General features: G+C 26.9%; 159 protein-coding genes, 5 riboswitches and 2 other annotated features. Of the genes, 120 read left to right on the top strand and 39 right to left on the bottom strand.

The window, feature by feature from the left end:
* The 17 genes from IC214_RS13385 to IC214_RS13305 all read left to right on the top strand — a co-directional run.
* Positions 1 to 724: YgeY family selenium metabolism-linked hydrolase (locus IC214_RS13385; RefSeq protein WP_227866738.1), on the top strand; the 724-nt coding region annotated here is incomplete at its 5' end.
* Positions 725 to 863: 139 nt separating this feature from the next.
* Positions 864 to 2,234, top strand: coding sequence for a dihydropyrimidinase (gene hydA / locus IC214_RS13380; protein WP_227482576.1), 1,371 nt, complete (start codon positions 864 to 866; stop codon positions 2,232 to 2,234).
* Between the two features lie 17 nt (positions 2,235 to 2,251).
* Positions 2,252 to 3,658 carry an amidohydrolase family protein gene (locus tag IC214_RS13375; protein WP_227434961.1) on the top strand — a complete coding sequence of 469 codons (1,407 nt, stop codon included), beginning with the start codon at positions 2,252 to 2,254 and terminating at the stop codon, positions 3,656 to 3,658.
* A gap of 78 nt (positions 3,659 to 3,736) precedes the next feature.
* Positions 3,737 to 4,183, top strand: a complete 447-nt coding sequence (locus IC214_RS13370) for a (2Fe-2S)-binding protein (RefSeq protein ID WP_227434963.1) — start codon at positions 3,737 to 3,739, stop codon at positions 4,181 to 4,183.
* A gap of 40 nt (positions 4,184 to 4,223) precedes the next feature.
* The gene (locus IC214_RS13365) at positions 4,224 to 5,018 is read left to right on the top strand and encodes an FAD binding domain-containing protein (RefSeq protein ID WP_227434965.1); all 795 of its coding nucleotides are present in this window, start codon (positions 4,224 to 4,226) and stop codon (positions 5,016 to 5,018) included.
* Positions 5,008 to 7,299: a xanthine dehydrogenase family protein molybdopterin-binding subunit gene (locus IC214_RS13360; RefSeq protein WP_227823991.1), complete on the top strand. Its 2,292-nt coding sequence runs from the start codon at positions 5,008 to 5,010 to the stop codon at positions 7,297 to 7,299. The genes IC214_RS13365 and IC214_RS13360 overlap by 11 nt, the downstream gene beginning before the upstream one ends.
* On the top strand, positions 7,300 to 8,613 hold the full coding sequence (locus IC214_RS13355; RefSeq protein ID WP_227482577.1) for an amidohydrolase family protein: 1,314 nt from the start codon (positions 7,300 to 7,302) through the stop codon (positions 8,611 to 8,613). It begins immediately after the preceding gene.
* A 35-nt stretch (positions 8,614 to 8,648) separates the two neighbouring features.
* Positions 8,649 to 9,734: a dihydroorotate dehydrogenase gene (locus tag IC214_RS13350; protein ID WP_227434977.1), complete on the top strand. Its 1,086-nt coding sequence runs from the start codon at positions 8,649 to 8,651 to the stop codon at positions 9,732 to 9,734.
* A 249-nt stretch (positions 9,735 to 9,983) separates the two neighbouring features.
* Entirely contained in the window at positions 9,984 to 10,874 is an 891-nt protein-coding gene (locus IC214_RS13345; protein ID WP_227866737.1) for a hypothetical protein, read from the top strand.
* Positions 10,875 to 12,232: 1,358 nt separating this feature from the next.
* A complete protein-coding gene (locus tag IC214_RS13340) occupies positions 12,233 to 13,585 on the top strand; it encodes a uracil-xanthine permease family protein (protein WP_227823988.1) in 1,353 nt (450 codons plus the stop codon).
* A gap of 107 nt (positions 13,586 to 13,692) precedes the next feature.
* Complete coding sequence (locus IC214_RS13335; RefSeq protein ID WP_227866736.1) at positions 13,693 to 14,481, top strand: FAD binding domain-containing protein; 789 nt, start codon at positions 13,693 to 13,695, stop codon at positions 14,479 to 14,481.
* Complete coding sequence (locus IC214_RS13330; protein WP_227862756.1) at positions 14,481 to 16,781, top strand: molybdopterin cofactor-binding domain-containing protein; 2,301 nt, start codon at positions 14,481 to 14,483, stop codon at positions 16,779 to 16,781. The genes IC214_RS13335 and IC214_RS13330 overlap by 1 nt, the downstream gene beginning before the upstream one ends.
* A 140-nt stretch (positions 16,782 to 16,921) precedes the next feature.
* Positions 16,922 to 18,199: a transposase gene (locus IC214_RS13325; RefSeq protein WP_227866735.1), complete on the top strand. Its 1,278-nt coding sequence runs from the start codon at positions 16,922 to 16,924 to the stop codon at positions 18,197 to 18,199.
* 201 nt (positions 18,200 to 18,400) lie between these two features.
* The gene (gene yqeC, locus IC214_RS13320) at positions 18,401 to 19,129 is read left to right on the top strand and encodes a selenium cofactor biosynthesis protein YqeC (RefSeq protein ID WP_227434988.1); all 729 of its coding nucleotides are present in this window, start codon (positions 18,401 to 18,403) and stop codon (positions 19,127 to 19,129) included.
* Positions 19,130 to 19,235: 106 nt separating this feature from the next.
* Positions 19,236 to 19,805: a molybdenum cofactor cytidylyltransferase gene (gene mocA, locus IC214_RS13315; protein WP_227845748.1), complete on the top strand. Its 570-nt coding sequence runs from the start codon at positions 19,236 to 19,238 to the stop codon at positions 19,803 to 19,805.
* Positions 19,802 to 20,821 carry a molybdopterin-binding protein gene (locus IC214_RS13310; RefSeq protein ID WP_227434991.1) on the top strand — a complete coding sequence of 340 codons (1,020 nt, stop codon included), beginning with the start codon at positions 19,802 to 19,804 and terminating at the stop codon, positions 20,819 to 20,821. Before mocA ends, IC214_RS13310 begins: the two co-directional genes overlap by 4 nt.
* 330 nt (positions 20,822 to 21,151) lie before the next feature.
* Positions 21,152 to 22,777 (top strand): ABC-F family ATP-binding cassette domain-containing protein, encoded by a 1,626-nt coding sequence (locus IC214_RS13305; protein ID WP_227434992.1) that lies wholly within the window; start codon positions 21,152 to 21,154, stop codon positions 22,775 to 22,777.
* Between the two features lie 307 nt (positions 22,778 to 23,084).
* Here the strand turns inward: IC214_RS13305 and IC214_RS13300 are convergent, their stop codons facing one another.
* Positions 23,085 to 23,225, bottom strand: coding sequence for a hypothetical protein (locus IC214_RS13300; protein ID WP_227482586.1), 141 nt, complete (start codon positions 23,223 to 23,225; stop codon positions 23,085 to 23,087).
* 190 nt (positions 23,226 to 23,415) lie between these two features.
* Complete coding sequence (locus tag IC214_RS13295) at positions 23,416 to 24,528, bottom strand: tyrosine-type recombinase/integrase (protein ID WP_227482587.1); 1,113 nt, start codon at positions 24,526 to 24,528, stop codon at positions 23,416 to 23,418.
* Positions 24,529 to 24,875: 347 nt separating this feature from the next.
* Here IC214_RS13295 and IC214_RS13290 point away from each other — a divergent pair, with 347 nt between their 5' ends.
* The gene (locus IC214_RS13290) at positions 24,876 to 25,253 is read left to right on the top strand and encodes a BlaI/MecI/CopY family transcriptional regulator (RefSeq protein WP_227434997.1); all 378 of its coding nucleotides are present in this window, start codon (positions 24,876 to 24,878) and stop codon (positions 25,251 to 25,253) included.
* A gap of 581 nt (positions 25,254 to 25,834) precedes the next feature.
* On the opposite strand, the gene IC214_RS13285 is transcribed toward IC214_RS13290, so the two are convergent.
* Positions 25,835 to 26,098 (bottom strand): hypothetical protein, encoded by a 264-nt coding sequence (locus IC214_RS13285; RefSeq protein WP_227434999.1) that lies wholly within the window; start codon positions 26,096 to 26,098, stop codon positions 25,835 to 25,837.
* A 321-nt stretch (positions 26,099 to 26,419) separates the two neighbouring features.
* Here IC214_RS13285 and IC214_RS13280 point away from each other — a divergent pair, with 321 nt between their 5' ends.
* From IC214_RS13280 to IC214_RS13265, 4 genes are all read left to right on the top strand, one after another.
* Positions 26,420 to 26,992, top strand: coding sequence for a hypothetical protein (locus IC214_RS13280; protein WP_227435000.1), 573 nt, complete (start codon positions 26,420 to 26,422; stop codon positions 26,990 to 26,992).
* A 101-nt stretch (positions 26,993 to 27,093) separates the two neighbouring features.
* On the top strand, positions 27,094 to 28,092 hold the full coding sequence (locus IC214_RS13275) for a DUF4003 domain-containing protein (protein ID WP_227435001.1): 999 nt from the start codon (positions 27,094 to 27,096) through the stop codon (positions 28,090 to 28,092).
* A gap of 351 nt (positions 28,093 to 28,443) precedes the next feature.
* Positions 28,444 to 29,082 carry a lactate utilization protein gene (locus IC214_RS13270; RefSeq protein WP_227435003.1) on the top strand — a complete coding sequence of 213 codons (639 nt, stop codon included), beginning with the start codon at positions 28,444 to 28,446 and terminating at the stop codon, positions 29,080 to 29,082.
* Positions 29,083 to 29,108: 26 nt separating this feature from the next.
* Positions 29,109 to 30,008: a YegS/Rv2252/BmrU family lipid kinase gene (locus IC214_RS13265; protein WP_227866734.1), complete on the top strand. Its 900-nt coding sequence runs from the start codon at positions 29,109 to 29,111 to the stop codon at positions 30,006 to 30,008.
* A gap of 107 nt (positions 30,009 to 30,115) precedes the next feature.
* Here IC214_RS13265 and IC214_RS13260 read toward each other — a convergent pair whose 3' ends face one another.
* Complete coding sequence (locus IC214_RS13260; protein ID WP_227850998.1) at positions 30,116 to 31,780, bottom strand: glutamine--tRNA ligase/YqeY domain fusion protein; 1,665 nt, start codon at positions 31,778 to 31,780, stop codon at positions 30,116 to 30,118.
* Between the two features lie 294 nt (positions 31,781 to 32,074).
* Between IC214_RS13260 and IC214_RS13255 the strand changes: the two genes are divergently transcribed.
* The 7 genes from IC214_RS13255 to IC214_RS13225 all read left to right on the top strand — a co-directional run bounded on the left by IC214_RS13255 (position 32,075) and on the right by IC214_RS13225 (position 40,033).
* Positions 32,075 to 32,788 (top strand): DUF2140 domain-containing protein, encoded by a 714-nt coding sequence (locus tag IC214_RS13255; protein ID WP_227482590.1) that lies wholly within the window; start codon positions 32,075 to 32,077, stop codon positions 32,786 to 32,788.
* Between the two features lie 160 nt (positions 32,789 to 32,948).
* On the top strand, positions 32,949 to 33,512 hold the full coding sequence (locus tag IC214_RS13250; protein WP_227435019.1) for a hypothetical protein: 564 nt from the start codon (positions 32,949 to 32,951) through the stop codon (positions 33,510 to 33,512).
* 301 nt (positions 33,513 to 33,813) lie between these two features.
* Positions 33,814 to 35,514 (top strand): hypothetical protein, encoded by a 1,701-nt coding sequence (locus IC214_RS13245; RefSeq protein WP_227482592.1) that lies wholly within the window; start codon positions 33,814 to 33,816, stop codon positions 35,512 to 35,514.
* 168 nt (positions 35,515 to 35,682) lie between these two features.
* Complete coding sequence (locus IC214_RS13240; protein ID WP_227435022.1) at positions 35,683 to 36,300, top strand: hypothetical protein; 618 nt, start codon at positions 35,683 to 35,685, stop codon at positions 36,298 to 36,300.
* A 109-nt stretch (positions 36,301 to 36,409) separates the two neighbouring features.
* Positions 36,410 to 36,578: riboswitch (Lysine riboswitch) on the top strand.
* Between the two features lie 81 nt (positions 36,579 to 36,659).
* Complete coding sequence (locus IC214_RS13235; protein WP_227855307.1) at positions 36,660 to 37,853, top strand: aspartate kinase; 1,194 nt, start codon at positions 36,660 to 36,662, stop codon at positions 37,851 to 37,853.
* A 17-nt stretch (positions 37,854 to 37,870) separates the two neighbouring features.
* Complete coding sequence (lysA, locus tag IC214_RS13230) at positions 37,871 to 39,163, top strand: diaminopimelate decarboxylase (protein WP_227866733.1); 1,293 nt, start codon at positions 37,871 to 37,873, stop codon at positions 39,161 to 39,163.
* 204 nt (positions 39,164 to 39,367) lie between these two features.
* Positions 39,368 to 40,033 carry a hypothetical protein gene (locus tag IC214_RS13225; protein WP_227855308.1) on the top strand — a complete coding sequence of 222 codons (666 nt, stop codon included), beginning with the start codon at positions 39,368 to 39,370 and terminating at the stop codon, positions 40,031 to 40,033.
* Positions 40,034 to 40,181: 148 nt separating this feature from the next.
* On the opposite strand, the gene IC214_RS13220 is transcribed toward IC214_RS13225, so the two are convergent.
* Positions 40,182 to 41,267, bottom strand: a complete 1,086-nt coding sequence (locus tag IC214_RS13220) for an AI-2E family transporter (protein WP_227482595.1) — start codon at positions 41,265 to 41,267, stop codon at positions 40,182 to 40,184.
* 191 nt (positions 41,268 to 41,458) lie between these two features.
* Between IC214_RS13220 and IC214_RS13215 the strand changes: the two genes are divergently transcribed.
* From IC214_RS13215 to IC214_RS13205, 3 genes are all read left to right on the top strand, one after another.
* Positions 41,459 to 42,175: a pseudouridine synthase gene (locus IC214_RS13215; RefSeq protein ID WP_227482596.1), complete on the top strand. Its 717-nt coding sequence runs from the start codon at positions 41,459 to 41,461 to the stop codon at positions 42,173 to 42,175.
* A 42-nt stretch (positions 42,176 to 42,217) separates the two neighbouring features.
* Complete coding sequence (locus IC214_RS13210) at positions 42,218 to 42,799, top strand: tRNA (mnm(5)s(2)U34)-methyltransferase (RefSeq protein WP_227866732.1); 582 nt, start codon at positions 42,218 to 42,220, stop codon at positions 42,797 to 42,799.
* A gap of 378 nt (positions 42,800 to 43,177) precedes the next feature.
* Positions 43,178 to 44,050, top strand: a complete 873-nt coding sequence (locus tag IC214_RS13205) for a MurR/RpiR family transcriptional regulator (protein ID WP_227435034.1) — start codon at positions 43,178 to 43,180, stop codon at positions 44,048 to 44,050.
* A gap of 185 nt (positions 44,051 to 44,235) precedes the next feature.
* Here the strand turns inward: IC214_RS13205 and IC214_RS13200 are convergent, their stop codons facing one another.
* A complete protein-coding gene (locus IC214_RS13200; protein ID WP_021384215.1) occupies positions 44,236 to 44,436 on the bottom strand; it encodes a cold-shock protein in 201 nt (66 codons plus the stop codon).
* A gap of 149 nt (positions 44,437 to 44,585) precedes the next feature.
* Positions 44,586 to 44,682: riboswitch (cyclic di-GMP riboswitch) on the bottom strand.
* Between the two features lie 264 nt (positions 44,683 to 44,946).
* Here IC214_RS13200 and hcp point away from each other — a divergent pair.
* The gene (gene hcp / locus IC214_RS13195) at positions 44,947 to 46,605 is read left to right on the top strand and encodes a hydroxylamine reductase (RefSeq protein WP_227845747.1); all 1,659 of its coding nucleotides are present in this window, start codon (positions 44,947 to 44,949) and stop codon (positions 46,603 to 46,605) included.
* 48 nt (positions 46,606 to 46,653) lie between these two features.
* Here hcp and IC214_RS13190 read toward each other — a convergent pair whose 3' ends face one another.
* From IC214_RS13190 to IC214_RS13180, 3 genes are all read right to left on the bottom strand, one after another.
* Positions 46,654 to 46,863: a helix-turn-helix domain-containing protein gene (locus tag IC214_RS13190; protein WP_227435037.1), complete on the bottom strand. Its 210-nt coding sequence runs from the start codon at positions 46,861 to 46,863 to the stop codon at positions 46,654 to 46,656.
* 10 nt (positions 46,864 to 46,873) lie between these two features.
* Positions 46,874 to 47,341 carry a DUF2975 domain-containing protein gene (locus IC214_RS13185; RefSeq protein ID WP_227835979.1) on the bottom strand — a complete coding sequence of 156 codons (468 nt, stop codon included), beginning with the start codon at positions 47,339 to 47,341 and terminating at the stop codon, positions 46,874 to 46,876.
* Between the two features lie 291 nt (positions 47,342 to 47,632).
* Entirely contained in the window at positions 47,633 to 48,331 is a 699-nt protein-coding gene (locus tag IC214_RS13180; protein WP_227435042.1) for an alpha/beta hydrolase, read from the bottom strand.
* Between the two features lie 264 nt (positions 48,332 to 48,595).
* Between IC214_RS13180 and IC214_RS13175 the strand changes: the two genes are divergently transcribed.
* Positions 48,596 to 49,153, top strand: coding sequence for a TetR/AcrR family transcriptional regulator (locus IC214_RS13175; protein WP_227435043.1), 558 nt, complete (start codon positions 48,596 to 48,598; stop codon positions 49,151 to 49,153).
* A gap of 269 nt (positions 49,154 to 49,422) precedes the next feature.
* On the opposite strand, the gene IC214_RS13170 is transcribed toward IC214_RS13175, so the two are convergent.
* Positions 49,423 to 49,902, bottom strand: coding sequence for a GNAT family N-acetyltransferase (locus IC214_RS13170; RefSeq protein WP_227435044.1), 480 nt, complete (start codon positions 49,900 to 49,902; stop codon positions 49,423 to 49,425).
* Between the two features lie 304 nt (positions 49,903 to 50,206).
* Between IC214_RS13170 and IC214_RS13165 the strand changes: the two genes are divergently transcribed.
* From IC214_RS13165 to IC214_RS13125, 9 genes are all read left to right on the top strand, one after another.
* The gene (locus IC214_RS13165) at positions 50,207 to 50,965 is read left to right on the top strand and encodes an N-acetyltransferase (RefSeq protein WP_227823977.1); all 759 of its coding nucleotides are present in this window, start codon (positions 50,207 to 50,209) and stop codon (positions 50,963 to 50,965) included.
* 639 nt (positions 50,966 to 51,604) lie between these two features.
* Positions 51,605 to 52,006: a hypothetical protein gene (locus IC214_RS13160; RefSeq protein ID WP_227823976.1), complete on the top strand. Its 402-nt coding sequence runs from the start codon at positions 51,605 to 51,607 to the stop codon at positions 52,004 to 52,006.
* 420 nt (positions 52,007 to 52,426) lie between these two features.
* The gene (locus IC214_RS13155; protein WP_227866731.1) at positions 52,427 to 52,927 is read left to right on the top strand and encodes a GNAT family N-acetyltransferase; all 501 of its coding nucleotides are present in this window, start codon (positions 52,427 to 52,429) and stop codon (positions 52,925 to 52,927) included.
* Between the two features lie 80 nt (positions 52,928 to 53,007).
* Positions 53,008 to 53,221 (top strand) — a binding site (T-box leader).
* Positions 53,222 to 53,483: 262 nt separating this feature from the next.
* A complete protein-coding gene (argC, locus tag IC214_RS13150) occupies positions 53,484 to 54,518 on the top strand; it encodes an N-acetyl-gamma-glutamyl-phosphate reductase (RefSeq protein ID WP_227435054.1) in 1,035 nt (344 codons plus the stop codon).
* Positions 54,519 to 54,559: 41 nt separating this feature from the next.
* A complete protein-coding gene (gene argJ / locus IC214_RS13145; protein WP_227435055.1) occupies positions 54,560 to 55,777 on the top strand; it encodes a bifunctional glutamate N-acetyltransferase/amino-acid acetyltransferase ArgJ in 1,218 nt (405 codons plus the stop codon).
* Between the two features lie 13 nt (positions 55,778 to 55,790).
* Positions 55,791 to 56,651 carry an acetylglutamate kinase gene (gene argB / locus IC214_RS13140; protein ID WP_227435056.1) on the top strand — a complete coding sequence of 287 codons (861 nt, stop codon included), beginning with the start codon at positions 55,791 to 55,793 and terminating at the stop codon, positions 56,649 to 56,651.
* A 51-nt stretch (positions 56,652 to 56,702) separates the two neighbouring features.
* A complete protein-coding gene (locus tag IC214_RS13135; RefSeq protein WP_255613184.1) occupies positions 56,703 to 57,896 on the top strand; it encodes an aspartate aminotransferase family protein in 1,194 nt (397 codons plus the stop codon).
* 106 nt (positions 57,897 to 58,002) lie between these two features.
* Positions 58,003 to 59,025 carry an ornithine carbamoyltransferase gene (gene argF, locus IC214_RS13130; RefSeq protein WP_227435057.1) on the top strand — a complete coding sequence of 341 codons (1,023 nt, stop codon included), beginning with the start codon at positions 58,003 to 58,005 and terminating at the stop codon, positions 59,023 to 59,025.
* Between the two features lie 124 nt (positions 59,026 to 59,149).
* Complete coding sequence (locus tag IC214_RS13125; protein ID WP_227435058.1) at positions 59,150 to 59,758, top strand: DUF4878 domain-containing protein; 609 nt, start codon at positions 59,150 to 59,152, stop codon at positions 59,756 to 59,758.
* A gap of 377 nt (positions 59,759 to 60,135) precedes the next feature.
* Here IC214_RS13125 and IC214_RS13120 read toward each other — a convergent pair whose 3' ends face one another.
* From IC214_RS13120 to IC214_RS13105, 4 genes are all read right to left on the bottom strand, one after another.
* Complete coding sequence (locus tag IC214_RS13120) at positions 60,136 to 61,353, bottom strand: M20 family metallo-hydrolase (protein WP_227435060.1); 1,218 nt, start codon at positions 61,351 to 61,353, stop codon at positions 60,136 to 60,138.
* 230 nt (positions 61,354 to 61,583) lie between these two features.
* Positions 61,584 to 62,222 (bottom strand): ABC-2 transporter permease, encoded by a 639-nt coding sequence (locus tag IC214_RS13115; RefSeq protein ID WP_227435062.1) that lies wholly within the window; start codon positions 62,220 to 62,222, stop codon positions 61,584 to 61,586.
* Positions 62,222 to 63,085 (bottom strand): ABC transporter ATP-binding protein, encoded by an 864-nt coding sequence (locus tag IC214_RS13110; RefSeq protein ID WP_227435063.1) that lies wholly within the window; start codon positions 63,083 to 63,085, stop codon positions 62,222 to 62,224. The genes IC214_RS13115 and IC214_RS13110 overlap by 1 nt, the downstream gene beginning before the upstream one ends.
* The gene (locus IC214_RS13105; protein ID WP_227435065.1) at positions 63,082 to 63,456 is read right to left on the bottom strand and encodes a GntR family transcriptional regulator; all 375 of its coding nucleotides are present in this window, start codon (positions 63,454 to 63,456) and stop codon (positions 63,082 to 63,084) included. Before IC214_RS13105 ends, IC214_RS13110 begins: the two co-directional genes overlap by 4 nt.
* A gap of 423 nt (positions 63,457 to 63,879) precedes the next feature.
* On the opposite strand from IC214_RS13105, the gene IC214_RS13100 reads away from it, so the two are divergent.
* The 5 genes from IC214_RS13100 to IC214_RS13080 all read left to right on the top strand — a co-directional run bounded on the left by IC214_RS13100 (position 63,880) and on the right by IC214_RS13080 (position 69,023).
* Positions 63,880 to 64,224 carry a replication/maintenance protein RepL gene (locus tag IC214_RS13100; RefSeq protein WP_227435067.1) on the top strand — a complete coding sequence of 115 codons (345 nt, stop codon included), beginning with the start codon at positions 63,880 to 63,882 and terminating at the stop codon, positions 64,222 to 64,224.
* 16 nt (positions 64,225 to 64,240) lie between these two features.
* Entirely contained in the window at positions 64,241 to 64,837 is a 597-nt protein-coding gene (locus IC214_RS13095) for a hypothetical protein (protein WP_227435068.1), read from the top strand.
* A gap of 36 nt (positions 64,838 to 64,873) precedes the next feature.
* Positions 64,874 to 67,468, top strand: coding sequence for an ATP-dependent chaperone ClpB (gene clpB / locus IC214_RS13090; RefSeq protein WP_227435070.1), 2,595 nt, complete (start codon positions 64,874 to 64,876; stop codon positions 67,466 to 67,468).
* Positions 67,469 to 67,751: 283 nt separating this feature from the next.
* Entirely contained in the window at positions 67,752 to 68,222 is a 471-nt protein-coding gene (locus tag IC214_RS13085; RefSeq protein ID WP_227435071.1) for a methylated-DNA--[protein]-cysteine S-methyltransferase, read from the top strand.
* A gap of 660 nt (positions 68,223 to 68,882) precedes the next feature.
* Positions 68,883 to 69,023, top strand: coding sequence for a hypothetical protein (locus tag IC214_RS13080; protein WP_227435245.1), 141 nt, complete (start codon positions 68,883 to 68,885; stop codon positions 69,021 to 69,023).
* On the opposite strand, the gene IC214_RS13075 is transcribed toward IC214_RS13080, so the two are convergent.
* On the bottom strand, positions 69,020 to 69,391 hold the full coding sequence (locus IC214_RS13075) for a helix-turn-helix domain-containing protein (RefSeq protein WP_227435072.1): 372 nt from the start codon (positions 69,389 to 69,391) through the stop codon (positions 69,020 to 69,022). The genes IC214_RS13080 and IC214_RS13075 overlap by 4 nt on opposite strands.
* Positions 69,392 to 70,029: 638 nt before the next feature.
* Between IC214_RS13075 and IC214_RS13070 the strand changes: the two genes are divergently transcribed.
* Positions 70,030 to 70,287: a hypothetical protein gene (locus tag IC214_RS13070; protein ID WP_227435074.1), complete on the top strand. Its 258-nt coding sequence runs from the start codon at positions 70,030 to 70,032 to the stop codon at positions 70,285 to 70,287.
* A 260-nt stretch (positions 70,288 to 70,547) separates the two neighbouring features.
* On the opposite strand, the gene IC214_RS13065 is transcribed toward IC214_RS13070, so the two are convergent.
* On the bottom strand, positions 70,548 to 71,222 hold the full coding sequence (locus IC214_RS13065; RefSeq protein WP_227435075.1) for a VanZ family protein: 675 nt from the start codon (positions 71,220 to 71,222) through the stop codon (positions 70,548 to 70,550).
* A gap of 263 nt (positions 71,223 to 71,485) precedes the next feature.
* Between IC214_RS13065 and IC214_RS13060 the strand changes: the two genes are divergently transcribed.
* From IC214_RS13060 to IC214_RS13035, 7 genes are all read left to right on the top strand, one after another.
* Positions 71,486 to 71,785 (top strand): hypothetical protein, encoded by a 300-nt coding sequence (locus IC214_RS13060; protein WP_227435077.1) that lies wholly within the window; start codon positions 71,486 to 71,488, stop codon positions 71,783 to 71,785.
* A 145-nt stretch (positions 71,786 to 71,930) separates the two neighbouring features.
* Positions 71,931 to 72,131 carry a DUF5071 domain-containing protein gene (locus IC214_RS20895; RefSeq protein ID WP_255613183.1) on the top strand — a complete coding sequence of 67 codons (201 nt, stop codon included), beginning with the start codon at positions 71,931 to 71,933 and terminating at the stop codon, positions 72,129 to 72,131.
* Positions 72,044 to 72,313, top strand: coding sequence for a DUF5071 domain-containing protein (locus IC214_RS13055; protein ID WP_255613182.1), 270 nt, complete (start codon positions 72,044 to 72,046; stop codon positions 72,311 to 72,313). The genes IC214_RS20895 and IC214_RS13055 overlap by 88 nt, the downstream gene beginning before the upstream one ends.
* Positions 72,314 to 73,172: 859 nt before the next feature.
* Positions 73,173 to 73,730: a TVP38/TMEM64 family protein gene (locus tag IC214_RS13050; protein WP_227866730.1), complete on the top strand. Its 558-nt coding sequence runs from the start codon at positions 73,173 to 73,175 to the stop codon at positions 73,728 to 73,730.
* 156 nt (positions 73,731 to 73,886) lie between these two features.
* Positions 73,887 to 75,542: a dihydroxy-acid dehydratase gene (gene ilvD / locus IC214_RS13045; RefSeq protein ID WP_227866729.1), complete on the top strand. Its 1,656-nt coding sequence runs from the start codon at positions 73,887 to 73,889 to the stop codon at positions 75,540 to 75,542.
* Between the two features lie 358 nt (positions 75,543 to 75,900).
* Positions 75,901 to 76,839 (top strand): S8 family peptidase, encoded by a 939-nt coding sequence (locus tag IC214_RS13040; RefSeq protein ID WP_227435084.1) that lies wholly within the window; start codon positions 75,901 to 75,903, stop codon positions 76,837 to 76,839.
* Between the two features lie 224 nt (positions 76,840 to 77,063).
* Positions 77,064 to 77,492: a flavodoxin gene (locus IC214_RS13035; RefSeq protein ID WP_227435085.1), complete on the top strand. Its 429-nt coding sequence runs from the start codon at positions 77,064 to 77,066 to the stop codon at positions 77,490 to 77,492.
* 193 nt (positions 77,493 to 77,685) lie between these two features.
* Here IC214_RS13035 and IC214_RS13030 read toward each other — a convergent pair whose 3' ends face one another.
* Together IC214_RS13030 and IC214_RS13025 are read right to left on the bottom strand one after the other, a co-directional pair.
* Positions 77,686 to 77,871, bottom strand: a complete 186-nt coding sequence (locus IC214_RS13030) for a hypothetical protein (RefSeq protein WP_227866728.1) — start codon at positions 77,869 to 77,871, stop codon at positions 77,686 to 77,688.
* Positions 77,868 to 78,293 carry an aldolase/citrate lyase family protein gene (locus IC214_RS13025; RefSeq protein WP_227866727.1) on the bottom strand — a complete coding sequence of 142 codons (426 nt, stop codon included), beginning with the start codon at positions 78,291 to 78,293 and terminating at the stop codon, positions 77,868 to 77,870. Before IC214_RS13025 ends, IC214_RS13030 begins: the two co-directional genes overlap by 4 nt.
* 159 nt (positions 78,294 to 78,452) lie before the next feature.
* Between IC214_RS13025 and IC214_RS13020 the strand changes: the two genes are divergently transcribed.
* The 8 genes from IC214_RS13020 (at position 78,453) to IC214_RS12990 (ending at position 84,399) form a co-directional block, all read left to right on the top strand.
* Positions 78,453 to 78,821, top strand: a complete 369-nt coding sequence (locus IC214_RS13020; RefSeq protein ID WP_227435089.1) for a MerR family transcriptional regulator — start codon at positions 78,453 to 78,455, stop codon at positions 78,819 to 78,821.
* 464 nt (positions 78,822 to 79,285) lie between these two features.
* Positions 79,286 to 79,648, top strand: a complete 363-nt coding sequence (locus IC214_RS13015; protein ID WP_227866726.1) for a metal-dependent transcriptional regulator — start codon at positions 79,286 to 79,288, stop codon at positions 79,646 to 79,648.
* Positions 79,649 to 79,659: 11 nt separating this feature from the next.
* Positions 79,660 to 81,324, top strand: coding sequence for a helix-turn-helix domain-containing protein (locus IC214_RS13010; protein WP_227866725.1), 1,665 nt, complete (start codon positions 79,660 to 79,662; stop codon positions 81,322 to 81,324).
* A 62-nt stretch (positions 81,325 to 81,386) separates the two neighbouring features.
* A complete protein-coding gene (locus tag IC214_RS13005; protein ID WP_227435094.1) occupies positions 81,387 to 82,139 on the top strand; it encodes a sulfite exporter TauE/SafE family protein in 753 nt (250 codons plus the stop codon).
* A 368-nt stretch (positions 82,140 to 82,507) separates the two neighbouring features.
* Positions 82,508 to 82,642, top strand: coding sequence for a hypothetical protein (locus IC214_RS20890; protein ID WP_255612865.1), 135 nt, complete (start codon positions 82,508 to 82,510; stop codon positions 82,640 to 82,642).
* A gap of 265 nt (positions 82,643 to 82,907) precedes the next feature.
* Positions 82,908 to 83,201, top strand: a complete 294-nt coding sequence (locus IC214_RS13000; RefSeq protein ID WP_227435096.1) for an autorepressor SdpR family transcription factor — start codon at positions 82,908 to 82,910, stop codon at positions 83,199 to 83,201.
* Positions 83,182 to 83,823, top strand: a complete 642-nt coding sequence (locus tag IC214_RS12995; protein WP_227866724.1) for an SdpI family protein — start codon at positions 83,182 to 83,184, stop codon at positions 83,821 to 83,823. Before IC214_RS13000 ends, IC214_RS12995 begins: the two co-directional genes overlap by 20 nt.
* A gap of 243 nt (positions 83,824 to 84,066) precedes the next feature.
* Positions 84,067 to 84,399: a carboxymuconolactone decarboxylase family protein gene (locus tag IC214_RS12990; protein WP_227435101.1), complete on the top strand. Its 333-nt coding sequence runs from the start codon at positions 84,067 to 84,069 to the stop codon at positions 84,397 to 84,399.
* A 421-nt stretch (positions 84,400 to 84,820) separates the two neighbouring features.
* Here the strand turns inward: IC214_RS12990 and IC214_RS12985 are convergent, their stop codons facing one another.
* Positions 84,821 to 85,801 (bottom strand): MerR family transcriptional regulator, encoded by a 981-nt coding sequence (locus IC214_RS12985; protein WP_227830575.1) that lies wholly within the window; start codon positions 85,799 to 85,801, stop codon positions 84,821 to 84,823.
* A 647-nt stretch (positions 85,802 to 86,448) separates the two neighbouring features.
* Here IC214_RS12985 and IC214_RS12980 point away from each other — a divergent pair.
* The 4 genes from IC214_RS12980 to IC214_RS12965 all read left to right on the top strand — a co-directional run bounded on the left by IC214_RS12980 (position 86,449) and on the right by IC214_RS12965 (position 89,587).
* Positions 86,449 to 86,613, top strand: coding sequence for a hypothetical protein (locus IC214_RS12980; RefSeq protein ID WP_227435106.1), 165 nt, complete (start codon positions 86,449 to 86,451; stop codon positions 86,611 to 86,613).
* 290 nt (positions 86,614 to 86,903) lie between these two features.
* Positions 86,904 to 88,286: a PLP-dependent aminotransferase family protein gene (locus IC214_RS12975; protein WP_227482619.1), complete on the top strand. Its 1,383-nt coding sequence runs from the start codon at positions 86,904 to 86,906 to the stop codon at positions 88,284 to 88,286.
* 280 nt (positions 88,287 to 88,566) lie between these two features.
* On the top strand, positions 88,567 to 89,268 hold the full coding sequence (locus tag IC214_RS12970) for an AzlC family ABC transporter permease (RefSeq protein WP_227435109.1): 702 nt from the start codon (positions 88,567 to 88,569) through the stop codon (positions 89,266 to 89,268).
* Positions 89,261 to 89,587 carry an AzlD domain-containing protein gene (locus IC214_RS12965; protein ID WP_227435111.1) on the top strand — a complete coding sequence of 109 codons (327 nt, stop codon included), beginning with the start codon at positions 89,261 to 89,263 and terminating at the stop codon, positions 89,585 to 89,587. Before IC214_RS12970 ends, IC214_RS12965 begins: the two co-directional genes overlap by 8 nt.
* Before the next feature lie 522 nt (positions 89,588 to 90,109).
* On the opposite strand, the gene IC214_RS12960 is transcribed toward IC214_RS12965, so the two are convergent.
* From IC214_RS12960 to IC214_RS12950, 3 genes are all read right to left on the bottom strand, one after another.
* On the bottom strand, positions 90,110 to 90,964 hold the full coding sequence (locus IC214_RS12960) for a hypothetical protein (RefSeq protein ID WP_227866723.1): 855 nt from the start codon (positions 90,962 to 90,964) through the stop codon (positions 90,110 to 90,112).
* A 279-nt stretch (positions 90,965 to 91,243) separates the two neighbouring features.
* On the bottom strand, positions 91,244 to 92,011 hold the full coding sequence (locus IC214_RS12955) for an ABC transporter ATP-binding protein (protein ID WP_227435114.1): 768 nt from the start codon (positions 92,009 to 92,011) through the stop codon (positions 91,244 to 91,246).
* A gap of 10 nt (positions 92,012 to 92,021) precedes the next feature.
* Entirely contained in the window at positions 92,022 to 94,355 is a 2,334-nt protein-coding gene (locus tag IC214_RS12950; protein WP_227866722.1) for an FtsX-like permease family protein, read from the bottom strand.
* A 682-nt stretch (positions 94,356 to 95,037) separates the two neighbouring features.
* Positions 95,038 to 95,131, top strand: a riboswitch (cyclic di-GMP riboswitch).
* A gap of 85 nt (positions 95,132 to 95,216) precedes the next feature.
* Between IC214_RS12950 and IC214_RS12945 the strand changes: the two genes are divergently transcribed.
* The gene (locus IC214_RS12945) at positions 95,217 to 95,699 is read left to right on the top strand and encodes an SH3 domain-containing protein (protein WP_227834322.1); all 483 of its coding nucleotides are present in this window, start codon (positions 95,217 to 95,219) and stop codon (positions 95,697 to 95,699) included.
* A gap of 249 nt (positions 95,700 to 95,948) precedes the next feature.
* Here IC214_RS12945 and IC214_RS12940 read toward each other — a convergent pair whose 3' ends face one another.
* The gene (locus tag IC214_RS12940) at positions 95,949 to 96,476 is read right to left on the bottom strand and encodes a PadR family transcriptional regulator (protein WP_227823962.1); all 528 of its coding nucleotides are present in this window, start codon (positions 96,474 to 96,476) and stop codon (positions 95,949 to 95,951) included.
* A 376-nt stretch (positions 96,477 to 96,852) separates the two neighbouring features.
* Between IC214_RS12940 and IC214_RS12935 the strand changes: the two genes are divergently transcribed.
* From IC214_RS12935 to miaB, 4 genes are all read left to right on the top strand, one after another.
* Positions 96,853 to 97,347 carry an AAA family ATPase gene (locus IC214_RS12935; RefSeq protein WP_227482625.1) on the top strand — a complete coding sequence of 165 codons (495 nt, stop codon included), beginning with the start codon at positions 96,853 to 96,855 and terminating at the stop codon, positions 97,345 to 97,347.
* Positions 97,348 to 97,636: 289 nt separating this feature from the next.
* The gene (locus IC214_RS12930; protein WP_227435119.1) at positions 97,637 to 98,035 is read left to right on the top strand and encodes a hypothetical protein; all 399 of its coding nucleotides are present in this window, start codon (positions 97,637 to 97,639) and stop codon (positions 98,033 to 98,035) included.
* 281 nt (positions 98,036 to 98,316) lie between these two features.
* Positions 98,317 to 98,581, top strand: a binding site (T-box leader).
* 150 nt (positions 98,582 to 98,731) lie between these two features.
* On the top strand, positions 98,732 to 99,283 hold the full coding sequence (locus IC214_RS12925) for a tryptophan transporter (RefSeq protein WP_227435120.1): 552 nt from the start codon (positions 98,732 to 98,734) through the stop codon (positions 99,281 to 99,283).
* Positions 99,284 to 99,641: 358 nt separating this feature from the next.
* Positions 99,642 to 101,078 carry a tRNA (N6-isopentenyl adenosine(37)-C2)-methylthiotransferase MiaB gene (miaB, locus tag IC214_RS12920; RefSeq protein WP_227823960.1) on the top strand — a complete coding sequence of 479 codons (1,437 nt, stop codon included), beginning with the start codon at positions 99,642 to 99,644 and terminating at the stop codon, positions 101,076 to 101,078.
* Between the two features lie 292 nt (positions 101,079 to 101,370).
* Here miaB and IC214_RS12915 read toward each other — a convergent pair whose 3' ends face one another.
* The 3 genes from IC214_RS12915 to IC214_RS12905 all read right to left on the bottom strand — a co-directional run bounded on the left by IC214_RS12915 (position 101,371) and on the right by IC214_RS12905 (position 103,761).
* Positions 101,371 to 101,709, bottom strand: a complete 339-nt coding sequence (locus IC214_RS12915; RefSeq protein ID WP_227435122.1) for a DUF3784 domain-containing protein — start codon at positions 101,707 to 101,709, stop codon at positions 101,371 to 101,373.
* A 320-nt stretch (positions 101,710 to 102,029) separates the two neighbouring features.
* Positions 102,030 to 102,641 (bottom strand): NUDIX hydrolase, encoded by a 612-nt coding sequence (locus IC214_RS12910; RefSeq protein WP_227435123.1) that lies wholly within the window; start codon positions 102,639 to 102,641, stop codon positions 102,030 to 102,032.
* 421 nt (positions 102,642 to 103,062) lie between these two features.
* The gene (locus IC214_RS12905; RefSeq protein WP_227834324.1) at positions 103,063 to 103,761 is read right to left on the bottom strand and encodes an aspartate/glutamate racemase family protein; all 699 of its coding nucleotides are present in this window, start codon (positions 103,759 to 103,761) and stop codon (positions 103,063 to 103,065) included.
* Positions 103,762 to 104,341: 580 nt separating this feature from the next.
* Between IC214_RS12905 and IC214_RS12900 the strand changes: the two genes are divergently transcribed.
* From IC214_RS12900 to IC214_RS12890, 3 genes are all read left to right on the top strand, one after another.
* Positions 104,342 to 105,349, top strand: coding sequence for a M56 family metallopeptidase (locus tag IC214_RS12900; RefSeq protein ID WP_227834325.1), 1,008 nt, complete (start codon positions 104,342 to 104,344; stop codon positions 105,347 to 105,349).
* A gap of 140 nt (positions 105,350 to 105,489) precedes the next feature.
* Positions 105,490 to 106,056: a metallophosphoesterase gene (locus IC214_RS12895; protein WP_227834326.1), complete on the top strand. Its 567-nt coding sequence runs from the start codon at positions 105,490 to 105,492 to the stop codon at positions 106,054 to 106,056.
* A 60-nt stretch (positions 106,057 to 106,116) separates the two neighbouring features.
* Positions 106,117 to 106,905, top strand: a complete 789-nt coding sequence (locus tag IC214_RS12890) for a hypothetical protein (protein WP_227866721.1) — start codon at positions 106,117 to 106,119, stop codon at positions 106,903 to 106,905.
* A gap of 413 nt (positions 106,906 to 107,318) precedes the next feature.
* Here the strand turns inward: IC214_RS12890 and IC214_RS12885 are convergent, their stop codons facing one another.
* Positions 107,319 to 107,495: a hypothetical protein gene (locus IC214_RS12885; protein WP_227435127.1), complete on the bottom strand. Its 177-nt coding sequence runs from the start codon at positions 107,493 to 107,495 to the stop codon at positions 107,319 to 107,321.
* A 53-nt stretch (positions 107,496 to 107,548) separates the two neighbouring features.
* A riboswitch (cyclic di-GMP riboswitch) is annotated at positions 107,549 to 107,638 on the bottom strand.
* 470 nt (positions 107,639 to 108,108) lie between these two features.
* Positions 108,109 to 108,208, top strand: a riboswitch (TPP riboswitch).
* Between the two features lie 130 nt (positions 108,209 to 108,338).
* Between IC214_RS12885 and IC214_RS12880 the strand changes: the two genes are divergently transcribed.
* From IC214_RS12880 to IC214_RS12790, 19 genes are all read left to right on the top strand, one after another.
* The gene (locus IC214_RS12880; RefSeq protein ID WP_227435128.1) at positions 108,339 to 108,629 is read left to right on the top strand and encodes an MTH1187 family thiamine-binding protein; all 291 of its coding nucleotides are present in this window, start codon (positions 108,339 to 108,341) and stop codon (positions 108,627 to 108,629) included.
* The gene (locus IC214_RS12875; RefSeq protein ID WP_227435129.1) at positions 108,604 to 109,374 is read left to right on the top strand and encodes an ABC transporter permease; all 771 of its coding nucleotides are present in this window, start codon (positions 108,604 to 108,606) and stop codon (positions 109,372 to 109,374) included. Before IC214_RS12880 ends, IC214_RS12875 begins: the two co-directional genes overlap by 26 nt.
* Positions 109,375 to 109,395: 21 nt before the next feature.
* Positions 109,396 to 110,415 (top strand): ABC transporter substrate-binding protein, encoded by a 1,020-nt coding sequence (locus tag IC214_RS12870; RefSeq protein ID WP_227482632.1) that lies wholly within the window; start codon positions 109,396 to 109,398, stop codon positions 110,413 to 110,415.
* On the top strand, positions 110,384 to 111,118 hold the full coding sequence (locus IC214_RS12865) for an ABC transporter ATP-binding protein (protein ID WP_227823955.1): 735 nt from the start codon (positions 110,384 to 110,386) through the stop codon (positions 111,116 to 111,118). The genes IC214_RS12870 and IC214_RS12865 overlap by 32 nt, the downstream gene beginning before the upstream one ends.
* A 162-nt stretch (positions 111,119 to 111,280) precedes the next feature.
* On the top strand, positions 111,281 to 114,124 hold the full coding sequence (gene mutS / locus IC214_RS12860; protein WP_227823954.1) for a DNA mismatch repair protein MutS: 2,844 nt from the start codon (positions 111,281 to 111,283) through the stop codon (positions 114,122 to 114,124).
* Between the two features lie 10 nt (positions 114,125 to 114,134).
* Complete coding sequence (gene mutL / locus IC214_RS12855) at positions 114,135 to 116,120, top strand: DNA mismatch repair endonuclease MutL (RefSeq protein ID WP_227823953.1); 1,986 nt, start codon at positions 114,135 to 114,137, stop codon at positions 116,118 to 116,120.
* A gap of 38 nt (positions 116,121 to 116,158) precedes the next feature.
* On the top strand, positions 116,159 to 117,094 hold the full coding sequence (miaA, locus tag IC214_RS12850; protein WP_227823952.1) for a tRNA (adenosine(37)-N6)-dimethylallyltransferase MiaA: 936 nt from the start codon (positions 116,159 to 116,161) through the stop codon (positions 117,092 to 117,094).
* Positions 117,095 to 117,209: 115 nt separating this feature from the next.
* The gene (gene hfq / locus IC214_RS12845; protein ID WP_003428780.1) at positions 117,210 to 117,470 is read left to right on the top strand and encodes an RNA chaperone Hfq; all 261 of its coding nucleotides are present in this window, start codon (positions 117,210 to 117,212) and stop codon (positions 117,468 to 117,470) included.
* A gap of 123 nt (positions 117,471 to 117,593) precedes the next feature.
* Entirely contained in the window at positions 117,594 to 118,874 is a 1,281-nt protein-coding gene (locus IC214_RS12840; RefSeq protein ID WP_227435134.1) for a methionine gamma-lyase family protein, read from the top strand.
* 69 nt (positions 118,875 to 118,943) lie between these two features.
* Positions 118,944 to 120,290 (top strand): M20 family metallopeptidase, encoded by a 1,347-nt coding sequence (locus tag IC214_RS12835; protein WP_227435135.1) that lies wholly within the window; start codon positions 118,944 to 118,946, stop codon positions 120,288 to 120,290.
* A gap of 138 nt (positions 120,291 to 120,428) precedes the next feature.
* Positions 120,429 to 121,511, top strand: a complete 1,083-nt coding sequence (locus tag IC214_RS12830; protein ID WP_227435136.1) for an SIR2 family protein — start codon at positions 120,429 to 120,431, stop codon at positions 121,509 to 121,511.
* Between the two features lie 83 nt (positions 121,512 to 121,594).
* Entirely contained in the window at positions 121,595 to 122,227 is a 633-nt protein-coding gene (locus IC214_RS12825; RefSeq protein WP_227866720.1) for a cyclase family protein, read from the top strand.
* Positions 122,228 to 122,286: 59 nt separating this feature from the next.
* Positions 122,287 to 122,826 carry a prolyl-tRNA synthetase associated domain-containing protein gene (locus IC214_RS12820; RefSeq protein ID WP_227435138.1) on the top strand — a complete coding sequence of 180 codons (540 nt, stop codon included), beginning with the start codon at positions 122,287 to 122,289 and terminating at the stop codon, positions 122,824 to 122,826.
* 51 nt (positions 122,827 to 122,877) lie between these two features.
* Positions 122,878 to 123,564 carry a DUF554 domain-containing protein gene (locus IC214_RS12815; RefSeq protein ID WP_227435139.1) on the top strand — a complete coding sequence of 229 codons (687 nt, stop codon included), beginning with the start codon at positions 122,878 to 122,880 and terminating at the stop codon, positions 123,562 to 123,564.
* 182 nt (positions 123,565 to 123,746) lie between these two features.
* Complete coding sequence (locus IC214_RS12810; RefSeq protein WP_227823948.1) at positions 123,747 to 124,622, top strand: kinase; 876 nt, start codon at positions 123,747 to 123,749, stop codon at positions 124,620 to 124,622.
* Between the two features lie 357 nt (positions 124,623 to 124,979).
* The gene (locus tag IC214_RS12805) at positions 124,980 to 126,278 is read left to right on the top strand and encodes an acyl-CoA thioesterase/bile acid-CoA:amino acid N-acyltransferase family protein (RefSeq protein ID WP_227435141.1); all 1,299 of its coding nucleotides are present in this window, start codon (positions 124,980 to 124,982) and stop codon (positions 126,276 to 126,278) included.
* A 151-nt stretch (positions 126,279 to 126,429) separates the two neighbouring features.
* Positions 126,430 to 127,842, top strand: coding sequence for a hypothetical protein (locus tag IC214_RS12800; RefSeq protein WP_227860402.1), 1,413 nt, complete (start codon positions 126,430 to 126,432; stop codon positions 127,840 to 127,842).
* A 176-nt stretch (positions 127,843 to 128,018) separates the two neighbouring features.
* Entirely contained in the window at positions 128,019 to 128,606 is a 588-nt protein-coding gene (locus IC214_RS12795) for a TetR/AcrR family transcriptional regulator (RefSeq protein WP_227866719.1), read from the top strand.
* 32 nt (positions 128,607 to 128,638) lie between these two features.
* The gene (locus IC214_RS12790) at positions 128,639 to 129,430 is read left to right on the top strand and encodes a class I SAM-dependent methyltransferase (RefSeq protein WP_227866718.1); all 792 of its coding nucleotides are present in this window, start codon (positions 128,639 to 128,641) and stop codon (positions 129,428 to 129,430) included.
* A gap of 114 nt (positions 129,431 to 129,544) precedes the next feature.
* On the opposite strand, the gene IC214_RS12785 is transcribed toward IC214_RS12790, so the two are convergent.
* From IC214_RS12785 to IC214_RS12765, 5 genes are all read right to left on the bottom strand, one after another.
* Positions 129,545 to 131,962, bottom strand: a complete 2,418-nt coding sequence (locus tag IC214_RS12785; RefSeq protein ID WP_227866717.1) for an FtsX-like permease family protein — start codon at positions 131,960 to 131,962, stop codon at positions 129,545 to 129,547.
* A gap of 12 nt (positions 131,963 to 131,974) precedes the next feature.
* On the bottom strand, positions 131,975 to 132,640 hold the full coding sequence (locus tag IC214_RS12780; RefSeq protein WP_227866716.1) for an ABC transporter ATP-binding protein: 666 nt from the start codon (positions 132,638 to 132,640) through the stop codon (positions 131,975 to 131,977).
* Between the two features lie 82 nt (positions 132,641 to 132,722).
* Positions 132,723 to 133,754, bottom strand: a complete 1,032-nt coding sequence (locus tag IC214_RS12775) for a sensor histidine kinase (protein ID WP_227830559.1) — start codon at positions 133,752 to 133,754, stop codon at positions 132,723 to 132,725.
* Positions 133,744 to 134,430, bottom strand: a complete 687-nt coding sequence (locus tag IC214_RS12770) for a response regulator transcription factor (protein WP_227482647.1) — start codon at positions 134,428 to 134,430, stop codon at positions 133,744 to 133,746. Before IC214_RS12770 ends, IC214_RS12775 begins: the two co-directional genes overlap by 11 nt.
* A 156-nt stretch (positions 134,431 to 134,586) precedes the next feature.
* Positions 134,587 to 135,651 carry a 4Fe-4S dicluster domain-containing protein gene (locus IC214_RS12765; RefSeq protein WP_227866715.1) on the bottom strand — a complete coding sequence of 355 codons (1,065 nt, stop codon included), beginning with the start codon at positions 135,649 to 135,651 and terminating at the stop codon, positions 134,587 to 134,589.
* Positions 135,652 to 135,949: 298 nt separating this feature from the next.
* On the opposite strand from IC214_RS12765, the gene IC214_RS12760 reads away from it, so the two are divergent.
* The 5 genes from IC214_RS12760 to IC214_RS12740 all read left to right on the top strand — a co-directional run bounded on the left by IC214_RS12760 (position 135,950) and on the right by IC214_RS12740 (position 141,644).
* The gene (locus IC214_RS12760) at positions 135,950 to 136,594 is read left to right on the top strand and encodes a TetR/AcrR family transcriptional regulator (protein ID WP_227435150.1); all 645 of its coding nucleotides are present in this window, start codon (positions 135,950 to 135,952) and stop codon (positions 136,592 to 136,594) included.
* A gap of 145 nt (positions 136,595 to 136,739) precedes the next feature.
* Positions 136,740 to 137,411, top strand: a complete 672-nt coding sequence (locus IC214_RS12755; RefSeq protein ID WP_227435151.1) for a response regulator transcription factor — start codon at positions 136,740 to 136,742, stop codon at positions 137,409 to 137,411.
* A 2-nt stretch (positions 137,412 to 137,413) separates the two neighbouring features.
* Positions 137,414 to 138,322, top strand: a complete 909-nt coding sequence (locus tag IC214_RS12750) for a sensor histidine kinase (RefSeq protein WP_227435152.1) — start codon at positions 137,414 to 137,416, stop codon at positions 138,320 to 138,322.
* 83 nt (positions 138,323 to 138,405) lie between these two features.
* Entirely contained in the window at positions 138,406 to 139,092 is a 687-nt protein-coding gene (locus tag IC214_RS12745) for an ABC transporter ATP-binding protein (RefSeq protein WP_227435153.1), read from the top strand.
* Positions 139,089 to 141,644, top strand: a complete 2,556-nt coding sequence (locus IC214_RS12740; protein WP_227866714.1) for an ABC transporter permease — start codon at positions 139,089 to 139,091, stop codon at positions 141,642 to 141,644. Before IC214_RS12745 ends, IC214_RS12740 begins: the two co-directional genes overlap by 4 nt.
* A gap of 139 nt (positions 141,645 to 141,783) precedes the next feature.
* On the opposite strand, the gene IC214_RS12735 is transcribed toward IC214_RS12740, so the two are convergent.
* On the bottom strand, positions 141,784 to 142,983 hold the full coding sequence (locus IC214_RS12735; RefSeq protein WP_227435155.1) for a coenzyme F420-0:L-glutamate ligase: 1,200 nt from the start codon (positions 142,981 to 142,983) through the stop codon (positions 141,784 to 141,786).
* 118 nt (positions 142,984 to 143,101) lie between these two features.
* On the opposite strand from IC214_RS12735, the gene IC214_RS12730 reads away from it, so the two are divergent.
* A complete protein-coding gene (locus IC214_RS12730) occupies positions 143,102 to 143,989 on the top strand; it encodes a LysR family transcriptional regulator (protein WP_227435156.1) in 888 nt (295 codons plus the stop codon).
* Positions 143,990 to 144,243: 254 nt separating this feature from the next.
* The gene (locus IC214_RS12725) at positions 144,244 to 144,798 is read left to right on the top strand and encodes a GNAT family N-acetyltransferase (RefSeq protein WP_227435157.1); all 555 of its coding nucleotides are present in this window, start codon (positions 144,244 to 144,246) and stop codon (positions 144,796 to 144,798) included.
* A gap of 168 nt (positions 144,799 to 144,966) precedes the next feature.
* On the opposite strand, the gene IC214_RS12720 is transcribed toward IC214_RS12725, so the two are convergent.
* Entirely contained in the window at positions 144,967 to 145,827 is an 861-nt protein-coding gene (locus tag IC214_RS12720) for a YitT family protein (protein WP_227435158.1), read from the bottom strand.
* A 54-nt stretch (positions 145,828 to 145,881) separates the two neighbouring features.
* Positions 145,882 to 146,100 carry a hypothetical protein gene (locus IC214_RS12715; RefSeq protein WP_227866713.1) on the bottom strand — a complete coding sequence of 73 codons (219 nt, stop codon included), beginning with the start codon at positions 146,098 to 146,100 and terminating at the stop codon, positions 145,882 to 145,884.
* A gap of 230 nt (positions 146,101 to 146,330) precedes the next feature.
* On the opposite strand from IC214_RS12715, the gene IC214_RS12710 reads away from it, so the two are divergent.
* The 6 genes from IC214_RS12710 (at position 146,331) to IC214_RS12685 (ending at position 153,494) form a co-directional block, all read left to right on the top strand.
* A complete protein-coding gene (locus IC214_RS12710; RefSeq protein WP_227835992.1) occupies positions 146,331 to 147,737 on the top strand; it encodes a sensor histidine kinase in 1,407 nt (468 codons plus the stop codon).
* Positions 147,738 to 147,979: 242 nt separating this feature from the next.
* On the top strand, positions 147,980 to 150,460 hold the full coding sequence (locus IC214_RS12705; protein ID WP_227866712.1) for an ABC transporter permease: 2,481 nt from the start codon (positions 147,980 to 147,982) through the stop codon (positions 150,458 to 150,460).
* A 16-nt stretch (positions 150,461 to 150,476) separates the two neighbouring features.
* Positions 150,477 to 151,166, top strand: a complete 690-nt coding sequence (locus tag IC214_RS12700; protein ID WP_227835994.1) for an ABC transporter ATP-binding protein — start codon at positions 150,477 to 150,479, stop codon at positions 151,164 to 151,166.
* Between the two features lie 343 nt (positions 151,167 to 151,509).
* The gene (locus IC214_RS12695) at positions 151,510 to 151,830 is read left to right on the top strand and encodes a Fe-S cluster assembly protein HesB (RefSeq protein ID WP_227435162.1); all 321 of its coding nucleotides are present in this window, start codon (positions 151,510 to 151,512) and stop codon (positions 151,828 to 151,830) included.
* Between the two features lie 139 nt (positions 151,831 to 151,969).
* Positions 151,970 to 152,614 (top strand): tRNA (guanosine(46)-N7)-methyltransferase TrmB, encoded by a 645-nt coding sequence (gene trmB / locus IC214_RS12690; protein WP_227435163.1) that lies wholly within the window; start codon positions 151,970 to 151,972, stop codon positions 152,612 to 152,614.
* A gap of 148 nt (positions 152,615 to 152,762) precedes the next feature.
* Entirely contained in the window at positions 152,763 to 153,494 is a 732-nt protein-coding gene (locus IC214_RS12685; protein ID WP_227830552.1) for a hypothetical protein, read from the top strand.
* A gap of 146 nt (positions 153,495 to 153,640) precedes the next feature.
* Here IC214_RS12685 and IC214_RS12680 read toward each other — a convergent pair whose 3' ends face one another.
* A complete protein-coding gene (locus IC214_RS12680; protein ID WP_227435168.1) occupies positions 153,641 to 153,919 on the bottom strand; it encodes a hypothetical protein in 279 nt (92 codons plus the stop codon).
* Between the two features lie 270 nt (positions 153,920 to 154,189).
* Here IC214_RS12680 and IC214_RS12675 point away from each other — a divergent pair, with 270 nt between their 5' ends.
* The 10 genes from IC214_RS12675 (at position 154,190) to lexA (ending at position 162,611) form a co-directional block, all read left to right on the top strand.
* Complete coding sequence (locus tag IC214_RS12675) at positions 154,190 to 154,636, top strand: hypothetical protein (RefSeq protein WP_227435171.1); 447 nt, start codon at positions 154,190 to 154,192, stop codon at positions 154,634 to 154,636.
* Between the two features lie 268 nt (positions 154,637 to 154,904).
* A complete protein-coding gene (accB, locus tag IC214_RS12670; protein ID WP_227435173.1) occupies positions 154,905 to 155,357 on the top strand; it encodes an acetyl-CoA carboxylase biotin carboxyl carrier protein in 453 nt (150 codons plus the stop codon).
* Positions 155,358 to 155,372: 15 nt separating this feature from the next.
* Positions 155,373 to 156,734, top strand: a complete 1,362-nt coding sequence (gene accC, locus IC214_RS12665) for an acetyl-CoA carboxylase biotin carboxylase subunit (protein ID WP_227435176.1) — start codon at positions 155,373 to 155,375, stop codon at positions 156,732 to 156,734.
* A 14-nt stretch (positions 156,735 to 156,748) separates the two neighbouring features.
* On the top strand, positions 156,749 to 157,603 hold the full coding sequence (accD, locus tag IC214_RS12660; RefSeq protein WP_227435179.1) for an acetyl-CoA carboxylase, carboxyltransferase subunit beta: 855 nt from the start codon (positions 156,749 to 156,751) through the stop codon (positions 157,601 to 157,603).
* A 20-nt stretch (positions 157,604 to 157,623) separates the two neighbouring features.
* Complete coding sequence (locus IC214_RS12655; RefSeq protein ID WP_227435182.1) at positions 157,624 to 158,568, top strand: acetyl-CoA carboxylase carboxyltransferase subunit alpha; 945 nt, start codon at positions 157,624 to 157,626, stop codon at positions 158,566 to 158,568.
* Positions 158,569 to 158,756: 188 nt separating this feature from the next.
* Positions 158,757 to 159,017, top strand: coding sequence for a stage V sporulation protein S (locus IC214_RS12650; protein ID WP_003424039.1), 261 nt, complete (start codon positions 158,757 to 158,759; stop codon positions 159,015 to 159,017).
* Positions 159,018 to 159,170: 153 nt separating this feature from the next.
* The gene (locus IC214_RS12645) at positions 159,171 to 159,542 is read left to right on the top strand and encodes an ACT domain-containing protein (protein WP_227435185.1); all 372 of its coding nucleotides are present in this window, start codon (positions 159,171 to 159,173) and stop codon (positions 159,540 to 159,542) included.
* Positions 159,543 to 159,571: 29 nt separating this feature from the next.
* Positions 159,572 to 160,417, top strand: a complete 846-nt coding sequence (locus tag IC214_RS12640) for a hypothetical protein (RefSeq protein ID WP_227823935.1) — start codon at positions 159,572 to 159,574, stop codon at positions 160,415 to 160,417.
* Between the two features lie 328 nt (positions 160,418 to 160,745).
* Positions 160,746 to 161,873: a tyrosine-type recombinase/integrase gene (locus IC214_RS12635; RefSeq protein ID WP_227482655.1), complete on the top strand. Its 1,128-nt coding sequence runs from the start codon at positions 160,746 to 160,748 to the stop codon at positions 161,871 to 161,873.
* Between the two features lie 102 nt (positions 161,874 to 161,975).
* Positions 161,976 to 162,611 carry a transcriptional repressor LexA gene (gene lexA, locus IC214_RS12630; RefSeq protein WP_227435195.1) on the top strand — a complete coding sequence of 212 codons (636 nt, stop codon included), beginning with the start codon at positions 161,976 to 161,978 and terminating at the stop codon, positions 162,609 to 162,611.
* Between the two features lie 164 nt (positions 162,612 to 162,775).
* Here the strand turns inward: lexA and IC214_RS12625 are convergent, their stop codons facing one another.
* Positions 162,776 to 163,939, bottom strand: a complete 1,164-nt coding sequence (locus IC214_RS12625; RefSeq protein ID WP_227866711.1) for a ComEC/Rec2 family competence protein — start codon at positions 163,937 to 163,939, stop codon at positions 162,776 to 162,778.
* A 449-nt stretch (positions 163,940 to 164,388) separates the two neighbouring features.
* Here IC214_RS12625 and IC214_RS12620 point away from each other — a divergent pair, with 449 nt between their 5' ends.
* Positions 164,389 to 165,795, top strand: a complete 1,407-nt coding sequence (locus IC214_RS12620) for a sensor domain-containing diguanylate cyclase (RefSeq protein WP_227866710.1) — start codon at positions 164,389 to 164,391, stop codon at positions 165,793 to 165,795.
* A 361-nt stretch (positions 165,796 to 166,156) separates the two neighbouring features.
* On the opposite strand, the gene IC214_RS12615 is transcribed toward IC214_RS12620, so the two are convergent.
* Together IC214_RS12615 and IC214_RS12610 are read right to left on the bottom strand one after the other, a co-directional pair.
* Positions 166,157 to 166,789, bottom strand: a complete 633-nt coding sequence (locus IC214_RS12615; RefSeq protein WP_227435201.1) for an OmpA family protein — start codon at positions 166,787 to 166,789, stop codon at positions 166,157 to 166,159.
* Positions 166,782 to 168,140, bottom strand: a complete 1,359-nt coding sequence (locus IC214_RS12610; protein WP_227435203.1) for a hypothetical protein — start codon at positions 168,138 to 168,140, stop codon at positions 166,782 to 166,784. Before IC214_RS12610 ends, IC214_RS12615 begins: the two co-directional genes overlap by 8 nt.
* 169 nt (positions 168,141 to 168,309) lie before the next feature.
* Between IC214_RS12610 and IC214_RS12605 the strand changes: the two genes are divergently transcribed.
* The coding region (locus tag IC214_RS12605; protein WP_227864756.1) for an ATP-binding cassette domain-containing protein at positions 168,310 to 168,881 on the top strand (572 nt) is incomplete at its 3' end.

The raw sequence follows: 168,881 nt of genomic DNA, 5'->3' as shown, positions 1-168,881 counted from the left end.
TAAACCTGATTATGTTGTAATCGGAGAATCTTCAGAACTAAACTTAAAGATTGGTCAAAGAGGTAGAGGAGAAATAGTTGTAGAAACTTTTGGTAAACCAGCTCACTCTGCTAACCCAGAAAAAGGTGTAAATGCAGTTTATAAAATGGCTAATGTAATTCAAAGAATACAACAATTAGTACCTCCAACTCATCCAGTTTTAGGTGATGGAATATTAGTTTTAACAGATATAAAATCTTCTCCATATCCAGGTGCATCAGTGGTGCCAGATTATTGTAAAGCTACTTTTGATAGAAGATTATTAGTTGGAGAAACAAGAGAAGGAGTATTAGCTCCAATACAAGCATTATTAGATGAAATGATGAAAGAAGACTCAGAATTAAATGCAAAAGTTTCTTATGCATCTGAAAAAGCTGACTGTTATACAGGAAATACTATAGAAAGTGAAAGATTCTTCCCAGGTTGGTTATATGATGAAGATGATGAATTTGTTCAAGCAGCATACAAAGGATTAAAAGAAGCTGGAATAGATTCAGAAATAACTCAATATTCATTCTGTACAAATGGAAGTCACTATGCAGGTGAAGCTGGAATAAAAACAATAGGATTTGGTCCTTCTAAAGAAAATCTTGCTCATACAATAGATGAGTACATAGAACAAGAACAATTATTTATAGGAACAGAAGGTTACTATGGAATATTAAAATCTGTATATGGAAAATAATATTTAGTTCACAATAAATTATTTAAATATAGTCTAGAGGTGCTAAATTTAGCACCTTTGGCAAACATAAATTTATGTAAACAATATAAAATTAAAATTCTAAAAGAATCTACTAGAGCTTAAAAGTTAGGAGGTATATATGGGAACAATACTAAGAGGTGGAACTATAATTACCTCTGATAAAACTTATATAAGTGATTTAAGAATAGAAGATGAAAAGATAACTGAAATAGGAAATGATTTAGAAATAAATAATGATAAAGTAATTGATGCTACAGGGAGACTTATAATTCCTGGAGGTATAGATACACATACTCACTTTGATATGAATGCAGGCTCTATAACTACTGCTGATAATTTTAAAACAGGAACAAGAGCGGCTATAGCTGGAGGAACTACCACTATACTAGACTTTGCAGAATCAAGTGAAGGAGAAAATCTAATACAAGGTGTAGAAACATATCATAAAAAAGCAAGTGGAAATTGTTATTGTGATTATGGATTTCACATGACAATCACATGCTTAGATAAAGATACATTTACGCACATGGAAAAGCTTATTTCAGATGGAATAGTATCCTTTAAAATGTATATGGCATATGAAGGTATGAAAGTAGATGATGGAACAATATACAAAGTACTAAAGGAAGCTAAAAGCCTAGGTTGTATAGTTGAATTTCATTGTGAGAATGGAGATTTATTGGATGCATTAATAGAAGAACGTTTACAAAATGGAGATTTAGAACCTAAATATCATCCACTTACAAGACCAAACATAGTTGAGAAAGAGGCTGTTTCAAGACTTGCTGATATAACTGAATTGTCAAACTCAAAATCATATGTAGTTCACCTAAGTTGTAAAGAGTCACTAGAAAGTATAAAGATAGCTAGACAAAAAAATGTAGATATGATAGTAGAAACATGTCCGCAATATCTATTATTAGAAGATAGTTTATATAATAAGGATGAATTTGAGGCAGCTAAATATGTAATGTCTCCTCCACTTAGAAAAAAAGAAGATATAGATTTTCTTTGGAAAGGTTTGTCTGAGGGCGATATTCAGACCGTAGGTACAGACCATTGTTCATTTAATTTTAAAGGTCAAAAAGATTTAGGAATTGATAATTTTAGTAAAATACCAAATGGAGCACCAGGTGTTGAACATAGATTATCTCTTTTATATACATATGGGGTTTTGGAAAATAGAATAAGTGTAAATAAATTTGTAGAAGTTACTTCCACAAATGCTGCTAAAATATTTGGGATGTATCCTAAAAAAGGTGAAATAGCTGTAGGAAGTGATGCAGATATAGTGATTTTAAATACAGATAAAGAAGAAATAATCAGTTATAAGAATCAAAAACAAAATGTAGATTATACTCCATATGAAGGAGTTAAAGTCAGATGTAAAGTTGAAGATGTTTTTTTAAGAGGAAAGCATGTAGTACAAAGTTGTAATATCATGGAGCAACCAGCAGGTCAATATATTAAAAGAAAAATTACTAAATAATGCAGGGGGAAATAAGAATGATGGATATACTTATTAAGAATGCCATAATAGTAACTGTAAACAAAGAGAGAGAAGTTATTTTTGATGGGGCATTAGTAGTAAAAGATAACAAGATTGCAGATATTGGGAATTCTAAAGAAATAGAAAGTAAGTACACTGATGTTAAAAAGGTAATAAATGCTAAGGGCAAAGTCCTATTCCCAGGTTTTATAAATACACATAATCATTTATTCCAAACTTTATTAAAAGGATTAGGAGATGATATGGTACTTAAAGATTGGCTAGAAACTATGACATTTCCAGCAGCCAATTACTTAGAGCCAAAGGACACTTATGATGCTGCAATGCTTGGCTGTGTGGAAGGTCTTAGAAGTGGTATAACAACAATGGTTGACTATATGTACCCTCACAGTAAACAAGGTCTTTGTGATGGAATAATAGATGCTTATAAAGAATTAGGAATAAGAGGAATACTTGGAAGAGGATGTATGAACACAGGTGCTCAATTTGGAGTTCATCCTGGAATAATGCAAGACGTAGAAACGGTTGAAAAAGATGTAAGAAGATTGTTTGAAAAACACCACAATACAGAGAATGGAAGAATCAAAATAGGAGTAGCTCCAGCAGCAATATGGTCAAATTCTCAAGAAATGCTTGAGATGCTTTGGAGAGTAGTAAAAGAATATGATGATGCTTTATTTACAGTACATATATCAGAAACTCCTTTTGATAGAGAAGCAGCAAAAGAATTGCATGGGCAATATGACATAGATGTTTTAAAGAAATTGGGAATACTTGGACCAAATGTACTTATGGTACATTGTGTATATTTAACTGAAGAGGATATGGAACTTACTAAAAAATATGACATGAAGGTGTCTCATAACACAGCAAGTAATATGTATTTATCTTCAGGAGTTGCACCAGTACCAGAAATGCTTAAAAAAGGAATAACAGTTAGTTTAGGCGTAGATGGAGCTGCTAGCAATAACTCTCAAGATATGCTTGAACTTATGAAATTAACAGCACTTCAACATAAAGTTAATAAATGTGACCCATTAGCAATGTCAGCAGAAAAAGTTCTTGAACTAGCGACTATAGATGGAGCAAGAGCTATTGGAATGGAAGATGAGATAGGTTCACTAGAAATTGGTAAAAAAGCAGATTTACTAATATTTAATCCAATGCTTTCACCAAAAGCAATACCTATGCATAATCCAGTGTCTACATTAGTATATTCTTCTAGCATGAAAAATATAGAGAGTGTTATAGTGGATGGAAATATAATAATGGAAGATTCAAAAATATTAACAACTGATGAAGAAAAAGTATTAAAAGATGCTCAAGATACAGCTGAGAGACTTTGTGTAAGAGGGACTATAAAGAATAGAATGGAAGGCCATAAGTGGAATAGTCTTTATTAATAAATACAATATTATTCTTAAATAAATTAAATATAGTATAGACTTTGGCTTAAAAATATGAGTTTTGAGGTGATTTATTTGATTATCAAATGTACCATAAATAATAAAGAAAAAGAATTGAATGTAAGACCAGATGATTTTTTAGCAGATACATTAAGGGAAAATGGATATGTAAGTGTTAAAAAAGGTTGTGATACTGGCTCATGTGGTCTATGTACAGTAATGGTAAATAACAAAGCTGTGCTGTCTTGTAATTATCTTACTGCTAGAGTAGAGGGACAACACATTACAACACTTGAAGGCGTAGTAGATGAAGCTAAGAAATTTGGGGATTTTCTTGCGGATGAAGGCGCTGACCAATGTGGATTTTGTGCTCCTGGATTTATAATGATGGTTTTAGCAATGAAAAGAGAACTTCAAAATCCAACAGAAGAAGAAGTTATAGATTATGTAAATGGAAATCTTTGTAGATGTACAGGATATAAAGGTCAACTAAGAGCAATACATAAATATTTGAACACTTAAATTTTTTTAAGTGAAAATTAAATTGATATGGGGAGAGAATATGATAACTATAAAGGAATATGTAGTTCCAAAAAGTTTAGATGAAGCTTATGAACTGCTAATATCAAGAAAAAACAACATAATACTTGGAGGCTGCGGATTTTTAAAACTAGGTAGCAAAAATATTGGTTCAGCAATAGATTTAAAAGACCTAGGTTTAGATTATATAAATGAAACTGAGAATAGTATATTAATTGGAGCAGATACAAGTTTAAGAACTTTAGAATTAAATAAGGTTATTAAAAATTACTGTAGTGGAGTAATTTCAAACGCTGTTTCTAATATAGTAGGAGTTCAATTTAGAAGTGGAGCTAGAGTGGGAGCTAGCGTATTTGCTAAGTATGGATTTTCAGATTTAATACCTTCATTACTAGTAGTAGATGCAAAGGTTAAGTTATATAAAAAAGGGGTTATGAATTTAGCTGATTTTTTAGAAAGTGAGCTTGAAAAAGATATATTAATGGAAATTATATTACCTAAAAAAGATGCTATAGGTGTATTTGATTCAATAAGAAAATGTACAGGTGATTTTGCGGTATTAAATGGGGCAATGTTAAAAGAAGGAAATTCTTATAAAATTGCAATAGGAGCTAGACCAAGAAGAGCAAAGATTGCATACAAAGCAAGTGAAGTGCTAAGCTTAGAAAATGATGCAAACAAAGCTGGAGAGGTATCAAGTGAAGAACTTTCATTTGGAAGTAACATAAGAGGAAGTAAAGAGTATAGAAAAGATATGGCAAAAGCATTAGTTGTTAGAATGTATAATAGTATTGGGGGTGAGTTTAATGGTAAATAAAGAAGTAAGAAAAATAGATAGTGAAGCCATTGTTACTGGTAAACCAATATATACTGAAGATTTAATTTTTCATAGGGATGTTTTGACTATTAAACTTCTTAGAAGCCCACATGCTTTTGCAAAAATAAAAAATATTGATATAAAAAATGCATTAAAAGTAAAAGGTGTAGTAGATATATTTACTTACAAGGATGTACCAAATTATAGATATTCAATGGTTGGAGAATCATATCCAGAAGCATCACCTCATGACCAATTAATACTTGAAGATATAGTGAGATATGTAGGAGATGAAGTTGCTATAATAGCGGCTGAAGATGAAAGAGCAGCTATTAAAGCAATGAAACTTATAAAAGTTGAATATGAAGTAATGACACCAATATTAGATGCAAGAGAATCAGAAGGTAATAAAATTTTAATACATGAAGAAGATGATTTGTTTTGTCCGTTTGATTTTGGATTAGATGCTACAAAAAATATAGTATCAAGAGAAAAAATGGGTAAAGGTGATGTAGAAAAAGAGTTTAAAGAGTGTGATGTGATAGTAGAAGAATCTTATATGACTCAATCACAAGCACATTGTATGATGGAAACTCATAGAGCTTACACATATATAGATACTAATGGTAGACTAGTAGTAACTTCTGCAAATCAATCAGCTTATCATATGAGAAGACAGGTTTCAAGAGCATTGGGAATACCTCTTTCAAAGGTGAGAGTAATAAAGCCAAGGATAGGTGGAGGTTTTGGTGGAAAAAATATAGCTGTAACAGAGATATATGCGTCATTTGTAACTTGGATGACGAAAAGACCAGCAAAACTTATATATACTAGAGAAGAAACTTTTGCAATGACTAATACTAGACATCAGATGTTTTTTGACATAAAAGTTGGAGCAGATAAAGAAGGAAATATAAAAGCTATAGATATGAAAGCATTAAACAATACAGGTGCTTATGGTGACAATGGACCTTCAGTTTGTTCCGAGTCAGGGCATAATGTGCTTCCAACCTATAATAATGTACCTGCAATAAAGTTTGATGGAAGGACTGTATATACTAACTTAGTTCCAGGGGGAGCATTGAGAGGGTACGGAGCAACTCAAGGTACATTTGCACTTGATTGTGCAATAGACGAATTAGCACATAAACTTAATATGGACCCAACAGAAATAAAATTAAAAAACATTATAAAAAAGCAAACTGAAGGCGGAATAATGAATTTTCCAATAAGAAGTTGTGCACTTGATGAATGTATAATTAGAGGCAAAAAGCTAATTGGATGGGATGAAAAATATCCTGTTATAGATATTGGGAATAATAAAGTAAGAGCTGTTGGAATGTCAGTTGGAACTCATGGTTCTGGTATAGCTAACATAGATATGGCAATAGTAAATATGAGAATGGATGAGGATGGAACTTATAAGTTATTTTCTGGGTCTTCAGATTTAGGAACTGGTTCTGATACAATACTTGCACAAATTGCTGCCAAGACACTAAATACATCTATTGATAGAATTTCTGTTTATACAGGAGATACAGATATGTGTCCATATGATACTGGAGCATATGCTTCTTGTACTACTTATGTAACTGGAAATGCTACAATAAAGTCAGCTGAAAGTTTAAAACAAAAGATATTAAAAGTAGCACAGAAGAAATTAGACCTACCAATCGATGATTTAATGCTATATGAAGACAGAGTTTGTTATAGTGAGGATGTAGAAAAGTTTGTTTTATTAAGTGAATTAGGAAGAGAATCTGTTGGTGGTGGAAATCAAGATGTCTTATACTCATCTGAATCTTATGGGATAAAAGAGAGTGCAAAACCATTTTTAGCAGGTTTTGCAGAGATTGAACTAGATAAAACAACAGGTGAGTTTAAGGTGATAAACTATGCTTGTTCAACTGATTGTGGTACAGTTATGAATCCTGCACTTGCAAGAATACAAGTTGAAGGAGGAGTAACTCAAGGTATAGGGCTTGCAATGTATGAAGATCCTAGACATGGTTCTGATGGTAAACTTCAGACTTCTAATTTGTTACAGTATAAAGTTCCAACAAAAAAGGATATAGGAAATATATTAGTAGATTTTGTAGATAATTATGACCCAACAGGACCATATGGAGCAAAATCTTTAGGAGAGATAGTTATTCATACGCCAGCACCAGCAATAGCAAATGCAATTTTTAATGCAGTAGGTGTGAATATAAGAGAACTTCCTATAACTTCTGAAAAGGTTTATATGGCTATGAAAAAACTAAATCAGGGAGGTAAATAAATGGTTGCTATAAAAAGTAAATACTTAATATCTTCTGCTGATGAAATATATACAAATTATGCTGTTGTAATAGAAAATGACATTATAAAAGATATATTGCCAAATGAAGAAGTTGAATTAAAATATAAAGATATTTCAGAGATAATAAATAAATCAGATGCCATAGTAATGCCAGGCTTTATCAATGGGCATATGCATCAATATGGAGTGCTTTCTAGAGGAATACCAGCAAATGTACATTTTACTGATTTCGAAGGATTTTTAAATGACTATTGGTGGCCGTTTATAGAAAATAGAATAGGACTAAAGGAAGTAAAAGCCACAACTAAAGCATCTGCAATAGAACTTATAGAATCTGGTGTAGTAGCATTTTGTGACACATTAGAAGCTCCAAATACAGAAAAAGGAACTTTAATTGAGCAAGGGAAGATACTAGAAGAAATAGGAATGAAAGCAGTTTTATCTCTAGAAAGTTGTGAAAGAATAAGTTATGAAAATGGGTTAAGATGTTTAGATGAAAATTCTAATTTAATAAAATGGAGTAGAGAAAACAGTAAATTAATAAATGGAATAATGTGTACACATACTAGTTTCACATGTTCAGATAAATTTATCAAAAAAGCTAAAGAAGATGCAAGAAAATTAGAGGCACCAATGCAATTTCATTTATGTGAGAGTATATATGAACCAAACTACTCTAAAAAACACTTTAATAAAAAAGCAGTTGATTACTACAATGATTTAGATATATTAGATGAGACTGTATTAGCGTCTCAATGTGTAAAAGTAGATGATGAAGAGATAGACATATTAAAGGAGAAAGGTGTAAAGGTAGTTCACATGCCTCTTAGTAATTGTGAAGTAGGTGGCGGTTTTTCTCCAGTTCCACGAATGATTAAAAAAGGCATAAAAGTAGCATTAGGCACAGATGGATATATAAATGATTTTTTTGAAGTTATGAGAGGTGCATTTTTAATGCATAAATCAGTTGAAGAAGATGCATCTGTAATGCCCGCAAGTTTAGTATTTAAGATGGCAACAGAACATGGTGCTTATGCATTGGGACTTCAAAAATCAGGAAAAATAACAGTTGGTAATAAAGCAGATATAATAGTTATGGAAGATGAATTTAAAACTCCTGTAACACTTGATAATATATTTGACCAGATAGTAGTGCAAGGTAAAAAAGAATTTATATCAAATGTATACATAGATGGTAAACATATTTTAAAAGAAAAACAATTGGTTAACTTAGATAAAAAAGCTATTGTTAAAGAAATGAAAGATGTTGCCTGTGAATTCTGGAAGTTTTAATAAATGTAAATAAATATGAAAAGGGGAAGTAAATAATGTATAATTTTTTAGGGAAAGAATTAAAATCACCTTTTATAATAGGTTCAGGTCCGTTGACATATAGTGCAGCTGGATGTAAGATACTAAGTGATGCAGGAGCAGGAGCAGTTGTTACTAAGACAATAAGAAAAGAAAGAGCTATAAATCCAGCACCTCATATGGTGAGAAATACAGCTAATGCTCTTTTAAATAATGAGAAATGGACAGATTTTGAACCAGAGCAATGGATAGATTTTGAAATACCACAAATGAAAAAAGATGGAACTGTATGTATAGCTTCAGTAGGTCATACAATAGAAGAAAGTAGTGAACTAGTAGAAAAGATTGCAAATGCAGGAGCTGATTTTATAGAGCTGGTATCTTATGACTATAGAGATTTAATACCAATGCTTAAGGATGCGAAAGAAAGAGTGAATATACCAGTAATAGTTAAACTTCCTCCTATGATAGATGAAATAGGGGCTTTTGCTAAAAAATTAGAAGAAGCAGGAGCAGATGCAATAACTGCTTGTGATTCTGTAGGACCAGCACTTAGAATAGATATAGAAACTGGCCAACCTTTATTAGGTGGAAATGGAATTGGATATTTAAGTGGAGAAACTATTAAACCAATAACTCTACAAAGAATATATGAAATAAAAAAAGAGGTAAATATACCTATAATTGGATTAGGTGGATGTGTAAGTGGAGATGATGCTTTAGAGATGATTATGGCAGGTGCTGACTTCGTTGGTATATGTTCAGTAGTAATATTAAAAGGAGCTCAAGTAATAGCTAAAATACACAATGACCTAAATTCTAATCTTGACAGACTAGGATATAAAACTATAGAAAATGCTTGTGGGGTAGTACATAAGCATATGGGAGAGGTAAATGAAAGACTTAGTTTTGAATTTACTTATGATGAAGAAAAGTGTACTAAATGTAAGATGTGCGAGAGAGTGTGTGCATATCAAGCTAGAAAATTAAATGACAAGATGGAATTAAATGAAGGTGAATGTAGATATTGTGGTCTTTGTATATCAGTATGTAAACCAAAGGCACTTGGAAGAAAGATTTCATGTCCAGAATTAAATGCATAAGATGTTTTATAAAAAATATAACTTCAAAAGATAAAAATTTATATACAGATAAAGGATACCATATTAAAATGGTATCCTTTTGTTTGTAATTATTATTTTTAGATTTATATCTATATTAATTATTTTTTGTAGTAATTATACATAATAATTTTAATAATTAAATTTATAACAACTATTTTAGAGATATATGTTAACATTGTATAGCATTTGTATAAGATGTTATAATAATTAATAGGGATGGTGATGTAAGTGGAAGATAAAATTTTAGAATTATTACATATTATAAATAAAGATGTGGTTAGCATGAAAAATGACATGTCAGAAGTAAAACAAGAAATAAGTGTAATGAAAGAAGAAATAAGCGAAGTGAAACAAGAAATATGCATAATAAAAAATGACATGTCAGAAGTAAGACAAGAAGTAAGTGTGATGAAAAAAGAAATGAATGAAGTAAAACAAGAAGTAAGTGTAATGAAGAAGGAAATGAGTGAAGTAAAGCAAGAAGTAAGTGTAATGAAGAAGGAAATGAGTGAAGTAAAGCAAGAAGTAAGTGTAATGAAAAAAGAAATGAATGAAGTAAAACAAGAAGTAAGTGTAATGAAAGAAGAAATGAATGAAGTAAAACAAGAAGTAAGTATAATGAAGAAAGAAATGAGCGAAGTAAAACAAAAAATAAGTGTAATGAAAGAAGAAATGAATGAAGTAAAACAAGAAGTAAGTATGATGAAGAAAGAAATAAATGTAGTGAAAGAGAATTTACATGAAGTTAAATTAGAAATGAACTCTATGCAAAATCAAATAAGTAGTGCAAGTAAAGATATAAGTGAAATTAAAGCAGAAAGTATTATAGTTAATGAAAAACTATATGAAATAGATGTTAAAGTAGATGCCTTAGAATCTGAAGGAAAATCAATTAAAGAACAACAAATTGAACAAAATAGTATTTTAGGAAGTTTATTACATAACTCTGAAATAAATAAAGCTACTCATGATAATATGGAACATAGTATAGCACATATAAAAGGTGATACAAACTCCATAAAAGAAGATGTTTCAGAAATAAGAAGAGATTTAAATTTAGTAGAATTAGCTACAAGCAAAAATTGGAGCGATATTGTAAAATTAAAATCAGCTAGATAATCTTTTAATTACATTAACTTATCATCCATAAAAGTATAAACTTTCATATAAAAATAGATGCTTATAATAGTCTTACTATTTATTATAAATTTTAGAAATTAAAATAAAAATTTGAGAAAAGATCATTTGAAAAATACTTTTGGTCTTTTTTTTTATGTAATTATAAAAATATCATAAAAATAAAATTTAAAATTTGCTTAATAAAAAATTACAGAACAGTTGGAATAAGTAAATTTTTATCAAGGAAAGTATAAAAAAATTATTCTATGCAAATGTATGCAAATATTGGCATTAAAATTGCTGTATAGAAATAATAAATAGTAATGTACATAAAGATTGTATTATACAATAGTATTACTATTTTTAATTATAGATATTGGTTTATATCTATATGCTAGATAGAAACTTGTATGTTTTATGTTGCAGATACAAATATAGTAAAGGAGAGTACATGGGTACAACTGAGATACATAGCTTATTAAGTTTTTCTGTCTTATGATAATTATATTATAAAATATTCATAAATATTTTGATTTTCAATTTGAAAATTATTTTATGCTTAAATTAATTATTATGTAATTAATTTAATAACAAAAACAGTGAAAGAGTAAATAATATTATTTACAGGGGGTAATAAAAAAGTATATTAAATAAGTTGTACTTTTAGCCCCGTACATAAAGAAATTTATGTAGGACACAACTTTAAAACCAGTAAATCCTAAAGCCTTGCAACTACAATAAAAGATAGAAAGAAACTTTTATGAATGTGGTGAAAACCAGAAATAATAGCAAGGATGGTATATGGTGAGAGCCTAAGTACTTTACAATGGACATTTGGTCGCCAAGCCTAGAAATAGGAAGGTCAAACGACTATCTCGAAAGAGAGTACACTATAAGCTATTGATAGTGGAAACGGGTTGCTCTTAACAGGTAATGCTGAAGATGAAGAAATAGTCTACGCTCATATGAAAGTATGAGGTCACTTAAGATTAAAGTGGCATCTATAAAGTAGCGTTTATAGGTAAATGTTTAAAACTTACAAGATATAAATACTTATGAAAACTTATAACTTATAATGATTAAGATTGAAAGATTTAGATTGGATTAGAATTGTTGTAAAAAATTTTAAAGTCCATAGCTACAATACTCTTATATTTGTAAAGCACTATAGAACATATACAAAATAATAGAATAAATTTAATTGTTAATAATTAAATTTGTTGTACGTGATTTTTAAGTATAAAAACTTAAATGTATTACTGAGTATAGTAAGATTTATAAAAGTCATTTAATTTAATATATTAAATTTTTAAGTATTTATATAATTCAATAAGTTTTATGTAACGGGAGTTTTTATTATGAAAGCAAAAAGTACATCAAAATTTGAATTAGACGGAATACCACCACTAAAGGAAGCAATACCTTTGGGGTTACAACACTTAATGGCAATGGTAATAGGTAGCTGTTTACCAGCGATACTAGTTGCAAATGCGGCTGGACTTAATCATAAAATGTCTACACTATTAATTCAAGCTGCTTTAATTTTTGCAGGATTATCAACTTTGTTACAATTATATCCAATACCACTATTTAAAGGTTTTAAATTGGGAGGAGGAATACCAGTTATAATGGGAGCTACAGCAATGTTTATAGGAGCTGGAGTTTCTGTTGCAGGCAAGTATGGATTACCTGTCTTATTTGGCTCTCAAATAGTCGCTGGTATAGTGATAATCATAATTGGTTTTGGTCTTAAAAAAATAAGGTTTATATTTACCCCAGTCGTATCTGGTACTATAGTTGCATGTATGGGTCTTGGACTTTTTCCAATAGCTATAAAAAACTTAGCTGGAGGTATGGGTAATGAGACATTTGGACAACCAATTAATTTTATAGTTGGAATAGCTGTATCACTTATGATATTAGGATTAAATAAATATGGAAAAGGATTGTTTAAAGATGCATCAATATTAGTTAGCATAGTTTTTGGATATATTTTATCACTAATTTTGGGAATAGTAAATTTTTCTTCAATTCAAGAGTTTACTTTGGTTGCACTTCCAAAACCACTTGCTTTTGGATTGGATATAAAGCTTGAGGTTGTAGTAATGTTTTCAATAATATATTTGGTTGAAATAGCTGATATTATGGGAGCATGTACACTTTCTACAGTAGGAGGACTTAATAGACAAGTTACAGATGAAGAACTTTCTTCTGCTGTTTTAGGAAATGGAGTATTATCTACAATAGGAGCATTATTTTCTGCTACTCCAATGGGAATGTTTGGTCAGAATTCTGCAATCGTTTCTAATACAAAAATTATAAGTAAATTTGTATTAGCTATTGGAGGCATTGGATTATTTCTGGCGGGAGTATCACCTTTATTAGCTAATTTAATTAGAACAATACCTCCTTGTGTGGTTGGAGGAGCAACACTCGTAATATTTTCAACTCTTACAACATCTGGATTAAGACTTGTTAGTATGGATGGTTTTAATCAAGAAAATAGTATGATATTAGGTCTTTCTATGGCAACTGGGATAGGATTTATGGTAGTTCCTCAGGTTCTTGAAAAATCTCCAAAATTTATAGAAACACTACTTGCAGATTCAAGTGTAGTTTCAGGAGCTATGGTTGCTATAATAGTTCAAGGTTTATATATGATAAAATTTTCAAAAGGTAAGGACAATAAAAATAAAAAGGAAAATATATAGAGTAAAAAACTAATAGAATTAAATTAAGTTTACTATATATTTATAAAAATAAAGCAAAGTACTTAGTAGGTTTCAAGTTTTAATAAATATAATATAAGGGGGATAAGATGGTTACTATAAAAGAATATTCTGTTCCACAAAGCCTAGAAGAAGCATATAAAATTTTGATTTCTAAAAAAAATAATGTTATTTTAGGTGGTTGCGGATTTATAAAATTAAGCAATAAAAACATAGGAACAGCCATAGATTTAAAGGATATAAATCTAGACTATATAAAAGAGGATGAAAAAAATATACTAATAGGAGCAGATACATCTTTGAGAAGTTTAGAAATAAACAAAACTATTAAAAATTATTGTAGTGGAATAGTCTCAAGTGCTGTTTCTAATATAGTTGGTGTTCAATTTAGACAGGGTGCAAGAATTGGAGCTAGTGTATTTTCAAAGTATGGTTTTTCTGACTTGATTACAGCACTTTTAGTTGTTGGTGCGAAGGTAAGGTTATACAATAGTGGAATATTAGAGTTAAATGAGTTTTTGGATAGTGAATTAAATAAAGATATATTAATTGAGATAATACTTCCTAAGAAAGATGCAGTAGCTGTATTTGATTCAATAAGAAAGTGTACAGGAGATTTTGCTATATTAAATTCAGCTATGTTAAAAGAAAATGATACTTATAAAATAGCAATTGGAGCAAGACCTCAAAGAGCTAAATTAGCACTTGAAGCAAGTCAAATATTGAGCAAAGAAAAGGATATAGATAAAGCATCTATTATTGTAGGTAAAGAATTAATTTATGGAAGTAATATGAGGGCAAGTAAAGAATATAGAATAGATATGGCAAGTGCACTGCTTAAGAGGATGTATAGTGCTATTGAGGGAGGTAATAAATAATGATTAATAAGGGGATAAGAAAGATAGATAGTACAGCAATTGTGACAGGAAAGCCACTATATACTGAAGACCTTATTATGCATAAAGATGTTTTGACTCTTAAACTTCTTAGAAGTCCACATGCACATGCCAAAATAAAGAATATAGACACGTCAAAAGCTGAAAAAATTCCAGGAGTTGTAGGAATTTATACCTATAAAGATGTACCACAAGTTAGATATTGTGTTCCAGGTCAAACAGAACCAGAAGCATCTCCTTATGATAGAGTTTTACTTGAGGATACAGTTAGATTTGTTGGAGATGAGGTAGCATTAGTAGCAGCAGAAGATGAAAAAACTGCACTTAAAGCTTTAAAAATGATAAAAGTAGAGTATGAGATTTTAAAGCCTGTATTTAATGCAAAAGAAGCAGAAGGAAATGAAGTTATTATACATCCAGAACAAGATATAGTAGAACCGTATCCTTTTGGATTAGATGCAAAAAATAATATAGTATCAAAAGAGTTTTTCGAGTTTGGTGATGTTGAGGCTAAGCTTAAAGAAAGTGAATTTGTGGTAGAAGCATCATATAAGACTCAAAGTCAATCACATTGTATGATGGAAACTCATAGGTCATATGCATATAAAGATATAAATGATAGGATTGTTGTTGTGTCATCATTACAATCACCACACAATATAAAGAGAATACTTAGAAAAGTATTGGGGATTCCTTCTTCTAAAATAAGGGTGATAAAGCCTAGAATAGGTGGTGGATTTGGAGGAAAGAATATAGCAGCAACAGATATATTTACTGCATTTGTGACTATGAAAACTGGAAGACCAGCAAAATTTGTCTTTACAAGAAGTGAAACCTTTGTAGGTTCTAATAGTAGGCATGAAATGTTTTTTGATGTTAGAGTAGGTGCAGACAAAGAAGGAAATTTAAAGGCGATAGAATTAAAGTCACTAAATAATACAGGTGCCTATGGTGGTAATGGAGTTTCTGTTTCTTCAGAATCAGGTCATAATACATTACCAATATATAATGATATTGATGCTGTTAGATTTGATGCTAGAACAGTATATACTAATAGATTACCAGCAGGTGCACTTAGAGGTTATGGAGCTACACAAGGCATATTTGCAATAGATAGTGCTATTGATGAATTAGCCAATAAGATTGGTATAGATCCTCTTGAATTTAGAGTTAAAAACATAATAGATAGGTACACTAATGGAAAAGCAGCAGAAGAAGAAATTCTAAGCTGTGAATTAAAACAGTGTATAGAAAAAGGGAAAAAATTAATTAATTGGGATGATAAATACCCATGTAAAGATATAGGTAATAACAAGGTAAGAGCAGTAGGAATGGCAGTGGCAAATCATGGTTCTGGTATACCACGTGTAGATATGGCAACAGTGACTATACGAATGGACGAAGATGGGACATATAAGTTATTATCTGGTCTTGCTGATTTAGGTCAAGGTGCTGATACAATTCAAGCACAAATTGCTGCAGAGACTTTAAATACGACTGTAGATAGAATATCTGTTTATACAGGTGATTCAGACCTATGTCCATATGATACAGGTGCGTTTGCTTCTTGTACTACAACAGTTACAGGAAATGCAACAATAAAAACAGCAAATAAATTAAAAGAAATAATACTTTCAGTAGCAGAATCAAAACTAGAGTCTAAAAAAGAGGATTTAGAGTTAAGTAAAGATAGAGTTTTTGTTAAGAATGATGAGAGTAAATTTGTGTTATTAGAGGAATTAGGAAGAGAGTCAGTTGGAGGTATAGGGTTTTCAAGTGACGATGTACCAGTTGTTTTAGAAGCAACAGAATCATTTGGTATGTTAAAAAGAATAAAACCATTTATAGCAGGATTTGCTGAAATAGAACTAGATAAAAATACAGGAGAATATAAGGTAATAAATTTTGCATGTGTACCTGACTGTGGTACGGTTATAAATCCAACATTAGCGAGAATACAAGTAGAAGGTGGAGTAATGATGGGGATAGGGTTTGCAATGTATGAAGACCCTAAATTTGATAAAGATGGAAAGTTATTGACAGACAGTTTCTTGCAGTATAAGGTTCCTACAAAAAAAGAAGTAGGAAATATATTAGTAGATTTTGCTGATAATTTTGACCCAGGAGGGCCTTATGGAGCTAAATCTTTAGGAGAAATAGTTATACATACGCCAGCACCAGCAATTGCAAATGCAATTTTTAATGCTACTGGAGTTCGTATAAGAGAGCTTCCTATAACTTTTGAAAAAGTGTACATGGGGATGAAAAACAACAACAAATAAATTTAATAAATGATATACTATAAAAGTATAAATTTAAGTTATTTTGCAAAATAAAGTAATTTAATAGACATTATATATGGTGCTTTATAAAAATACCATATATAATGTCTAATAGAGTAGGAGTTAAAGGAGGTGAGTTTATGCCAAATAGAACAAAAAACATACATTATGGGACTCAGAGACAACAATTAAAAAATTTAACTAAGAAAGAATATCAGGCTTTGCGAGAGATGTGCTTTTTAGCAAAGAACTTGTATAATGTTGGTACATATAATGTCAGACAACACTACTTTAATCAAGGGGAGCATCTTAATTATGAAGCCAATTATCACGTATGTAAAGAAAATGAAAACTATAAACTACTCAATAGTAATGTAGCACAACAAATACTAAAAGAAGTTGATAGTTCATTTAGGTCATTTTTTGGTTTAATTAAATTAGCTAAAGAAGGCAAGTATGATTTTAGAGGAATAAAGTCACCTAAGTATTTAGATAAAGAAGGATTTTTTAGTATAATAATAGGACAAATAAGAATTAAAGATGATGGAATTTTAAATGTGCCTATGTCTCCCGTATTTAAAAAAATGTATGGAAAGGTGAGTATAAAAGTTCCAAATAATATATTAGACAAAAAAGTTAAGGAAATAAGAATAATACCTAAACATAAGGCTAGGTTCTTTGAAATTCAGTATTGTTATGAAATACCGAAATCAGAGGAAGTTTCAAATAAAAAAAATGCACTGGCAATAGATTTAGGTTTAGAAAACTTATGTACTTGTACTACCAACTTAGGTGATAGTTTTATTATAGATGGAAGAAGGCTTAAGTCTGTGAACCAATGGGCAAATAAGCAAAATGATAAAATAGAGGCTTTAAAATTAAAAAAGAATATAAGTTTAATTACAAGAAAACAATTTAAAGTATGGAATAAAAGAAATAATCAGGTTAAAGACTATGTAAATAAAACTTGCTTTTACATAATTGACTACTGTGTAAAAAATAATATTGGCAATTTGATTGTAGGATATAATGCTAAGTTAGAAAAAAGTGATAATATGGAAAAGAAAATATATAGAAATTTTATAAGAATTCCTTTTGGAGAGATAAAAGGAAAACTAGAGTATCTATGTAAAATAAAAAATATTAATTTCATTAGACAAGAAGAAAGTTATACTAGTAAATCAGATTTTTTTGCCAATGATTATCTTCCTGATATTAATTTGGATGATGTACAGAAACACAAATTTAAGGGAGAAAGAATAACACGTGGTCAATATAAATCTAGTATGGGTATGATTATAAATGCGGATGTAAATGCAAGTCTTAATATATTAAAAAAATCACAAATAGTTGATTTATCTTACTTGCAGAATAATCCTCAGATGTTAAAGCAACCACAAAGAATAAGAATATCTTAATAATAATTAAAAGATAAACTGATAGCGTATAAGCTTACAGCTTAGCGGCGAATTGGATCCGCCTTGTTGTTTACAACAGAATCTATTTACTTTTTAGTTTATAGAATTTCAAAAATCACTTTTACTAAAACAGTTAAATTATAAATTTCAAATAAATCAAATTTAGGATATTTAAAAGAAATATTTATGAGAGGTGAAAGTGTGAAATTATCAGATATGATAGGAGCAAATGAAATAATAACTGTAGTTGGAGCAGGAGGAAAAACTTCATTTATAAAATACTTTGCGAATTTTTATAGAGATAAGCTAAAAGTTTTACTTACAACAACTACTAAAATATATTTACCTGATGAAAAAGACTATGACAATATATTTATGACAATAGATGGAACTTCTATTCCATCTATTTGTTATGGAGTAACAGTATGTGGAAGCTGTATAAATAATGAAAATAAAATAGTAGGAATCAAGTTATCTGATTTAGAAAAAATGATAGACAAATTTGATTTGGTATTGATAGAAGGTGATGGTTCAAAGAGAAAAAAACTTAAAGGTTGGAATGATGGAGAACCAGTAGTATATTGTAAAACTACAAAAACTATAGGTATATTAGATATAACTTCATTTGGAATGGATATTAATGAAGAAAATATACATAGGTTAGATGAATTTAAAAAAATAACTAATTTAAATATGCGTAATATAAATGATAATTCTACAGTAAATCTTGATAATTTAAAAAATGTAGTATTAAATCCAAAAGGATTGTTTAAAAATTATCATGGTAAAAAAATATTATTTATTAATAAAGTCGAAAATGAAATGTATGAAAGTTTAGCTATAAATTTAATTAAAATTATTAAAGAGCATGAAAGTGAAATAGACATATTTTATGGAAGTATAAAACAAAATTTTTGTATAAGATATTGAAGTATTAAAATAATTTATGTGATATTATATATATAGATAATATCAATAAAGATACTATAAAATCATAACAATATCAATACATTATAAATGTTAAGGAATGATATATATGATAAATGCAGTAATAATGGCGTCAGGATTTGCCAGAAGAATGGGAGAAAATAAACTTTTACTGGAATATGATGGATGTTCTATAATAGAACATGTACTTAAAGCAGTTAGTAAAATTAATTTTCATCAAGTTGTAGTTGTAAGTCAATATAAAGAAGTTTTAGCATTGTGCAATAAATATGGCTTTAAATATGTAGATAATAAAGATGCAAATATAGGTCAGAGTGAATCCATAAAATTGGGCATTTTAAATAGCTCAAAATGTGATGGATATATGTTTTTTGTGGGAGACCAACCATTTATTGATGATTTATATATAGATAAAATTATAAATACTTTTAAATTAGATAGAGATTTTATAGTAATTCCAAGATGCAAAGATGTATGTGGAAATCCAGTTATATTTCCATTTAGCAAAAAGAAGGAATTGTTGGCACTTAAAGAAGATGAAAAAGGGAAAACTATTTTAAAAAATTCATCAAAAATAAAATATGTAGAAGTTCCCGAAAAAATGTTATTAGATATTGATACAAAAGTGGATTATGAAAGAATAGGGGGCAAATTATGAAATTAATAAAAACTATAGATGCTGTTGGACAAGTTTTATGTCATGACATTACTCAAATAATACCAGGAGAATTTAAAGGAAGAAAATTTAAAAAGGGACATGTAGTAAAAGAAGAAGACATTCCAGTTTTATTATCTCTTGGTAAAGACAACTTATATGTATGGGAAAAATCAGAGGGAATGATTCATGAAAATGAAGGAGCTTTATTTTTAAAAGAATTAACTGCTGGAGAAAATTTAGATTTCAGTGAAATAAAAGAAGGAAAGATAGATTTTATAGCAGCATGTGATGGGCTTTTAAAAATAGATGTCGATGCACTTTTTGATTTAAATTGTGTTGGCGAAATAATGATGGCAACTCTTCATAATAATTTTGTAGTAAATAAAGGGTTGAAAGTAGCTGGAACAAGAGTCATACCTTTAGTTATAGATGAGAAAAAACTAGAAGAGGCAAAAAAAGTACTTGATAACAGAAAGATAGTCAATGTGATACCTTTTAAACCTAAAAAAGTAGGAATTGTTACCACTGGTAATGAAGTGTTTTACAGTAGAATTGTTGATAAATTTGGACCAGTAATAGAAGAAAAAGTAAAGGGGTTTGGATGTGAAGTTATAGGTCAAACTATATGTCCAGATGATAAAGATATCATAAAAAATGCAATAAAAGAATTTATAAGTCAAGGAGCAGAACTTATCTGTTGTACTGGTGGAATGAGTGTAGACCCAGATGATGTCACACCAACAGCTATAAAAGAGACTGGAGCTGATTTAGTTACATATGGGTCACCAATATTACCAGGAGCAATGTTTTTACTTGCTTACTATGGAGAAGTCCCAATTATGGGTATACCAGGGTGTGCAATGTATCATAAAACTACAGTGTTTGATATAGTTCTATCTAGGATTTTAATAGATGAAAAACTTGACAAATATGATATAGCTAAATATGGTCATGGTGGTCTTTGTATGAACTGTGATGTATGTACTTACCCTGCATGTAATTTTGCTAAAATATAAAACCATAAAAATAGAGTACTTACAAACTTAGGTACTCTTTTTAAGTATTAATTATACAGAAAATATCTTTTTACTAATAGCTAAAACAGTTTAAAGATTCAAATAAAGTATTTAGAGTGTGTAAAAGAATTAATAAAGTTGCAATTTGATTTTTTTATAAGTATAATATAATAGATTGTTAATTTTTATGAAACTTACAATCTTTAATACAATTTTAATAAATATTTCACGAATTTGGTATAAAAAATATGCTGTTTACGTGAGAATAAAAATGTTATCAAAATTTTATGATAAAATAAATTATGAACAAAAAGAAAGGAAAATACATTAATGTTACAAGTTACAGGTGTTGGACTTAGATTTGGTGATAAGGAACTATTTAAAGATGTTAACTTAAAATTCACTAAAGGAAATTGCTATGGAATAATAGGAGCTAATGGTGCGGGAAAATCTACTTTTTTAAAAATATTATCAGGAGAAATAGAACCAAATACAGGGAATGTGTCTATAACTGATAAAGAAAGAATGTCAGTTTTAAAACAGGACCACTTCGAATATGAGGAAGAAACTGTTTTAAATGTTGTTATAAGAGGTCATGAAAGACTTTGGAGTATAATGCATGAAAAAGATGCTTTATATATGAAAGAAGATTTCAGCGAAGAAGATGGAATAAAAGCTGCTGAACTTGAAGGTGAGTTTGCAGAACTTGATGGATGGGATGCAGAAACTAACGCTGAAAAAATACTTATGGGTCTTGGTATAACTAAGGATATGCATTACAAACAAATGAAAGAATTAGTTGGTGGAGAGAAGGTTAAAGTGTTATTAGCACAATCACTTTTTGGAAAACCTGAAATACTATTAATGGATGAGCCTACAAACCACTTGGATTTTAAATCAATAAATTGGTTAAATAATTTTATAATGGATTTAGAAGAGTCTATAGTTATAATAGTATCACATGATAGACATTTCTTAAATCAAATATGTACTAATATAGTTGATGTTGACTTTGGTAAAATACAGATGTATGTTGGAAACTACGACTTCTGGTATGAATCAAGTCAATTAGCATTACAACTTGCTAAAGACCAAAACAAAAAGACTGAGGAAAAGATAGCTCAATTAAAGGAATTCATAGCTAGATTTAGTTCTAATGCTTCAAAAGCTAAACAAGCTACATCTAGAAAGAAACAATTAGACAAATTAGAAATTGAAGATATACAACCATCAAGAAGAAGATATCCATATGTAGGATTTACACCTGCTAGGGAAATTGGTAATGAAGTTTTAGAAGTACACAATTTAACTAAAACTATAGATGGAGTTAAAGTACTTGATAATGTTTCATTTAGATTGGATAGAGATGACAAAGTAGTATTTATGGGTGATGAAATAGCTACTACTGCACTTTTAAATATAGTTATGGGAGAACTTGAACCAGATAGTGGAGAATATAAATGGGGAGTAACTACTTCTCAAGATTATCTTCCAAAAAACCATAATAAGTTTTTTGATGGAGTAGAGTATTCTCTAGTTGACTGGCTTAGACAGTTTTCTGAAGAAAAAAGTGAGAGTTTTATAAGAGGATTTTTAGGTAGAATGTTATTCTCTGGAGAAGAAGCTTTAAAAGAAGCTCAAGTTATATCTGGAGGAGAAAAAGTCAGATGTATGCTTAGTAAGCTAATGCTTTCAAATGCAAATGTACTTGTGTTAGATGACCCTACTAACCACTTAGACTTAGAAAGTATAACTTCTGTTAACAAAGGACTTGAAAAATTCCCTGGGGTGCTTTTATTTACTTCTCATGACCATGAGTTTATATCTACTATAGCAAATAGAATTATAGAGATAACTCCAAATGGAATAATGGATAGAAAGATGGATTTTGATGAGTATTTAGAAAGTAAAGAGATACAAGACCAATTAGCTAAAATGTATGGGAAAGATAAATAATTGTTAGTTTAAATATTATTTTTACTAATTATAATTATTAGAATAAAAACCTTTTAATGTTTGAGAATACGCTATAGAAGTATGTAGGTATTTAATCAAATATTAGGAGGTTTTTTATTTAGTATATATATTGTAGTAAATAGGGTTGTAGAGATAACTCAAACAGAACTACGGATAGAAAGATGTATGGATTTTTATTATAAAAAGTACATGTCTCCAAATCAAAATTGATTGTTTACATTGGGTCAAATTACAATAATGTTTGGAGACATAATAAGAAAAAGTTATATAATATAATTTCATAAGTCTATAGACATTCTCTTTTATGATAATGTATTTTTTGTAAGGTTATAGGTGTTACTTTTTCATCATAAAAATCTTCTGCTTTACTAGTAACAATACCACCTAAGCTACAAATGATTTTAACTGTTGTGTTACGTGCTTCCATAAAAATTTCATCAACATCTTGAGAAAATAAATTAAGTTTATAACGCTAAAACTATTTTGTAATAAATATATTTTAACTCTTCTATTATAAAATTAAATTTGAATATTAATTTAACTTTAATTTTATTAGTAGTAAAAATTAATTTTATAGATGATAAAGGCTAGAGTAGTTATAATTAAAAAATGTAATATTAGTTGGCATTAAATAAGTTCTCAGAAATTTTGTCAGATGCTTCTTTATCCATTTCTTTTAGAACATGGGAATAAACATTTAAGGTTGTATTTATATTTGAATGACCAACTCTTTCTGAGATAACTTTTATAGGTACCTTAGAATTTATAAGTAAAGTAACATGTGAATGTCTTAAATCATGAAATCTAATGTGTGGCAAGTCATTCTTTTCTAAAAATCTTTTGAATTTTTTACTCATAACATCTTCAGCAATAGGTTCACATTTTTTATTGAAAAATAACAAGTCATGACTATTTCTAATAGAAGACTTTAATAAGTTTTTATTTTGTTTTATCTTATATTCCTTTAGTAAAAAGATTAATTCCTTTGGAGCAGATATTTTTCTAATAGAGCTTTCAGTCTTTGGTTCTTTAAGAATTACAGAGCCATTAATTCGAGCTGTTATCTTATTTACAGTTATTGTATTCTCTTCAAAATCAATATTATCCCAAGTTAAACCTAAAACTTCTGAAATTCTAAGACCTAAACCAACTGCTAAATTAATAGGTAATTCCATATATGTATTTTTTGACAATTTCAACAATTTTATCATTTGTTCTTTGTCATAAATTTCATTTTTAAATTTTTTATATCTTGGAGCTTCTATATTATCCATAATATTTTCTTTTACTAATTTGAGTCTATATGCTCTTTTTATTGCAAGTTTCAATATATTTATATGAATCTTAATTGATTGAGGATTCAATTTATGAGATAGTTTATCAATGTAGTTCTGTATATGAATTGGATGTAAATCCTGTATTTTATATTTACCAATAGAGGGATTAATATAATTCTTACAAATACTAACATAATTGTTGTATGTAGCTAATGATATATTTTCACTGTACTTTTTTAAAAAATCTAATAGAAATTCTGAGACAGTGATTTCGTTTGGAATTAAAAAGCCATCTTTATACAGACTTTCCTTTACTTCATTTAACCTTTTGCTCGCATCTCTTTTTTTATCAAAAATACCCATGTTCTTTTGTTTTCTTTTTCCAGTATCTTCATCTGTAAATTCAAGATAAACTACATAATTCTTGTTTCGTTTTCTAATAAATGCATTCATATATAACCCACCAATCAAAATTTTATACATTTATTATAACATATGGATAAACTCAAAAATAGTTTTTGAAATAAATTTATGGCTATTTCAAATATTGATATTTATTGATTATAAAATGAGTATATTATCTTAAATATTAGAATTTTAATTTGATAATCTGTTATACTTATATATATAAATAAAATTTATTATTTACTTTTGGGTTTTTTATGTTTGATTGGTACTGAAAATATAAGTTTTTTATATTAATAAATTTGAATTGTATATTTTGAATAAAACCTTTGACTGGGAAAGTTTATTAATATAGTATTTAATTATGTATAAGTTTGAGAGGAGTGTAAAATCATATGACTATTACTAAAATACCACCAGCGGAATTAAAGGTCATGAAATTTATTTGGGGATCAGATTTTACAGTAACATCAAAAGATGTCATTGAAGCTATGGAAAAACTATATGATTGGAAGCAAACTACAACACTAACACTTTTATCAAGATTAGTAAATAAGAAGTTCTTGGATGCTAAAAAGATAGATAGACATACACATTATACAGTTATTATTGGAGAAGCTGAATATTTACATTTTGAAACAAAAACTTTTCTAGATAATATGCATGGAAGTTCTATTGAAAGCTTTATGAAAGCATTGTTCAAAAAGGGGGTAAATGAGGAGGAATTAAATTCTGTTGAAAAATGGGTAAAAGACATTAAGAAAGATGAATAGTTTGTTTGAGATCAATAGCAAGAATAACTTTAAACATATATTTTTTGTAGTAATTGTATGTTTAAATGTATGAACATTTAAGCATTTAATAGTATATAAAAACTAAGGCTTATTAGTTATTTTTAAGATGAATTTAATTATCATAAAATAAATAGTTTTTACAATAATTAGTAAAATGAATTAAAAGTGAAGTAAACTGTAAAATACATAGATTTATTTATTAAGTATCCCTAGTTTTCTAATGCATTTTAATACTATAAGTCTAATATAAAATCAAATTTATTGATATTTAATTTTATATTAGACTTATAGTTAATCGGAGCTTAGCTAAATATCGATTATTAAAATAGAAAACTAAAATTTTTTTATTATTTATACAAATTGATTATTTTTTAGGTATATTAAAAGTTGTAATTTTATTTTTATATTGATTATTTATAGTATATTAAATGACAATGTATTAGATTATCTTGTTGTTTAAATAAGTATTTATAAGTATAAAATAAATATTACTAAAATAGATATTAATAGCCATTAAAATAAAAAGAAAAGTTCCTAATTTTTAGGAACTTTTTATTTGTTTAGTATAATGTATGAGTTTTTGCTTCAGCAATAGCTCTTGCTGCACTTTTAGGATTTTCTATATTCTCTTTTTTATAGAAATTAATTACTTCTTCTAAATCTTTATTTTCAATGTCATCTTTTCTATTTTCAAGAATATAATTTATGATTGATTCGTTTATAAAGTTTGATAAATCTGTATTTTCATTATTAGTCATTTTGTATACTTCTTGTAATAAAATTTCATTAACTTCAACTGTAATTTGTTTTGTATTTTTTATCATATTAATCACCTCTTAAAAAAATTATAGCATTTTAAAAAAATAAAATCAATATGTTTTAAAATTATAGAATTTTAATTCTTAAATTCTTAAAAATAGAAAAATTAAATAGAAGTAGTTTTGAGTTATTAAAAAGATTAATAAAAAAAATATTTAGTCATAAAAGCCTTATACTATATGATTCTAAGATGAAGGATTTATAAAGGTTTAGGGTGAATTAAGTATAAGACAACTTCTTAAAGCAAATGAGTATGGCATTTAAATCTAAATGTAGACATATAATATTAAATATGCTAATATATCAAAATAATAAGGGGGGAATTTATGAAGCTTAAAGAAGCATTGATTACATGTGTTGTATGTAGTGTATGTTTAACTCCATTATTGGTAAATGGAGAAACAAAAATAGATGCAGAGCATTGTAAAGAATCTATAGTAAATATAGATACTATAGTAACTTCAGGTAAAAACTTTAATTCTAAATATAATCAAGGTATGGAAGACTATAAAAGCAGTGATGAGTATAAATTGAAAGTGCAAAAAGAGAGACTAGAAAACCAGCTAGGAATCAAAATAAAGGATTTAATTCCTATAACATTTGAAGTGAGTTATTATACCAGCCTTAACCAAGAAAATGGATATGGAGCTATAACTGCTACAGGAGATGATTTAGAAGATGGTTTTGTGGCAAACAATCACTTAAGTTTTGGAACTAAGATTATTGTAGATGGTAAAGTAAAAACCGTTATGGATAGGGGGTCTAGTAAGTATTTTAGTAATTCTAATGCGATAGATGTATTTGTACCCAAATGGAGTAACGAAAGTGAATCAGAGTATTATGACAGGGTTAATAATATGGGAAGGCACTATAAAAAAGGATACATCATTATGGAATAATAGTTCTTCTTCAAGTAATATGTATTGATTGCAATATTTATTACATATATAATAGATATTAAGTTAATTAATACAACAATGTATATTACTGGGAGGGCAATATGGAACAAACTTTTATAAATGGGAAAATAAACTTATTAATGGAAAATTATAAAGCATTAAATGAAGTTAAAGGTTCTTGGCAAATGGGATTAATTCAACATAGTTGTGCACTTGCATTTACGCTTAAGAACAAGAGGATAAGCCCTAGATTAGTAGAAGAGCGAATAGAGCTTATTAAAAAAAATACTGGATTATTCTCTAACTTTAGAGGATATAACATATTTTATATTGCAACACTACTTTCATTTGAATCAAATCCAGAAAGTAGTTTTAAGATGATTTTAGAGATATATAAAAATCTTAAAAATGAAAAGTTTTGGGGAGATACATATTTACCACTTACAGCATCAATAGTCTATGAAAATAGAGATAAAATGGATTATATTACATGTATATCAAAAATGAAAACAGTATACGAATATATGAGGAAAAAACATCCATTTTTAACATCTAGTGATGACTATTGTAATATAGCACTTATTGCAATTCATTCAAAAAATTTAGAAGAAGATTTAGAATACATAGAAAAATGCTATGAATTTCTAAATAAAAATGGTTTTTATAAAGGAAATGACTTACAAGCACTATCTCAAATTCTTTTATTTAGCGAAGATAGAACAATGGGTAAATGCAAAAAAACTATTGAACTTAAAAAAGCATTTAAAGAGAATGATTGTAAGTTAAATTATTATGGGTATCCAATAATAGGAGCAATTTCGTTATTAGATTATAAAGAAAATGAAATAATAGAAAATATAAAAAATGTTTCAAATAGACTTAAAGAAGAAAAAGGTTTTGGGAATTGGTCTTTAGGAAAAAGCAATAGAGTAATGATTAGTTCTGCTGTTGTGGCTTCTATTTATGCAGATTCAATACAAAAAGAAAATAATATAGATTCTATAGCTAATAATATATTTTTAAATATTATTATTGCTATTCAAGTTGCTTGTGTAATGGCAGCTACAAGTGCAGCTATAGCATCTTCTTCATCAAATTAGTGACATTATTTATTAAAATTGGATATAATAAACTTAATAATACAATTTATATGTTTAAAAAAGAATATGATATTACACTTAAATTAATTGTGATATTTAATAAAATAAAGCATATAATTAATATATAGATTTCAGAAAATATATAATACTACATACAATATAGGGAAAGTAGAAAAATACATCTACTTTCCTTTTTAATTATAAATTATGAGTTAGTCTTATAAAAAAATTTATGGAAAATTTATTTAAAGTTTTATATTGTATTTTTTCTTAGATGTACTAAAATAAAACTATAAAGAAAATAAAATTTATAACAAACTAATACATATTGAAAATAAGGGGGAAGTTGAGATGGATCAAAATCTAAATTGGCTTAAAGAAAAAAGAATAGAAAAAACAATAAAATCTCTAGAAAGTAATAACATGAAAGGGTATCTAGTAAATAATAAAGAAGAGCTTCTTAAAAAAATTGAAGAAATAGTAGAAGTAGGTTCTTTAGTAGGTTGTGGTGGCTCTATGACTTTATTTGAGACAGGAGTTATTGACTTTATAAGAGAAAAATATGATTTTCTTGATAGATATGCAAAAGATATTAAACCAGAAGAAATGAAAGAAATATACAGAAAATCATTTTGTGCAGATGCTTATTTTACAAGTACTAATGCAATAACAGAAAATGGAGAGCTCTATAATTTAGATGGAAATGGAAATAGAGTAGCTGCTATGATATATGGACCAGACAAAGTAATAGTTGTAGCAGGTGTAAATAAAATAGTTAAAGATGTAGATGAAGCTATAAAAAGAACTAAAACAATAGCCGCTCCAGCAAATTGCAAGAGACTGAATACAAATACTGGATGTAAGACTACTGGCATATGTATAGATTGTTCAAGTCCAGGAAGAATTTGCTGTAGCTATACACTTATAAAAAGACAATTAGCACCAGAAAGAATACATGTAATTTTCTTAAACGAGGACTTTGGATATTAAAAGAATAAAATAAGTAAGGAGAAATAATGAAAAAAGTAAAACTTATATACAATCCTAATTCAGGTGAAAAAAAAATATTATCAAATTTAGATACTATTATAGAATTATATCAAAAACAAAATTATTTATTGACACCCTATAGATTGAATATTAAAGAGCCTGTAAATAATGCATTTAAAGAAGTAGATAGTTCCTATGACCATATACTAATAGCAGGTGGCGATGGAACTATAGATTTAGTTGTAAACTCAATGAAAGAGTTAGATATAAAGATTCCAATCGGAATTTTACCTACAGGAACTGCAAATGATTTTTCAAATGCTCTTCAAATTCCATTTGATATAAAAGAAGCTATAAAGGAAATCATAAATTCAAAGCCAAAGAAAATAGACATAGGGAAGGTAAATAATAAATACTTTATAAATGTCGCAAGTGCAGGTATGTTTACTGATGTATCACAAAGAATAAGCACAGACTTAAAGAATTCGTTTGGAAGAATTTCTTATTATATAAAGGGAATAGAAGAAGCATTGTATATGAGGAAGTTTAAGATAAAAGTATATTCCAAAGAGATGAATTATGATGGAGATATGTATCTTATGCTGATTTTTAATGGAAAAACAGCAGGAAATATAAATTTAGCATATAAAGCTGAAATAGATGATGGATATTTAGATGTAATTATTTTTAAAGGAATGCCAATTCCAAAATCAATACCAGTTTTGATAAGTGTGCTTAGAGGTGATTACTTAGATCAATATAATGGAAATGAAATATTGTATTTTAAAACTAAAAAAGTAGATATAGAATGTAAAGATTCTCTTATAACAGACATTGATGGGGAAAAAGGTCCAGATTTTCCTCTCAATATAGAATGTATAAAAGATGGAATAGAGGTTATGGGAATCTGTAGTGGAAAAAGTTAATTATTTAAAATAAATGATGAAGACTAAAATAAAAAATTACTTCTAACTAAATTTATTTATAGTAGAAGTAATTTATATCTTAAGTCTTCATTTTTTAGTTATAACAATTATTTAGCAGGTTTAAAAGAGCTTTTTAAAGGAACTATTCTATTGAACACAAGTTTTTCCTTAGTTGTGTATTTATTATCTATACTAAAGAACCCATTTCTAACAAATTGGAATTTATCAAAAGGTTTAGCATCTTTTACTTGTGTAGGCTCAACAAAACCTTGTAATATTTCTAATGAATTAGGATTTATCTGTTCTAAGAAATGCTTTCCTTCATTTTCAGGTAAATCATCAAGAATCAATGGCTCAAACAATCTAAATTCACATGGTATAGCTGATTTAGCATCAACCCAATGTATTGTAGATTTTACTTTACGACCTGTAAATCCAGAACCACTCTTAGTTTCAGGGTCATAAGTACCATGTATTTCAACTACATTTCCATTTTCATCCTTAATTACATCCGTACATTTTACGAAATAAGCTCCTTTTAAACGAACTTCATTTCCTGGGAAAAATCTGAAATATTTTTTAATAGGTTCTTCCATAAAATCATCTTGTTCTATATATAATTCTCTAGAAAAAGGAACTAATCTTTTACCTTGAGATTCATCTTTAGCATTGTTTTCTATTTCAAGCATTTCAACCTTATCTTCTGGGTAGTTGGTTATAACTAGCTTTAAAGGTCTTAAAACTCCCATAGCAAGTGGAGCCTTTGGCTGTAAGTTTTCTCTTAGGAAATAATCAAGCATTTGACTGTCTACTGTAGAGTTAACTTTCGATACTCCTATTTCACTACAAAAATTACGTAAAGCTTCAGCAGTATATCCCTTACGTCTAATTCCAGATATAGTAGGAACACGAGGGTCATCCCAACCATCAACAATTCCTTCGTCTACAAGTTGTTTTAATTTTCTTTTACTCATAACAGTATTGTTTATGTTAAGTCTAGCAAATTCTATTTGTCTAGGTACATTTTCCATTTCACATTCTCTGACAAACCAGTCATAAAGAGGTCTTTGGTCTTCAAACTCCAAAGTACATATAGAGTGAGTTATTCCTTCAATTGCATCTTCAATTGGATGGGCAAAAGCATACATAGGATATATACACCATTTATCTCCTGTATTATGATGTGTTGAATGAGCTATTCTGTATATAATTGGGTCTCTAAGGTTTATATTTGGAGAAGACATATCTATTTTAGCTCTTAATGTTTTTTCTCCATCTTTAAATTCACCATTTTTCATTCTTTCAAATAAATCTAGGTTTTCTTCAATAGTTCTATTTCTATAAGGGCTTTCTTTACCAGGTTCAGTAAGAGTGCCACGATACTCCCTCATTTCATCTTGTGTTAATTCACACACATAAGCTTTACCTTTTTTTATTAGGATTAAAGCTCTTTTGTACATTTCATCAAAGTAGTTAGATGCAAAATTTAATTCACTCCAATCAAATCCTAACCACTTAACATCTTCTTTTATGGATTCTACATATTCAACATCTTCTTTTAATGGATTTGTATCATCAAATCTTAAATTAGCCTTTCCATTAAATTCTTTAGCTAGTCCAAAGTTAAGACATATACTTTTTGCATGACCAATATGTAAATATCCGTTTGGTTCAGGTGGAAAACGAGTTATTATACTGTCATGTTTTCCTGTTTCTAGGTCATTTATAATAATATTTTTTATAAAGTTAGATGAGTTCGTTTCATTTGACATATTTTCATACCTCCTATTTAATTTGCTTATAATACAGAACACTACACTGTATTGCATAATATTAATTTTAATCCAAGATTAGAAAAAAATAAAGGTGTAATTAAGAGTATTATGCAAAATATTAACTTTTATACTAAAAACATGTTTTTTTACAGTTTATTTACAAAAAAGCAGATTAGTTGAATTAATCTTTAAAAGACTGTATTATAATATGTATATTGTTAAGAATATTATGTGAAGTTAGTTATCTAAATTTATTTTAAATCTGTTGACAGATTTGTAAAGGAGACGATTATGGGAAGGATTGCAAAGATTATATTAAGCTTAATTGTTATTATTTTAGTGTTAACAGGTATTGTTGTATACATATTAACACCAAAAGAGAGATATGATGTTAGTTCACAAAATAATAAAATCATAGACGAAGAGTATTTATCAAAAGGTTCATATATAAATTCTATGGAAATAGTAAAAAATCCACTTAGAATGGTTGGAAAAGTATCTGTTTCCGAAGAAGAGTTTAGAAATCTAATATATACATTAATGAATAAACATGGAATTAAAGAATTTGAAAATAATTTTGTTGAGATGAAGGATGGAAAAATAAAAGTGGCAGGTCCATATAAGGTCTTTGGTCTAATCAATAGCCAATATGAGCTTGAACTAAAACCCACTTTAAAAAATGAAGATTTGGTTGTAAGTCTTGAAAATGTAAAGATTGGAAAATTTAAAATAAGTGATAAAATGCTAGAAAAAATACTAAGTAATTACAATAAAAAGGTTCCATTTGAGGTTAATGGAAATAAAATTACTTTAGAAAAAAGTTATCTTTATCCAGTAACACTTAAAAATATATCTATAAAAAAAGGAAATGTTGATTTGGATATGGAAGTAGAAATAGATTTAAAATCACAAATAAATGGAGCATTAGGTTATCTAAAGGATTCTGGAAAAGCTCAGGATATACTAAATCATTTGATTAATTTAAAGAAAACATCTGTTGGTTAAAAATATAGAAAATTTATATTTATATTTTTATTATATTTTATATAATATTAAAGCACTTTAAAATCAAAATTTGTAAAATAGCCTTTATTATGTTAGAATATTTTATGACATTAAGTTGTAAGTGTATAATATTATTTAATTACTAGATTGGGGGGAAATGATGAATAAAATTTATATTGTAACAACATATACAGGAACTGTATTATCTTATTTAATAAGAAATATAAGTAAAAAACTGTATACACATGTGTCAATATCATTAAATGAAAATTTAAAGCCAATGTATTCTTTTGGGAGATTAAATCCAAGAAATCCATTTATTGGAGGCTTTGTTGAAGAAAATATAAATCAAGGCTTATATGCTATAAGAAAAAATACTGTATGTAGAGTATATTCATTAGAAGTAGATAATTCACAATATGAAAATCTATTTAAAAATATAAAATTAATTAGTGATTATAGAGAAGATTACTATTATGATATAATGGCATTGATATATTTGTCTATGAATATTCACAGAAAAGTTGAATATAAATACGTATGTTCAAACTTTGTTGCTGATATGTTAGAAAAAAGTGAAATAGATATTTTGAATAAAGAAGCATTTGAAGTAACACCAAATGATTTCTATAATTTAAATGGTTTAACTTTAGAGTATGAAGGTTTATTGTCAGAATATAATTCTAAACAGCATTCTTATGTATCCAAAATGGCAAACATATAAAAAATTTATTTTAAAATTTATCATATAAAAATATTGCTAAATAATTAGGCTGAAGATGGTAGTTTAACTTCGAGAGGATTAAGAATTCGTAAATCTTAGTTAGAACACTTTCTTCAGTTTTTGATTTTCTATAGTTATTTACATGATTATAATATTTTTTTGAGATATATATCAAATATAAATAAACAGTGGTACAAAAGTATAAAGATATCTTAATACATAATAAATATGATAAATATTTATTTTTTGTAAATATATGGATATAATAGTAATAATAATATTTTATAGAGAGGAGTATTAAATGAAACGATATCTTAAAACATATGGAGTTTCACTCATAATTGTAGCAATTTATGCATTTATTAAATTACCTGTACTTAGACTGGACTTCACATCTTTATTTTCAGTAGGAATAATATTTTTTGTTGTAGCAGGAATATTAGATATGATGCTAGATAGAAATGAAAGAACATCTAAACTTGCTAAATATAATTTTTCAATAGCAATAGCTTTACTTGTATATGTTGTAGTTGTACCCTTTATAGCCTCTACACCTGTACTTCATGCAAAAGCCTATAAAGACTTATTAGGAAAGGTGACTGAGAGTAAATTTACTGATGATATGAGTCCTGTCAGTGTAAATGACATTCGTCTTGTAGATGAAGACATGGCAATGAAATTAGGTGATAAAAAACTTGGAGAAGTTCCAGCTATAGGTAGTGTATCAAAATTAGGAAAGTTTCATATACAAAATGTAGATGGAGAGTTGTACTGGGTAGCACCTCTTGTGCATAGAGATATAATTAAATGGGTTACATCTTTAAGTGGTACAAGTGGATATGTAAAGGTATCAGCAAGTAATCCTCAAGATGTTCAACTAGTTCAAGAAATAGATGGAAAACCAATAAAGATAGTATATCAACCAGAAGCTTATTTACATCAAGATTTACAAAGACATTTATACATACATGGTATTGTAAATGTTGGTATGACAGATTTTACTCTTGAAATAAATGATGAAGGAAGACCTTATTGGGTTGTAAGTTTATATGAACATAAAATTGGTTATGGAGGAGCAAATGCCACAGGCATAGCTACCGTTGATGCAGAAACTGGAAAAATAAATGTCTATAATGTTAAAAATACACCTAAATGGGTAGATAGAATACAACCACAAAAATTTGTAACAGACCAAATTCAAGACTGGGGTGTTTATGTCAATGGATTTTTAAATTCTGTTATATCAGAAAAGGGAGTACTAGTGCCAACAGAAGGGACATCGCTAGTCTATGGAAATGACAATAGGTCATATTGGTATACAGGTATAACATCGTCTGGTGGAGATGAATCTACAATTGGATTTATGCTTGTTGACTCTAGAACTAAAGAAGCTAAACTGTATAAGCAGCCAGGAGCAACTGAGACAGCTGCGATGAAATCAGCTGAAGGTAATGTTCAAGAAAAGAATTATGAAGCTACATTCCCTGTTATGTACAATATATTAGGTCAGCCAACATATGTATCATCTTTAAAAGATAAAGCTGGTCTTGTAAAGAGAGTAGCCTTTGTATCTGTTGAAGATTATAATGTACTTGGTCTAGGGGAAGATAAAAATGAAGCTTTAAGAAATTATAAAGATTCATTAGAATCTAAAGGCAATGACTTAAAGCTTGATAATGATATGAAAGATGAAGTTATAGAAGGTGTAGTAACTAGAATAAGTCCTGATGTGCGAGGAGGAAATACTAATTACTATGTAACTTTAGATTCTAATAAAGAGATAATATTTAAAGCTACCTCAAAAGTATCTAGCGAATTACCATTGACTCAAGTTGGAGACAAAGTTAAAATATCATATTCAAAAGAAGAGTCTGGTGTAATTGAAATGTCAGAATTTGATAACTTAAATATTGCAAATTTTGATGATAAAAAAGCAAAACAAGAGACAGGAACTAATGAAGATACAAATTCACAAGATTCTGAAAGTCAAAGCAATGTGTAACTTAGTAAAAAAACTGTAGATAGTGTTTAGTGCATTAATAGCTAGTTTTTATAGAAATAAATTCTATAAAAACTAGCTATTTTATTTTAATTCTTTGTAAATTTAATGTCATAAATTTAATATAATATTAGTACAACTTTGCAAATAATACTTCAAGGAGAATGTACTATGACGAATATGGAAAAAGAGATATTGCTTTTAATTAGCAGGGTTAGATGTGTTACAGAAGCTCAATTTAGAAAGATTTATGGAGACCAAAAAAGATACAATAAAAAAAATTTCAAAAAAACATTGAGAAAAATGTGTAGTGAGTATACACTAAAAAAATATCCATGTGATGTGGATTATCGTAACTATAAGGACCTCTCATATGTTTACTATTTGAATGGTAGTAAGCTTTTTAAGGGAGATGATTTAATAAAGGCTCTAGTAGGGTCAGAACTAGTTGTTAGAATTAATACTGCAGGTTGTGATGTAAAAAGATTTTATCGAAATGTTAGTGTAGATGATGTTAAATATGATTTATTTATTGAATATACAGATCAATTTGGCAATATAAAGCAGGTTTTAGTAGATGTTGATTTAAATAATGAAATAGATGTTTCTAAATATGAGAATCTCTCTAGAAAAATAGATAAATCTACAATTCCATTTTTTAGAGTACCAAATATTTTGGTGGTTACACCAGATAATTTATCTGAATTAAATGACTTAGAGAAAGAAGATAATGAATATAGTATAAATTTTATAGATTTAGGATTAAATAAACTATTTAATTGTATATAAGATATTTTAGAAAATAAAGTTTTTGATTTGCCACATTTTGTAAAAAAATTGTTGCAATATTATATAGAATATGATAAAACTATATTAATAAATTAATTAATAATAATGAGCCTAGGGTAGAGGTAGCTATATTCAAGAGTAATCAATAGTAGCTGGTAAGTGTTGATGATTGATGAAAGGGTCTATAGCCGAAGAAAAGTTGTTGACAAACAGGTTTTCTGGACTTATGCAGAATATGCATAAGGCTGTCACTTTTAAAGTGGTGAGCTACAAGGTTACTTGGTCTATGAAGTTCACACGTCCAAAGTATACCTTTGGGCGTTTTTATTTATCAAAATTTAGCTTGAGGGGGAAAAAGCATGAGTATAATTGTCCAAAAATATGGAGGAAGTTCAGTTGCAGATACTGACAAAATAAAGTCGATTGCAGAAAATATAATAGAAAGAAGAAAAGAAAATCCACAAATGGTAATAGTTGTATCTGCTATGGGAAAATCAACAGATGAATATATAAACTTGGCAAAAGAATTGAGTAATGAACCTAGTAAAAGAGAGTTAGATGCTTTAATGTCTACTGGAGAAATGATTTCAGCATCTTTATTATCAATAGCATTAAATGCACTTGGTTGTAAAGCCATAAGCTATAATGCTTATCAATTAAATATAAAAACAAGCGGACTTCATGGAAAATCTCAAATTGATGATATAAATGTAAATAGAATAAAGAATAGTTTAGATGAAGGGAATGTTGTAATAGTAACTGGATTTCAAGGAATCAATGAAGATGGTGATGTAACTACTCTTGGAAGAGGTGGTTCAGACACATCTGCTGTAGCTCTTGCAGTTAAATTAAATGGCAAATGTGAGATATATACAGATGTTGATGGAATTTATTTTACAGACCCAAGAAAATATGCAAAGGCAAATAAACTTGATGAGATTGAATATGAAGAGATGCTTGAATTAGCAAGTTTAGGAGCACAAGTAATGCATTCAAGAAGTATAGAACTTGCACAAAAATATGGTGTTGAAATTTATGTTGGACGTACATGTGGTACAGTAAAAGGAACATATATAAGAGGGGGAAAAGACATGAAATTAGAGGATAAAGTAATAACAGGATTAGCTACTAGTGATGATGATAGTTCTATAACAATAAAAGATTTTAAAGTAGAAAATATATCTAGTTTATTTGAAGATATAGCAACTATGGGAATAAGTGTGGATATGATAAGTCAAACTGCACCTATTTTAGATAAAATAAGTGTGTCATTTACAGTTCCAAAAGAAGAATTAGGAGAGTGCAAAAAGATAGTGTCTAAATATACAAATGAAGAACATGTAGTAATTGATAATAACATCACTAAATTCTCTTTAGTAGGTCTTGGTATGAAAAATACTTCTGGAGTTGCTGCTAAAGTATTTAAGATATTTAATGAAAATGGTATAATGGTAAAACTTATAACTACATCAGAAATTCGTATAACTTGTGCCATAAATTCTGATGATAAACAAGTAGCTATTGAGAAAATAGCAGAAGTATTTAATATATAAAACTTAGGGAGGATATTATGAAACTTCATGGAACTATGACTGTAAAAGACAATGAATTATATATTGGAGGTGTAAGCTGTATAGAGCTTAGTAAAAAATATCAAACTCCATTATATGTATTTGACGAAGACTTAGTAAGACAAAACTGTAGAGAATATATAAAATATTTTAAGGCTAAAGATGGAAAAAATAAAGTTGCTTATGCAGGTAAGGCATTTTTACCTCTTTATATGTGTAATCTTATAAATGAAGAAGAGATGTGTTTGGATGTAGTTTCAGGAGGGGAACTATATACAGCTTATAAATCAAATTTTCCTATGGAAAAAGTTTTCTTTCATGGAAACAATAAAACTGAAGAAGAAATAAATATGGGATTAGATTTGGGAGTAGGTAAGTTTGTAGTAGATAATTTCTATGAGTTAGATTTAATTGAAAAATTATGTGAAGAGAAGGAGAAAACTCAAGAAATATATTTTAGAATAACACCTGGTATAGAAGCTCACACACACGATTATATAAAAACAGGTCAAATAGATTCTAAATTTGGTTTTGCTTTAGTAAATGGAGATTTGTTTAGAGCAATAGAAAAATTGAATGATTATACAAATATTAAATTGGTAGGTCTTCATGCTCATATCGGTTCGCAAATATTTGATGTAGAACCATACATAGATACAGTAGATATAATGATGAACTTAGTAAAAGAAATAAAAGAAAAATTTAATATACAGCTGACAGAAATTGACTTAGGCGGAGGTGTAGGTGTTTATTATAGTAAAGGTGATAAACCTAAAACTATAAGAGAATTCTGTGAAACTATAATCACTAAAGCAGAAAATTCTTGTAAAGAACTTGGAATAGAAGTACCTACATTGGTAATAGAACCAGGAAGATCAATAGTTGCAAATGCAGGAAGTACATTGTATACAGTAGGTTCAATAAAAGATATAAAAGATGTTAGAGTTTATGTAAGTGTAGATGGAGGTATGACAGACAATGTAAGACCTTCACTATATCAAGCTAATTATGAATGCAGTATTGTAAATAAGATTAACCATGAAACTATGAACCATGTAACAATAGCTGGTAAATGTTGTGAAAGTGGAGATATATTAATTGGAGATATAGATATAATGGATATAAAAAGTGGAGATGTACTTATAACAACATCAACAGGTGCATATGGATATTCAATGTCTTCAAATTATAATAAAATACCAAGAGCAGCAGTAGTGTCAGTATTTGATGGAGATGACAAGATAATTTGTAAAAGACAAAGTTATGAAGACTTATTATCTTTAGAAGTATAGAAGAAGAATTAAATATTAATTTTTAAAATAAGTAGATTAGACAATATATCTATAGATTTAAACTAATTTTTAGTTTGTTATAGTTATTCAAGTCATATCTACTTATTTTCTGTTTTATTAACAATTTTCCTGTAATAAATATAAAATATTTTAAAAACTTCCTGATTATGATAAAATTTAAAGTATATGACAAGGAGGGATTTAATGAGAGGAAGAGTAATTTTATTGATATCGATATTATCTATATTTCTTGTAGGATGTTCATTTAATAAAAAAGATGAAATAAGTTCAACTGAGCAAGGAAAAATATATTTAGAGAAACATGACTATAAAAAAGCTATGGAAGCATTATCCTCTGCACTAGAAGAAGATAGCGCTAATGAAAATGCAAGAGCTATGTATATGCAATCTATGAGAATGCTAAATGTGGATGAATTTGAAAAAGCTACAAATTATACGGATGCAATTAAAGAGCTTAAGCTTATAGAGAAAATTAAAAACGGCTCATCTGTTATTAAAAATGAAGCATCTAAAAAGAAAGAGGAATTGACTAAATTAGAAAAAGAACAGAATGAAGCAGAGGAAGAACGAAAGAAAAAGGCAAAAGACACAGCTGGAGAAGATAGGTATAGAGTGGAATCAGAAGCAAAGAAATCTTCCTATAGTGAAAAGAGTAAAAATAATAAATCTAATTCCAAAAACAAAAATACAACTTCAAACAATAACAAAGATGTAACTAACAATGATTCTTCTCAAGATCAAGAAAAACCAAATACGAGCAATCCAACACCGACACCAACTCCACCTTCATCAGAAAATAGTGGAGGGTCAGATAGTAGTGGAAATTCTCAGAACTCAAATAATCAGTAAATGTAAAGTATTACATATAAACAATTAAGACTTTGTATCAGAAAATGAAATTAACTTTTAGCATATATTCTTTGCCAAGAGTTAATTTCATTTTTTTATAGTAATGTAATAGATAATAATTAATTTTTAAAATTATAAAAGATAAAGCTTATTGCAATCTCTTGTCAATATATTTGTCAATAGAAGTTTTTACAACAGCAGCTACAGGTACTGAAAGAAAAACACCTATAAAGCCAAAAAGAGACTGTCCTATTAAAATCGCAGAAATTATCCATATAGCTCCTATTCCAACTTGATTGCCCATAACCTTTGGCTCTATGAAATTTCCATCTAGTTGTTGTAATATAAATATAAATACGATAACCCATATGGTTTTTTGTGGGCTGTATAAAATTGTCATAGCTACTGGAGGTATAGCTCCAATAAATGGCCCTAGATAAGGTATTATATTTGCTAAAAATATTATTGAAGCTAAAAATAAAGCATTTTCTATTCGAATGATAAATTGAAATCCTATAAATGCAATTATACCAATAATGAGAGAGTCTAAAATTCTACCAATTAAATAATCATAAAAAATATCATGAGTAGTTCTAAAAAATTCTATAATGTCATCAGCTTTGTTTCTAGCAGTAGAAGAATATAGCAATCTTTTAAATCCTAATGCAATTTTTTCCTTATCATATATAATATATATAGATAATATAAAGCCCATTACCATACTAAATAGCATAGATGATATGCTAAGTGTATAGATTAAAAAGTTTTTAGGAATTCTACTAATAAAATTACTAGCTTCTTTTAATGCATTATCTAAGCTGTGTTGTATATGAGGAATTAGAGCTTTTAAAAAATCTATGTTTGACATATTTTTTTCTATAAAATTATCTATATAATCACTGTAGATAGGCATTTCATTTATTAATCTATTTAATGTATTGGCTATTGAAGGAATTAGTAATCTAATACCAAAAGCTAAAATAATACCTATCAATATATAAGATAAAAAAATGGATAAAAGCCTATGTGTTTTAAATTTTATTTCAAAAAGCATTACAAGAGGATTTAAAAGCAAAGCGAGTAAAATAGCTAGTAAAAATGGACTAAAAAAACTTAATAATCCTTCAATGCTAGATATAAAATCTGCTGGAGTATTAATAAACTTAAAAAATAAAATTCCAATAAACACGACCATTAAATAATATTTTACATTTTCTTTTGAAATAATAATCACTTCCTTAAAATAGTGTTTAATCAGCTATTACATATTAATAGTATGTGAAAAGAAATTACAATTATTTAGGAAAATTAAATAATTTTTTGGCTTGTTTTTAATTAAGGTCTAGTATAGTATAATAATGTAACAAAATTAATGTTGATAAAAATATTAAATAACATATAATTTAAGATAAGAAAGGATTATGTATGAGAATTAATAAATATATAGCTTCTTGTGGAATTGCATCTAGAAGAAAAGCAGAAGAAATCATTCTTGAAGGAAGAATAAAGGTAAATGGAAATATAGTAAAAGAGCTATCTTTTAATATTGATGAAGAAAAAGATATAGTAGAATTTGATAATAAAGCAGTAAAGCCAAGCGAAAATTATGTCTATATAGTATTGAATAAGCCAGAAGGTTATATAACTACTGTAAAAGATCAGTTTAATAGAGCAAGTGTAATAGATATATTAAAAGATGTAAAGGAAAGAGTATATCCAATAGGGAGGTTAGATTATGAAACAAGTGGGCTTTTGATACTTACTAATGATGGAGATTTAACATATAAACTTACTCATCCAAAACATGAAATTAATAAAACTTATGTGGCAAGTGTAAAAGGAATTATAAATAAGGATGAAATAAAAAATTTTGAAAAAGGACTAAAAATAGAAGATTATACAACAGCACCTGCTAAAATCAGAGTAACTAAGGAAAATAAAGAAAAGAATTATTCAGTATGCGAAATAACTATACATGAAGGAAGAAATAGACAAGTAAGAAAAATGTGTAAGGCTATAAATCATCCAGTTTTAAACTTAAGAAGAATTTCTGTAGGGAAAATAGTATTAAAAGATATAAAAGTTGGTGAATATAGATACTTAACAGAAGATGAAATAAAATATTTAAAATCAATAAAATAACATGAAAATGAAATGAAGTTAATAGTAGGGAGAAATAATATTATGGCATATGCAAAACATTTAACTAAAATTACAGATATAAATAAATTTTATTTAGAAAATATTATTAATAAAGGTGATGTAACAATAGATGCTACCATGGGAAATGGTTATGATACAAAGTATTTGGCTGAAAAGGTTGGAGAAAAAGGCTTTGTATATGCTTTTGATATACAAGAAGAAGCTCTAAAATCTACAAGAAAAAAATTAGAAAAAGAAGGATATCTAGATAGAGCAAAATTAATACTTGATGGTCATGAAAATATCGATAAATATGTAAAAGAAGAAGTTTCATGTGTTTTATTTAATTTAGGATATCTTCCAAGAGCAAAACATCTAATTATAACTAAACCAGATACAACTTTAAAAGCTATAAAGTCTAGCTTAGAAATATTAAAAGAAAATGGAATAATAAGTATTGCTATATATACAGGACATGATGGAGGGCAAGAAGAAAAAGATAGTATATATAATTTTGTAAATAATTTAAATCAAGATGAATTTAATGTTTTAGAATCTAAATTTTTAAATCAAGTCAATAACCCACCACAATTGATTTTAATTGAAAAGAAAAAATCACAATAAACACTAAAAAAAACTTGACAAGATTCTATTAAGAGTTAATATATATATTGTAACCTTTTAAAAACACTTTAAATAATAAGTATATGATAATTTACTTTTGAAGTAAGTAATGTGCTTAAATATGCAAAATAAAATATTTAACTTTTAAATGAGTAAAAATTGAAAATTTTAAAAGAAATATTGAATAAATCTTAAAAAATGCAAGGAAAGATGGTATAATAAATTTAATCGAAAATACTATGTGAAGTATAAGGTACAGAAAAGTTAGAATTTTATGAGTTTAAGAAGCTGAGATAAAAACTAAAATAATAAAATTTTTAGAAAAAATATTAGTAGTGATAAAAAGAAAATAGTTTATATAACTAAAAGGAGAAAAAAATGGAAGAAACAAATGAAATGAAAGATAGTAAACATTTGATATCAAATATACAATCTCAATACACGAGGTTAAGTAAGGGGCAAAAACTTATAGCACAATATATTTTGAATAATTATGATAAAGTTGCATTCATGACTGCATGCAAATTAGGTGAAACTGTAGGAGTGAGTGAATCTACTGTTGTAAGGTTTGCAAATGCTCTAGGCTATAGTGGGTATCCAAAATTACAAGCTGCACTTCAAGAACTCATAAAAAATAAATTAACTACAGTACAAAGAGTTGAAATGGCACATGATTATTCTGATGATTTTGCAATATTGAACAAAGTTTTAAAGAGTGATATAGATAATATAAGATCAACATTAGAAGAAATTGATGAAAAAGCATTTAAGGAAGCTTCTAATAAACTTTTAAAGGCAAGAAAAATATATATACTTGGTATGAGAAGTTCTTTTGTAGTAGCTCAATACCTAGGTTTTTACTTAGATATAATACTTGATAATGTCCATATAATTAGAATGGATATGGGAGATGCATTTGAACAGATTGTAAGAATAAACGAAGAAGATGTTATAGTTGCAATTAGTTTCCCACGTTATTCAAAAAAATCTTATCAAATTGTCAATTATGCTAAGGAAAAAGGAGCACATGTAATTTCATTAACAGATAGTTTATTTGCACCAGTAGCAGCACTTGCAGACAATACTCTTTTGGTTAAGAGTAATATGGCTTCATTTGTAGATTCACTAGTTCCAGCACTTAGTATTTCAAATGCTCTTGCAATCTCTGTTGGTATGAAAGAAAAAGAAGATATTAAACAGCACTTCGATGACTTAGAGCAAATCTGGAAGAGATATTCTGTATACGAGTAAAGTTTATATATTAATAAGTATGATTAATTATTAAAAATCTCAAATCCATCAGTTTTTGAGTAAAAATACTATAAAAAACTGACTGACATTTAACTGACAGTCAGTTTTTTTATTTAAATAAGATTTTGCTTAAATTATCAATAAAAAAAGACCCTCAAAAGAGTCTTTCCCGAAAAATCTATATATTATAATATAGTTATATTTTCTGCTTGAGGACCTCTAGCGCCTTTAACTATATCAAAGCTTACTTGTTGACCTTCTTCTAATGATTTAAATCCTGAAGTTTGTATAGCTGAGAAATGAGCAAATACATCATCTCCACCTTCTATTGATATAAACCCAAATCCTTTTTCATTATTAAACCATTTCACTATTCCATTATTCATTAAAAATACTCCTATTAACCTATATCAAGATATACTTGATTTAATTGTGTATTACCACAAATATTATTATATCATAGATTAATAGGAATGTCTATTCAATTATATTTTTTAGTTAACATTTTTGGTTATTATTAGTCTTAAAAATATATTTTTAAGACTGTCTGACATAACTCATAAATTAATTTATAAGTCTTAGTCCCTATAGCTTTGCGTCACTAAATTTCTCTAGTTTTGCCAATTTAGTTTTATTCTACAACTACAATAATACATTAGAATGAGTTATTATTCAACATTCTTGTTTTAAAATCAAATAAATTTAAAAATAGTTTACTTAAATTTTTAAATCATATCTAAAATAATTTAGGGGTACCTTTAAATTTACTTACTTTCATTATAGAGAATACTTATCATAGTATGTACATTTGAAGATGCAATTTTAATTTACTATTTTTATAATATATAACATATATGGGTAAACTATGTAACAAGGTAAAGAGGAGGTATAAATATATGGAAAATTCAATGTTCTGTTATCAATGCGAGCAAACTGTTGGTGGAAAAGGATGTACAAAAATAGGGGTTTGTGGTAAAACGCCAGAAATAGCAGCACTTCAAGACTTATTAATCTATCAATTAAAAGGTATAAGTTGTTATGCTAAAGTTTTGTTAGATAATGGAGAAAAAATAGATAAAGATATAGTTTCTTTTGTAGAAAATAGTTTATTTACGACTTTAACAAATGTAAATTTTGATGGTGATGTACATGAAAATATGCTAAGAAAATCACAAGAAATAAAGCAGAGATTAAGAGAAAAAATTAAAGAACCTATTGTAAACAATGAGTATGCTGAATATAATTTAAGTGAAACAAGAAGTCAAATGATAGAAGATGCTAAAAGAGCTGGAATAATGTTTGATGAAAGTTTAAACCCTGATATACGTTCACTAAGAATGACAATACTTTATGGATTAAAAGGAATAAGTGCTTATGGGCATCAGGCTAGAGAGCTTGGATATTATAATAATCAGGTAGATGAATTTTATTTTAGAGCATTATCAGCAATTACAGATGATGATATTTCTTTAGAAAACTTAATAACATTAACTCTTAAGACGGGTGATATGAGTGTTGCTGTAATGCAAAAACTAGATGAAGCTAATACTACCATTTATAAAAATCCAGAACCTCATAAGGTAAATGTAAAAATAAAAAAAGGACCTTTTATAATAGTTTCAGGACATGATTTAAAAGATTTGGAAATGTTACTTAAACAAACAGAAGGAAAAGGGATAAATATATATACTCATGGAGAAATGATTCCTTGTCATGGATATCCAGAATTAAATAAATATACTCATTTAGTAGGGAACTTTGGAGGAGCATGGCAAGATCAACAGAAGGAATTTGATTCTATACCAGGATGTATACTGATGACAACAAATTGCTTAATGAAACCAAGAGATTCTTATAAAGATAGAATTTTTACAACTAGTGTCGTCGGATGGGATGGTGTAAAATATATAGGTAAAAGTGAAAATGGAGAAAAAGATTTTAGTGAAATAATAAATAAAGCACTAGAACTTGGTGGGTTTGAAGAAAGTGAAGAACCATATGAAATATTAGTAGGATTTGGACATAATGCTACATTAAGTAATGCACCAGCAATAGTAGATGCAGTTAAATCTGGAAATATAAGACATTTCTTCCTTATTGGAGGATGCGATGGTGCAAGACCTGGAAGAAACTATTATACTGAGTTTGCTAAACAAGTTCCTAAAGATTGTATAATTCTTACACTTGCATGTGGAAAGTATAGATTTAATAAATTAAACTTTGGTGAAGTAGCGGGGTTTCCTAGGTTGTTAGATATTGGTCAATGTAATGATGCTTATTCAGCAGTAAGAATAGCCTTAGCTTTAGCTGATGCATTTGATACAGATGTGAATAGTCTTCCTCTCTCAATAATATTATCATGGTATGAGCAAAAAGCTGTGGCAGATTTATTAGCATTATTATCACTAGATATAAAAAATATTTATTTAGGGCCAAGTTTACCAGCCTTTATAAGTCCAAATGTACTACAATACTTAGTTGATACATTTAATTTAATACCTATTAGTACACCTGAAAAAGATTTGGCAACATGTCTAAATGTTCCACTAAAATAATAAAAGCTATAGGTGATAATCAAAAAGAGTGTTTTAGACACTCTTTTCTTAATCATCTTCTACATATTCAAGTATATCACCTGGTTGGCAGTCTAAAGCTTTACAAATTTCATTTAGAGTGGTGAATCTAATAGCTTTTGCTTTACCAGTCTTTAAAATTGATAAATTAGCATTTGTAATATCTATTTTTTCAGCCAAATCTTTAAGTGATATTTTTCTTTTTGCCATCATTACATCTAGATTAACTATAATTGCCATAATATCACCTCTATATCGTTAAATCGTTATCTTCTTTTATCTTTATAGCTTTATTAAATGTTTCAGCAATTACAAAACACATTAGTGAAAAGATAAAAGAGATGACCATAAGTGGTGAAATTCCTCCATTATCAGTTCCAAAAATTCTTATATTGCTGGTATTCAAACTATAACCATTGATACATTCAATTATAGTATTTATCAATAAGCAATATCCCATTATTTTAAATCTCTTAACATTTTCAAGTATAAAAGGTGAGTATTTATTGCTATTAATTATAAAAGTTAGGAATAAAATAACTATGAAATAGTTAGAAAAATACATTATTCTAACTACTAAAATAAATAATTTTTCAAGGTTAAAATCATGTAAAAACATAGGTATCATACACATGAATAGTATACCAGATACACTTAAAATTACTAGTATAAAGTATAGAAATACTGATAGAATATTGTTGAAAATTCTTGTAATCATTAAATACCATCTCCTTAATATAAGTTATATTATTGATTATAATATATAATTTATTGTTTTTCAATAAAAAAATATTGATTAAAATATAAAAATATTATTGTATATATAAATAAGAATATTAAGGTGGTAAGTTTATATGAAAAAGAATATAAGTTCTAAAATGTTGAATAATATTGTGCTAGTTGGAATAATTTTAACTTTATTATCGCTTATTTTAATGATATTAAGGTAAAGTGAATTGATAGAATAATTATTCTAATTTAGAGATAAATAGTAATAATGAAATTATCTTCACTCAAATAAAGTATTTGTCCATTTATTTAATACTTTTAATTGCTCTGGTGTATTAAACCAATGCTCCCCGTTTGCTATAACTGTTAAATTACAATTAAAATGGCGTGTAAATTTCTCTACCACACTTAGTTCTGTAAGTTCGTCATGTTTACCATATAGTATTCTTGTTGTAGTGTTCCATTTAGTAATAGGATGTTTTTTGACATATTGCAGATATTCCCATGAAAGTGTATGACCAAATGAAGTTGGAATAATTAGTTCATGTTTAAGTTGTTCTTCTGATACATTTGCCCAAAGCATCATATTAGAAATAAGTTGTTGCATATCGAGAATTGGAGATACAAAAACACACTCTTCCAGATTCTCATTTTCAAAACTTAACATACTAAACCATGCACCAATACTATTTGCATATAATGCAATTTGATTCCAATTAGATTTTGCATATTTCATTATAGCTAATAACTCTGGAACAACATTCCATGGGTCAAACGAAATGTTTTCTTCTTTACGTTCTCCATGTTTAGGTAAATCAATGCTTAAAACCTGCCATCCATGATTAACAGCGATATTAGCAAAAATTTCGGCTTCTTCTTTATAACCACATTGTCCGTGTATATAAATATACAATTTGTTTGAAGGATTTCCCCAAAGAATTGAAGGAATTCCATGAATTTGAAAATATTTCTTTTCCATAAAAATCTCCCTTCAGTTTAATATATAGTATCTATTGATATATCTATTAAACTATAAAATTATACTGTAATATTCTAATTTAATTATCTATAATACTAATTTAATTAGTTATAATACTAATATAGTTAGTATTATATTAAACTAAAATTAAATTGTCAACATTGCACTCAATATAAAGTTTTTTATAAGTCTTAATTGTTGACGAAGCTAATTAGATTAGTTAAACTAATAAAGTAATTAATTTTAGTTGAGAGAGGTATAATCATGCGTGTTAGTAGAGATATAGTAATACAGGTAGCATCTGATATAGCTGATAAAGATGGGCTTAACAAGCTTTCTTTAAAAGTTGTTGCAGAAAAACTAAGTATACGTACACCTTCTTTATATAATCATATAGAAAGCTTAGATGATTTGTTGAGAGAGGTTGCTCATAATGGTATGAGGAAAATGAATAAACAGATGGAGAAAGTTGCTATTGGTGATTCTGGAGATACAGCTATAAAGTCTGTAAGTATTGCATATTTTAATTTTATAATTGCTCATCCTGGGGTTTATGAAACAATTCAATGGGCTATTTGGCATGGGAACAAAGAAACATCAGAGATATTTGAAGAATATAAATCGCTATTAGAAAAACTTATTCTTTCTTGTAATTTAAGAACAAAGAATATAGATGAAGTATTAAATTTGTTGATGAGTGTGATTCATGGATATTCAACTTTGCAACTTGGAAAAGCTCTTTTAGATTCAGAAGAAGCCATAAAAAGTCTATCTGACACTGTTGATACTGTACTATTAGGTATTCATAAAAAGTATGACTAAATATATCGCTAAATATTAATGTAAATGATAGAATTAATAATCAACATTACATATATATCAATAAATTATAATATAGTTGATTTAATTAATAGATTGGATTAGAAAATAAGAAGTAAAAAAATAAATATTAATGTCTTTGCTAGAAGATTCTTTCAAAGTATATTACTTAAAACTTAAAGAAAAATAGTGTACTTTAAAAATTTAATCTAAAAGCAAATCAACTTTAAAAACTTTAAGTGGATTTGCTTTTGATATATTTCTTTGTTAAATTAATTTGATATTGATAGTTTCATTGGAGTAAAACGTATACCATTGACAATCTGTTCAGCATTAGTATTTTTAAATCCTAATTTATGGTAAACTTCAACAGCATAAGGGGATGAATTTACAGTTACTTCAGTTAAATCATCTCTGTTTTCAGTACAATACTTTACACCTATAGCCATTAATTTTTTTGCAACACCACATTTGTGATAATTTTTATCTACAAATAACATACATATATGATTTAGGTCTCTGATAGCTAAAACCCCAATTAACTTTTCACAATCAAAACAGCCCCAAAAGAAAATAGATTTTTCTTTGACTTTTTCAATAATAGAGTTATATTCTATAAATTCATGGAATGACTTAATTCCTTCAGCACAATAATCTGGAGACTCAAATTCTTCAAATACATTCCAAATTAAATTCAATGCACTTCTAATATCAGGTTCTTTTAATTCTCTTATTAGGTACTTTTCACACATTATAAACAACACCTCTATTATTAAAAATTTTTCTTATAATTATATACCTTAAATATATTTATTTCAATATAAATTGTTTTATTAAATTTGAATTTAAAGGTGATTAATAAAACAATCCATATATAATATAGTTAGAACATAAAAATTTATTTAATTTTACATATAATTTAATAATGATAAATTTGAAATAATTTAATATAAAATGAAAATATATATGACATATAAGTGTCATATATATAATAGTACAATTAAAGATATAGTATATATATGAAAACTATTTTGTAAAGAGAGAAGGAGAGGTAATATGCAGATTATAGATATAAATTCAAATAATATTGATAATGAACATGTATGTTGTGCAATTACTGAAAAAAAGGGAGAAAACTGTGTTTCTTCTAAAAAATATTGGATGAAAAGTAATTTTGACAAAGGTCTTGTATTTAAAAGATTAGATGAAAGAGGTAAAGTTTTTATAGAATATATACCAGCAGAAAATGCATGGTGTCCTATTACTGCAGATAATTATATGTATATTAATTGTTTCTGGGTATCTGGAAAATTTAAAGGACAAGGATACTCTAATTTATTACTACAAAAATGCATTGATGATGCAAAGTCAAAAGGAAAATATGGGTTAGTTGTACTTTCATCTGAAAAAAAGCTACCATTTTTATCTGATTCTAAGTATTTAAAATATAAAGGATTTTATCTGGCAGATACATCAGAACCAAGTTATGAGTTATTGTATTTTCCATTTACTGATAATGCACCTATTCCATGCTTTAAAGATTGTGTAAAACAAAGTAAATCAAAGGAGAATGGGATAGTTTTATATTACAGTAATCAGTGTCCACATACTGCAAAATATACTCCTATTTTAAAAAAAATTGCGAATGCTAGAGGTGTTGAAGTAAATCTTATAAAATTTGAAACAGCAAAAGAAGCACAAAATGCTCCTGCACCATTTACTACATATAGTCTTTTTTTCAATGGAGAATTTATAACTAATGAGATACTTTCTGAAAAAAAAATTGAAAAATTTTTAGATAGTAAAGGTTTTTAAAACTTAATTAAAATAAGATATAAATTTAAATCTTCTAGTTTTTGTGCAATTTTTAGGTGTTTGTTTGGACATAAATGAGAATATACATTCCATGTTGTTTCAATTTTTTCATGTCATAAATGTTCTGCTATTGTTAGTATATTTATTCACTAGTCAAATTATAATATTTTACAGAATAACTAAACATTGCAACAAGATGGTTGTGTATTGTTTTTAGATATGTTTGACTGTAATTAACTTTTAATAATTAGTTTTGTCACTTTCTTACATGGGAAGGAATAATTTCATTTATTTGAAAATTTCAAAAGAAAGGAAGTAATTTTAAATCTATTGTAAGCTTTTCATTAATAGTAGTATCCTTTGCTGTTGTTTGAGTTCTTCTATATTTATTCTCCATATACTTATATTAACATTATATGTGTATGTATCAATGTTTTTTATATACTATTTGTGCTATCCATTCAACCTAAATGAGTGTGATTTCCACTCTAAATTGTAAAAGCTTCATATAAATCCTATGATATATTTAAGATATTTTTATAATAATTATAAATTTATATTAATAAACAACTGTAAAGGTGAACTTGCTTATAGTATAATAAATTAATATATTATGCAAAGAGTTAAGGAGAGATACTTATGCAGACTTTAGATGTATACATGAAAAAATTATGTCCACAATATCTAATAAAACATAGTGAAATCGTTGATGAAGTAACTGTTGATGTACGTACATCGATAGAATATGGTAGTATAGCCAAATTAGAACATAATATCTCTGTTATTAATGAAAAAGAATATGACTTCCTGCACAGGAATAAACCCATCGCAGTAATTGTTGTCTTATATGGTTTAATAAAAAATCGTAAAAAAATAAAAGATAGGCTTCTATCTATTAGCGATAACAATAGTAAAAAGATAATAATTGTTTGCTCTAGAGGTAGGCTTCGTAGTCCAATTGTTTGGATGTATTCTAGATATTTAAAAATAGATTCTAAAGTATTAATAAATGGAATACACTCTCTAAAAAATAATTCTTAAACTTATAAAAATATAGATCATTCTCGATATTATGCAACTAATTATCACATATATAGTATCAAGCTAGAATGTATATATATTTACACAAATCTATATGTATTCTCACTTGTTGTTCAACTGTGTTGAATTAATAATGATACTTTTATCAGTTAATTTCCATCAATTTTATTTTCAATAATTACAATTGTAAAATTGAGGATGTTGTAGAAATAAAAAAAGATATTGAGTAGTAAAATTTATGATACTAATATACTTTATAGCCTGTTAGAAAATATAGAACTAATAGTACTAATAAATGAAATTTCATGTGATAGATGAGCTTTTATCAGATTAAAAAGAAAATCAGCAGAAAGACGATTGTTGTGTATGATTAAGAATTCTTTGATAACAATTTTAGTCTTTCTCTTAAAAGGAGAAAAAATGATATTAAAAACAGAAAGATTAACTCTAATTCCACTATCACTTCGTCAACTTGAACTTTGGACTTCCAATAATTCAGAATTAGAAAAGGAATTAGAATGCATTTATTGTGCAGAACCAATGACTGGTTTTTTTTATGATATTGTAAAAGGACAATTAAATATTGCTAAAAAAGATGAAAAAAATATATTGTTTTATACATTTTGGTTTATTATGTTAAATGAAAACCGTACAATTATAGGATTAGACGATTTTAAAGATGTGCCAAATTCTTATGGTGAAATTGAGATTGGTTATGGATTAGGTGAGGATTATAAAAAACAAGGATATATGACAGAAGCTATTAAAAAGATATGTAGCTGGGGATTAAGTCAACCAAATGTTTCTTCTGTGATAGCTGAAACTGATGCTTACAATACAGATTCACAAAATGTTTTATTAAGATGTGGTTTTAAGTTATATCGTAACTCGGATACAAAATGGTGGAAATTAACAACCTAGAAAAAATTTCCAAAAATTTATAAATAATATTGACAAACTACTAAAAATAAATTATTATATAAAACAACAAGAAAAGAAATTGAAATCCTATGAAAAAGAAAGTAGCATAAAAGGATTTGATAGAGAGCTAGGGATGGTGGAAGCCTAGTAATGAATTTTATTGTGAATAGAGCTTTGGAGGAAGTTACCAGAATTAGTAGTATGGTAATTGGTGAGTCTCGCCTTAAGAGATTAGAGTGGGTAAGATTATCTTATCAATTAGAGTGGTAACGCGGGTGTATATTCGTCTCTTGGTCTTTGACCAAGAGGCTTTTTTAATTTTAAATATACATTTGCAAATACTTTTTAATTCATAAGAATTATTATAATTGTAATTTTACCAATAAGAGTGGTACCGCGGAAATTCGCCTCTTAGCATTATAATGCTAAGGGGCTTTTTATTGTTAGTTAGATAGTTTTAAACTTATATATTATCAAATGATTATTAAATAATAATATTAATTTAAAAAAATAATTCGAAATATTCTTAAAATAATTATAAAACGGAGGAAATAAAATGAGCAAAATAAAAGCTGGAATTATTGGAGCAACTGGATATGTTGGTGTAGAATTACTAAGATTACTAATAAATCATGAAGGAGTAGAAGTTACAGCTATAGGTTCAAATTCATACATTGGCAAAAACATAGTTGATATATACCCAAGTATAGGTTATGAAAACAGTATGACATGTATAGAAAACGAAAAAGTAATTGATATGTGTGATGTTGTATTTACTGCTCTTCCACATGGTGTAAGTGAAAAGTTTGCAATAAAAGCAATTGAATCTAAAAAGAAAGTCATAGATTTAGGTGCTGATTTCAGAATAAAAGATGAAAAAATATATAGTAAATGGTATGGAGTATCTTTTATAGATACAATTTTGCACAAAAAAGCTGTATATGGATTAAGTGAGATATATCAAGAAGATATAAAAAGTGCTGATATAGTTGCAAATCCAGGATGTTATCCTACTAGTATTTCTTTACCATTGATGCCATTATTAAGTTCTAAATTAATAAAAAATAATAATATAATAATTGATTCTAAATCAGGTCTTACAGGAGCTGGTAGAGAGTTATCAACAAGTAGTCATTTTACAGAAGTTAATGAGAATATAACTGCATATAAAATAGGAAAACATAGACATACTCCAGAAATAGAACAAAATCTAAGTGAAGCGTATAAAGAAGATGTAGATGTAGTTTTTACACCAAATCTAATTCCAGTAAATAGAGGGATACTATCAACTATATACTGCATAAAAGAAGATAATGTATCTATAGGTGATATACATAAAAAATTAACTGATTATTATGAATATAAAAAATTTGTAGAAATACTCCCATTAGATAAGATAACCTCTTTAAAAAATGTTGTATATTCAAATAAATGTGTAATATCAGTACATGAAAATAAAGATACATTAATAATCTGTTCAACTATAGACAACATGATTAAAGGGGCAGCAGGGCAAGCCGTACAAAATATGAATATAATGTTTGGAATTGAGGAGACTACAGGCTTAAAGCATATTGCACCAGCATTTTAGGAATAGAAAAATACTAAACTCATATAATTAGGAGGATAAAAATGGAGATTATAAAAGGTGGAGTTACAGTTCCAGAAGGGTTTGTTGCTTCAGGAATTCACTGTGGCTTAAGAAAAAATAAAGAAAAGAGGGACTTAGCTTTAGTTTATTCAGATATTTTATGTGATGCAGCAGCAGTAGTTACTCAAAATAAAGTTAAAGGAAATCCAGTTTATGTAACACAGGAGCATATTAAAAATGGAAAAGCACAAGCGATTATAGTCAATAGTGCTAATGCTAACACATTTAATGGAAAAGAAGGTCTTATAAACGCATATAAAATGGCTAAATTTACTAGTGAAAAATTAAATATTAAAGAAGATGATGTTTTGGTTGCATCTACTGGTGTTATAGGAAAACCACTAAATATAGATTTAATAGAAAAAAATATGGATGAGTTAGTAAGTAATCTCAGTAAACAAGGTCATATTGGAGCAAGAGAAGCAATTATGACAACTGACATTATAAAGAAAGAAATAGCAGTAGCAATAATGTATGGAGATAAAAAAATAACTATTGGAGGTATGGCAAAAGGTTCAGGAATGATACATCCTAATATGGCAACAACATTGGGATTTATAACGACAGATGCAAATATCGATAGCGTTCTCTTAAAAGAAGCTCTAAAAAGTGCAGTTGATAAAAGTTTTAATAGAGTTAGTGTAGATGGAGATACAAGTACTAATGATATGGTAATGATTTTGGCAAATGGAAAAGCGAAAAATGAGAGAATGGATGAAAAAGATGAACATTATCAAGTATTTTTAAGTGCGCTTACATATGTTTGTATAGAACTTGCTAAACTTGTTGCTAAAGATGGAGAAGGATGTACAAAATTAATTGAATGCTATATAAATGGAGCACTAAGTGAAGAACATGCAGTAAAGTTAGCAAAAACAGTTATATCTTCTTCCTTGGTAAAGACAGCTGTATTTGGAGCTGATGCAAATTGGGGAAGAATATTGTGTGCTTTAGGATATGCGGGTGAAGAAATAGATATGGAAAAAGTAGATATTATTTTTGAAAGCATGAAAGGATATATAGAAGTATGTAAACAGGGAAATGGGTTGGATTTTAATGAAGAAAAAGCGAAAAAAATTCTTGAAGATGATGAAATAAGTATATTAGTAGATTTGAACATGGGAAATGCTAGAGGAAATGCATGGGGATGTGATTTAAGTTATGATTATGTAAGAATAAATGGAAGTTATAGAAACTAGGAGGAAATGCTTAATGATTGATATAGAAAAAGCAAATACACTGATAGAAGCTTTACCATATATAGAAAAGCATCAAGGCAAAACTATTGTAGTTAAGTATGGTGGAAGTGCAATGAAAAAAGATGGTTTAAAAGAGTCTGTTATGGAAGACCTTGTACTTATGAGTTATGTTGGAATAAATATAGTTTTAGTACATGGTGGAGGAGCAGAAATCAATAAAATGCTTGCTAAAGTAGATATAGAAAGTAAATTTGTAAATGGGCTTAGATATACAGATGAAGAAACTATGGAAATTGTAAAAATGGTCTTAGCTGGAAAGGTAAATAAAGACTTAGTAAACAAGATACATACAAAAGGCGGAAGAGCAGTAGGGCTTTGTGGGATAGATAATAATATGATTTTATGTGACCCATATAAAAATTATGAACTAGGATTTGTTGGAGAAATAAAGAAAGTAAATGTTGAACTTATAGAATCTTGCTTGAAATCAGGCTATATTTCAGTAATTGCAACTATTGGAGTAGGAGAAGATGGTGAGACCTATAATATAAATGGAGATACAGCAGCATCAGCTATAGCTAAAGAATTAAATGCAGATAAGCTGATACTTCTTACTGATGTGCCAGGTCTTTTAAGAGATCCAGATGAAGAAAAGTCATTGATAACAGAAGTTATACTAGATGATGTTGATAAGCTATTTGATGAAGGTATAATTACTGGTGGCATGATACCTAAGATACATGGATGTGTAGACGCTTTGAATAATGGGGTAAATAGAGTTCATATTTTAGATGGAAGAGTTCCTCATTCTATAATAACAGAGTTATTTACTGATAGTGGAATAGGCACATTAATAAGAAAAGAAAATGAATAAGAAAATAAGTTAAATATAAAAAAGATTATAACTTAAGTGAGGATGATAAAAATGAAGATAAATAACAATAATATAGTTTCAAAATGGGAGGAATATTTCATAAATACATATAGCCAACCTGATTTTATTATAGATTATGGCGAAGGTAGTTGCTTTTTTGATACTAAAGGCAATAAATATATAGATTTTACAAGCGGATACGGAGTGTCTTCTCTTGGATATAGTAATAATAATTTAAAAACTGCTTTAAAGGAGCAAGTGGATAAATTATTACATACATCAAACTTATATTTCAATGGTCCAGTATTGTCTGTAGGAGAAAAAATAATTAATATAAGTGGATTGGATAAAGTATATTTTTGTAACTCTGGAACAGAAGCAAATGAAACTGCTTTTAAAATAGCAAGAAAGTACAGTAGTGATAAATATGGTGAAGGAAGAGGGACAATCATAAGTTTAAAGGATTCTTTTCATGGTAGAACAATGATGTCTTTGATGGCAACTGGTATGGATAAGTACCATAAATATTTTTATCCACTTCCCGAAGGATTTAAATATGTAGAAAAAAACGATATTGAAGATTTTAAAAATAATATTGATTCAACTGTTTGTGCAGTAATTCTTGAAGCAGTTCAAGGTGAAGGTGGAGTTAATGTTCTTGAAAAAGATTATATTTTAGAACTTGTAAAAATATGTAAAGAAAAAGACATAGCAGTAATATTTGATGAAGTTCAATGTGGCATAGCAAGAACGGGGAAACTTTTTGGATATGAATATTTTGATGTAAAACCAGATATTGTTACAATTGCAAAAGGTTTAGGCGCAGGGATACCAATAGGAGGAGTATTAGTAAATGAAAAATTTTCAAAAGTTTTAGGAAAAGGAGACCAAGGTACAACATTTGGAGGGAATTTATTAGCTATGGTGGCAACTTCTGTTGTGTTAGATGAAATATCTAAAGAAGGATTTTATGAAGATGTGTTAGAAAAAGGAGATTATATAAGAAAATCTATTGAAAATTTTAATAGTACAATCGTAGTAAAGACAAAAGGTATGGGCTTGATGATAGGAATCGAAACTACTATTGAATCTAGCACTATAGAAGAAAAAGCTAGAAAAAAAGGATTACTTATTTTGACTGCTGGAAAGAATGTACTTAGATTTTTACCACCTTTAACTATTAGCTACAAGGAGATAAATGAAGCTCTTGAAATTTTAAAAGATATATTACTAGAAGATAATTAAGTTATTAAAAGATTCATTGTTAGGGTGAGAATTAGAGTAGATAAAAATATATGAAACTAAAAATTTTATAGCATTTAAATAAATTTACAAAAAGGGGAAAATCAATATGAATAATATAAGTTTAAAAGGAAAGAGTTTTTTAACATTAAAGGATTTTACAAAAGAGGAAATTAGATATTTATTAACTTTATCTAGTTATTTAAAAACTAAGAAGAAGGTTGGTATAAAAGGAGATTTATTGCAAGGTAAAAATATAGCATTATTGTTTGAGAAGACATCAACAAGAACTAGATGTTCGTTTGAGGTGGCTGCTCATGATGAAGGTGCTCATGTAACTTATCTAGGACCCAATGACTGCCATATGGGTAAAAAAGAATCTGTATCCGATACAGCAAAAGTTTTAGGAAGATTTTATGATGGTATAGAATTTAGAGGATTTAAACAGGAAACAGTTGAAAGTTTAGCAAAATACTCTGGAGTACCTGTTTGGAATGGCCTTACAGATGAATATCACCCAACTCAAATACTTGCAGATTTTCTAACAGTAATTGAAAATGTAGATAAAGATTTAAATAAAGTTAAATTTGTTTATGTTGGGGATGCTAGAAATAATATGGGTAACTCATTGATGATAGGATGTGCTAAAATGGGAATTCATTTTGTAGCGCTTGCTCCTAAAGAACTTTGGCCAAATGAAAAGTTAGTTGAAGATATGAAAGAAATAGCTAAAAAGTCTAAAGGAGATATATTGTTAACTGAAAATATTGATGATGTAAAGGGTGCTGATGTTATATATACAGATGTATGGGTTTCTATGGGAGAAGAAGAACAATATGAAGCGAGAATAAATCAACTTAAAGATTATCAAGTGAATATGGATATGATAAAGAAAACTGAAAATGAAAATGTTATATTTTTACATTGTCTTCCAGCTTTTCATGATTTAGAAACTAAAGTTGGTCAAGAAATTTATGAAAAGTTTGGATTATCAGAATTAGAGGTTACTGACGAGGTATTTAATTCCAAGTATTCAAAAGTATTTGAAGAGGCAGAAAATAGAATGCATACTATAAAGGCTGTTATGGTTTCTACTATGACTGATGTAAATATGAATAATAATTTAATATAAATATTTTTTAATCTAGATTTATGTTTTGATAAAAGTCATAAATATTCTAAATATATTATTAAAAATCCTCATTATATGTTAAAATAATTTATGTATCAACAAATTAAGAGGGAGGATTTGAGATATGAAAAAAATCATATTACTTTTAACAACTTTTTTATTAGCAATATCTTTGACAGCATGTTCAAGTGCAAAACCAGAAGATACAATCAATAATTTTTTTAGTAGTGCAAAGAAATTTGACTTTGAAGGTATGAACAAAGCTATGGAAAATAATGATGAAAAATATAAGGATATACTAAAAGAATTAGAAACAGAAGACCCAAGTACACAGTATGTTTTAGATTATCTAAAACATAATGCATCTAAAATAACATACACAATAAAAGACAGTGAGATTAAAGATAATAATGCAAAAATTCAAGTAGAGTGTAAGTTTGTAGATTCAACACCATTACTTAAAGAAATAGTGGCTGAAGCATTTACAAAGATGCTTGGCATGAGTTTTTCAGGTCAAGATTTAACAGATGAGAAAACAACTGAAATGTTAGTGTCAATTATGAAAGAAAAGCAAAAAAGTGTTGAAGAAACTTTTGTAACAAAAACTGTAGAGTTTGAATGTACTAAGAAAGATAATAAATGGATAATAAGTTCAGCTAATGATGCACTGGCTGATGTATTATTATCTAATCTTGTTACAGCAGGAGAGGAATTTTCTAACTCTATGAGTTAAGTTGAATATTAAATTGGAACTATAATAAAAAATGAATATATAACATTTATAAGGGATATCAGCTTTGGTATCCTTTATATTTTTAAGGTAAATAGATAAAAATCAATGGAGATATTAAAAATAATTTGAATATTTATTGTCATTATTAGAAAAATATTTACTGTATAATATATATTATTTAAAATGAGATAATTACGAATAGAATGTATAATTATAAGTAAGACATATATCTAATGGAAATGATAGATGTGATATTATTGATGAGAAATCAACTTTTATATAAATAGAATTAGAAGGTAGCAATTAGAGTTAGTTGCTACCTTTTTCATGTTTATTTTCTTTTTTTATACATCAGAATGAAGAGTATTATTGTAAAATTATTTTAGATTAAGATTATCTAGTATTTTTAAAAATATTTTTACTGCAATATCTAAATCATTCACAGTAACATTTTCATTAGGATTATGACTTATGCCTTCAGTACATCTTATAAATACCATGCCTATATCAGTTATATTATCCATTTCTTGAGCATCATGACCAGCGCCACTATAAATATAAAATGGGTTGAGATTTAAATCCACAAAACTTTTTTCTATAACTTTTGTCATTTTATCAGAACATGGTACAGGAACATTTTCAAAAGAGAGTTCACTTGTATAATTAAGTTTTCTATTTTGACATATGCGAGTTATTTCATCAAATATTTTTATTACTGAAGTATCAAGAGTTTCTTGTGAACATGAGCGGACGTCAAGAGTAAAATCAACCCTTTCAGGAACTACATTTGATGATGATGGATAGAAATTCATCTTTCCAACTGTAGCAACTAAATCAGGCGTTATCTTAGCTATATTTTCAATTGATAATACACATTCACAAGCACAACATCCAGCATCAAATCGCATATCCATTGGGAGTGTTCCAGCATGGCCAGATTTGCCATTTACTGATATTTTAAAACTCTTAAATCCTGTAATACTTGAAACAATACCAGCAGGAAGAGCATTGTTTTCTAAGACAGGTCCCTGTTCGATATGGAATTCTAAATAAGCATCAATATCTTTTCTAGGGTGTAAATTTATTAAATTTTTAGTATCAAATCCAAATTTTGTTACAGCTTCTTCAAGCGTGATTCCATTTTCATCAACAGATTTGAGTAGTTCCTCTTTAAAAGTACCAGCAAAAACTTTACTTCCCATTAGAGATGTTTCAAATCTTGTTCCTTCTTCCTCAGCGAATGCAACTAATTTAATATTAAATGGATAAGACTTATTATTATTTATAGATTCTTCAAGTCCAATTAGAGGAACAATTATTCCTAGCATTCCATCAAATATACCTCCACATTTTACACTATCTTGATGAGATGCAACTACTAATGTAGGTGCGTTTAAGAAATTAGATTTATATGTACCTATAATATTTCCAATATCGTCAATTTCAATATCAAGATTCAAATTTTTCATCCAAGAACTTATTAATTCAATCGATTTTTTATGCTCATCAGTTAATATAAGTCTTGTAAGTCCTGTTGTTGTTGAACTTATTTTTCCTAATGTTTGTAAATAATCCATACATCTTTGTCCTAACATGTGTACCCTCCTAAAAATATAATTGTCAACTAAATTTATCAGATAATTATATTATATCAGTATATTTAGAAAATAATAGGATGTTACTGAATAAATAAATAATAAAAAAATAAAAATCCTAGTAGAAATAAATTCATAAAAAACAAAAATACTATCAAATTTTACCCTGATAGTATTTTTATAAAATCTTTTATAAAACCACTTAAATATAAAACTAGTGTTAATATCTTTTACACTTCTTTTTTACAATAAATTTTTGTAGAAATAAAATATGAAATTACAAATAATAAAATCGCAATAAATGGAAGAGAATAAACTAAAGTATTAAGTATAATTTCAATAGAAATACTTGAATTAAATCTTTCCAAAAGACTTTTAAATCCTAATATTGCAGCAGTAGGAAGTAAAAAGCATGCAATCATTAATAAACGAGCTTTTTCTGTACCAAATTTATAAATAAGTGGTAAAATAAGGCTAGCAAAACATACTGAAATTGATAAAATTAATCCTGTAATAACTAAAGTATCATCTAAAACAAGTGTATTTTTAAAATATCCATTAACAATGCTAATAATAAGTGAAAAAAATACACCTATAAAGCTAAATATTAACATAGTTAAATATTTACTTAATACAATAGTGTCACGTTTGATAGGCATTGTAAGTACATAGCTATCCCATTTATTTAAATCATCATATGAAAATGTTGAAACAATCATTGTTGTACATAAAACTATAATAACACCTATAAAACTACTGTTATTTCCATCTCCAACAGAAGAGATATATCCAAATACAATCATAAATAAAATTAGAAATTTTATATTGCTTTTTAAATTAAGTAAGTCTTTTAAAATTAGTCCCTTCATTATTTATCACCTCTTACATAAAATAACATAATTTCTTCAATTGATGTATTATCAACTATAAGGTTTGGATGTTTTGTAATAAATTTATACTTATCTTTAAGTAGTACTTCATATCCAAACTGGCTTTTACGATAATATAAATAATCTTCATTTGTAAGTTTAGCAAAATCATTAGAATTACATTTTAAGATACCCATAGTATCGATTAATTCATCTTTGCTTTCGCTAAATACAATTTTCCCCTTATGTATAAATGTAATATAATCTGCTATTTTGTCTAAATCACTTGTAATATGTGAAGATAAAATAATAGAATGTTCTTCATCTTGTATAAAATCTAAGAATATATCCAATATTTCTTCTCTTACAATAGGGTCAAGTGAACTAGTTGCTTCATCTAATATTAATAACTTTGGTTTATGAGATAAAGCTACAGCAATACTAAGTTTCATTTTATTACCTTTTGAAAATTCTTTAATTAGTTTATTATTTGGAACTCTTAGTTGTTTTAAATATTCTTTAAATAGTCTATCATCCCAGTTTTTATAGATATGGCTCATAATTTTTGAGATATTATTTGTATTTAAATTCTCATGAAAGTTGCTTCCTTCAAATACGACACCAATTTGTTCTTTGATTTCTTTTTCATTTTTTATGTTATCAAGGCCAAAGATTTCAATATTTCCACTATCATAAGATATTAAATTTAAAATTGATTTTAGTGTAGTAGTTTTTCCTGCACCATTTTCACCTACAAATCCCATTATAGAGCCTTTTGGTACTGAAAAAGATACATCTTGTAATGCAAAATTTTTGTAAACTTTGTTTAGGTTTTTTATAGTTATTGCGTCCATAATTATCATTCTCCCTTATATAATAAAAGTAAAATATCTTGTAACTCATTATATGTAATGCCACTACTTTGAGCTGTATCAACTGCTTTTTGTAGGTATTCTTCGATTAAACGAAGTTGTTCTTCTTTAACAAAATCCATATTTTTTCCAGATACGAAACTACCTTTACCAGTAACTGTTTCAATAAATCCATCATGTTCTAAATCACTATATGCTCGTTTTGTAGTAATTACACTTATTCTAAGTTCTTTTGCTAATAATCTCATACTTGGAAGAGCAGTACCTTCTGGCAACTCTCCACTTATAATCATACTTTTAATTTGTGTAGTAATTTGTTCGTATATTGGCTTGCCACTTGAATTACTAATAACTATATTCAATTAAACACCTCCTTAAATTGTATATATAGCATATATACATTATATAAATATATATATACTATGTCAAGTAAACTTACAAAAAAATAATTGGAAATATTATGTGTTTAGTGGTTTTACTCTGTAGAAAAGATTATTTTACTGAGCATATTAAAATTTTTAAAAAAAATTTACAAATATTATTCAAAAATCTTACCAATAAATTGAAAATACTGATTTTAAAAAACAATAAAGTTTAGCTTATAGATAAACAAAAGTTTAGTTTATAGATAAACTTTTGTTATTTTTGTTTTTGACATACATATTTTTTTGTAATATATTTATATTATCAATTAGAGATAAGGAGAGTGAGAAGAGATATTTAATTTAGATAAGGCATTAAAAAAAGATTTAAATCAAGAATACACAGAAAGTAGAAATTTGGTTATGAACAAAAGTAAATATATGAATGTTTGCTTTAAAAATTATATCAAAGTGGCAGAAGGAATGTATACTAAAAGAGATTTAATTCCAATAAAATTAATAAATTCTATGGATAAAAATAATAAGATTAGGAAAACACTACATGAATTATCTTGCGAATTTGAATATCCAAAGACTTCCTTGTCTTCATTGTTTACAGAACTAAAAAAATTAGATTTTTTACAGAAAGTAAAAAATGGTGAGTATATGATAAATCCACATATAGCATATAAAGGAAATAAAGCTGATAAAGAAAGTTTACTAGAAGAATATAATCAGATAAAAAGACCTAATAAGGTTAGTAAATAAGGAAGAAGGTTTTTATATGAGTTTAAAACTTGATAGAAATGTTCTACAGTGGTTTGATTATGTATTTGAAAATGAAGAAACTAGTTTGAGATATTATAATTTTGAATGTACATTAAAAGAGATTAGCCCCACTAGTTTAAACAGAGTAGCATTTATATTAGAAAAAAATAATTCTGAATACTGGAAGTTGTATTTTGAAATACCAGCTGAAGTTACTTTGAAACTTAAACAAAACATTCATCCTTTATTTAGAGAGTATATATATGAACAAATATCACTGTATAACGATAATCAAATTTACAATTTTGTAAATTCAAATTTATTAAAAGTGTTTAATAATATTGCAATTTACCAATATAATCTTTTAGAAAATCTATATACTATTGATTTTAGAAAGAGTTTTATAGATAAGTGCCAATATTTGTTAATAGGTGAAAAAAGACTTATAGATGAAGATTTATATCTAAGAGCAAAATCAAAAGAAGTGTTTGATTTTTTTAATTCAGATGGAACCTTTAATCTGACATTAAGTTTTGACATACAAAAAAATGAAAGTTTGCTTGATAGTCTTTTAGAGCTTAGAAAATCAATAATCATAAATGAGAGAATTTAATTTATTTGGATATAATATTAAAATGGAGGGATTTATATGGACGTAGAAAAAATGACTTTAAGAGTTCAAAAAAGTTTAAATGAGGCTTATAATGAAGCAGTAAAAAATCATAACCAACAAGTAGATGTAATTCATCTTTTTTCAGCACTTATTAATCAAGAAGATGGATTAATACCAAATATAGTAGAAAAGATGAATATATCAATAGATTCTTTAAGAAATACTGTAAACTTTGAAATGGATAAACTTCCAAAAGTATATGGAGAAGGAGCAGATTCACAAGGAGTGTCAGCTACTAGAAAAATAAATGAAGTACTTATAAAAGCAGAAAGTATTTCTAAAGAATTTAAAGATTCATATATAAGTGTTGAACATGTTATGCTTGCAATGATGGAAACAGAATCAAAATCAGTTGTTGGTAAAATATTGAAACAATATAATATAAATAAAAATGATTTTTTAAATGTTTTATCACAAGTTAGAGGTAGTCAAAGGGTAGAAACACAAGACCCAGAAGGAACATATGATGCACTTGCTAGATATGGAACAAATTTAGTAGATTTAGCTAAAAAAAATAAATTAGATCCTGTAATTGGAAGAGATGAAGAAATAAGAAGAATTATAAGAATTTTATCAAGAAGAACAAAAAATAACCCTGTATTAATTGGTGAACCAGGTGTAGGTAAAACTGCGATAGTTGAAGGCTTAGCAGAGAGAATAGTAAGAGGAGATGTACCAGAAGGATTAAAAGATAAAATAGTATTTTCTCTTGATATGGGCGCATTGATTGCTGGTGCAAAATATAGAGGAGAATTTGAAGAAAGATTAAAGGCTGTCTTAAAAGAAGTTCAAAGTTCTGATGGAAAAATCATTCTATTTATAGATGAGATTCATACTATAGTTGGTGCTGGTAAAACAGAAGGCTCAATGGATGCAGGTAACCTGATTAAGCCTATGCTTGCAAGAGGAGAGTTAAATTGTATTGGTGCAACTACTTTTGATGAGTACAGAAAATATATAGAAAAAGATAAAGCCCTTGAAAGACGTTTCCAACCTGTAATTGCAGAAGAACCTACTGTTGAAGATACAATATCTATACTTAGAGGACTTAAAGAAAGATTTGAGATACATCATGGAGTAAGAATTCATGATAATGCTATTGTAGCAGCAGCAAAACTTTCTCATAGATATATACAAGATAGATTTTTACCAGATAAAGCAATAGATTTAATAGATGAAGCTGGAGCTATGATTCGTAGTGAAATAGATTCATTGCCAACAGAATTAGATGTGGTTAGAAGAAAATTATTTACACTAGAAACTGAGAGAGAAGCTTTGCTTAAAGAAAATGATGATAAGAGTAAGACAAGATTAGAAGATATTCAAAAGGAAATAGCAGAGTTAAAATCTAAAAATGATGAAATGACTGCTAAATATGAAAAAGAGAAGAGTCAAATACTAGATATCAAAAATTTAAAATCTCAATTAGATGAAGCTAAAGGAAAAGCTGAAAAGTACGAAAGAGAATATGATTTTAACAAAGCAGCAGAGGTTAAATATGGTGAAATACCTAAATTAGAAGAGCAAATAAAGAAATATGAAGAAAGTATGAATGATGGTTCTGAAAACTCACTTTTAAAAGAAGAAGTTACAGAAGAAGAAATATCTAATATTGTATCAAAGTGGACAGGTATACCAGTAACTAAATTAGTCGAAGGTGAAAGAGAAAAGCTACTTAAGCTAGAAGATGAACTTCATGAGAGAGTTATTGGACAGAATGAAGCTGTTACAGCAGTTTCAAATGCAGTAATACGTGCAAGAGCTGGCCTAAAAGATGAAAGAAAACCAATTGGTTCATTTATATTCTTAGGGCCTACAGGAGTTGGAAAAACTGAACTTGCAAAAACTCTTGCTAGAAATTTATTTGATAGTGAAGACAATATAATTAGAATTGACATGTCTGAATATATGGAAAAACATGCTGTATCAAGATTAGTAGGACCTCCTCCAGGATATGTAGGATATGAAGAGGGCGGACAACTTACAGAAGCAGTTAGACGTGCACCTTATTCTGTAATATTATTTGATGAGATAGAAAAAGCACATGAAGATGTATTTAATATGTTTTTACAAATATTAGATGATGGTAGACTTACTGATAATAAAGGTAAGACTGTAGACTTCAAAAATACTCTTATAATAATGACCTCTAATATAGGAAGTAATTATTTATTAGAAGCAGGTGGAAATATAACAGATACTACTAACAGTCTTGTAATGAATGAGATGAAGCATAGATTTAAACCTGAATTTCTAAATAGAGTAGATGATATTATAATGTTTAAACCTTTAGACCAAGATAATATCAAGAAAATTATAGACATATTTATGGAAGATTTAAAAAATAGATTAAAAGAAAAAGATATTTCTATTGAGGTTACAGATTCAGCTAAAGATGTAATGGTGAGAGAAGGTTATGACCCTGTGTATGGTGCAAGACCTCTTAAGAGATATATAGGAAATACATTAGAAACTATAATTGCAAGAAAACTTATTGCTGGAGATATATATAATGGATGTACTATAGTTATAGATGGGCAAGATGAAAATATTGAAGTTTTAGTTAAGTAATAAAAAGTCAGTAGAGCAAAATGTATGGTTTGATACATCATGCTCTACTGACTTTCTTGTTCATTAATGTTAATTAATTTATATATTTATGATTTTAATAAGGAAGATATAATTAGTTTTATTATTTATATAATATAGGGTATTAATTGATTTTATATAAAACAAATATTTTTAAACAGAGTAAAGTTTTTTTATTAAAAGTTGATAAAATATATGATATAAATAAGTAAAACTATTAATCATAACTGAAGATAAAAATAAATATGGAAGGATATAGTGCTCAATGAAAAATATATTTTACTATGAAACTAAAATTGGGAAAATAGGAATATCAGAAGAAAATAATTACATTACAGATTTATTCTTTGGGATACAAGAATTATCTTGTGAAAAATATACAGTTAAAGAGACTAAAATTATAAAAGATGCAAATAAACAACTAAGTGAATATCTAAATGGTGATAGAAAAAAATTTGATTTACCATTACATCCATCAGGAAGTGAGTTTAGTAAACAAGTGTGGAGTGAACTTTGTAAAATTCCATATGGAGAAACAAGAACTTATCTAGAATTAGCGAATACAATCAATAGACCTAAATCATATAGAGCAGTGGGGTTGGCCAATAGTAAAAATCCTATTTCTATTTTTATACCTTGCCATAGGCTTATTGGTTCTAATGGAAGTTTAAGAGGTTATTTGGGCGGAATAAAAACAAAGGATTATTTATTAAAACTGGAAAGTGAAAATAAATAATAGAATTATATAGTAAGTACATATTGAAAAGATAATACTTATAATGAAAATTAACTTTATTTTCATTAATAATTAAGTTCCAATAATTAAGTTATGAAAACTTAAACTCTCAATAATAAAAATAGTTTCAAGCTAAATAAATTTTACTACACAAATATAAAGTGAATAACATAAATAAAAGATAAATAGTATTTTGTGAGAAAAATTTGAAGTGTAGTCAGGTAAATCTAGCCTCTTTAGAAAGTGGATTTTAATTATGTTTATAAATGGTAAAAAAATACTGATAATGATAGTTAGTAAACTATAATTATCAGTATTTTTTATACTTTATCAAGTACTAAAAAGTAGATTAAATAAACATAAAAATTTATATATTTATACAAAATTTTATAATAAGAATTATCTTAAAAAATATATAAAAACATAAAAAATATACAAAATTCTACAATAATAGATTTTTTTGTTATAATTACGAGTTTTTTATTGCATCTGTAGAATAAAAGTATTATTATATAGTTAAGATAATTATCCAAGAAAATTTTGGATAAGAGAAAAATATTTTATGAAATGAAAAAATCATAATTACATAATTTTTATTAAAAATTTGTTGGGAATCTTTGAATAAAATTAAGAACATAGGTTCGCTGGGGGATGGTGTATGTGGAAAAATCAAATACTACTATTATAAGAAAGGAAAAAATTAAAGACACAGGAATTAAATTAGATTTTTTATTGAGTGTAGATATTGATTTTTATGAACTGTTATTAGAAATATTGGAAAAAGTAAAAGAAGAGAACTAATTCTCTTCTTTTAAAAATCTCTTTATATAAGCATTATCAATCATTTTTTCTATAGCCTCTCTATCTTCTTCTTCAAGTGAATATATCTTTTCTAAAAGCTGCTTTGTTTTTTCACTAACTGATAAACTTTCTATTATTAATTTGTCTTCTCTATTTATTTTTGTATTTTCATTTATACCTAATAAATAATCTGTAGATGTCTTCAGTGATTTTGCTAATCTTACTATTATTTCACTTTTAGGTTCTCGCAGATTATTTTCATAACGTGATAAACTAGCTTCAGTTATACCAACTTTAGTAGCAAGTTCCTTTTGATTTATATTCAACTCTTTTCTTAGCTTTGCTATTCTATCTCCTAAACTTTCCATATGTACATCACTCCTTACCGAAATTATAAGTTATTTTGCTGAAAAGTAAAATAAAATTACCAAAAATATATAAAAAAAGAAAAAAGATAAGAAAAAAGATTGATAATTACCGTTTGTATATATATAATATAAATTATACAAATGGTAATTTATGGAAGGGTGATATGTTGAATGGAAACAAATCAAAATTAAAAATGATGCTATAAAAAAAATAATGAAATTATTAAAAATAAATCCTATAATACATTTATTTGAAGAAAATATAAAAATAAGTTTATAGAAAAGAGATATATATGTTGTAAAATATTGAGTTTTGATATAAATGATTTAATATACAAATGATTTGAATAAAAATTTTTATTAATACAATTACCAAATGTATAAATCAACATGGAAAGGGTGGTAAGGATAAGTTTTACTAAGTGAAATAGATTGTATAATGATGTTGGAATAATCAACAAATGATTTATTATGGAAATAAAAAAGAGAACTAATTAGCAAGGCTTTTAGGATTAAAGAAACTCTCAAAAGAGAAAGATGGTATATAAATATGTAATGGTAAAAGTTTTAATTATGTCAAAATAGTATATAACAAGGAAATGACTTAAAAATAAATTAAATATATTGGAGAATTTGAAATGATAATAATTAGAAGCCAGGATAAAACTAATTTAATGAAAGTTAGTAAAATTGAAATAAATGATAATCAAATATATGTAACATTTGAAGATATGTATAATACTAGGAAGATAGGATGTTATGAAAGTAAAGAGAGAGCAATACAAGTATTAGATAAGATACAAAATTTTATTGAGAATGGCACTGAATATGATTATATAACTGCTAATAAAGTTAGATGTAATGTAAATCGAATATTTCAAATGCCAATTAAGTAAGGTTATTATATTAGGCTATTCAGATTTGAAAATTATTCTAATAATTTTGTTGAAAGTGATTATAATTAAAATTTATTTTAAATATTGTTTTTGCTATAATCAAGCAGAAAAGTGAAAATAGGTATTATCAATAAGATAAAAAGTTATTGTTAAATATATTAAAGAATAAAATACCCTGTTCTTAAGGTAGTAAGAATGGGTATTTTATTTGTACATAAATATTAAGATAAAATGTAAAGCTAATAGATACATTAAATTATCTAATAAGTGATATAAAAATTATACAATAGAAATTCTCCTAAAACAGCTAATATTAAGTACATAATAGCTTCATTTTTAGGTAGGTTAATAGTTTTTCTATTTGTATCATCATCAGCTTCAACAGCAATTTCATCTTGAAGAATCTGTTCATATCGATGTGCAAAGACAGTCTTTTTACTTATATAATTAAATAAATTATCTATACATATCCATATGAAGTATCCCAAAATAGCACCTAGAGTATTCATCATCAAATCATCAATATCTGTGGTTCTATGATTAAATAATTGACAAATCTCAATTGCCAATGAAAAGCTTAGTCCAGTACATAATATGCTAATAAAATTTCTAAATCTTTTCCAAATCAAAGGAAGTAAAAATCCTAAAGGCATAAACATGATGATATTTAGAATGTAGGTTAAAGCACCACTTGAACTAAATGGAATTAAATTTATTTCATCTAGTCTAATAATTTCACCATATCTACCTATATCCCATATACTTCCAATACCTGCTTTGCTAAGTGCTAAGTAAATATAAAACAAAAAAACATAGACCCATATTAGATGTGTTACTAAATTCCTTTTTTCTTTTAAATTTACTCTTCTTATAACAATTATTTGGTATATTAAACAAGGTAATATTGCACAAAATAACGGATAAAGTGTACACATAATTTTAATTTATCTCCCTCCAAAATTTATATTTTTGACCTTATAAATACTATCTTTATTGTAATCTTTAAAAATAAACTTTTCTTTAATAAAACCTTAAAAATTTATTAACTTATAAAAATAAACTATGTATCCTTATAAGACTTAGAAAATTGAATCTTCTACACTTAATATGTAAGTATTTAAAAATTTTATCATATGTATAAATATTATAAATATATGGAAATAATAATAGTATATATTGGTAAAATAGGAGGAATTGTATGAAATGGATTAAATGGTATAGTATTACATGTATATGTATTTTTGCTCTTATAACTTTTTTTATGTTGATGTTTCCTAATAAAGTAAAAATACTTGATGCTTCATCTGCATATAGTTTTATTGAAAAAAAAGTGCCAAATAATGCTAGCTATCAAGGATATAAGAGGAATCAAATTGATGGTACTACTACAATTTATTATAATTATAATAATTCAACTCATGTAGTAAAATTATCACACCCTGAATATAATTCGAGAGCGATTAACTGGGATAAAGTTTCAAATATTATATTTGATTAACTTAAAATTAGTACTTATATACAAGTATATTAAGTTATAATTTGTTTTACATTTGTAAATGTAGATATTAGAATCTAAACATAAACGATTTTTGTCTATCTTGAAGATAAGGCAATTATTGTGTGTTAGACTGGAGAAATAGATTATGAAAAATGTCGAAGAACTACTTCCAAAAGATAAGTTTGATAACTGTAATATTGAAAAATTAAAATTATTATCTGATGAAGAGATAAAACCTATTTGCCTTAAGCTTTTAGAATGGATACAAGATTACAATTGGCCTGTTGCAAAATATATATTGCCTGTATTGGCATTACATCAAGAAATTATTACTCCATTGATATAGATATTCTTACCCCAGAGGAACAAGATGATGATTGGAAATATTGGATAATCGTATGTCTATTACCAATGTTCACAGATAAAAAACTTGAACCAATTATACCTTTTATAAAGAGAATTGCAGAAAAGCCAACAAAATGGGAAAATACTTCAGAAGTAGATGAGGTTGCGAGAAAATTATTATAATTAAGGTTATGAGTATTTTTGGAGTGTGCTTTATTAGATAAGATATGTATAATAGTTCAACTTTACAAAACTATGCTATTATGTGATATGCAGTTAAAAATATGGGATTTTAGAAAATAATTATTTTATGAAGGTTTATGGATTTATATATGAATATATGAAGATATTTTAGACTTATATTCTCCAAAAAATATTGTTGATAGAATACAAATAGCAGTGTATTTCTAATATACTTATATACCTAAAAACATTCTCTTAATGGGAATGTTTTTTATTTATTAAAAAATCAATATTTATTAATGCATGAAATAATAAAGCTCATATTTTCTATAAATAATACTATCTTACATCTTATTAAAAAAATTTTCTAAGGAATACAATAAAAAATAATTATTTAGTTTAATTGTGTAATTTATTGATATTTTTTAGATTTTTTGTAATTAGTTAATATAAAAATGTATTATAATGATATTATTGAAACTTGAAAATCTGATAAAGAGATAATATCATAAGAAGTGATTACTATTAACTTTCATCTAATAAGTCTAAATCATATAGAATCTGAATTAATTAATATTAAAAATCTTATTTTAATTTTTGATGTAGGATTATTAACTTTGATGAAATTTTAAAAAGTCATGAAGAAGTTATTTAGATGGAATATAAATAAAGGGTTATTTATTGAAACTTAAAAAAGAAGATAAACAATAGAGATATACAATAAATACACATAGAAAGGATGATATTTATTATAAAAAGGAATTTGAAAGGAATTGTTACAGCACTTATCATTGTTATTTTTATACTCATTTATTATGCATTTTTTAGGGGTATTACAGCAGAGCAAATACGTCAATATGTGCAATCATATGGAAACTATGCACCCTTTGTATATATATTGATTTTCTCAATTTTGCCAATTACTTTTTTTCCCGTTCCAGTATTAGCATTGGCTGGAGGATTAGCATTTGGATTGTGGAAAGGGACACTTTATACGATAATAGGTGCAGGTGTTAATAGTGCAATTATGTTTATGATGGCAAAGGTATTAGCTAAGGATGCCATAACTAAGTTTTTAAAAAATAGATTATCACCATCTTTATGGAAACTTTTTATGGAGGCAGATGAGAAGAGAGGATTTTTTATTATATTTGTATTAAGATTGATACCAATTACTCCATATAATCTTATAAACTATGGAGCAGGGCTTACTAATATAAGATTTAGTAGCTATATGTTTGCAACACTTATTGGTATTTTACCAGGAACATTAGTGTTCTTAAATATAGGAGATAAAGCTATTGATATCACTAATCCTTCTTTTATAATTTCTATAGTGTTGTTGTTTTTATTAATAATAACATCTTTAATATTGGCAAAAAAGATTTCTCCAACTAGTATATCTAAGAGAGAATAACTATTTAATTTATTTGTGTAAGATATTAATATAAAATAGTAATATTTTTATATTAATATTTTTTAATATTTTTTGGGTTTTTTGTAATTAATTGATATAAAAATATATTATAATAATATTATGAAAATTTTAAAAATATAAGAAAGAGGTAATACCATGAGAAGCGATATAAAAAAAGGAATAGAGGGAGCTCCAAAGAGAGCATTAATGTATGGAATGGGTCTTACTAGAGAAGAAATTGAAAGACCATTAATAGGTATAGTAAATGCACAAAATGAAGTGATTCCTGGTCATCTTCATCTTGATGAAATAGCAGAAGCAGCAAAAAATGGAGTGAGAATGAGTGGTGGATTACCATTAGAATTTCCAGCTATAGGAGTTTGTGATGGTATAGCTATGGGGCATGTTGGAATGAATTATTCACTTGCTTCAAGAGAATTAATAGCCGATTCTATAGAGGCAATGGCAATGGCACATGGTTTTGATGCTTTAGTACTTATACCTAATTGTGATAAAATAGTCCCAGGAATGTTAATGGCGGCTGCAAGACTTAATATACCAAGTGTTGTTGTAAGTGGAGGTCCTATGCTTCCAGGAAAAGCAAATGGAAAAGTATATGACTTTAACTCTGCAATGGAAGGTGTTGGAGCTTGTAAGGATGGGACAATGAGTGAAGAAGAACTAGAAGTGTTGGCAATGAATTCTTGTCCTGGATGTGGTTCATGTTCTGGGCTTTTTACAGCTAATAGTATGAATTGTTTAACAGAGGCACTAGGTATGGGTATTCCATATAATGGTACTGCTGCTTCACATTCAGGAGAAAGAAAAAGAATAGCAAAGTATGCAGGTATGTATGTTATGGAACTTCTTAAGAATAATATAAAGCCTAGAGATATTTTGACAATAGACGCTTTTAAAAATGCAATAACTGTAGATATGGCAATGGCTGGTTCTACAAATACAGTGCTTCATTTACCTGCAATAGCCTATGAAGCAGGAATAGAACTTAATTTAGATTTATTTGATGAAATAAGTGAAAAAACTCCTTGTTTAACAAAATTAAGTCCAAGTGGTAAGCATCATATCGAAGATTTACATATGGCAGGAGGAATACCAGCTATAATGAATGAACTTTCAAAGATAAAAGGAATAAATTTAGATTGTAAAACAGTAACAGGCGAGTCTATAGGAGAAAACATAAAAAATTGTGAGATAAAGAATGAAGAAGTAATACATACATTAGAAAATACATATAGCAGTCAAGGTGGCCTATCAATTTTAAGAGGTAATCTTGCTGTAAATGGAGCAGTTGTAAAAAAATCAGCAGTAGCAGAGGAAATGTTGATTCATGAAGGTCCAGCAAGAGTTTTTAATTCAGAAGAAGAAGCTGTTAGTGCTATATTTGACAAAAAAATAAACAAAGGTGATGTTATAGTTATAAGATATGAAGGTCCAAAAGGAGGGCCAGGAATGAAAGAAATGTTATCTCCTACATCAGCAGTTGCGGGAATGGGGCTTGATAAGCATGTAGCACTTCTTACTGATGGGCGTTTTTCAGGAGCTACCAGAGGGGCATCTATAGGACATATTTCTCCAGAAGCTATGGAAGGTGGTTTAATAGGAATAGTTGAAGAAGGAGATATAATTTCTATAAATATACCAGATAAAAAATTAGAACTAAAAGTAAGTGAAGTAGAAATAGAAAATAGAAAATCAAAATTTAAGCCTTTAGAACCAAAAATAAAGCATGGATATTTAAGTAGATATGCTAAGCTGGTTACATCAGCAAATACAGGGGCAGTTTTGAAATAGTAAATATATTAAAAAAGTAGAGAATATTAAATACTAACAGGATATCTTAAAAAGTTTTTACCATAAATAAGATATCCTATTTTATTGTTTTAAATGTATAAAATATTTTATATCCTACAAAAAAGTAAATTATCTACAAAAGTAAATCTGTATATGTAAGCAAATCTTTAGTTTGATATAACATATAAATTTTATTTTGTAGACAATAAAATATGACTCCTAAAAATAAAAAACATATCATAAATATAAATAGATGAGTATAAGCATGTAACTATAAATTAAATTATTAATTTATAGTTTATCACTTTAACTTGTTTATAATTTTTTATATGCAATAAAATTTTTAGGGGGATACATTATGAATAAAAAAATGAAGTTAATTCCATATGAGATAAATGAAAATCTAAGAGGAACAAAGAATAAATTTCCATATGGTATAAAACAAATGAATGCTAAAGGAATGTGGGAAGAGGGTTACACTGGTAAAAATGTTGTAGTTGGTATAATAGATACAGGTTGCGATACATCTCACCCTCTATTAAAAGGAAAAATCATTGGAGGTGCAAATTTCAGTGATGATAGTAATGGAAATAAAAATATATATGAGGATTTTAATGGACATGGAACACATGTAGCAGGCATTATAGCAGCATCTAATTATAACAATGAAGTTATGGGAGTAGCACCAGATTGTAAATTATTAATAGCAAAAGCATTAAATAAAGATGGTATTGGGACATATCAGAGTATAATTAATGCTATCAACTTTGCTGTAAGTAGCAAGGTAGATATTATATCTATGTCTCTAGGAGGGAATAAAGATGATAAAAATCTAAAAAATGCTGTTTTACAAGCAGTAAAAAATAATATTCCTGTAGTGTGTGCAGCTGGTAATAATGGAGATGGAGATTCTAGTACAAGTGAATATAGTTATCCAGCAAGTTATCCTGAAGTAATAGAAGTAGGTGCAATAAATGAAAATTATTTAGTTGAGAAATTTAGCAATTCAAATAGTACAATAGATTTAGTTGCACCAGGAAGAAATATTTTATCCACTTATATGGATAATAAACTTGCTATTATGAGTGGTACTAGTATGAGTGCACCCTATGTAACAGGTTCAATGGCATTGATTAAAGAGTGGGCAAGAGAAGAGTTTGAACGAAATTTTGATGAAGCTGAGTTGTATGCACAGTTGATAAAGTGTACAAGAGCACTTGGTTTGCCTAGAACAGAACAAGGAAATGGTTACTTATATTTAAATCTTTATAAATACAAGGGAAATACTAAAAGATAATCTTTGTTTGCTAATGAAAGATAAGGACTATATATTTACGAAATAAATGATAAAAATTATTTAATGAGAAATATTATCAATAAGTATTGATTTTTAAAACTGTGCATGATATTATATATTTAGAAAAAATAAAGAGATTTCAAATAAAGAAATCTTTTATTTTTTAAATTCTAGTTAGCCATAGCTAACTAAAAGAATGATTAAAAATATCGTAGGAGGTAAAAATGAATAAAATATATATTGTTTATTGGAGTGGAACAGGAAATACTGAAAAAATGGCAAATTTTGTAGCTGAAGGTGTAAAGTCAAAAGGTAAAATAGCAGAGGTTTTAGATGTAAGTTTATTGAAACCAAGCGATTTAAAAGGAGAAAATAAATTTGCACTAGGTTGCCCATCTATGGGAGCAGAACAATTGGAAGAAGGTTATATGGAACCATTTGTATCAGAATTAGAAGCAATGGTATCAGGTAAACAGATTGGATTATTTGGTTCATATGGTTGGGGAAATTGTGAATGGATGAGAGATTGGGAAGAACGTATGCAAAATGCTGGTGCTACAATTATAGGTGGTGAAGGAATCACAGCAATGGAAGATCCAGATGGAGAGGCAGAGGCTAATTGTATTGAATTAGGTAAAATGTTGGCTGAATAAATTTGTATGCTATAAAAAGCTAATTTTTAAAAAACTAATGATAATATTAGTATACATAACACTAAAAAATATTAATAGCATGATATATGTAATGAATATTTTATAAAAGATAAAATATTTAATATTTTGACTTCAATATATATTCAGTACTGCCAGATAACGATTTTTTATTTGTTATCTGGCAGTATGTTTATTAAGTATAAACTGAATAATCTGAGCTATTTAATCTTATGAAAGTTTTAATAAGTGTTGTAGAAAAATGTAAGGAAAAGGAGTAATAATGTGCTCCATTTATTGTAAAAGAAATATAACCATCAACCTGTACTATATCTTCAAGATTGTCATAGCCTGATTTTTGTTCAATTAACATCATTTTCAATGTTTCTTTATCTGCTCTAAATAATTCATATGCCCATAATACGAAGCACGTTGAGGGTTGCATCCTCTTATGCCTTTTGGTGGATAGGTACAAACTGATACTGCTTTTTGTGCGTCTTGTACTGTATTAATAAATGGAAAGCCTATAATATCTGTTCCCATATACATTATAGCTCTAACAAGAGTAGGGTCACTATTTCCCAATCTAACCAAAGAAGCAGCACCACCAGCATGTGCTGCTATCATATGTTGCTGAATGTCTTTATGGTCTAAAGCTCCATGTTCTCCCTCAATCCATACAAAATCGTATCCAGATAATCCTACTAATTCACTTACAGCTGAATCAGACAGTGAAACTGCAATCCCACAAAGTACTTTTCCTGCATTTAAATTTTCTTTAATCATAGTTGCATATTTTTCCATTTATATAATCCTTTCTTTTACAAATTGATTTTTACACTTCAAACTATACAACTTCAACCTAACTTGAAGTCAATACTTTTTATTGAATACTGATTGACTATTATGAAAGGAATTTTTATAATGTTATTATTCATTTAAAAGTTTAGGGAGGTAAAGAACATGCAATATTCCATGACTGAGGTATCAAAAATAACTGAAATTTCTCCATCAGCAATCCGTTTTTATGAAGAAAAAGGTTTACTACTTCCCATCAATAGAAAACCAAGCGGTGTTCGTTACTTTTCAGAAAAGGATGTAGAACGCTTGATATTTATTACAGAACTTAAAATGGCAGGTTTATCTATAAAGAATATATATGAATGTTTTCATTTCTGTGATATGGGAGATGACACAATAGATAAAAGAATTTGCCTATTTGAGCAATATAAACAGAATATTCAAAATAAAATACATGTGTTGGAACATTGTATGGAGCAAATAGATGAAAAAGTAGCTTATCTAAATGAAAAAAAGGCAGTTAAGAAATAATTTTTTGTGCTCTTTTTATAACTATTTCTATTGAGGATAAGTAAATATAGAAAAAGGATACTAGTTTTTGATATTAACTTCTTAGAATTAATGGGTTGATAATAATTAAAATAGTGTGTAGAAAATGAATTAGTATTCCTGTCATTTATACCTGATTTTATGAAGGTTTTTCAACTAGGTTGTCTATTTATTTATGTAAAGTCTCGTTTTTAATGATTTTTACACTATATATCAAAATCTAAAATGGGTTTTATTTTATATGATATTTCTCTATGTAATAAAAAAGAAAATTATGATAAGATATATTAATGTAAGTGATAAAAATACTTATGAGTATAAAAGTGAGTATTTTTTTATTATATATGAACAATCTAGATTATGATGTTAAAACATACAGTTATACTTTTTTAATTAGTATGATAAAAATATTAGAATTGAATTATTATTGCTTGGGGGAAGTAGAAATGTATGAATCAAGAGAAAATTATTTAGAGACAATATTGATTTTGGAGAAGAAAAATGGAGTTGTAAAGTCTATTGATATAGCAAAAGAATTAAATTATAGTAAAGCAAGTGTAAGTAGAGCTGTAGGGATTTTAAAAGAAAGTGGTCTTATTAGAATGATGCTTGATGGTGAAATTATTTTAACTGAGAATGGTAGAAAAAAAGCAGAAGAAATTTATGAAAAACATATTTTAATTACTAGATTTCTAATAAATACATTGGGAGTTTCATTCAATATAGCTGAAAAAGATGCATGTAGAATAGAGCATGTGATAAGTAATGAGACATTTGAAAGAATAAAAAAATATTTAGACAAAAACTAAGAGGTGAGCTTATGGAGTATTTTAGTGAGTCGAGTAAATATGAAGTGCAAAAATTTAATTGGGGAGAAGTTACATGGATACATGAGCCATCAAAAACACAATCTAATAGACTTAGTGCTGGAGTTGTAAAATTTTTTCCAGGAAATTGTCAAGAAAAACATTTTCATTTAAGTGAAGAACAACTTTTATACGTGATTCAAGGAGAAGGAATACAAATAATTGATGGTAGAAAGATTAATATAAAGAAATCATCAATAATCTATTGCCCACCATATTCAGAACATGAAATTATAAATACTGGTAAAAATGATTTGATAATATTAATCGCCTATGTTCCCTATAAATTTTCGAGCTTAAAACAATTACCAATCATGTTTTCTGAGAATAATATACAAGAATTAATTAATATAAATATAATTGAAAATATTGCAAATCAAATATCTAATATACTGAAGCTTAAAATATCTATTTATGATTCAAAACACGAAAAAATATTTGAAACTAATGGAGACGTTAAATTTTGTGTTACTTGCAAAAATATAAGAACCTGTAATAGAAAACTTAATAAAAATATAAATAACGACAATTTTACTAAAATATATAATTGTGATTATGATGTTTCTAGTCTAGAGATACCTATAGTATTAGAAGAAAATATAATTGGGTATATAGAATGTGGAAATTTTATAATATATAAATCTATTGATATAGATAAAAGGTTGTCTATATTATCAAATAACTCAAATATAGATACAAAATATATAAATAAAATTTACAGTGAAATTCCATTAAATCCTAAAAGTAGATTATATGTATTAAAAGAAAATTTACTAATGGTAACTGATTTTATTCAGGAAATAGCGAAAAGAAAATTCTTTGAAAACCAACTTAGCATAAAGGATGAGGAAATATTAAAAAATAGAAAAGACAATATAAGGCTTGAAGATGCACTTAAAAAGGCTAATACTAGGCTGTTAGAAGAAAAATGTATTATAAGCCCTATAGGAATTAGTATACTTAGTAATGATGGTGGAGAGTATCCTTATGAATTAGAATTTTCTCTTGAGAAAGAAATTAAAAATATGAATTTAGAAGGTATTTGTAAATTAATAGAGGTAAATAAGAAAATACATAATAATATTAAGAGTATTGTTCAAGAGATGACGCTCATATTATCTAGAACAGTACTTAGAGATTTAGAAGATTTAAATCTTATTTATTATGTAAAAAATAAATATACTAAAAAAATATCACTTGTAAGTAGTGATGAAGACTTATGGAATATATTACTTGAATTTTCTAAAGAATGTATTGATATTAATAGAGACTTTTGGAGAAAAGATAAAGTAAATTTAATTGAAAAGATAAACGAATATATACAAAAACATTATAAAGAAAATATAAATTTAAATAGCATATCTGATGTATTTTTTATAAGTCCAAATTATTTAAGTTCTATTTTTAATGAAAAGAATAAAATTTCAATAACTGAGTATATAAATATTCTTAGAATAGAAGAATCTAAAAAATATTTAAAAAATGGAAATATGAGTATAGCAGATATTTGTAAGAAAGTAGGATTTAATAATAGCAGTTATTTTTCACAAATATTTAAAAAATTTAATAATAGTACTCCAAATGAATATAGAAAAAATATATTGGACAATAAAAATTAAAAAGAAATTGTATAGAGTATATATTATAAAGGAGATTGAAATAGAATGTATGGAGGAATTTTATGTTTGTAATTACTTTTTTATGTATCGGGGGTTTTATAGCTGCTTTTGTAGATTCTATAGCAGGTGGAGGTGGGCTTATCAGTATGCCTGTTCTTATGGCTATTGGAGTACCAATACATCTTGCTATTGGTACAAATAAATTTGCAGCATCAGCAGGTTGTATAAGTAGTGCTTATAGATATGCAAAATCTGGCAAAACTAATAATGAACTTTTAAAAAAGCTAGTTCCTTTTACTATTATAGGTAGTATTTTAGGAGTAAAATGTGTATTATCAATAAATGAAAATATACTAAATGTTTTAGTTGTATTAATGATTTTAATAGTGGCAATTTATACTTTTGTTTCTAAAAATTTAGGTCAAGAAGATAGATTTGAAGGTATTAATAAGAAAAATTTGAGATTAGGAATGCTTATGGCATTTATAATGGGATTTTATGATGGTTTTTTTGGACCTGGAACAGGAACATTTCTAACTTTCGGATTTATAAAAATATATGGATATGATTTCTTGCATGCTTCAGCAAATACAAAAATATTAAACTTGACAAGCAATGTAACTTCGTTATTATTATTTATGATAAATGGTCAAGTATATTATAAAATTGCTGTATTGTTTGCATTAGTGATGATAATAGGGGCCTATGTGGGTGCTAAAGTTGCAATAAAAAATGGTTCAAAAATGATAAAACCAATATTTTTAGTAATGGCATTGTTTATGGTCACAAAGCTAATGTACCAGACATTGTTTTAATTAGATATTTTTAATTCCTATAATTATTTATATATTATATAAAAATCTACAACCATTGTAGTTATATTAGTTATGGCTTTTTTATAGGATACTGATAATTAAAAACTTCAAGTGTTTTGTAGTTTCTAAATGCTCATTATAGTATATATGAGAACATATATTTCATGTTATTTTAAGATTTTCATGAGGTTAATGTTGTATAAATATGAATATATACAAATTTTACAAAAATTCTAATTATCTTCTAATACAGTTCATATATAATACATATGGAAATTGTAATATTATAATAGAAAAGTTATATAGTATAAAAATATAACTTTAATCTATGTATATGAAATATATAATAATTTGTAGGAGGAATATATATGAACATATCAAGAAGAGCTATGAAAATAATTGAACTGGCACAGAGAATTGCTAATAAAAGAGGTGTAACAGTACAAGAAGCTTGGAATGATGCCATAAGAGAATACAGAGAAAAGTATGAATATGTTGCATAAATAGTGCGCATTATATTTTAAATATAAGAAAGTTTATAAAATAAAAGGACTTAGAGTTTTGTTTCTAAGTCCTTTATTTTTTTGAAAGTAAAGTATTTAAATAAAACAATCTATGATTGAGATTGTTTTATTTAAAGCTAGTTTTAGAAATTTATATAATAATTTTCAATAACTATTTAGAAAAAAATCTAAATAGTTATTGAAGTGAATAATTAATTATGCTATATTGTATTTAGATGAAATTCTAAATAGAGAGGTGATATTGTTGGGTTTTCCAGAAACGTTTAAAGCTCTTTCTGACCCTGTAAGAAGAGAAATCTTACTTATGCTAAAGAATAACAAGATGTCAGCAGGAGAAATTAGTGAAAAATTTAATATGACAAATGCCACAATCTCTTATCATCTATCTCAATTAAAAAAGGCAGGGCTCATATTTGAAACCAAGTATAAAAACTTCATTTTCTATGAAATAAATACTTCAGTTTTTGAGGAAGTTATGCTTTGGTTTTCACAATTTATGGAGAAGGGAGAAAAAGATAATGAAAAAAATGATAAATAAACAATTTGTTTTATCAACTTTAGTATGTTTCATACCATTTATTGTATCAATTTGTTTTTATAATAGATTGCCAGATCAGGTTGCAATTCATTTTGACAATTATGGAAATCCAGATAATTATGCTCCAAAAGTTATAGCAGCTTTTGGTGTACCATTATTAATGCTATGTATTCATTTATATACATGGTTTAGAATTGAAAATGAACCAAAGAAAATAGGATTTTCAAAAATACTTCAAGGTTTTTCAAAATGGGGAGTTGCTATACTTTCAGTTATTTTGCAAGTAATGATGACTGTGTATTCAATAGGAATTACTTTAGAGACAAATTTTTATATAGGATTATTTTCAGGAATATTGATTTTCTTTATTGGAAACTATATTCCTAAATGTAAACAAAACTATACATTAGGAATAAAATTACCATGGACTCTTAATGATGAAGAAAATTGGAATAAAACACATCATTTAGCTGGATGGATTTGGATTATTGGTGGAATATTGTTAATTATTAATGCATTTATTAATATTCCTTTTTATAATACTTTTGTAATAATTATGATTGTAGTGATACCATTTATTTATTCTTATTTTATATATAAAAGTTCAGCTAAAAATAACTAGGATAGTTATATATTTTTATAAAACTTAGCTAAAACAGACAATTAAAAACTTATTAAGATATTTATCTTAGCTCTGAAATTAATTAACATTAAAAGTAAAAAGTCATCAGTAACTATATATTCTAAGGTCATTTACCAATCAGGATATGCATTATAAATTGAAAATTCATATTTAATATTGAAAATATAAGTATGATGTTATATCATACTCTATAAAAATTATTTATGAACACAGGAGGTAGACATGAATCTTGAAGAAATGAAAGAATATAGAAAATTATATAATAATAAACTAAGTGAAACAGATGAATTTTTTAGAGCCTTTGGAAGTCTTGATGATAAGACTTATTCTGAGGGAGCTATAAGTAAAAAAAATAAAGAGTTGATGGGATTAGCAATTTCTATTTTAAGTCGTTGTGATGAATGCATTTGCTATCATATAGAGGGGTGTGTAAACTCTGAAGCAAGTAAGGCTGAAATTATAGAAGCAATAAAAATAGGTGTAATTGGTGGTGGCTCTATTACATATCCAAATGCAAGATTTGCAATAAAAATCTTAGAAGAACTTAATATATAATTATAGATTTGTTTTTGTAATTAATATTTAATATCTAAGATATATTCTAAGACAGTTTTTTTAATACTGATATAATAAAACCTCTTAGAAAATCAAGTATATCAGAGGATGTATGAGATAAGATTGACGATTAAAAAAAGGAAGTGGTTCTTGGTACTTCATTTATCTTTTTCAACTTTAAGACTTTAGATAAATTTTATTAGATTTAAATATATTGATTGCTTAAAGTTATAATAAAAAATAGATAAACTATATAGTTTATCTATTTGTTATTATAATCTTGTTTAATTGTCAATAGTTAGAATGTTAAATAGAAAGATATATTTCTTCTTTTCAAAAATAATCTTCCTCTATCATAATTGCTATCTCACAGTCATATAATCTTTTTGACAAACTAGTATTATTATGCTGATATTTTTTCTTATTTTTCCTTAATAGGTATTAGTAAATCAAGTTGTATATCTTTTACCTCAAGGTCTGTCTTTTCTATATGGCTAAAATAGTTTAAATGTTCTTCTAAAAGACCACACATATGTTCTTGGTCTTGTAAATCACCTGCAAATTCATATTTCTCACTGTTATTCACCCATTCAAGAAGTGCATCCCATTCAGCAAAATTGCCAAAAGCAATCATATGTGCACCATATAACCCTCCTGCAAATTGCTTTCTTTTAAGTGGTGCCGAAATATCCATATTATCTGGAATTGTCACCCATGCCTCATAACCATGATAGCCTGTTTCATCTATTGGATTAGGATGATTGAAACCATAACGTCTTAAATCTGGTTTAATTTTATTCAAATTGTTTTTACGCACGAATTCATCAAGCATTGTATTTGCATGAAGTTCTGGGTCATCACCAATATAATGAGCGGAAGCAATAGTAGTTGGTGGTAGGTATACTATACGTATATCATTGATTTTTGATAGTCTTTCATCTGCTTTATTTAACTTATTCATACCTTGCTCCTCCTTAAAATTAATACTAACAATATTGAGTGATTCAATAGCTGATAACAATGTGTCATTTTCAGAAATAATATTTTTGAATGGTAGTTCTGTAACTTTAATTAATTCTTTGATAAAACAAAAGAGAATATCCTTGATTGTTGAAAGAGCAGTAATTTCCTCGTCTAATTCATTTATATTTTGACGAAAGATGTTAATAGCAGTAACTGCATTTTTATTTTCTAGAATTGTTTGAATTTGACGTAAAGGAATTCGCAATTTACGCAAAAGCATAATCTGCTCAATTCTAGAAATTGCTTCATCATCATAAACTCTGTAAGCATAACCTTCACGACGAAAACTTTTAATTAATCCAATTTGTTCATAATAGCGTAGCATTCTAGTGGATATCCCCATATTTTTAGATACTTGGCTTATAGTGATTGTCTTCATTATACTTCCTCCTTACAGTTTCAGTATAAACTACGACACGGTGTCAAAGTCAATAATTAGACATTATAATTATTTATAACCTTAATTTAATCAGTTTAAATATCTCCTATTACACTTAGCTCTTTGTGAAATTAAATAAGTCTATATAATAACATAAAAGTTTTTGAAATATTATATATCAAAGGCATACAGGCTATTTATTTCAAGCTGTATAATCATCTGTCATTATACTAGATACTGTATTTTACAGGAAAATCAAATATTTGATATATTTTTTTAGAAAAATTCTACTAATAGCATATAAGTTTGAAACTTTTCTGTTATTAAATATTTTACCTTTTATTTACTTTTAGAAATAAAATAGTTAAGGAATCTTACTTATATATTAAATCTGCTACACAATAAATAACTTTTGTTATTTTTACTGTAAAACTTTTGGAAAGAGAAGTACTGATTTTATTACAGAGTTTTTTACAAATTAAATTGCATATTTTTATTTATAGGGTAGAATAAACTAGTTTTGTTAAGTATTTTGAAGGTAAAATAAAGTCAAAAAAATAAAGGAACTAATTTGTCTAACGTTTATTGGTGAAAAATAAACATATAGAAGTTATAATAAATATATAAAAATGTATGAGAGGTGTTGTATGTTTGGCAAACAAAAGGAAAGTGTTAGATTTCTAGAGTTTAATGATGTAGCAGAGAAGTTTGGAGAGAAAAAAGCTGTTGCAATTTTTGATGCAATAGCTGGAAAAAAATCTAAAGAACATATTATCAAAGACATAGAGAAATTAGTCAAAAACGAAGTGTAGATATTTATAAGGTATATTGAGCTTGAGGGTAGCTCTTTATACCTTCTTTTTTATTGTATAAAAATAATTAAATATTCTAGTATTCATTTAATTATGATTGCATTACTTTTATGTTGACAAGAAAGCGCTTTAAATATATGGTGTATATATTAAAATAAATTTAAATGTAATTATGAAATACAGCTATTGATTCATTTGTTTAGGTTAGGGATTTGTATAATCACTTTCCTAATGAATTTATTGTTATAAATAAACAAAATAGTCAAATTAGTAATGTGAGGTGAAACTTTATGCCAATTAATTCTTTTGAAAATTATCCTATGAATTGGAAACCAAAACGGCCATTAAGAGGACAAATATTATATAAAGCTATTGCAGAACAATTAGAACAAGATATTGATAATGGAACTTTGTTGCCTGGTACCAAATTGCCACCACAACGTGAATTGGCAGACTTCCTAGATGTAAATGTAAGTACTATTTCTAGAGCCTTTAAAATTTGTGAAAAGAAAGGATTAATAAGTGGGGTGACAGGAAGTGGAACTTTTGTAGCTTATGATATACGGTCAAATTTATTTTTGATGTCAAGTAATAAAATTACATTCATTGAAATGGGTACAATGAATCCTGATTTTGCATTAGAAGAAATGAGTACTTTATTTAAACAAATAACTAAAGAATTGGATTTTAAAACTATATTTCAATATGGACAGAGAGATGGCGCTGATTGGCAAAAAGAAGCTATAGCTAAATTGATTTCCCAAACTGGATTTAAAACCTCAGCTGATAGCTTACTTCCTGCAAGTGGAGGACAAAATGCAATTGTAGCCATTTTGGCAGGGCTATTTCAACATGGAGATAGAATAGGTGTAGACCCATTAACTTACCCTGGAATAAAGACAGCAGCCAAAATGCTTGGAATACAATTAATTCCAATTAAACAAGAAAATGGGGAGATTAGTGAAGAAGGTTTATTATATGCATGCAAGAATGAAAATATCAAGGGAATATATATAATACCAGATTATCAAAATCCCACTACACATATAATGTCAGAGGATGGACGAAAAATGATTGCACATATTGCATCCAAATATAACCTAATTGTTATTGAGGATGCTATTCATGGTTTACTTAATGAAATACATTTGAATCCAGTTGCTAATTATATACCTAATCAGACAATTTATATTACAAGTTTATCAAAAATTCTTGCACCTAGCTTACGTCTTGCATACATTGCTACACCTAAAAAGTATAGAGAAGCCTTATCAAGTGCTTTGTATAATATTAATCTCTCTCAATCATATTTTTTAACAGAAATAGCTTATCGTATGATTGCATCAGGAGAAGCAGATAAATTGATTGAGGCACGCCGTAAGTCTGCTAGAAAGAGAAATGAGATTGTCAATCAATATTTATCTGAGTATAATATTTTAGGAAATAATGAATGTATATTTAGATGGTTAATACTACCTGATGATATAATGGCTGAAAAACTTGAGTTACAAGCACTCAAAGAAGGTGTACAGGTTTATGCATCTGAGCGCTTTGCAGTTGGAAAAGAAAAACCTATTTCTGCAATAAGAATAGCTGTATGTGCTACAGAAAATATAGAAGAACTTAAATCTGGTTTAAGTGTATTAAAACGATTACTAAAAGAAAAAAGATAATTGTATTGCACACAATATTTTAATTGTGTGTAATTTTTTTTGCTGTTACAATGAAAATATGATAGATAATTGATTTATAAGAATTGACATATATTATTGCCTCACAACAAAAAGTAATTATAAATTAATAGTATTTCAAAATTAATTTATTTTTATTTATATAGTAAAGCTTATATAGTTAATTCAAATCTATGTTTAAGTATAATTGCAATTATATGATTAATCTATTTTATATTTTAATAATACTCAGTGTATTAAAGGTTAAAAGGAGTGATTTATCATGGAAAGAACTCAGCAACTAAGAGAAAGTTTTATTGCTTCTATACCCATATTTTTGGGCTATATACCAATAGGAATAGTAGGAGGAATACTATTGCAGAAATCTGGTCTTTCACCTTTCCAAATAGCATTAATGGTAACTTTGGTATTTGGAGGAAGTTCTCAATTTATTGCAGCTTCAATGATTTCAGCTGGTGCAAGTGTAACGTCTATTGTATTAACCACATTTATTGTTAATTTGAGACATTTTTTAATGAGTTCCAATTTAAATATGTATATAAAAAATAAAAGTCCAAAGTTTATATTGCCATTTTGCCATACCATAACTGATGAAACTTTTGCAGTTAATTATGAAAAATTTACTACTGGAAATTGGACTGATAAAAATGCAATCTATCTCAATTTTTTTTGCCTAGTTTCATCAGTCTTAGCTAACTTTATTGGCGCATTTTTAGGAGAAACAATATCTATAGATAGTTCTATTTCTGGATTTATACTGACCTCTATGTTTATAGCATTAATAGTTTCTCAAATAAAAAACAAGATTTATGTTTTAGTATTTATATCGTCAATTATTATTTCAATTATTTTATATGTATTGTTTAAGAGTAATTTAGTAATTATAGTTGCATCAATTTTAGCCTCTTTAATTGGGTTCTTTGCAGAAGAGGTACATTCTAAAAAGGAGGAATCTTATGAATAATAGTAATTATATATTTTTTATTATAATAGGAATGTACATTGTTACATACCTTCCAAGAGTTCTTCCAATGTTAATTTTTTCGAAAAAGGATATGCCTGAGTCTTTGAAAAAAATAATGAAATTTATACCTGTAGCAATACTTACTTCTTTAACAGCGAAAGATGTATTTTTTAATGGAGATAATTTATATTTGTCTGTAGTAAATCCTAAAATTATATCTTTTCTAATTGTGCTTCTTGTTGCATATAAATTTAAATCTATTGGAATTTCTATTGTTACAGGTGTGATATCTATATATTTATTTGGATTTATTATGTAATATTTAACTACTGTCATATACAAATTTTAAAATTATAAATATTTATAAATACATATTGCTTTAGATTTTATTATCTAACATAATTATATATTTTTAGTATTATCTTGTTATGTATTTTAAATTTAATTGATTAATGTTTTACGTACAAATATAAAGAACTTATTGCTCATATATTAACTTTCATATAGTAATAAGTTCTTTTTTATAATTTAAGTTTGTAATTAATTTATAGGTATTTTAATTTAATAGAGAATATTGTATAAATACATAATAAATATAAATGAATTTATTTTATATTTATATAAAGTCATATAGATTCAGTTACTAAGTAAACTTTAGAATAAGGTAATAATAAATTTAACTGGATTATAAATAAAAGTCTAAAACATGTTAATTTTAATCTATAAAAAATTAAATTATTATATAATAATTTTACATAAGTACTGTGATTTATATATGGAAGTAAAAAAATATTACTTGCACCAATTTATATGTATTTGTTGAATATAATAAATTAGGCATTTACTCTAATTGATTTTTTATTACTTTTAAGTTAAACTTTGCATCATTGTTATCCTTATTAGCATACAATGATTTATTTAAAAATTTTTTTGCTTCATCATATTTTTTATTACCCATACACATAACGGCCTTTAAATTATATGCATCACTTAAATCTTTTTTATAATTAGAATTTTTTTTATCTAAATATTTTAAGCAGTTATTAATTGAAATCAGACCATTATCATATTCGTCTAAATTCATATAGTGACATGTTTGTGCATAATAAGCATCTGAATTAGTAGGATCAATGTCAACTGCTTTTTTCAGTAGTAGAGTAGTATCTTTAAGTGCTTTTTTAAGTGTTTTATCTGAAACTATCTCATGTTTTCTAAATTTTAGATATACAACATCAAGGTATCTAGAACTAAGATTTCGTTTGAAATTTTCATGCCATAATAACTTATATTGATTATTTTCAACTATAAGGTACCTATTAATTTTTAAAGACTCACATTTTTTTAAGTAAATATTTTTTATATCATAAGTTTCTTCTAGTTTAACAAGATTTTTATATTCTTTTTTATCATATTTATATTTTTCTATATTTTCTTCTTTTATTAATTTATAACCAATTACTTTTTTTGTCTCAAGTAATACACTTTGATACTCTTTAAACCTTTCAAGGCTAACTTTTTTCTTGGTGTCTTTGCTTAGTAAATCATATGCTGTTTCATAATCTCCAGAATTTACTCTATCACTGTACTTTTTTGCTACTTCACTAGCACTTTCTCTTGGAGAACATCCTGTTAGTAATATTGCAATTAATACTATTAATACTATTAATATTAAGGGTACTCTTTTAATAATGTTCATAATATAATCCTCTATAATTAAATATTTATTAATTTTATTTTATCATCAAACATTAGATAAGTCATCAGCTTTAATATATATGTGAAGTAGATAGTTTAATAAAATGTTGTATATCTTAATTTAGATATATGAAAAATTTCTTATAAACAATTATTGCTTTAAGAAGTTGTACTTATATTACTTTATAGATTTCCTAATAATAGATTTACTTATTTCTTTACTTATAACTATTTTGATTTTATAATATTAGTAATATCTGTTTTATTTATACTAATATTTCTAAAAACCTAATTCTAATAACCAGTTTGTAAGTTTATTTTCTCTTTCCTTTAAATTGTTATTATATTCATTAAACTTTCCTAATATAATTTCTCCAATGATTACACCATCAGACATAAATACTACTCGTTCTGTTTTTGCTGCAACTTTGGCATCATGAGTTACAAGCATAATGGTTGTACCAGAGTTATTGATATTTAAAAGAATTTCCATCACTTCATTTGTTACTTTAGAATTAAGTGCACCTGTTGGTTCATCTCCAAATAAGATTTCTGGAGTATTAATTAATGCACGACATATAGCTGCTCTTTGAAGTTGACCACCAGAAACCTGAGTAATATCTTTATCTTTGATTTCTGAAATATTTGTTTTCTCCATAAGTGTTTTTGCTCGTTCATTAATTATTTGGCGGCTTTCTTCCTTTCTCAAATAGGCGGAAAGGACTATATTATCAAAAATATTTAAATTTTTTAGTAAATTGCTTTGTTGAAAGATAAATCCCATTTTTTCTAATCGTATCTTCGATAATTCTTCCTCAGACATACTAGAAATCATTTCTCCGCAGAATGTAATATTTCCAGATGTGAGTTTATCCATACCACTTAAGTTATAAAGTAGAGTTGTTTTTCCTGAGCCAGAAGCTCCCATAACAGATACAAACTCTCCATGTTGAATGGTTAAATCAATTCCTTTTAAAACTTGATGTATATTCTCTTTGCTGATGACATATTCTTTACTAATTTTTCTAGCTTCTATAATATTATTCATAATATACCTCTTATTCTATGATAGACATAATTTTTATTTTTTTGATTGTCATACTAATTGCTGTAATAGTAACAGATACAGTTATAATTAAAGTTATTGGACAAACTATATATACAATTAGTGGATTTGTTATAAATTGTAAATTGGATATACCAGAAAGAAGTAGCCCTGCTATTTTCTGACCAATTGTATTTGATGCAATAATTCCTAAAATAATTCCAATTGTAAGCACTAATAATGCTCTTACAATATATTGAGTTCGTATATTTTTAGTAGAAAATCCTAAACTAAGCATAATTGCAATTTGTGATGTATCTTTAGCAATCAGCATTTTGAAAAACATTGCTGTAATAAATCCAGAAATCGAAACAGATAGAATAATAGCTAACTTTATAACAAGTCTTAGTTGGCTAATAACAGAGCCTAATGTCTGACTTACATAATCATCCATATTTGTAACTTTTGCAGGATAACAATCCATTCTATACTGATCTAATTTATCTGTTAAATTAACTCCAGGTTTCATATTTAAATTTATGATATACCATAAAATTGTATCTTTTTTGTAAGGTAGCATCGCTTTTGCAGTCTTACCACCATATGTAACATCTTGATAAATGCCACTAACAGTGAGAATTAGTTCATTATCTTCTTCTGAAAAAATGGATAAATTATCTCCAACACTTTTCCCTAGTTCATCAGCATTTATAACAGATAGAGCAATCTCATTTTCATTTGTTGGTGCAGAACCATTTACATATTCAAGTGGAAAAGTTGAAAAATCTCCATTTTCTATTTTCATGTTTTCTATCGCTCCATCCTGGTTCACTACCTTATAAGAACTCGTTATAAAGGAAGCATATTTTTCAACATCATCATCACTTTCAATCACCTTCAATATAGAATTAAGATGGTTTTGAGTTTCATTTGTCTGTTGCAAATCAATGCGAATATCGCTTTGACCAGCTCCCATATAAGTAATAAATTCTGGAGACTGAATAGTATTTAGAAAATTAAGTGGTACAATCATGAGGAAGGTGCAGACAGCATAAACAAAGCAGAGTAAGCTATAAATGGTAAATCTTCCAGTTACTTCATTTAATCCTAAAAAGAGATTAACATTTGTTATTTTGCTTTTGTACAGTTTTATATTATATCTGTTTTGTTTAGTGGTCATTGAAGTACCTGTTTTTAATGCTTCTACTGCTGATATTTTATTAAATCTTTTGAGTATTAGATTACAAAAGAATATAACTGCTATAAATACAATAACTGCACCAATTAATGGGATAAAGACACTAAAAGTATTTTTTTCTACTGTACCCATATAAAGATTGATATTCTCTGTAAAAAAAGTTCCAATAAATAATGAGGTTATATAACCGAAAAAACTTGCTAAAGATGCAATCAATAGATATTTTGCAAGATACAACTTTCGGATATTAACACTTTGGATACCAATTGCTTTCATAACACCAATTTCACGATAATCTTCTTCAATAGTTGTAATTAGTGTAAATCGTAAGCATAAAGTAGAAATTATAATAAGTAGAATACTAATTAATATAATAATTGCAACTAAAATTCCATCAGATAATGCATTTAGTACTTGATAAAGAGAATAAGTTATTGATGTTCCTGTTTGTGGAAGATTAGTTGATTGATATAACGTTTCAAATTCACTAATTTTATTTATATTATTTAATAGAAATTCAATAAGGTACTCACTTTCACCTAAGTTAGCATGTAAAGTATTCCAATCATCACTACTGATTAAGAAACGCTTTGAAGTAACAAGGGAAGGGTTCATTTGTACATCACGCACAAAGTCTTTTATTGTAAATTCCATGAAGAAATCACCATTGGCTATTTGTATCTTATCTCCAATATTTAAATTATTTTGTTTCATGTAATAGACAGGAACCCCTATTTCTCCATTTTCTACTTTTAATATAGCATTATTCATGTCTAACAAAAAATCGAACTTACTATTTTGCCTCACAAAACTATTTTCTAAAACACTGTCAGATTGGCTTTTTTTCTCATTTCCTAGAAAAATATTTCTTCCATTGATATTTAGAAGTTCAACCGTTTGTTGTTCTTTTACAGACGGAGTTGAAGATGTAAATTCATTGATTAATTTTTGGTTTAATTCTCCAGAATACATTTGAACATAGTGAGGTGCATGAGATTGTCTAAACAAGGAAGACATAGAACTAGTAAGTTCTATAATGATATTTGTAGCACTAGATACCAACATAGCTGCCAGGAAAATAAATATGAATAATGTGGCTGTTACTACTTTATTTCTTGCTAAATCTTTTTGTAATATTCTTTTTAACATATTTCATCCTCGTTTCTTAAAAATTTTAAAAAATTAAAAATAGCATAAGTATAGCAATGTAAATAACTAAAGTAAGTGAACTGAGTTGAATATAAAAAAACTCAAGAAAGTGTATCATAAGTGATTTTTTTATTAATGTTATATATTGATAAGAGATAACAATAGTTACCACTATTTTCATTAAAATTTTTATTAGTTAGTCTTTATGTACTTTCATAATCATACAAATATATGTAGATTTTATACTTATATCTATTCTATAGACTGACCGTCGGTTTATATTAATGATACAGTGATATACCTTTTTTGTCAAGTAAGCTTTAAAAAATTATGATACCTAAATAGTGTTCAATAATCAAAAAAGAGATATAAGGTATAAGAACCTGTATGAATACACACAAACTTTTTTGTTAATATATATTTATAAAAGTTCCTGTATTAAAGATATAAGAAATTATGAATTTGTCTTTATATCTTCATATTCTTAATATAGAAAAAAGTTTGTTATAAAAAATTATATGTTAGGTAAATTACTATTTTATAGATGATTCATAGAGAATAATACTTTATTTAGTAATATAAAGATATTTTTTATTTATTATTAATTAAAAATTGAATTTATATTTAATTAATATAAAATTTGAGGGAATATTATTTTGTAAATATTTAATTTGTGTTATTATTCAGATATAGGCAATATTAGATAAATCTAATGACGCAAAGCTATAGGGACTAAAATCTTTATATAATAAAGGTCATGTCAGCCAGTTGCCAAAAAGATAATAATTCTTTTTGTTAAATTTATTTTTTAAGAGTTAGGTATTTTTAATAACTTAAAATTTGGCAAGAGGAGGATTTTAAATGATATCTGAATTAATGTTAAAAAACTTTGATGAATCTAACATCAATTTTAAGACTAAGATTAAATTGAATTTAAGAGAGAAACCAGATATAAACAGTATGAAATTAAAAAGCATACCAGAAGGAAAAATGGTTAAGTTAAATTGTGTAAATGGAAAATGGGCAGAAGTTGAAAGTAATTATGACAAAGGTTGGTTACTATATAAATATTTAGAGAAATTGAGCAATGCTAAAAGTAATAATATTCTAGAAAACAGAAAAAGAAATTACATAGGAAATATAAAAACTAATGGTTTAAATCTAGAATTAAGAAATGACAGAACAACAGATTCAAAAATAATAACTACAATTCCTGATGGTTTTAAAGTTGAAGTCTGTTATAGTGTTGGAAAATGGACAAGAATCAATATTCACAAAAATGGGAAAAGATATTCTGGATATGTATATAGTCAGTATGTAGAAGAATATTCGACTTTGACATAATCATATATAATAAACTTTATAAAAAAGAATCCTAATAAATGCAAGATGTCATTCATAAGGGTATATGAAAATATATTGAGAAAAAAGTTTTATACAATAGTTAAAGGTAATAACTAAAAATGAATATAATATAGATAGGCACTTCATATGAGGTGCCCTTTCTATATCTATGAAAGAAGAGTAAATAAAATAAATACAAAACAGTAAACTATGAATTATATGTGGAAAGCCATTATCTACAGTTTTTGCTTAACCCTTACAAACAGTTAATAATTTTTTTGTTCCAGAAATTTCTGCTAATACTATATCTATCATACGTTTTACATTAGCAACATGAAATTCACTAACTTCTTTTTCCCAATCATCATCTTTTTGCTTAATCCCTGTTAGATATTGATTTAAAACTTCTAATCGTTTTTCTAAAAGCTTCTTTCTTTCTTCTTTTCCTAGGCATTCAATAAAGAATGCTGTAATAGAAAAAATATTAGTGTCATAATCGAATTTTAAAATAGAACTTCTCAAAGTATCGTGAAATTCTATACTTCCTTTTTCTGTGATTGTGTAAACCGTTTTGTCTGGCATATTACCATCCTTTTTAACAGTACCTAAAATCAATCCTCTTTTTTCTAAAGTCTTAATTGTAGTATATACGGTTGAGTCTGCGATATTAAACCAGTACTTTACATTCATGTATTCTAGCACTTTTATAATTTCATAGGCATTAAGAGGCTTTTCATTTATTAGACCTAAAAGCATTGTTGCTGGTTTTGATAACATTATAATTCACTCTCCTTTGTAATATTTATTATTACATAATTATATATATATTAGTTTTATATTAAACTACTACTATTATCTAGCAGTATTATTGTATCATGGAATTTTAATGAAAGAAAGTATGAATATAGATTATGTTACAAATTAATAAATGTATAAAGTTTAAATTAATTATTTCAAAAATTTAAGTAATAAAAACTGATTTATAAGTTTAATTTTCTACTTAATCCATTTAGGAAGGAATATAAGAGACCTAAAGATAACAAAGCAATTGTATATGGTATGAATAATATGATAGATGTTAAAGTATGATTTTTATATGTTGATGTGATAAAATATGACTAACAAATAAATTGAACTTTGAAAGGAAAAATGAATGAAAAATATTTATATTATTGGTGGGACAATGGGAGTAGGCAAAACAACAGTATGCCAATCTCTAAAATTAATCTTGAAAAATAGTGTTTTTCTTGATGGTGATTGGTGTTGGGATATGCATCCATTTCAAATTACTGTTGAAACGAAAAAAATGGTTCTTTCAAATATTTGTTCATTGTTGAATAACTTTATAAAGTGTAGTACTTTTGAAAATATTATTTTTTGTTGGGTAATGCATGAACAAAGTATTATTGATACTATTATATCTTGCCTAGATATATCTGATTGTAGAGTAATAAATATTTCCTTAATTTGTGATGAAACTGTATTGAGAAAAAGGTTGAAGACCGATGTAGAGGAAGGTTTGCGTTTTACTGATGTAATAGAAAGAAGTGTTAACTATTTACCCATGTATGAAATATTAGCAACAACGAAAATTAATGTTTCTAATAAATCTGTCAAAGAGATTGTTGAAGAGATATCTAAATTGTAAAATTTTAGTTTTTAATTTAAAGTTAATGACATTATAGTATTGTTGAACATTCCACTGTTGATTGATAAATATAAAAAAGGAATGCATTGCTTAATTCTATTTGTGTAATTCCTATTGTTCCAGTTAGATTAAGAATAAGGACGAAAAAATATAGTCAAATTTTAATATTCTTCTGATATTATAAAAAATATCTAATATAAAAAAATTAGAAATTTGAAAAAATTTGTAGTTTTTGAGTGAGTATATATTATAATAAAATAGATATAAATTTTTTATGAGGGGAAAGTAAATGAAAAAAAAGAAAAAATTGATTAGGATAATTATATGTTTTTTGCTAGTAATCAGTATTGTAAATCCGCTACAAGTAGAAGCTGAAATTATTAACGATTTTAGTACATCTGTTTACTCAACACAAACGAACTATACATCTACTAATGCTAAGTTTAAGACTATTAAATCTAGAAAAAGACATAGAGGTAGTAGGTCAAATAAAAGTAAAATAAAACTAAAAAAACGAAGTACAAGTAATAAAAGGTATAGAAATGGAATTATAAATAGACATAGTAACAGAAGTATAAAAAAACACAATATAATATCAAAGTTGATATTGTTAGTAATAGTGATATTTATCATTATAGCTATAGTAATAGTAATATTAATTAAAAGAAATAAGAAAAGATTTTATTAGAATATAAAAATAGAATTATTAAAGCCTTATTAAGACTAATTCAAAAATTACATAAAATAGCTAGATAAATAATAAGAAAATAAATTAAATTATTGAAAATAAAATTTAAAAAGTTTGAATTAGGTATAAAATTTTAAGAAAGAAATTAGTATTGATTTTTATTAGTATTATTTTAAAAAAATAGTTTTAAAAGAAGTATATTTAAAAAGCTATAAAAATATATTGACATTTTTTAGAAAAAGTAATATGATTATTTCAATGGCAAAACAATATATAATAAATTAAATCCTATGACAAGGAAGAGTAGTTAAATTTAGGTTCAATATAGAGAGCCAAGGATGGTGGAATCTTGGTAAGAAAAAATTTGATGAATGGGCCTTAGAGGAGTAAATCGAAATCATATTTTTGAGAGTAGACTTTATCGTTAGTCGTACGTTATAGCGAATAGGGTATGTAAGTACCTGATAATGAGATATATAAAAATTGAGTTTTATATTAAGTTTTTATATAATTTAGGTGGCAACGCGGATAATCTCCGTCCTATTAATTTAGGACGGAGTTTTTTATTTTACGAAAAATTCGATATGTAGAAGGTGGTGAAATAGATGTTATGAATTTCTAAAGCTAAAGATGATGATTTAGAAAACTGGCAAAAAAATAAATTGAAAATTAAAAAAATTAGGAGGAAATACAAAAATGAAAACAAATACAAAAAAACTAACTTTAAATGCAATACTTTTAGCAATGGGATTATTAATACATCAAATTACACCTGCTATAGGATTACCAATGAAACCAGATGTACCACTAGCAATGCTGTTTGTGATATTAGTTTTAAATAGAGATGACTATAAAACTTGCTTAATAGCAGGAATAGTGACAGGTATATTTACAGCACTTACATCAAGCTTCCCAGGAGGTCAAGTTCCTAATATAATAGATAAAACTCTTACAGCCAATATAGTATTTTTATTAATATATGTTAGCTATAAAATGCCTTTTATAAAAAACTTATCTAAAAAAACACAGGATACTATAGTAGTTGCAATTATAATGCCAATAGGAACACTTGTAAGTGGAACAATATTTTTGTTAGCTGCTCAAGCTATAGTTGGTCTTCCAGGAGCTTCTTTTACAGCGTTATTCTTAACAGTAGTATTACCAGCTGTTTTAATAAATTTAGTTGCAGGAATATTTTTATTCAAGATTGTTAATTTATCAATAAGAAGGGTTAGTTACCAAAGTTAAAATTTGATTAGATATATGGCTTATAATATTTAATTTGAGATATACTTGATATAATAAAAAGTTTATTTTATAAAGATATTATGATTATTTTATTTTCTTAAATAAGATTAATTTAATGTACTTGTATAGTATAAACTTAGTAAATTATTAGATATCAATAGAAATATATTTTGTAGAATTGTAAATGGATTGATTTAAAATCTATTTTTATATAAAAGTAAAGTATAATATAATAAAGGACAGCGATTTGGCTGTCTTTTATTATAGTTAAAACTTTAATAATACCTTTAAAAGATTTTTCTTATTTGATATAATTAAGGTTATGTGTAATATAAGAAATTAACTAGGAGGAATAGAAGTGAGCAAAAGAAAACAAGTAACAATACCTATAGAGAAAATACAAGAACAAGATAAATATATAGAACAAATACACAGACAAAATGAAGAGTACTTCAACAGAACTGGAAAGAGAAAACTCGTGTTTACTCAAACCTTTGGATGTCAAATGAATGAACATGATTCAGAAAAACTTTGTTCAATGTTAGAAGAAATGGGATACCAAATGTCAATGATAGTTGAAGAAAGTGACCTAATAATATATAATACATGTGCAGTAAGAGAAAATGCAGAACTAAAGGTGTATGGAAATTTAGGTCAGTTAAAGCATCTAAAAGGAAAAAATCCAAACATGAAAATAGCTGTGTGTGGATGTATGATGCAACAACCACATGTTGTAGAGGAACTAAGAAAAAAATACAAACATGTAGACCTTGTATTTGGAACACATAATCTATATAAATTTCCACAATTACTTACAGAATCAATAAATTCTGACAAAATGTTAGTAGATGTATGGGATGTAGATGGAGAAGTAATAGAAGGCCTTAGAAGTAATAGAAAATTTGAATTAAAAGCATTTGTAAATATAATGTATGGATGCAATAATTTCTGTACCTATTGTATAGTTCCATATACAAGAGGAAGAGAAAGAAGCAGAACACCTGAAGATATAATTAATGAGATAAAAGAGCTTGTTTCAAATGGAACAAAAGAAATAACTTTGCTTGGACAAAATGTAGATTCGTATGGCAAAACACTTGAAAATCCAGTTGCATTCTCAGAACTTTTAAGAAAAGTTAATGATATAGAAGGAATTGAAAGAGTTAGATTTATGACATCTCATCCTAAAGACATATCTGATGAGGTGATATATGCAATTAGAGATTGTGATAAGGTGTGTGAATTTTTACATTTACCAATACAATGTGGAAGTAGTAGTCTTCTGAAAAAAATGAATAGACATTATACAAAGGAATATTATCTAGACATAATAGAGAAAGCTAAAAAAGAAGTGCCAGATATTGCTTTTTCAACGGACTTAATGATAGGTTTTCCAGGAGAAACAGAAGAAGATTTAGAAGATACTCTAGATGTGGTTGAAAAAGTTAGATATGATTCAGCATTTACATTTATTTATTCTAAAAGACAGGGAACTCCTGCTGCTAAAATGGAAAATCAAATACCAGAAGAAATAAAACATGAAAGATTTAATAGAGTATTAGAAGCAGTAAATAGAATCTCAGCAGAGATAAATAATGAATATAAAAATAGAGTAGTTGAAGTTTTGGTCGAAGGAAGAAGCAAAAATAATGAAAATAAATTTGCTGGTAGAACTAGACAAAATAAACTTGTAAATTTTGAAGGTGGAAGTGATGATTTAATTGGAAAATTAGTTATGGTTAAAATCACTGAACCTAGAACATTTTCATTGAATGGTGTACTAGTAAATGATTAGAACTGTATAAAATAATAAAATTATGTAAACTGATTGGAATAGATGTACTATAAAACAAAATATATTAAATTTTTAAATTTTAAGAACATATCATATATATTATGATAATTTCAGTTTCTATTATAAATAAAAATAAATTTGATATAGGATGTAAATTAATTGTACATCTATTTTTTATTCTATTTTATCAAAGCTTACTTAACTATATTTAGTATTTATTATATATTAAAATATCTAATAGACATAAAAAAGCAGTCAATCTTTCATAATTAACTGCTTAACTTACTAATTTTTATTTTTTACATTTCTTGTTAGAGTAATAGATATTGAAAAACACGCTAGCAAGTATAACTATTATAAATATTACAGCAAACGGAAGCATTTTTTTTTCATCCATTTGTCCACTCTCTATTCTATATCCCAAAAATGACATGATAAATAACATTATAGATACGATAAAAGTAACAATGCTAGAACTTCTACATAGTTTTTTTACATCATATCGAGCTTTTTCTTTATCACTCATAGTATTATAACCTGCTAATAGCATACTTGCTTTTCCATTAAATAACAATATACTTAAAATGAAAGAGGCAATTGCAATTATAACTGTGAATCCTACTGCAAACATTATAAGCACCTCCAGATACTCTGATTTATCAGTTTACTTAATTATTAATATTTTACCATAAACATACATTAAAATCATTTATTTCATAGATTAATCTTATTAGATATATTATCATATTATAATTTATTTATAATGTGGTGTTAATACATAGTGCTTAGCTTGAAATTGTATTAAAAATTGTGTAACAATAATTGAACAATAATCAAGCATAAAAAATATTATAAAACATAATTTACTATCTTTTTTGGAATTATAACATTTTAAAGTTAGAAAATTTTAAAAACTTCTTATATAAAAATTTGAATATTTGATTACAAGTATTATTCTGATAAGAAGTTTAAAAAATTTTCTAATATTTTTGCTGTTATTCCCCAAATCACATAATCTTTATATTTATAAAATAGAACAGGGTAACTTCCACTTTCAAATTTATAATCTTTTTGATTTGGAATTGAACCATATGGAAGATTTTCATCAGGAAAAACTTTGACTGTATTATTATAGGTATTTGGAGGATTTTCTAAAAGATATTTTATAGGTACCAAAAAAGTATGGTCAACTTCATCTTTATTTATATTTAAATTATTGATGTTTTTTATATATCCTAAGTAGGGATGTATTATAAATTTTACAGGAGTTATAAGTAAGTCAAGACTTGCTATAACTTCTATATTGTCATTAAAAGTTCCAAGTTCCTCACATGTTTCTCTAATAACGGCTTCATAAGGAGTTTCGTTAGACTCTATTTTTCCACCTGGAAAAGAAATTTCATTGGGTTGATGCTTTAAATTTTTTGAGCGAACTTCAAATAATATATGATGTATGTTATTTATTTCTACTATTGGAATTAATACAGATGCTCTTTTCATATTTTCATAACCGTTTATATATGGTTTGTAATCTTTAAATTTATTTTTAATATTGTTTATCATTTTTTCCTCCTAAAATAATATTATTAAAAAAATGTAGAATTAAATTTTGACAATAACAATATATACGTAATTATATTTATCTAATTCAAGATATAGTAATATCTATATTATTATATAATAAATCAATAAATATATATTAACAAGTATTAACAAATACTAAAGTATTTAAGTTTAGTAATGTTTAAACTAAAGTATTATAAAATAATTTTGTGACCTTTAATTGAAAAATATATTTCTATTTTAACTGACATTCATTTTTTTATTTTTACAATCTCATTAAGGTGAATTTTATTTTAGAATCATCATCAAAAATAAAAAAGTGAGTATTTATAAAAAAGTAAAGTGGTAAGATAATCTTACTGCTTTACTTTTTTATGAATAATTTATCTAAAATATTTATAAATTAAAAATAGAGTAAATTCTATTTTTCTAACTCTAAATATTTCTTAATAACTGACTCTGCTAAACATTTTGACGAATCAATAATGTTAATTGATGGTTGTATATTTTCCAAGACAACATTTAAATCAGTGCAAGCAATCACTATGTTTTCAATAGATTCAAATTTTATACTTTCTAGAAGTTCATTCCAAATATTGATATTTTGTGGATTATTCTTATCTGTTTTTATGTTTTGTATAAGAGCATTTATCTTTTTTTGCCATTCTTCTTTAAATATAAATTCATGACCAGCTTTTGTTATACCTTTTTGATAAATTGTAGATTCAAATGTTGAACTTGTTGAAAGTAGAGTTACTTTTTGTGGCGTAGCAGGTAAATATTTAATAGTTTCTTCTACAATATTTAATAATGGAATACCTATTGATTCTTTCAATTCTTCAAAATATATATGAGCTGAATTGCACGGCATCGCAATAAAGTTTGTTCCAATTGATTCAAGTTTTTTTAGACCCTTAATGATAGTTTTTTTCATAAGTTCATGATTTATTGCGCGGTCAATATAAAATGGAGTAGGTAAGGAATATATCATAATTTCAGGAAACTCTTCATCGTATCTCGCTCCATACTGAGACTGACATTCATCAATAATTAAATCAACAAATGGCGCTGTTGACCTTGGGCCCATCCCAGCCAAAATTCCAATTAATTTTTTATTCATTTAAATAATCTCCTTAGATTCTGTATAGTTTATTTTGTATAGGCTTTATCCGCCAAAAATGAAGAAATCATATGTTTCTTTAATTCTAATATTTGGGTGTCTTTCTGTCAAATGTAGAATAAATCTTTGTAACAATCCTTATAGTCTTTTATACTATTTTTGTATCATTTAACAATTGTAGCGTAATTATGAAAAATATTTGAGTATTCTTTATTTATATAATAGCTCTTGTGGTATTATGTCATGCTCTATGTTACAATCAAAATTATATAAAAGAAGTATTTAAATTTTTATAAAAAAAGATTCGGATGGAATAAAATTAAAACCAACTATGCTTTTTGATAATAGAGGATGACTCGATTATGTCTTAAAAGAGATAAAAGAAAAGCTATACCTAAAAGTCATTATCCTATTTAATTAAATTTAAGTATGTCAACTGTCAAAAGATATTGGAATTTTTAACTGGTGTCATGAAGGAATTCTTTGTATTAAGAAAGACATAGTCCTGTTGCTATTTTTATATTGGTGCTTGTTTTTTAAATATTCCACAATTCACTCTAGAATAAGGGGGTGAAAATTTATGATTTCAATTTTAAACGATTTTTTTAGAACCGTTTTAGTAAGTAGTTTATTTATAGTTCTCTTATTAGTTTTTAGAATGACTATTTTTAAAACTTTCAGTAGAAAATTTAACTATTATATATGGTTTATTGTCATTATAAAACTATTATTACCATTTACATATTATACTTTTGCATTTAATGAATTGAAATATCAACACAATATTAATAAGGTAAATTTAGAAGGTTTTAACAATATTTCTACTTTGTGTACTATTATTTTAGTGTCTATTTGGATTACTGTTACGATATTTTATTTGATTTCTACTTTATGGAAATATATTAAGCTTAAAAATCTGATAGAGGATTTGTCCTATGATGTTGATGATGAAGACATAAACAATCTTTATGATAGTTTATTAAAAGAGCTTAATATAAATAAAAATGTAAAGATTAAATATTCTCATGAAGTTGAAACTCCGTCATTTTTTAATTCCTGTGTTCTTTTACCACCATATGATTATAAATTAAAAGAACTTGAATGGATATTTAGACATGAACTTATGCATTTTAAGAGTAAAGACATTTATATTAAATATTTAGTATTATTCTTAAAAATAGTATATTGGTTTAATCCTTTTATGTACATTATGGATAAAGTTATAGATTTAGATTGTGAACTTTATTGTGATGAAAGAGTTTTAAAAAATCGTAGTATAGAAGATAAAAAAGAGTATGCTTTGACTATTATAGGTGCAATGAAAAAAGATTTAAATTCTTCAAATAAATTTGTAGCTGGACTGCATAAGAAATCAGATATAAAAAAAAGAGTATCTAATATGTTTAATGAAAAAAATAGAACAGGAAATTTAATGGCATTAATTTTATGTTTATTATCATTGATTACATATTTTAAAATAGATGTAATTGATTCTAAATCATTAATTTATTCATTACCAAAACAATTAACTATTGAAAATAAGAATTCTAATTTTAAATACTTAGGACAGGTTAATACAGATGAGTAATGTAAATTTTAAATAATACATTTAGAGATTTATTGTGAATAAATTAGATTATTAATTACGCTAATATATATTTTAGTGTAAATTAGTTTGTTAGTTCAACTGTTATACTTTATGTATATTAAGTTTTATAGGGGGATAAAATGAATTTTAAAAGTAAAGCCAAAGTATTAAGTTTATGTTTAATCTCAATTCTAATGATATTGACAGGTTGCACTAATTCTAAAAATGATAAAATCACTGAAATCAATATATTAGCAACTACAGACTTACATGGAGAAGTTACCTATAATGTAGCTGAAAAAATAAACGAAGAAAGAAAAAAAGACTCTAATATAACATTAGTAGATGCAGGAGATTTTTATGATTCGGATGGTTTAGGAGCAATGGAGCAATATCTTAGTGAGGCTCGAGATGCTTACGAAAAAGATGAAGTAATTAAAAAAGAAGTACCTATAGTTAGACAAATGAGTGAAGTTAAATATGATGCAGTAGTGCTTGGTAATCATGAGTTTGTTTCTAGCTCTAAAAAAAATTTAGATAAAATGATAAATGAATTTAATAGTGAAAATATAGAAGTTTTATCTGCGAATACATATAATAGTAACAGTTCAAGTTATGTTAAACCTTACACAATAAATACAATTGAAACAAAATATGGTGAAGTTAAGCTTGGTATACTTGGTCTTACAATCAAAGAAGTCAGATAAGGATGGGATTTTGATGAAAACGAAAATAAAATTAAGGCTAAGTCCAGAGATTTAAAAGATATGGCTACATACCAGGATTTATATATGAATGATATGATAGATGATGCTAAAAAATGGGTGAAGGAAATAAAAGAAAAAGAAAATCCAGATATACTATTAGCCATAGTACATAGTGGAGAAAAACCTAAAAAGCCTAAAAAGCCTAAAAATCCAGGTAATAGAATACAAGAACTAGCTAAAGAAGTTGATGGAATTGATGCGATAGTAGCAGGGCATACTCATAAGGAAATTGAACAACATGATTATACAAATAATAAAGGTGAAAATGTGATAGTTACACAACCAGGCAGTCATAACTCTTGTATATCAAAAATAACATTTGAATTAGAAAAAGGTAATAATACTTGGAAAGTACAAGATAAATATTCAAAGTTAACTAAGATAGAAGAAGATAAAAGCTTAGAAAATTTTGGTGATTTGATAACAAATTTATCTGAGCTAAATGATAAAAAGAGCGAAGTGAATTTGTCGTCATTAAGTAAATTCAAATGGGACAGAGCTTATTTATTTAGCAATGATATTAGTGTTGAAAAGATGTACAATATAGTTGGTTATAAATGGAAAAATCTTGCAGATATAGAAAATGATAATAGAATTAAGATGGTATTTATGAATGGTAAAAAGGTTTCCTCATATGCTTGTTTTAAGGGAAAAGACTTTGGGATAGGTTTAAAAGTAGATAAATCTAAATATCAAGATGGTGTACTAGAGATACTACCTAAAAAGAATGACAAATTTGAAGTAAAGAAAAATAGTGAAGGATATGACATTCAATTAGTATATAAATAACAATCAGTAGTTAAATTTAGTTTTATGGACTGTTGTTACATATTTAGAACAAAAGAAAAGCCCTTAGAATCCAAATAAATACGTTCTAAGGGCTTTTTACTAGATATTTTTAAATAAGTTAAATAAATTTTTAGAAACTAGTTCAAGTTTCTCTTTTAAAAACGGCTAAACCTTCAATCAAATGTATATGAACTAATTACCAATCTTTTCTACCTAATGAATTGAAAAGTTTTTCTAGTGGTTCTACTTTATTTTTATTTGCTGATTTTTTATCAACGTCATTTTGAACATATAACTGTATAAAGTTATATTAGAATTTTTTCATTTGCTATCTTTTTTTATCAATTTTATATCAATAATACATTTAAAATGTAGATAAAACTAAAAAGGGTTTTCTAGAAAATAAAATCCATTTAATTATACTTACTTACCAATACCATCACTTGATGTAAACAAGATTCCACAACATTTTCACCATACTCTAGTATAAAATCGTTTAACTGCGTATCTATAAAATTACAGTAGTCATATGAACTACATATATAGGCAGTTAGTATATGTGTACATCTATCTATTTTATTCATAAACATATATTATTTATCCCCCTAAAAAACTTTCATAAAAAACAAAAAGAAAATATCTTTTTGGCAACTGGCTGACATAACTTATTTTATAAGTGTTAGTCCCTATAGCTTTGCGTCACTAAATTTCTCTAGTTTTGCCTAGTTAGTTTTATTCTACGATTATAATATTACAGGAAAACGTTTTATTTTTCAATATATAAACTAAAAAAATTAAATATAAAAGTTATTTTGTCCTTTAAAAATAAAACATACAAGTAAATTATGTAATAAAGCTTGTTGTGTAAAAGGAACTGTAAAGTTATATTATTAATTTATTTGAATTATATTGATGAAGTATCACAAAATTAATCAACAGGAAGTGTTCAATATATTAAAAAGAGTATAGATAATAAATATATGTGTATAAAAATCTATTATATCAAAAATAATAGCATTAACAGAATAAAGCTATAGTAAATAAAAGATGGTTATTGAAATTTTAAAAAATTAGTGGGAATAAAGACAATAAATCATAAACTACTATAATAGTTTTGTAAATTTTAATACAAATAAAATATATGATATAAATAAAAAATTTGTTAAAATATGATAAGTGTAGTATAATCAAGTAGAAAAGATATAATATATTTCGGGGAGCTAATATGCTGAGAGGAGATTTTATCTCGACCCTTTGAACCTGTTTGGATAATGCCAGTGTAGGGAGACCAGTAAAGATAAAAATAAGTCTTATCCTATTTTGGATAAGACTTTTATTTTATTTAAATATACTATGTTTTTATCTATAAAATATTTTAATAAAAAACAAAATATACCTAGTAGGTATTAATTATTTTAAAAGGAGTGATTTAAATGGTAATTGCAGACATAGCAGTAATGCCACTAAGACCTTACAAAGGTGAAGAAGAAATGTATAAAGTAGTAGATGCTTGTATAGCAGAAATTGAAAACAGTGGTCTTAAATGTGAAATAGGAGCAATGAGTACTACTGTTGAAGGTGATTTTGATGAAGTTTTTGAACTGCTAAAAAAAGTACATAAAATCCCTTTTAATCTTGGATGTGAAAGAGTTATAACAGTAGCTAGAGTAGATGAAAAAGCTGGAGGTTTAACTATAGATGATAAACTTAGAAATCATAGATAAAGTCAAAAATAGTATATATCCAATAGCAACATTTTTGTTTATACTTATTTTTTGGCAATCTGTGGTAGAAGTTTTAAGAGTTCCTCAATATATACTGCCTACACCAATAGATATAATTAATGTATTTTTTAAAGATTATCAAAATTTATCCATGCATGCCATGGTTACTATAGGAGAAGCAATATTTGGCTTTATAGTTGCAATAATAATATCTTTAATAATTGGAATATTAATGGATTTTGTATTGATAATAAAAAAATGTCTTTATCCTATTATGTTAGTGACTCAAATGATACCTACAATAATAATAGCTCCACTTTTTATGATTTGGTTTGGCTTTGGAACAATGCCAAAAATATTGATGGTAACACTTACGTGTTTTTTCCCTATATTAATAAGTTTTGTAGATGGTATTGAGAATATTGATAAAGATTATTTAAATTTGTTTAAGACTATGAATTCAAATAAGATTAATACTTTTATTCATCTCAAATTTCCTATGTCAATGGATAAATTTTTTTCTGGACTTAAAATATCTTCTACTTATGCTGTAATGGCAGCAACTGTTGCAGAGTGGTTAGGTGGAACTAAAGGTCTTGGTGTTTATATGCTAAGGTCAAAAAGTGCATATGCACTTGATAAAGTATTTGCATCTACTATATTAGTAGTTATATTTAGCTTAATATTTGTAGGAATTGTACAAGCTATAAAAAAAGTTGTTATAAAACATAGATTAGAAGATTAAATGTACTTGAGGGAGGATATTATGAATTTCAAAAAATTAGGAATATTAGGTTTAGTAAGTGCTCTTACATTAGCAACAATAACTGGATGTTCTTCTGGAAATAATAGTGATAAAGACAAAAAAAATAGTAAAGATACTTCTTCTAAAAAAGTGACTGTTGTACTTGATTGGACACCAAATACTAATCATACTGGATTATTTGTGGCGCTTGATAAAGGTTATTATAAAGAAGAAGGCTTGGATGTTGAAATAGTACAACCACCTGAAAGTGGAGCTGAGACTTTAGTAGCAACAGGAAAGGCTGACTTTGGTATAAGTTATCAAGAGCAAGTTACTTACGCAAAAACTAGTGAAGACCCACTTCCAATAAAAGCTGTAGCTACTGTTATACAACACAATACTTCTGGATTTGCATCTCCAAAAGAAAAAAACATAACTACAGCAAAAGATTTTGAAGGAAAAACTTATGGAGGTTGGGGTTCTCCATCAGAAGAAGCTGTTTTTAAAGCAGTTATGAATAAAAATGGAGCTGACTTTAATAAATTAAAGATAGTTAATACTGGTCAAGATGATTTCTTTGCAGCTATGAAAACTGTAGATTTTGCATGGATATTTGAAGGTTGGGATGTAGTTAAAGCTAATTTAATTGATTATGATTTAAACTTTATACCAGTAAAAGACCTAGATGAAAGATTAGATTATTATACACCACTTATAATTTCTAATGAGACTGTACTTAAAGACAACCCAGAACTTGCTAAGAAATTCTTAAAAGCTACAACAAAAGGTTATGAGTATGCAATAAAAAATCCTGAAGATGCTGCAAAAATTTTAGTAAAGCATGCTCCTGAGGTAGATGAAAAACTAGCAATAAAGAGTCAAGAATATTTAGCAAGTAAATATAAAGATGATGCACCAAGATGGGGAGAAATGAAAGATAGTGTATGGAATAACTATACATCATTCTTAAAAGAATATAAATTAATAGATAAGGATATGAAGGCAAGTGATGCTTACACAAATGAATTCTTACCACAATAAAAAGGCAAAAATATCTATAAAAAATGTATCAAAGACATATAAAGATGTAGATGTTTTAAAAGATATAAGTATTGATGTTTATGAAGGCGAATTTGTTTCTATATTGGGACCAAGCGGATGTGGAAAAAGTACTATCTTTAATATTATAACTCAATTGACAGACTATAATAGTGGTATGGTAAACATAAACGGTAATTATAGCTACATGTATCAAAAAGATTTACTTTTACCATATAAAACTATAATAGATAATGTGTCTCTTCCATTGGTACTAAAAAAAGAAAAAAAGAGCAAAGCTAGGTCTATGGTAAAACACTACTTTGAGGTTTTTGGTTTGGAAGGGTATGAGTATAAATATCCATCAGAGCTTTCTGGAGGTATGAGACAAAGAGCTAATTTTTTGAGAACTTTTATAAATTCTAATGACATAATGCTTTTAGATGAACCTTTTGGTGCACTCGATTCATTAACTAAAACATCTATGCAAAAATGGCTTTTAGAAGTTAAGAAAAAAGTAAATTCAACGATACTTCTTATAACTCATGATATTGATGAAGCTATAATGCTATCAAATAGAATTTATGTTATTTCAAAAAAACCATCAATAGTAAAAAAAGAATTTATCATAGATAATAGAAATATAAATGAAGATAATCTTGAGTATGTTATTAAACTGAAAAAAGAGATAATATCTTTATTATAAAATTCTATACGTTTTTACCTAGTGATTATTAAACTTAACAATCCAAAGTGCAATCAGCATTTTGGATTGTTTTTTAGTTATACGTCAAAATTTTATATATTATGTTAATAATAATCAAGTACTATGATATAATATTTAATTAGAAAAGAAGGAGGTTTAATAATGCAAATAGATATGAATAAATTAACTCCTATGATGAAACAGTATCTTGAAGTAAAAAATAGATATAAAGATTGTATACTGTTTTTTAGATTGGGAGATTTTTATGAAATGTTTTTTGAAGATGCATTAGTAGCTTCAAAAGCTCTTGAAATAGCATTAACAGGGAAAGCCTGTGGTTTAGAAGAACGTGCTCCTATGTGTGGAGTACCATTTCACTCAGCCAATTCATATATATCAAAGTTAGTAGAAAATGGATATAAAGTAGCAATAGGTGAGCAAATGGAAGACCCATCTACTGCAAAAGGAATTGTTAGGAGAGAGGTAATAAGAGTTATTACTCCTGGAACAGTTCTAGATGGAAATTTACTTGAAAATAAAAAGAATAATTATTTATTATCTTTATATAAAGATGACGCCAATATAGGTTTAACTTATGTAGATATAAGTACAGGAGAAGCTAATGCAACTTGTCTGAATGAAGATAAAGTAATAGAAGAAATTGCAAAAATTCATCCTACAGAAATAATTATAAATGATTTGAATTTTATAGAAAAACTTAGAGATATAGCTACTGTAAGCAACATATACATAAATGAAAGTTTTAGCGACAACTATTTAGATATAAATATATTAAAAGAGTATTTTCCAGAGGTTTATCTACAAAAATTAAAGTTTGATGATAAGGGTCTTATAAAATCTAGTTTATCAATTCTTCTAAACTATATATATAACACTCAAAAGCAGATAACATCCAATATTAATAATATAAATATATACAATTCATCAGAGTATATGGTCTTAGATATGTTTACTAGAACTAATTTAGAACTTACTCAGACTATAAGAGGAAATAAAAAGAAAGGTTCACTATTACATGTTTTAGACAAAACATCTACTGCAATGGGAGGAAGACTTCTAAGAAAATATGTAGAAGAGCCTCTGATAAATAAACCTAAAATTGAAAATAGATTAAATGTAATAGAAGAAATAAAAGATGATTTTATACTAAGAGAAGATTTAAATGATATACTTAAAAATATATATGATATAGAAAGAATATGTGGGAAAATAGCATTTGAAAGAGTAACACCAAAAGAATTAGTTCACTTAAAAAATTCAGTAGAAAAATTACCAAATCTAAAAGACACAATAGACTTATCAAATGCAAATAGATTAAAAGAGTATGTATCAGAAATGGACAAGTTGGACGATATATACAGTTTAATAGATGAAGCCATTTTGGAAGACCCTACAATAACTATAAAAGATGGGAATATAATTAAGTCTGATTTTAGTGATGAACTTAAAGAATTGAGGGATATTTCTAAAAATGGTGCTTTTCTTATAAAAGAAATAGAAAATAGAGAAAGAGAAAAGACAGGAGTTAAATCATTAAAAATAGGATTTAATAAAGTATTTGGATATTATATAGAAATAACAAAGGCTAACTTTAAACAAGCAAAACTAGATGAGACATATATAAGAAAGCAGACACTTAGTAATGCAGAAAGATATATAACTCCAGAGTTAAAAGAAATAGAAGAAAAGATACTACATGCTGAAGAGAAAATTAAATCTCTAGAATATGAGATATTTGTAAGTATAAGAGATACTATATATAAAAATATAGACAGAATACAAAAAGTAGCTAAGATTATAGCTAATATAGACGTTTTTGTATCTTTGGCAACAGTTGCTCACATAAACAACTATATAAAACCACAGATAAACGAAAATAATAAACTCGATATAAGAAATGGTAGACATCCAGTTGTTGAAAATATAGTAGGTGAAGAAAATTTTGTTCCAAATGATACATATTTAAATCGTGGAGAAAACATCATTAACATAATAACTGGACCTAATATGTCTGGTAAGTCAACATATATGAGACAAACTGCTATAATAGCACTTATGGCACATATAGGTTCTTTTGTTCCAGCAGAATATGCTAATGTACCGATATTAGATAGAATATTTACAAGAGTAGGGGCTAGTGATGATTTATCTCAAGGACAATCTACTTTTATGGTAGAGATGAATGAGGTATCTCTTATATTAAAAAATGCTACTGAAAGAAGCTTAGTTATTTTAGATGAAATAGGACGTGGAACTAGTACTTATGATGGTATAAGTTTAGCATGGTCAATAGTAGAATATATTCAAAAGAATATTAGATGTAAGACACTATTTGCAACACATTATCATGAACTTACTGATTTAGAAGAAGAATTTAAAGAGGTTAAAAATTATTCAATAGCAGTTAAAGAAGATGGAGAGGGAATAATATTTTTAAGAAAAATAATTCCTCAAGGTGCAGATAAGAGTTATGGAATCTATGTTGCTAAATTAGCTAAATTGCCAGATGAAGTCATAGATAGAGCAAAATATATACTTAAGGATTTAGAAAAAAATCATGTTTATAACAGTGTAGCAATAAATGGAGATAAAGAAAAAACTATTGTGATTAATAATGATTTAGATGAAGAACTACTTAAGGTAAATCAGAGCAATTTTAAAAATAAATACGAATCTCTAAAAATAGAGCATGAGCTTATAGTAAAAGATTATAAACACATGAAAAAGGATTATGATAAACTAAATTCTAAGTTTAAAACGTTAAACGATGAAGTTATTTCAATGAAGAAAAAGGATAGTAAAGAAGAAATTGATAAAGAAGATTCTGTAAAGGAATTAGCACTAACTCAAATATCTTTTGATAGTGTAAAGAGAGATATATTGTCAGAAGAAATTTTAAACTTAGATATTTTAAATATGACTCCATTAGATGCTATAAATTCTCTTTACAATCTTCAAAAAAAAGCAAAAGAAATAAAATCTTAGAGGTGTAAAAATGAAAAATATAATTAACATCCTAGATGATTTGACTATAAATAAAATAGCAGCAGGAGAAGTAGTAGAAAGACCGTCTTCTGCATTAAAAGAATTAATTGAGAATTCTATTGATGCAGGTGCAAATAAGATTTCTATAGATATCATTGATGGAGGAAAAACCTTAATTAAAATCACAGATAATGGAATAGGAATACCTTCAAGCGAAGTTGAGAAATCATTTTTAAGACATGCTACTAGTAAAATTAAAAAAATTGATGATTTATATGATTTGTACTCTCTTGGATTTAGAGGAGAAGCATTAGCATCTATTTCAGCTATATCAAAATTAGAAATGATTACTAAAACCAAGGATGAAATGGTTGGAACTAAAATATTTGTAGAAGGTGGAAAAATAGTTTCAAAGGAGCCAATTGGTTCCACTAATGGTACAACAATCATTATAAAAGAGATTTTCTTTAATACACCAGCAAGACAGAAATTTTTGAAATCTACCCATGCTGAAACCATAAACATAAGTGATTTGATAAATAAGCTTGCAATAGGCAATCCTAATATCCAATTTAAATATACAAATAATAATAAACAAATGTTAAATACACCAGGTGATGGAAAGCTCATAAATACTATTAGGAGTATATATGGAAAAGAAATAACGGAAAACCTAATAAATATAGAATTTAAATGCAATCACTTTAAAATTGATGGATATATAGGAAATAATAACATCTATCGTTCCAATAAAAACTTGCAACATATCTATATAAATAAAAGATTTGTAAAAAGTAAAATAATTATAGATGCAATAACTGAAAGTTATAAGTCTATAATTCCAATAGGTAAGCATGCTGTTTGTTTTTTAAATATAGAAGTAGACCCAGCAGGTATTGATGTAAATATACATCCTAATAAGCTTGAAGTTAAATTTGAAAAAGAACAAGAAGTGTATATAGAGCTAAGAGATTTTTTAAAAGTTAAATTAATACATTCTAACCTTATTGGAAAGTATGCTACATATAATGATAAAAAAACGCAGCCTCGAATTGCTATCAATAGTAGAGAAAAAAGTACAGATTATGAATTTAAAAATAAGAACTTCATTGAAGCTAATTCAAAAAATAATAATACAACTAAAGAGAAAGATGAATTCATTGAAGTTGTAAGTTTATCAAGTGAAAAACCAATAGACGAATTTCCTTCTGTAAGCGAAGTTTTAAATGCAAATATAGAAAATGAATTAAAAAATACGGGCTCTTTAGAAGAAGAGGTTGTAAATGACAATATACAAGAAGAATTTCAAGTTGATAGGCCTAAACAAATTGATAGTTCTAAAAATGAAGATAGTAATTATTTAGAAAGAAGTATTAAAGACAGCCAAGAGGAATATTTAACTAATTCAAAACAAAGATTTTCTTTATATGGATATTCTGTAATTGGAGTCGTATTTAATACTTATATAATTCTAAGTAAAGATGATTCTATGTATTTGTTAGACCAACATGCTGCACATGAAAGAGTTTTGTATGAGAGATATATGGATAAGTTCTATAGACAAGATATCAATATGCAAATACTTTTAGACCCAGTAATTCTTGAAGTATCAAATGTAGATATGCTTCAAATTGAAAATAATTTAGAGTTATTTATGAAATTTGGTTTCGAATTAGAAGTTTTTGGCAACAATCATGTAATGATAAGATGTGTTCCAACTATATTTGGAATTCCAGAAACTGAAAAGTTTATACTTCAAATAATTGATAATATAGATGAGATTACAAGTAATTATGATTTAAAAGGTGAGAGATTTGCATCTATGGCATGTAGGTCTGCTATAAAAGCAAATGATAAAATATATGATATTGAGATAAAAAGCTTATTGGAACAATTAGAAAATTGTGAGAATCCATTTACGTGTCCTCATGGCAGACCTATAATGGTTGAAATTTCTAAGACCGAAATAGAAAAAATGTTTAAAAGAATTATGTAAAATATTTTGGATATTTAAAATATATGGAAAGGAATGTTATGAAAAAAATACCACTTATAATACTTACAGGTCCAACTGCTGTTGGAAAGACTGATTTGTCAATAAAGTTAGCAAAAGATATGGATGCAGAGATAATTTCAGCAGATTCTATGCAAATATATAAATATATGGATATTGGAAGTGCAAAAGTTACATCTGAGGAAATGCAAGGAGTAAAGCATTATCTTATAGATGAGGTTAAACCTGACTATCCATTTTCAGTTTCAGAATTTCAACAAAGGGCAAAAAAATATATATCTGAAATAAATCAAAAGGGAAAGTGTGTTTTAGTGACTGGAGGAACAGGTCTTTATCTCAATTCTTTAATATACAATATGGATTTTGCAAAATCTGATGCTAATAATGAATTAAGAAAAGAACTTCAAAAACAACTTCTTGAGAATGGAATAGATTACATGCATGATAGATTAAAATTACTTGATGAAGAAGCTGCTGATAGAATTCATAAAAACAATACAAAGAGAGTTATAAGAGCACTTGAAGTTTGTTTAAGTGGTAATAAAATGAATGATTTTTCAAGTGACTTAAAATTTAATGACGATTATCAACCTATAATAATAGTTTTGAATAGAGATAGAGAGCATTTGTATGAAAGAATAAATATGAGAGTCGATATCATGATAGAGAGTGGTTTAGTTGAAGAAGTTAAAAAACTCCTAAATATGGGATTTAAAAAAGATATGATATCAATGCAAGGTATAGGATACAAAGAGATGTTGAAGTATCTAGATGGAGAATATACATATGAAGAGGCCATTGAAATAATAAAAAGGGATTCTAGAAGGTATGCAAAACGTCAGATAACTTGGTTTAAAAGATATGAAACAGCAAAATGGTTTGATTTGGATAAATATGAAGATATAGATTTATTAAAAAATGAAATAATTATATATATTAAAAATTCTATAAAATAATATATATAAATTTTTAAGTATACAACTTCATATTGAAAATTTATCATAACTTATATAGAATATAAGATAGGAATATTTTAGATGTTCAATTTAATCTTGGGAGGGTACAAATCTAATGAAAAATACAGTTTTAAATTTACAAGATTTGTTTTTAAATAATGCTAGGAAAGAAAGGATACCTGTTACTATATATTTAGTCAATGGAGTTCAAGTCAAAGGGCTTGTAAAAGGATTTGACAGTTATATAATATTGATAGAAGGGGACAATAGACAACAAAACATGATTTATAAACATGCTGTTTCGACTATACAACCTGGTAAATATATTAATTTAACTAATCAAAATCAAAATAATAACAACAATAACAATAGATAACTAATTTAATTTAAGATAATTAAAAGGAGACTTATGCTAACTTATAAACTACAATTTATTTGTTTTAGTAAAATAGTCTCCTTTGATATGTTTAAATAAAATAACAAAGAGACAGGTGATAAAATGCTTAATGAGACAAAAGAATTATTGAAAGGTTACTATGGGATAGATGATGATACTTTTAAATTATCACAAGAAATAATGGAAGATATAAAATATAAGTTTGAGGAAATAAAAGAAATAAGAGAATACAATCAATATAAAGTTTTAAAAGCTATGCAAGAATCTAAATTAAGTGACATGCATTTTAATTGGACTACAGGATATGGATATAATGATATTGGACGTGAAAAAATAGAGGAAATTTATTCAAAAGTTTTTAATACAGAAGATGCTCTTGTAAGACCAATAATTGTAAATGGAACACACGCACTCACTTTATGTATACAAGGAATAGTCAGACCAGGAGATGAAATTCTATCTGTTACTGGAAGACCATACGATACTTTAGAGGGTGTTATAGGTATAAGAGAAGAAAAAGGCTCTTTAAAAGAATATGGTGTTACATATGATGATGTAGATTTTTTAGAAGATGGAAATTTAGATTTAGAAGGAATTAAAAGAAAAATAAATGATAAAACTAAACTTGTTATGATACAAAGGTCAAAAGGGTATTCTTGGAGAAAATCACTTTCAATTAGTGATATAAAAGAAGCCATTGATGTAATAAAATCTGTTAAACCAGAAGTTATAGTAATGGTTGATAACTGTTATGGTGAGTTTCTAGATACTAAAGAGCCAACTGATGTTGGAGCAGATGTTATGGCTGGTTCTCTAATAAAAAATCCTGGAGGTGGACTTGCATTAACAGGTGGGTATATAGCTGGTAGAAAAGATTTAATTGAGCTTATATCATATAGAATGACTTCTCCTGGAATAGGTAAAGAATGTGGTCTTACTTTTGGAACTACTAGAAATGTTCTTCAAGGATTTTTCCTAGCACCCTATGTAGTATCTCAAGCTGTGATGGGAGCTATATTTTGTTCAAGAGCTTTTGAAAAATTAGGATATGATGTATTGCCAAAACATGATGATTTAAGAAGTGATATTATTCAGTGTATTAGACTTAATAATGCTGATGAAGTCATAAGTTTTTGCCAAGGAATACAAGAAGCTGCTCCAGTTGATTCTTATGTTAAACCTGTACCTTGGGATATGCCTGGATATGAAAGTGAAGTTATAATGGCAGCAGGAGCATTTATACAAGGTTCTTCTATAGAACTAAGTGCAGATGCTCCAATAAGACCTCCTTATAATGTTTACTTCCAAGGAGGGCTTACATTTGACCACTCTAAAATGGGTACTTTAAAAGCAATTGAATTTATAAAAAAACTAAAAAAGTAAGCATATTTTTCTTTTAAAAGGTCAAAATATTTACTAGTATATTATGATGAGAATTGAAGGGTGATAATTATGAAAGAACAAATTAAAGAAAAAGTAAGTTCTCTACAAGATGAAATGATTTCTTCAATACAAGAAAGTGTAAAAATACCTAGTGTTATATCTGAGCCAACTAAAAATTTCCCATTTGGAGAAAATATAGATAAGGCTTTAAGAGGTATTTTAGACTTATGTAAATCTTTAGGGTTTAAAACAGTATATAAAGATGGATATTATGGCTATGCAGAAATAGGACAAGGTGAAAAAATGATAGGTATACTTGGTCATGTTGATGTAGTTCCAGAAGGTGACTTAGAAAGCTGGAATTATCCACCATTTGAAGGTGTTTTAGAAGATGGTAAGTTATATGGAAGAGGAACACAAGATGATAAAGGACCTACAATATCAGCAATTTATGCAGTAAAAGCTCTTATGGATTTAAATATAGATTTAAATAAGAGAATAAGATTCATTTTTGGAGCTGATGAAGAAAATCTTTGGAGATGTATAAATAAATACAAAGAAAATAATGAAGAAGTACCAGACTATGGATTTACTCCTGATTCTAGATTTCCAATAACAAATGCAGAAAAAGGTCTTTTACAAGTTCATTTAACATGTGAGAGTAAAAGTGATATAGAATTATCAGTTGGGAAGGCTTTAAATGCAGTTCCAGGAAAAGCAGTTTATATTGGAAAATATTCTGATAAGTTAAAAAAAGAATTAGATAAATTAGGTTTTGAATACACTGTTGAAGGCAATAAAATATGTATAATAGGAAAAAGTGTTCATTCAGCAGCTAGTGATACTGGTATAAATGCAGTAGCTAGACTTTGTATAGCTCTTAATAATATAGGAATAGATTCTAATATAATTAAGTTTTTAGCAGAAGTTATTGGTGAAGATGCTAATGGAAACAATATAGTTCCTAATTGCAAGGATGATGTATCAGGAAAATTAACAGTAAATATAGGTAAAGTAACTATTGATAGTAAAAAAGAATTTGCTGGAATTGATGTAAGAATTCCTGTAACATATAAAAAAGATGATTTTGTAAAAGAACTAAAGAAAATAACAGATAAATATAATTTAGATTATAAAGAATATGATTTCTTAGATTCAATTTATGTTCCAGAAGATACACTTCTTGTTAAAACATTGAGAAAAGTATATGAAGAGGAAACTGGTCTTGATGGAACACCTCTTTCATCTGGAGGAGCAACTTATGCAAGAGCTTTAGACAATTGTGTTGCCTTTGGAGCTATTTTCCCAGGGAAACCAGAAACTGAGCATCAAGCTAATGAACATTTGATAGTAGAGGATATTGTAAAAGCTGCTCAAATATATGCTCTTTCTATTTATGAATTATTAAAGATTTAAATATAAATATAAAGCTGTCTTGTAATAGGATTTTTTCTAGTAAAAGACAGCTTTATTGTTGTATTATTAAATAAGTTAATAAGATAAATATTTAATAGATATAAAAAATAATAGTAATGTTTATATAGGAGGAATTATATGAAAATAGCTATATTTTTGGGAGCAGGAGCTTCAGCTGCAGAAAATTTACCCATTCAAAATGAATTATTTAGTGAATACTTTAAGAAATTAAAACCTAAAAATTATGATACTGATATGAATAGAGAATTGTATGCCTTTTTTAAACAAATGTTTAATATTGACATAAGAAAAGATAATCTAGATAATGCAAATTTTCCAACATTTGAAGAAGTTTTAGGGCTTTTAGATTTAGCAGAACAAAGAAGAGAAGCCTTTAGAAATTTTGGACTTGAAAATTTAAATAATAGAAGTGATAGTATACGTTTTTTAAGACAGTATTTAATACTATTGATGGCTGAAGCAATTCATAATACACCTAGAACAGATAATAAATATCACAAACTTTTAGTTGAAAATCTTTTACAAAATGATTTACTCCTTGATACAACTTTTATTAGTGCAAATTATGATATACATATAGACAATACAGTTACTGGCTTAAGAGATAAAAATGATTTGCCTATTATGCTTGATTATGGTGTAGAATTTACTAATTTTAAGGAAGAATTAAACTGGAGAAAACCAAAAGAACCATTAATTAAACTCTATAAGATACATGGTTCATTGAACTGGCTTTACTGTCCTATTTGCAACAGTTTAACTCTTACACCACATGAAGGTGGTGTTATGAAACTAATTGAAAATAGTTCAGAAACAAAATGTTTGGAGTGTGGAGAACTGACAGAACCAATCATAGTTCCACCAACATATTTTAAGAATATGTCAAATATATTTTTAAGTAATGTTTGGAATGAGACAGAAAAAACTTTGAGAGAGGCTGACCTTCTGGTATTTTGTGGGTATTCATTTCCAGAGGCTGATATGCATATAAAATATATGTTAAAAAGAGTACAAACAAATGGTGGAAAAACACCTCTTAAAATAATGGTGTTTAATAATCATTCACAAAAACAAAGGATTACTTTAAAAAAAGAAGAAAGAAGATATAAGCGTTTTTTAGGAGAAGATGTTATATTTACTGATAATTCTTTTCAAGATTTTTCTATGAACCCATTAAATTTTATAAAAAGTATATACTAATTTGGCAATAATAGGATAAAATCCAATAGAAATAAAGTGAATTTAGGTATATAATAGAAAATAAAACATAGGGGGTATAAAAAATGAAGGTTTTTGATTTAACTCATGTGACACATAATGATATGCCTGTATATGCAGAGACTAATAGACCTGATATAAAAAAAGTAGCTATTATTGAAGAAAATGGATATCAAGAAACATTAATCAGTGTATTTTCTCACAATGGAACTCATATGGATTCACCAAAACATATGTATACTAAAGGTGAATCCTTAGATACATTGGATATAGAAAATTTTGTCGGTAAGGCTTATGTATTAGAACTTGAGCAAGGAAGCAAAAACATAGAATTAGAATATCTAAAAAAATATGAAGATGAAATAAAAAGTAGTGAGTTTATAATATTTAAATCAAGTTGGTCAAAGTTTTGGGATAAAAAGCAATATTATGTAGGTTATCCTACATTAACAGAAGAGGCTGCAAACTATATAGCTGATAGTAATCTAAAGGGAATAGGAATTGATATGTTATCTGTAGATAGATACGACACATCAGCTTTTAAGGTACATCACATTTTATTTGAAAAAGGTAAAATAATAATAGAGAATCTTACAAATTTAGAAGCTGTGCCAGAAAGATTTCTATTTATAGCAGCTCCATTTAAGTATAATGACGCTGATGGTGCTCCAGTAAGAGCAATAGCCATAGTAGAATAATATTTACTATAAAACAGGAGAAGTGTAATATACAAAGTATTAAAGGAGAATATAGCATGATGAGTGATGTAAAAGATAAAATAACAGAATTATCAGATGCAACTGAAGTAAATTTAAATGAAACTAAAATATACAATATTTTAGATAAGTTAAATATTAAATATGAGGTAGTAGAACATGAAGCTGTATATACAGCAGAGCAGTTAGTAATTTTAAATGATATAACAAAAGGATGTCAGTGTAAAAATTTATTTTTAAGAAATGCTAAAGGAAACAAATACTATCTAATTGTAGTTAGAGGGGATAAACATGTTGATTTAAATTCAGTTAAAGAAAAAATAGGAAGTTCTAGGTTATCATTTGCTTCGCCTGAAAGATTATACAATGTACTTAAACTTCTTCCTGGAAGTGTAAATCCTTTTTCATTAGTAAATGATACAGAAAGAAAAGTAGAGCTTTACATAGATGAGGATGTAATTAAAGAAGAGTATTTAAATTTTCATCCAAATATAAATACTAAAACTGTAAATATATCAAAAAAAGGATTTGAAAAATTTTTGGAATATTTGGAATATCCACTACAAATCATTGACATTTAAGTTTTTAATGAACTTAAGCAAAATTTAATTAACTAATCGAGGGGAGAAAAAATGTTTGGAGTAATAGCAAATAGTCTAGCAATCGCAGGTGGGTGTATAGTAGGTCTTATAATCAAAGGTGGTTTACCTCAAAGAGTAAGTGATACTATAATGAATGGAATTGCCCTATGTGTATTATATATAGGGATATCAGGAGCACTAGAGGGAAAGAATACACTAGTGACAATAATATCTATAGCTTTAGGAGCTTTAATAGGAGAGTTAATAGATATTGATAAATGGGTAAATAAATTAGGTGCATTTTTGCAGAGTAGGTTTTCTAAAGGCAATAAAAAGGATTCTATTGCTGAAGGTTTTATATCATCTAGTTTGTTATTTTGTATAGGGGCTATGGCAGTAGTTGGTTCGTTAGAAAGTGGACTTACAGGAAGCCATGATACTTTATTTGTAAAATCAGTAATAGATGGGATAGCTTCTGTTATATTTACAGCTTCTTTAGGTATAGGTGTAATGTTTTCTGCTGTATCTGTATTTTTATATGAAGGTATTATATGTTTAGGGGCATCATTTTTAAATGGATTTTTAAGTGACCCTGTAGTTACAGAAATGACAGCTGCAGGAAGTTTATTAATTATAGGACTTGGTTTAAATGTACTTAAGCTAACAAATATAAAAGTAGCAAATCTATTACCAGCCATATTTATACCAATATTATTTGGTGTATTTGGAGTAATTTAGAGATTAAAAACTTAAAGTTTGTCTAATTTTTTTAAAAACTTTAGACAAATTTTTTATTTAGAAGGAAAATGGCTTTCATCATCAAATTAATAATTATAGTAGAAATAAGTTTAATATTATGATTATAAAGTTTATATTAAATTTATTTTATTGATGAAACTAATGGGGGAGGTTAAAACTCAATGATTACATTTGATGTAAATGGAGCTATTATCAGGTTTGATGATACAAAAAATAATTATAATAAGATAAGAAAAATTTTTAAATTGTATGCTTTAGAAATTTCTAAAAACTTTGAGAGAGATTGTTTAAATAATTTTCAAAATCTAAAACAAATATCAGATAGAGGTCTAAATCTAGGAGAAAAATATATAGAGGAATCTTTTAAGAAAGGAATCGAGACTATAGTGAGTTTTGGAATTATAACTATAGATATTGATACTTTTAAAAGTGTTTATTGTGAAAAATATTTAGATTTTAAAAGGCTTTTTAATAACTTAAATAAAACTTTTATCATACCAAATAAGAATAAAAAAAATAATCATGCAAATTTTTTAGAAATAGAATCTACAGTAAAAAAAATGAGCAATTATTTGTATAATGATTGTTTCAAAATTCATTATGCTGTAATAGATGCGCTTATAGAAAATAGAGTCAGTGAAGTCCATTCTTATATTGATGAAGAATCTATAAAAAAATCTAATGCCTTGTTTAATAATTACAAAGATGGTTTTATTGGAAAAGCAGATGAGTGTAAGGTTGTAAAACAAATAATAACATTAAATCCATATAGAGAAGATGTATACGAGTTTTTGGTAAAGGAAGATGGAGATTTTAGTAAGGAGATTGAAAGATTAACTGAATTTTTAGGATATAATATAAAAGAATATAAGGCTTCTTTAATGGACCTTTATATAAATGAACTAGTAGAGAGCGATGAAAGTGATGCTGAAAATGCAAGAGAGAAGATTGAAAAGTATGCTAAATATATTGGTTGTAGTGATGAAAATCTATATATAGCAAGGGTTAATGCCATATACACTTTTGCCAATGCATAAATTTTGTAAAATTTATAAATAAAGAAATACATGTTTGTACTAAAATTTTAAATAAAAAATACTTATTAAGCTTACTAAAAAATAATTTATATTTTCTAGATAAAACCATTTCTTTAAAGGAGTGGTTTTATTTTTTCTATCACTCAATATAAGCAAAATTTTAAATTACGAATAGCTCATATTACTAAAATAATTTTAAGTAAATAGAAAAGACAATATATTGACTAAATTGGTTCGAGTTGATATAATGAAATAGTCAACATGATGTCTTATATTTGGATTATTCATAGCTTGCTAAAGAAAGCTATTTCAAATATATAAATCATGAGCAATAATTATTACATGGAGGAATCAATTATGAAAGTAAATATATACAATGCAGAATCACTTGTAGATGATAAAATTAAAGTTATAGTTTCAGGCTTAATTCCAAATAGTAAATTAAGAGTATCTATGAAAATGGAATTTCCATGGTGTAAAGGAGAGGAATTCTCATCTTATGGGGTATTTTATTCAAATGAAAAAGGAGAAGTGGATTTAGATTCAATTGAACCTGTAGAAGGGACTTATAAAACTACTGACTGCATGGGGTTAATATATTCTCTGAAAAAATCAAAAACTGAAGGTGAAAATTTTGCAGAAAATATATCTATTGATAAACCAATAATCATGAATATGATATTTGAATCTGATATTGAAAGAAAAGAAGTTAAGTTGAAGAGATTGTTCAAAACAGAAGATATTATCACAAAAGATATATCTGATGAATTTATAGGAAAATTATTTTATAAACAAAACTCTAGTAATAAAACAATTTTAGTTTTAGGGGGTTCTGATGGAAATTTAGATGCTTTAGAACTCCTGGCAGCTCCACTTGCATCTAGAGGGTTCAATGTACTAGCAGTTGCTTATTTTGCTCTAGAAGGATTGCCAAGTAAGTTAGAAGAAGTACCATTAGAATACTTTGAAAAAATATTTAAATGGATTAGTGAAGATGAAATCACTAATACTAAAGAAATATTTGTACATGGGACATCAAAAGGTGGTGAGTTAGCACTTTTACTTGCTTCAAGATATAAACAAATTAAAAAAGTAGTAGTATCACAGCCTCATGCGTATTGTTTTCAAGCACTTGATGGACAAATGAATGGAAAAGATACTTCATCATGGTCATATAAAGGTAAGCCACTTCCATATATCAAGGTAGACAATAATATATTCTTTGAAGACCAGAAAAAAGATATAGAAAAAGGAATTCCATTTGGATTTGCCAGTACTTATAAGAAAAGTATTGAAAGGGCAGACAATAAAGAAGAGGCTAGGATAAAAGTAGAAAATTCTGAAGCTGACATTCTTATGATTTCTGGAAAAGAAGATAATATTTGGAATAGTTATGATGGTTGTGTAGAAATCATAGAAAAACTTAAAAGAAATAATTACCAATATAATGTGGAACTATTAACATATGATAAGATGGGACATCCTTTACCAATTCCATATATTGTACCTCTAAGTGAAACTTTATCTATGAATATGGCTGGAGGAATATTTTCTTCAGGAGGAACTGTAAAAGGTAATGCAAAAGGACAGTTTGAATCATGGAAAAGAACTATTGAATTTTATAAAGAACCTTTATCAATCGATATAAAAAAATAAAAATGGATATATCTTTCTATATATGCACAAAATCTATCAATTTTACAATTTTAATTTATTGTTTATGTAATTTATATGTTATATACTAGTTTTAACAAGATTGATAATTTATAAACAATTAATAAGAGTTATTGAAAGGTGGAGTGAAATTATGGAAAGACTCACTAGAAGTGAACAGCCTCACATAAAATTTGGAATGTTTAAGATACGAATTCCATTTATACATTACAGATTTGAGAAACCGGAAGCTATTCAAGGCATAATATCAAGTATGACAAGCTTAGGAACTATTGGACTTAGCACGCAAATATTAGGATTACCCTATGAAGTAGCATGGAGTATGGCTATCATTAACTCAATATTGTATTGCCTGCATGTTTTTATGGGAGACCCAGTAGTTCCTGGCTGGATTACAGCTTCTATAACTCTTACAACTGCATATTTGTTAAAGTTCAATATTGGTATTGAAAGAATACAAGCATTAACAGCTTTACAAATAGATTTAGGAATTATATTTATTTTAATGGGTATAACAGGTATAGCTGGAAAACTAGTAAATAGAATCCCAAATTCCATCAAAGGTGGAATACTTATGGGAGTTGGTATATCAACTGTAATAGCAGAATTTAGCCCTAAAGGCAGATTTGAATCTTATCCAATATCTATAACAGTTGGGATTTTAGTTGCTTGCTTTGTAATGTTTTCTGAAAAATTCGATGCTCTAAAAGTAAAGAATAAGCTTTTATTTCGATTAGGTCAATATGGAGTGGTTCCAGCTATTTTAGTGAGTTTAATTATAGGAATATTTAGTAAAGAAATAGGAATTCCTAGCTTTAATTTTGAAAATATTATTTATATAATGGATTTTCAAAAATTAATAGATACAGTATCTCCTTTTGGAATAGGTTTTCCAAGTCTAATATTATTTATACAAGGATTGCCAATGGCTTTCATGATATATATAATTGCATTTGGTGATTTTATAACAGGTGAAAATTTAGTTCTTTCTGAAAGTAAAAACAGAACAGATGAGTATATTGATTTTAATTCTAATAGGTCTAATATTATAAGTGGGATAAGAAATATTGTTATGGCAGTTATTTCTCCATATATAGCTATGTGTGGTCCATTAGCTGCAACTCTTACTGGAAGTGTTGCTCAAAGATATAAGGTTGGAAAGGAAGCAATGCAGTCTATTTTTAGTGGTATGGGTACGTTGGTATGGGTTTCAGCTATTTTTATCTGCTTTTATCCAATTGCCCAAATAGCTACGCCTCTTATACCATTAGCATTATCAGTGACACTTTTAGTTCAAGGTTACTTATGTACTAAACTATCAATGGAACTATGTGATACTGGCGTAGAGAGAGGATTAATTGGGCTGATGGGTGGCGTGATTGCTGCTAAAGGTGGAACCTGGGGACTTGTTGTAGGTTTTATACTATATTTTGTCTTAATTGATTCTAAAAAAAGAAAAGAAAGTAATATTAATTCAAAAGAAAGTGATATTAATTCATCAGAAGATTATGTATATGAAATATCATGTAAAAAGAAAAGTATTTAAAGTAAAATATGAGTTGCAATCGTCTATTAATAGATTAATTGCAACTCATATTTTATTTGTCAGCTTCAGGAATGATAAAAAATGCAAAACTATTTCTTGACATAATTTTTTTAATGTGCAACAATTGTTATATAACGTATGTATTTTATAAAAATTTAATGGAGAAGTGAATTTATATGCCACCTAAAGCAAAAATAACGAAAGAAATGATTTTGAATATTGTCTTGGATATTACAAGAGAAACAGGATTTGAAACTGTAAATGCAAGGAGTATCGCAAGTAAATTACAATGTTCCACTCGACCAATTTTTACTTGCTATGAAAATATGGATGAATTAAAAGGTGAATTTCTTGCTTTTGCATATGAATACTATAATCAGTATGTTATTAATTATCATAATTCTGAAAATGTCAGTCAATATTTATTACTTCCACTTTCATACATTGAATTTGCTCAAGAAGAAACACATTTATTTAAGTTGTTGTTTATAAACGATTTAGATTTGATGATGGAAGATCCAAATGATTTCTACAAAGAAATTGATAATGAAAAAAAGGCAAGGCTTTTTTCTGAAAGTATTGGAATAGAGTTAGAATGTGCAAAAGTCATATTTTTAGATTTATTTCTTTATACTCATGGCATAGCTGTCTTAACAGCAACGAAAAAATTGACATTAGATAGAAATAGTGCCGAAAAAATGTTGAAAAATATATTATCAGCTTTTATAAGACAAGAAAAAAATGATTGGAATTTATCTATTTGATGTTTACTAACTAATACATAAGGGGGTGCAATATGAAAATAAACCAATACTTAATTGATTTTTACAATAATTACGACGAAGATAGTCGGTTGGCATTAAAGCATGGAACAGTTGAATTCCTAACTACTATGCATTATATTGAAAAGTACTTAAAACCTAGCGACCGTGTGCTTGAAATTGGTGCTGCAACTGGTCGATATTCTCACACGCTGGCACGTCAGGGATATGACGTTGATGCAGTCGAATTGGTCGAACATAACATAGAAATTTTCCGTAAAAATATTCAATCAAATGAAAATATAACTATTACTCAAGGTAATGCTATGGATTTGTCTGCTTTCTCAGACAATGAATATGACATTACATTGTTGTTAGGTCCGTTGTATCATCTTTATAGCAAAGAGGATAAACAACAAGCTCTACATGAGGCTATCCGTGTAACAAAACATGGTGGTGTGATTTTTGCTGCATATGTTATATCTGATGGCTGCCTTATTGATGAAGGGTTCAACCGAGGAAATATCAATGTAGCTGAATATATTGAAAAGGGCTTGATTGACCCACAGACATTTGCTACCAAGTCAGGTCCTAAGGATTTGTTTGAACTTGTCCGTAAAGAAAACATTGACGATTTGATGTCTGTTTTTCCTGTAACAAGACTGCATTACGTCGCATCGGATGGTTTAGCCCTATGTATGCGTGAAGCAGTCGATGCTATGGATGATGAAGAATTTGAGTTATATTTGAAATATCACTTTGCTACTTGTGAACGCGAAGATTTAATAGGCGTTACGAGTCATGCTATTGATATATTCAGAAAATAAATAATAGAAGTTAAAAAACAAACAGAGGGTCGTAAAATCAAAGTTTTCAGACCCTCTAAATCTTGAAAATCTATGTTGAGTGTAGTATAAAAGTAGCTATTTTTATATATATTTTTATTGAGAGCGTAAACGTTTTGTAATTGATTGTTTTTCTAGATTTCTTATAAGGAATTCAATTATTAATATTTGCATGCCTATTAATATAAATGAAAAAATTAAAATAGAAAGTATAGAGAAATTGAAACTAATGAAGTCTAATCTAACAACATCTTTTATAAAAAAGCAGAGTAATTTTGAACCACAATAACCCAATGTAATTGATACAAATACAGCTTTAATACTCAAATTTAAACCTTCTCGATAGAGCATTTTGCGCAACTGTTTTTTTGTCATTCCAACCGCCTGAAGTAAGGCAAACTCTTTTTTTCTAGTTAATACACTATTTACAAGGATATTTGTCATATTAAGGATACCAAAACAGGAAATTAAACCAACAAATACATATGCAGCTATAATCATATACTTAAAAGCTCTAGTTAGCATTTTATAATCGCTATCATATGAATAAAGGATTAAATTTGAATTATTTTGAATAATATTTAATAGTTTTTCTTCAACTTCTTTTGAATACTTTTTATCGGATAAAATTGAAAAATGTAAATTTGTATTATATGGTGTTATTTTATCTAAAGCCTTGTCTGAAGTAAAGAACATGCATCCTGTATTTGAATTATCAATTATTCCAACTATTTTCATTTGTTTTTTGATGATGTCATTTCCACTAAATATATTAAATGTAATTGTATTTCCAATTTTCAAATCAACTCCATAAGATTTTGTCCTATATTTATTTACAATCAAGCTGTTTGAATCCAATTGCTTATAATCAACTTTACCATTTACAATATACTTTTGGAATGATTTTGCAAGCTCTGGTGTGACACTTTCAATCAAAGTTGTAACATTACTTCCATCTTTATCCTTAATAGAAGGGTATATAACTTCACATTTTATTCCTTTAGATTCAATTACTTTTTGTACTCCATAAATTGATTTGATTTCATTTCTAAGAGTGTTTGTAAATGGATTATTTTGCTGAATTTGTGTAATTCGTTCATACAAATTGTCAATTTTATTTCCAATAATATAATTTTCATTATAAACGAATGTCTGAGACATCTGTTTATTAAAATCTATAGAATTAGACAGACTAGCAATTGAAATAAATAATATTCCACTAATACTCAATGAAATCAATGCTATTAAATTTTTCTTTCTATTTACCTCAATATTTTTTAGTGCTAAATTTTTAATATTTATATAATTAAGTGTTTTAATTTTATTTCTAGATTTAATTTCTGTGTATTGCATAGCTTCAATAGCGGAAGTTTTTGAAATAATTCTAGCTGGCTTATTTAAAGAAATTCTTACAGTCAAAAATATTACTATTGATAATACTAGAATAATAAATAAGTCAGTAGTCATTTGCCATGCTAAAGGCTGAATTATATATGTAATTATGCAGGAAGATATAATGCCTATTGGAATAAAAATAATAGATAAAATATTTCCTTGTAGGTAAATAATCTTTTTCAACTGAAAAGAAGTCATACCAAGTGCTTTCAACTTTGCATACATTTGAACTGAATTAACAACTGAAATATAAAAAATACTATAAATAACAAACAAACTAGAAAAAAGAATAATTACTCCTACTATTAAAACTGTAATAACTTGTTCACCATCAATTAAATTTGATTCAATATAATTATCATTTAAATATATATTATGTTTTTTAATATTTAAAGAGGAACCAATTTCACTTAATTGAGTCTTAATTAAAGTAGGGGATTTTTCTGTATTTTCTTTTGATAATCTAACTAATACATCTACAGTGTTTGGAGTTGCTTCATTAAAATTATTACTTTTGATTTGTAAAGGTGTAGAAGCCATATCCTTGAGATAATCATTGGAAACAACTGTATAGTATTGCTTAGCATTATCTTGATAGTAATTTTCTACAAATCCAACAATAATAAAATCGTTTTGTATTTCTTTGTTAGTAATATCGTCGCGATATTTTAATGTAATGCTATCTCCAAGGTCTTTATTCAAGCCAAGTTCAGATAGATATTTTTCTGAAATAGCAATTTCATATTTATTTGTTGGCATACCGCCCTTTAATAGTTGAAAATTCAGAAGCTCAATTGCAGTGTTATCTACATATATCATTGACATTCTATAATCTGATTTTATCTCACTACCAAGTGACTTATAAACTCCTACACTACTAAAGTTTTTATTTTGCTGTAATAATGTTTTTGATTTTTCATTTACAGATTGATATCTCGCATGATAGGGAGATGAATTAACCAAATCCATAGAGCCATTATATGAAACTAAAGTAGTTGTTAATAATAAACATGTGGAAATCATTATAATAATACCTGAAAGAAAAAATTTAAGTTTATTAATTTTTAAATCATTCAATGCTATTTTTCTAATGAAAGCACCATTATTATTTTTAAACATATATTTCACCTCCTAGTTATAAATTTTTCCATCTTCAATACGAACGATTCTATCTGCTAATTGTGCAATTTCATTATTATGGGTAATCATTACAATTGTTTGGTTAAATTTCTCACTTGTCATCTTAAGTAAGCCTAATACATCTGCACTAGTTTTGCTGTCAAGATTACCTGTTGGTTCATCAGCAAGTACAATAGCAGGCTTCGTCACAAGTGCTCTTGCAATAGCAACACGTTGCTGTTGTCCTCCAGAAAGATTACCTGGTACATCATATAATTTTTCATCTAGTACAAGTAAACTTATAATTTCATTTATAAAGTCTTTATCTAGTGTTTCACCATCCAATCCAATTGGTAAAATGATATTTTCATATACATTAAGTAAAGGAACAAGATTATAATTTTGAAATATAAAACCTATATTTCTACGTCGAAAAATTGTAAGTTGTTCATCATTCATAGTTGATAAATCCTTTCCTCTTATAATGACATTTCCAGATGTAGGATTATCTAAACCTCCCATAATATTTAATAATGTAGATTTACCACTACCAGATGTACCTACAATAGAAATAAATTCACCTTTTTCAACAGATATGCTCACACCATCAAGAGCTTTTGTAATGTTTGAATTTCTCCCATAATATTTTTTTAAGTCTGTTACTTGTAAAATACTCACTATAAAGACCTCCTTTATATATTGTAAATACAGTATATAATCAAAATGTTGCAGAATTATCACAAATAAAATATTTAAAAATTTATTTATTAGGTAAAAATATAGAAAAAGTAGAGCCTTCTTCAATTTTTGATGTAACTTTGATATATCCACCTTGAAGAGATACAATTTTTCTTGAAAGATATAGACCAATTCCAATACCATCTATATCATGTACATCTTCCTCACGATAGAATCTCTTAAAAATTTCTGCTTGGTGACTTTCTGATATGCCTTTTCCAGTATCAGTAATATCTATTTTAGCATACATAACCCAGCATTCTGTAGATATATGTATCTTACCTTTAGGACTTGTGTACTTCACTGCATTGTCTAATATATTGAAAATAGCTTCAGAAGTCCATTTTTTGTCATGACATATATATAAGTTTGAATCACAATCAACTGTAACTTCAATGTCCTTTTTTTCAGCATCAAATAAAATTCCACTAAGTGAAGTCGCAATTGTTTCATAAAGCGAATTCTTCTTTTTAGATAATGAAATTATACCTGTCTCTAGTCTTGAAGTTTTTATCATAGACTGCATTAAAAATTCTAATTTATCTAATTGACCTTGCATATCCATCAAAAACTCATTTTGAATTTCAGTTTTAAGATTCTGATTCAGTAGAGTATTATTAATTATCTTTAAATTTGCAATAGGAGTTTTGATTTGATGAGAGATATCAGAAACTAATTCTTGTAAATCAGCTTTTTCCATAGCAATATTGTGGCGATTTTCTTGAATGACTTCATACATTCTAATCAGTCTATGATTAATACGTGACAAAAGTGTTTCTTCCTCCAAAGTAATTTCCAGATTATCTTTACTATTCATCATCTTATCTAAGGTTAAACATATCTCAGAGCAAAATAGAGTTATTTTTTTATGAAGTAAGAGCATGATTAATAATATAAAACCAGAGAATATTATTGTGTATATCAATAATAGAACAACTATTTTAAAATCATTAGTTATTATATAAATTGCTATATTGAATAGAATAGCTGTAAGAGCCATACTAACAGCAATTATTAAATAAAGAGTATTAAAAGAAAAATTTTTAAAATTCATTTTTTTCACCTATCCACATGTATCCCATACCATACACTGTTTTAATGTATTGAGAGCTATCTTTTTCAATTTTACTTCTAATTCTACTTATAACAGATGTCAAAGTATGTTCATCTACAAAATTAGCATCTATATCCCAAAGTTTTTCTAAAAGTATTTTTCTTGTTAGAATGGTTTTGGGATTCTCAATAAATAGTTTTAAAGTACGATATTCTAATGGTGTAAATACAATTTGATTGTCATTTATATATGCACAGAACTCAGAAAAGTTAATCTTGAGATATCCATCATCATAGCAATCTTGTTTTGTTTTTGTTGTAATATGATTTAAAAGTGCTCTTACTTTTTGTTTAAACACATTGATATTAAATGGTTTTGTTATATAATCCAAAGCTCCAAGTTCATAACCTTTAATCATATCATATTCCATATCATTGGCAGTTAAAAAAATTATAGGGATATCATAATTTTCTTTAATTTTCTTGCACAAATCAAATCCACTTCTATCTGGTAGATTAACATCTAAAATAATTAAATCAAATTTGTGCTTAACAATAGATTCTAAAGCAGATATAGCTGTAAATTTTGAAATAACCATATATCCCTCTTCATTTAAGTTGTACGATAGTGTTTTATTTAATATAGTATCATCTTCAACTACTAATATTTTTTTCATATATTCACTCCTTTTATGTTTAATATTCTATATAAAGCTAATTATATAATCAAAATGTTGCTAAATTATCATATTATATTCATATAAATAAAATACTTAATAAATAATCTGTCCTAGAATTTATCATGGGACAGACTATTTATTAAATATATAAAATTATTTTAACCAAGATGGATTTCCAGGTACAAATATTCTTTTACCAAATTTTGAAGTATATTCATCCAAAGCTTTCTCAATAAGCTCATTATTGCCTTTAAAAGAAGTAGTGTTTTTTATAGTTTCAAGGTTTTGGCTAAATGGGCAAGCAGATATACACATACCACAGTCTGTGCCTAAATATCTCCATTTAATGTAACATGTTTCATGTTCAATCACCCAATTATATTTTCCATCATCACCAATTTTAATATCATTAGAAAGTGAGTGAGAAGGGCAATTAAAAGAACATTTTTTACATACTTTGCAAAAATCTTCAAGTCCAAAATCAACATATTCATCTTCTATAAGTGGAATATCTGTAGTAACAACCCCTAGTCTAAGTCTAGAACCATAATCTTTATTTGTAAGTATTGCGTTTCTTCCTATATCACCCAATCCAGCATCACGAGCTATAAAAACAGGCATTACTAGATAATTAGCATCCATATGATTTCTAGCATCATATCCTAGGTTTCTTATGTAATAACTTAAAATCATACCAACAATAGATGCACCTACATAACATTTTGAAGTTTCTATAACTTCACATATCATCGGGGCTCTGTTTATCATTTCTTTATCCATTTCACATCCAAATACAATTGCATATTTGTGAGATAGATTAACTTCCTCACCATAGTTTTCTTCATGTCTACCTCTATTTGTATAAATATGATAATCTTTTAATCTAGTTATACCAACCACAGAAGCTCCATATTGCTTTGCAAACCCTTTTATCTTTTTAGTCATAGATTTTGCATCTACATCCACTTTATTGTCACAAACTTTTCCTTCACATAGTGATTTTATATCAGATAAAAAGTCAAATGCACTACTTGCCATTGGAGAATTTATCTCATTATAAGTCATAGTTCCTTCACTACATAAATTTGGTCTACTTCTTATACTATCATCAACTTCTTTTTTTTCAGGATTTTTCTCATAATAGTCATTATAAGCAAAACCATTTTTTTTATAATTTGCTCTTGCAAACATAGTATTTCTTTCATCAACCCTTTTCAATTCTATTCCCCCTAGTAAAAGTATAATTAAATCATATAACCTTATCCTTACATAATTTAATTATATAAGAATAAGGTTATATTTTCAATTTAAGCGTCATTAAATTAAATAATATGTATTTATATATGTTTTATAATATTTTTACATATAAATTATATTAATGATAAATAATAAGAAATTTAAGAATAAATACGATTTGTTGTCTTTAAATGGTGTGTATTGACATACTGTAAAAAATCTTATTATAATAAATGTATGAACAATTAATATAAATTGATAAAGAAAGAAGTGAATTTATATGTCAAGAAATAAACATTCTGACAAGATGAGAAGTCAGATATTAGACGTTGCGTGGAAAATATTCGAAGAAAATGACTATGATGATGTAACTATGCAACAAATTGTGGATACTCTTGATATATCTAAAGAATCTGTATACTACCATTTTAAAGATAAAGAACTCCTGTTCGAAGAGATTATATCAAGTAATTTAAAAGTAGAGATGGAAAATTTAAAGTTAATATTAAATAATCCTAACTTTACGATTAGAGAAAAAGTGTCTGAATTTATCTTACACATATCTAGTTCAGAAATAAGGAAAAAATTGATTGATTATATGTGCCTCCAAAAAAAACCTATCTTATTTATGAAGAGTATAAGAGCATCTACGCTTGAAATGACCCCTTTACTATCTTGCTTAATAAAACAAGGTGTTGAAGAAGGCATTTTTAAAACTGATTATCCAAACGAAATGTCTGAAGTATTTATAATATTAATAAATATTTGGTTAGACCCAGTATTGTTTAATGAGAGTACAGAAAAACATTTCAAACGTATTGAGTGTCTTGCTAATTTATTAAGTGCAAGTGGTGTACATATTATAACTGATAATGATTTAAAATCAATTAAAGCCTTTTATAGAGAATGTTCTAAAGGTGAATAGTCTATAAATAAAAAACTGTAACTAGATTTGAGAAAAAACAAATTTAATTACAGTTTTTTTAGTAAAATAGGTGTATCAATATATTTTTAACAAAAGATAAGAAGAAATACTATTTTAAAAATTTAAAAATAAAAGGAGTAGAAAATTGAATTTATTAATTATTGAAGATGATACAAACTTAAATGAAGGTCTTTTTTATGCTTTTGAAAGTGAAGGATTTAATGTTTTAAAAGCTTATACAAAACAAGAGGGCTTACATATATTTAATAATAAAAATATAGATTTTATAATTTTAGATTGTAATCTGCCAGACGGAAATGGATTTGATATATGTAAGCAAATACGAGAAATGTCAGATATTCCAATTATAATGCTTACTGCAAGAGATTCAGAGATTGATGAGGTAACAGGATTAGAAATAGGTTTAGATGATTATATCACAAAGCCGTTTTCTTTGTCTGTATTAAAAGCGAGGGTTAAAGTAGCAATAAGAAAAAAATCAAATAATAAAGTGCTGTATTCTAATGGTATAAGATTAGACCAAAAGTTATTAAAGGTGTATAAAAATGAAGTAGATTTGGAACTTAGTGCTGTAGAATATAAGCTTATTAATTATTTAATTGAGAATAAAGGACAAATATTATTGAAGGAACAAATTTTACATCATATATGGGATAGTGAAGAAAATTATGTTGATGAGAATATTATATCTGTAAATATAAGAAGACTTAGAATGAAGGTAGAGGATAATCCATCTAATCCAAAGTATATAAAAACAGCTTATGGAATGGGCTATCTATGGAATGAGGTGGAATAAATATGTTACTATTATTTGTTGCAATATGTATGATAATTATAGCTATAATAACTATTAAAAAAAGTCAAAATACATGTGACGAATTAAGTCTAATGCTAAATCAATTATTGGAAGGTAAAGAAATTTCTTATCCAGATACAAAAGATACAAGAATATCAAAAATTTCTTACCAAGTAAAAAAAGTTAAAGATATGATAGAGATAGAAGTAGAGCAGTCAAAATCAGAAAAGGAAGCAATTAAAAGTTTAATTTCAAATATGTCACATCAATTAAAAACACCACTTTCAAATATTACCATTTACTGTGAACTTTTAGAAAATAGTAATCTTCCTACATCAAAAAAAGTAGAATTTTTACAAAAAATGAAAAATCAAACTTTTAAAATTGACTGGTTATTAGAGTCTCTATTTAAGATGACTAAATTAGAAGATGGGGTTATCAAATTTGAAGCAGAAGAACTACTAATTAAAGACACTATTGTTCAAAGTATTAGTACTGTTTTTAATAAAGCAGAATCTAAAAACATAAAAATAAATTTAGAAATATTTTCAGATATAAAGTTATTTCATAATAAAAAATGGACTATAGAGGCAATTGTAAATGTCTTAGAAAATGCAATAAAATATTCACCATCAAATAGTATGATTACTATTTCTGTAGAAAAAATGGAACTATACACTAAAATTATAATCAAAGATGAAGGAATAGGCATTGATGGTAAAGAGTTGAACAATATTTTTAAACGATTTTATAGAGGTAAAAATGTTGAAAATCAAAATGGTACAGGAATTGGTCTCTATCTTACAAGATTAATTTTAGAAAAAGAAAAAGGGAATATTATAGTAGAATCCAAATTAGGAAGCGGAAGTTGTTTTAGTATCTTCTTACAAAATTGTAAGAGTTTAAATTAACTTTGTAGGATGGGTGTAATTATCGTCACTTACAATATCTTATAAGAACTTATATTTTAAGTTATGTTGAAAGGAGAAATAAAATGAGTATATTAGTGACGAATCATTTAGTAAAACATTATGGAGAATATGAAAACAAGGTCAATGCACTAAATGGGGTAAGCATAGAAATTGAAAAGGCTACATTTACTGCTATAGTTGGAACTTCTGGGTCTGGTAAAAGTACATTATTAAACATTATAGGTGGGTTGGATAGCCCATCATCAGGAGATGTAATAATTAAGGGTAAAAACATATCTAAATTAAGAAAAAAGGATTTGACTGTATTTAGAAGAAGGAATATAGGTTTTATATTTCAAAATTACAGTTTAATACCAGTATTAAATGTCTATGATAATATTGCTCTTCCTGTTACATTGGATAAAGGAAATTATGTAGATCATAGCTATATTGAAATGTTAATGAATACATTAGGTATTTGGGACAAACGTCTAAAATTTCCAAGTGAACTTTCTGGTGGACAACAACAGAGAGTAGCAATTGCTAGAGCCTTAGCAAATAAACCTGCACTTATACTAGCTGATGAACCAACAGGAAATCTCGATAGTAAGACTACAATGGAAGTAGTATGTTTACTAAAAGAAAGTAGTGCAAAATTTCACCAAACAATACTTATGGTAACACATAATGAAAATATAGCACAAATATGCGATTCTATTATACATATTGAAGATGGAATTGTAGTAAATAATGGTGGTGAAATACTATGATATCTTTAATGAAGTTTGCAATTCAATATATTAAACATTATAAAAAACAATCTATATCTATAATCTTAAGCATCGTACTATCAGTAGCCTTATTGACAGGAATTGGTTCTTTAGTAAATAGTGCAAATAAAAGTAAAATTGAGAAAATAAGAGCGGATAATGGAGATTATCATTTTTATTTTAAGGTAGATAATAAACAACTACAAAAAATTAAGAAAGACAAAAAATCAAATGAATACACTGTAAATAGACTTGGTATCATAAATACTAAAGGTTCTATAGATGAACCTTTCATTATGAATTTTTTAAATGTGGATTCATCTTATTTAGATATGACAGGTAGAAAATTATTGAAAGGAAAGCTTCCTAGCAAAGAAGGAGAAATAGCACTTGATACCTATTCATTAAATAATTTAAATATAAAAGAAAAAATTGGAACAGAGATAAATTTAGACGGAAAAACTTATAAGTTATGTGGGATTTTATCTGATATTTTAAATCCAGAAACTGCTTTAGAGGGCTTTCTAGATAGTTCTACATTTTCTGAAGAAAATGGTAATTATATGGTTTATGTAAAATTTGATGAAAATAAAAATATAAAAAAACAGAGTGCTAGATTTATGAGAGAATTTAGTATATCGAAAAAAAGTTCCTATGTAAATTGGAATTTATCAAGTGAATTTGGTGTAAAACCTCCAATAACTTTTGAAAGATATAGTGTATTTCAATTTTTAAATTCTTTAAAATTAAATACAAATGCAATTGTTTTGATTATTGGAATATTTAGTGCAGCAGCAATATATAGTATTTTCCATGTTTCGATACTTCAAAGAATATCACAATATGGCGTTTTAGAAGTGTTAGGTGCTAATAATAAGCAACTTTTACTACTCTTGTTTTTAGAATTATTTTTACTTTTTATCATAGGTTTTCCTATAGGATGTATTTTAGGCATAGGAGTAGCTTCAACAATACATCAACAATTTCCTCATATATTCTTAGGTAGTGATATTATTCCAGGGTCATTTTTTATAAGTGAAAAATCTATTTACTTAGGATTTTTGTTTTTAGCATTATTGTTAATTTTAATCACTGTACGAGTTGTATATAAGCTAAGCAAATATTCTAGTATTGAGTCAATGAAAAATTTTGAAGTTATTAGTAAACAGAATAGAGAGATAAAAAGTATAAAGTTTTCTAACATTACAGCAGTATTATCTCATAAATATATGACTCAAAAAAAAGGAATGTTTATAGGGATTTTGTGTTCATTAGCACTTGGGGGAATTATTTTTCTATGTTCTAGCTATTCTATACAACTTACTAGAAATAATAACGAGCTTACAATGAAGGCTGATGATGGTTTAAATTCTGATTATCAAATAGCTATGCAAACAACTGATTTTGATATAGGAATACCAAAAGATAAAATTTCAAGACTAAACGAAGTAGAAGGTGTATCAAGTATTCACCCAGTAAGGTATTTTTTTGGCGGTATACACATTAGAGATGAACAATTACTTTGGAAAAATTTCTTTAAACCTCTTGAAAAAGATTACAGAATAAAGAATTTTTTCAATGGAATTTGCACTAAACAAAGTGATGGGGGATACCTTTTAAAGACAAATATCTATGGATATAATGCTAACATGTTAAAAGGATTAAATCCTTATATTATTGATGGAAAAATTGATAATTCTGACATGGTTAAAAATAATAAAGTGATTGTTAGACTTCCTATGGATGGTACTGGTATATATGGTGCAGTTGACATAAAGCCAGGAGATACTATCAAAGTTAAAGTGCCAAAAACAATGAAACCTACTGATGAGACTATTAAGTTTAAAGAAGAAGATAAAAATGATTATACAGTAAAAGAATTTGTAGTTGCTGCTACTGTAAAACGTGTAATGGCAAATAATATATACTTTATTGGCGATTATGGCATGGATATAGTTATGACAAATGAACAGATGGAAAGTAATTTTAATATCATAAATTACAATATGGCCAGTATAAAAAAGACGAAAGAAAGCAATAGCATGGAAGTAGCTAAAGAAATAAAAAATGTTATACATAATATAAAACGATGTATTGTGACAGATTATACTATTGCTATTGAAAAAAATAATATTTATTTAAACCAGAAATTATTGTTTATATATGGTATCGTATTTGTACTTCTAAGCATAAGTTTGTTTCATATTATCAATACAGTGAGTTATTTAGTTTTTTCAAGAAGACATGAATTTGGAATTTTAAGAGCTATGGGAATCACAGATAATAAGTTTTTGATTATGATGATGAGGGAAGGTTTTTTATATGGACTATATGCAAGTATTATAATGGTAATTGGAAGTATTATTGGGCAATCTATGATTTATTTTATAGTAAAACGCGTATATTTATATATAAATCCAGTTTTCAATATAAATATGTCTCTATATGTGGGTATGATTATTTTAAATATTACTATTAGTATTATTGCAGTTATCATTCCAGTAAAACAAATATTAAAGAGTGGTATTATTTCAGAAATAAATAGAGATTAAAATTCTTAATAAAGATTAATAAATTAAACTATGTAAATATTAAATAACCTCTTAATTGATATACAGTAAAGTTATATCAATTAAGAGGTCTATATTAGTTTTTAATCTAAATAAATTACATAAAATGCTTTAATATATATTATTTTGTATAGTTATCAAAATAACCTTGTATGTAAATAATAGGAGTACCTTTATCTCCACTTCCAGAAGTTAAATCTGCTAAAGAACCTATAAGGTCTGTAAGTCTTCTTGGAGTAGTACCTTGAGAAACCATATTTCCTGTTAAATCATCAGATTTATTATCTTTTTCAACTATGTATTTTGAAATTGCTTCTTTTAACTCATCTCCAGATAAGTCAGCAAAATCATTATCAGCTAAATATTTTAATTTCACCTCATTTGGAGTACCTTCTAAGCCTTTTGTATAAGCAGGAGAAACTACTGGGTCAGCTAGCTCCCATATTTTCCCTACAGGGTCTTTGAACGCTCCATCTCCATAAACCATTACCTCTACATTTTTACCTGTAATTTCTTTTATATTGCTTTGAATTTTATTTACAACTTCATCACAATTTATAGGGAATAATTTTACAGTTTCTTCTGTAGCTTTGTTTGAACCTAAAAGTCCATATTGGTCATTATACCCACTACCATCTACACTTGATGTCATTATATCATCAAGAGAATATACCTTTTTAGCACCATTTTGATTTAAAATTCTCTTTGTTCTTTGTCTTGTATGTATATCACAAGTTAAAACACTTGTTGTGTAATTAAGTATAGTTTTTGGGTTGTTAGCAAAAACTATTTCTACTTCTGCACCACACTCTTTAATTAAATTTTTATAATAATCAACATAATCAACACCAGTAAATGTATGTTTATTATATCCAAATAGTTCTCTATATTTTTCTTCTGTTAACACATCTGACCAAGGGTTTATTCCTTTGTCATCAAGTTCATCAATACTTATCAAGTGATTTCCAACCTCATCAGAAGGGTAGCTTAACATTAATACAACTTTTCTACATCCTTTTGCAATACCCTTTAGACATATTGCAAAACGATTTCTACTTAAAATTGGAAATATAACACCAACAGTATCATCTCCAAATTTATCTTTTACATCTTTCGCTATATTGTCAACATGAGCATAGTTTCCTTGTGCTCTAGCAACAACAGCTTCTGTAACAGCAATTACATCTTTGTCTCTAACTTCAAAGTTTTCACTCTTTGATGCATTTAAGACAGAATCAACAACTATTTTAACTAAGTCATCTCCTTGTCTTATAATAGGTGCTCTAACACCTCTTGAAACAGTTCCAACTAATCTATCCATTATTTAAAATCCTCCTAAAGAATTAATATTGTCATATTAGTACCATGTATATTATAATTCAAATATAATCATAAGTAAAATAAATAATACTAATATTTGATATAAGGAGTAGTTATGTATGAACGTAAAACTTGAATTATATAAAGTTTTCAATGCAGTTGTAAGTCATAAGAGCTTTTCTGTTGCTGCCAAAGAATTATTTATGTCACAGCCAGCTGTAAGCCAATCAATTAAACAATTAGAAGAACAATTAGATACTATATTATTTTATAGAAATAATAAAGGTGTAAAGTTAACTCCAGAAGGGAAAATTTTAAGTGAACATGTTGCTACTGCATTAAACTTAATCGCATCAGGTGAAGATAGAATAAATAAATTTAAAAAATTGGAATATGGTTCATTAAAAATTGGAGTAGGAGATACAGCAGCACGTTTTTTTCTATTAAAGTATTTGGAAATTTTTCATAAGAAATACCCACATATACATGTATCTACAATAAATAGAACTAGTAGAGAACTTATATCCTTACTTAAAGATGGTAATATTGATATAGCAATCATAAATATGCCAATAGAAGATGAAACATTAAATATCGTTGAATGTATTGAGATACATGACATATTTGTATGTGCAAATGATTACATAGAATACAAAGGAAAGCAAATATCTTTAGAAGAATTAAATTTGTTACCTTTGATAATGTTAGAAAATAAAGCAAATTCAAGGCTTTATGTAAATGAATATTTTTTATCAAAAGGTATAAAGCTAAATCCAGATATAGAATTAGGCTCTCATGAATTACTTTTAGAATTTGCATATATAAATCTTGGAGTATCTTGTGTTATAGAAGAATTTAGCATAGATTACTTAAATAGTGGAAAATTATTCAAATTAGACATAAAAGAGCCAATACCTAAAAGAAGTATAGGTTATTGCCATTTGAAAAATATCTCTCTATCACTAGCAACAAAAGAGTTTTTAAGTATGATATCTAATAATATGTAAGTTTATATTTGGCATTTCTAAAATAAGTTTAATAAAAATAAATTAAAAAGTACCTACATATACATGTATCTTACAATAAATAGAACTAGTAGAGAACTTATATTATTACTAATAATGTTGTAGATTTGAGAGATTTATAATAAGCTAATTTTTATTAAATTAGAAATAAGGTTAATTTGAGCACATTTATATAATTAATATCGTATTTTAAATATGAACAGTATATTAGATTAATGTATAAAGGAGGATTAGAAATGTCTGATTCTGAATATCCTCAAATGAAAACCTTAGAAACTAGAAACTGCATACTAAGACCTGCATCATTAAATGATACTGAGGATTTTTTTGATTGTTATAAAAATAAAGTAGTAGTAAAACATTTACCATTTAATGAGCATAAGTCTTTAGAAGACACAAGAAAATTTATAAAATCATTTTTTTTAAATCCATATAAAAAAGGAAAAATAGGTCACTTTGCAATAGTGTACAAAAGAGATAATAAAGTTATTGGGAATATGGGGTTTAATAATATAAATCCAAAGGCATTGGAAGCTGAAATTGGCGTATGTATTAATCCCAATTACTGGGGTCATGACTTTGCTACTGAGATAACTAAAAGAGTAATACAATATGGATTTAGAGAACTAAATCTAAATAAAATCATTGCGATAACCTATGAGGAAAATGCGAATTCTACAAAATCATTAGATTTATTGGGTTTTAAATGTGTAGGAAAATATATCAAAAAAATTCATACTGGAAGCACAATAAAAAATGTCCCATGTTATCAGTATGAATTGAAAAAATAATGAGTATTTAGTGTTCTAATAAATGTTAGATAAAAACAATGCCAAAATCATATTATATCTACTAAAAAGGTTTAGTATATTAATTAATATACTCACACTTTAATATGATATGATTTTGGCATCTATAAGTTATTAAAAACTATATAAACAAAGTTATAAAACAACTTATTAATTTTCTAAGTTTTTAAATCCTTCTCCAAGAACCTCATGTACATCTGTAACAATAACAAATGCAGTAGGGTCAGTCTTTTTAACTAATCTCTTAAGATAAAGTTCTTGCTTTTTAGAAACTACAACAAGTAGTACTTCCTTGTTTTCTCTAGTGTAACCACCTTTACCATCAAGAATAGTAAGACCTCTATCAAGTTCTTTTGTTATGGCTTGTCTTAAACCTTCAGGTTCTTCAGAAATAATAAAAAATGCTTTTGAATGATCAAATCCTTCCATTATCATATCTGCTATTTTTATTAAGACACAAAGTGCTATCCCAGAGTAAAGGCCTGTTTCTATACTACGATTTACTATACCAGAAGATATAACGACCATTCCATCTAAACAAGACATAAATTTTGTAGCTTTTATCCCTGGAAACTTTTTACTAAGTATAAGTGCAATTAAATCTGTTCCTCCAGTAGAAGCATCTGATTTAAACATTATTCCTAAACCTATCCCAACTAAAATTCCTCCTGCAATAGCTGATAGTAGTAAGTCATCAGTTAATCTCAATTTTGATAGTGGGTCTGTCAATTGGACTATAGCAGAGAATACTATTGTCCCAAATAACGTTTTTAATGAATTTTTTGTACCCATAATTCTGAAAGCAAGTATTACTAATGGAACACCTATGATTAACATGATAGCTGATACTGGAAGTCCTGTAACTTTATTTAACACTAAAGATAGACCACTAAGCCCTCCAGGAGCAATTGTATGTGGTTTTAAAAACATATTTATACCAATACTCATTGATATACAACCAAAAAATAACCCAAGCATTTCAAGTAAAATTGGCGACTTTTGTTTTTTCATATAAACACCTCCATGAACTTGTCACAATTTAATATTATAACATATTTGACCAGTTTATATTATATAAAATTTCTTGACATAAGCAATTTCAAGTGTTTTATTATTCTTAATATTTGTGAAATATTTCCAAAATACATGATTTTCTGTCATTCTTCTAACACGATTATTTTTTAGTGGAAATTTTTTATATGTTATAATTTTTAATTCTTTTATTAAAGTATCCCCTATAAAAGTGGTTCTATGATATGCTTTTCTATTTTCATTAATATACACATATTATTTTGTATCCAGATTTAGATAGTTTAATATTTAATAAGTAATTTTAAACTGTTTTATATATCATCACTGTTTTGTATATTGTTACAGTGCTTTATTAAATAACAGATAACTTGATAATATAAAACTATACACATATAATTTAAGATAGTATCATATTTAATAAGATTTACCTTAAAAATAGTTAAAGAACACAAATATATAAGTTTTGGAAAAGAGTTGATTAAATGCGTAAGTCTGGATACAGGACAATACTTTACTCGTACATTATTTTTTTCTTAGTGCTTTTCTGCCTGGCTTTAACTGCAATAGGAATTTTCTTATCACTTATTAATGTCCAGCATCCAAATGGAAAAAGCATACGTAGTGACTGGCCTCAAAATTTTATGGAAAGTTTTACTGAGCAAATTATATTTATAGATAATAAACCACAAATAAAACAATCTGGTTTGGAAAAGCTTCGGGAAAATCAATTATGGATACAAATCTTAGATAGTTATGGAAATAGAGTTTATGGATTTTCAGAACCAAAAAATCATAAAAATCATTATTCTAATTCTGAGTTATTGGAATTAGCCAAGAAAGATACTCCAAATGCTGATACGGTATACTTGAGTACTATTAAAAATAATGAGGATGAATTTATTTATATTATACACTTTCCACTTAATATTTCTAAAGTAACAATGTTTTTTGATGGGACTAAATTTATAGGTGGAAAACCTATTGTGCTTTCAATAATAGGTATTATATTTTTAATAGTTTTAATTTCTGGAATTGCCTATGGATATTGGATAACAAAATTTATTTCACGAATCACGTCTTCTGTTAGTGATATTGCAAAGAGAACATATCTTCCAACCAAAGCGAAAGGAGCTTTTGCTGATGTCTATGATAGTTTGAATACTCTTAATGAAGAAATTCATATCAGTGATGAAATGAAAAAGAAAACAGATATTATACGAGAAGAATGGATTTCAAATATAACTCACGATTTAAAAACTCCCCTTTCGCCAATAAAAGGATATGCAGAGATACTTGTAGACACTGATAATATTCTTTCATATGAACAAGTACATAAATATGCTTCTATCATGCTTAAGAATATAGAATATACAAATACACTTATTAGCGATTTAAAGTTAACATATCAATTAGAAAATGGTATCATTCCGTTGAATAAGCAAAATAGCAACTTGATAAGGTTTTTGAAAGAGTTAGCTATTGATATTTTGAACTATCCAGAATATGGAACTAATACAATTGAATTTGACAGTAACATTGACAATATTAAATTTACTTTTGATTCTACACTTCTAAAGCGTGCATTTAGTAATCTGATTATTAATGCTTTTATGCATGGAAGCCAAGATACCAAAGTTTCTTTGAATGTAATGATATATGATAAAATTAATATAACTGTTTTAGATAATGGGAAAGGAATGACAGAGGAGGAAGTATCAAATTTATTTAATCGTTATTATCGTGGCACTAATACAGAACAAAAAACAGAAGGAACTGGTTTGGGATTGGCAATAACAAAGCAAATTATTGAGCTTCATAGAGGAACTATATCGGTTGAGAGTATTTTATCTTTAGGAACTACATTTCATATTTCCTTTCCTATCAATTAAGGTTAAATAAGGTTAAATAAAAGATATATTAAGGTTGATAAATTATCATATTTATATGGTAGTTATCAACCTTTTCTTATTTAGGAGAAGGCTTAATTTTAGGAGGAAATTTAATGAAAATAAAAAAATTCTATGATTATCATTACATAAGTAAAAGCTTTTTCATCTGACTTTATTTATGGAGTATTAATTAGCATTAAGAAACTTTAGAGTTACATTAAATCAAGAAAGTAGGTGTAAATTTGAAAATTATATTAAAATATATCCTAACAAACATTAAAGAACGAAAAATAAGAACAGCAGTTATGTTGCTATCCGTAATTTTATCAACAGTTTTACTTTTCGTTTCCTTTTCAATTGGATTGTCTTATGAAAGTGCACAGAGAAAAATGGCAAGAGGTATGGCTGGGACTGCAACAATAGCTGTTCAAGGTACAGGTTCAAATAAATTAATTAGTTTAGAAGATATACCAGATTTACATTCCATAAAATCAAAAGTCGGAATATTAGAAAGCTCTGCTGTTTATCATGAAGATGGATATTATGAATCATTCGATATTATAGCAGCAGATTTACCACAACTAAACAAAATTAATAAACCACGATTGGTAAATGGAAATAATATCACTGATTTTTCTGGTGATAAAATTATTCTTCCAGACCGTTTCACATCAAAATATAAAATTAAAAAAGGTGATTTAATCAATTTAGAAATTTATAGTAAGCCTTACACTTTTGAAGTGGCTGATATTGCTGCATATGACACAGTCTTTTTGAGACATACAAGAGGGGTAAATGCATTAATACCTAAAGACACGCTATCTAAAATTTTAAATAAAGAAAGTGGATATACAAAAATTTTGATAGAGCCGAAAAACGACATAACAACAGAAAATTTGATAAATGAATTATCAGAAAAAATTTCAACTAAAGAATATAAAGTATCAAATACTGTAAATGAAACTCAGATAATTGCAGATGCTAGACAGAAAACAATGCCATTTTTCCTAATAAGTTTTTTTGCATTAACTATGAGTATTTTTATTATATATAGTAGTTACAAGGTAATTACATTAGAGCGTCTTCCAATCATTGGAACATTTCGAAGTATTGGTGCTAATAAAAAAACAGTAACTAATATTTTACTATTTGAAAGTATATTATATGGAAGTGTTGGAGGGTTACTTGGAATTCCGATTGGTATAGTTGTTTTAAATTTTATGCTTCATGGTCTTGGTAATTATCTTGAACAAGGTATATCAATTCCAACAGTAATATCTCCAATAGTAATTATTTCTTCTTTTTTAGTAGCGATAATTGTTTCTCTACTTAGTTCATATATACCTATAAAAAAGACTAGTAAGTTATCAATAAAAGATGTTGTTTTGGGAACGGTGGAAGAAAAGAATATTTCAAATCGTACTATATTTTGTATAGGTTTTATAGTACTTTTTTTATCTATTCTACTTCCAAGGATAACAACTGAAAATACTTTGTATTTAGCTGGAGGATTTTCGTTATTAGGACTAATTGTATCTACCATTATTCTAATTCCTATTTTTACTGATACTATGTCTACAGTATTTGAATTTATTTATGAAAAGATTTTGGGAAATGAAGGTAAATTAGCTGCCAGAAATATGAAGAATAATAAAAATATCACACAAAACATTACATTACTATTTATAAGTATTTCTGCTGTAATTGCAATAAGTGTTGTAGGAAGTTTTGTCAAGACATATATAGGCGATGTATTTCGTGATGCCAAGTTACAGGGATTCGCAGATGGAAATATGAATCAAGAATTTATTGAAAATGTTAAACACATGGATGGAATTAAAAAAGTTTTACCTATCTATGTTATGAACAATGAAATATCTTGTGACAGTATAAAATTTTCAAGAGTAGAAGCAACTGATAATATAAAATCATATAGTTCTATGTTTGCAATAAATTATACTAATTCTCATATGAAGGAAGTAGCAATTAAATCTTTTGAAAAAGAACGCTCTATTATTTTAAATGAAGATACACTTAAAAAAACAAGTTTCTCTGTAGGGGATAAAATAATTGTATCTGATGGTGATAAAGAGGTTTTTTACACAATAGTTGGAAGTTTTAAATCTCGCGCAAATGATGTAGAAGCTGTTATACCATCTCGTTATGCAGTTAGTGATTTCGATAAAACTACATATGGATTTTTAGCTTACACAGCAGTCAATCCAGATGTGATTATGATTCAAATAAGAGATTTATTTGGAGATACATCTAATTGGAGTCGTACTGTTGAGGAATTCAACAATGACTCTTTAAATACGATAAATAGCTTTTTATCTCCTATGAATAATATGACCTATTTTATTTTACTGCTTGCTACAGTAGGTATAATTAATAATCTATTGATAAACTATATTCAAAAGCGACGTTCTATAGCTATGTATAAATCTGTAGGACAAAGTGATAAACAGAATATTAAAATGACTTTAATTGAAGGATTTACATCAGGTTTATTTGGTGCTTTTATTGGAGTATTAATATCTATATTAGAAATTCAGACGATTTTCATAGTTGCAGGACCAAAGATTTCAATGACACCAGATTTAGATTTTAAAACATTCATTTTTGTTGGAATGTTAGGTATTACGGTAACATTAATCGGTTCAGTAGTACCAATTATAAAAGGAAAGAAAATGAAATTAGTAGAAGAAATTAAATTTGAATAAAAATGGAGGATAACACATGAAAGCAAGCTATAAAAGTATAGCAATAGAAGCAAAAAATATTATTAAAGAATTTAAAGTTGATAATACAACTACTAAAGTTTTAAAAGATATATCTTTACAGGTGATGAAAGGTGAGTTCGTTTCTATTATGGGACAATCTGGTTCTGGCAAGAGTACTCTTTTATATATTTTAGGTGGGCTAGATACTCCAACAAGTGGAAAGGTATATATGAATGGAACAGATATATCACATTTCAATGACGATAAGATGAGTATAATACGTCGTAGAAATATAGGGTTTGTATTCCAATTTTATAATTTAATACCTAATTTAAATGTTGAAGAAAATATTATGCTACCTCTATTACTAGATGGGAAAAAAATGAATGATTACAAAAATCAATTAAACGATATTTTGGAAATTGTTGGATTATCAGATAAACGTAAACATACTCCACGTAAGTTGTCAGGTGGTCAACAACAACGTGTTGCAATAGCACGTGCATTAATAGGAAAACCAGAGATTTTATTTGCTGATGAACCTACTGGAAACTTAGACAGTAAGACAGGAGCAGAAATAATGCAATTACTCCGTAAAATAAATCAAGAAAGTGGTCAAACAATAATTATGGTGACTCATTCACCTGAAGCTGCTGGAAGTAGTAATCGTATTATTACAGTTCTAGATGGTGTAATAGCAGAATAATTAATAGATATATTTTGGTAATTTTTACATAATAATTTTAAATATTCTTAAAGATTTCAAGTCTTTTTAGATTGTATAATTTTTATATATATGAATTAGAATATGTTAAATGTGTTATAATATTAAGACAATGAATAAAAAATTATACTCTATGTAAATTATTTTATTTATTGTTTATTAAACATATTATTAGGGTATTTATTTAAGACAATAAAATATTTAAAAGTCTAAGTAATAATTGGTAGAAGTTTTGGCAAAATATACAAAAACTAATTGATTATATACGTTATATGGGTATATAATAGATATTGTTTTAATAAAATACTTGAAAGGGAATGATTTGATGAAAATTACTTTACCAGAAACAGCTATTGATACTTTAAAAAGTATCTTAAAAGACAATCAAGATAAACCTAACAATGTAAGAGTATACTTTGCAGGTGTTGGTTGTGGAGGTCCTTCTTTTGGATTAGCTTTAGATGAGAAAAAAGAAGATGACTTAACTTATGAAGTCGGAGAATTACAATTTGTGATGAGCTCTGATGAATATAGTCAATATGGAGATATAATTATAGAAGATACAGGATTTGGATTTAGAGTAATTCCAGAAAATATGAAAGATCAAGGTGGAGGAGGATGCTCTGGTTGTTCAGGGTGCCACTAGAATTGATTTTTTAGTATATTGAGAACTCTCTTTGATAGAAATAATTTTCTATTCTAAGAGAGTTCTTTTTATTTTTAAGTAAGATAATGTATAATAAAAAATGTATTTTACTAATTTTTATGTGTAAGGAGAATTTATTGTGAGAAGAAGACGAAAAAAAGGTGCAGATGAAAAACTTTTAAGTTATACAGAATATGTCTTAAGAGAAGATATAGACAAGTTAAAGGGCAAATGGAGTATAAAATTTGGAAATGATAATCCAATACATGTTGAATTTGGAACTGGAAAAGGTCAATTTATTACAACCTTGGCCAAGCAAAATCCTGATATAAACTATATTGCTATGGAATTAAAGGAAGAAGTACTTTTAAAGGCTGTTGAAAAAGCTGATGTTTCTAATTTAAATAATATATTATTTTTATGGGCTGATGTAAGTGATATTCTAAATTATTTTGAATCTAAAGAATTATCTAGGATTTATATAAATTTTTGTGACCCATGGCCAAAAAATAGATGGAGTAAAAGAAGACTTACTCATTCTGGATTTTTAGAGATGTATAATAATATTTTAGAAGATAATGGAGAAATTCATTTCAAAACAGATAATGAAAAATTATTCGAGTTTAGTTTAAATGAAATTGCTGCAAATAATTGGCTCTTAAAGAACATTTCTCTTGATTTAAGCAGTAGTGAGTATAAAAATAATGTTACAACAGAGTATGAGGATAAATTTATGTCACAAGGAATGCGAATATTTAGATGTGAAGCTAAAAAACGTAACTAGTAATATGTTTATAAGTTTAATAGTAGAAATTTATGCTAATTTATATTAATAAAGTGTACGAAAGTAGGCATATATAACAAGGAAACAGAGCCCTCTCATAGAAATTAATTTACTATGTAAAAAATTTTGTTTTATGTGGGAGGGTGCTATGAATTTAGCTAATTTAATACCATTTCTTATTTCTGCGACGGCTTTAAATCCAATAAATTCAAACGATAAGATTTTAAGTGAAAACCAACTTAAAGATATTTTTCCTGATGCTAACCTGAGAGCAGTTGTAAAGCGATATGTAAATCCAGATGAAATGACTATAAGTAATATAAAGGCTTTGGATGGTGAATTTTATGCAACTGGAGAAAATATTTCAAATTTAAAAGGTATATCATATCTTGAAAACATAGACAATTTTATTTTTTGGAACAATAACATAAAGGAACTTCCTAGAGAAATACTAGGTCTAAAAGATATGGACTCAATTAATCTTGCAAATAATTATTTAATTAATGATAATACAGTTAATTCTCTTTCAAATAATGGTGTAGATGTAAATTGTGATTTGAATTTTATTGATACAAAAGATAATCAATATAAATTAGATTCTAAATACCATAATATTGACATATCAAAAGGCGAGAGTATTGATTTGAGAAAAATAGTTACAAAGAAAATTGATAGTTATTACAAATACTGGGAAGTAACTAATAGCCTTCCGAAAGATTTAAACTTTGTGGTATCTGTAAGTGATAAGAGTATACTTTCATGTAAAGATATGATTGTTAAGGGTAATAATAAAGGGCAAGCAGTAGTGAAAGTTATACTAAATGACAAAGATGATTTAAATACATCTCAAGAAGTTTTAATCACTGTAAATGTAAAATAACATAAAATAAAGTGTATATTTATACAACTTATTTAATTATTATATTTTTAATTTTAATATTAAATCAAAACAAAGGTTGCTAGTAACAAGGCACTAATATTAATGTTTTGTTACTAGCAACCTTTAGATATCTATAAATAGATTATCTAAAAAATCCCATTTCTTTTGTTAGTAGACCATATTCCTATTAAAATTATCAATGAATATACTATATACAAAACTATTCTTATATACTGAACATCTAGTCCAAAAAACTCAATATTACTTTGTGAGGTATGCAACATCACAAGTACTGCAGATATACCAATAAGCAAAGGATTAATTACTATTTGCTTATCAGTTCTTAAAATCATTATTTTTCCCATCCAAATTATCGATAATATAAAAAATAAAACTTTAAGACCAAACTCTAATGTATCTACCAAAGCGAAAACATCCCTTCATTTATAATAAATTTTTCAGCTTAATCAAATATAAAACCCTAATATAACTTTTTAAACTTGTACTAAATCCATATAAGATAATTTAATTAAGTTCTATAAAACTTTATCTACATTAATATATACTACACTATACTTTGCATTTCTTAAATATAAATTATTAAAATTAATAAAATTTTGTTCATGAGTGTATAAAGATATATTTCATTATTTAAATGCATATCATTATATATACAGTTTTAGGAGGCGAGGTATATGGAATCTAAATTTTTTAATTGGTACACTCAATCCTTAGGAGGAACTTTTGGTATTATATCATGTATATGTGCTTATTTAAATGGATATATGTTTGTTTATACAAATAGTGCTAGCAGTTACTTTGAAAGTATAGGATTTTTAGGAATAATTTCAAGCTATGTATTACTTCCACTTTGTATGCTAACTTTGGTTTTTGGAATTATACGTTCTTATACTCCAGATACATCTGATAAAAGTATTTTTGATATACCATTTTTTACTTTAAATAAACGATTGATACTTGTTACAGTAGTTTTTGGATTTATTGGTGCTAGATTTTATTTTATAATTCCTGCAATTTTAATGACTTTTAACTTATATAGTAGTATTTTAATCACTAAATTAAAAGATATACTATATAAAAACAAAGAAAATGATACTAATATGAAAGAAAGCGAAGTCTAAATTGCATAATTTTGGTATTTGTCTTAAAATTTCCCGAGGTATTAATTTGTATTTTATTGTATTTTGCAAAATATATTGAATTTTATTCATTTTATACTTATAATTTATATTAATAATGGAAAATTAAAACAAAAGAATTTACTGGTTGTTAATTTAAAATTAAAATATATCTGAATGTGTTGATTCTATAGTCAGCACTTTTTCTTTTATAAATTTGCTTTTTGTGATATAATATTAGCACCAGGTAATAATACAAGGGGGTAACAACATGAACATCAATGAAATTAAGGAATTATTAAAGGTCATAGACTCAACTAACTTAGAATATGTAAAGCTTGAAAGTAGTGATTTTAAATTAGAAGCATCTAAAAAAACTGAAGTTACAAGCTCACCTGTTTTAAGTGTACAACAAGAATCGGTAGTAGATCTTTCTTTAGAAAAGCCATTTGTAAACGAGGAACCTGTAGTATCTAATGAGAATTTATCAATAGTAGTAGCTCCTTTGATGGGGACATTCTATGATTCTCCAAGTCCAGATGCAGAAGGTTTTGTCAAGGTTGGCGATGTAGTTGAAGAAGGTGACACTTTATGTATATTAGAAGCAATGAAGCTAATGAATGAAATAACAAGTGAAATTAAAGGTGAAATAATTGAAGTATTAGTTGATAATGAAGAACTAGTAGAATATAATCAACCTTTATTTAAGATAAAACCATTGTAGTAGGAGGTATTTAAGTTGATAAAAAAAATACTAGTTGCAAATAGAGGTGATATAGCAGTTAGAATCATCAGAACGTGTAAAGAACTAGGCATAAAAACTGTCGCTATCTATTCTGAAATAGATAAAGATTGTTTTCATAGATATATAGCTGATGAATCTATTTGCATAGGGCCAAACAATATAAGCAAGAGTTATAATAACATAGAAAATATTATATACCTTGCTCTTAAATTAAAATGTGATGCTATTCATCCAGGTTTTGGCTTTTTATCAGAAAACCCTGAATTTGCAAAACAATGTGAAGAGAATAATATTATTTTTATAGGTCCAACAAGAGAACAAATGATTTTGATGGGAGATAAATCTAGAGCGAGAGAAACTATGATGGAATTAAATATCCCTGTTGTTCCTGGTTCAGAGTCTGTTTTAAAAACTAAGGAAGAAGCTTTAGAAGTTGCAAGAGAAATTGGCTATCCTGTTATGATAAAAGCCTCAAGTGGAGGCGGTGGAAAAGGTATGAGAATCGTTAGAAAGGAAGAAGAACTTTTTTCAAATTTTGATATGGCAAGTTCAGAAGCTTTAGCAGCATTTTCTAATAGCGATTTATATATGGAAAAATTCATAGAAAATCCTAGACATATAGAAGTACAAGTATTTGGTGATAAACATTCAAATGCAATACATTTAGGTGATAGAGATTGTTCTATGCAAAGAAGAAATCAAAAAGTAATAGAAGAGTCTTTAAGTCCATACCTTTCAGATGAAGAAAGAATAAATCTTCATAAAATTGCAGTGGATATAGTAAAAGGTGTAGGTTATATTGGTGCTGGTACTATTGAATTTATAGTTGATAAAGATAAAAACTTTTATTTTATAGAGATGAATACAAGAATACAAGTTGAACATCCAGTCACAGAGATGGTAACAAATCTTGACCTTATAAAACTTCAAATATCTATAGCTAATGGAGAAGAAATACCTTTTAAACAAGAAGATGTTGTTTTTAGAGGTCATGCTATTGAGTGTAGAATAAATGCTGAAGATTCATCAAATAATTTTGCTCCATCACCAGGTAAAATAGAGTCATTAAATTTACCTGGAGGTTTTGGCGTTAGATTTGATACTTTTGTATATACAGGATATACTATTCCACCTTTATATGATTCTATGATAGGTAAATTAATATGTTGGGCTGAGACTAGAGAAGAATGTATAAATAGAATTTATAGAGCTCTAGATGAAATTATTGTAGAAGGTATTAATACAAATGTAGAATTCCAAAAGGCACTTGTAACAAGTGAAGAGTTTAGAAAAGATACTCATCATACCAAATTTATAGAAGATGTCTTTATGAAGAAAGAATTTGCTACATTATAAGGAGTAAATAGATTATGATAAAAAAATTTTTATCATCAAAAGAATCTAAGTATGTTACGATTTCTTTAGATGACAACTTTAAAAAGAATAGTGTAGATGATAAATTTTGGACTTATTGCAAAGGATGTAATAGTCATGTATTTAGAAAAGACATAGAAGAAAATTCATTTGTATGTCCAAAATGCTCAAGACATTATGGTTTAAGAGTTCGAAATAGAATAAATTTATTGATTGATAAAGGGACTTTTATGGAATTTAATTCTGATATAGAATTTCAAAATCCATTAAACTTTCCTAAATATAAAGAAAAAGTAGACTCTTATAAGGAAAAAACGAATGAGTCAGAAGCTGTTGTCACAGGTTATGGAAGATTAAATGGAATTAAAACAGTTATTTGTGTAATGAATCCTGATTTTATGATGGGAAGCATGGGTTCTATTGTTGGAGAAAAAATAACTTACTCAATAGAATATGCTGCCAAAAACAATTTACCTATAATTATTTGTTCTGCTTCAGGAGGAGCTAGAATGCAAGAAGGTATGGTATCTCTTATGCAAATGGCAAAGACTTCTCAGGCACTTGCTAAGCTTGAAGAAAAGTCATTACCATATATATCAGTTTTAACTGACCCTACTACTGGAGGCGTAACTGCTAGTTTTGCTATGCTTGGAGATATTATAATTTCTGAACCAAATACATTAATCGGTTTTGCAGGACCAAGAGTAATAGAACAAACAATAAATCAAAAACTTCCTGAAGGATTTCAAACTTCTGAGTTTTTACTTGAAAAAGGTTTTATTGACATGATAGTAGATAGAAGAAAAATGAAGGAAGTATTGTATCAAATTCTTGCTATGCACAAGAAATAGGGCATAAAGGAGGAACTGTTTTGATTGAAAATAATAATGATAAAATAAAAGTCTTGGAAAATGATATTAAACAATTAATAGCTATTTCTGAGGCAAATAACATAGATTTAAGTGATAAAATAAATTCCCTTAATGAAAAATTAGCAAAGCTTAGAGAAGATGCCTTTTCACATCTATCACCATATGAAAAGGTAGTGTTAAGTAGAGATATAAAAAGACCTACAACTTTGGAATACATAGAACATATTTGTTCTAATTTTTTAGAGCTTCATGGAGATAGGCTTTATAAAGATGACCCTTCTATAGTTGGAGGAATAGGGCAAATAGGAAAATTCAATGTTACTATAGTTGGTCACCAAAAGGGAAGAGATACTAAAGAAAATATAAAAAGAAACTTTGGTATGCCTCATCCAGAAGGATATAGAAAAGCGTTAAGACTTATGAAGCAAGCTGAAAAATTTGACAGACCGATAGTGACATTTATTGATACATCAGGAGCATTTTGTGGTCTAGAGGCAGAAGAAAGAGGACAAGGAGAAGCTATTGCAAGAAACTTACTTGAAATGAGTAAACTTTCTGTTCCAGTAATTACCTTTGTAATTGGTGAAGGTGGTAGTGGAGGAGCTTTAGGAATTGGAGTAGGCAATGATGTGTGTATGTTAGAACACTCAGTTTATTCTGTAATTTCACCTGAAGGTCTTTCGAGTATCTTATTTAAAGATTCATCTAAAGCAAAGGAAGCTTGTGATGTTATGAAACTTACAAGTAATGATTTATATGATTTAAAAATAATAGATAAGATTATAAAAGAACCTCTTGGTGGTGCACAAAAAGATGTAGAAGCTGTTTCAAAGGAAATGAAGTCTTATATTTTAGAAAGATTAAATCATTATAAAGATATGCCTAAAGAAGAAATAATGTCTCAAAGGTATAATAAATTTAGAAATATTGGAAAATGCTTATAGAATATAAAGAAATTTGTAGATTTTTCATTATAAAATGGTTTTAAAAAATAAAGGTTTTCTTAAATCTATTATAGAAGTATATTTTTATAAAAGTATACTTTAAATGATGATTGTAATTAGTAAATGGCAATTGTGATTTAGTACTTTAGGTAATGGATACTTTAACAAATTAACAAGGAGATGTTGAAATGGAAGTACTAAAAGTTTCATCAAAATCTAATCCTAATTCTGTAGCTGGAGCTTTGGCTGGAGTACTGAGAGAGCGAGGTATTGCAGAAATACAAGCTATAGGAGCTGGAGCTCTAAATCAAGCAATAAAATCAATTGCAATAGCAAGAGGATTTGTTGCACCTAGTGGAATGGACTTAGTGTGTATTCCCGCATTTACTGATATAGAAATCGAAGGTGATAAGAAAACTGCCATCAAACTTATAATTGAACCTAGATAATATATCTTTTTGTTAGAATTTAATCAAGTTTTAAAGGTTGACTATGGAAATGATGTCCTGTAGTGAACCTTTTTTACTTCGATATATTTTATTTTATATAAATTTTAATGTATAATCTTAATTAAACAAATAAGTTTGAAGGAGATGTATATTATGAAATTAAAACTATTTTTAGAAGAGTATGCAGTATGTAGATTAAATAATAACAGTAAAATACCAACATGGATAGATACAGAAAAATTTTACTCTATAACTAAAACTGATGATGAATTGAGCATTGTATGTTCAAATAACAATATTCCTTCTGATATTAAGTCAGAAAAAGAATGGAGAATACTTAAAATCTTAGGCCCTTTAGATTTTTCACTTATAGGAATTTTATCTAAGATAAGTGGGTTATTAGCTGATAATAAAATAAGTATATTTGCAATTTCTACATATGATACAGATTATATTTTAATCAAAGAAAAAGATATAAAAAATGCTTGTAAAATTTTAAACTGTAATGGATATGAGATAGAGTAGTTGAATACTTAAATGCGAGGTCATAGTTTATGATTCATATAGTTGAGATTTTTAAAATAAGTATAATAAATATCTTTTGTTTTATAGGAATATTTATTGTATTTGGATTGATTTTTAGTATTATAGAAAATTTAAATAATAAATATATCTTTTTATCTTTTGGAAAAACTGGTGTCATTGTAACTGGAGCTATAGGAACTTTTGTACATGAATTGAGTCATTTAATAATGTGTTTGATTTTTATGCATAAAATAAATTCAGTAAAATTCTTTAGACCAATTGAAAGTAAAAATGATGGAGTATTGGGATATGTAAATCATAGCTATAAAAAAGATAATATTTATCAGAGTATAGGAAATTTTTTTATAGGAATCGCTCCAATTATAGGTGGAACAATGATAATTATTTTACTTTTTAGAATACTATTACCAGATAGCTATATTAAAATAATACAAAGCATAGATTTAAAGTTATATGTAAGTATGATTAATAACTTTAATATAGCAGGTTTTACACAGATTATTTTAGATGATATTTTTAATTTTGTAAAAATAATATTGTTAACGCCTGATATATATTCATTAAGATATTTTATATTTATGTTTTTAATGTATTCAATTTCCACTCATATGTCACTTAGTAGTGCCGATTTAAAAAGCAGTTTAAAGGGTTTGAGTTTTATAGTTATAATTATATTTGCAATTAGTTTAATCATATACTTATTTGGGCTTAATAGCTTAAATATTTCTAATTTAATAGTAAAGTACAATATATTTATAAGTTTTTTTATGACAATAGGTGTTATTTTTTCAATAGTAACTCTCATAATATCTTATATTTTTAGTTTGGTAAGTCCATTTAAAAATTTTAATTAAGATATTAAATCTTATACTATTTTACTTTCATTGAAAAGATAGTAAAATTCAAAATTGAAAGAGAGTTTAATAAAACATAAAATTTCTCGATATATTTTAGTAAATACTTATTAAGTATATATTGAGAAATTTAAAAAGAGCATTTGAATTCAACTAGTCTTTAAATGTGGATTTAGGGAATAGTTAGTGCAAAAACCAATTAGAGCACTACTAATCTCTTAAAAAATACATTAATTGATTAAATTAAATATTTATGCTAACATAGCTACATTGTTATTAATAAAAATAACTTACAAATATTCATATTTTAATTTTAGGAGGTTTAAATTTGAATAATGATAAGAAAATTATAAAAGTACATAATAAATCTGATAAACCTGATAATATTGTCATCAAAGAAAATGAACTTATAGAAAAATGTCTACTTTTGGAAAATAAACTTCCTGCATTTATGAAAGATTATTTTATATATTTAAAAGGTTCTGTTGCTGTCTCTACACGACTTGCTTATTTAGAAGATATAAAGTTTTTCTGTTTATACATGATTGAGACAAAGGAATTAACAAGTGCAGATTGTATAAAAGACATTACAGAAAGTGATTTTAACATGATAAAATCAAGAGATATAAACTTATTTTTAGGTGATTATTGCAGTAGATATTATAAAAATACAGAGAAAAACACATTAATTTTTGAAAATAACAATAGAGCTCTGGCAAGAAAAAAATCATCCATCTCTACTCTATTTAAATTTTTATATAGAAATTCTCAAATAGATAGTAACATAACTGATGGATTTAATCCAATAAAGCTACCTAAACCACAACCAGATGCTATCAAGCGTCTTGAAATAGATGAAGTTGCAAAAATGTTAGAGTCAGTAGAAACAGGTGAAGGTCTTACTGAAAAAGAAAAAGTTTATTGGAAAAAAACTAGATTACGTGATAAGGCTATATTAGCTCTATTTGTTACATATGGGCTTAGATTAAATGAACTCAGAGAACTTAATATCTCCTCTTTTAATTTTTCAAGAGGTGAATTTAAAATATATAGAAAACGTGGAAAAGAAGTCTTAATGCCTATAAATCATACTTGTGAACATGTAATAAAAGATTATTTACAAAATGAGAGAACAAGAGATGACTTACTAGATGATGAAGTTAAAGATGCATTGTTCTTATCTCTTCAAAATAAGAGGATTACAGCAAAAGCTATAAGAACACTTGTAAAAAAATATACCTCTATTCCATTAGATACAACTAGAGATAATGGATATAGCCCTCATAAATTAAGAGCAACTGCTGCAACTTCTCTGATTCAAACAGGATTTTCTATATATGATGTTCAAAATTTACTCGACCATGATAATGTCACGACTACTCAACTTTATGCCGCACATAAAAAAAATGTAAAACGTGATATAGTTAAGAATTTTGAATGGATTGAAGATGATTAAAAATCAGGAACAAATGTTTGCAGATATAAATGGATTATGTTATAATTAAAAATATAAATGTATGGAAATAAAAACAAAATATGTTTGGAAATGAGTGATGTTATGTATTTAGATCTAACTGAAAAGCAAGTTTTAATACTGGAATTTATAAAATCTCAAATCATATTAAAAGGCTATCCACCTGCTGTAAGAGAAATATGTACTGCTGTAGGGTTACGATCTACTTCAACTGTGCACTCTCATCTAAATAAACTTGAAAAACTGGGATACATAAGAAAAGACCCTACTAAACCAAGAGCTATTGAAGTTTTAGAGCGTAGTAAAGTCAATGATGTTTCTGGAGCTAACCAGGAAATAATAGAACTTCCTTTAGTAGGTCAAATAACAGCTGGAGAACCCATTTTAGCTCAACAAAACATAGAGGAATATATTCCATTCCCTGCCAGTTTAGTAAAGGGCAGTAATAATTTTGTATTAAAAGTAAAAGGCGAAAGTATGATTAATGCAGGAATTTTAGATGAAGATTACGTTGTAGTAGACAAAAAAAATACAGCCTTAAATTCTCAGATAGTGGTTGCACTTATAAATGGTGAATCTGCGACGGTCAAGAGATTCTTTAAAGAAGGAAACTCTATAAGACTTCAACCAGAAAATGATTTTATGGAACCAATTATGCTTAAAGACTCAGAAGTTGAAATTGTAGGTATTGTAACTGGTGTATTTAGAGTTATAAAATAACTATTAAAGAATATCAAAAAAATAAGCTATTTAATAGATAAAATATATCTTAATTTCTTTATTTTATCTGTTTGGAATAGCTTATTTTTATATGCATTTACTTTTTTATAATATTTAATGCTTTTTATTTATTATTTCTCATACTTTAGCTATTGATATTTTAACTATTGCTTTCCATAACATATATCACATGGGTCATTTTTCTTACTTTCTGCAATTGTACCTGATAATATTTTTTTACTTCTTGAAAGCCCACTACAATTTTTAGTTGAGTGATAACTCTTCCCTTTTGGAGTAAAATACACTGTTTTTGACGAATTTGATACATTTTGTTCCTTATTTAAGGATTCGTTTTTGTCTGTATTGTTATTTAAATTTTCGTAGTTTCCATCTTCTCTAACACCATTTTTGTAACTTCCATCTTTACAGCTTGTAAAAACTCCATCACCTGTAGATTCAAATACTATATCTGAACATTCGTCACTTCTATGTACTTTTACACCCATCTTTTTTAATTTGTTCATTGTTTCCTCATGTGGATGACCATATGAATTACCTTTCCCAACTAAAATTACTGCATATTCAGGGTTTACTTTATCTAAAAAAGCCTGAGATGAACTACTACGAGAACCATGATGAGCTACTTTTAAAAGGTCTACTTCTCCAAGTTTTGATAGTATTTCTTTTTCTGTACCTTCCTCAGCATCACCTGTAAATAAGGCTTTATCATTACCATTAGTATATGCAAGTACTAGTGATTGTTCATTAGTAGTATCTCCTCCATTTGTATTTAGAACTTCAAAATAGGAGTCTTCAAGATAAAACTTTTTATTTTCAAGAGGTACACTTGGAGATAAATCCTTATTTGCTAAAGCATTTATAAAATCTCTGTAACTCTTTGTTTCTGCTGAACCATTTGATACAAAAACATTTTCTATATTGAAATTTTTTACAACAGAATCAAGTCCCCCTAGATGGTCTGCATGAGAATGAGTAGCTATAAGATACTTAATATCTTTTACCCCTTGATTATTTAGGTAGTCTACCATTAAATTCTCATCATCGTTATCTCCCCCATCTATCAACGTAAAAGTTTTGCCCTCTTGAATTAATATTGCATCACTATTTCCAGTATTAATAAAATGAATTTTTATATTTTTATCATTTGATATACTACTAGATAAAGTTTCTTGGTTATTTGATTGATTATTTTCACTGTCTGTTGCACTACTACATCCAGTTAAATAAATAGATATAGAAATTATCAATAAAAATACCAAAGCTTTAATTTTACAATTTCTTTTGTTTTTTATATTACCTTCTATCATAACTTACTCCTCCATTTTCACAATACTTTATGTCATCTACCGACTTATTCTATCATAATTAGCCATTTGATATCAATATTTATCCTATACAGTTAATTTATCTTGTATTAATAATAAAACAATAATATCTCAACTTTTTTTATTTTAATAATATAATTTATTAACTTTTTATATATTTTTAAGTAATAATATTTAATATAATAGTAATGATGATAAATTACAAAATAAAGGATTTTTAAGCTTTAATCCATTGGAAAAATATACTATAATATATGTATTAACCAAGAGAAAATAGCTAAATAAGCTATTCTTAGTAATATAAAAATATATTTCTAGATTTTGATAACTGTCAGTTTAACTATCATAACCTATATTTGAGGAAAGAAATTCCCATTTCAAACCTAGCTAAAGGATGAGTTATTGACAGAATTTTTACTCAGGAGGTAAAAATGAAAGATAATTCACATTATACACTCATTCTAGCATTAGCTGATATAATTGTTGGAAAACAAATAGATACAAAAAAAGTCACTAAATCGCTTGAACTTATATGTAATAGTTTTTCGTTTGAATGTGCTCTAGTATATGAAGTAGACCAATATAATCATTTTAATTTAATTGAGAATTACAGTTTGAGTGACATAAAATTATGTAATAGTTTCAATGCATATGAAATTGAATCGGATTTTCAAAAGCAATTAGCTCATCAGAAAATAATTTATTTAAATAAAAATAAAAATTATAAACCATGTGAGATTGATTTTATGAATATTTTTCATGCAGAATCTTTGATTGGAATATCTGTGATAGATGAGAATTTTAATAATTATGGCTTTATTTTATTTTTAAATACTACATCCAGGAAAATAGATTTTTCTGATTCTGAACTTAATACACTATGTATTGTCCTTTCACTACTTGAAAAGTATTTAAGTGTAAGAATACATAGAAATAAAGTTTTCTTCACACAGACTGCACTTGAAAGCATAATAAATAATACAGGCATAGATATTTATGTCATTGATTTTTATACATATGATATTATATATGTAAACAAGTCAATGGCTGAACCTTATGGTGGGATATCTCAATTTTTGGGTCAGAAATGCTGGCAGGTTCTTTTCCCTGGGCAGACATCTCATTGTGAGTTTTGCCCACAAGAAAATCTTATTGATGAAAACGGCAACATTACAGAAGTACATACCTGGAATTATCAAAGACCTTTTGATGGAGCATGGTTTAGAGTATTTAGTACAGCTTTCAGATGGATTGATGGTCGTCTTGCTCATCTTGTTAGTAGTGCAGATATAACTGATAATAAAAAGAATGAAGAATTAATTGAATATATGGCAAATTATGATGTATTAACAGGTCTTCCAAACCGAAGAATGCTTATTGAAGAATGTAAAAATAGAATTGACAATGCTAAAGAAGATGAGCAAGGATATGTAATCTTTTTCGATATTGATGGTTTTAAAGTAATTAATGATAATTATGGGCATGATGCTGGTGACGAGTTTCTTATAAAATTGGGGGAATTCTTCTCATCAATTCCACTTCTTAAAAATTCAGTTTATAGAAATGGTGGAGATGAATTTGTTGCTGTAATTGGTGGTGACATTACAAAAAATAACATACGTAATTTAGTAAGTTTTATACATGAAAGGTTTAAAAACCCATGGAATTTAAAAAATGGTTCTATATATTGTAATACTAGTGTTGGTATAGCTTGCTATCCAGAAGATGGAAATAATGCTGAAGAATTAATTAATAAAGCAGATCAGGCAATGTATCAAATTAAAAAAACTGGCGGTTCAGGAATATGTTTTGGCTACCAGTTAATAAAAAATGATTAAATCTAAATTTTTTAATCAGCAGTAAAAGGGTAATAACTAGAATTAGTTATTACCCTTTTACTAATTAATTGTAACATGATATGAGTTTTTACGATGTTTTTTTACATAATATTTAAATAATAATTTATAAAGCAATAACATAGAAAATTGACACCTTATAAGTTTTATATTATATAAAATGAATTATTTTACATCAGTAGTACCCAGTTATGCATTTTAAACGCCCATTTATGTTTAAAATATTGCAAAATTCTTCCAAAAACTATAATATATTAAATATCAACAAAAATAAATAAACTTTTTCCTTAAAGAAGGCTTAAAGCTCACACCAACTGCCTTCTTTTTTTTTATAATTTTTTAACTATTTATTTTGATTAATATTTATTTCATATTTTAGCTCTACTCTTCTAGATGCATCTCTATTTACACTATTATCTCCGTTTTTTAAGAGTTCAGCTTTTGACCTACCTATTGCAATAATATGTTTAGTTACCTTATCTTTATATTTATAATTACCTATTTCATCTCCTACTATAAATTTAGCAACGCTATATGCCCTTCTTTGTGATAAATCTAAGTTATAGATATAGCTTCCTACATCGTCTGTATGGCCTTCTATAACTATTTTAGATATATAGTCGCCATAATCTTTATAAATAGTTTCTATGTACTTTGGAACAAACATTTTTAACATCTCTTTAGCCTCTGGTTTCAAGACATCACTATCTACATCAAACATTGTCCTTTCACCAAAAGTTACTTGACCATTAGCCTTATCCACTTTCACAGGTATACCACTTTTTTTAAAGGTATCTTCAACAGAAGCATTCACATTTTTAGCTAAATCCTGTTCAACTGAACCTGAGATACTTTCTGAACTAAATAATATAAGAATTACAACCATCAACACAGTGGATAATAAATCTGTAAATGTTGGCCAGAAACTACTCTTTTCAAATTCTCTGTTAACAGTTCTTCTATATTTATTATTCATTTAACTCATCCTCACCTATGACCTTTATTTCTTTCTTTTCTATCTCATAAATTTCTTCACTTAAAGGATTAAATATACTATCAATATTACTTTCAAATAAGTCTTCACTATCAAGAGGAACTTCGTCTTGCATGAAGGAGTTATTAAACATAACATCTAGCTTATCTTGAATGTCTAAAGAATTCTCAAACATTATATCTAGTTTGGCTTGTAAGTCATTAGAAAAGTTCTCAATAATACTTGAAAGATTCTTAATTGAATCGTCTAAAGTATATTTTTCGTCTAAAAGAATTTTTTGATTTTGAGATATTTTGTTTTCATGAGTCATTAATTTAGTTAACAAATCTTGAGCACTTCTTTCATATAAAGCAAATCCTGCATTTATATTTCTTATATAATCTTTAATTTTATGTTGGCTTTCAGTGGAATTATATATATTTTTTGAGGATTCTTTTATATCAAATAAAATTTCCTTATTTATATTATCTTGATTATCATACTTATCAAACAGTTTTACAAATTTTACATTTAAAATATTAAACTGTTTATCTAATTTTCTTACACTTTGGTCAAATGTCTTAATAGAACTTTGAGAGCCTTCTAAAAGACTTTTTAAAGCTTCTATTCCACTAATAAATTCGTCATTAAAATCATTTAAGTCTTTAGATATTTTATCAAATTTTTCAATAGCTTCTATAGACTTGCTTATTTGTTTTATTGTATTTTTTACCTCCTCTACTTTTAAATCCATTCTTTCTGATTTAATATGAGTTACCTCAGAAGTCAGTAGATTCTCAGCTTTTAACATTATTTGTATCAAAACATGTTCACAGTCTTTTATCTTTGTAAAATAGCCTATAATTAGAGAAAACACCACTCCAAATATACTAGTTGTAAATGCAGTTTGCATGCTACTAATAGTCGAAGGAAGTGAATTTATAATATCTTTAGTATCAACACATAAAAGCATTGTAGAAAGCCCAACAAATGTACCTAAAACTCCAAGTAATATACTTATTGAAGATGAATTTTTTATGCTCCTAATTTTTTCTAATATCGGTAAGTTATTATATTTTAAATCTGATACAACTTCTTCTACAAACGAAGTTATATTTACATCAGCATAAGGATTTTCTTTACTATATGTATAGTAATCATTCCTTATTTTGCTATAAAATACACTCGTTTTATAGTCTTGGTTGATTTCTTCTAGTTTTGAACTTACAAACAAATACAACTTGTTGTTTTCCATAATTTTAAAAATAGAATACACAGTTATTGCAAGTAAAAATAATATAGTTATTGGATTAGTAAATATTGACTCTATCAAATTAGTTATTATGTTACTCAATTTTATCCCCTACCTTATAATTTATTTATCTATAATTTATACGTACAAGTTACTAAGAAAATACGTAAATAAACAAAATATTTATATTATATTTATGAAAAATGGTACAAATAGGTTGTAATGTTAATAACATAATATATACGAGCTAAAAGTTATAGGGGGTGGCATAATGAATGACAACATAGTAGAAGTTAAAAATATCAATATGAACTTCTACACTAAGGAAGGCGAGCTTGAAGTATTAAAGGATGTCAATTTTAATTTAAAAGAAGGCGAAATACTAACATTACTCGGGCCTTCTGGAAGCGGAAAATCTACAATTTTAAATATTCTTACTAATCTTTTAAAACCAACTAGTGGTGATGTAAAGATTACTGGAAATATTGGATATATGTTTCAAAAAGACAATCTGCTTGAATGGAGAAATATAATGGATAATATAACTATTGGTTTGGAAATTCAAGGTAAAAAAGATAAAAAATCTTTAGATAGAGTTGAAGAGCTTTTAAAGACTTATGGACTATGGGATTTCAGAAGTATGTATCCTAAAGAATTATCTGGTGGTATGAGACAAAGAGTTGCTCTTATTAGGACACTTTCTGTAAATCCAGATGTTTTACTTTTAGATGAACCTTTTTCAGCTCTTGACTATCAAACTAGACTGTTGGTTTGTGATGATGTTTATAGTATTATTAAAAATGAAAATAAGTCTACTATTTTAGTTACACATGATATTGGTGA

This window comes from Clostridioides sp. ES-S-0190-01 (assembly GCF_020658275.1).
Taxonomy (GTDB): Bacteria; Bacillota; Clostridia; order Peptostreptococcales; family Peptostreptococcaceae; genus Clostridioides.
The sequence above is the reverse complement of the archived record's forward strand: the minus strand, read 5'-3'. Positions and strand labels throughout refer to the sequence as shown.

Coding starts and splice junctions, on each gene's coding strand:
- hydA (WP_227482576.1), top strand. CDS start 864: ATGGGAACAATACTAAGAGGTGGAACTATAATTACCTCTGATAAAACT.
- IC214_RS13375 (WP_227434961.1), top strand. CDS start 2,252: ATGATGGATATACTTATTAAGAATGCCATAATAGTAACTGTAAACAAA.
- IC214_RS13365 (WP_227434965.1), top strand. CDS start 4,224: ATGATAACTATAAAGGAATATGTAGTTCCAAAAAGTTTAGATGAAGCT.
- IC214_RS13360 (WP_227823991.1), top strand. CDS start 5,008: ATGGTAAATAAAGAAGTAAGAAAAATAGATAGTGAAGCCATTGTTACT.
- IC214_RS13355 (WP_227482577.1), top strand. CDS start 7,300: ATGGTTGCTATAAAAAGTAAATACTTAATATCTTCTGCTGATGAAATA.
- IC214_RS13350 (WP_227434977.1), top strand. CDS start 8,649: ATGTATAATTTTTTAGGGAAAGAATTAAAATCACCTTTTATAATAGGT.
- IC214_RS13340 (WP_227823988.1), top strand. CDS start 12,233: ATGAAAGCAAAAAGTACATCAAAATTTGAATTAGACGGAATACCACCA.
- IC214_RS13335 (WP_227866736.1), top strand. CDS start 13,693: ATGGTTACTATAAAAGAATATTCTGTTCCACAAAGCCTAGAAGAAGCA.
- IC214_RS13330 (WP_227862756.1), top strand. CDS start 14,481: ATGATTAATAAGGGGATAAGAAAGATAGATAGTACAGCAATTGTGACA.
- IC214_RS13325 (WP_227866735.1), top strand. CDS start 16,922: ATGCCAAATAGAACAAAAAACATACATTATGGGACTCAGAGACAACAA.
- mocA (WP_227845748.1), top strand. CDS start 19,236: ATGATAAATGCAGTAATAATGGCGTCAGGATTTGCCAGAAGAATGGGA.
- IC214_RS13310 (WP_227434991.1), top strand. CDS start 19,802: ATGAAATTAATAAAAACTATAGATGCTGTTGGACAAGTTTTATGTCAT.
- IC214_RS13305 (WP_227434992.1), top strand. CDS start 21,152: ATGTTACAAGTTACAGGTGTTGGACTTAGATTTGGTGATAAGGAACTA.
- IC214_RS13300 (WP_227482586.1), bottom strand. CDS start 23,225: ATGGAAGCACGTAACACAACAGTTAAAATCATTTGTAGCTTAGGTGGT.
- IC214_RS13295 (WP_227482587.1), bottom strand. CDS start 24,528: ATGAATGCATTTATTAGAAAACGAAACAAGAATTATGTAGTTTATCTT.
- IC214_RS13290 (WP_227434997.1), top strand. CDS start 24,876: ATGACTATTACTAAAATACCACCAGCGGAATTAAAGGTCATGAAATTT.
- IC214_RS13285 (WP_227434999.1), bottom strand. CDS start 26,098: ATGATAAAAAATACAAAACAAATTACAGTTGAAGTTAATGAAATTTTA.
- IC214_RS13280 (WP_227435000.1), top strand. CDS start 26,420: ATGAAGCTTAAAGAAGCATTGATTACATGTGTTGTATGTAGTGTATGT.
- IC214_RS13275 (WP_227435001.1), top strand. CDS start 27,094: ATGGAACAAACTTTTATAAATGGGAAAATAAACTTATTAATGGAAAAT.
- IC214_RS13270 (WP_227435003.1), top strand. CDS start 28,444: ATGGATCAAAATCTAAATTGGCTTAAAGAAAAAAGAATAGAAAAAACA.
- IC214_RS13265 (WP_227866734.1), top strand. CDS start 29,109: ATGAAAAAAGTAAAACTTATATACAATCCTAATTCAGGTGAAAAAAAA.
- IC214_RS13260 (WP_227850998.1), bottom strand. CDS start 31,780: ATGTCAAATGAAACGAACTCATCTAACTTTATAAAAAATATTATTATA.
- IC214_RS13255 (WP_227482590.1), top strand. CDS start 32,075: ATGGGAAGGATTGCAAAGATTATATTAAGCTTAATTGTTATTATTTTA.
- IC214_RS13250 (WP_227435019.1), top strand. CDS start 32,949: ATGAATAAAATTTATATTGTAACAACATATACAGGAACTGTATTATCT.
- IC214_RS13245 (WP_227482592.1), top strand. CDS start 33,814: ATGAAACGATATCTTAAAACATATGGAGTTTCACTCATAATTGTAGCA.
- IC214_RS13240 (WP_227435022.1), top strand. CDS start 35,683: ATGACGAATATGGAAAAAGAGATATTGCTTTTAATTAGCAGGGTTAGA.
- IC214_RS13235 (WP_227855307.1), top strand. CDS start 36,660: ATGAGTATAATTGTCCAAAAATATGGAGGAAGTTCAGTTGCAGATACT.
- lysA (WP_227866733.1), top strand. CDS start 37,871: ATGAAACTTCATGGAACTATGACTGTAAAAGACAATGAATTATATATT.
- IC214_RS13225 (WP_227855308.1), top strand. CDS start 39,368: ATGAGAGGAAGAGTAATTTTATTGATATCGATATTATCTATATTTCTT.
- IC214_RS13215 (WP_227482596.1), top strand. CDS start 41,459: ATGAGAATTAATAAATATATAGCTTCTTGTGGAATTGCATCTAGAAGA.
- IC214_RS13210 (WP_227866732.1), top strand. CDS start 42,218: ATGGCATATGCAAAACATTTAACTAAAATTACAGATATAAATAAATTT.
- IC214_RS13205 (WP_227435034.1), top strand. CDS start 43,178: ATGGAAGAAACAAATGAAATGAAAGATAGTAAACATTTGATATCAAAT.
- IC214_RS13200 (WP_021384215.1), bottom strand. CDS start 44,436: ATGAATAATGGAATAGTGAAATGGTTTAATAATGAAAAAGGATTTGGG.
- hcp (WP_227845747.1), top strand. CDS start 44,947: ATGGAAAATTCAATGTTCTGTTATCAATGCGAGCAAACTGTTGGTGGA.
- IC214_RS13190 (WP_227435037.1), bottom strand. CDS start 46,863: ATGGCAATTATAGTTAATCTAGATGTAATGATGGCAAAAAGAAAAATA.
- IC214_RS13185 (WP_227835979.1), bottom strand. CDS start 47,341: ATGATTACAAGAATTTTCAACAATATTCTATCAGTATTTCTATACTTT.
- IC214_RS13180 (WP_227435042.1), bottom strand. CDS start 48,331: ATGGAAAAGAAATATTTTCAAATTCATGGAATTCCTTCAATTCTTTGG.
- IC214_RS13175 (WP_227435043.1), top strand. CDS start 48,596: ATGCGTGTTAGTAGAGATATAGTAATACAGGTAGCATCTGATATAGCT.
- IC214_RS13170 (WP_227435044.1), bottom strand. CDS start 49,902: ATGTGTGAAAAGTACCTAATAAGAGAATTAAAAGAACCTGATATTAGA.
- IC214_RS13165 (WP_227823977.1), top strand. CDS start 50,207: ATGCAGATTATAGATATAAATTCAAATAATATTGATAATGAACATGTA.
- IC214_RS13160 (WP_227823976.1), top strand. CDS start 51,605: ATGCAGACTTTAGATGTATACATGAAAAAATTATGTCCACAATATCTA.
- IC214_RS13155 (WP_227866731.1), top strand. CDS start 52,427: ATGATATTAAAAACAGAAAGATTAACTCTAATTCCACTATCACTTCGT.
- argC (WP_227435054.1), top strand. CDS start 53,484: ATGAGCAAAATAAAAGCTGGAATTATTGGAGCAACTGGATATGTTGGT.
- argJ (WP_227435055.1), top strand. CDS start 54,560: ATGGAGATTATAAAAGGTGGAGTTACAGTTCCAGAAGGGTTTGTTGCT.
- argB (WP_227435056.1), top strand. CDS start 55,791: ATGATTGATATAGAAAAAGCAAATACACTGATAGAAGCTTTACCATAT.
- IC214_RS13135 (WP_255613184.1), top strand. CDS start 56,703: ATGAAGATAAATAACAATAATATAGTTTCAAAATGGGAGGAATATTTC.
- argF (WP_227435057.1), top strand. CDS start 58,003: ATGAATAATATAAGTTTAAAAGGAAAGAGTTTTTTAACATTAAAGGAT.
- IC214_RS13125 (WP_227435058.1), top strand. CDS start 59,150: ATGAAAAAAATCATATTACTTTTAACAACTTTTTTATTAGCAATATCT.
- IC214_RS13120 (WP_227435060.1), bottom strand. CDS start 61,353: ATGTTAGGACAAAGATGTATGGATTATTTACAAACATTAGGAAAAATA.
- IC214_RS13115 (WP_227435062.1), bottom strand. CDS start 62,222: ATGAAGGGACTAATTTTAAAAGACTTACTTAATTTAAAAAGCAATATA.
- IC214_RS13110 (WP_227435063.1), bottom strand. CDS start 63,085: ATGATAATTATGGACGCAATAACTATAAAAAACCTAAACAAAGTTTAC.
- IC214_RS13100 (WP_227435067.1), top strand. CDS start 63,880: ATGAACAAAAGTAAATATATGAATGTTTGCTTTAAAAATTATATCAAA.
- IC214_RS13095 (WP_227435068.1), top strand. CDS start 64,241: ATGAGTTTAAAACTTGATAGAAATGTTCTACAGTGGTTTGATTATGTA.
- clpB (WP_227435070.1), top strand. CDS start 64,874: ATGGACGTAGAAAAAATGACTTTAAGAGTTCAAAAAAGTTTAAATGAG.
- IC214_RS13085 (WP_227435071.1), top strand. CDS start 67,752: ATGAAAAATATATTTTACTATGAAACTAAAATTGGGAAAATAGGAATA.
- IC214_RS13075 (WP_227435072.1), bottom strand. CDS start 69,391: ATGGAAAGTTTAGGAGATAGAATAGCAAAGCTAAGAAAAGAGTTGAAT.
- IC214_RS13070 (WP_227435074.1), top strand. CDS start 70,030: ATGATAATAATTAGAAGCCAGGATAAAACTAATTTAATGAAAGTTAGT.
- IC214_RS13065 (WP_227435075.1), bottom strand. CDS start 71,222: ATGTGTACACTTTATCCGTTATTTTGTGCAATATTACCTTGTTTAATA.
- IC214_RS13060 (WP_227435077.1), top strand. CDS start 71,486: ATGAAATGGATTAAATGGTATAGTATTACATGTATATGTATTTTTGCT.
- IC214_RS20895 (WP_255613183.1), top strand. CDS start 71,931: ATGAAAAATGTCGAAGAACTACTTCCAAAAGATAAGTTTGATAACTGT.
- IC214_RS13055 (WP_255613182.1), top strand. CDS start 72,044: ATGGATACAAGATTACAATTGGCCTGTTGCAAAATATATATTGCCTGT.
- ilvD (WP_227866729.1), top strand. CDS start 73,887: ATGAGAAGCGATATAAAAAAAGGAATAGAGGGAGCTCCAAAGAGAGCA.
- IC214_RS13040 (WP_227435084.1), top strand. CDS start 75,901: ATGAATAAAAAAATGAAGTTAATTCCATATGAGATAAATGAAAATCTA.
- IC214_RS13035 (WP_227435085.1), top strand. CDS start 77,064: ATGAATAAAATATATATTGTTTATTGGAGTGGAACAGGAAATACTGAA.
- IC214_RS13025 (WP_227866727.1), bottom strand. CDS start 78,293: ATGGAAAAATATGCAACTATGATTAAAGAAAATTTAAATGCAGGAAAA.
- IC214_RS13020 (WP_227435089.1), top strand. CDS start 78,453: ATGCAATATTCCATGACTGAGGTATCAAAAATAACTGAAATTTCTCCA.
- IC214_RS13015 (WP_227866726.1), top strand. CDS start 79,286: ATGTATGAATCAAGAGAAAATTATTTAGAGACAATATTGATTTTGGAG.
- IC214_RS13010 (WP_227866725.1), top strand. CDS start 79,660: ATGGAGTATTTTAGTGAGTCGAGTAAATATGAAGTGCAAAAATTTAAT.
- IC214_RS13005 (WP_227435094.1), top strand. CDS start 81,387: ATGTTTGTAATTACTTTTTTATGTATCGGGGGTTTTATAGCTGCTTTT.
- IC214_RS20890 (WP_255612865.1), top strand. CDS start 82,508: ATGAACATATCAAGAAGAGCTATGAAAATAATTGAACTGGCACAGAGA.
- IC214_RS12995 (WP_227866724.1), top strand. CDS start 83,182: ATGAAAAAAATGATAAATAAACAATTTGTTTTATCAACTTTAGTATGT.
- IC214_RS12990 (WP_227435101.1), top strand. CDS start 84,067: ATGAATCTTGAAGAAATGAAAGAATATAGAAAATTATATAATAATAAA.
- IC214_RS12985 (WP_227830575.1), bottom strand. CDS start 85,801: ATGAAGACAATCACTATAAGCCAAGTATCTAAAAATATGGGGATATCC.
- IC214_RS12980 (WP_227435106.1), top strand. CDS start 86,449: ATGTTTGGCAAACAAAAGGAAAGTGTTAGATTTCTAGAGTTTAATGAT.
- IC214_RS12975 (WP_227482619.1), top strand. CDS start 86,904: ATGCCAATTAATTCTTTTGAAAATTATCCTATGAATTGGAAACCAAAA.
- IC214_RS12970 (WP_227435109.1), top strand. CDS start 88,567: ATGGAAAGAACTCAGCAACTAAGAGAAAGTTTTATTGCTTCTATACCC.
- IC214_RS12965 (WP_227435111.1), top strand. CDS start 89,261: ATGAATAATAGTAATTATATATTTTTTATTATAATAGGAATGTACATT.
- IC214_RS12960 (WP_227866723.1), bottom strand. CDS start 90,964: ATGAACATTATTAAAAGAGTACCCTTAATATTAATAGTATTAATAGTA.
- IC214_RS12955 (WP_227435114.1), bottom strand. CDS start 92,011: ATGAATAATATTATAGAAGCTAGAAAAATTAGTAAAGAATATGTCATC.
- IC214_RS12950 (WP_227866722.1), bottom strand. CDS start 94,355: ATGTTAAAAAGAATATTACAAAAAGATTTAGCAAGAAATAAAGTAGTA.
- IC214_RS12945 (WP_227834322.1), top strand. CDS start 95,217: ATGATATCTGAATTAATGTTAAAAAACTTTGATGAATCTAACATCAAT.
- IC214_RS12940 (WP_227823962.1), bottom strand. CDS start 96,476: ATGTTATCAAAACCAGCAACAATGCTTTTAGGTCTAATAAATGAAAAG.
- IC214_RS12935 (WP_227482625.1), top strand. CDS start 96,853: ATGAAAAATATTTATATTATTGGTGGGACAATGGGAGTAGGCAAAACA.
- IC214_RS12930 (WP_227435119.1), top strand. CDS start 97,637: ATGAAAAAAAAGAAAAAATTGATTAGGATAATTATATGTTTTTTGCTA.
- IC214_RS12925 (WP_227435120.1), top strand. CDS start 98,732: ATGAAAACAAATACAAAAAAACTAACTTTAAATGCAATACTTTTAGCA.
- IC214_RS12915 (WP_227435122.1), bottom strand. CDS start 101,709: ATGTTTGCAGTAGGATTCACAGTTATAATTGCAATTGCCTCTTTCATT.
- IC214_RS12910 (WP_227435123.1), bottom strand. CDS start 102,641: ATGATAAACAATATTAAAAATAAATTTAAAGATTACAAACCATATATA.
- IC214_RS12905 (WP_227834324.1), bottom strand. CDS start 103,761: ATGAATAAAAAATTAATTGGAATTTTGGCTGGGATGGGCCCAAGGTCA.
- IC214_RS12900 (WP_227834325.1), top strand. CDS start 104,342: ATGATTTCAATTTTAAACGATTTTTTTAGAACCGTTTTAGTAAGTAGT.
- IC214_RS12895 (WP_227834326.1), top strand. CDS start 105,490: ATGAATTTTAAAAGTAAAGCCAAAGTATTAAGTTTATGTTTAATCTCA.
- IC214_RS12890 (WP_227866721.1), top strand. CDS start 106,117: ATGGCTACATACCAGGATTTATATATGAATGATATGATAGATGATGCT.
- IC214_RS12885 (WP_227435127.1), bottom strand. CDS start 107,495: ATGTTTATGAATAAAATAGATAGATGTACACATATACTAACTGCCTAT.
- IC214_RS12880 (WP_227435128.1), top strand. CDS start 108,339: ATGGTAATTGCAGACATAGCAGTAATGCCACTAAGACCTTACAAAGGT.
- IC214_RS12875 (WP_227435129.1), top strand. CDS start 108,604: ATGATAAACTTAGAAATCATAGATAAAGTCAAAAATAGTATATATCCA.
- IC214_RS12870 (WP_227482632.1), top strand. CDS start 109,396: ATGAATTTCAAAAAATTAGGAATATTAGGTTTAGTAAGTGCTCTTACA.
- IC214_RS12865 (WP_227823955.1), top strand. CDS start 110,384: ATGCTTACACAAATGAATTCTTACCACAATAAAAAGGCAAAAATATCT.
- mutS (WP_227823954.1), top strand. CDS start 111,281: ATGCAAATAGATATGAATAAATTAACTCCTATGATGAAACAGTATCTT.
- mutL (WP_227823953.1), top strand. CDS start 114,135: ATGAAAAATATAATTAACATCCTAGATGATTTGACTATAAATAAAATA.
- miaA (WP_227823952.1), top strand. CDS start 116,159: ATGAAAAAAATACCACTTATAATACTTACAGGTCCAACTGCTGTTGGA.
- hfq (WP_003428780.1), top strand. CDS start 117,210: ATGAAAAATACAGTTTTAAATTTACAAGATTTGTTTTTAAATAATGCT.
- IC214_RS12840 (WP_227435134.1), top strand. CDS start 117,594: ATGCTTAATGAGACAAAAGAATTATTGAAAGGTTACTATGGGATAGAT.
- IC214_RS12835 (WP_227435135.1), top strand. CDS start 118,944: ATGAAAGAACAAATTAAAGAAAAAGTAAGTTCTCTACAAGATGAAATG.
- IC214_RS12830 (WP_227435136.1), top strand. CDS start 120,429: ATGAAAATAGCTATATTTTTGGGAGCAGGAGCTTCAGCTGCAGAAAAT.
- IC214_RS12825 (WP_227866720.1), top strand. CDS start 121,595: ATGAAGGTTTTTGATTTAACTCATGTGACACATAATGATATGCCTGTA.
- IC214_RS12820 (WP_227435138.1), top strand. CDS start 122,287: ATGAGTGATGTAAAAGATAAAATAACAGAATTATCAGATGCAACTGAA.
- IC214_RS12815 (WP_227435139.1), top strand. CDS start 122,878: ATGTTTGGAGTAATAGCAAATAGTCTAGCAATCGCAGGTGGGTGTATA.
- IC214_RS12810 (WP_227823948.1), top strand. CDS start 123,747: ATGATTACATTTGATGTAAATGGAGCTATTATCAGGTTTGATGATACA.
- IC214_RS12805 (WP_227435141.1), top strand. CDS start 124,980: ATGAAAGTAAATATATACAATGCAGAATCACTTGTAGATGATAAAATT.
- IC214_RS12800 (WP_227860402.1), top strand. CDS start 126,430: ATGGAAAGACTCACTAGAAGTGAACAGCCTCACATAAAATTTGGAATG.
- IC214_RS12795 (WP_227866719.1), top strand. CDS start 128,019: ATGCCACCTAAAGCAAAAATAACGAAAGAAATGATTTTGAATATTGTC.
- IC214_RS12790 (WP_227866718.1), top strand. CDS start 128,639: ATGAAAATAAACCAATACTTAATTGATTTTTACAATAATTACGACGAA.
- IC214_RS12785 (WP_227866717.1), bottom strand. CDS start 131,962: ATGTTTAAAAATAATAATGGTGCTTTCATTAGAAAAATAGCATTGAAT.
- IC214_RS12775 (WP_227830559.1), bottom strand. CDS start 133,754: ATGAATTTTAAAAATTTTTCTTTTAATACTCTTTATTTAATAATTGCT.
- IC214_RS12770 (WP_227482647.1), bottom strand. CDS start 134,430: ATGAAAAAAATATTAGTAGTTGAAGATGATACTATATTAAATAAAACA.
- IC214_RS12760 (WP_227435150.1), top strand. CDS start 135,950: ATGTCAAGAAATAAACATTCTGACAAGATGAGAAGTCAGATATTAGAC.
- IC214_RS12750 (WP_227435152.1), top strand. CDS start 137,414: ATGTTACTATTATTTGTTGCAATATGTATGATAATTATAGCTATAATA.
- IC214_RS12745 (WP_227435153.1), top strand. CDS start 138,406: ATGAGTATATTAGTGACGAATCATTTAGTAAAACATTATGGAGAATAT.
- IC214_RS12740 (WP_227866714.1), top strand. CDS start 139,089: ATGATATCTTTAATGAAGTTTGCAATTCAATATATTAAACATTATAAA.
- IC214_RS12735 (WP_227435155.1), bottom strand. CDS start 142,983: ATGGATAGATTAGTTGGAACTGTTTCAAGAGGTGTTAGAGCACCTATT.
- IC214_RS12730 (WP_227435156.1), top strand. CDS start 143,102: ATGAACGTAAAACTTGAATTATATAAAGTTTTCAATGCAGTTGTAAGT.
- IC214_RS12725 (WP_227435157.1), top strand. CDS start 144,244: ATGTCTGATTCTGAATATCCTCAAATGAAAACCTTAGAAACTAGAAAC.
- IC214_RS12720 (WP_227435158.1), bottom strand. CDS start 145,827: ATGAAAAAACAAAAGTCGCCAATTTTACTTGAAATGCTTGGGTTATTT.
- IC214_RS12710 (WP_227835992.1), top strand. CDS start 146,331: ATGCGTAAGTCTGGATACAGGACAATACTTTACTCGTACATTATTTTT.
- IC214_RS12700 (WP_227835994.1), top strand. CDS start 150,477: ATGAAAGCAAGCTATAAAAGTATAGCAATAGAAGCAAAAAATATTATT.
- IC214_RS12695 (WP_227435162.1), top strand. CDS start 151,510: ATGAAAATTACTTTACCAGAAACAGCTATTGATACTTTAAAAAGTATC.
- IC214_RS12685 (WP_227830552.1), top strand. CDS start 152,763: ATGAATTTAGCTAATTTAATACCATTTCTTATTTCTGCGACGGCTTTA.
- IC214_RS12675 (WP_227435171.1), top strand. CDS start 154,190: ATGGAATCTAAATTTTTTAATTGGTACACTCAATCCTTAGGAGGAACT.
- accB (WP_227435173.1), top strand. CDS start 154,905: ATGAACATCAATGAAATTAAGGAATTATTAAAGGTCATAGACTCAACT.
- accD (WP_227435179.1), top strand. CDS start 156,749: ATGATAAAAAAATTTTTATCATCAAAAGAATCTAAGTATGTTACGATT.
- IC214_RS12650 (WP_003424039.1), top strand. CDS start 158,757: ATGGAAGTACTAAAAGTTTCATCAAAATCTAATCCTAATTCTGTAGCT.
- IC214_RS12645 (WP_227435185.1), top strand. CDS start 159,171: ATGAAATTAAAACTATTTTTAGAAGAGTATGCAGTATGTAGATTAAAT.
- IC214_RS12640 (WP_227823935.1), top strand. CDS start 159,572: ATGATTCATATAGTTGAGATTTTTAAAATAAGTATAATAAATATCTTT.
- lexA (WP_227435195.1), top strand. CDS start 161,976: ATGTATTTAGATCTAACTGAAAAGCAAGTTTTAATACTGGAATTTATA.
- IC214_RS12625 (WP_227866711.1), bottom strand. CDS start 163,939: ATGATAGAAGGTAATATAAAAAACAAAAGAAATTGTAAAATTAAAGCT.
- IC214_RS12620 (WP_227866710.1), top strand. CDS start 164,389: ATGAAAGATAATTCACATTATACACTCATTCTAGCATTAGCTGATATA.
- IC214_RS12615 (WP_227435201.1), bottom strand. CDS start 166,789: ATGAATAATAAATATAGAAGAACTGTTAACAGAGAATTTGAAAAGAGT.